Raw genomic sequence first — 230686 nt, 5'->3', positions numbered from 1 at the left:
ACATCGCCGTCGACCCGCACGGCCCGATCTGTACGTGCGGTCAGCGCGGCTGCGTCGAGGCGCTGTCGGGAGGGGCGGCCATCGCGCGCCGCTGGGGCAGGCCCGCCCCGCTGCCGGTGCTCGACATGCTGGATGCCGCAGATCGCGCCGACCCGCACGCTCAGGCGCTGCGCGCCGACCTCATGATCGGCGTGTCTGCTGCGGTGCGCATTCTCGTGCTGACCGCCGATGTCGACGTCGTCGTGATCGGCGGCGGGCTCAGCGGCCTCGGCGACAGACTGATGGACGGCGTGCGGGCCGAGCTGGAAGCCAGCGCCGCGGCATCCGAATTCATGCGCTCACTGCACCTGCCCGGACGTGTGCAGCTGCTGCCGGCCGGTTCGCCGGCGGCGGCGCTGGGTGCGGCGCTGGTCGGGGCGGCACGCGAGCGCGATACAAGGGAGACTGTGTTCCATGGCTGAAGTCGTCATTGTTCCGGATGCCGCGACCGCGGGTGCGCTCGTGGCGGACGAGATCGCCGCGCTCATCGCGGCCGATCCCGAGGTCGTGCTGGGGCTTGCGACCGGCTCCACCCCGCTGCCGGTGTATCAGGCGCTGCCGGCTCGGCTGGCGGGGCTGGATGTCTCGCGCGTGCGTGGATTCGCGCTCGACGAGTACGTGGGCATCGACCCCGCTCACCCGGAGAGCTACCGCAACGTCATTCGCCGCGAGGTGGTCGAGCCGCTCGGGTTGGATCCCGAGCGCATCCAGGTGCCCAACGGCGCGTTGGAGACCATCGAGCACGCCGGCGACGACTACGAGGCGGCGATAGCGGCGGCAGGCGGCGTGGAACTGCAGATTCTGGGGATCGGCACTGACGGGCACATCGGCTTCAACGAGCCCGGGTCGTCGTTCGCGTCGTCGACGCGCGTGAAGACCCTGACCGCGCAGACCCGGCAGGACAACGCGCGCTTCTTCGATTCGATCGACGAGGTTCCCATGCACTGCATCACGCAGGGGCTCGGCACCATCCTGCGCGCCCGTCACCTCGTGCTGCTCGCCTTCGGCGAGGGCAAAGCCGAGGCGGTCGCCGGGGCCGTCGAGGGCGCGGTCACCGCATCGCTGCCCGGATCGGCGATTCAGCTGCACCCGCGCGTGAGCGTGGTCGTCGATGAGGCCGCGGCATCCCGTCTGCGCTTCGCCGACTACTACCGCTACACCTGGGACAACAAGCCGGCCTGGCAGGAGCTGTAGAGGGCGGATCTCAAGGCTCCTTCCCCTCCGCCCTCGCCTCGGGCGAGGGGATCTGCCCAGGCGAGGACGCGATGTCGCCGTCCGGTCCTCGCCTCGGCCATTCTCCTCGCCCTGGGCGAGGAGCGGGGGATGCCGCGCGTCAGAGCGCCGGCACGACCACCGGACCCCGGCTTGCGCGCCGCGCGCGCCAGATGAGGGGGAGCAGGATGTCGCGGCTGAGCGGCGCTATCTGCAGGGTGCCGAGCTGGTCGGCCGTGACCCATCGCGCCTCGTCGATCTCGGCGGCGGGGCGCACCGCCGCCGGGGCGAGGTGCAGGGCGAAGGCGTCGGCGACCACGTCGTGCCCTGCCTCGTTCGCGGCGGCCGCCGTGAACCGGCCGAGGGCGCGCAGCGAGCCGGTGCGCACGCGCACGCCGAGCTCTTCTTTCAATTCGCGGACAAGTGTCTGCACGGGGGATTCACCCGGCTCGGGCTTGCCCCCCGGCTGCATGAACATGCCGGTGCCCCGTTTGCGGACCAGAAGCGCGCGGCCTCCGGCATCCGTCACAACGGCGGCACTGACGCGGATGGTGGCAGTCATTCGGAGAACACCTTTCCGGGATTGAGAATGCCCAGCGGGTCGAACACGGTCTTGATGCTGCGCTGCAGCTGCCACTGGTCGTCGCCGAGCTCGGCGGCCAGCCACCGGCTTTTGAGCACGCCGATGCCGTGCTCGCCGGTGAGGGTTCCGCCCAGGCGCAGGGCGGCGTGAAACAGGTCGTCGGCGGCATCCCAGATCTTCTGCGGCACCTCGGTGCCCTCGAAAATGAAGTTGGGGTGCAGGTTGCCGTCGCCGGCGTGTGCGACGGTGGGGATGACGACGCCGTGCTCGCGCTCGACCCGCGCTATCTCGTCGAACATCTCCGCCAGGCGGCTGCGGGGCACTGCGACGTCTTCGATGAGCGTGGTGCCCAACGTCTCCATCGCCGGATGCATGGCGCGGCGTATCTCGAGCAGGCGTTCGCCCTCGGCCTGGTCACGTGCGGTCTCGACCTGGCCGCCCGCGGCACGCAGCACGTCGGCGATGGCGGCGGCTTCGTCGGCGGATGCCGCACCGTCAGTCTGCACCGTCAGCTGCGCGCCGCCCGCGGGCGGCGCGAGATGCAGCAGACGATGCGCGGCGGCCAGGCACGTGGCATCCATCAGTTCCATCACCGACGGCTGCAGACCGACGGCGGTGACGGCGGCGGATGCGGCCGCGGCCGTGCGCACATCGGGGAAGAGAGCGGCCAGCGTGTGCACCTGGCCGGGCGCGAGGCGGCGCAGCTTGAGCGTTGCGCCCACCACCACGCCCAGCACGCCTTCTGAGCCGATGAACAGGCTCGTCAGGTCGAGTCCGGTGACGCCCTTCACGCTGCGGTGCCCCGTATGGATGAGGCGGCCGTCGGCCAGCACGACGTCGAGGGCGAGCACCGCGTCGCGCACCACGCCGTACTTCGCGCAGAGCAGCCCGCCGGCGCCGGTGGCGATGTTGCCACCCACCGTCGAGATCGAGCGGCTGGCCGGATCGGGCGCCCACCACACGCCGTGCGACTCGAGTTTCGCGTTGAGATCGGCGTTGAGGATGCCCGGCTCGACTACCGCCAGCAGGTCGTCGGGGCGCACGTCGAGAATGCGGTCCATGCTGCGTAGCGACAGCGATATCTCACCGGTGCCGGTGTTCGCCCCGCCGGCCAGGCCGGTCCCGGCGCCGCGGGGGACCACCGGCGTGCGGGTCTCGGCGGCGATGCGCATGGTCGCCTGCACATCGGCGATGGATGCCGCATGCACGACCGCGAGCGGAGTGCCCGCCGATGCGTGACCCGATTTGTCGGCGCGCGCCGCGGTCAGCGCATCGGGCGACGTGTCGACACGGTCGTGGAGAGCATTGCGCAGGCGGGCGACGACCTCGGTGCTGTGTGCACCGGTCGTCCCGCCCGCATCCGTCATGCGAACCGGCGGCGCCCGGCGATGACTCCGGCGGTGACGGCCACGACGGCGAAGATCAGGCCGATCCAGGCTTGGCCCATATCCCACCACGCGATCGTGGCACTCGCATACACGAGCAGCTCGACCACGGCACGGACGAACGGATGCACCTGCATCACGGCCCGCGGCGAGACGAAAAGCGCCCAGAGCAAGATCGCGACGATCGGCAGGCCGAGGCCGAGCACGATGTTCCACGGGAACGCCCAGCCCGCAAAGCCCCAGAATGCCAGCGTGAAGAAGGCGAACAGCTCACAGACGACAGCGAGGATGTCAACCGCCGTCAGCGGGGTGCGCACGCCGGGTGCGACCTCGGCGTGTTCGGGGGAGGGCATGCCCCTAGTCTACGCGGCGGTGTCTGGAGGTTTCGTCGGGGTGGCGCGCTGGGCGCGCGCGGCTGTGCTTGGTTGTGCATGGGCCAGGGTTTCCTCGCGCTGTCCTCTTCTGCGTGCGCGCATGTCGTTCGCATGCGCGTGTGCGGATTCGGGTAGCGCGGGCGATTTGGTGTCGTTCGCGGGGTACGTCGCGCTGTCGCGTTCTGCGTGCGCTGTCCCGTTCTGCGTGCGCTGTCCCGTTTGACGGGGCGTTGTTGTTCGCGCTGTCCTTTTCCGCGTTCGCGCATGTCATTCGCATGCGCGTGTGCGGATTCGGGTAGCGCGGGCGATTCGGCGTCGTTCGCGGGGTACGTCGCGCTGTCGCGTTCTGCGTGCGCTATCCCGTTCTGCGTTCGCTACCCCGTTCTGCGTTCGCAATCCCGTTTGGCGTGGTGGTGTTCTTCGCGCTGTCCTATTCTGCGTTCGCGCATGTCATTCGCGTGCGCGTATGCGGATTCGGGTAGCGCGGGCGATTTGGCGTCGTTCGCGGGGTACGTCGCGCTGTCTCTTTCTGCGTTCGCTATCCCGTTCTGCGTGCGCTATCCCGTTTGGCGTGGTGGTGTTGTTCGCGCTGTCCTTTTCTGCGTTCGCGCATGTCATTCGCGTGCGCGTATGCGGATTCGGGTAGCGCGGGCGATTTGGCGTCGTTCGCGGGGTACGTCGCGCTATCCCGTTCTGCGTGCGCTATCCCGTTCTGCTTCGCACTATCACGCGCCGCGCGGCGCGGTGTTCGCGATCCTCTGACGCGAGTCGTGCGCTGCGGCATCCCTCACGGCCGCGGCCGTGAGCATGGCATTCCGTCTCCGGTGAGGATGTCCCAGATTCGCCGTGGGTTGTCGGCTTCGAGAGCCTCCCACCGGGAGAACCCACGCACTTCGCGGCGGATTTCGTTCTCGCGGTTCTTCTCATCGATGACGATTTCAGCGGAACTGCGGTCTGCTCCGAACTCCGGGCTGAGGTACTTGCCCCGGCCATCGATCTCGCACCAGTGGTCTTCGCGCTCGAAGAAGAGGTCAGCGATCGCGAGGCGTCCACTGCGCAGAGTGCGCCGAACCTGTATCAGCGGCATCGGAAACCCCAGCTGCACCACGACGACGCGGCTCTGCGATTCGCGCACGTTCGCAGCGAGCGGGTTCGCGAAGTCGAGCACGCGACGCGCCCGCGCGTCGCCACGGCTCGGGGCACTGCTCTCGAGCAGCTTGCGGATGTCGGCGAGCGTCGTCAACGGCCCGCCGGGACGCTCCGACCATATCGCCTGATCGACGGCGCTCACCGCCCTGACGAAGGGCAGCACTCTCGCGAGGTCGAGTGCTGTCTGGGCCGGTGTCGTGATCTCGTGATCACCCCAGGGCACGCGCTCCACGCCCTCGAGCCCGAGCGCGTGACGCTGCACGGTGCCGCCCGATCGCCCGCCCGAGCGACGCGGAGTCGTGACATCCACCCGATTCGGCCACGATCCGAGCACGTCGATATCCCATTCGGAACCCGCCGCGAAGTGGGACACGACGGCGGGATGCTGGAGCCGGCGCACCGTCTCGTCGACCAGCGTGCGATGTCGCTCGATCGGCTTGAGCGCCGCCCAATCCTTGGACGGGGCGAATACGCCGGGGACGACGCGTGTCCACTCTCCGGAATCGATCGATCGACGAAGCCGCCGGTCGTCGATCAACTCGAGCGCACGGTCAGACCGCCGAATGAGCTGGAGCGAGGACTCGACGGGGACCAGGGCGGATGTGACGGACGTTGCCATGCACACGATGCTGCCCGCGCCGAGGGTGGCCGTGGCGGCCGCACGTGCGATCTGTGGACAACTGCCGTGATAATGGGCGATTTGGTTGCCTGGGGAGGAGAGGATGCCGCGGTGCTCTACGCCGCGTTCGTGTGCACAGCACTCGGGCCAGGCCATCCGGAGCTCGGTGTGGGGTGGGGCACGCTCGGTGGTTGGCGAGACGACGTCGCGGATGCCTCGCGCTGCCTCGTTCTGCGTCCGCGAGGGCGTTCTGCGTGCCCGGGGGCCTTCTGTGTGCGCTAGTCGGTTCTGCGTTCGCGGGGGAGTTCTGCGGGGACAGCGCGTCGCGCTGCCCGTTTCTGCGTTCGTGCTTGTGATTTGCGTGCGCGGATGCGGATTCGGGTAGCGCGTGCACGATGCGGCGCGGTGCGGCGCTCAGCGGGGTGTCTCGCGCTATACGTATCTGCGGGCGCTAGTCGGTTCTGCGTTCGCGGGGGAGTTCTGCGGCGACTGCGCGTCGCGCTGCCCGTTTCTGCGTTCGTGCTTGTGATTTGCGTGCGCGGATGCGGATTCGGGTAGCGCGTGCACGATGCGGCGCGGCACGGCGGCCAGCGGGGTGTCTCGCGCTGCTCAAATCTGCGTGCGCTACCCCGTTCTGAGTACGCTGTCGAAGTCGTGCACGCGTTACCCGCGGCCGACGCGGACGCGACGGACGGCGGAAGGTTCGAGTCGGAGGCCTTCACTGCGGGGGCGCTGAAGCAGCGTCGTTTGCGGTGACGGGCGCTGCATCGTCAGCGGTGACAGGTGCGGCGGCGGTGGTGGTGTCGGCGTCTGTGGCCGGAGCGGTGTTGTTGTCGGTGGCGGCCGCCGTGTCGTCTGTGGCCGGTGTGGTGTTCTCCGTCGCGGCTGCCGCGGGCGCCACGCCGGCGGTCTTCCCGTCGGGCGACGCATCGTCGGAGGAGTCGGTGTTCGACGTATCGGAAGCGGACGTCGACACGGGGGAATCGGCAGCCGATGACGCGGTGTCGGGAGACGATGACGCGGTGTCGGGAGACGATGACGCGGTGTCGGGAGACGATGACGCGGTGTCGGGAACCGGTGACGCGGTGTCGGGAGACGATGACGCGGTGTCGGGAGACGATGACGCGGTGTCGGGAGACGACGAAGTGGCATCCGGGGACGACAACGTGGGGTCGTTGGCTTGTTCGATGGCCGCAGGCGTCGCCTCCGCGTGCGCCACCTCGGCGCGCATCGATAGTGCGGATGCCGCGGGCACATCGGCGAGCGATTCGACTGGCGTCGGTTCCGCGGGCTGGATGCGGCCGGGATCGGGCAACGTGGCCGAGACGTCGTCTGTGTCGCCGTCGGGCGCGTCCGGCAGGGGGAGGACCGCGCCGTCACTGAGCTCGAGAACTGACGTCGTGATCGTGGGCACATCGTCTTCGGCGTACTGGAATGTGATGGGGGCGTCCGCCAGAATTTCAGCAAGGGTAGGACGAAGTTCGATCGACTGTTGTCCGGTCTCGCCGAGCGTGACGGTGTGCGGGTCGCGATTGCCGAGGGCGATGGTGACATCCTCGCCGGCGGCACCGGTGAGGGGAACTGTGATCACCCATCTGAATCTGGTGTCAAAAGCCGCAGACACCGGCCCGATGCTCAGGGGAGTACGCGCGGGTTGCGGACTGGTTTCGCCGGGGTTGGTGGTGTCGCCGGGGTCGCCGTCGCCGGGGTCGGTGGTTTCGCCCGGGTCGGTGACATCGCCGGGCTGGTCTGTGTCGCCCGGGTCGGTGGTTTCGCCGGGGCCAGTGCCGTCGCCGGGGTCGGTGGTTTGGCCGGGGTCGGTGGTCTCGCCGGGCTGGTCGGTGTCGCCGGGGTCGGTGGTGTCGTCCGGGTCGGTGACATCGCCGGGCTGGTCGATGTCGCCGGGGTCGGTGTCACCGGGGTCGGTAGTCCCGCCCGGGTCAGTGACATCGCCGGGCTCGTCCGTGTCACCTGGCTGAGCCGGCTCCTGCGGCGTGACCTCGGCCGGCGGATCGACGGCGACCGGCTCGGGGGCGGGTTCGACCGGCTCTGCGACCACCGGCTCGGTGGTGACCGTGTCAGCGGCGGGAGGCGCCTCAGGCGCATCCGGCTCATCCGGCTCGTCCGGAGCGGGAACATTCGGCTGTTTCGGCACAGGAGGGGATGCCGGTGGCTCTTCGGGCGGCGCAGTCGGAAGATTGTGCGGGTCGGGCTCTTCACCGACGACGTCGGCACTCGGTGTGGGTGCGTGGGGGACAGTGCCGTTCGCCGATGACTGGGCATCGGCCGACGACGGCGCTGTCAACGTGCGCGGGATCACCAGAGCGCCCACGGCGATGGTCGCGGCGACCAGCACACCGGCGGCGGCCAGGCCGGCGACTGCACCCGCGCCGGCGAAAACTCCACCCGACGCCCCGCCGACGCCCGAACCGACGCCCGAACCGCCACCCGCTCCGGCGCCACCCGCTCCGCCGCCGGAACCGCCGCCCGAACCGACGCCAGCCCCGGCGCCCAAACCAGCACCAGCCCCGGCATCCGAACCGACGCCCGCACCTTCGACACCTCCGGCGATCACGGCGCCCTGCACGACGCCCGACGGCATCCCGGCCACCGCGGTGACCGGAGCGCCCAGCTGCAGCCAGGCGGCATAACCGGCCGCGCCGGCGCCGAGAGTCAGCGGAAGAAGCACCAGGGCGAGGCGGTCGGAGACGTCTTTCGCCTCGGCGGCGACGATTGCGCACCGCGCGCAGGCGTGCAGATGCCGTTCGACTTTGCCCTTGTCGCGCTTACCGAGGCCTCCGCGCGCATAGGCTCCGAGTCGCTCGATGGTCCACTGGCAGTCCGAGCCGTCAGCGACCGAGCGCAGATGGGCCTGCACCCACGCCGCGCGCAGACCCTCGCGGGCGCGCACGGCCAGCTGCGCGACGGCGTTCGCCTTCATGCCGAGCAGCGGCGCCACCTCGGCAGGCTTCATCTGCTCGATCTCGGTGTACCAGAGCACTTCCTGCCAGCGCGTGGGCAGGCTGCGGAATGCCTGATGCGTCAGCCCGCGGTCGAGGGCGTCCTCAGCCGCTTGCTCTTCGGTGCCCGGATCGGCGATGGCGTCGAGCTCGTCGATCGCCGTCTCGCGGCGTGCGCGCCCCCAGGCCGCAGCGGTATTGCGGATGCTGGTGAAAAGGTAGGCACGAAACGACCCGGTGGGCCCGCCCCCGCGTTGCAGCGAGCGGTAGATGCGGGTGTAGGCCTCTTGTACGAGGTCGTCGGGCTCCAACGACGACGTGATCGATCGCGCGACGGTGATGCCGGCGGGATAGTGTCGACGCCACAACTCACCGAACGCGTCGGTGTCGCCCGAGCGCGAGAGCTCGACGAGATCGGCGTCGGCCGTCTCTTCGAGCGCAGGGCGATGTTCGCCGCCGCGACGACTTCTCATCGTCTCTCCTGGGCGTGTGGGTGGGCCGGGCTCGGGTGCCCGGCACCGTCCATTCTTGCCGACCCGCCGGTGAGACGCCATCCCCGCCGCCGTGAAATCGCGTCTCTCCCGGTGTCTTCGGAGGCTGTGGAACTTTTTTCGCGAAGTCGCGTCATGAATCTCGGGGAGAGGCGTCTCTCTTCACGACAGGCCTGTGCTCCTCCGGGGGGCGGAGCCCAGGTGTGGCTGTCGCCCGAAGGCAGTCGGTGAGAGGCGGAAGCGTTCAGGGGGAACGCCTCCGCCGCTCGCGGCCTGCGCTTCTTCGGGGGGAGAAGTGCGGGGGCCGGTCGGGACCCGCGATCGGCAGCAACGGGGTCGGCGGTCTGCAGAGGCCGCCGACCCCGTCGTGACGCCCAGAAGAATGGATGCCGCAGCCCGCCCTCGCGCGGGCCCGCAACGCGGCGGGCGAACACGGCGGTTCGCGAGACTATGGTGCTCGTTTGACCGCGATCTGAGACGCGACGCCGGGCGAGGGGTCGACGCGCGGTGCGGGATAAGGGAGCGGGTGGGCGCGTTTCGACTCGCTCGCTGCGCTCGCTCGCTCAACGCCCGGTAGGCATTACCAACGCCCGGTCAGATCGGCGCCCCGTCCACCCACACGCGCTGCACGGTCAACCGCTCGTCCAGCAGCACGGCGTCGGCGGCGTGCCCGGGCGTGAGCGAGCCGAAGCGGTCGGCGACGCCGATGGCCGCGGCGGGAACCGCGGTGGCGGCCGCGACAGCGTCGGGCAGCGGCATCCCGACCTCATGCACCATGAGTCTGACGGCGGCGTCTTGCGTGAGCGTCGATCCGGCGATGGTGCCATCGCTGACCAGACGCGCGACGCCGTCGACGACCGAGACCTCGAGGCCGCCGAGCGTGTACGCGCCGTCGGGCGCGCCGGCGGCCGCCATGGCGTCGGTGATCAGCGCGACCCGGCCCGGGGCGCCGCCGGCCAGCAACCGGATCACATCAGGGTGCACGTGCGTGCCGTCGGCGACGACCTCGAGCGTGACACGGTCGTCACTCAGTGCCGCCACCACCGGCCCGGGAGCACGATGATGGATGCCGCGCATCGCGTTGAACGCGTGTGTGAGGATCGTGGCACCCGCGTCGAAAGCGGCGTGGGTCATCGCCTGGTCGGCGTCGGTGTGTCCGACCGCGACCGCGACCCCGGCCGTGGCGAAGCGGCGGACTGCGTCGAGGCCGCCGGGAAGCTCGGGAGCGAGAGTGATCTGCCGGATACTGCCGGCGCCCGCCTCGAGCAGGTGGTCGATGGATGCCGCATCGGGCGCGCGCAGCAGCGCCGGCGTGTGCGCGCCTTTGTGCCCGACATCCAAGAACGGCCCCTCAAGGTGCGAACCGAGAATCGTCGCATCGGCAGCGGAGAGCTCGCCGACCATGGCCGCGCGGGCGGCGAGGTCGTCTATCGAGGCGGTCACCAGCGAGAGCACCGCGCGCGTCGTGCCGTGCGTGCGGTGCAGGGCACGGGCCTCGGCGATGGCATCGGGCCCGTCGTCATAGGCTGCGCCACCGCCGCCATGCCCGTGGATGTCGATGAAACCCGGCGTCAGCCACGCCTCGCCCGCGTCGTCGGCCTCGCGTGGTGAGAGTTCGCGCCAGTCGTCACCGGTGCCCAGGCCCGCGACGAGCCCGTCGTGGAACGCCACCCAGGCGTGCTCGGTGACCCGGCCCTCATCGACGAGACGAGCGGAATGGATGACGCGGTCGACGGCCATCTCAGACCCAGTCGATCTCCGGTGCGGCCGTGAATACTATGCCCTGGCTGCGCCAGAGCGCGCCCAGCGCGCCCACGCGAGTGCGGAACGAGCCCCAGGTGCGTTCGGGCGCGTCGGCCGGCGACCAGGCGATCTCGGCCGCCGCCGCGATGCGGGGAAAGGCCTGCGCATCGAGATCTGCTGCGGTGCGCAGCGTCTCGGCCCACAGCGGCGCCTCCACACCGAGGATGTCGTCGTCGCCGACACCGTCGATGATGTCAGCCGGATCCCACCCATAGGAATCCTGCACGCTCGTGGGGCCGTTGGCCCAGGTCAGTCCGAGGGTGCTGTCGGCGTCGAGCTTCATGTCGAGGTAGGCGGCGTCGGCGGGGGAGAGGATCAGCCGCGCGCCGTTGCGTACGAACGTGCGCGCCTTCTCATCCATTCCGTCGGTGGGCGTGACGAACCCCCAGTACTGGCCGATGGTGCCGGGAGCGAGCTCGGCTGAGGCGCCCGCCTCGTGCCACGCGATCGGCGTCTTGCCCAGATCGGCGACCATGCGCGTGACACGCGTGACGTAGTGCGCGTAGTCAGACGGATCGGTGCCCAACGCCTCGTCGCCGCCGACGTGCAGATACGGTCCGGGCGTCATGGCGGCCAGCTCGCGGTACACATCGCCGAGCAGCCCGTAGGTCGCCTCGTCGCGGATCTTCACCGACGAGAAGCCGACCGCCAAACCCGTGTAGGGCGCGCCGGGCTGCGGCATCCCACCCCCGAAGGCTTCGACGACCTCGGCGACTTCTGGGGTGATCACCGGCGCCTCGACGAGTTCGGGATGAGCCAGGCCGAGGGCGTGTGTGTGCCCGGGGCCGTCGATCTCGGGCACCACGATCATGTGCCGGCTCGCCGCGTGCGCGACGATGCGGGCGTAGTCGTCTTTCGTGAAGAATCCGCCGGCGTCGCCGCCGATGGCACTGTCGCTCGCCTTCTCGACGAGCTCGGGGTGACTGTCAAGGGCGATGCGCCAGCCCTGGTCGTCGCTCAGGTGCAGGTGCAGGGCGTTGAATTTCAGCGCGGCGGCGCGGTCGATGTAGCCGGTGACCGCGGCGACGTCGAAAAAGTGCCGCGCGACGTCGAGCATCACTCCGCGATAGGCGAAGCGGGGGGCGTCGGCGATCGTCTGGGCTGCGATGGTGCGGGATGCCGCCAGCAGCTGCACGAGCGTCTGCACGCCGTAGAACAGCCCGGCCGCGTCGCCGCCCACGATGCGCAGCGTCGTCGCGTCGGCGCTGAGCGTGTACGACTCGGCGGGGCCTTCGGCGATCTCGAGCACGATGTCGCCGTCGGCGGGGTCTTCGACGATCGCGATCGTGCGGCCGATGGCGTCGGCGAGAGCGCGGGCGGCGAACTCTGCCGTGGCGGCAGTTTCGGGTGCGGTGACGATGCGGGATGTCGCGGTGAACGTGAACGGGGCCGCTGCGGCATCGATCGTCTGCGATCGGGGGACCGGAACTGTCATGTAAGGAACACTAACAAAAGGCGCGAGTGTGACGCCAGAGGCATCATGTTTCACTCTGTTCTCACTGGGTCTTGTGGGCGCGGCCAGAGAACGGAATACTCAGGAACGGCTCAGGGAGCGTTTTCGCGTTCTCTTCGGGGGGCCGCATCGCAGATGTTCGGGAGGCACGCTTTGGGACGTCGACGCACAGAATCGCCGCTCGCTTCACCGTGGAGGCGGTTCACTCGCAGAATTCGTCCGGCCGTCGCGATGCTCGCCTCGGCCGTGGTGCTGTCCTCGGGGCTGGTTTGGGTGGGTGCAAGTGCCGCGCAGGCGGCTGATCCTGTGCCCCCGACCCCCGGCGGTGTGACGCCGGACGCACAGACCACCGACTATGCGTCCTGGCACCGGTACCCCGGTGCCCTTGCTGACGAAAACGACTACACGCACCTGTCGCAGAACCCGGGCCGCATCTGGACCGATAAATCCGTCTTCGAGGACGACGCTGAGGCTACGACTGACGGTGTTGACCACGACCTGAACATCGCCTCGGACGAGATGGCTGTCACGCTGTCGGCCCTGGGCACAACGCGCCAGGTCACCTCGACCCGCAAGCCCGTCATCGACCTGGTCCTGGTGCTTGACAACTCGTACTCGATGACGTATTGCGTCGGCACCAATACGACTTGTGTCACGAACGCGAACTACACCAATTCTCGCGCGTCCGCCATGGTCGATGGGGTCAATGCCGCCATCAAGCACATCGTGGCGGCGGACCCCGACGCGAAGGTCAGCATGGTCGCCTTCGGCACAGGTGCGAGAGAGCTCACGCCGCTGGCCAAGCCGGTGCAGTATCAGTCGACCGGCAATTATCTGGCGCTGACGCATTCGGGCAGCACGATGACGCTGCGCTTCGCCGGCGGGACCCTCCAAGTTGGCACGAGTCCCACTCAGTCGACGAACATACAACGCGGCATCGACCAGGCCAGGTCAGTCCTGGCCGATCAGAACACGAAGGATGTTGCCGGTGACGTGCAGCACATCCCGAGCGTCATCGTGTTTTCCGACGGTGAGCCGACCTTTTCGGCGAACGAGACGAACTGGTGGAACCTCACCGGAACGGCCAATCTCGGGACCGGATCTCCGGGAGCCACTCAGTTCTTCGGCAACGGTTTTCTCGCCGCGCTTTCGGCCGCCTATCTGAAGAATCAGGTGGACGACATCTACAACAACGAGGCGTACAACACGGCGCACGGCTTCGCTCCCGTCGAGACAAACATCTACACCGTCGGTCTGGGAATGGGAGCACTGAGCACGCAGGGGCAGCAGCTGGCGTATGCGACGTTGAATCCGCTGGGGACCCTCCCTGACGAGGGGACGACCGGTGCCAATCCGATGGCCAATAGCTTCGCCACCGCTATGAGTGCGTACCGGAAGTCCGGCACGGCGACGTTGCTCGTCTCGGACACTGATCACCCACCGGTGGAATTCACGATCACGCGCCCCGGCGGAAACACCATCTGGAACGGCCAAACCAACGTCAACGCGCTCAACTACGACCCGACGTACACCGAGTTGAAGTACAACACGACCTTCGATGCGCCGAATACGGCAAGTGAATTGATCACGGTATTCGAGCGCATTGCCAGCCAGGTGCTCGAGGACGAGCCGACGCTGCCGATCGAGACCACTTCGCCCGACCCGAACACCGACGGTTACGTGACGTTCACAGACCCACTGGGCGATTACATGCACGTCACGAAGATGGACAGCATCGTCTTCTGCTCGCTGCTGGCGGACACCGGGCCGGGCGAAGAGTGCACGCCCGAGAGCTTCACGACGCAGAAGAAGGGGGAGACCGTCAATAACGTCACGACCTACACCGCCAGCGGCTCGTACAAGGCGAACGACATCTTCCCCGCAACAGACCTGTCGAACATCATCATCACGGTCGAGACCAATACATCGCTCGCCGTCGGTGACATCGTCACGGTTAAGATTCCTGTCGCATTGCTGCCGATGGTCAACACGAAGATCGTCGAAGACGCCGACGGTAACCCGCTGAGTATGAATTGGTTCAACTCGCACCCCGTGCATGTCTACTACAAGGTCGCGCCGAAGGAGGGGGTTGCTGCGGCGGTGACCGACCCTACCTCCCTGTCCACCGCTGACCAACAGGCGCTCGCAACCTACATCGCCACCAACACGACACCTGATGGGGCCGTGCGTTTCTATGCAAACGCGTTCACCCAATCCGGTGCGACGCGAACGTCGCAGGCATACGCGACCTTCCGGCCGTCGACGCGGAACGACTTCTACCGGTTTGCGCAGGATTCGTATCTCTACTCGGCCGAGAATACGGGTTCGCGGATCACCCAGGAAGACTGGGACGGACTCGACGATGACGCCATTGTGTACCGGACAATCACGGCGTACAGCACGAAGGGCGCCGAGGGATCGAAGCCCGACAAGACGACGATCTTTGCAGCGACCACGAAGGGCGATCTGCTCGCGGGTCAGACCGGCACGATCACGATTCGTGCGCTCGACGATGGGTACATGATCGCGCCGGCGGGGCTGTACAACCTCTCAGATCGCACCACGAACCTCGATATGCCCAAGTGCGCTGACGATGACGTCGTGTGGGAGAACGACGTGCTGAGCTGCTCGGTCGTTCCGACGCAGGCGAACCGCACCGGCACCGACGATTACGCGCGGCAAACGAGGCTCGCTCCGACCGCAGCGCAGCAGGTACAGGTGCGGCTCGGCAACAACGGCTGGCTCGAGTACAACGTGCCCGGTGCGTTCGAGATCGCGAAGACCGTCACGAAGACCAACGCGTCGCTGTCCCCTGACGTCGACCAGAAGTTCACCTTCGAAGTCACGATGACCAGCGACGGCACCGCAGCACTTCCTGGCGAGTTCCCGTATCACGTGTTCACGACGGCAGGCGAGTCAGTGGAATCCGGGACAGTCGCGAGTGGCGGTACGGTCGCCATCACCGCCAACCAGTTCGTGCGCGTCATGGGGCTTCCCGACGGAGCGCGGTTCTCGGTCGATGAGCAAGGGCCACCGACCGGGTACACCTCGCAACCGCCGACCCCGACAGGCGGTACGATCGCGGCGCCGCTGCCCGAAAACGAGACGATCCCTCGCATCCCCTGGGGGAACACCTACTCCGCCTCGTCCGTGACAACAGCCACCGTCACGGCCGCCAAGAACATGGACCCGAACTGGGTCGACGGTACCTACACGATGCAGCTGTGCCGAATCGACAACGCGCCCCTGCCCGGTGGTGTTGAGGGCAGCTGCGTCAACGCGAACGCGCCGGGGCAGGATCAAGCATTCGGATTCGGCAACGTGACCTTCGAGGTGCCCGGAACGTTCACCTACAGCCTTGCGGAGTTGAAGGCGAACGTCGCGGGCGTGCAGGACTCCCTGGCCGAATATCGATGGACGGTGACCGTCAAAGACAATGGTCACGGCGCTCTCGTGGTTGACAGCACCTCGCTGAGGCAAGTCGCCGACGATGCGGGCCATGCGGTCGATGTTGCCGTCGCCGCCCCAGCGACGTTCACCAACACGTTCACCCCAGGCGACCGCACCGGGGCGCTCGAGATCGTCAAACGGGTGAGGGACTCATCTCTGACGTCACCTGATGAGCCGCGTCCGCCCCGGATTCCCTACCGCTTCACGTTCTCCGCCGTACAACAGGCTGGCGGTTCCGCCCCCGACCTCTTGTTCGAAGACGGGACCGACGAAGCACAGGTGGCAGCCACCGCCGACAGCGTGACAGTGCCATCGCCGCTCTTGACGTACACGCACGAACACGTCGGTAACGCGTACTACTACAAGGCGCAAGAGGACGACTTCGATTCGCCGATTTCGGGTCTGCAGCTGTCTGATGCCGTGTGGTTCTTCCGAATCAACGTCGTGCTTCAGAACAATGCGATCCTCCCCGCAATCACGGTGTGTCATACGACGGTGTCCGAAGTCACGACCACGAATCCGTGGGGCGAATGCGATCCGTCCGCGGGGGCTGCCTATACGTCGATCGACACCACAGAGCCGCTCTTCACGAACGTCTACACCCCCGCGCCCGCGCAGGCGGTCTTGACGGCCACCAAGACGATCGACGGTCGAGACTGGAGCGGCGACAGTTTCACCTTCGCGCTTTCTGCCGCCGACGATGACACAGGCACGGCCATCACAGAAGGCGACGTTGTGATGCCGACGACACTAACGACCACCGCCACTGCTGGCGACACCGACAACGTGAAATTCGATGCGATCTCGTTCTCCAAACAGGGAACGTACTCGTTCGCTGTCAAGGAGACCACGCCCTCAACGGCTCATCTGACAACTGATCCGAATCCTGTCGTCTACACCGTCGTCGTGACCAGCGATGTCGATGAGAACGGCCTTCTGACGGGATCGCTCACGGCGACGGTGTCCATCACCGACGAAGGCAGCGCGTCGTTCGTGAATACCTACCGCAACTCGGTCTCGTATGCCAACGTGGTCATCAACAAGACGCTGACTGGTCGTGACCTCGATTACCGCGAATTCAGTTTCGTCGTGCAGGCGAACGACAACGCGCGGGACATTCTGGGCTGGACCGACGCGCGTCAGGTGTACACGAATCCCACAGCTGCTTCAGACGGCGTGACCGCGCTGGTCGCTCAGTTGCCGGAGATCAACTTCGATCAGGACGACATCGGCAAGACATACACCTTCGAGATCCAAGAGCAGCAGGGCGACCTCGGCGGCATCACATACGACGACACGACGTATACGGTGACCATACAGCCGCGTTACGACGCCGAGAACGATGAGATGTGGGTCCACACGAGCGTCAGCGACGGTGCTGGCACGGCACAGACATACGACTCTCGCACCGACGGGGCGGCCGTCATCGACTTCGCCAACACATACGAAGCCGGGCCCGGCACCGCGCACATCTCCTTCGACAAGCGGATTGTGGGTCGTGACTGGCGAGCCGGCGACACATTCAGCTTCCAGCTGTCGCCTGTCGATGGTGCGCCCATGCCTGCAACCGACACTGTTGATGCCACCACCTCATCCACGACAGCGTCCCCCGGCATCCGGGTCGGTGAATTTGGGCCGATCACGTACACCGAGGCCGGCGACTACGAATACGAGATCCGCGAGACGACGCCGGGTGATGACAGCATGATCACCGACGACAGCGTCCTCACAGTGACGGTCCACGTGACCGACGACGGGTCGGGCACGCTGCAGACCGAGGTCTCGCAGCCGAACACCATCTTTGAGAACACTTACCTCGCGACCTACCACTACGACATCCTGAAGCGGCTCGTCGGACGCGACATGACAGACGGTGAGTTCCAGGTGCGGGTCGTGCCCGAGGATGCGGCATCAGGGGCTATCACCGGTGGGCAGGTGCCGTATCCCGATGGCGCGGTTTTCTCGATGCCTGGCGCAGCCGACGGCGTGTTCGCCCAGGTTCAGCGCGAGGCAGCGCTCGTGTTGACGAGCGAGGCGCTCGGAAACACATACTGTTACATCTACTCGGAGGTGGTCCCGGGCACGCCGGAACCTGGCATCATCTACGACACCACCCGGTTTGAGATCTGTACGACGCCTTCGATGAACGAAGACGGCACGTACCGGGCGACATCCGTGATCAAGAATGCGGACACAGACGACACGTTGTCGACGGTTGTCACGAACGAAGACGACGCACCCATGCAGTTCCCGCAGATCGCGTTCGAGAACACCTTCAACTCGTGGACGCTGACCAAGTCGTCCGATCCGGTGACTGGGTCGACTGTCAAGCCGGGCCAGACGGTCACCTACACGCTGACCGCGACCAATACGGCTACGTCGATGCTGTCGGGTGCGCAGGCGGTTGATGATCTGTCTGACGTGCTCTCGCATGCGTCGCTGGGCGATCTGCCCGATGGGCTGGTGCTGGATGGCACGAACCTGACGTGGACGATTCCTGACCTGGCGCAGGGTGATAGTGCGACGGTGTCGTACACGGTGACGGTGGATGCTGATGCGGTGGGGGTGACGTTGCGCAACAGTGTGACGGGTGCCGGTGACGTGCCTGATCCGGAGGCCTGCCCGACGGATGATCCCGATTGTCGTACGTCGGAGTTGTTCACGCCGCGGTGGACGCTGACGAAGAGTTCGGATCCCGACAGTGGTTCGACGGTTGTTCCCGGCGACACGATCACGTACACGTTGACCGCCGGAAACGCCTCGGATGACGCGGACCTGACGGGTGCTGTCGCCGAAGATGATCTGTCCGACGTGTTGCCGTATGCGACGCTCGGGGATCTGCCCGACGGTGTGACCCGTGACGGGACGACGCTGCGCTGGGCGATCCCTGATCTTTCGCCGGGGGAGAATGTCACGGTGTCGTACACGGTGACGGTCACTGCCGCTGCGGCGGGGCAGACGCTGCGCAATGTGGTGACCGGGGCGGGTGATGTGCCTGATCCGGACTCGTGTCCTACCGCTGATCCGCAGTGTCGTGAGACGGAGCATCTGGTGCCGTCGTGGACGTTGGCGAAGACCGCCGATCCTGCCAGTGGCAGTGCGGTACGTCCGGGTGATGACATCACGTACACGCTCACGGCCACCAACACCGGTCCGGCACCGCTTTCCGGTGCGACGGCGACCGATGACCTGAGCGGTGTGCTCAACGCCGCCACACTCGGCGACCTGCCCGACGGCCTCGCGCTGGCCGCTGACGGCACCTCTCTCGTGTGGACCATTCCTGACCTTGCTGTCGGCGAGGATGCATCCGTCTCATACACGGCGACTGTCAATGACGGGGCGACGGGAACGACCTTGCGCAACGCGGTCTCCGGAACCGGCCCGATCGACCCCACGGAGTGCACCACGGATGACCCGTGCACCACTGAGCATCCTGTGCCAGCGTGGACGCTGACGAAGTCGTCTGATCCGGTGAGTGGGTCGACGGTGCAGCCGGGTGACGAGGTGACGTACACGTTGACGGCGACGAATACGGCGTCTACTACCCTGTCGGGTGCGCAGGCGGTTGATGATCTGTCTGACGTGCTCTCGCATGCGTCGCTGGGTGATCTGCCTGATGGGCTGGTGCTGGATGGCACGAACCTGACGTGGACGATTCCTGACCTGGCGCAGGGTGATAGTGCGACGGTGTCGTACACGGTGACGGTGGATGCTGATGCGGTGGGGGTGACGTTGCGCAACAGTGTGACGGGTGCCGGTGACGTGCCTGATCCGGAGGTCTGCCCGACGGATGATCCCGATTGTCGTACGTCGGAGTTGTTCACGCCGCGGTGGACGCTGACGAAGAGTTCGGATCCCGACAGTGGTTCGACGGTTGTTCCGGGCGACACGATCACGTACACGTTGACCGCCGGAAACGCCTCGGATGACGCGGACCTGACGGGTGCTGTCGCCGAAGATGATCTGTCCGACGTGTTGCCGTATGCGACGCTCGGGGATCTGCCCGATGGTGTGACCCGTGACGGGACGACGTTGCGCTGGGCGATCCCTGATCTTTCGCCGGGGGAGGATGTCACGGTGTCGTACACGGTGACGGTCACTGCCGCTGCGGCGGGGCAGACGCTGCGCAATGTGGTGACCGGGGCGGGTGATGTGCCTGATCCGGACTCGTGTCCTACCGCTGATCCGCAGTGTCGTGAGACGGAGCATCTGGTGCCGTCGTGGACGTTGGCGAAGACCGCCGACCCTGCCAGTGGCAGTGCGGTACGCCCGGGTGACGACATCACGTACACGCTCACGGCCACCAACACCGGTCCGGCACCGCTTTCCGGTGCGACGGCGACCGATGACCTGAGCGGTGTGCTCAACGCCGCCACACTCGGCGACCTGCCCGCGGGGCTGACGCGCGACGGCACGACGCTGACATGGGACATCCCGACGATCGCCGTCGGTGAGGCGGCATCCGTCTCATACACAGTCACCGTGAACGAGGGAGTGTGGGGCACGACGCTTCGCAACGCCGTTGCGGGTACCGGGCCGGTCGATCCGTCGACGTGTGCTGACGACTGCACGACAGAACACCCGGTGCCGCTGTGGACGCTGCGCAAGACGAGTGACCCCGCCTCGGGTTCGCAGGTCGACCCCGGGTCGACGATCGCGTACACGCTCACCGTGCTCAACGACGGCCCGGCACCGGTCGCCGAGGCGACCGTGACCGACGATCTGTCACAGGTGCTCAACAACGCCGACCTCGTCGAGCCGCTGCCGGCCGGGCTGACGCTGTCGGGCACGACGCTGACCTGGCACGTTCCGGCGCTGGCCGTGGGCGAACAGGTGTCGGTGACCTACCGGGTGACGGTGCACAGCGGCGCGTATGACGTGACGCTGCGCAACACGGCGACAGCCGGCCCCGGCGGCGGATGCGATGGCACCTGCACGACCGATCACTCGACACCCCCGCAGGGTGAGCTGCCCATCACCGGTGGCACGATCGCGTGGAGTCTGGGTGCTCTCGGGGCGACGCTGGTCATCGCCGGGGGAGTGCTGCTGTACATCCGGCGTCGGCGAGACGAACTCGTCTGATCGACACAGGGATGCCGCATCCCGGCCCGAATGACGGCTGGGGTGCGGCATCCGCTATCATCGTCATGTCGCGACTGGCGTTGAGGTGGGCCACCACCGGGGAGCGACCGACCGGCATCCGACCGCACGCCTGGGCCGATGTGGAATCCGATCCGTTGTGTGACCGCCGAGTCGAGGAGACGCCATGACCGACCGCTTTTTCAACGCCCCGCTGTCTGAGGTAGACCCAGAGATCGCGCAGGTGCTCGAGCGCGAACTCGACCGCCAGCGCTCGTACCTGGAGATGATCGCGTCGGAGAACTTCGTTCCCGTCTCGGTGCTGCAGTCGCAGGGATCGGTGTTGACGAACAAGTACGCCGAGGGCTACCCGGGGCGCCGCTACTATGGCGGCTGCGAAGAAGTCGATGTCGCCGAAGAGCTGGCGATCGCGCGGGCCAAAGAGTTGTTCGGCGCCGAGTACGCGAACGTGCAGCCGCACTCGGGTGCGACCGCCAACGCGGCCGTGCTGCACGCCATCGCGCGCCCCGGCGACACGCTGCTGGGCCTGTCGCTCGACCAGGGCGGCCACCTGACCCACGGCATGAAGATCAACTTCTCGGGCCGGCTCTACAACATCGTCGCCTACGGTGTCGACCCCGAAACCTCGCTCATCGACATGGACGAGGTGCATCGGCTGGCCGTCGAGCACAATCCCAAGGTCATCATCGCGGGTTGGTCGGCGTACCCCCGCCACCTCGACTTCGCGCGCTTCCGCGAGATCGCCGACGAGGTCGGCGCCTACCTGTGGGTCGACATGGCCCACTTCGCCGGACTCGTCGCCGGCGGGGTGCACCCGTCGCCGGTGCCGCACGCGCACGTGGTGTCCTCGACGGTGCACAAGACCATCGGCGGCCCGCGCTCAGGCTTCATCCTCACCAACGACGCCGACCTGGCCAAGAAGATCAACACTGCGGTGTTCCCCGGCCAGCAGGGCGGCCCGCTCATGCACGTGATCGCCGCGAAGGCGACGGCGTTCAAGATCGCCGGCACCCCCGAGTTCGCCGAGCGCCAGCAGCGCGTGCTCTCGGGCGCGCACATCATCGCCGAGCGGCTCTCGCAGCAGGATGTGGCCGATGCCGGGGTCAAGGTGCGCTCGGGCGGCACCGACGTGCACCTCGTGCTCGTCGACCTGCGTGACGCGGCGATCGACGGCAAGCAGGCCGAAGACCTGCTACACGAGATCCACATCACGGTGAACCGCAACGCCGTGCCCAACGACCCCCGCCCGCCGATGGTGACCTCGGGCCTGCGCATCGGCACGCCGGCGCTGGCCACTCGCGGGTTCGGCGACGCCGAGTTCACCGAGGTGGCCGACGTCATCGCTCTCGCGTTGCAGCCGAACCCTGACATCGCCGCGCTGCGCACGCGCGTCGCGGCCCTGACGGCGGCGTTCCCGCTGTACCCCGAACTGCAGCAGTAGCAGGATGCCGCAGCCCGGCGGCATGCGCCGGGCGCGGCATCCCACCCCCGGCGGTGCCGCCGGGGGTGGCATCCCACCCCACCATCGGCGACGAGGAGACGAACGATGACAGCGGTGAAGCTGGATGGAAAGGCCGCCTCGGCGGCGATCAAGGCCGAACTCGCCGAGCGGGTCGCGGCGCTGAAAAAGCGCGGCATCACGCCCGGCATCGCGACGGTTCTCGTCGGGGCTGACCCGGCATCGCAGCTGTACGTCGGCATGAAGCACAAGCAGTCCGAGGCGATCGGGATGAACTCCATCCAGGTCGAGCTGCCCGCCGATGCGACCCAGGCCGACGTCGAGGCGGCGATCGATCGGCTCAACGCCGATCCGGCCTGCCACGGCTACATCGTGCAGCTGCCGCTGCCCAAACATCTCGACACCGACGCCGTGCTCGAGCGCATCGATCCGGCCAAGGATGCCGACGGCCTGCACCCCACGAACCTCGGACGGCTCGTGCTGAATGTGAACGGCCCGATCACGACGCCGCTGCCGTGCACGCCGCGGGGCGTCATCGAGCTGCTGCTGCGTAACGACTACGACCTGAAGGGCAAGCACGTGGTCGTCGTCGGCCGCGGCGTGACCATCGGCCGGTCGATCGGGCTGTTGCTGACCCGGCGCGAGATAAATGCGACGGTCACTCTCACGCACACCGGCACGGTCGACCTGCCGTCGTACCTGCGGCAGGCCGATGTCATCGTGGCCGCCGCCGGCGTCAAGCACATCGTGCGGCCCGAAGACGTCAAGCCCGGTGCGGCCGTGCTCGACGTGGGCGTGACCCGCGAGGCCGACCTCGAGACCGGCAAGAGCAAGGTGTTCGGCGATGTCGACCCGGCGGTGGCCGAGGTCGCAGGATTCCTCTCGCCGAACCCGGGCGGCGTGGGCCCGATGACGGTCGCGCTGCTGATGACCAACGTGGTCGAAGCCGCCGAGCGCGCAGCCGGCATCTGACCGGCACGGCGGCGGACCGCGACCTGTCAGGCGTGGGCTAGACGTGCTCGGCGCGCGGCTGGATCTGGTGGGCGTGCAACGAACCTGCTAAAGCGCCCCGCCAGTCCCGGCGTACGCACATCAAACCGTCGGGAGCACATCACACCGGCGCCGGTGTGATGTGCTCTCGACGCATTCATATGAACCGACGCGAGGGAGAGCGCGCCGTGCCCTCGACCAGACGTGCGTCGACGGTGCCCGCCCGGCGAATGTGACAATCCTCGGCCTGCCCGCAGATCAGCTGTTATGGTGTACATAAACAGTAGGAGGGCTAGTGGCCGTAGTCGTCTCGGGAACGAGCGCCGTACCGATGTACGAGCAGATCCGCGCGCAGCTGAGCGACGCGATCATCGGTGGTGATATCGCCGAAGGCGAGATGCTGCCGTCGTTGCGACAGCTCGCGGCCCAGCTGAGAGTCAGCATCATCACCGTCACGCGCGCATACAACGAACTCGTGGCGATGGGGCTGGCCAGCAACGAACACGGGCGCGGGTTCGTCGTCTGCGCCGTCGCAGCAGATCATGCCGCGGCGGTGATGGCGGATCGGGTCACGAACGCGATCAGCGAGGTCGTCTCCGCCGGTCGCACAGCACGGCTGGATATGACGACGGTGTTGGGAAAGGTGGAAGCGGAGTGGATGAGACGAGGGTAGCCGGCACGCCAGTGGCCGCGGAGGTGCATGGGTTGCGAAAGCGTCTGGGGTCGTTCGAACTGCGAGACGTGAATCTCACGTTGCCGGCCGGTTATGTGACCGGACTCGTAGGTCCGAACGGGTCGGGCAAGACGACGCTGATCCGCAGCATGCTGGGCCTGGTGCGACCCGATGCTGGTCAGATACGCGTGCTCGGTTCCGTGGACGGGGCGACGGCCGACCGCGTCGGGGTCGTACTCGACCAGGTGACCGCCGCCCCGGCGTGGCGCGCCGGGCGAGTCAGCAAACACGTGCGGCCGCTGTTCCCGCGCTGGGACGAGATTCGCTTCAGCTCGTTGCTGGAACGATTCGACGTGCCCACGCAGAGCCGGGTAGGTGAGTTGTCGCGGGGACAGTCGGTCAAGCTGGCCATGGCGATGGCCTTGGCGCACGATCCGCTGGTGCTGATTCTCGATGAGCCCTCCAGCGGCCTGGATCCGGTTGCGCGGCGGGAACTGACCGACGTGATTCGAGAGTTCATGCTCGACGGCGCGCATACCGCGCTGTTCTCGACGCACATCACCACCGATCTCGACAACCTCGCTGACCACCTGATCGTGATGTCCCGAGGCACCATCGCGTATCAAGGAACGCTCGAGCAGGCCCGCGAGCAGTTTGCGGTGGTGTCGGGGGACGGGCCCGTGTCACCCGCAGCCCTGGCGGCGATACGCGGGCTGCGCCGTAGCGCGTCCGGATGGTTCCAAGGTCTGATCGACGTCGCTGACTCAGCCCTGTTCGGCGCCGGCGTCGAACTGCAGCCAGCGACCACCGACGACCTGGTCGTCGGGTTCGCCGGCCCGAGTGCGAGCCATGCCGGGCTGTGGGAAGAACGAGGTGCCGCATGATCAGGTTCACGCTGTTCGATCTCCACAACATTGTCTCGACGGCGCCGTTGCGTCCACTGTTGATGCTCGGTCTGGTCGCGGTCATCGGAGCGACCGCTCCGGTGCAGGGCGCGGCCATCATGGTGGGTGGCTACATGGGGGCAATGCTGCTCTCATCGGTGTTCCTCACCGACGAACGGGGAAGGCTCGACGCCTTGTACGGGCTGTCGCGGGTGAGCCGCACCGCAGTCGTGTTCGGTCGATACGCGACGGCTCTCGTTGTCGGCGCTGGCACGAGCGCGTTCGGATTCGTCGTCGCCCTCGTCATCGTCGCGATCCATCGGTCGCGCGTGGAATGGACGCTGATGGGACTAATGGCCCTGGGTGCCTTCGTCGTGGCCGTCATCTCGATCAGCGCGCTCCTGCCGTGGTACTTCGCGATGGGGTACGCGCGGGGCCGCCAGGCGATGCTGGTACTGATCATCGCCCTCGTGGGGCTGGGATGGCTCGGCTCGCGCACGTCGATATTCGACGGCGCCACCATAGCGGCGCTGATGGACGATGGGGCGGGCATCACCGCCATCATCCTGGTGGCGGGGCTCGCCGTCCTGACGGCGTCGGCCGCGTTGGCGTCGCGACTGTACCGCAACCGCAACCTCTGACCGGGCATCGGGCGCTGTCGTGCGGCGTGATGCGGATGCCGCCGCCAGCGCTGCCCGGGCGCCGGTGGTCGGCGCCACGGTGACGAGCCCGCGATAGAGCTTCACCAGCGCCTCACGATCGAGCGCGCCGGTGCGTGCGCGGTCGCAGTGCACCGACTGGATCGCGGCTTCGAGCTGAAAGCGCCCGAGTGGTCTGCCCAGCGCCGCGGCGCGGCGCAGCAATGCCTCGCCCTCAGCGATCAGTTCCCGGTCCCAGAGGGCGGTGTTCTGCTCGGCCAGCGGCGGCCACGGATCGCCGACCCGTGCCGGTGCCCGTGACTGGGCGAGAGTGAGCAAGGCGGCAAGACCCCACGCCTCGGCATCCGTTCTCAGCAGCGTCGCTGTGAGCACTGCCAGCCAGCGCGCCTCGTCGGCCGTCGAGGTGCGCACCTGGTCGCCCTGATCGAGCCAGCTGATCGCATATGCACCGTAAATGGCCTCCAACACCGCCGTCGTGCGGGCAGGCATCTGGTCGCGCTGCGGCAGGGTGAACGGGATGCCGGCGGCCCTGATCTTGCGCTTGGCGCGCACGAGCCGCTGCGCCATCGTGACCGTCGGAACGTCGAACGCGCGCCCGATCTGGGCTGCATCGAAACCGAGCACGGCCTGCAGCATCAGCGGGGTGCGGATGCCGGGGTCTATCGCGGGGTGCGCGCACGCGTACAGCAGCTCGAGCCGCCGATCGGGGATCGCCTCGCCGCGCTCAAGCAGCGCGGCGACATCGTCCGCCGCTGCGGCTGTCTCGTCGAGCGGAGCCGCCGTGCGCCGCGCGGCAGAGCCCAGCAGGTCACGGAGTCGGTTGCGGCCCACGGTCAGCAGCCATCCTTCCGGATTGTGCGGGATGCCGGCATCCGGCCACGTGCGCAGGGCGCGTTCGAGAGCGTCAGCGAGACAGTCTTCGGCCAGGCTCAGGTCCCCGATGCTCGCGGCGAGAAGAGCGACGAGGCGTCCGTAAGAGTCGCGCACCGCGCGTTCGGCGGCGCTGCGCGCACGGTCGGCTGCGCTCATGTCGGCGGCTATGAAACGGGCGCAGTGCCTTGCCAGGCGCCGTCGACGAAGCGGGTCGCGGTCGGCCTGATCTCGACAGCGCCCCAGCCGACCGAGGGTGCGGTTCGGGCCCAGTCGATCGCCTGATCGAGATCGTCGACCTCGATGACGAAGGTGCCGCCCAGCTGCTCCTTGGTGTCGGCGTACGGGCCGTCTTGCACGAGCAGTTCGCCGTCGCGCAGGCGCACGGTCGTGCTCGCGCCGCTCTGCTGCAACACCTCGGCGCTGCGCAGCACGCCGGCAGCCTCCAGCGCCGCGGCGTAATCGTGAAAGGCGCGCATTCCCTCGGCGAGCGTCTCGGGCCCGAGTTCGTCGGCGGTCATCTCGGGGTAGTGCAACAACAGTGTGTATCGCATCATCGTTCCTTCCGTGTGGATGCTGACACGAAGATGACGATCGAGCCGTGGGCGAATCGACAGCTCAGCCGAGGTCGTCGAGCATTTTGCGCTGCTCGTCGGTCAGCCCGTCGTCGAGTTCGCGGCGACCCCGCTTCTCTGCTTCGGATGGTGGGGCTGCGGCATCCGGCTTCTGCCCGGACAAGCCCGCGGTCGCCCGGTCATACAGGGCGCCCGCGCGAGCTTCGACCTTGTCGTCGATGACGTCGTAGATCGCCCAGCCGACAAGGAGGATGACCGGAGGCAGGATCCATCCCCAGAACCAGCCGCTCACGTGCACGCCCGAGAAGAGCACCGTGCCGATCCAGACGACGAAGGCGACGGCGATCGCCAACAGCGCCTGCACGAGCTTCTCGCCGATCTTGGTGCGCTGACTGGCCGACTTCGCGGCCATCGAACGGAACCATCTCGCAACAAGCGGTTTCACCCAGATCACGAGCACCGTCATGATGATGCCGGCCCACAGTGCCGCCCACCCGACATGCGCCGGCGTGAGCCATCCGATGATCAGCAGCACGACGATGTTGAAGATCAGCAGTGTGAGAAACCGCACGATCCATTTCTTCATGTGATCAGGATGTCACGCCCCCGACGTGATGTCTCGGCCCGGGCGGCGCCGCGTCACCAGCAACAGGCCTCCGATGACGATGGCCAGCGCGCCGAGGAACAGCATGCCTAGGGGCAGCTGAGCGCCGGTGACGGCGAGCTGTCCGGCGGCAACCACCTGTACCGGAATCTCGATCGGGTCCGCACCGTCGGTGGAGACGATGAGGGTGTGCGCGCCGAGCGCGAAGTCGGTGGGGATGGCGAGGGTGAACGCCGTGCTTCCCGATGCGTCGGCAGCCGGGATGCCGGTGGCCGGGAGGGGCTCGCTGTGCAGAACCGCGGCGATCCGCTGACCCGAAGTCAGCCCCGACACCTGCACGGTCAGCTCGCCGCCCTGCTCGACGACACCCGAGCCGACGTCGATCGTGGCCCACGCGTGGGCGTTGGCGCCGGTCTCAGACCCGTTGCCGGTGTCGCCGGAACCCGTGCCCTCGTCGGACCCGGCACCCGTGTCGGTGCCGGTGCCGGTGTCGCCCGAACCGGTGCCGGTGTCGCCCGAGCCGGTACCCTCGTCGCCGGAACCAGTGCCGGTGTCGCCGGAGCCGCCCTGATCGCCGGGCTCGCCCGGCTCGAGGGCCGCGACCAGCTGTGCCACGCCCCAGCGAGCCGTGGTCTGGTATCCGCTGCCGGTCGGCTCGGCCCACGTGTGCACCGCATAACGGGCACCGTCACGGCCGTCGTTGACCTGGAAGTCGATGCCGTGGAAGGTGTTCTCGCCACCCAGCGGCACGTCGTTCTGTCCACCCGACTGGCCGGTCATGGCGATGGCGAGTTCGACGATGTAGCCGGTCGCGGTGCGGGCGGTGGCGCTGGAGAGCACGCGGGCCTGCTGGGCTGCGGCATCCCCGGTTCCGAACGACAGCTTGTTGTCGGCGGTCACCCGGATCTGCGTGGCGTTGGGCCCGTACGGGCCCGCCTTCTCGTTGCCGAGGTCGAGGAAGAGCTCCACGGAGTCCTGGTTCCACGGATCGCTGTTGCTGTTGTCGGCGACCGGGTCGGTGACGTCGTACAGCACGTACAGCGTGTCGTCGTGCCAGAGGGTGCGCACGTCGGCGGTGGCTCCGTCAGACGAGCCCTCCACCGTCGTCGAGGTGTGCACGACCGGGGCGTTCTGCCAGGTCTCGTCGATGGCGCCGTCGATGGCCGGTGCGGCGTGCGCGGCGGGCACCTGCACGAACGACAGCGGCTCGAGCAGGCTGAGCATGCCGGTCGCACCGGTGGTGTTCCAGGCGCCGGCCAAGGCCCCGCCCGCGTACACCCGCACGTCGAACGTCGCCGACGAGCCCTGGGTCACCCCGCTGTGCGGCAGGTGCACGACGGTGTACGAGGTGCCCTCCACCGTCACGGTACGGCCGGCCAGTGCGCCGCCGGGCTGATAGGTGAACTCCTTGTCGCCGTAGCTGAACTCGATGCGCTCGGGCACGGTCATGGTGCGTACGAGGGCCGTCAGATGGTCGGCGTTCCAGCGCAGCTGGAATCCGCCGGCGTCGTCGGTCAGCGCGTGTTCGGGCAGGTTGGTCCAGGCCGGATCGTTTTCGAACCCATCGGCGATCAGCACGTCGCCGCCGAAGACATCGGCGGTGTTGACCAGGGCCGGCAGGCCGGCATCATCGCCGATCGCGCCGTAGTAGGCAGGCTTGGCCTGCAGGTCGCCGTCGAACAGCAGTGGCTTCTGCTCGGAGCGCCAGGAACGAGCGTCGTCCAAGCCCCACAGGGTCACCGAGAAGAGCTTCTCATCGGCCGGTGCCGCCGCCTGGTACGCGCGCAGCACGTCGAACAGGTCGCGGTAGTAGTAGCCCTGCCGAATCAGGTTCGGCTGATCGGCGGAGGTGATCGTCACGTCGAGCTCGGTGATCTCTTGCTGCAGCCCGAGGCCGGAAAAGCGCTGCAGGGCCGCGCGCAGCGACGAGATCGGGGTGGTGGCGGACACGTGGAACTGGTGGCCGACGCCGTCGACGGGCACGCCCGCCGCCAGCAGCCGCTTCACGAGCGCCTCGTACTGTGCGCCCTTGCGATCCTGTTCGGTGTTGTAGTCGTTGATGAACAGCTTGACGGGGCGATCGGTGCCCGGCGCCGCGTAGGTCTTGTTGAACGCCTCATCGGCGTACTCGAAAGCGAGGGGGATGTACTCCTCGCCCAGCACGTCGTGCCAACGGCTCGTGCGCAGCCCGTCGTCGGTGGCCTGGTCTGCCACCACTTCGTTGACGACGTCCCAGGCGACCATCGGGTTGGTCGCCGAGCCATACAGGCCGTAGTCGTCGGCGATCGATTTCGCGACGTCGAAGATGTGCGTCTTCAGGCGGTCGCGCAGAATCTGCTTGTCGGCGGTCGACGAGGTCAGTTCGCGACCGGAGTCGTCTTGGAAGAACCATTCCGGCGTCTGCGAGTGCCACACGAGCACATGCCCGTACAGCCGCAGCCCGTTGGCCTGGGCGAAATCGAGCAGGGCGGTGGCCTGGCTGCTGCGCACGAAGTGGTGATCGGCGTCGTACCAGGCCTCGACCTTCATGTGGTTCTCGGGAGTGATCTGGTCGAAGTGGTGCAGCAGCAGCTGGGCCGCCGCCCCCGTGGTCTCGCGCTCGTCGACGGCGACGCCGACCGGAAAGTCGACGCTGTCTTTCAGCGGAGTCAGGCTCGTGTCGACGACAGCCGCCTCGGGAACGGTGATGCGCACCTGATCGACGAGGAAGCTCGCCGTGTTGCCGCTGTTGTATCGCGCTTCGACGTAGATCTCGGCCGCGGTGTCGTACCCGGGCACGGTGAAGTCACCGGTCACGTGCGTCCAATCCGTCGCGGAGGCGTTCTCGACCTGGATCAGGTTCGAGAAGGCTGTCGATCCACCGTTCACCGTGCGCATCGACACCGTGAGTCCGCGACCCGGATCGGCGCCGGGAGCGAAGCGCACATAGCCGTCGAAGTGATAGGTGGCGCCTGCGAGCAGAATACCGGCGGTGTCGAGCTGGATGCCGTCGCCTTCCGAGGCGCGATCGGAGACCTGTGCCGCATGGGCGGTGCCGTCGGCGCCGCCGTCGACCACGGCCACCGTCGGGCTCGAATCGCCCGCGCCGGCGCGGGCCGCCCAATCGCCCAAGCCTGACTCGAAGTCGGCATCGACGAGCACGGTGCCGGGAGCCTGGGTGGCGGGCGGTGTCGAGGCGCCCTCGGCGGTGATGACGATGTCGTCGAGGTAGTAGTCAGCCGTCTCATCGGCCACCTCGACGTAGGTGCTGCTGTCGTTGTCGTCAGCGGTGTAGGTTCCGGTCACGGTGGTCCACACTCCCGCCGGCACCGGAGTGTCGCCGACCCAGGCATAGTCGGCTTTGACGATGAAGTGCGCCGTGGTGGCGACATCCGGGACCAGCACTCGGGCCGAGAATGTGTACTGGGTGCCCTCGGTGAAAAGGCCCTCGGGGCTCTGCACGCCGTCCCAGCTGTTCGTGCGATTCGTGATCGAGAGCACCTGACCCGATCCGCCGAGCGGGTCGGGCACGACGGCCAGCGTCGGGTTGCCGCTCTGCGTCCAGGTGCCGGTCGTGCCGTCTTCGAAGTCGACGGATGACACCGGGGTGGATGCTGCGGCTGCAGGTGTCGCGGGGGCCAGGAACGGTGCGGCCACCAGGGCGGCGGCGGCGAGTACGGACAGGGCGGTCCGCAGGCGTCTGATCACGAGATCGCTCCCTTGCGATTGTTTGTGGTTGCGAGAAACATATCGGGACGACCGACGATCGAGTGTCAGCCGTAATCGAAACGTTATCTAAGACCGAGCGAAAAGTTTCGCAGTCTGCCAGAGCGCCGACTCTTCCCGGCCCGCGCGGGCCGGTGGAACGTCGGGAACAAGCCCGGCGGCCGCGGCTGTGCGCCACCGCTGGATCACCGCCCGCGCGCCGCGGGCATCCCACCCCTGCGCGGTCTCGGCCGCGATCACCGGCAGGATGCGGATGCGCAGCTTCGTGGCGGTGTCGACGGCGATCTGAGCCAGACGGTGTTCGATGCGGGGGTTCTCAAACCGCTCGAGCAGCGCGGCGCGGTAGTGCTCGGTGTCGGCCCCCGGGCCGACGGTGCGCGCGGCTTCGTCCCAGAACGACTCGAGGCCGGCACGGCACGCAGGGTCGCGCACCGCCTCGGCGATGGTCACGTGGCCGCGCAGCAGGCCATGGAAGGCGAGCTGCAGGTGGCCACCGTTGAGCAGCAGAAGCTTGCGCCGCTCGAACGGCACGATGTCGTCGACGAAGAGAGCACCGGCACGCTCCCACGCGGGCCGGCCGGCAGGGAACTCGCCGCAGAGCGTCCAGTCCGAGAACGGCTCGGTCACCACGGCTGCCTCGTCGTGCCAGCCGGTCGCGGCGGCCACGGCTGCCGCATCCGTCTCGTGCGGCGTGATGCGATCGACCGAGGTCGCCACGAACGATGCCTCGACCGGCGGCAGCCCGGCGGCCGAGGCGAGTTCGGCGACGGCGTCGCGCAGCCGGGCAGCGAGCTCGGGCAGGTTGTCGCAGGCCACGACCGCCAGTGGGCCGGCGCCGGCTCGAGCTCGCGCATGCAGACCAGCCACCAGGCGCCCCACCGGCGTCGCCGGCGGTGCGCCGGCGCGGAGTGCGGCGATGTCGGCCGCGACGGCCGGGTCGGAGGTGTCCAGCGCACCGTCGGCGCCCAGGTGGTAGCCCGCTTCGGTGATGGTCAACGTGATCACGGCCGTCTCGGGCGCGGCGCACAGCTGCAGCATCCGTTCGACCTCATCGGCGCGGTGCGCCCGGGCGATGCTGCCCACGATCTCGACGCGGTCGGCGTCGGGGCCGCGTTCGACCACGGTGAAAAGCCCGTCTTGCGGGCCGAGGCGGTGGGCGAGCTCGGCGCGCCGCCCGGTGAAGGCGGCGATGCCCCAGTCGTCGCCGGCGTGGTGGGTGTACCAGGCCTGGTGTGCGCGGTGGAAGGCGCCCACGCCCAGGTGGACGATGCGCACGGGAGGGGCGGGCAAGGGCGTGCCGGCGGCGGCGAGGGCGGCGCGGGACAGGCGCGGGGCGGTCACGCGGTGACCGCCTGCAGCCACGCCACCTGGCGCAGCCAGTGGGCGCCCTCGCCGGTCTCGTGCCCGTTCCAGGGATAGTCGACCATGTCGTGCGGGCCGCCCCAGGCGTTGTGCGCGGCGTACACGCCCGAGGGTGGCGCGATGGTGTCGAGGTGACCGCAGCCGAACAGGGCGGGGGCGCTTGCCCGCCGGGCGAAGGCGACGCCGTCGAAGTACGACAGGGTGCGAAACACGTCATCGACGCGATCACGATGCACCGACAGGTACCGCGCGATCTCGGCGTGCGGCTCGGCATCGGTCAGCCCGATCACGCGTGCCACCTCGCACAGGATCGGCGCCGTGGGCAGGGCGGCCACCAGTCCCGAGGCGAGTCCGGCCGCGGCGATGGCGATGAGCCCGCCCTGGCTGTTGCCGGTCACCGCGACGCGACTCGCGTCGACCTCGGGGAACTGGCGCATGGCGTCGACAGCACGCACGGCGTCGGTGAACACCCGCCGGTAGTAGTACTCGTGCGCGTCTTCGATGCCGCGTGTGAGGAAGCCGGCCGTGCTGGGGCCTGCGCCGTGCGGATCGGGCGTCGAACCGCCCGTGCCCCACGTGCTGCCCTGGCCACGGGTGTCGACGATGAGCTGGGCGAAGCCGGCCGCCGGCCAGTGCAGTCGCTCGTGCGGCAGACCGCGACCGCGGCCGTAGCCGACGAACTCGACGATGCCCGGCAGGGGAGACGAACGGTGCGCGGGCAGCACGAGCCAGGCGCGGATGCGCTCGCCCGCGAAACCGGGAAAGGTGACGTCGAACACCTCGAACGCGGGCATCGGCGAGGCCACCGTCGACCGCTCGAGGCCGTCGCCGTGGCGGCGCGCCTCGGCAAGGGTGCCGGACCAGAACGCGTCGAAGTCGTCGGGTTCGGCGACCTGCGGGTGGTGATCGCGCAGCTGGGTCGCGGAGAGGTCGAAGCGTGCCATGCGTTCCTGCCGTTCTGCCGAGGGCGGATGCCGGTCGGGCCGGCGGAGAAGGTCACAGTGATGCAACGACCTCGAATGAAAACGTTGACATTCGCATCACCTCGGGTTAGCGTACCTGACGTATCGCCCAGATGCACGAAACTTTCGGACCGGCGACGACTCACCAACGAGCGTCGACGGCAAGCGCGAGGAAGCGAATGTCGATCACGAATCTGGGCGCCGGTGAAGTGGGCGAGGCGCCCGCCGCGCCGCCGCCCCCCGAGCCACCGGCTCGTCTGCCCAAGCCCGCCCGCGTCGCCCCCCGCGGCACGAAGCTGACCTGGCGCCGGGCGATAGCCCGTGACTGGCGGCTGTACTCGCTGCTGGTGCTGCCGCTGGTGTTCCTCGCGATCTTCCGCTACCTGCCGATGGCGGGCAACATCATCGCGTTCCGCCGCTACCGCCCGGGGGGAAACCTCTTCGGTGACGAGTGGGTCGGGTTGCACTACTTTCAGATGTTCATCTCCGACCCGGTGTTCTGGCGGGTGTTCTTCAACACCCTGATCCTCGGTGGCCTGTGCCTGGTGGTGATCTTTCCGCTGCCGATCATCCTGGCCCTCATGCTCAACGAGCTGCGCTCGACCAAGCTCAAGCGCATCGCGCAGTCGATCAGCTACCTGCCGCACTTCATGTCGATCGTCATCGTGGCCGGGATGGTGCTGCAGCTGGTGTCGTCGCACGGCGCCATCAACCAGGCGATCCAGCAGTTCGGCGGCGATCCGATTGAGTTCATGCAGAAGCCCGAGTGGTTCCGTCCGATCTTCGTCGGCTCCGAGATCTGGCAGACCGTCGGCTGGGGCACGATCCTGTACCTCGCGGCACTGACCACCATCGATCCGCAACTGTACGAGGCGGCCCGCATCGACGGCGCCAACCGCTGGCAGCAGACCTGGCATGTGACGCTGCCGGGGCTGGCGCCGACCATCGTCGTGCTGCTGGTGCTGAACATCGGCAGCTTCCTGGCCGTCAGCTTCGAGAAGGTGCTGCTGCTGTACAACCCGCTGATCTACTCCACGGCCGACGTCATCTCCACCTATCTGTATCGCGTCGGCATCGGATCGGGCAGCTTCTCGTATGCGACCGCCATCGGACTTTTCGAGGCGATCATCGGCCTGGTCATGGTGCTGTCGGCCAACGCGATCTCGCGCCGAGTGACAGGAGCAAGCCTGTGGTGACCACGACCGCCGCACCTGCGGCATCCCCCCGCCTTGGGCGTCGACCCCGCACCGGACTGCGCGACTCCCGCGGTTACACCGTGTTCCGCGTGCTTAACGCGATCGCGCTCGTGGTCATCTGCGCGATCACGCTGTATCCGTTCGTCAACGTGCTCGCGGTGGCCTTCAGCGGGCAGGGATACATCAACGCCGGCCAGGTCAGCATCATCCCGCGGGGATTCAACGTCACCACGTTCGTTCTCGTGATGAGCGACCCGATGTTCTGGCGCAACTACGGCAACACCGTGGTGTACACCGCGGTGGCCACGGCGATCTCGATGGTGTTGACCACGACCTTCGCCTACGCGCTGTCGAAGAAGCGGTTGAAGGGTCGCACGGTGTTCATCGGCATCGCAGTGTTCACGATGTTCTTCAGCGGCGGGCTGATCCCGAACTATGTGCTCGTGAACACGCTCGGGTGGCGCAACACCATCTGGGCGATCGTGATCCCCAACGCGATCAGCATCTTCAACCTGCTGGTGATGAAGTCGTTCTTCGAGAACTTTCCCGAAGAGCTCGAAGAGGCCGCCGAGATCGACGGACTGAACACCTACGGCATCCTCTGGCGCATCGTGCTGCCGCTGAGCAAGGCCGTGATCGCCACCATGGTGCTCTTCTACGCCGTCGCGTTCTGGAACTCGTGGTTCTCGGCCGCCCTGTATATGAGCAAGCCCGAGTTGTACCCGGTGACGGTGTACCTGCGCAATCTGCTGCTGTCATCGTCGCAGCCGGCCGGCACCGACGAGGGGCTGCAGATCGCCGCCAACGTCAAGGCGGTGACGATGCTGCTCACCGTGCTGCCGATCGTCTGTCTGTACCCGTTCCTGCAGAAGCACTTCGTGTCGGGCGTCATGCTCGGCTCGGTCAAGGCCTGAATCCCCTCCGCAAACGAGAAAGAGAGAACCACAAATGACACAGCTGTCTGCCTCTCCCGCAAAGCGGGTGATCACCGTACTGGCCACCCTGGCCGCCGCAGGCCTCGTGCTCAGCGGTTGCACCTCGTCCGGTGACACCGACGACGCCGGCGCCAGCTTCGATTTCACCGGCAAGGACAAGGGGGCGATGTCGGACTTCGCCGTCGGCACCACCTTCACCGCCACCGAGCCGGTCGAGTTCTCGATGCTCTACCGCGACCACGAGGCCTACCCGCTGCAGAAGGACTGGCCGTTCTTCACCGAGATCGAGAAGAACCAGAAGGTCACCTTCGACATCGACAGCTCACCGCGCGTCGGCTACGAAGACGCCCGCTCGGCGATGATCGCCAGCGGCGACGCCCCCGAGATCATCACGGTGGTCTACCCGGGCCAGGAGACCCCGTTCGTCTCGGGTGGCGCGATTCTGCCGGTGAGCGATTTCACGCAGTACATGCCCAACTTCACCGACAAGGTGAAGAAGTGGGGACTGGAGAAAGACCTCGACAACCTGCGTCAGGCCGACGGCAAGTTCTACGTGCTGCCGGGGCTTTCCGAGATCGCCGTCCCGCAGTACAGCTACGTCGTGCGCAAGGACATCTGGGACAAGCTGGGGCTGAGCCTGTCGCCGGCGACCTTCGACGACTTCCAGGACGAACTGCAGAAGGTGCACGAGGCCTACCCCGACAAGGAGATCATCTCCGACGAGTTCAACAGCCCCGACCCGCTCGGCGGTGCGCTGAACTTCGCGGCGCCCAACTTCGGCACGGCCGCCGGCTGGGGCCTGTCGGCCTCGTCGACCGGTGGCGGCTGGTGGGACGGCTCGAAGTACGTTTACGCGGCGGCCACCGACGAGTACAAGCAGCTCATCACCTATTACCACGGCCTGGTGGCCGATGGGCTCATGACGAAGTCGAGCGTGACCCAGTCGGACGACGACGCGAAGGCGAGCTTCTTCAACGGCGACTCGCTCGTGATCTCGGGCAACGACCAGTTCCTGACCCAGGCGCGGCAGTCGTTCTCTGAGGTCGGCAACAAAGACGCCGAGGTGGCGCTGCTGCGCGTGCCGGCCGGTCCGGCCGGTGACAACCTCGCCGCAGGCGGGCGCGTCGACGGTATTCCGGGCATCATGATCTCGTCGAAGGCCGCCGACAGCGACCACTTCAAGGCGCTGCTGCAGTTCGTGGACTGGCTGTACTACTCCGACGAGGGCCTCGAGTTCGCCAAGTGGGGCGTGAAGGGCACCACTTACACGGTCGAGAACGGCACGCGCAAGCTCACCGCCGACTGGGACCGCGCGAAGGACATGCTCAACCCCGGTGCCACGAAGATGCTCAACGTCGACGGCGGCTTCGCCAACGGTGCATTCATGTCGGCCGAGGGCAGCACCGAAGAGCTGCGCACGTCGATGATGCTGCCTGAGACCAAGGACTTCGTCTCATCGATGCTCACAAAGACCCAGCTGGCGACCGCGCCATCGGCGCCGCTCACCGAGGTGGAGAACGAGCAGGCGAGCCTGTGGGCCTCGGCACTGCTGGATGTCGTACGCCAGAACACGGCCGCGTTCATCACCGGTGACCGTCCGCTCTCGGAGTGGGACGCCTATGTGCAGGAGCTGAAGAATGCGCACATGGACGAGTACATCGACATGATCAACACGGCGCAGCAGCGTCAGGCGAAGGCCCTGGCCGGCGACAGCCAGGACTGAGATACTCGGGTCCGGTCGTGCCTCCCCCCGGCGCGACCGGACCCGGACATCCCGGAGAAGACGATGAGCCAGAGCAGAAGCATCCTGACCGAATCGAACGCGTTCACCCGCGTGACCGGAGGCGTCTATCGCTATCTGGTGGTCGAAGTCGCCTTCGTGCTCGCCGGGCTCCCCGGCATCGCCGGGATCGTGCTGCTCGAGCCGACCGCCGGCAACGTGCCCCTGTACGTGCTGTGCCTGATTCCGGTGCTCCCTGCATTTTCGGCGGCCGTCTCTGCATCGCGCCCGACCGCCGAGCTGACTCCGTGGCGCCGCTACTGGCAGTGCTGGCGAGCCAATGTGCGCGACGTGCTGCTGGTGACCTCTCCGGCGCTGGTGGCCTTGGCGGTGCTCGTCTTCAATGTCGCCTTCGGCGCCATCGCCGGCACCTTCTTTGTCGTGGCCGCTCTGGTGCTGGCCGTCGCTGTCGTGCTGTGGTGCGTGAACGCGGTGCTGATAGCGTCGCTGTTCCGTTTTCGCACCCGTGACACGGCGCGGCTGGCGGCGTATTACCTCATCGCCAAGCCCCTGGCGACCATCGGCACTATCTGCCTTCTGGTCATCGCTGCCGCAGTGGTCGCGACGATGACCGCGTGGGCGCTGCTGGCGGCCGCATCGGTGCTTGCCGGTCTGGTGCGCGCCGGCGCGCGGCCGATCATCGCCGATGTCGAGGCGCGGTTCATCGCGACGTCCTGACCCTCAGCGGTAGGTGCGCCCCTGATCGTCGGGCACGCCCGACATGCGTGCGAAGTACGTCGTGATCTGGTCACGCCACTCGATGGCCGACTGCAACTGTGCGGCGAAGCGCTCGCGACCGCGCTCGAACACGGCGGGATCGATCCGCCCCGCCAGACCCTCCCACGTCTGCATCGCCTGGCGCACCCGCTCGACCCCATCGAAGTGGCTGTCGTAGATGTGCTGGATGACGGTCTTTCCGCTGTGCAGACGGTGCGTGTACGGCACGTGGTGAAAGAACAGCAACAGCTCGTCGGGGACCGTCTCGAGAGTCTCGTACGTGCTGCGCCACGGCTCGGGATATTGTGCGGCGAAGCCGGTGCCGGTCGCCGCGGTGCGGTCCACGCCCACACCGTCGCGGTCGGCGAAGTGGTAGGTACCCCACGGCGAGTACTCATAGCCGTCGACACTGGGGCCGTCGTGCGTGCCGGGGGTGACCATGAATCCCACGCCCAGGGGCGCGGTGTAGGCCTCATAGGCAGCCCACGACCCGTCGAGGATGGCGTGGATGCCGCTGCGCACGATCGGATCGTCGCCGAAGGTCAGCGGCACCCACTCGTCGAGGATCGCCGCCGGATCCAGCCGCGGATTCCAGGCGAGCCGGCCGTAAGCGTACAGATTCGCCTGGGCGAGGGGATGCCCCGTCCAGAACGGGTCGTCGCCCACGTTCGCGACCGCCGCCATGCCGCCGCCCAGTCCTTCGGCCAGGGCGGAGCCGGTCTGGCCGTGCGGGCGGAAGGAAAGGATCTCGGCCCATTGCGGGCCCAGATACACCGCATGACGCTGCTGCCCGGTGTACTCCTGCGTGATCTGCAGTTCGAGCCCCAGCCGCGTGTGCGGCATCCCGAACAGCACCGGCGAGACCGGTTCGCGTGCCTGAAAATCCATCGGACCGTATTTGATCTGCACGATCACGTTGTCGTCGAAGCGACCGTCGAGGGGGGTGAAGTGGTCGAAGGCGGCACGGGCGCGGTCGGTGGTGCGGTCGCGCCAGTCCTGCCGATGGTTGTAGACGAAGGCGCGCCAGTGCACCAGCCCGTCGTGCGATGCGAGCGCGCGCGCGAGCATATTCGCGCCATCGGCGTGGTCGCGACCGTACGCGAAGGGGCCGGGCTGGCCCTCAGAGTCGGCCTTGACGAGGTAGCCGCCGAAGTCGGGAATCTGCTCGTACACGCGCGTGGTGGTCGCCCGCCACCACTCCTGCACGCGGTCATCGAGGGGGTCGGCGGTGTCGAGATCGCCGAGCATGAGTGGCGTGGCGAACGACACCGACAGGTGCAGGCGAATGCCCCAGCGCCGGAACACGGCGGCGATCCGGGCGATACCGGGCAGATCGTCGGTGAGCAGGTGCACTTCGCGCTCGTGCACGTTGACGTTGTTGACCGCGATGCGGTTGATCCCGATCGAGGCGAGGGCGCGGGCATAACGGTCGACGCGGGAGAGGTCTTCGCGCAGCAGCCCGTCGTCGAAGAACAGTGAGACACCCGCGTAGCCGCGTTCGACCTGCCCCATCACCGGATGCACGGCGACGTTGTCCCAGTGATCGATCATGCGCAGCGCGTGCGCCGGTGCGCAGGTTCGCCGCCCGGCGCCGGCGAACACGGCAGCGCCCTGGCGCACGATCTCGAACCAGGCGTACAGGGCGCCCGCGGCATCCGCGTATTCGGCGGTGACGTTGCCGTCGCCGACCGCGAGCACGAAGGAGTCGGGGGTGGATGCCGCACCCGGCCGGATGACGACGTCGCCATCCTCTGCCGGGTGCATGCCGGCCGCCGTGGCCTCGGCGCGGACGGTCTGCAGCAGGGGATGCTCGCCCTCGACGCGGATGCTGCGGCCGCGCAGGTGTGCGGTGGCGGCGGCGGGCAACCAGAGCGGATGCGGGGTCATGACCTCACCATTCGTGTGCGGTTCCGTCGGCCAGACGGGCGGCGGGCAGATACGCGGGCGCGTAGGGAAAGCCGGCGGCGGCTTCGTCGTCGTAGTCGACGCCCAAGCCCGGGGCGTCGCCGGGATGCAGCATCCCGTCGTCGAAGGTGTACGAGGTGCGGAACACCTCGCCGACCCGGGGGTCGTGCTGCATGTACTCCTGCATGCCGAAGTTGTGGATCGCCAGATCGAGATGCAGCGCGGCGGCCATGCCCACCGGCGAGATGTCGGTGGGGCCGTGGCTGCCCGACTTCACCTGGTACATCGCGGCGAACTCGAAGATGCGCTTGAGGTGGGTGATGCCGCCGGCGTGCGTCACCGACGCGCGCACGTAGTCGATGAGCTGCTCCTGCACGAGCGTGCGGAAATCCCACACCGTGTTGAGCACTTCGCCGATCGCCAGCGGTGTGGTGGTGTGCTCGCGCACCAGGCGCAGCGCCTCGGGATTGTCGACGGGCGTGACGTCTTCGAGCCAGAACAGATCGTAGGGCTCGAGCGAGGCGCCCAATCGTGCGGCCTGGATCGGCGTGAGCCGGTGGTGCGCGTCGTGCAGGAACATCGGCCCGGCGCCGAACTCGCCCCGCATCTGTTCGAAAACGTGCGGCAGATAAGAGAGGTACGCGCGGGCGTCCCACCCCTGCTCGACCGACAGCCCCGCGCGGGTGGCGGGCTCGTACGCGTAGCGCTCGCCGCGGCGGGCACCCTTCTGCACGCCGTAGCCGGCCGCCATGCCCGGCACCGCCACCTGCAGCCGGATCGCCCGGAAGCCCTCCTGCTGGCGTTGGCGCACGGCCTCGGCCAGTGCGTCGAGGTCGTTGCCGGCCGCGTGCGCGTAGCAGAGCACACCGTCGCGCGACGCGCCGCCGAGCAGCTGGTACACGGGCATGCCGGCGATGCGCCCGGTGATGTCCCACAGGGCCATGTCGACGGCGGCGATGGCGCTCATGGTCACCGGTCCTCGCCGCCAGTATGCCGAGCGGTACAGGAACTGCCAGGTGTCCTCGATGCGCAGGGCGTCGCGGCCGATCATCAGTGCGGCGACGTGCTCGCGCAGATACGCCACCACGGCCAGCTCGCGCCCGTTCAGGGTGGCATCTCCCAGGCCGACCACACCGTCGTCGGTGGTGATGCGCACGGTGACGAAGTTGCGGCTGGGTGCGCTCACGAGCACCTCGAACGACCGGATACGGGTGCTCATGCTGTCACCTGCGTGCCGGCCGGCGCCGGGTAGGCGTCGCGGGCGAGGGTGTAGGCGAGGGCGACGGCGGTGTCAGTGGCCTCGTCGAGGTCGAGACGGTGCTCGGCGACGAGGCGTGCGAGGAACGAGGCATCGGCCCGGCGGGCGAGGTCGTGCCGTGCGGGGATCGAGCAGAACGCCCGGGTGTCGTCGACGAATCCGCTCGTGTTGCCGAAGCCGGCCGTCTCGGTGACCGCAGCACGGAACCGCGCCATCGCCTCGGGGGCATCGAGGAACCACCAGGGCGCGCCCAGCCGCAGTGCCGGATACGCGCCGGCCAGCGGGGCGAGTTCGCGCGAGTACGCCGTCTCGTCGACGGTGAACACCACGAGGTGAAAATCCGGATGGTGTCCGAATTCTTCGAGCACCGGCCGCAACGCGCGGGTGAACGAGGTCTGCACGGGGATGTCGAAGCCGATGTCGTGGCCGTGGCGCGCCGCCGAGGGACGGTCATGATCGCGCAGCACGCCGGTGTGCAGCTGCATGACCAGGCCGTCGTCGGCCGACATGAGCGCCATCTGGAACAGCATGTGCGCGGTGAAGGCGCGGGCATCGGCGTCGGGCAGCGGTGCCTGCCGGGCACGGGCGAACAGCGCCCGCGCGTCGAGCTCGGCCAAGGGGGTGGTGTCGGGGGAGAGATGCCCGTGATCGGTGGCGCGGGCGCCGGCGGCGATGAAGGCGCGCCGTCGCGCGCGCAGCGCGTCGAGGTATCCGTCGTAGCTGCCCGTGTCGAGACCGGTCAGCGCGCCCAGCCGGTCGAGTTCGTCGCGCCAGCCGCTGCGCCCGGCCTCCAGCAGCGCATCGGGGCGGAATGTCGGCACGACGCTGTCGCCCCATCCGTCCGCGCGCAGGCGCGCATGGGCCTCGAGAGTGTCGGTGGCGGCATCGGTGGTCGCCAGAAGTTCGATGCCGAAGCGCTCGAAGAGGGCGCGCGGCCGATATTCGGGCTGGGCGAGGCGGTCGCTCAGGTGGTCGAACAGCAGATCGGCCGTGGCGGGCGAGGGGGCCACCGGAGCGCCGAAGACCTCGACCAGCACGTGTTCGAGCCACAGCCGGCTGGGGGTTCCGCGCAGGGCGGGCCAGCCCGCGCAGAACCGGCGCCAGATGGTGCGCGGGTCGGTCTCGACCGGGCCGGTGCCCATGCCCAGATCGGCGGCCGAGCGCACCCCGGCGTCGCGGATCGGTCCGGGCGCGGTGGCCTGTGACACCAGCATCCGCACGATGTAATGGTCGGGGGCGACCAGCAGGGTGGCGGGATCGGTGAAGGCGGCGTCGTCGGCCAGCACAGCGGCATCCACGTGTCCGTGCATCGAGACGATCGGCAGCGAGGCGGTCGCATCGAGAATGCGGCGCGCCAGCGCACGCATCCCCGGCTCAGCGGGAAGGACGCGGTCGGGGTGCAATCGCCACGCTGCGGCATCCATCGGTCTTCTCCTTCGAATGTAAACGTTGTTATCCTAGTATCCACGGGGATGCGCGCCGATGCGAAGTGCGGCGGGCAGACCGCTTCGCACCGATCTGAGGCAGGCACCGCTGATGACCACAGTTCACGACGTCGCCGCACTCAGCGGCGTGTCCATCGCGACGGTCTCGCGCACGCTGCGCGCCCCGCACCGGGTGTCAGAGGGCACGCGCGAGCGGGTGCTGGCCGCCGTGCGCGAACTCGACTACCGGCCCAACCGTGCCGCCATCAATCTGCGCGGCGGGCGCACCGGTGCCATCGCGCTGGTGGTCCCCGATATCGCGAACCCGTACTTCGCGGCCCTGACCAAGGGCGCGCAAGCGGCCGCCCGTGCCCGCGGCTTCGGGCTGGTGGTCGTTGACACCACCGAAGATGCCGGCGTCGAGCGCGATGAGGTCGCCTCGCTGCGATCAGAGATCGACGGGATGATCCTGGTTTCGTCGCGCCTCGACGACGGCGAACTCGAGCAGATAGCCTCGTGGGCCCGCTGCGTGCTCATCAACCGCAGTCTTCCCGGGGTGCCCAGCGTGACACTCGACGAGGTCGCCGCCGCGCGCGCGGCAATCGACCACCTCGCCGGTCTCGGCCATCGCCGCATCGCATATGTCGGTGGGCCGACGAGGTCGTGGAGCGAGGCGCGCCGTTGGCGCGCGCTGCGGGATGCCGCGGACGATGCCCACGTGTCGGTGCAGCGGATCGGCGGCCACACCCCCGACGCGCGCGGTGGCCGCGACGCGGCGGGCGCGGCGCTCGCGCAGCAGGCGAGCGCGGTCATCGCCTACAACGACCTCGTCGCGCTGGGACTGCTGGCCGGATGGGCCGAAGCGGGCGTGCGGGTGCCGCGTGATATGAGTCTTCTCGGCTTCGACGACACGTTCGTCGCCGAGCTGTCGTCGCCGCCCCTGACCAGCGTCGGCGCCGACCTCGGTGCGGTCGGTGAGGCTGCCGTGGCGCTGTTGCTCGCCCGCATCGACGGCGAGACGACACAGCCGGTGTCATCGCCGATGACGCTCTCGGTGCGCTCATCGACGGCTCCGGTGGACTGACGGATGCGCCGAGTGCGAGCTGAACCGAAGGAGCCCGTGCGTGACTGACGCCGCGCCGAACGGCGCCACGACCGGGGGAGCGCTGTTCGTGAGTGATGCCGCGCCGAACGCCGCCACGACCGGCCGCTATCGCAATCCGGTGCTGCCCGGCTGCCATCCCGACCCCAGTATCTGCCGGGCCGGTGACACCTTCTACCTTGTCACCTCGTCGTTCGAGTACCTGCCCGGGCTGCCGGTGCACCGCTCGACCAACCTCGTCGACTGGGAGCCGATCGGGCACGTCATCCATCGGCCCGGGCAGCTCGGGCTGCGCGGCATCCCCTCCTCCAAGGGGCTGTACGCGCCCACGATCCGGTATCACGACGGTCTGTTCTACGTGACGTGCACGGTGGTCGCCCCGCCCGACGGATCGTGGACTGGGCGCACCGGACATTTCCTGGCGACCGCACGCGACCCGGCGGGCCCGTGGTCGCAGCCGCTGTGGTTCGACCAGCTGCCGGGGATCGATCCGTCGCTGACCTTCGACGGCGATCGGGTGTGGCTGTGCGGCAACCGGGTGGCCCAGCCGGGGCTGTGGCCAGGCCAGGCCGATATCTGGCTGGTCGAACTCGACCCTGCCTCGTTCGCGCCGATCGGCGACCTGCACTGGATCTGGCGTGGCGCCCTCGACGGCGCCGGATACGCGGAAGGGCCGCACATCATCGCGCATCCCGACGGCGGGTGGATGCTGCTCGCGGCCGAGGGCGGCACGAACCGCGACCACAGCGTGTGCGTGGCCTATGCCGAGGCGATCACAGGCCCATACCGCGGCGACCCGGGCAACCCGCGGCTGACCCATCGCGACCTGGGTGATCGGTCCCCGATCGCCGACGTCGGGCATGCCGACCTCGTCGAGGATGCCACGGGGCGATGGTGGGCGACGGTGCTGGGCGTGCAGACGATCGGCGACGGCAACGGGCTGCTGGGGCGCCAGACGCACCTGGTGCCGGTGGAATGGGAGCGGGCTCGTCCGCTGTTCGCTCCGGGAACCGGGCGGGTGCAGCCGGTGGTCGACGCCGCGGGAGTGCCCGATCAGGCGGCGTGGCCCGACGAGATCCGCGACGACTTCGATGCACCCGCGCTCGATCGCGCGTGGAACGGGGTGGGGCGCTTTCCGGCCGAGTTCGCCGACACGACGGCGCGCCCGGGATTCGTGCGGCTTGCGGCATCCCGCACCGAACCCACCGACGTGGGGACTCTCGCGTTCCTCGGGCGGCGCCTGCCCGCGCACCGCACGCGGGTGTCGGCCCGCATCGATCTCGACGGCGAGGTGCGCGGCGGGCTGCTGCTGCGCACCTCTGAGGCGGCGGTGCTCGAGGCATCGGTCGATGCCGGCGGCGCCGCGCGGGTCGTCGTGGGTGGTCGCGTCGTCGCCGGCGCGGAGGGGCTGCCGACGCGGGGATGCGAGGTCGTGATCGACGTCGACGGTCTGAGCGCTGCCGTGCGCGTCGGCGAGGTGGAGCTGGGCCGCGTGGACGTGTCGGCGCTGGCCACCGGCGGCACGAGCATGTTCGTGGGCACGTGGACGGGCCCCTTCGCGGTGGGCACCGGCCATGTCGACGTCGCCGAAGTCACCCTGCGCACGCGCCCCTGACTCCCGCCCTGGGAAATTCCATATGGAATTTCCCAGACCACATCAATCTGCCGGAAATTTCATGTGGAGGGGGAAATTCCATATGGAATTTCCCCGGCGGGGGAGGGTCAGTAGGAGGCGCGCTCGGCGCGACCGGAGGTGGGGATGAAGCGGGCAGCGAGGGCCTCCGAGGCCCGGGCGAGCAGGGCCACATCCGCGCCGACGGCGATGAAGTCTGCACCCTGCGCGACGTAAGCATCGGCAGCGGCCGGGTCGAAAGCGTTCACGCCGACCTTCTTGCCCGCCGCGTGCACCGCCGCGAAGGTGCGGTGCACGGCATCCACCACTTCGGGGTGCGTCTGCTGCCCGAGGTACCCGAGCGACGCGGCCAGGTCCGACGGACCCACGAAGACCTGATCGACGCCGTCGACGGCGGCGATCTCGGCCGCGGCATCCACCCCCGCGCCATTTTCGATCTGCACCGTCAGCGACACGTGCGATGACCCGTCACCGAGGTACCCGTCGACGCGGTTCCAGCGCGCACTGCGCGCCAGCGCACTGCCCACGCCGCGCACGCCCTCGGGCGGGTAGCGGGTCGCGGCCACCGCAGCCCGTGCCTCGTCGCCCGAGCCCACCATCGGCACGATGATGTTCTGCGCGCCCAGATCGAGCACCTGCTTGATGGCCACGGTGTCGTTCGAGGCCACGCGCACGAGCGGCGTGATCGGGTATGCGGCCACCACCTGCAGCTGCACGAGCACCGATTCGAGCGAGTTCGGGCCGTGCTCCATGTCGATCAGCAACCAGTCCAGGCCCGAGCCGGCATCGACCTCGGCCATCAGCGGACTTCCCGAACACGCCCACATGCCCACGAGAGGGCGGGATGCCGCAGCCAGTGCGTCGCGGAAGGTCGATGTCAGGCGAAGCGACATGTGAGGGTCCCCATCTTTCCGTAGTCGCACAGCACGCTGTCGCCGCGCTGCACCCACATCGGCCGGGTGAACGATCCGGCCAGGATGATCTCGCCGGCCTCCAGCCGGGCCCCGTGCTGGTGGAACTTGTTCGCCAGCCACGCGACACCGGTCGCCGGGTGGTTCAAGACGCCCGCGGCCACGCCGGTCTCTTCGATCTGCTCGTTGCGGTAGAGCATCGCCGCCACCCAGCGCAGGTCGATCTGATCGGGTCGCATCGGGATGCCGCCTATCACCATCGCGCCATAGGCGGCGTTGTCGCTGATCGTGTCGACGATCGTGCGGCCCTCCAACTCGATGTGCGAGTTGAGCACCTCGAGCGCCGGGGTGACGTACTCGGTAGCGCGCAGCACGTCGAACAGTGTGCAGTGCGGCCCCTCGAGAGGTCGGTTGAGCACGAACGCGAGCTCGACCTCGATGCGCACATTCGAGAACCGGTCGTACTCGATCACGGCACCGGTGTCGTAGACGGTGTCATCGAACATCACGCCGTAGTCGGGTTCGCTGATGCCGGTGGCCTGTTGCATGGCCTTCGACGTCAGCCCGATCTTGCGGCCGACCAGGCGTCGGCCCGAGGCGAGCATGGTGTCGCGCCAGACACCCTGAATCGCATAGGAGTCCTCGATCGTGGCGTCGGGAAACCGCGCGGTGATGCGCGGGATGACGCTCTTGGTGCGGTCGGCCTCGGCCAGTTCGTCGGCGAGCTGCGCGATGACTTCGGGATCCAGCATCCTGTTTCCTCTCGTGCTTCTACAGCTGGTGGCCGAGCTTGTACTCGCCCTGCTTCCACTCCGGCATGCTGCCTTCGTCGGCCGCGCGGGTGTACGAGAAGCCGTCGGCGCCGATCGTAGCCTCCAACTCGCTGGCCTGCTCGCGGGCGATCACCGGCTGCGGGTTGCCGTCCAGATCCAGCACGAGCGACGCGTCGGTGTACCACGACGGCACGACCGGGTTACCCCACCAGTCGCGGCGCTGGTTGTCGTGCACGTCCCAGGTGACCACGGGGTTGTCGGGGTCGCCGGTGTAGTAGTCCTGCGTGTAGATCTCCACGCGGTGCCCGTCGGGGTCGCGCAGGTACAGGTAGAACGCGTTGGAGACGCCGTGGCGTCCGGGACCGCGTTCGATGCAGTCCGACAGTCGCAGTGCGCCGAGCTTGTCGCAGATGGCGAGGATGTTGTGCTTCTCGTGCGTCGAGAACGCTATGTGGTGCATGCGTGGGCCGTCGCCGCCGGTCATCGCGGTGTCGTGCACGGTGGGCTTGCGGCGCATCCACGCCGCGTACACGGTGCCGGACTCGTCTTGGATGTCTTCCGTGACGCGGAAGCCGAGGTCTTGCATGTACTTGGTCGCGCGCGGCACGTCGGGGGTGACCTGGTTGAAGTGGTCGAGGCGCACCAGGGCGCCCGGGGTGTACAGGTCGTACCGCCACGCGAGTCGCTCGACGTGGTCGACGTCGTGGAAGAACTCGTACGGGAACCCGAGCGGGTCGGTCACGCGCACGGAGTCGCCGATGCCCTTGACCCAGCCCTCGGCGCGGCGCTCGACGCGGCATCCCAGCTCTTCGAAGAAGGCGACGGCCCGATCGAGGTCTTCGGGCGTGCGCACGCGGTAGCTGAAGGCGGCCACGGCGGCGACGGGGCCCTGGCGCAGCACGAGGTTGTGGTGGATGAACTCCTCGAGCGAGCGCAAGTAGACGGCGTTCTCGTCTTCTTCGGTCACCGTCAGGCCCAGCACGTCGACGTAGAAGTCGCGCGAGCGCTTCAGGTCGGTGACAACCAGCTCCATGTATGCGCAGCGCAGGATGTCGGGGGCCGGTGCCTGCGGGGTGGGAGTGGGGTTCTCGCACGCGATCGGAGCCTCTTGCGAGACGTAGAAGCCCGATGAGGTGAGGGTCATGTCTTTGCGGTCGGTCATGTCAGCGTCCTTGCTTTATGTTGGTCGTTGAGCGAGCGAAGCGAGTCGAAACGCCCGTCAGTGCCGTTTCGACTCGGGCGTTCGGCCCTCGCTCAACGACCGGGGTGGGTGGGGTGGTTCAGCGCGGGTCGGGGTCGTCGAGGTCGACCTCGGTGTGGTGTTCCTGGGTGCCGAACGTGGGGTTGTGCACCTTGCCGAGCGTGATGTGCACGGCCTGCTGCTCGGTGTAGAAGTCGATCGAGCGGTACCCGCCCTCGTGACCGAGGCCCGACGCCTTCACGCCGCCGAACGGCGTGCGCAGGTCGCGCACGTTGTTCGAGTTCAGCCAGACCATGCCGGCATCGATCGCCTGTGCGAAGTTGTGTGCGCGCTTGAGATCGTTCGTCCACACATAGGCGGCCAGGCCGTATTTCACGCCGTTGGCCAGTTCGAGTGCTTCTTCGTCGGTGTCGAACGGGGTGATCGCCACGACCGGGCCGAAGATCTCCTCCTGGAAGATGCGGGCGTCGGGTGCGACATCGGCGAAGACGGTGGGGGCGACGAAGTTGCCCTCGGGGAAGCCCTTCGGGCGGCCGCCGCCGGCCACCAGGCGGGCCTCCTGCTTTCCGATCGCGATGTAACTCATCACCTTGTCGTAGTGTTCGGGGTGCACGAGGGCGCCCACCTCGGTGTCAGGATCATGCGGGTAGCCGACCTTCACGCGCTTCGTCTGCGCAGCGTAGCGCTCGACGAACTCGTTGTAGATGGAGCGGTGGACCAGGATGCGGCTGCCCGCCGTGCAGCGCTCGCCGTTGAGTGAGAACACCCCGAAGATCGTCGCGTCGATCGCGGCGTCGAGGTCGGCGTCGGCGAACACGACTGCCGGCGACTTGCCGCCCAGCTCCATCGACAGGCCCTTGAGGAAGGGTGCGGCGTTGCCGAAGATGATCTGGCCGGTGCGGCTCTCACCGGTGAACGAGATCAGCGGCACGTCGGGGTGCTTGACCAGCGAGTCGCCGGCGAAGCCCTCTTCGCCGAACCCGTTGACGAGGTTGAACACTCCCTTGGGCAGGCCGGCCTCTTCGAAGATGCCCGGCCACAGCGACGCCGACAGCGGGGTGAACTCGGCGGGCTTGAGCACGACCGTGTTGCCGGTGGCAAGCGCCGGCCCCAGCTTCCACGACTCGAGCATGAACGGGGTGTTCCACGGCGTGATCAGGCCCGCGACGCCGATCGGCTTGCGGTTGACATAGTTGATCTGGCGACCGGGCACCTTGAACGTGTCATCGGACTGGGCGACGATCAGATCGGCGAAGAAGCGGAAGTTCTCGGCCGCGCGCCGGGCCTGGCCCAGCGCCTGGGTGATCGGCAGGCCCGAGTCGAACGACTCGAGCTCGGCCAGGCGGGCGTCGCGCGACTCGACGATGTCGGCGATGCGGTGCAGCACGCGCGAGCGCTCGCGCGGCAGCATCCGCGGCCAGGGGCCCTCATCGAACGCCTTCTTGGCGGCGGCGACGGCCCGATCGATGTCGGCCTTCTTACCGGAGGCCGCCTGCATGTAGGTCTGGTTCGAGACCGGGTCGAGCACGTCGAAGGTGTCGCCGTCGAGCGAGTCGACAGCTTCGCCGTCGATGTAGTGCTGGATGCGGGTGGGCAGGTCGGCGGGAACGTGCCGGGTGCTCAGAGCAGTGTCGGTCATGGAGTCCTCCATCAGTGGTGGGAGTCGGGATGGCGCGCCGCGAGGAACTCATCGAGGGTGCGCAGACGGTGGTTACGTGCGGCCAGTTCGATCTCGAGAGGATCCGCACCGGATTCGATGAGAGCGACGATGCCTTCGTGCTCTTGGACGGAGTGCGCGGCACGGTCGGGGATGAACGTGAAGGTCGAGTCGCGCACGCTCGGCAGGCGCCGCCAGCCGCGGTGCACGAGGTCGAGAAGGTGGGGGTTCGGGCACCGCTCGAACAGGATCGTGTGGAACTGCTGATTCAGCCGGGTGAACTCGTGCGGGTCGAAGTGCGCGACCAGTTCGCGCATCCGCTCGTTGACGCGTCGCGCCTGGGCCAGGTCGCCGGCTTCGAGAAGGGGAGCGGCCATCGAGATCGCCGAGCCCTCGACGAGGCTGAGCACCTGCATCGTGTACACGTACTCGGTCTCGTCGGCCACCGCGACCCGGGCACCGACGTTGCGCTCGAACGTCACGTAGCCCTCTGCCTCGAGGCGCCGGATCGCCTCGCGCACCGGCACGACGCTCATGTCGAGCTCGTCGGCGATGGTTCCCAGAACCAGTCGGTAGCCGGGGGAGTACTGGTGCCCGATGATGCGTTCGTGGATGAACGCGTACGCGCGCTCGGACTTGCTCTCGGTGAGGGTCTCGCTCATCGGCCGTTCTCCTGTGCGTAGCGGGCGGCCCACTGTGCGTTCATGGGGAAGAGCCCCTCGATGCGGTTCCCTTCGGCAACCCTCTCGGCGATCCAAGCGTCCTTGTCCTCTTGGGCGAGGGTCGCGTCGACGACCTCCTCGACCAGGGGCGGCGGAATGACGATCACGCCGTCTCTGTCGCCGACGATCACATCGCCGGGCTGCACGGCCGCGCCACCGCATCCGATCGTGATGTCGTGGTCCCACGCGACGTGTCGGCGGCCCAGGACGGCCGGGTGCGCACCCTTGGAGAAGACCGGGATGCCGACGGCCGAGACCGCGTCGAAGTCGCGCACAGCACCGTCGGTGACGATGCCGGCCGCCCCCGCGGCGTGCGCGCGGATGGCCAAGATGTCGCCGAGTGTGCCGGCGGTGGCATCACCTCGGGCTTCGATGACGATGACCTCGCCGTTGCGCACGGCGTCGAACGCCTGCTTCTGCGGGTTGTAACCGCCGCCGTGGCTGGTGAAGAGGTCTTCGCGGCCGGGCACGAAGCGCAGCGTTTTGGCGGTGCCGATGAGCTTGGCGTCGGGATGCATCGGCTGCACGCCGTCGATGAGCACATTGTTCAGCCCACGCTTGCGCAGCTGGGCGGAAAGGCCCGCGACGGGCGCCTTCTCGAGCTTGGCGCGCAGCTCGGGAGTCAGGGCGAAGGCGGGTTCAAGGCCGGCGGCCTCGCGCGTGCCCCAGGCATCTTCGCGCTGCTTGTCATCGACGGCAGGAAGCGAGCCGAGCGCGGCGTCGAAGCCGTGCTCGCCCTGGACGACGGTGGTTCGCAGGCGCCCCGAGCTCGGCGCGCCGGGCGCGGTCGGGGCATCCACTTCGATCTCGACGACGTCGCCGGCGACGACCACCGACGATCCGGCCGGCGTTCCGGTGAGGATCACATCGCCGGGCTCGAGAGTGAAGTGCTGCGACAGATCGGCGACGAACTGCGCGAGCGGAAAGATGAGGCCGGCGCTGGTGTCGTCTTGCACCAGGGCGCCGTTCACCCAGGTGCGCAGGCGCAGGGTCGCCGGGTCGACCGAGGTTGCGTCGATGAGCTGGGCGCCGATCGGGGTGTAACCGTCGCGGCCCTTGGAGCGGACGTTGGAGCCCTTGTCGGCGGCACGCAGGTCGTACACGCCGAAGTCGTTGGCGGCGGTGACCCAGCCGACATGACTCCACGCGGTCTCGAGGCTCACGCGGCGAGCGGGCGTGCCGATGACCAGGGCTATCTCACCCTCGAAGGCGAGCAGCTCGGTGTCGGCGGGCCGCTCGATCGTGCTGCCGGTGGCGGCGACCGAGCTCGACGGCTTGAAGAAGTACGAGGGGGATGCCGGGCGGCGGCCGCGCTGGTCGGCACGCGATGCGTAGCTGAGGTGGACCGCGATGATCTTGCCGGGGCGACCCGGCAGGCCCGCGAAGCGCGGGTCAGCGGATTTGGTGGCCGCGGCATCCGTCGTCGTGCTGTCAGTGCTCATGAGCTCCCTCGCCCTAGTGTTGTATCTGAAATCGTATATGATCGCGGCGGCGGTCGCAAGGGTCCGAATAATTCCACCGTCCCGAATTGTCGCTTCGCGGGCCGTCGGCGACGATTCGGGACGGAGAATCGCTCGGCATCCCAGACGTGCTGTCTCGAATCGTCGCATCACGACCGAGAAGCGACGATTCGGGCCCGCATCGCCTCCGACTCCCGAACACCGCGGCTGGCGGCCCGGCCGCATGGTCGCGGCACCGAGACGGGGAGGCCACATCGTTCCATGCACGCGAAACATTCCGTGCACGCGAAACATTCCCATGCATGCGAAACGGCGCGCCCTTGCGTTGTATCTGAAATCGTATATTATCTAGAGACCGTGGGCTGCTCACTCAGACGCCCATAGGACAAAGCAGTCCAACGAGACACAGGAGTCATCTATGAGCACGTCCGAACCAGGCGGCGCTGCGGGCCTGACGCCGACCGGAACCATCGCCTCGCCGAAGGATCGTCGTCGCGTCGTCTTCGCGACCGTGGTGGGCACTACGGTCGAGTGGTACGACTTCTTCATCTACGCCTTCGCGGCGGCCACCGTGTTCGCGGCGCTCTTCTTCGAGCCCATGGGCAAGGACTTCGCCCAGATCGTGTCGTTCTTCAGCGTGGGTGTGAGCTTCCTGTTCCGCCCGCTCGGCGCGTTCCTGGCAGGGCACTTCGGAGACAAGATCGGTCGCCGGCCGATGCTGGTGATCACCCTGCTGCTGATGGGCGCGGCGACGACCCTCGTCGGCGTGCTGCCCACGCACGCGGCCATCGGGGTGTGGGCGCCGATCCTGCTGATCTTCCTGCGTGTCGTGCAGGGCATCTCGGCCGGTGGCGAGTGGGGCGGGGCGGTGCTGATGGCCGTCGAACACGCACCGAAGAAGAAGCGCGGACTGTTCGGGGCATCGCCGCAGATCGGTGTGCCGATCGGTCTGCTGCTGGCATCGATGGTGCTGGCCGTGGTCGAGGCCATCTTCCCCGGCGTTCCCGCCGGCTCCGACATCCCGCTTCAGGACACGGCCTTCGGCCAGTGGGGCTGGCGCATCCCGTTCCTGCTGTCGATCGTGCTGATCGGCGTCGGGTACTGGGTGCGGCGTCGGGTCGAAGAGAGCCCGGTGTTCGAAGAGATCGCCGAGCGCAAGGCCGAGACGCGCATGCCGATCGTGCAGCTGCTGCGTCACCACCTGTTACTGGTGATCGTGGCGGCACTGGTGTTCGCCGGCAACAACGCGGTCGGCTACATGACCACCGGCGGCTACGTGCAGCACTACGCGACGGCCGCCGACGGACCCATCGCCCTCGACCCGGGCCCCGTGTTCTGGGTGGTCGCGATCTCGGGTGTCAGCTGGCTGTTCTTCACGTGGTTCGCAGGCTGGCTCTCTGACAAGCTCGGTCGACGCAACACCTACATCCTGGGGTGGATCGTGCAGTTGGTCGGTGTGTTCCTGCTGTTCCCACTGACCAACATCGGCACGCTCGTCTCGCTCGCCGCGGCGCTCGTGATTCTGACAATTGGCCTCGGGTTCACGTATGGCCCGCAAGCGGCGCTGTACTCGGAGCTGTTCCCCGCGTCGATTCGGTTCTCCGGTGTGTCGATCTCGTATGCGATCGGTGCCATTCTGGGCGGCGCGTTCTCGCCGATGATCGCGCAGGCGATCTTCCAGGCCACCGGATCCACCGATGGCATCACCTGGTATCTGGCGGGCATGACGCTGGTCGGACTTGTCGCGACGCTGCTGCTGCGCGACCGCAGCGGTATCCCGCTCGGGCCTGAGAACGAGGTCGAGCAGGCCAAGAGCCCGATTTACGGTTTGACAAAAGTCTGACGCGGCATCCATCCTGCACCTGACCGTGAGAGTGCAGCCGACGAGCGACAGCGCGGGAAGTCCCGCCCCTTCCTCCGTCGGCTGCGCTCTCGTGGTTCACCCCGTCGGCGGGGCGCTCACCCGCCGAGCGCGGTGCGAATGGCCTCGGCGGCCCGCTGCAGGTGCGCGGCCAGCTCCGCGGCCGGGCGCTGATCGGCAAGTGACACCACGGCGATCGCGGCCGGCGGCCGCCCGCGCAGCGGCAGCGGCACGGCCACGGCGTGCAGGTGGGGGATCACCTCGTCGTGGCTGACCATGAAGCCGTGGGCTGCGGCATCCCGCATCTGCCGCTCGATCTGCGGCGTGATGGCGTCGGGCCACTGCGCGCGGGGGAGCAGGCTGAGCACAGCCCGCCCTGGTGCGCCGATGCCGAGCGGATGCCGCGACCCTGGCCGCTGCGCCACCGACGCGCCGGCGTGCCGCGGCTCGATGCTGACCAGCGTCACGCACTCGTCGCGTTCGAGCACGACCAGAAAGCACGTGAGTCCGACCTCGTTGGCCACCGTCGTCAGCTCGGGCAGGGCCTCGGTCTGCAGGTCACGGGCGACTCCGGCCGCCAGTGCCGCCAGGCGTGCCCCCAGCGCGATGCGCCCGGAGTCGTTGCGCGAGACCAGGCCATGCTGCTCGAGCGTGCGCACGAGCCGATACGCCACCGACCTGTGCACCTCGAGGCGCCGGGCCACCTCGTCGATCGCAAGGGGCTCGGCGGCATCGCTGAGGATCTCCAAGACGCGGATGCCGCGGCTCAGAGTCTGCGACGCGGGGGCGTCGTTCGTCGTCTCGGGCACGTGCCCTCCTCTTGCTCAGCACCGTCGGTTCGTATACGATCGTGTTCAATAGTAGAGTGTCGCGTTCTAATATAGAACACTGAAGTCTTGCGCGACACCCTCGACGCCGAGGAGAATCCATGCAGTTCCACCACAACGGTTACGTGTCCGGCGAGCCCCGCGTACTGCCCGCCGCAGGGACCGGAATCGATCGTCCCGCCGATCTGCCCGACGAGGTCGACGTGCTCATCGTGGGATCGGGCCCGGCGGGGATGCTGCTGGCCGCGCAGATGTCGCAGTTCCCGACCATCACGACCCGCATGATCGAGCGTCGCGATGGACGGCTCGCGCTCGGTCAGGCAGACGGCATCCAGCCGCGCAGCGTCGAGACGTTCCAAGCGTTCGGGTTCGCGCCGCACATCATCAGCGAGGCCTACAACATCGGCTGGATGAACTACTGGACGCCCGACCCGCGGCATCCTGACAACATCATCCGAACGACGCGGCAGGCCGACTATGCGAACGACATCGGCGAGTTTCCGCACCTGATCGTCAACCAGGCGCGGGTGCTGGACTACTTCGCCGAGGCCGCGCTGCGCGGACCGGCCCGGATCACCCCCGACTACGGCATCGAGTTCCTCGATCTGACCGTGCACGAGACCGGTGAGTACCCCGTCGAGGTGCGCGTGCGGTACGTCGCGGGGCCTCGCGCGGGGGAAGAGCGTACGATCCGCGCGAAGTACGTCGGCGGCGCAGACGGCGCGCGCAGCCGGGTGCGCGAATCGATCGGCCGCAAGCACATCGGCAATTTCTCCGCGCACGCGTGGGGCGTGATGGATGTCACGGTGGAGACGGACTTTCCCGACTGGCGCACGAAGTGCGCGATAAATTCCGAGGCGGGCAACATTCTGCACATCCCCCGGGAGGGTGGGTACCTCTGCCGGGTGTACGTCGATCTCGGCGAGGTTCCCGAGGGCGACCACCACAAGGTGCGCGAAACGCCGCTGGAGAAGACAGTCGAGAAGGCCAATGAGATCCTGCATCCCTACACCCTCAAGGTGAAGCAGGCCGCCTGGTACAGCGTGTACGAGGTCGGGCATCGGGTCACCGACAAGTTCGACGATGTCGACGTCGACGCCGATCACGCCCCGCACGTCTTCCTCATGGGCGACGCGTGCCACACCCACTCGGCCAAGGCCGGGCAGGGCATGAACGTGTCGATGCAGGACGGTTTCAACCTGGGCTGGAAGCTCGGCTCGGTGCTGACCGGGCGCAGCCCCGAGGCGCTGCTCTCGACGTACTCGGCCGAGCGGCAGCCGGTCGCCCAGCAGCTGATCGACTTCGACCGGGAGTGGTCGTCGCTCATGGCGCGCAAGCCCGAGGAGATCTCCGACCCGCATGAGCTCGCGAACTTCTACATGGCCACCAGTGAGTTCCCGTCTGGATTCATGACGCAGTACACGCCGTCGATGATCACCGGCGAGGCCACGCACCAGGAGCTGGCCACCGGCTACCCGATCGGCAAGCGCTTCAAATCTGCCGAGGTCGTGCGCGTGTGCGACGGCAACGTCGAGCACCTCGGCCACCACCACCTCGCCGACGGACGCTGGCGCATCTACGCCTTCGCCGACGCGGCCGGCCAGAACGAGGCATCCGCCCTCGCAGACTGGGCGCAGTGGGTGCAGTCCTCGCCGGAGTCGCCGGTCGTGCGCTACACGCCGGCGGGCGCGGACGAAGATGCGGTGTTCGATGTAAAGGTCGTCTACCAGCAGGACTTCGCCGATATCGACGTGCTCGCCGCTCCCGAGGTGTTCCGGCCGCGGTGCGGCCAGCTGCAGCTGATGAACTGGGAGAAGGTCTTCGCAGGCGGCTCGGGCACCGACATCTTCGCCGAGCGTGGTCTGTCGCGGGACGGCGCCGTGGTGGTGGTCCGGCCCGATCAGTACGTCGCGGCTGTGCTCCCGCTGGAAGCCACGGGCGAGCTGTCCGCCTTCTTCGCGCAGAACATGGTGGCTGCCGCGCGCTGACCGGTCGATCGTCGGCCGGCGCTCTCGCTCGCGCTCGCTGGCGGCCGTGGCCTTGGCGCGCGACCCGGCGAGACATACGCGAGCGCGCGAGACTTACCGCAACGCGCGATGTCTCGCGCGGCAGGGTGTGTTTCGGCATCCTGGCGCACGCTGGTGGCTGCGCGGCGAGACTCGCCCCGGGCGAGACTCACCCTCGCGCGCGCTGGTGGCTGCGGCCTTGCGCGCGACTCGGCGAGACGCACCTGAACGCGCGAGACTTACCGCGATGCGCGGTGTCTCGCGCGCCAGGGTGTGTTTCGGCATCCTGGCGCGCGCTGGTGGCTGCGCGGCGAGACTCGCCCCGGCGAGACTCACCTTGGCGCGCGCTGGTGGCTGCGGCCTTGGCGCGCGACTCGGCGAGACTCACCTGAGCGCGCGAGACTTACCGCAATGCGCGGTGTCTCGCGCGCCAGGGTGTGTTTCGAGTGCCGGGCGGTGTCTCGCGCGGCAGGGTGTGTTTCGAGTGCCGGTACGGACGGAATTCGGGGTGCGCAGCGTCTGAGGTATCCCCTAGCATGACGAGGTGAGGATGCTGGGGACGACGGCGCCGTCGATCCGCACAGCACCATCGACGGTGACCCTCTCGCACGACGCGGTCGCGGCGAACACGGCCCGCATGGTTTCGCTGGCCGGTGTGCCGGTGATGGGGGTCGTCAAGGCCGACGGGTTCGGGCTCGGGGCGGCGTCGATGGCGCGTGCTGTGCTGGCCGGTGGCGCGAGTGAGCTGGGCGTCGCGACGTGCGATGAGGCGCTGGCCCTGCGCGCACAGGGGATCAACGTGCCGCTGATGGCGTGGCTGCTGCACGAGGGCGCACCGGTGGCAGAGGCTCTGGCTGCCGACGTCGCGGTCTCGTGCGCGACGGCGCCGCAGGTGCGCCAGGTCGCCGCAGCGGCACGTGAGGCCGGATGCCGCGGCATAGTCGAGCTCGAGGTCGACACCGGTATGCACCGGTCGGGAGCCGCCCCGGCGGAGTGGCCCGAGCTGTTCCACGCGGCGCGCGACGCCGAGCGCGCCGGCGCACTCGTAGTGCGCGGCGTCTGGACGCACCTGGGCTCAACCACCCCCGATCCCGGAACCTTCGACGACCCGATCGCTCGTCTTGAGCGCGCGGTCGCGCTGGCGGTGGGGTGCGGACTGCGCCCCATGCGGCGGCACGCCGCCTCGTCGCTGGCGGCGGTCGTGGCGCCGCGCGCGCGGCTCGACCTCGTGCGTCTGGGCGCGTCGCTGCTGGGGATCGAACCGGTGTCCGCAGCCCCCGTCGGGCTGGCTCCCGCGGTGCGGTGGACGACGCGCATCGTGCAGACGCATGCGATCGCCGCCGGCGAGAGAGTCGGATACGGCGGCGACTATCGGGCCGAGCACGACGGCGCAGTCGCGCTGCTTCCGGTGGGGTATGCCGATGGGGTGCCCCGGTCGGTCTCGCCCGGGGCGACCGTGGTCATCGGCGGACGTCGGGCCCCGCTGATCGGCGCCGTGTCGATGGACCAGTGCGTCGTCGACATCGGCCATCTCAACGGTGTCGCCGCGGGGGACCCCGTCGTGCTCATCGGCACGCGGGCGGGTGAGCCGTCGCTCGCCGAGTGGGCGCGGCTCAGCGGCACCATCGCGCAGGAGGTGCTCACGCGGCTCGGTCCACGAGTGGCGCGTGGGGGACAGGAGGAAGCGTGAACGTTCTTGTGGTGTACGGCGGCGAGTCCGACGAGCACGACGTGTCGGTCGCCTCGGGCGAGGACGTCTTGGCGTCGCTGCGCTCATCGGGTGACATTGACGTGACCGCAGCGCTCATCGATCGCGACGGGCGCTGGCACCGCACCGGCGAGGGGACGTCTGCAGGCGCGGCCGCGCGCGACGTGCTCGACGACCTCGAGCCCGGCACCGTCATCTTCCCCGTGCTGCACGGAGGATGGGGCGAGGGAGGCGGCCTGCAGCGTGAGGTCGAGCATCGCGATCTCGGCCTGGTCGGATGCGGGTCGGATGCCGCGGCCACGGCGCTGTCGAAGCTGCAGACGCAGCGGGTATGGGCGCAGGCAGGCCTCGACGTGATCCCCACTCTCCCGGTCGCGCGCACCGAGTTCGCCGCCGACGCTGCAGCCGTCGTGCGCAGGGTGCGCCAGGCGCTGCCCGGCGACATCGTGGTCAAGCCCGACTCGGGCGGATCGAGCATCGGCGTGCATATGGTCTCGGCGGGCGATGAGCCGCTGCCGGCACTTGCCGACGTGCTGGCGCGCGATGAGACAGCACTCGTGCAGCCGCGGGTGATCGGCCGTGAGGTCAGCATTGGAGTGTGGCAGGACGCCACCGGCACGCCCCGGGCAACCGCCGCCTCGCTGCTGCAGTTGCCGGCCGATGCCGAGGCCGGTGGCTTCACCTACGCGCACAAGTACGAGGGAGCCGGGGGCGTTCTGCTCATCCCCGCCGGGCTGCCGCAGCTCGCGGCGCTGCAGCGCGCTGCGCTGCAGGCGTTCGACGCGCTGGGATGCCGCGACCTGGCTCGCGTCGACTTCTTTGTGACATCCGACGGGGCCTTCGTTCTCAACGAGATCAACACGATGCCGGGCCTGCGGCGCGCATCGCACTTTCCGCGACTCGTCGCGGCGGCCGGCATCGACTACGACACCCTCTTGCGCTCGCTGGTGGCTGCGGCCTTGGTGCGCGACTCGGCGAGACTTACCTGAGCGCGCGAGACTTGCCGCAATGCGCGGTGTCTCGCGCGGCAGGGTGTGTTTCGGCGCCCTGGCGCGCCCGGCTGCGGCGTTCAGGCAGGAACGGGCGTTCGGATCATCGCGAGCGGGCCGCGCCGCGGTCAGGCTCGGCGTGCCGCGAGGGCGGCCACTCCGTCGAGGATCCGCTCGATGCCGAACTCGAGCGCCCGTCCGCTGCCGGAAGCCGAGGACGCGAACGCCGTCGCGGTGTGGGGGTAATCAGCGCGATGCTCGTCCATGATGCGAGCGATGCCTCGGGCGAGCGCGGCTTCGGGGTCGGGCACGGCCTCTTGACGCTGGATCGACAGCACATGTGAGACGAGCAGGAAGAGCGTGTCGAGCTTCTCGGCGCCCGACAGCGGCAGGGGCGCCATCGCCGAAAGTCCCGCCTCGTACCAGCCGAGTTCGAGCGGGCCGGGCACATGCGGGCGCTGGGTGAGTTCGACGGACCATGGATGCCGCGCCGTGCGCGCGTGCACCGCTCGCGCCCAGGCTTCCAGGCCGGGACGCCACTGGTCGGGCTCGGGAAGCGAGACCGGGCCGAGACCGCGATCGAGCATGACGGCATCGAGTTCGGCGCGACCGGGGACGTACCGGTAGAGCGCCATCTTGGTGGTGCCCAGTCGTTCGGCGACGCGTTGCATCGTCACGGCGTCCAACCCGTCGACATCGGCGAGCTCGATGGCGGCGCGAGCGATCACATCCAGGCTGAAGCGAGGCTTCGGGCCCCGCTTCGTGCCGGTCGGACCCGACCAGAGCGTGGCCAAGACGGCGTCGGACGGCTCCGCTGCTGTGCTCATTTCTTCCCCGCATCCCTTATTGCGTCCATCGTACGCTATATGTATTGTGTCTCAGGGACGCAGATAGCGTGCAGGAAAGGAACGGACATGAAGGTCCTCATCTCGGGCGCCGGCATCGGCGGAGCAGCCCTCGCCCGCCTCCTCGGCCGCAACGGCTTCGACGTGACCGTGGTCGAGCGTGCGCCGGCGGTCAGACCCGGAGGTCAGGCGGTGGACTTCAAGGGACGCACGCATCACGAACTGCTCGTGCGGCTCGGCATCCTCGATGACGTCCTCGCGCAGCAGACGACCAAGACGGACTGGCGGCTCGTCGACGCGGCAGATCGGGTGAGAGCGGTGGTGCCGGGCGAGTTCATCGGCGGCGATCTCGAGATCCTGCGGGGCGATCTCGCCGGCATCCTCTACGCGCACAGCACCGACGATGCCGACTATGTGTTCGGTGACGAGATCGTGTCGCTGAGCGAGTCGGCGGGCGGGGTCGACGTCGACTTCGCGGTGCGCCCGACCGAGCGGTTCGACCTCGTGGTGGGAGCAGACGGCGTGCACTCGGCCGTGCGGCGCCTGGCGTTCGGCCCCGAGGAGATGTTCGTCCGGCCGCTGGGGTACGTCTACGCGGTGGCCGGCGGGGCCATCGACCTCGGTGATCTGCCGACGCACCGGCCGGACGGGCGTGCGGTCGCCTACGGGTACAACGTTCCCGGCAGGCTCGCGCTGGCCGGTGGGCAGAAGGCACCGAACCTCTTCGTGTTCCGTGCCGAGCCCGGCGACTACGATCGTCGCGATGTCGCATCGCAGCGGCGGCTGCTCTCAGAGGCGTTCGCCGGCGTGGGTTGGCGTGTCCCCGAAATGATCGAGGCGGCCGATGCTGCCGACGACTTCTATCTGGATGCCCTGGCCCGCACGACGATGACCGGCTTCACGCGCGGCCAGGTGGCGCTGGTCGGCGATGCCGGGTACGCGAACACGCTGGGCGGATTCGGCACCGGCCTTGCTCTGCTGGGCGCCTACACGCTGGCGGGGGAACTGACGGCGGCACACGGCGATGTCCCGGCGGCGCTGGCCGCCTACGATCGGCGCATGCGCCGGCCCACGGCCATTGCCCGCCGGGGCAGCGCGGGACCGTTCCTGGCACCGCCCTCGGCCGCCCGCATCGGCCTGCGCAACTGGACGTTCACGAATCGAACGATGCTGCGCACCACGATGTGGATGACCAACGTCTTCGCGACCGACGACGCACTGGCCGACTACCGGCTGCGGTGAGGATGTTGGGGTGCGGCTGCGTCTCGCATGAGGAGCGGGATGCCGCGGCCCCATCGGTGCCGGCCGATGAGCCGACTCAGGAGTTCACGCGGATGATCTCCTGCTGGTACGGCGCTATGACGCTCGACGAGATGCGGCAGTCCAGCAGCAGGAACGGGCGCTCGGATACCGCGACCTGTGCCCACTCCGCGAGCCGGTCGAGGTCGGCAAGCGCCCGGACCACGACACCCTCGGCGCCGACCGCCGCCGCCAACCCCGCGAAATCGACATCGGGAATCAGCATGGGGCCGGTCGCAAGGCCTTTCAGCCCGTAGAGGTTGACCTCGGCGCCGTAGGCGCCGTCGTTCCAGACCACTGCCAGCCCCCGGCCGCCGGCCGTGCGCACGGCGGTCTCGAGGTCGGCGATGGCCATCAGGCCCCCGCCGTCGCCGGTGGTCAGCACGATGGTCGAGTCAGGGCGCGCCATCGCCGCACCGGCCACCGAGGGGAAGCCGAGCCCGATCGACTGGAACGCGGTGCCGACCATCATCATCCGGTCCGGTTCGGCCACCGGCCAGTACATGTTCGCCCAGCCGATGAAGTGGCCGCCGTCAGAGACGACCACACGATCTTCGGGCAGCAGCTCGCCGATGCGGCGGGCGACCGAGCGCGGGTCGAGCCGGCCGTCGGCCGCGAATTCATCGCCCGGCTCGCGTGCCGTGAGTGCTGCGACGTCGATCTTCTCGCGCCATCCGCTCGGCATGGCGTCGAGCGCATCGAGCTCGACGACGACGGTGGATGCCACCACTGCGGCATCCCCACGGATGAAGGCGCCGATGTGCGGATGCGTGGCTGTCGGCGCGGTGTCGATCTGCACGACGTGGGTCCCCGGGGCGAACAGCTCGCCGAAGCGCATGGTGAATTGATTGAGGGATGCCCCGAACACGACGGCCACGTCGGCCTCGCGCACCAGCGCCATGGCGCCGTCGGCGCCGAAGCCTCCGCTGACGCCGAGATCGTAGCGGGTGCCGGGGAAGATGCCGCGCCCGAGGGCGGTGGATGCTGTCACCGCGCCGGTGCGCTCAGCCAGCATCCCCAGCGCCTCACCGACGCCGGCCAGCCACGCTCCGCGGCCGGCCAGCAGGAACGGGCGCTGAGCGCTGGCGAGCGTGCGCGCGAGCGCGGCGATCTCGGCGGCGCCGAATGCTGTCGGCTGCAGCGGGGCGGGCAGTACGGGCTCGGGAGCGCCGGGCACGGGTCCGGCCTCGAGCGCCGCGACGTCGTAGGGGATCGCGAGCACGGTGGGCACCCGGTAGGCGAGGGCGTGCTCGATCGCGATGATCGTGGTGGCTGCGGCATCCGCCCGCCCGACGGTATAGGTGCGCGCGCCCACCGCCGACGCCATGGCGATCTGGTCGACGTCCCACGGGCGTGGGCCGGAAGTGGGCTCGTCGCCGACGACGAGCACGAGCGGTACGTGCGCCTGCACGGCCTCGGCCAGCGCCGTGAGCGTGTTCGTGAATCCGGCGCCGTAGGTCGCCGTGGCTGCGGCGATCCGGCCCGAAGCGCGAAAGTGCGCATCCGCCGCGACGACAGCGCCCGCCTCGTGGCGCACGGGTGTGTAGACCGCGTCGGTGTCGCGCTCGAGCGCATCGAGGAAGTACGCGTTGCCGTTGCCCATCACCCCGAACACATGATCGATGTGGAGTGCGAGCGTCGTGGCGACGTGGGCGGAGACGGTGGGCATGGTGGAGCCTTTCGAGACACGGAGATTCTGGGATCCGTATGTGTCTCGCCCGCCGCATCGCGCGCTTCGTGCCCCTTTTTCGAGCACCGGCCGGGTCATCGTGCCCGTGCACGCGCCGACCGGACGTTGCGAGTATATCGGCGGTTCTGGGCGTGTTCTGCCCGAACCGGCCCGGCACTGAGCGCCCCGAGTGGCGCCGCGAGCTCCGCACGCGCGGCTTCGCTGGCGCGCTGCCGCGCTTACGCGACGGTGACCTCGATGCCGCCGTCGACGGGACGGATGGTGACCTGGGTCAGATCGGCCACCAGCGCCTGCGCGCCCGCTCCGCCGGCGCGCTCGCCGACGCCGATCACGGTCATTCCCGCGGCCAGGCCGGCGGCGATCCCCGCGTGCGAGTCCTCGAAGACGATGCAGTCCTGGGGGTCGACGGCCAACAGCTCGGCGCCGAGAAGGAAGCCCTCGGGGTCGGGCTTGCTGCGCGAGACGTGCTCGGCGGTCACGCGTACCTCGGGCACGCGCAGGCCAGCGGCGGCCATCCGCGCGGCCGCGAGCGCCTCGTCGGCAGAGGTCACGAGCGCATGGGGGAGCCCGACGATGCCCGCGAGCAGTTCGGCAGCCCCGGGCACGGCGACGACGCCGTCGGTGTCGACGCCCTCGGCCGAAAGCATCCTCGCGTTCTCGGCGCGGTTGATCGCCGGGTCGCGCTCGGGAAGCAGGATGGCCATGCTCTCGTGACCCTGCCGCCCGTGGATGACGCTGAGCACGCGGTCGTCGTCGAGACCGTGCGCATCCGCCCATTCCAGCCAGAGCCGTTCGACCACGGCGGTCGAGTCGACGAGGGTCCCGTCCATGTCGAGGAGCACGGCGCGGGCGGTGGAGGTCTGCGGCATGCCTCCCATCCTCTCGTGTGCGGCTGGGCACCCGGTCAGGCCGCGCTCAGCCGCCGCGCGACACGATAGGCCGACGGTGTCACGCCGGTTTCGCGGCGGAAGAAGCGGGAGAAGTACGACGGGTCGTCGAACGCCAGGGCCGCCGCGACCTGCGCGCAGCTCAGGTCGGTGCGAGTGAGCAGCCGCTGCACCTCGAGTAGGACGGCAGCGCGGATGATCGCACCCGGCGGGCGCCCGGTGTCGGCGGTGACGATGTCGGTGAGGTGATTCGGCGTGACATTCAGTGCGCGGGCGCTCTCGGCGACGGTCAACGTGGCGCGCAGATGGGTACGCACGTGCCGTTCGAACGCCACCGCCAGCATGTGCCGCGGCTGTGCCGGCGACACCATCGCCCGCGAGCACACGCTCAGCAGTGCCGACAGCTGGAAGCGCACCACGGTATCGCGATCGTGCGCCGCACCCGCCAGCTCGATCTCCAGTTCGCGTAGCATCCGATCGATCCGCTCGCCGGTCGCAGCGTCGGGGACGGCCATCCCGCCGTCCCACGCTCGCGCAGGAAGTCCACCGGGACCGGTGAGGAACTCCTCTTGGAACAGCACGAGGGTGCCGTCGGGGGCGGTCGCCTCCGGCGTCCAGAAGTGCACCTGACCGGGGGCGATGACGTGCAGGGTGCGGGGCCGTGCGGGAAACTGCGAGGTGTCGATCGTGTGCGTTCCCGATCCCGCCGACAGCCAGACGAGCTCGACGAAGTCGTGCCGATGAGGCACGGTCGTGTGCGGCCCGGGCCCGTCTTTCACGAACGAGCCCACCAGAGCTGAACCGCGCAGCGTCGTCCAGCGGTGTTCGATGTTGTACTCGGCGAATGCCGTGCGCCGTCCCATGACCGACCCCTGTCCGGCGATGTCACCGGCGACACCGCGCTGTCGGCATCCACTCTTCCTGCGAACGAGAAGGAGCGGACGGGATGTCGCGCGCTGAGGCGAGCGCTGTGCGCTGGCGTGCAAGCCGGGCATGAGTCCTATTCCCGCGTACATAGGTGCCAATCCCGTGCAGAAGTGCCATGTCATCCGACGTGAGTGCATGGTCGCGGCATCCCGACCCTTCCTAGCGTGGGTTCTCACAACAACGGATTCTGAAGGAGACACAGGATGACCGGCACCTACGAGCACCTCATCGTGCGGCACATGGGCGACACGAGCGCCGACCTCGTCAACGAGGGCGCCGTCGCCACCGGCGAACCCCGCCCCTCGCACATCGGTGACGCGTTCGCCCTGATGCGGTCCGAGGACGTGCCCGAGGCGAAGCTGCATATGACCTACTCGTGGATCCTGCCGACCGAGGAAGGCAGCCACTGGGTCAACGAGCACGAGCACGACTACGACGAGGTGCTGGTGTTCCTCGGCAGCGATCCCGAGAACCCGCACGACCTGGGCGGTGAGGCCTACCTGTGGATCGAGGGCGAGAAGTACACGATCAACACCTCGGGCGCCGTGTATATCCCGGCCGGCACCCGGCACTGCCCGCTGGACTGGGGCACGATCACCAAGCCGATCCGCTTCAACGCCATTTCGCTGTCGGGCGACGGCAACTACAACTCCGACGAGAACGTGCCGCAGCCGGCCTGATGAGGACGCGACCATGTAACGCGGCGGTGGGTCTGCGGCAGCCTCACCCGTTCGCGGGCGGACGAGGCCTCTGCGCTGGCAGTCAACCCCGGCGCCGGTGCCGCGACGGACAATGAGGGGAGCACGCGTGGATTCCGCGCCGCGCGACGTCGTCACGAAGGAGACACCGATGTCCGATTCCCCGTTCACGCCAGACGAGACCGCACTGCTGGACCGTGTCCAGGCGCCGGCAGGAGAAGGGCGCGAGATTCTGGATGCCGCGACCCGCGAGGTGATCGGCCGGGCTCCCGTGCAGACGGTCGCCGACCTCGACGACGCTATCGCGCGCGCCAAGGCTGCGCAGCCGACGTGGGAGGCGCGGGGACACGACGAGCGACGCGCGCTGATGCTCCGGGCCGCCGACGCGATCGACGCGAACGCCGAGACCCTCGCCCGCATCCTGTCCCGCGAGCAGGGCAAGCCGCTGAACGGGCCGAACGCTCGCTTCGAGCTGGGAGCGTGCTCGGGCTGGCTGCGCTCCGCGGCGACGACCCCGCTCGAACCGGAGGTGCTCGTCGACGACGGGCAGACCCACGCCGAGCTGCACTACCGCGCCGTCGGCGTGGTGGGCGCGATCGGGCCGTGGAACTGGCCGCTGATGATCGCGATCTGGCAGATCGGCCCGTCGCTGCGCATGGGCAACACGGTGGTCGTCAAGCCGAGCGAGTACACGCCGTTGAGCGTGCTGGCGATGATCGAGGTCATGAACGAGGTGCTGCCCGCCGATGTGCTCATCGGCATCTCGGGCGACCGCGAGGTCGGCGCGCGCCTGGCCGCGCACCCCGACATCGACAAGATCATGTTCACCGGATCGACGGCGACCGGTCGCAAGATCATCGAGAGCTCCGCGGGCAACATCGCGCGGTTGACCCTCGAGCTCGGTGGCAACGACGCCGGCATCGTGCTGCCCGGTGCACACCCGGCATCCATCGCCCAAGACCTGTTCTGGGGCGCATTCATCAACACCGGCCAGACCTGTGCGGCTCTCAAGCGCCTGTATGTGCACGACTCGATCTACGACGAGGTCGTCGACCAGCTCGCGAAGATCGCTCAGGAAACGCCCATGGGCAACGGCCTCAGCGAGGACAACGTGCTCGGCCCGCTGCAGAACAAGCAGCAGTTCGACATCGTCAACCGCCTCGTCGAGGACGCCAAGGCGCACGGGGGGCGGATCGTCACCGGTGGGGCGCCGGCGACCGAGCTGGGGGAGCTCTTCTACCCGATCACGCTGGTGGCCGATGTCACCGACGGCGTGGCCGTCGTCGACGAAGAGCAGTTCGGGCCGGTGCTGCCGATCATCAAGTACTCCGACGTCGAGGACGCCATCTCCCGCGCGAATCGCCTCGACGTGGGCCTGGGCGGTTCAGTGTGGGGCGATCGCGACGAGGCCCGCAAGGTCGCTGCCCGCGTGCAGGCAGGCACCGTGTGGATCAACTCGCACGGCGGCCTGCACCCCGACGTGCCGTTCGGAGGCGTGAAGAACTCGGGCTACGGCCAGGAATTCGGCGTCGCGGGACTGAAGTCCGTCTCGGTTCCGCAGGTCATCAACGGCTGAGGCATGGCAAGGACGACCGTGGTGGATGCATCGGTGATCGTCGTCGGCGGCGGATCGGCGGGCTGTGTCATGGCCCGCCGACTCGCCGACGCCGGCGCATGCGTGACCCTGTTCGAGGCAGGTGGTGAGGACACCAACCCCGCGATCGACGACCCGAGCCGCGCCGGCGAACTGTGGCACTCGCCCGACGACTGGGACTACCGGACCGTGCCGCAGGAGCACGCGGCCGGGCGCCGGCTACACCTGCCCCGCGGCAAGGTGCTGGGCGGCTCGCACGCTCTGAACGCGATGATCTGGGTGCGCGGCGCGCACAGCGACTACGACGGGTGGGCCGAGGAAGCCGGCCCCGAATGGTCGTGGGATGCCGTGCTGCCGGTCTTCAAGGACATCGAGGCGTTCGGGCGGGGGGCCTCCGCACTGCACGGTGCTGACGGCATCCTGCCCGTCACCGATGACTACCCGCTCGTGCCGATCCAGCAGTCGATTCTCGATGCCGCGGTGCAGGAGGGACTGGAGTACAACCCTGACTACAACGGTGAGACGCAGGACGGCGTCTCGCAGGAGCAGGTGACCCTCGTCGACGGGCACCGTGTCAACACGTGGACCGCCTACCTGAAGCCCGTGCGCTCCCGCATCGACCTGCGGACGGGATGCCACGTCCACTCCGTCATCATCGAAGACGGGCGCGCCACCGGCGTGCGATACCGGGCCGACGGCGAGATGCGCGAGCTGCGGGCCGACCAGGTCGTGCTCAGTGCGGGCACCGTGGACTCGCCGGCGATCCTGCTGCGCTCGGGCATCGGTCCGTCGGCGGAGCTGTCGGCACTCGGCATCGACATCGTGCGCGATGTGCCCGCGGTCGGCGAGAACCTGCATGACCACCTGCTCTCGCCGGTGATCTTCCGCACGACGGTGAAGCCGGTGGGAGCCCCGGTGGCGGGCGTGTCGGTCACCCAGACGCATGCATTCTGGCGGTCGCGTCCCGAACTCGACGAGCCCGACACCCAGCCGATCCACTTCTCGGTGCCCATGTACGGGGAGGACCTTGAGCCGGTCTCGGACGACGGGTTCTCGCTCATGGCGGGCATCGTGCGGCCGGCCTCACGCGGGAGGCTCGCGCTGACCGGACCGGGGCTCGACGACCCGGTGTCGATCGACCTCGCCGCGCTCGAAGACGCGGCGGATGTGGCATCCCTCGTCGCTTCCGTGCAGCAGTGCCGGCGGATCGGCGCGCAGCCCGCGCTGGCCGACGAGTGGGGCGCGGTCGAGGTGTACCCGGGACCTTCGGTGGGCGACGACGAGGTCGAGGACTACGTGCGTCGCACCGTCGTCACCTACCACCACCAGGTCGGCACGTGCAGGATGGGTGCCGACGACGGTGCCGTCGTCGACGCGCGCCTGCGTGTGCGCGGGATCGAGGGGCTGCGGGTGGTCGACGCGTCGGTCATGCCGCGCATCACCACGGGCAACACGAATGCGCCCGCGATCCTTATCGGCGAGCAGGGGGCGCGATTCCTCCTGGAGGACCTGGCCGGCACCTGACGCGTCGCGCTGAAACGCCCCGGTGGCCGGTTTCCGGCACCGGGGCGTTTCGCGTGCTCGGACGTTCCGTGCCCCGGTCGCCTCGCGAGTCGAAGGCGAGTCGAAACGACGCGCTTCGAGCCGACGTCGTTTCGACTCGCTCGCTCAACGACCGGGTGAGGTGGGCGTGGTCGTTTTGACTCGCTCCGCTCGCTCAACGACCGGGGCTCAGGCCCGGTAGACGCGCCGCCCGGCGAACCAGGTCTCGCGCACCACGGTGTTGATGATCTCCTCGGCCGGGCCGGTCACGAAGTCGTGGTCGAGGACCACGAAGTCGGCGGACTTGCCGGGCTCCAGCGATCCCGTCTCGGCGTCCAGACCCATCGCGCGCGCGGCGTTGAGGGTGAACACCTGCAGCGCCTCCTCGGCGGTCAGCGCCTGCTCGGGCGCCAGCACGCCCGGCGCGCGGTGCAGCGGGTCGGCGCGGGTGATCAGGCCCTGGATGCCCTCCAGCGGGTTCGGCGACTCGGAGACCGGCCAGTCCGAGCCGCCGGCGACCAGCGCACCGGCCTCCAGCAGCGAACGGTTGGGCTGCAGGTGCTCGACGCGCTCGGTGCCCAGCACCTCGCCCAGTGCCGTGGTGATCACGCCCGGGAACCAGATGAACGGAGAGATGTCGGCGACCACGCCGAGCTGCGCGAGGCGCGGGATGTCGGCCTCGGACAGGAACTGCCCGTGCGCGATCTGGAAGATCGCGTCGGTGAAGCCTTCACCGCGCAGCCGCTCCACGACGTCCAGGACGAGGTGGGCCGAGCCGTCCCCCGTGCAGTGGATCTTCGCGCCGCGACCCTGCTCGGCGACGCGCCGCAGCCAGCCGTAGAGCTGGTCGAAGTCCATCGTCGTCGTGCCGTGGAAGTGCGCGCCGTGCGCGTCATCCGGAACATACGGGTCCAGGAACGACGCTGTGCGCATCGGCGGCACTCCGTCGAGGAAGATCTTCACGAAGTCGGGGCGGTGGTGCGCCGTGCGGTACTCCTCGCCGCGGGCGAGCAGCGCGTCGCCCAGCGGTGAGAAGCCGAAGATCTCATCGTTGATCAGCAGCGAGGTGACCGCCCACGCGTTCAGCGCGTCGGCCTGATCGAGCGAGGCGAGCGCTTGGAGGATGTCGACCGAGACGGCCGCGTCCTGGAACGCGGTGATCCCGTAGCTGTTGGCCAGCTCGACGCCTCGGGCCGATGCCGCCGCGTGCTGGGCCGGGCTCAGCCCGCCGCTGCGCTCGAAGGCCGCCTGCACCGGAATCCCGGCCGCCTCGATGAGCACGCCGGTGGGCGTCCCGTCCTCGGGGTCGAGGACGGTGATCCCGCCCTCCGGCAGGGTCTCGGCGGTGATCCCGGCCAGCTCCAGCGCCCGGGTGGATGCCCAGCGGTTGTGCCGGGAGTCCTCGGCGATCATCACGGGACGCCCGCCGGCGGCCTCGTCGAGCCGTCGCCGCCAGGCGGTCGTGCCGAGCGAGGGAAGAACGGTGGATGCCACGACCCCGCCGGTGATCCACGCGTCGGCCGGCAGCTGCGCGGCGGTCTCGCGCACCCGCTTGAGGATCTGCTCGGCAGTCAACGAAACCGGCAGCGTCAGCTCGAACAGGTCGGTGCGCCCGGCGACGGCGTGGTGGTTGTGCACGTCGACGAAGCCGGGATAGACCGCGGCGCCGTTCAGGTCGCGCACCTCGGTGTCGGGTCCACGGTGGGCGAGCACTTCGTCGGCGGTGCCGATGGCGAGAATGCGGCCGCCTTCGATGGCGATCGCCTCGGCGACCGGCTGGGCGGCCGAGACGGTGCGGATCACGCAGCCTGTGAGGATGAGGTCGGCGGTCATCTCAGTTCGTCCCCTCGGACGCGCCCGCATCCGCGGCATCCCGCAGCGCCGGGTCGTACTCGGCGGGGTGCACCGTGTTCGAGAGCAGCCGTCCGAACGCGCCGAAGGTGAAATGGGTCTGCGAGGTGCCGGCCTCGTCGAGGCCGAACAGCACGCCGTGCGAGCGGAGCGAGCGCTGGTCGCGGTGGTCGGCGACGGTCACCGAGGCGCAGGGAATGACCTTCTCGCGCCACGCGAACACGTAGATACCCGGCCGCAGGCGCCAGGTGGTCTGCTCGTCGGTGTCGGCCAGGCCCTGCTCGGGGCCGGCCAGGCACTGCCAGGTGTACCAGTGCGGCGTGAGGTAGATGTGCTCGTAGGTGTGCTCGCTGGAGTAGACCCACATGGCGCGGCGACCGATGAGCTCGATCGTGGGAGCCGGGGCGGCACCGGTCTGGGCGAGCTCCTCGATCCGGCTCGGGGCGAAGAGCTGCTGCACGGCGGTGTGGCCGGGCGCGGCCTCGCCGATGATGCTGACCACCGCGAGCGCGTACCCGCTGCGCAGGTCGAGGAAGAGTGAGACCGCCTCGTTCGGCAGGTAGTCGTGGTGGAACTGGGCGTAGTACAGATCCTCGTCGACCTCGAACACCTCGCACGCGTCGGTCTGGGCGGCGGGCTCGGTCGGGTCGGACTCGCCCGGCTTGTACACCCACGAGACCGAGCCTGAGCCGAAGGTGTGCGCGATGCGGGTGCCGCGGTCGTCGACCACGGTGAGGGTGCGGCCGACCAGCGCGTCAGAGAGGGGTGCCTTGTTGGCGTCGAAGCCGGGGGCCAGCCCGTCCAGCGGCAACCAGGTGCTGGTGTCGGAGAGGTTGGTGGATTCGGTCACGGATGCTCCTTTGCTCGCGGTCGCGACAGAAGCGGCCGCGCTCGGATCTGCGGTCGCCTCTGTCATCTTCGCCGGTGGATTCCTCCATATGTTGACGTTCCGCGCCCGGGGCTGTTGCCTCAGCGCACACCGCGCACACGTCGCCGCCGGAACCGGGGAGGATGGCTCTGCGCCCCCAAGGAAGAAGGCCGACGATGGACCTGCGCATCCGCTCGCGTGCGGCGCTGATCACCGGCGCCGCGGGAGGGATCGGCCGTGCCGTGGCGCGCGCCCTGGCAGCCGAGGGCGTGCGCCTCGCCCTCGTCGACCGCGATGAAGCTGCGGTGCGGGATGCCGTGAGTGCGGTGCTCGCAGACGCGGCGGCCCCAGCACCCACCGTCGTGCGCCCCCTCGTCGCTGACGTGACCGACGAGGCGGCGCTGGACGCCGCCGTGCAGCGCGCGGGCGAACTCCTAGACGGACTCGATCTGCTCGTGGTGTGCGCCGGGATCTCCGGACCGGTCGGCACGCCGCTGGCGCAGACCCCGGCGTCGGCGTGGGATGCGGTCATGAACGTGAACGCGCGCGGCGCGTTCCTCGCCCTGCGCGCGGCCGTGCCGCTGCTGCGTCGCTCGGACGCGGCATCCGTCGTGATGATCTCCAGCGACTCGGCGTTCGTCGCCGCTCCCGGGATGGCCCCGTACTGCGCCTCGAAGGCTGCCGTGCTACAGCTGGCGCGTGCGGCCGCGGTCGAGCTGCGGGGGGACGGGATCCGGGTGAACGCGATCTGCCCGTCGGTCGTGGACACCCCGATGAGCCGCGGTGACCTGGGCCTTCGCGATGGCTTCGGCGGGCAGGATTATCCGGTGCAGAGCGCCGACGAGATCGCGGCGCAGGTCGCGTTCCTGTGCTCGCCGGCCTCGCGGCCGATCGACGGCGCGGGGCTGGTCAGCGACTTCGGCTACAGTGCAGGCTCGGGATTCCCGGCCTGAACAGGACTGTCAGGACAACGAGGAGAAAGATGACGTTCACAGGCAACGGTTGCGCAGGGCGCGTGGTCGTGATCACCGGCGGCGGCACGGGCATCGGCGCCGCGGTCGCCGAGCGGTATGCGGCGGAGGGGGCGCACGTGGTGGTCGTCGGCCGTCGGCGCGAGCCGCTCGAGCACGTGGCATCCAGCGTCGGAGGCAGGGTGATCGTCGCCGACGCCGCCGACACGGCCGCCGCCCGCGACGCAGTCGCCCAGGTGTTGGCGCGATTCGGGCGTCTCGATGTGCTGGTCGCCAATGCGGGCGGGCACGGCTTCGCCCCGGTCGGCGAGACCGACGACGCTGCATGGGATCAGGCGCTGCGCGCCAACCTCACCACCGCGTTCGTCATGGCCCGTGAGTGCCTGCCGGCGCTGGTCGAGTCGAAGGGGCAGATAGTGATCGTCTCGTCGCTCGCGGGTCTTTTCGCCGGCCCGTCGGTGGCGGGATACACCGTGGGCAAGCACGCCCTTATCGGCCTGACCCGCACTCTGGCCCGCGACTACGGGAAGGCCGGAGTCCGCGTGAACGCCGTGTGCCCCGGATGGGTGCAGACCCCGATGGCAGACGAGGAGATGGATGAGTTCGCCGAGCAGGCAGGTCTCGCCTCCCGCGAGGACGGCTACGCCGCCGTCACCGCGGATGTGCCACTGGGCCGGCCCGCTGCTCCCGCCGAGATCGCCTCGATCGTGCGATTCCTCGGCTCGGGGGAGTCGTCGTACGTGACCGGAGCCGTGCTCGTCGCCGACGGCGGCGCGCACATCGTCGACGTCCCCACGCTGGCCTTCGACCACGCCGGGATGTAAGGTCGGCGCCCCGCCGCTTGTCGCCCGTGGGGTCGTTTCGACTCGCCCGCTGCGCTCCTCGCGGGGAGACCGCCCAAACGCCGAAACAAGGGATTCCGCTCGAAACCCAGGGCTATGCGCCTGGTTTCGAACGGAATCCCTTGTCTCGCGGAGAGGGGGAGGGGCCGCGCGGTATCCCGCCCCGACGCCGGCCCCGCCCCGTCGCCTACGCCGCCCGGCCCAGGTAGGCCTCGTGGAGGATGGCCGGGTCTTCGCGCAGCCGCTGCGCGGAGCCCTGGTAGGTGACTCGCCCGCCGGCGACCACGAGCGCATCGCCGGCCAGGCCGAGCGCCAGGTTCGTGAACTGCTCGACCAGCAGCACCCCGACCCCCGACTCGGCCAGCGTCGACACGATCGGCAACAGGCGCGTGAACACCACCGGCGCCAGACCCAGACTCATCTCATCGATGAGCAGGAACCGCGGCCGGGCGGCGAAGGCCCGCGCCAGCACCACCATCTGCTGCTCGCCGCCTGAAAGCAGCGCGGTCGGGGCATCCCACCGCTTCTCCAACTCGGGGAAGTGCTCGAGCGCCGCACGCGCCTCCGCATCGCTGCGTGCCGTCAGCGAGAGGTTCTCGCGCACGGTCAGCGACGGAAAGACGGCCCGGCCCTGCTCGATGTGCACGATTCCCCGCCGGGCACGCGCCACACGTGACAACTTTCCGATCGGCTCGTCGCCGATGCGGATCTGCCCGCCGGAGTGGGCGATGACGCCCGAGATCGACTCGATGAGGCTCGTCTTGCCGGCCCCGTTCGGGCCGACCAGGGCGGTGATCTCTCCCGGCCGCACCGAGAGGCTCACGTCGGAGATCACAGGCCCGGCACCACGGCTGACGGTGACATCGTCGAGAGTCAGGTGTTCGCTCATCACAGCATCTCCGTCTCGCCCATGTAGGCCTTCATCACGGCGGGGTCGTCGAGCACCTCGTCTTGCAGCCCCGACGCGAGCACCTTGCCGAAGTCGAGCACGGTCAGCCGTGGGCAGACCGAGCGCACCAGATCAAGATCGTGCTCGATGATGATCAGCGCGGTGCCGAACCGTGACGGAACATCGCGCAGCCGTGCGGCCAGCGCCAGATGTTCCTCGTGCGAGAGGCCCGCCGCGGGCTCGTCCAGCAGCAGCAGTCGCGGCCGTGCCAGCATGTTGGCCGCCACCTCGACGAGCCGGCGCGTGCCGACGTCCACCCCCGACAGTCGCGTGTGCGCGGGTGGGCAGCCGAAGAACGCCAGGGCGTCGTCGATGTCCTGCCTGTCGAGCCGCCTACGTGCGACGAAGCGCACGTAGGCGTCGATGGTCAGCGCCGGCGGTACGCGGTCCTGCTGGAAGGTGCGGCGCAGCCCCAGCCGTGCGCGCCGGGTGGGCGAGAGCCCACTCAGGTCTCGCCCGTCGAGCGTGACCCGGCCGCCGTGACCCTGTAGGAAGCCGCTGATCGCATCGACGAAGGTGGACTTGCCGGCGCCGTTGGGCCCGATCAGTCCCATGATCGTGCCCGCAGGAACCTCGAGCGACACGTCATCGAGAGCCCGCAGCGCGCCGAACGTGACGGTCAGTCCCTCCACGACCAGCACGGGCGCGCCGGTCGCCTCCGCCGGATCGAGCGTGGCCACCGTTGTGGTGGTGACCGGATCGACAGGCGGGGATGCCGCAGCCGCGGCATCCGTCGACTCTGATCTCTTCGCCGCCGCAGCGCGGTCCGTGCGCTTCCACCACACATTGCGGATGCCCTGGCCGAGATTCGTCCCGCTGGTCAGAGCCTGCACGCCGAGCACGCCGAAGATGACGAATCCCCAGTCCTGCGGCACGCCCCACCTCTTGAGCAGCTCGGGCACGAGCACCCACAGCACGCCGCCGAAGATCGCCATGTCGATCAGATGCGCGCCGCTCATGATCGCGAGGATGTACAGCGCCAGCGACTGCAGCGGGGTGAAGCTCGACGCGAACGGCAGGCCCACCTGCCCGGCGAGCAGTCCGCCCGAGACTCCGCCCAGCGCCGCCGAGACGGCGAAGGCGGTGAGCTTGGCGGTCTGCACGCTCTGCCCCGCGGCGGCCGTGCCGCGCTCGGAGAACGCCACCGCCTTCCAGCTCGACCCCCACCGCCCGCGCTGCAGGAAGAAGACGGCGACGCCGCAGACGGCGAGCACCAGGATGCTGAAGAAGAAGTACTCCCGGTCGCTGGAGAACGCATCGGGACGCAGGACGGCGACGCCGTCGGCCGACCCCGGAAACTGGATCTGCACGAGCGTGACATCAGCGGCGGCCGCGAACCCGAGGGTGACCACGGCGAGGTTGACTCCGCGAAGTCGCAGCGCGGGCAGGCCGACGAGCACGCCCGCGCCACCGGCGGCAGCCGCGCCGATCACCAGCCACACGATGAAACCGCCCGGTGCCTCGGCGACGTTGAGCGCCGCGACCACCCACGCGCCGATCGCGGCGAACGTGAGCTGGCACAGTGCGATCATGCCGGCCGAACCGGTGACGATCCCGAGCCCCATGATCGCGATGGCCGCGGTCACGGCGCTGACGGCCAGGTAGACGAAGTAGCCGCTCAGGCCCACGCTCAGCGCGTACCCGACGGCGATGGCGACCAGTCCGACCGCGATCGGCCAGCCGATGCGGACGGCAGGACGTTCAGCGAGCCGCATCCCACACCTCCTTGCGCTGCGACCAGAGCAGCAGCACCACGATGAACAGGAACGGCAGGAAGTTGCGCACGAGCGACACCTGGTCGATCTGGGCGACCAGGCCTCCGAGCATGCCCAGCACGAGGCCCCCGACGACGGTCAGGTCCAGGCGCCGGAAGCCGCCCAGCAGTGCGGCCGCCGCCGCGGGGACGATCAGCATCGCCAGGCTCGTCGCGTCGTTGGACTGTGACGGGGCGATGATGATGATCACGAGGGCGCTGATGATCCCGGTGGTGAACCACACGGCTATCGACAGCGGCCGCGACCTGATGCCGAGCAGTTCGGCGGTGGTCGGCCGCTCCGACAGGGCGCGCAGCTGGGTGCCCATTGAGGTGCGCGTCAGCAGCACGTGCACGGCGACGGCGATGACCACGGCCATTCCGACCGTGGCGACGGTGACCTGGCTGACCACGACGCCGCCGATGTGGAACGCGGGCCCGGCGATGATGGGGGCGAACGGCTGCGGCTTGTTCCCGAACAGGATGAACGAGAGCGAGATGAGCAGCAGCAGTGGGCCGACCGTCATCGCCGACCGGGTCGTGACGTCGGCCTCGCTCAGCCAGGTCGCGGCGATCCAGCCGATCGCCGCGGCCAGCGCACCACCGATCACGACGCCGATCAGTGTCGCCGCCCACACCGGGAAGCCGGCGTGGGTGACCAGCCATACTGCGCAGAAAGCGCCGAACATGCCGGTGGCGGCCTGGGCGAAGTTCACCACGCGGACCAGCCGTGACATGAGGGTCAGGCACACGCCGAGGACGGCATACAGCCCGCCGGCTGCCAGGCCCGCCAGAGCACCTTGGATCATCTGCGATCCTCCGTCTCACAAGAAGGGGTGGATGCGGTGGCCCGGCGCGTGCGCACCGGGCCACCGGGGATCAGTTCTCCGGGATGCGGAACCAGTCGTCGGCGACCTTCTCCCACGCGTGGGTGCCGCTCCCCAGCACGATCGGCCATCCCGCAGTGTTGTCGACGCCGAAGTGGTAGGGCGTGCCGATCATCGGGTTCTCGATGGGCTCCATCTCCTGCAACGCCTTGCTCACGGTCTCGCGCGTGATATCGCCCTTCATCGTCTTGAGCACGGTGATGAAGTGCTTCGCGGCCAGGAAGCCGCCCTGACTGAACGCCGTCAGCGGAATGTCGTTCTTCGTCATGAGGTCGCGCCATTCCCGGTTGATGTCGTTGTCCTCGGTGAACGGATAGAACTCGGCCGGCACGTAGATGCCGGCACCGGCATTGCTGATCGCCTTCGCGAAGTTCTCGCTGTAGACGCTGGTCAGATACAGCCATGTCACGTCATCCCAGCCCTGAGCGTTGGCGGCCTTGACCTGACCGATCGCATCGGGCTCGACCGGGTTGATCGCGAGAGCCTTGCAGCCCTTGTCCCGCGCCTTCACGATGTACGGGGTGTAATCGCTGGCCCCGTACGGAACGGTGTCGTCGATGTACAGCGGGTTCTTGCCGGTGATGGCGGTCCACCGATCGATCGCGGCCTGGTACGTCGGTCGCGTCGACCCCGCGATCTCCAGCAGCACGCAGATGTCGGTGAGTCCGAGCTCCTCCGACCCGTACAGCAGGGTGAGGGTCATGTCGTTGAACGGGCCGACGTTGGCGGGCGAGATGTTGTCGCTGTCGAAGCAGCCGGTGTCCACCCCGATCCCTGGGATGGAGAGGATGCCCTCCTGCGCGTAGTACTTCGCGTTCAGCTCGCACTCGATGAGGCTGGCGCTGCCCACGAGCGCGACGGCTTCGTCGCTGCCCACCAGTTCGCGCGCCGCGGCGGTCGCCGTCGCCGGGTCCCCCTTGTCATCGAGCGCCTTGTAGTCGATCTTGCGACCGTCGAGCCCGCCGGCGGCGTTGAACGCGTCGAAGACGGCCGCGGCGGCCTGTGAGGCCTCCGGGAACGTCGCAGCCCCGCTCTTGGTGTTGACCGATCCGACGACGATGTCGCCGCCGGCGTCGGAGCCGGCTCCGGCGCAGCCGCCCAGCGCCAGCGCGCCGGCGACGGCCAGCGCCGCCGCAGCCATCAGCTTCTTCTTCATCGCTTCCCTGCCTCTCTCATCGCCTGCACCGCCGTGGTGCAGGGCGCCGGATCAGTCGCGCAGCGCGCGCCCGACCAGCTCGGTGTCACAGAACTGCTCGAATTCCTGCACGCGGCCGTCTTCCAGACGCCACACGTGCGCGACGCGGGCGGCGAAGAACCGCCCGGTTTTCTTGTACGTGCCCGAGTAGGTGCCGATCCCGACCACGACATCGCCGCCGTCGACGATCTCATCGATGGCGACGGTGTAGTCGTCCCAGTCCTCCTGGATGCGCCCGAACACGTTTTCGGCCACCGCCTGCGGGCCGACGTAGGTGCCGGCGTAGGGGAATCCGGCGGCTTCGGTCCACCGGACCTCGGCGGCGAAGGGCGCCAGCATCCCCTCGAGGTCGCCACGATCGGATGCCGCGTAGTGGGCGCGGATGATGTCGGCGTTGCTCATTCCTTTTCCTTTCAGATCGGCTGGGCGTCGGGGTACGACACCGAGCCGAGGGGGTAGATGTGTCCGCCGCCGCGGGAGTGCTCGGCGCGGCCCTCGCCGTTCAGCCCCAGGAAGACGCCGGTGGTCATCAGCTGGTAGCCGAGGTCGTGCAGCCAGACGCTGGCCACCGCGATGCGGAACTCGCGGAAGCAGAACAGATACAGCCCGTCGGCGAAGCGCCACACCGTCGACAGGTCCATGTCGCCGTGCCCGCGCTGTACGCCCTCGAGGCACTGCCAGGCATAGCGCTGGCTGGAGATGTACACGTGCTCGTACAGGTGGTGCGGGCTGTACCGATAGACGTTGCGCTTGCCGATGAGGTCGCGGCTGGGGCCGGGCGCCTCGCCGGTCGGCTCGCCTCGGTCGGTGACACCGGCGAAGAATCGTTGCGAGACGCGGGGGGTGCCCTCGACCTCTTCATCGTCGATGTGCGACACGACGGCCAGTGCACGGTGCGTCGCCGTCGAGTACACGAGCGTGAGCGCCTCGCGCTCGCGGCTTTCCAACGGAAGGTTCACGAACACGACGTCCTCGCGCACGGCTACGGCATCGTACGGATCGCGGGTGCCCTCGGGCACCTCGATCGCTCCCGTCGCCGACCAGGCCACGGCATCCTCATCGAAGGCGAGCCGGATGCGCGACCCGTCGTCGAGCGTGATGGTCAGGGCGGTGCCGGCCAGCGAGGTGTTCGGCAGGCGATAAGTGTCGATCCCGGCCGAGAAGTCGTCGTAGGTGCGCCATTCGTCGAGCGCGGGGTCGGTCGTGGTGTCGGTCATCGGTTCTCCTTCTTCCAGGGATCGAGCACGGCCTTGAGCACGCCGTCGCGGCGTTCGCGGACGGTGTCGAACGCGGCGGTGGTCTCGGCCAGGCCGAAGCGGTGTGTGACGAGGTCTTCGAAGGGAAACTCGCCGCGCGCGAGCAGAGCGATCGCGGGCTCGAAGCCGCCTGCCGACAGGAAACTGGGCAGGATGTCGGGCTCGCGGGTGAGCAGCTCTTCGTCGGCGCGGAACGTCACCGGTGCATCCGCCCCGCAGGCCCCGGCGAGAACGACGCGGCCGCCGCGGCGCACCAGGCGCACCGCGTCCTGCTGTGCCGCGGCGACACCGGCGATCTCGATCACGACATCGGGGCGCTCTCCGCCGAGGGCATCGATGACCGATGCCGTCACGTCGGCGGTCTCGCGGGCATTCACGACGGCGTCGGCGCCGAAGCGTCGAGCCAGGTCCAGCCGCTCGGTGCGTGTGCCCACGACGACGACGCGGCCGGCCCCGGCGGCGCGGGCTGCGGCGGCGGTGAGGATGCCGACCGGGCCCGGTCCGATCACGACCACGCCGTCGCCCGGCCCGACCCCGCCGCGCGCGATCGCGCGGTGGGCGACGGCGAGCGGCTCGACCAGCACCGCTCGCTCGAAGGGCAGCTCAGGGGGTAGTCGATGAATGACCGCCTCAGCCGGTGCGTGCAGGTACTCGGCGTATCCGCCCCACAGGCCGGGCGCCACCGTCTGCGGGATGTTCACGCCGTACTGGCGCCCGCGCGACAAGCCCGTGGCCATGTCGTCGCTCTCGCACAGGTTGTAGCGGCCCTCCCGGCAGCGGGCGCAGGAGCGGCACGGCAACAGCATCTCGACGGCGACGTGGTCGCCGGTGCGCAGCCGACGGGTCTCGGCCGCGCGCTCGCCGATCGCGGCGACCTCACCGACGAACTCATGCCCGGGAACAAGCGGGAACGGATCGCCGATGTGCCCGGCCAGCAGGTGCAGATCGGTGGCGCAGATGCCGACCAGGGCGACGCGTACCAATACGTCGTCGGGACCGGGACGTGGCACCGGCACCGTCTGCACGGCGATGTTCTCGCGCGTGGGGAAGACGACCTGGCGAGTGGTTTCGGGCACAACGGTCACGACGGCGGGACTCCTCTGCTGCCGGATGCCGCTTCGGCGCGGCATCCCGACTGCCCATGTTTCGCGTGGCCCGCAGGAGTATCAACGGATCGCGGCCTATCGCGCGCCGACAGTCAACCGCCGTGCCGCGCAGGGCAAGAGCGGCGCAGGCGGGGCACCGCCGGGCGGGTGTGACCTCGGTGGAACAGGTGCGACCTCGGCGGAATGCGTGCGGTGAGCGCTCAGCGCGAGTTGCGGTACTCGCTCGGTGAGACGTCGAAGGCCGCTTTGAACGCGCGGCTGAAGTGCGCGGCGTCTACGAACCCCCACCGTGCGGCGATCGCGGCGACCGGGCGGTCCGCATAGACCGGGTCGATCAGGTCGCGGCGGCACTGCTCGAGCCGGCGCGTGCGGATCCACGTCGAAACGGTCATGCCCTGCTCTTGGAAGAGGCCGTGCAGGTGGCGGGTGGAGATGAAGTGCGCCGACGCGATCGAGCCGGGACTGAGCTCGGTCGAGGCGAGGTTGCGGTCGATGTGCGCGCGGATGCGCTGCATGAGCGCGCGGTGCGGGTCGGCTCCGACGTCGTCGAGTCCGAGTTCCCGGGTGAACACGGTCGTCACCAGGTCGAGCGCGCTGTGCGCGAGGCGGGCGCCGGTGGTTCCGGCGAGTTGGTCGAGATTGACGGCCAGCTGGCTGAGATACGGAACGACGACGGCGCCCAGGCCCTCGCTGCCGCTGATGCGCACCGCCGTCAGCTCGCCGACCAGGTGTGCAGGCAGGCTGATCAGGTGGCGCGGGAACATCGCGATCATGCTGCGGAAGTCCTCGTCGAACACCAGCGAATATGGTCTGCTCGTGTCGTACACCGCGAGCGAGCCGGGCTCGAGCACGGCCTCTCGCCCGTCCTGGATGAGCAGCCCGGTACCGGTGAGCATCAGGCTGACCTTGAAATAGTCGCGGTCGTCGCGCGAGATCAACTCGGGCGTGCGCTCCACGACGTGCGGCGTGGCGCGCAGGTCAGTGACGTGCACCTCGTCGACAGCGGCGGCGCGCATCATGCCCCGGAACGTGTCCATGTGCGAGGGCGTCACCTGAAGCGGCACGAACGAGTCGTTCACGGCGGCACGGAACTGGCTGATGTCGCGCGCGAGAGTGGTCGCAACGGATTCGGGGCGCGCAGTCGCCGACACGGGCATCATCACCTCGCAGGTTCGGGATGCTGTCATCATATACGATCCGCCGGAAAGGTCCAGTGCTCACTTCTGCCCGGCCAGGCAAGCTCCGTGCCCGGGCGGTCATGTGCCCGTGCGACGGGCGGGGGAGGATGTTGGGGTTCTGTCGGATGACGGGACCGCATCGAAGGAGCTGCCACATGTCTGCACCCACTACGTCGACGACGAGAACCGACGCGCACCGCCGGCTGGGCGTCTTCGCCGTCGCCTTCATGATCGTCGCGGCATCGGCGCCGCTGACGGTCGTCGCCGGCGGCGTCACGAGTTCGCTATCGGTGACCAATGTCACCGGCATCCCCTTCGGCTACATCGTCCTGGCCGTCGCGCTCGGCATCTTCGCGATCGGCTATGCCGCAATGAGCCGGTTCATCACGAACGCCGGCGCGTTCTACTCCTACGTCGCTCAGGGCGCCGGGCGTCCGGCCGGCATCGGATCGTCGGTGCTCGCGCTCATCGCGTACAACGCCATGCAGATCGGCATCTGGGGGATGCTCGGGTTCCAGGTCTCCTCGTTCATCCAAGAGAAGACGGGGTGGGCGAGTCCGTGGTGGCTGTGGGTGTTCATCGGCATCATCGTCGTCGGGGTGATGGGGGTCAATCGCGTCGACCTGTCGGCGAAGGTGCTGGGCGTGCTCGTGGCCCTCGAGTTCCTCGTCGTGATCGTGTTCGACATCGTGTCGTTCGCGAACCCCGCTGAGGGGTTCACCGCAGCGCCGCTGACGCCCGGCGCCCTGTTCGTGCCGGGGGTGGGCGCGGCTCTTGCGTTCGGCATCGCGGCGTTCATGGGGTTCGAGTCGGCTGCGATCTACGGCGAGGAGTCGAAAGACCCCAAGCGCACGATCCCGCGCGCCACGTTCCTCGCAGTCAGCGTCATCGGCGTGTTCTACGCGCTCTCTTCGTGGGCGCTCACGCTGGCCGTCGGGCCCGGAAAGATCGAGAACCCGAGCGGGATCTCTCCGGAAGAGGCCGGTCCTCCACTGTTCTTCAACTTCGTCGCCGAGCACCTCGGTGTCATCTGGGTCGACATCATGTCGCTGCTGTTCACCACGAGCCTGTTCGCAGCGCTGGTCAGCTTCCACAACGCCGTGGCCCGCTATTCGTTCTCGCTCGGACGCGAAGGGCTGCTGCCGGCGGTGCTGGGCACGGTTCGCGTGCGCAGCGGTGCGCCGTGGGCCGGGTCGCTGGCGCAGAGCGTCATCGCCGTGATCGTCGTGATCGGTTTCGCGGTCGGCGAGCTGGGTTGGAACCCCGACAACGGCCCGTACGCCGTGCTGACCCTGTTCACCTGGCTGACGAACCTCGGCGCCTTCGGACTCGTGCTGCTCATGGTGCTCGTCTCGGTCGCTGTGATGGGCTACTTCGCGCGCGACCGCCGCGATGTGGGGGTGGGTTCGCGGTGGGTGGCGCCGATCATCGCGGTGCTGGCACTCGGGACGGTGTGGGTGCTCATTCTGTCGAACTGGAACGTCATGCTGGGCCAGACCGAGAACACCCCGACCACGTTCATCCTGCCGGCGGTACTGCTGGTCCCGTCGATCGTTGCGGTTTTCTGGGGTCTGTGACTGCGTCGTGCGCGGCCCGAGGTGTACCGCCGCATCGGGCACGGTGCCGACCCCGACACAGCGACGCACTTGGACTGAGCGGCGGCGGCGGCGTTGAACGCTACCTCGACGGGCTGAGGGCCACGGCGCGCGCCGAGGCCCTCACGCCGCACGGATCTTGAGCCATTCCTCGCGGCGCTCGGCCTGCGCGTCGGGGTCGGCGACCGGCGAGGCCATCAGCAACCGCTGACTGTATGGCTGCGCGGGCGCCGTGGTCACTTGCTCGCCCGGCCCTTGCTCGAGGATCTCGCCCTTGTACATGACGGCTACCCGGTGACAGATACGGCGCACCACTCCCAGGTCGTGCGAGACGAACAGGTAGGCGACGCCTGTCTCGCGCTGCAGCTCGATGAACAGGTCGATGATCGTCGCCTGCGTGGTCAGATCGAGCGCCGAGACCGGTTCGTCGCAGATGATCAGGCGCGGCCGCCGCACGAGTGCACGGGCGATCGCGATGCGCTGCCGCTGGCCGCCCGAGAACTCGTTCGGGTAGCGTTCGATGCTCTCTGCGGGGAGGCGTACCCGACCGAGCATCTCGATAATCGTCGCCTTGGCCTCAGCCCACGAGACTCCGGCCACACGCAGCGGCTCTGCGAGGATCTGGCCGATGGTCATGGCCGGGTCCAGCGACCCGTACGGGTCCTGGAAGACGACCTGGATACTCTGCGCCAAATTGCGGCGCGCACGTCCGCGCAGGCGGGTGATGTCCTGCCCGTCGAACCTGATCGTGCCCGATGACGCGTCCGCGAGTCCGAGGATCGCCTTGCCAAGCGTCGACTTTCCTGATCCGGACTCACCGACCAGTCCCATGCACTCGCCAGGAGAGATCTCGAGGCTGATGTTCTTCAACGCCTGGAACTTGCCGTAGTGGACGTCGACATTCTCGACGGTCAGCAAAGGGGCGGATGCTGCACTCATGCCGGTGCTCCTTCCAGCGTGCGGCGCTCTGCGTGCTCGTCGAGTTCGCGGCGTGATTCGGAATCGTCGAGGCAGGCCGCGATAAGTTCCCGCGTGTACGGGTCGGCGGGGGCGCGGAAGATGTCGCGGACGGGCCCAGCCTCGATCACACGCCCGTCCTTCATGACGGTGACATCGTCGCAGATGTCGGCGACGACCCCGAAGTTATGCGTGACGATGATCAGCGCCATCCCTTCCTCTGCCTGCAGCTCCCGCAGCAGCTCGAGCACTTCTGCCTGCACGGTGACATCGAGCGCCGTCGTCGGCTCGTCGGCCACGAGCAGCTTGGGGCGACCGGCCAGTGCTCCCGCGATCAGCACCCGCTGCGCCATCCCGCCCGAGACCTCGTGCGGGTACAGCTTCATGACGCGCTCCGGGTCGGTGATGCCCACGCGGCGAAGCAAGGAGATGGCGTACTCACGAGACCCGCGCTTGCCCATCTTCAGCACCGCGCGCATGGGCTCGATGAGCTGATGTCCGATTGTGAACATCGGGTCGAGGTTGCTGATCGGTTCCTGGGGGATATAGGCGATGTCACGGCCCAGCAGAGCCCGTCGGCGCGCGTGGGACAGTGGCTGGACGTTCGCTCCGTCGATCCAGATCCCCTCGGCCTGGGCGATGGCGTTGCCTGGCAGCAGGTCGAGCAGGGCGAATACCGACTGAGACTTGCCCGATCCGGACTCGCCGACGATCCCGAGTACCTTGCTCGTGCGCACTTCGAAGTCGACGCCGTGCAGCACCTCCGACTCGCGATCGGCCAGTGCGTAGGAAACCTTCAAGCCTCGCACGCGGACGGCGACGTCTTGTTCGGGCGCCGGCAGGCCGGCGCTGACCGTGGCGCGCGCACGGATGCCTCTGCGATCGGCCTTCGTGAGACGGCGTACTTTCTCGCTGCGGGTCCCGGTGATCTGACCCAGGGTGGAGCCCATGATGGCGAACGAGGCGATCACCAGCCCCAGGACGATGGCGGGCGGCACCATGAGCCAGGGGTTCGTGAGAATGCTCTTCATCCCGTCGCTCATCATGCCGCCCCAGCTGGGCTTGAGAGTGTCACCGATGCCAATGAACTGCAGACCGGCTTGCATGCCGAGCGCAACGCCAGCAGTGAGCGAGGTCTGGATGATGATCGGTGCGGCGATGACCCGCAGAATGTGCGACCCGACGATGCGAGAGTGACTGACGCCTGAGACTTTCGCGGCGTCGACATAGGGCTCATTGCGCACTGCCATGGTGGCTGCACGTGTGAGCCGGTAATAGCCCGGTGCCATGAAAACACCCATCACGGCCATCAGGATCAGCATGTTTCCGTTGGTGCCACCAGCGACGATGAGCAGCACGATCATGCCCGGCACTGACATCAGCGCATCGCTGATCCAGCTCAGACCGCTGTCGGGAAGGCCGCCGAAGTAGCCGCCCAGAAGACCGGCCGGAACGCCGATGCCGATCCCCACCACCATGACGATGAGCGCGCCGAGAAAGGCCTCCTGGCCGCCCCACACCAGACGGGACCACAGGTCGCGACCGACGGCGTCACCGCCGAGGATGTGCTGCCAGCTGGGCATCGCGTTGACGAGGTCGTAATCGATGTGGGCGGGATCGTGCATCTGAATCAGCGGCGCGGAATACGTCGCAACGAGGACGACCAGAATGATGATCCCGGGGATGAGACCGCCCGGGTGGGTGAAGAAGCGGCGCGCGACGCTGCGCGATGAGCGCCGCTTCTTTGGCCGGCCGGCGTTCGCACGGCTGTAGATGACGCCGGTGGTCATCGGATCCTCGCCTTCGGGTTGATCCAGCCCAACACGAGGTCGAGCAGGAAATTGACGATGACCACGAACACAACAGTGGTCACCGTGATCGCCAGGAGCATCGGGATGTCGCCGACCTGAGACGCCTGCTGTGTGGCGATGCCCAGGCCGGGGAGATTGAAGACCGTCTCGAGCACGATGACGCCGCCCAGCAGACTCACGAACATCAGGGCAAGGACGGTGACGGCGGCCGGGGCAGCGTTGCGCAGCAGATGCAGCGATATGCGGGCGGTGCTCAGACCGCGGCTGCGCAAAGTACGGATGAAGTCGCTGGAGCCGGCTGTGACGATGGCGTTGCGTAGCTGCTCGGCGATCATCACGACGCCGCCCAGTGCGAGCGCGATGGCGGGGAGGGTGATCGATTGCAGCCAGCGGCCAACGGAGACATCCGGACGGATGTATCCGAGTGCCGGGAACCAGCGCAGATGCACAGCGAAGACGATGATGAGGAAGACGGCGACCCAATATCCCGGTACGGCGAACAGGACGACGGATGCGCCCTTGGTGATCCGGTCGACGGTGCTGCCAGGGCGGAGCCCTGCAGCGATTCCGAGGATCGTTCCGAAGATCGCGCACAGCAGCAGACCGAACACGACCACCGACATCGTCACCGGGATGCGGATGCCCAGGTCGGTGAGGATCGGGGTGTTGGTACGCCAGGAGAGACCGAAATCGCCGTGGAGCAGCCCGGTGAACCAGTTCCAGAACTGGGTCAGCAATGGCTGGTCCAATCCGATCCGTTCACGCAAAGCAGCGATCTGCTCGGGGGTGGCGGTCTTTCCGATCAGGGTGGCCGTCGGGTCGGGAATGGCCAGATGGGCCATGAAGAAGGCGCCGACGGCCATCGCGAGCACGAGTACAACTGCACTCAGGACTCGTCGGGCGACGAAAACGATCATTACTGTCCGATCTGGTTGTGCGGGGAGGAGCAGATCGCGCCCCTCCCCGCGGAGGTCGTGCCTGCGTCAGCTGCCTGCGGGCAGGAACTGCTCCAGGTTGGGGACGTACAGACCCTGGACCGGACGGATGGTGACCCCGGGAACCGTGACGTAGTACGACGCACCATGGTTCCACACCACGAACCACGCGTTCTCGGTCGCGTAGGTGTTGTATTCGCCAGCGATCTTGTCGACGTCGGCACCGGCGGTGTGCAGCTGAGCGTTCAGCTTCTCCAACTGTGCGTTTCCCTTGGCCGAGTCGAACGGGTTCGACATGCCGGGGGTGAAGAAGTCGGTGATCGTCTTCGTCGGGTTTCCGTACAACTGCAGGAATGCCATGTACACCGGGAAGTTTCCGGCGAACACCTGCTGGTTGTAGGTGGCAGGATCGAGGTTCTCAACCTTGACCGTGATGCCGATCTCTTCGAGCGACTGCTTGACCGTGGCCGCGGTCGCCGCGAACAGTGACATCGTCGGCAGGCTCAGCGTAAAGCCGTTCGGGTAGCCCGCCTCGGCAAGCAGCTGCTTCGCCTTTGCGACATCGTATGGGTACAGCTTGTCGAGTTCGGGGTCGATCGTCGTGAACACCTGGTTGGTGGGTACGCCGTTCGGGTCGTTGGCCGCCTTCGTGATCGCGGCGCGGTCGAAGGCCATGTTCAGAGCCTGACGTACCTTGAGGTTGCCGAGGGGCTCGAACTTCGAGCCATCACGATCGGCGAGCATGAGCCCGGTCCATCCGCTCATGACATCTGTGATGGTCCAGCCGTTCTCGTCGGCGTCTGCCTTGAGCTGGTCGCTCCACGAGGCGAATTCCACGTTGATGACGCCCGTGGACATTGCGTTCGACATTGCTGTCGCGTCGGGGATCACGTGCACCTCGACGGTCTTCCACGGGAACTTGTCGGCCTGCCACGCGTCGGGGTTCTTCGTGAAGAAGTAATCCTGGCCCGCGGTCGACTTCGACGCGTCGAACGTGTATGCGCCCGAACCGCCATCGGGGGAGGTCTCCTGCGTGTACTTCGGATCGGAGAGCACCTTGGGCGAGACCATGTAGCTGTTGCCCAGACCGAGGTTGAAGAGGAAGCCCGGGTCGGGCTGCGACAGCGTGACTTCGACGGTCGCGTCATCAACCTTGGTCGTCTTGACGACGTTCACGTATGCGGGAGCAGTGAACGGCGCCTTGCGCAGGTAGTCGAAGTTTGCGATCGCCGCGTCGGCATTGAACGGCTCGCCGTCGCTGAAGGTCACACCGTCAGCCAGGTGGAAGGTGTAGGTCAGCTCGTCCTTCGACATGTCGAAGCTCTTGGCCAGCTGACCGTACGGCTCGCTCTTCTCGTCGATGAGGACGAGCGAGTCGTACACCGCCGAGAAGAACGGCGCGTTGAAGCCGGCGCCGCTCTGCCCGATCTCCCAACCGGTCTTGTCGAAGACGGTGCCGATGCTCAGCGTGTCGGGAGCAGAACCGTCGCCGCCGTCGTTGGTGGCTGTGCCGGTGCCGCCCGAACAGGCGGTCAGCGAGAGGGCTGTGGCAGCGATCATCGCAGCGATGCCCCAGATGGTCTTCTTCTTCATCTCACTTCTTTCCGTGAAGTTCAGTGATGGAGGGGTGACCGTGACGTGTCGGCCATGACCCGTGGTTCTGTGATTCTACAGTTGTTGACAAACTGTGCAACCCTATTTTCTCCGACTGTTGTCGTCTTGTGACATCAGGCCGCGGTTGCGACCAGAACGCGCGGGCTGCCGGGCACATCGACGTACTCGTTGAAGCGCCAGCCGGCGTCTTCGAGCCATGATGCGACGGTCTCCTCGGGCCAGACGATGGTGCCGTCGAAGTTGAAGTATTCGGCGGCATGGCGCGCGTCGAGCTCGCGTTGGGTGGGCAGCGAGTCGAGGAAGAAGTCGAACAGCGCGAGCTTGGCGTCTGCCTTCGCTGATGCGCGCAGGTTCTTCAGGATCCGCCGGTTCTGCTCGTCGGTGAAGCGATGGATGACGTGCACGGCCAGGATCAGGTCGTGCGCGCCACCGGGCACGGCGGTTGCGGTCTCGCCGGCTTCGACCGCGATGCGGTCGGATAGGCCCGCAGCTTCGATCTCGGGGGTGAGCATCGGTCCGGACTCAGCCGGGTACACCATGCGTGAGGTCAGCTCGGGGTTGCGCTTGGCCAGCTCGATCGACCAGCCCGCCGTGAACCCACCGAAGTCCAGCACGCTGATCGGGCCCGACGTGGGGAACTTCTCGCCGAACCAGTGCGCATGCAGGCCGTTGTACTGCATGACGCCGGCCATGAACATGCCCCACCCCGCCTCGTCGAAGTCGAGGGTGCCGCCCTCGTCGGCGTCGACGGTGTGACGATAGTGCCCGAACGCCTCGAAGCTGCCCTTTTCGAGGAAGTTCAGGAAGGCGCTCAGGTCCCGCTCGCCGCCGGTGAGGTACTCGGCGGCGTCGTCCGCCAAGACGTAGTGTCCGTCGGCGCGGTTGAGAAGGCCCGCAGCGGCGGCGCCATCGAGCAAGATGCGCACCTGGCGTTCCGGATGTTCGGTGGCGGCGGCCACCTCGGCGGGTGAGTGTGCGCCCTCGGCGATGGCGCGGAACAGTCCTATGCGTGCTGCGTTGAACAGCTGCTTGGACGCCATGTAACCAGTGGCGATGTCGAGGATGCGGGTGGGGTCGGCAGTCATTGCGATTCTCCTGTGGTGGATGTCACGTCGTTGTTCTCCACATCGAGTCGGGTGACAGGCTCCGCCTCGAGGCTGGATGCACAACTCTACAAGTGTGGAAAATAAAATCAAACCTCGGCATGATGGACCTATGACCAACACGCTTCTCACTGTCAGGAACCTCCCGGGCGCCGATGCGGTGCTTCTCATCCATGGGCTCGCCTCCGACGGCCGCTCCGACTGGGAGACGACCGGTGTCGTCCAGGCGCTCGCCGACGCCGGTCGCGGGGCGATCGTCGTCGATCTGCCCGGTCACGGAGACGGCCCCTCGCTGCACCGAGGCCAAGCGACCACGAGCGACATCGCCGCGGCTCTCGCCGATGCCATCGCCGATGCGGGGCTTGAAGTCGCCGACGTCATCGCATACTCGCTGGGCGCTCGGCTCGCCTGGACCCTGGCCGGCAGCGGCCTCGTGCGGCGGCTGGTGCTGGGGGGGCTCAGCCCAATGGACCCGTTCGGTGAAATCGACGTCGACGCACTCGAGGCCGCCGCCGGGGGAGCGGTCCCTGCCGACCCGATGATCGGGATGCTCGCGCAGATTCTGCGGGCCCCGGGCGTCGACGCGGCCAGCGTGGTCGGTCTGATCGACGCCCTGCACGCCGAGCCGTTCGATGCGGGAGTGGATGCCCCGACCTGCCCGACGCTGTTCATCTCGGGTTCCGACGACCAGATGTCGCAGGGCGTTGAGGCGCTCGTCACGGCCGTGCCCGGTTCGACGCTCGAACGGGTTCCCGGTGACCACCTCGGCGCGCTCGCGTCCCCCGAGTTCCGCGCGGCCGCCGTGAGGTTCGTCACGACCGATCGTTGAGCGAGCTCAGCTGACCGGTGCCGGCGCCACGCCGCCGGCGATGCCGCCGGGAGGAAACCAGGTGCCGTCGGGGTTGACGTCGCGGTCCAGCCAGAGGCCGGCAGCGGCATCCCGAATGGGGTCCGCCCCGAGCCGCTCGAGCAGCGTCAGCGCGCCGATGGCGTCGTCGAACTGCGCGATCGAACGGCAGCCGAACAAGACGTTCGCGGTCGCGGGGTTGGCAAGGCAGTAAGCGATGGCAAGCTGGGCGGGGGTGACAGCCAGCCCTTCAGCTATCTTCTGTACGCCGGGCCATGCCGCGATGATGGCGTCTCGGATGCCGCCCACGTCCGCACCGATCTTGCGCCCGGGGGAGGTCTTGCCCACCAGGATGCCGCCCTCGAACACGTCCGAGGCCTGAAGCGTGAGGCGACCGTCGGCGAACAGCTCGCCGTAGAACGGTCCCTCAGCCATCGATCGGCGCACGAGCGAGTACTTCAGCTGCGCGAAGCTTGGTGGGGTGAGGCCTTCGGCCTGTGCGAACTCGATCGCGAGGACCGCCTCATCGTACGGCCAGTTGTTGATGCCCCAGGAGCTGACACGGCCCGCGTCGATCTCGCCCTGGATGTCGCGGACGACCTGTCGGATGTCGACGGGTGCCATGTGATCGCCCACCACGACTGTGTCGACGGAATCGATGCCGATGCGGTCGAGCGAGGTGTGCATCCAGTCGTCGAAGCCGGTGTTCGGATAGTCCCAGAGCCAGAGCTTGCCGCACACCAGATAGTCGGAGCGGTCCAGGCCAGCCTCGCGCACGATCTCGCCGAACAGGATGTCAGTGCGCGCACCCTCGGCGTGCGGCCCCATGTTGTAGTTGCCGACGTCGAAGAACCCCGCGCCGGCGGCGGTCGCGCGCTGCACGAGGGCGACGGCGTCATCGCGCTCCATGCGGTCCCAGATGTTCCATGAACCAAGTGCGAAGACCGGAATCTCGGGCCCGCCGGGGCCGAGTGCGCGGGTGGGGACGATGTTGTCGGCCACGATGCCTCCCAGAGTATGCGATTGTTTTTCTACAACCGTATAATATCCAGGCGGGTCATTTCCTCCCCACCGAGCCGAAGGAGTCACAGGTGAGCACACGCACGGTCCTGATCACGGGCGGGGCAGGCGGCATCGGCCGCTTCCTCGCCGAGGCTTTCCAGTCCGCAGGGGACCGCGTGGTCCTCGTCGATCTGCCTGGAGAGAAGCTCGACGCTGCCGGCGCCGAGCTGAACGCCCCGACGGCGGGCATCGACATCACCGATCCGCAGGCGGTCGCCGCGGCGGTCGCCGACATCGCCCACGAGCATGGCCCCATCGGCGTGCTGGTCAACAATGCCGGCATTCTGCACCTGCACGGCGACGTACTCACCCTGCCGGTTGCCGACTACGAGTCGACGATCCGCGTGAACATCCTTGGGACCTTCGCGGTGACGCAGGCTGTCGCTGCGCACATGGTCGGGGTGGGCACCCGCGGCGCGATCGTGAACATCTCGTCCATCGGCGGACGCCAGCCCACCCCGGGCATGGGTGCCTACGAGACGAGCAAAGCCGCCGTCGACGCGCAGACCCGGTGGGCCGCCATCGAACTAGCCGCACATGGCATCCGCGTCAACGCGGTCGCGCCAGGGCCCGTCGATACACCGATGATGAAGATGGGCATGCCGGACGGCTCGCCGATGCGTGAGGCCTGGCTTGCTCGCATCCCGCTCAGGCAGATGGCCGACCCGGCGCAGGTCGCGGCAGCGGCGGTGTTCCTCGCCTCGGACGGCGCAGCCGACATCACGGGTGTCAGCCTGCCGGTTGACGGCGGCCAGCTCCTGGCCTGAGCGCCGGCGTAAAGGGGTGGATGCCGCGGCTTGCGGCATCCACCCCTTCATCGTTGCCGCCACGACCACGGATGCCGCGGGCTACGCCTCACCGGTCGCGATCGGCGCGGAAGCGGCGTCGTAGACGACCTCGCCGCCGAGGTACGTGCGCTCGATGCGGAGTGTGGGCAGGCCCTGGGCGCCGACAGCGTCGGGGTCGTCCGAGAGCACGGCGAGGTCGGCGACCTTGCCCGGCTCGAGAGTGCCCTTCCAGCTCTCGGCGTGGTCCTGCCAGGCCGGCACCGCCGTGTAGCGGCGCAGCAGCTCGTGCAGGCGCGCCCGGGCATCGGCCGCGGGGCCGAGCAGCCGGTCGGCGGCGGCGATCTCGGTGCGCCAGTCCGGGGGCAGCACCGGGGCGTCCGAGCTGAGCGTGAACGGGACACCCGCATCGAACAGAGCGCGCGCCGGCCAGTCGGGCGTCGGCACGGGTCCGCCGGTGGCCGCCGCTGCCCACTCCGAGGTCACCGCCGCGATCCCGGCCTGGATCGTCGCGCCCATGCCGGCCTCGGCCAGCAGCGGCGCGGTGTCCCGCGGCAGCAGGTCGGCGTGCACGACATAATGTCGCAGGTCGGCGGGATGCTGCGCGACGGCCCGACGGACGGCATCCACCACCACGTCGATGGTGCGGTCGCCGGTGGCGTGCACGGCCACCTGCAGGCCCGCTTCGTGAGCAGCCACGATCGCGGTGCGCAGGTGCGCTTCGCGCTCGTCGTCGTCGCCGCCGTCGAGCAGCAGCGCACCGTGCGTGCCGTCGTCGTACCGCCCGTGGATGTAAGCATTCCGCATGGGCGGGATGCCGTCGCCGAAGATCTTCACGCCCGCGATGCGGAACCGCGCGGGATCGCGGACGGTCGTGTCGGCGTCGCGGATGCCGTCGAGGATGGCCTGCGTGCGCGCCGGCCCGTCGATGAGGCCGAATACCAGCAGCAGGTTCACTCGCGCTCGCAGCAGTCCTTCGGCGTCGAGCGTGCGATACAGGTCGAGTACGGGCTGGCCGAAGCTGCCGGTGGGTCCGTCGTCTTCGCCGGGGCCGATGCCCGGCTCGGTATAGCTCGTGATGCCGAGCGAAGCGATCACCTCACCGGCGCGCAGTATGGCTTCACGTCGTTGCGCATCGTCGTGGACGAGTGCTCCCTCGCGCGGCCCACCGGCACCGAACACGGTGTCGGGCCACATGCCGCCGAGCCACGACGCGTGCAGATGGGAGTCGTTGATGCCGGGGAGCACCGCCCGCCCTTCCAGCTCCACGACATCGGTGCCGGCGTCGATGTACGGCTCAATGTCGGTGTCTGCCCCGACCGCGAGGATGCGACCGTCGCCGATGGCGATCGCTTGGGCGCGCGTGTCCTGTGCATCCAGCACGTGGACCCGGCCGCCTCGCAACACCAGATCCGCGCGGACGTCGTCATTGATCACGCGTTCCTCTTCTCACTTGTGGCACGTTGTGTCAACGTATGTAGACTAAACCACACGCCGCGAAGGAGTGACAACTTCTTCGAACCGGAAGAACCGGAAGAAATGGAATTGCGATGACGCTTCCCACATCCACCCGAGCCGCCGTCCTCGTCGAGCATGGTGCCCCGCTCGAGCTGCAGGACCTGCCGCTGCCCGAGACCATCGAACCCGGCGCCGCCCTGGTGCGGCTGGTCTGCTCCACGCTGTGCGGCACCGACATCGAGATCTGGGAAGGCAAGATGAGCTTCCCCGGAATGCTGCCGATGGTTCTTGGCCACGAAATGGTCGGCGAGGTAATCGCGGTGGGTGAGGGCGCACACGACGCCACCGGACGCCCGCTCGAGATCGGCCAGCGCATCGGCTGGTCCGAGTCGGTGTGCGGGCAGTGCTTCGGATGCACCGTGCTGCGCGAGCCGGTGTTCTGCCAGCGCCGTGGCTATGGCTTCATGCAGCGGAGCGATGTGCCACCGTTCGCGACCGCGGGCCTGTCGGAGTACGCATACGTCACCCCGGGTGCGCAGAAGCTCATCCTGCCCGATGAGGTCAAGGACGCGTGGGCGGCGATGGCCGGGTGTGCTGCCAAGACCGTGCTGCGCGGTTTCGACCGCGCCGGCGGCGTCCGCGTGGGCGACACCGTCGTCGTGCAGGGTGCGGGCGCGCTCGGCGTGTTCGCGACGGCGGTCGCCAAGGTCTCGGGCGCGTCCAAGGTCATCACCGTCGGCGGCCCCGACGAGCGGCTCGAGATCGCGAAGCGGTTCGGCGCCGATCACACCGTCAACATCTCGGCGGGCAGCGAGGGGATCGTCACGCAGGTGATGGAGTTGACCGGCGGCGCCGGCGCGAACTTCATCATCGACGTCGCGGGTGCACCCAGTGTCGGCCCCGAGGCTATCGGCATGGCCGCCGCCCGCGGTACGTTCGTGGTCATCGGCAGCACCGGCCCGGTCGGCGAACCGTTCCCGCTGTCCGGGATCATGGGCAAGGAACTCACGGTCGTGGGCTCCATCAACGGTGACGTGTCGGACTACTTCCACGCGATCGAGTTCTTTCGCGCCTTCGCCGACCGCTACGACTGGGACGCCCTGTTCAGCGCGCCCGTCGGGCTCACCGAGGCATCCGAGTGCATCGTGCACATGCACGAGCAGACCGAGCTGAAGGCTGTCGTCGACCCGCGACTGGGCTGACGATGCGTAGAGGAGGAGAGATCATGACAGCGACCGTTCCCCGCCGCACTCTGGGCGACGCGGGCTTCGAGGTGCCGGCCCTCGCCCTGGGTTCGTGGCACACCTACGACCGGATGGACTTCGAGGACGCCGTCACGCTGCTGAGCACCGCGATCGAACACGGCGTCAACCTGTTCGACGTCGGTGTCTACGGGTTCCCGGGCATGCAGCCGCCGGCCATCACCGACGTGCTGTTCTCGGCGATCATCCGCGCCGTCGGCGCGCCCCGCGAGGACTGGCTGCTGTCCGAGAAGGTGTGGACCGACGCCTACGATGGCGGCTTCGTGCCGCAACTCGAGCGGGCGTTGTTGCGCGTGGGCACCGACCACGCCGACCTCGTCGTGCTGGGCGACATCCATCGCGACGACCTGAACATGACGCAGATCGCGAGCGCGATGCAGGAGCTTGTCGACCATGGCCTGACCCGTGCCTGGGGCGTGAACAACTGGTCGGCTGGCAACATCGCCGAGTTGCGCCGGGTCGCCGCTGCCGAGGGTCTGGTGGGCCCCGCGTTCGCTCAGCTGAAGTACTCGGTGGCGCGCCGGTCGATCCCCGACGGCGAGCCCTTCGCGAGGCTGTTCGACGACGGGTTCGTGTTCGAGGCGTCGGACTGCCTTGAGGGCGGGTATCTCGCCGGACGCACCGACCTCACGCGCGAGGTCGGTCGCGACCCGGGCGATGTTCGCGCGAAGCTGCTGAGGTACCTGCCGGACTACGTCGCGACGGCCGAAAAGCTCGGTACCACGCCCGCACGCCTGGCGATCGCCTTCACGCTCACGCATCCGGCCAACGTGACGACGTTGTTCGGGGCCACCAAGCTCAGCCAGCTCGAAGACAACATCGCCGCCTTCGAACTCGTCGAGCAGATCGGCAGCGCAGAGGTGCGGGCGGCCGTCGACCCGTTCTGGGCCGACAAGGACATCGTCGACCCCGAAGGGCCGTGACGTGGGATGCCGGTGCCCACCGTTACGGCCGGGAACCGGCATCCCACATCCTCCGGGCCACGGGCCCGATCATCGCGCGATGACGCGCACCCTCGCGGGAATCGCCCGCGCTCTCAGAGTGGAGAAGGAATGTCGGACTACGAGCGGGTGCCGCCGGTGCCCTACGACCCCGAGCTACTGGTCGGAATGGAGATGATGCGGCAGGTCTTCGAGCCGATGCCACTGCGCGCCGACACGATTGTGGCCAGTCGCGAGCACGTCGACCGGATCATCGGCACCGACCTCGCACCCATGGCCGGTGATGCGCCGGTACGCATCGAAGAGGTTTCGATCCCCGGACCGTCACACGATGACCCCGAGATCGTGCTGACGATCGTGCGCCCGAAGGATCCGGTTCACGGCGCCTCGGGGCTGTATGCAATCCACGGCGGTGGCATGGTGTTGGGCAACCGGTTCATGGCCGCGGGGGCCCTCATTCCGCTCGTGCTGGAGTTCGGCGCCGTGGGCGTCTCAGTCGAGTACCGATTGGCGCCCGAGAATCCTTGGCCCTCCGGTGTTGAGGACTGTTACGCGGGCCTGGTCTGGTTCTCGGCGCACGCGGCCGACCTGGGCGTCGATGCCGAGCGCATCCTCGTCATGGGCTCGTCTGCCGGCGGCGGCCTGTCGGCTGCCGTGTCGTTGCTGGCGCGCGAACGCGGGGGCCCGAAGCTGGTCGGCCAGCTGCTGGACGCACCGATGATCGATGACCGAAACACCTCGGTCTCCACCCGCCAGTACGATCTCATCGGCGTGTGGGATCGGAACAACAACGACACCGGCTGGAAGGCGCTGCTGGGGGAAGATGCCGGGACCGACCGGGTGCACTGGTCGGCGGCGCCGAATCGCATGGAGGATCTCTCCGACCTGCCGCCCGCGTTCATCGAGGTGGGTGCAGCCGAGGTCTTCCGCGTCGAGGCTGTCGAGTATGCGTCACGCATCTGGGCAGCCGGAGGCCAGGCCGAGTTGCATGTCTGGTCGGGTGCGCACCACGGCTTCAGCGGGTTTTCGCCCGAGGCCATCGTCAGCCGGGCGGCGAACGACGCGCGGATGAGCTGGCTGCGAAGGATCCTCGCCTGAAGACCGGCCGGGCTCAGGTCTTATTCGGATCCGGGCCCGGTCTCACGTGGCACTCCCAACCGTTCGAAGAAGCCGTCGATCATCGCTTCCAGGTTGGCTCGGTCGGAGAAGTCGGGGGTGATGGCGCTGAGCACGGTGGCACCCACATTCATGTAGATCATCTCCCGGACGATCTCCTCGTCGCTCGCGTCGGTGTCGATCAGCCCCTGCGCCCGGCATTGGGCGATGAGCTCCAGCGAGTCTGAGCGCCAGCCGGCGAGGTGCCCCTGGTATGCATCGCGGATCGTGTCGGACGAGAGTCCCCGTTCCCAGAAGGCCAACAGTACGCGGGCGGAATCGCGGGATTCGGCATCCAATGGCATTGTCGCGCGGACGATCGCACGGAAGGCATCGATGCCGGTCAGGCCCTTCGTAGACTCGGTCAGACGCTCCACGATGCGGTCCATCGAGAGCTGATAGGCGCCCTGGATGATGTCGTCCTTGCCCGGAAAGTAGTGCTTGAGTGCGCCATTGGCGAAGCCTGCCTCGGATGCGATCTCGCGCATCGTGGCAGCCTCGAGCCCTCCCTTCACGATCAGTTTCCAGGTGACGTCGATGATGTCGCGGCGTCGCTGGTCGTGGTCGATGGCTTTGGGCATGGCTGTGGAGGACTCCATTCGTGCACGTGCGCGGTGGTTTCCCAGTGTATGACTGCGGTGCCGTGCCGGAGCGGTCGGCGCCGCCCGCGCGACGCGGGGGACGGACCCATTCTATTTCCTACGATTGGAGAGGGGGCGACGGTGTCGAACACCGCGAGCCGAGACTCACCCGGCGCTGGGAATCCGCACGCTCAGTGATCGCAATGGCAGGGCCCTCCGCCGCAGCAGCATGATCCACCGTCCCGCGCGTGTGCCTGGCTGGATTCGGGCACGTCCATTGCGGGATTGCGGTCAAGGAACCCGTACGGCTTGAACCAGAATCCGGCGTAGTCGACGGGCATGATCGGCCAGTCCTCGGTGCGCGGAATGTGCGTGAGACCGAACGTGTGCCAGAGCACGAAATCTTCGCCGTCGATCGACCGGTTGCCGGCCGAGTATGCCGGCAGCCCGGCGCCGCCCTGGTGTGCGTTCGGGTAGCGGCCCGCCGGCCAGATCTGGCCCGGCTCGTACGCGGTTGCCCAGATGTGCTTGGTCGCGAATGCGGCGCGCGCTGCCACCGATGAGCCGGGATCTGCCATCAACAGCGCTGTCGGCTCGGGGATCAGATGGTAGGCAGTGGGCGCGCCGGTGTAGTTGGTCTTCGAAGCCGACTGCACCTCCCAGACGCGTGCGACCGAGGTGTCCGCCTCGCGCTGCGCCTGCTGCTCGGTGGCCAGCGTCGTCGAGGTCCAGGTGAAGGCGTTGCCAAACGGGTTCTGCTCGCCCATGGGAATGCGCGCCGCGTCGATTTCGACGAGACGATTGTCTTCACCGTCGACCGCGACATCGAGCCGTGCGCAGAACAGGTGCTGGTGCACAGGCGCGAACACGCCCGGTGCTATCTCGTTCGCGTGTGGGTTCGTGCTTCCCGGCTCGCCCGCGCCGACGAACACGATGCCCGTGGCTTTCGCCTCGAGGTGGATCGAGCCGTCCAAGTAGAAGTACCAGTAGAAGCCGTAGTCGTAGTTGCCGATCGTCGAGAAGTACGAGACGACGAGCCGCCGCGAGCGCCGAACCTGAGCGCCGACCGGGCCCTGCTCGGTGTGCTTCCAGAGGATGCCGTAATCCTCCTCGTGCATGCACACGACGTTGGGGATCTGCACCGCGTGGCCGTGGTCGTCGGCGACGTATCCGTCGAAATAGCGGATGACGCCCAGGCAGTCGCAGCCGAGCTCGAGGTGGTTCGCGTTCTTGCCGAGCAGGTACTCTCCTGCGTCGAAGTAGCTTATCCAGAACCGGGTGTTGCTGGTGTCGCCGTAGGGAACCACCATCTCCGGTACGCTCGCGCGCGCCAACACCGGCCGGTCGGCGAAGCGCACGTCATGCAGTACCAGGCCTTCGCGGGCGTTGAAGCCGACACGCAACGACCAGTTCTCCCACTGCACATGCGAGCCGTCGACGTGGAAGCTGGGCCCTTCGGGCTGGGTGATCTCGATGGGCTTGAGCGAAGTGCGCACCGGTCCCACAGCCTCGCCCGTGTACTGGCCGCTGCCGGCCGGAACCGGGGTATCTCCCTCGTCTTCGATGCCGATGACCTCGTTCTTCACGAGGTCGATGTGAACGATGAGGCCCTCCACGGGGTGCGCCCATGGAATGTCGTCTTCGCTGTCGCGCAGGAACGTGAGCGATCGGATGACGCGCCGCCCCACCTCGTTCGCCCGGCCGACGAAACCCGGCGCGAGTGGCGAGCAGAACGCGAGGTCGATCCGGTCTTCAAGGCCACGCCGGCGCATTGCCGCCTGCCACTCGGGAGAGGCCTTGACGATCTCCTGAGCACGGCCGTACTCCTCGAAGAGGTACTGCGGCTGGCCATAGGGTGGCTCGGATGCAGCGTGCTCGTGAGCCCTGATGACCTCGCCCCGGGTGATCGAGACAATGGCCTCGATGACGCGGCCGGTCGCGGCATCCATCAGCGTGACGTCGACCCGCCGGTCGATCTCGTCGCCGGGATTCCACGCCGCGAGCTCGTCTTTGGTGGGCTCATCGGGCAGCAGCATCGGTACACGCCATGTGTCGCCGAGAAGACCTGCGGCCACGAGGATCTCGCGGGCGCGGTCGATCTCGACGCCGGTGAGGGGATCGAGGGGGTGCTGTGGTGCAGGGGCGTGCTCGGGGTGCGACATTGCGAATCCTCTCCAAGCCGTGCGCGGGCGCACACGTAAGTTTGAGCGGTTGCTCAATAATACTCCGAGAATGCCGCGCGTCGACCCCATCGGAGTCGGACGAGCGGGCATGATCGAAGAGTGCCCAGACGCGTGGACCCCGACCAGCGCCGCGCCCAGATCGTCGACGCGTATCTGCGCATCGTCGCGCGCTCGGGCGTCGCGGCGGCAACGAGCCGTGTGCTCGCTGACGAGGCTGGCATCGCCGCCGGCGCGCTGTGGCACTATTTCGGTGGGTTCGACGAGGTGGTGCGCGCGGCGTTCGAGCGCGTCTACCGTGAGAGCGATGCGCGTATCCAGGCGGCGCTCGAGGGCCGACGGGGGCTCGATGCCGTGCGGGCGATGATCCGAGAGATCGTGCCGCACGATGCGCAGACCCGCAATGAGGCGACGGTTGTGGTGAGCTTCTGGGGGCTGCTGCCCGCGCATGAGGAGTTCCGCGAGCTCACGCGTGGCGTCGAGCGCGCATGGGGCGAGGGGATGGCCCGCCACCTCGACGAGGCCGTCGCCGACGGCGACCTGGATGCCGCGACCCCCGTGCGCGGGCTGGCCGACGCCGTGTTAGCGGTGTGCGAAGCACTGCAATTGCGCCAGGTGCAGGCCTCGCCGCTGGCGCGGGCACCGCGCCGCGAGGAAATGCTTGCGCAGCTTCTGGCAGGCTGGCGCCGCGCTCCCTGACCTCGCTGCGTGGGGATCGTCCTTCCTGTTCCGGGATGACTCCCGTCAAGCCTCGGCGGGGGAAGCGGGCGTGGCATCCGCCGCGACACCACGGGCGGCTGGTCGCACCGCGAACCATGCGACGGTTGCGCCGACGATGGATGCCGCGGCCATCGTGGCCGCCATGACCACGGCCGTGGTCCCCCACGAGGAGATCAGCGGTGCCACGATCGGGCCGACGACGAACGACGACATCCCCATCACGGCCGCTGCGGTGCCCGCCCGCGATCCGTGGTGTGTGAGGGCCAGCGTCGTGCCGTTCGGCCCCGATAAGCCGACGCAGAACATGAAGAGGACCAGCGCGACGACGATGGCGCCCAGGCCTGCTCCGACCAGCGCCCATACGAAGAGCGCGACGGTCGCCGTCGCGGTGGCGAGGGCCCCGAGCAGGTAGACACGCTGCGGAGTCATCCGTGCGACGATCAGCCGGCTCAGCTGCCCGCCGACGATGTTGGCGACCGCGTTTGCGGCGAACACGAAGCTGAACTGTTGCGGGGTGAGACCGAACTCCTGCTCAAGCACGAAGCTCGACATCGAGAGGTAGGCGAAGAACCCGATGCCGCTGGTCGCACCCACCACGAGCACGGCGACGAACAGCCGGTCGCGCAGCACGGCTGCCATGTGTCGACGCAGCTCGACGAATCCTCCGCTGTGCCGCACGCCGGCCGCGAGCGTCTCGGGCAGGCCGAAGAGCACGAGCGCGACGAGTGCTACGCCCACACCCGTGAGCACCCAGAACACCCCGCGCCAGTCCATGAACAGCGCGAGCTGACCGCCGATCAGGGGGGCGACCACCGGTGCCGACCCCGACACGAGCGCGAGCATCGACAGCATGCGCGACAGCTCGACGCCGCTGAACATGTCGCGGGCCACCGCCATCGAGATGACCAAACCCGCGGACCCCGCCACGCCCTGCAGGAACCGCGCGACAAGGAGGATCTGAATCGACGGAGCGACGGCGCACGCCCCCGACAGCACCGCGAACGCGGCCACGCCGATGACGAGGGGACGCCGCCGGCCGAAACGGTCGCTGAGAGGCCCGGCGATGAGCTGACCCAGCCCCAGCCCGATCATGCACGCCGACATCGTTGCCTGCGCGAGCGAGTCAGGCACGTCGAAGCCGCGTGCCAGATGCGGCAGTTGCGGCATGTAGACGTCCATCGAGAGCGGCCCGAACGCCTCCAGCACGCCGAGTACGAGCATCGCGCGCAGCACCGACATGCGCACAGGCATCGCCCTCGCCGCAGTCACGAAACGCCGAGGATCCGGCGCAGCCAGCTCTCGCGGGCGGCGTTCGCCGCCCGCGAGACCTCGGCGTCGGGGGCGAACCCACTGAACCCGTGGAAGCCGCCGGCCGACACGTGCAACTCAGCCTGCCCGCCGGCCGCCCAGATGCGGGTGGCGTAGTCGACGGCCTCGTCGCGGAACACCTCCGCGGCCCCGACTTCAATGAAGGCTGGGGGCAGGTTCGCCAGATCAGTGGCGCGGGATGCCGCGGTGTAGGGCGACACGCGGTCGGTGAACCGATCCGCGCCGCAGATGGCGTTCCAGGCGGTGTGGTTGTTGTTGCGGTCCCACGCGCCGATACCGTCGTACTGGTGCGACGACACGGTCTCGTTGCGGTCGTCGAGCATGGGGCAGTTCAGCAGCTGACCGGCAAGCGTCGGTCCCTGTCGATCGCGCGCCATGAGCGCGACGATCGCAGAGAGTCCGCCGCCGGCGCTGGCGCCGGTCGCGATGATCCGTTCGGGGTCGACGCCCAGTTCCTCGGCGTGTTCGGCGAACCAGACGAGCGCCGCATAGCAGTCTTCGCCCTGCGCGGGACCGGGCGACTCGGGTGCCAGCCGGTATTCCACCGAGATCCCGACCATGCCGTACCGCTCGGCGTAGTCGATGATCTCACCGGTGCCGAACGCGCGCGTGCCGAGGATCATCCCTCCGCCATGGATGGACAGCGCACCCGCAACAGGGTACGGCCGCGGCTCGGCGGGGCGGATGATCGTGATCTCGAGCGGGCCAGCCGGGCCCAGGATGCTTCGTTCTTCGGCCGTGACCTCGCGCCCGGCGATCTGCTGCCCGACGGGCGGGGTCAGCTGTGTGAAGTGCATGCGATTGTGCGCGATAGTGTCACCCACCAAGGGCGTGGCCTCGACGTTCGCGAGGAAGGCGTTCAGCCCCGGGACGAGTTCGGGGTCGTAGGGGACGGGGATGAGCGCCATGTTCACACCGCCAGCACTCGGCGCAGCCACGACGAGCGCGCGGCGAGTGCCGCCCGCGCCAGGGCGCTGCCCGGCATGTACATGTCGAAACCGTGTGAGCCGCCCGACCACACGTGCAGCTCCGCCTGTCCACCGGTCGCCCAGATGCGCGAGGCGTACTCGACATCCTCGTCTCGGAACATTTCCGCCGAGCCGACCTCGATGAACGCTGGGGGCAGATCCGACAGCTCGGTCGCTCGCGAGGGTGCCGCGTAGGCGGGGGCGGTTGTGGAGAAGGCCTCGTCGTCGCCAAGCACGCACGACCAGGCGAGCAGGTTCGCGTCACGCTGCCACGTACCGATCCCGTCGTACTGCAGGCTCGAGACGGTGCTGTTCGTGTTGTCGATCATGGGGCACAGCAGAAGCTGGCCCGCCATCTGCGGACCCTTACGGTCGCGCGCCATCAGGGCCACGGCAGCGCTGAACCCGCCCCCGGCGGAACCGCCCATCACGACGATGCGCCCGGGGTCGACACCGAGCTCGGCCGCGTTTTCGGCGAGCCAGACGAAGCCCGCGTAGCAGTCCTCAGCCCCGGCGGGGAAGGGGTTTTCTGGCGCCAGCCGGTACTCGACGTTCACGCCGACGACGCCGAGTTCGGCGACGATGTCGATGACCCGGCCGGCCTCCCATGAGCGATGGCCGACGATCATGCCGCCGCCGTGGATGTTGTACACGGCCGGCAGTGCGCGCCCCTCGGTGGCGCGCGGGCGATAGATCGTCACCTCGATGTCGGGCGCACCGGCGGGGCCGGGGATGACCCGGTCCTCCCAGTCGATGGCCCGGTCACCGATGATCTCGTCGTTGCTCGGGAACGGCATCGCCGGGCCGCCGCGCAGCGTCTCGCGGGTCATTGGTGGCATCTGCGGCATCGCATCGAGTGCAGCCTGGATCTCGGGATCGAAGGGGACAGGAGCGTGCTGCGGAGTGCCGAGGGCGACGGGAGTGGTCATGAAGGTCCTTCCTTGGACGCAAACGCGGTACGTATTTTCCACCAGTGTAGACGAACCGACTCGGGCGAGTGCGTCAGCTCCCGGCGATTGTCCGAACCCGCCGTCATGATGGGGGAATGGATCTCACCGCATTGCGCTCCGAACGTCTGCGCTCGCATCGGCTTGACGCACCCGCGGCGACCGTGCAGCGTGCCGCCGGCCACATGCTCGCCGTGCAGGCACAAGACTTTTGGGGCGGGCGCTGGGCTCTGGCATCCCGCACCCGCGGCGAGCCCCGGCTGTCGCAGGTCGATGCGGTGTTCGACGACGGTTCGCTCGTGCGGTCGTGGACGATGCGGGGAACGCTCCACCTGATCCCAGCCGCCGACCTGCCCTGGGTGCTGAGCGTGACCGGAGAGCGTCAGTGGCGGCAGGCCGCGTCGTTACGGCGAACTCTCGGGCTCGACGACGCGACGGTCGCGCGCGCCGAGACCCTGCTGCGCGCGGGGCTTCGCGGCGGCGGGCGGCTCACCCGCACCGAGGCGCTCGACATGCTCACCGCCGGCGGCATCGATCCTGGCGCCGGACGGGGTCTGCAGCTGCTGTTCGCGCTGTCGGTACGCGGCGTTCTGGTGCAGGGGCCGGTGGTGACGCGCACAGAGGGGCTCACACGCGACCAGTACCTCGTGCTGGCGGAGGAGTGGGTGAGGGATGCCGCGACGCCCGCCGACCCCGTCGGCGAGATGTTCGTCCGTTACATCATCGGGCACGGACCGGCCTCCGCCGGCGACTTCGCCTGGTGGGCCGGGCTGCCACTGACGGCCGCACGCGCGGCCGCCGCGCGTGCGGTCGAGCGCGTCCGCGAGGTCGAAGACGGTGTGTTCGCGGCATCCGCGCCGCCGCGGCGTGAGCCCCACGTCCCGACCGTGCGGGTGCTGCCCTCTTATGAGGAATACGTGATCGCCTACGCGGATCGCTCGGTGGCCGCCGATGACGCGGCGTTGGCCGTCGTCACGACCGGCGGCAACGGGATGGTGCGACCGGTCATTCTGGCGGAGGGAGAGGTGGCGGGAATCTGGAACCACTCACGCGCAGTGGGGCGGCACAACGAGATGCCGGTGCCGGAACTGTTCGACGGGTATGAGGTCGACGAAGACGCGCTCGCCGCGGCGCTCGACCGCTACTCCCGGTTCATCGCGGGGTGAGATGACGTGGCAGTCGGCGCCACCATCGGGCATTCTCATTGCGCTGCAGCTTTCTGCGAACGCGCCCGCGAATCGCATGCGCGTTCGCGGAAAACGGTAGCGCGGGCGGTGGCAGGACGCCGGGGACTGTGGCGTTCGCGGAAGGCGGCGGCGGAAGACAGAGCGCGGCGGCGCCGCGGGCGCCGGGGACTGTGGCCTCCGCGCGCTCCGCCCCTGCGGCATCCCTATTCCGCTGCGTGCTTGTCGAGGAACGCGTAGACCTCGCTGTCGTCCACGCCGGGGAAGGCCCCGCGCGGCAGCGGCGAGAACATCTGCATGTGTACGCGCGCGCTCGGCCACGCCTTGCCCGCCCACCGCGCGGTCAGATCGGGGTCAGGGCGATGGCAGCATGACTCGTCGGGGCAGGTCGAGGTGGCACGCTGCGGCGTCTCGCGCCCGCGGAACCACTTCGCATCGTCGAAGGGCACCCCCACCGTGATGGAGAACTCGCCATCCGACGTCGCGCCGGTCTGCGTCGCGCACCAGAATGTGCCGGCGGGCGTGTCGGTGTACTGGTAGTGCTCGGTGGTGCGGTTCTGCTCGGCGAACGCCGACCGGGCCGAGAAGTGGCGGCACACGACCTGTCCCTCCACGGCCCCGGTGACATCGGCCGGCAGTGGAAGACCGTCGTTCTCGTACACCCGCGAGATGGCTCCCGAACCGTCGACCCGCAGAAAGTGCAGCGCGATGCCCAGGTGCTGCGTGACGAGGTTCGTCATGCGCATGCCCGCCGCTTCATGCGTGACACCGAACGCATCGCGGAAGTCTTCCACGGCCAGGTTGCGATCTTTCTTGGCCTGCTGCAGAAACGCGACCGCCGCCGTCTCGGGCATCAGACAGCACGCGGCGTAGTAGTTGATCTCCAGGCGCTGGCGCAGAAAGTCGGCGTAGTCGGTGGGCGGCTGATGTCCGAGCAGCCGGTGCGCCATGGCCTGCAGCGCCATTGACCGCAGACCGTGGCCGCCGGGAATGGATGCCGGAGGCAGATAGATTCGCCCGTTCTCGAGGTCGGTGACCGACCGGGCCGAGTGCGGCAGGTCGTTCACGTAGATGAGCTCGAAGCCGAGCTGCTCGGCCATGATGCTCACGGTGCGGTGTGTGAGCGCGCCGGAGCCATGCCCGGCCGCCTTCAGCTGCTTCTCGGCGAGCTTCTCGATCTCGGGCAGGTAGTTGTTCTTCGTGCGCATCTGCAGCCGCAGCTCGGTATTGGCCCGTCGCGCCTCTTCGGGCGTCGCGATGGCCTCGCGCTCACGGCGCTGCAGTTCGCGGTGCAGACCGAGCACCGATTCGAGCGTCTCGTCACTGATGCCCTTGGTGACCTTCACCGGGGGAATGCCCAGGCGCTGAAAGATCGTGCTCGCCTGTGCGCGGTCGAGTTCGATCTCGAGGGCGGCGCGGCGGTTCGGCGGCTCGGCCGAGAGCAGGTCGGTGACATCGGTGCCGGTGGCCTTGGCGATCTGCTGCAGTAACGACAGCTTGGGCTCGCGCTTGCCGTTCTCGATGAGGCTCAGGTGGCTGCCGGCAACCCCCACCTGGGCCCCGAGCTCGTCGAGGGTGAGTCCGATGCGCAGCCGGTGGTGGCGGATGCGGTGTCCCAGAGTCGCGAGTTCGACGGTCGAAGGCATTCCTTGAGCATACCGAAAGAACGTGGATTCTTTGCACCCGAATGGGCGGAAAGAGTCGCCAGAGTCTTGTGAGAGTGGAGTGCAGGGACGATCTGATCGTCACCGCGACGAGCCTGAATGGGAGCAGCCATGGCACTTGCCGAGTCCTTCACCCGCACCACGCCGACCAACGTGCGGCCCGTGCGCGACGTTCGCGATTTCGGCCGCCGGCCCGACTTCGACGGTCCTGGAATGCAGGCTCTCGTCGACTGGGTCGACGAGATCGCGGCGCTGACCACACCCGATCGCATTCACTGGGTCGACGGCTCGCGCGCCGAGAACGACGCGCTGTTGCGTGAGATGGTCGATGAGGGCAAGCTCATCAAGCTGAATCCTGAGTGGCGGCCGGGTTCGTACCTGGCCCGTTCCGACCCCAAGGATGTCGCGCGCACCGAAGCGCGCACGTTCATCTGCTCGGCAGAAGAGATCGACGCCGGCCCCACCAACAACTGGGCCGATCCCGCCCAGATGCGCGAGACCCTCAACGGTGTGTTCGCCGGTTCGATGCGCGGGCGCACCATGTACGTCATCCCGTTCTCGATGGGAGCGGTGGGTGGTCCCCTTTCGCACATCGGCGTTCAGGTGACCGACAGCGCCTACGCCGTGGCATCCATCGGCATCATGACCCGCGTCGGAGAGAGCGTGACCGAACTGATCGCCGACGGCGCGCCGTGGGTGAAGACCGTGCATTCGGTGGGCGCGCCGCTGGAGAGTGGGCAGGCGGATGTCACGTGGCCGTGCAACGACGAAAAGTACATCGTGCACTTTCCCGACACGCTCGAGGTCTACTCGTACGGCTCGGGTTACGGCGGCAACGCGATCCTCGCGAAGAAGTGCTTCGCACTGCGCATCGCGTCGGTGATCGGGCGCAACGAGGGATGGCTGGCCGAGCACATGCTGCTCATTCGGGTGATCTCACCCGAGGGCAAGAAGTACCACGTGGCGGCGGCTTTCCCGTCGGCATGCGGTAAGACGAACCTTGCGATGCTGCGTCCGACCATCCCGGGCTGGCGGGTCGAGACGCTCGGCGACGACATCGCGTGGATTCGTCCGGGTGAGGACGGGCGCCTGTGGGCGATCAACCCCGAGGCGGGCTTCTTCGGCGTGGCTCCCGGCACCGGCGAATCGACGAACGTCACTGCGGTCGAGACGCTGTGGGGCAACACGATCTTCACGAACGTCGCGCTGCGCCCCGACGGAGACGTCTGGTGGGAGGGCCTGACCGATCACATTCCCGAGGGCCTGACCGACTGGCAGGGCAACCCGTGGACGCCTGAGTCGGGTCGCCCGGCCGCTCACCCGAACTCGCGATTCACGGTCAGCGCGGCGCAGTGCCCGCAGATCGCCGCAGACTGGGAAGAGGCCGTGCCGCTGGACGCGATCCTGTTCGGTGGGCGACGCGCGACCAACGTGCCGCTGGTGGTGGAAGCGACCGACTGGACGCACGGCGTTTTTCTCGGGTCGAACATCTCCAGCGAGCGCACCGCCGCCGCTGAGGGCACGGTCGGCGAACTGCGACGTGACCCGTTCGCGATGCTGCCGTTCTGCGGCTACAACATGGCCGACTACTTCGGGCACTGGCTCACGGTCGGGCAGAAGCTGCGCTTCGACAAGGCACCGCGCATCTTCCAGGTCAACTGGTTCCGCAAGGGGTCGGACGGCCGCTTCCTGTGGCCCGGGTTCGGCGACAACTCGCGCGTGATCGAGTGGATCATCCGTCGCGTCGACGGCGCGGTCCCGGCCGTGGACAGCCCCATCGGGCGGCTGCCGCGCACGCAGGACCTCGATCTCGACGGGCTGGATGTCACAGACGACGACCTCGCCGAGCTGTTCGCCGTCGATCCCTCGACGTGGGCGCAAGAGGCCGACCTCACCGAGGAGTTCTACGCCACCTTCGGCGGACGCGTTCCCGCGCCGCTGCAGGCCGAGCTGGCCGCGCTGCGCTACCGCTTGAAGCAAGCCACCCAGTCCTGAGCGTCGCGTCGGGGCCGGCGAGTCGCGAACCTCTTCCGTGGCTCGCCGGTTCGTCCGCGTCGCGCGCTCGCGTCGCGCGGCGCGCGTCGCGCGCTCGCGTCGCGCCTCGCGCTCAAATCGCCGAGACAAGGGATTCTCGCCCAAACCGGGGGCGTCGCCCCTGGTTTCGCGGGGAATCCCTTATCTCGGCGAGAGTGCGCACCGCGCGGGCGCGGGCGGGCGGTGCGGGTGGGCCAGCGCGGGCCAGTGTGGGCCGGGCGGGTGCGGGCGGGCGCACACCGCGCGGGCGCGGGCGGGCGCGCACGGCGCGGGCGGGCCGGTGTGGCCCGTGCGCGGGCGCACACCGCGCAGGCCGGTGCGGGCCGGGCGCGCGCGGAGCGGGCTCAGATCGACTGGCGGTAGCCGAAGAACTCGTGGTCTTCGTTGTAGCCGCCGTAGCCACCGCCGAGCTCGGCGAAGTCGGCGACGAACTCGATGCCGCGGATCCATTTGACGAGCTTGAACCCGAGCTGCACCTCGTTGCGCAGCCGCAACGGAGCACCGTGCCCGTACGAGAGCGGCTCGTCGTTCATGTCGTAGGCGAGCATCGTCAGCGGGTAGCTCATCTGCTCGATCGGATGCGCGTCATAGTACGTACCGCCGTCGGGTCCGTCACCCAGCGAATAGAACACGACCCACTTGGCCTCGGGTCGGGGCTTTACCAGCTCGAGGATCGTCGTCATCGAGACGCCGCCCCACTTGGCCACTCCCGACCATCCCTGAATGCAGAAGTGCTGGGTGATCTGCTCGTGGTACGGCAGAGCCCGCACCTCGGCCATGCTCAGCTGCACCGGGTTGTCGACCAGCCCGCTGATCTGCAGTCGATAGTCGGCGAAGTTGTTCTCGAACAGGGCTCGGTACTCATCGGTCTCGGGGTACTTGCCGTTGTGCCAGAGGTACGGCGAGATGTCCTTCTCGGTGTACTGGCCGGGCTTGGCATCGACGTGCTCGAAAAGGCGCTGGGCCGGTCCGATCAGTGCGTAGCCCACGCGCTGGATCAGGCGCGGCTTGCGCAGGGTGAGGGGGGATGCCCCGACCCAGCCGACGATCACGACCACCATCGATGCCGCGAAGATCCAGAACCCCACCCACGTCTGGTCGTTGCGGCCGGCGTACATGTGGTTGAGGTTGCGCAGTGCTCCGGTCGTGAACACCAGGGTGACGTGCACCACGATGAACAGCAGAAACCAGCACAGCACCAAGAAGTGCAGGGAGCGTGCGGCCTGAATGCTGAACCGCGAGCTGATCCACCGCAGTCGGGTCGACAGTGCCGGCGACATCCCGAGTCCGGTGATCAGTGCGAGGGGCGCGGCGATGAAGATCGTGATGAAGTAGGCCAGCAGCTGCAGGCTGTTGTACGCCCACCATCCATTCTCGAGCGGCCAGTCCAGCGAGGCGTACTGGATAGCGACCGAGATGGCATTCGGAAAGACGTCCCAGCTCGTGGGCACGACGCGCACCCAGTGCCCGGTCACGAACAGGAGCACCACGAACACGACGCCGTTCAGCAGCCACAGCGTGTCGACGCCCAGGTGCCACCAGCGGGCGAGGCCGATCGAGTGGCGCAGCCCCGGAAGTCCGACCCAGCTGGGCACGTTCACCGAGTCTTGCTTGGCGGTCCACAGCGGGTCTTCGGGCACGGGCTTCTGAAAGCGGAACCACTCCTTGCCCGGCGTGGAATGCCGCGTCCAGTACAGCCGCGGGTGGTCGGTGAGAATCTGCACGCCCGAGCGGATGATGAAGATCATCAGGAACAAGTTCAAGAAGTGCTGCCAGCTCACCCACGCCGGGAACCCGGCTGTCTGCTCGGCATCGGGACGCAGGATCGTGCCGGGGTAGTGCTGCATGAACTGCTGCACCGCGGGGATCTCACGCAGCCCCTGGGCGATGGCGATCGCGGCGACCAGCAGTACGAACCCCAGCGGTATCAGCCACAGCAGATTGAACCATTTGTCGCGGCCGACGCGCACGTGCGGGGCGGTGCCGCGCGCGTCGGGCACCGAACCCGCCCAGGTGCGCGGGTCGATGGTGTCCTCCGGCTGTTTGAGCTGTCGGCGGAAGTCGTGCAGCGTGTCGGGGGTGAGTGCTTTATCTGCGGGAGCGGGGAGTGCCCGCTCGCCGGCCGGTTCGGGTTCCGGCCGCGGGTGTGTGCGGTCCACGCTCCCAGCTTAGGAACGCTCCCAAGTTTTTACAAGGTTTTTCCAGTTAAGGCGGGGCGGTGCTGCGCTGCGGTGCTCGAACTCGAATCATGCGCTTGAGGAGCCGGCGAGCTGGGAGAAGATGAGTTCCCCAAACGCGGCGTCGCTGCACACGCCGATACCGCTGAGGCCGCGAAACCGAGGCAGATGAGTGCGTAGGCGCAACGCCACCGACGAAGGATCAACGGACCTTACCCCTGGAGAGAAACTTCTCGGGCGCAGCGATACACACCGCTACACCAGCAGCTGGTGCTTCGCCAGGTCGCGGTACAGCGGTGTCGTCTCGACCAGCTCGGAGTGCGTCCCCTGGCCGACGACACGACCGTGGTCCATCACCACGATGTGGTCGGAATCGACCACGGTCGACAGGCGATGGGCGATGACGATCAGCGTGCGGCCGGTCGCGACAGCGTCAATGGCCTCGCGCATGCGCTGCTCGTTCAGGCCATCGAGCGACGAGGTCGATTCGTCCAGCAGCAGAATCGGGGGAGCGGCCAGCAGCGCCCGCGCGATCGCCAGCCGCTGGCGCTCGCCGCCCGAGAGCATGACGCCGGCCTCGCCCACCTGGGCGTCGATGCCCGCCGCGCTGCGCTCCAGCACTTCGCCGAGGTTGACGGCGTGCAGCACGCGCTCGCAGTCGGCATCGGATGCCGCAGGCGAGGCCAGCCGCAGATTGTCGGCGATGGTGCCCGCCAGGGTCGGGGCATCCTGCTCCACGTACCCGAGCTGCGCGCGCAGGGTGTCGCGGTCGAGACTGCGCACGTCCTGCCCGCCCAGCAGGATCGCGCCGCCGGTCGGGTCGTAGAACCGCTCGATGAGGGCGAGCGTCGTCGATTTGCCGGCACCCGACGGCCCGACCAGTGCCACGCGCGCGCCGTGCGGAACGGAGAACGAGACTCCGTGGAGCACCTCGCCACCGGCATCCACCACCTGCTCGGCATCGTCGAGACCCGAGGTGTCCACCCGGGCGGACTCGAGCAGCGCGAGCGCTTCGGACTCGGTCTTGCGCCGTGCCTCGACCACCGCGGCGGGGTAGGCGAAGCGCACGTCACGGAACTCGATGGCGGGGGCGGATGCCGCGGCGCGGGGCCCGCCCTCGGCTGAGGCGAGGAGATCTGCCGAAGCGAGGAGTAGATCGGGCCCCTCGCTCCTCGGCTGGGCCATTGCCCTCGGCTCGGCCGAGGAGTCGGCCGAGGGCTCGGCCGAGGAGGAGGCAGAGGCCACGCGCCCGGCGATCTCGGCGTCATGCTCGGTCTCGACCGGAAGGTCGAGCACCTCTTGGATGCGTCCGAGCGCGCCGAGTGCCTGGCCTACCGACATGATCGCGCCGAAGAAGGTGCCCAGGGGCTGGATGAGCATGAACAGGAACATCACGAACGTCACCAGTGAGGCGATCGAGATCGCGCCGGCAGCCACGCGATAGCCGCCCACACCCAGCACGACCAGCAGCGAGACCTGCAGGGCGATGCCGGCGATCGGCACCACGAGCGCCGAGGCCTTGGCGATGCGCACACCGACGTCGTAGGTCTCGCGGGCCACGGTCGTGATCGCCTCTTGCTCGCGGTCGGCCGCGCCCGACGCGCGGATCGTGCGGATCGAGGCCACGGCGCGTTCGACACCCGAGGCCAGCTCGCCCACTTTCTCCTGCTGCACGCGGGTGTGCTTGCGGATGCGCCCCGACAGGGTGCCGACCACTCCGACCGAGGCCCCGATCACCACGAGAATCAGCACGAGCAGCAGCGGGTCGATGATGGTCATGGCGATCATCGCGCCGATGAAGATGAGCGCGTTGCCCACGGCGTCGGCAAGTCCCTGGGTGAGCACGGCATACAAGAGCGTCGTGTCGGTCCCGACGCGTGAGACGAGGTCGCCGGTGCGCCGGGCGTCGAACTCGCTGATCGGCAGGTGCAGGATGCGGGCGATCAGGCGCCGGCGGCTGGAGTAGACCACTGCGGTGCCGGTGCGCTGCAGCAGGTAGTGCTGGTAGCCAGAGAGGATGGATGCCGCGACCACGAGTGCGACCAGCGCCCAGACCAGCGAGCCCAGAGGAATCGTGGACTGCACGCGCGTGATCAGCTGGCCGACGACCAACGGCTGGGCCAGGCTCGCGATGGCGCCGAGAATGCTCAGGATGACGACGATCGTGATGACGCCGCGGTGCTCGAAGATGTAGGGGAGCAACTGGCGGATGCTGGCGCGCGGGCCGTCCTGCGTGCCGCGGCGGAACAGCGAGCGGCGTGGTTCAGTGGCAGTGGATGACGACATGCGGGGTGTCTCCTCGGGGGTGAGGGCGAGACGGGTGCGGGCGAGTGCCGGTTATCATCTTCGTCCGTATTTCTTATGGACGGCCTGACGGGTCACCCCGAGGGCGTCGGCGATGGCGACCCACGAGTATCCCTGGGCGCGGGCGCGGCGCACCTGCTCGGCCTCGGTGCGCGCGATCTCGGCGCGCGCACCCTGCAGCCTGCGCAGTGCGGCGAGGGGTTCGCCGGCGTCGCCGGCGCCCACCGCGGTCGGTGTCTGGTCGCTCACGCTGTCAACCGTAGTTGACAGCCCTCCGCATGTCAACCTGGGTTGACGAATGGATGCCTCGGCTCAGTGTGCCATGGCTGCGAGGGCGTCGGGGTCGAGGAAGGCGATGGAGCGGGTGTCTTGGAAGTCGCGGATGCCTTCGATGCCTTGTTCGCGGCCGAAGCCGGAGCCTTTCATGCCGCCGAAGGGGGCGCGCAGGTCGAGGCGGGTGGCGCCGTGGTCGTTGATCCAGACGTAGCCGCATTCCAGTTGCGAGCCCACGCGTTGTGCGGCATCCGTCGATGCTGTCCAGACCGATCCGCACAGGCCGGCCCAGGTGTCGTTGGCCAGGTGGACGGCCTCGTCTTCGTCGTCGAAGGGGATGAGGGGGATGACAGGGCCGAATTGTTCTTGGGTGACCACGCGGAGTGACAGGTCGGGATCGATGATGATCGCGGGCCGGACGAAGTTGCCGCCTTCGAGGTCGCCGCCGGGAAGCTCGCCGAACTCGCGCACGTCGGCTCCGGCGTCCTTGGCTTCTTGGATGATCTCGTCGACGAACGCTTTCTGCGCGGCAGAGTTCAGCGGTCCCATGGTGGTGGCCTCGTCGAGCCCGTAGCCGAGGACGGCCTTCTCCAGGCGGGTGGTCAGCCCGGCGACGAGCTCGTTCAGGCGGGACCGGTGCACGATGATCCGCTTCGCGTTCATGCAGATCTGCCCGGTCGTGTCGAAGACGGCCGCGTAGAGCCGGTCAAGGTGTTCGTCGTCGATGATCGCGTCTTCCAGGAAGACGGCCGGGTCGTTGCCGCCCAGTTCGAGGGTGACGCGGGTCAGGGTGGTCGCGCCCATCTGCATCATCCGCTTGCCGCCGTTGACACTGCCGGTGAACGACAGTTTGGCGACGTCCGGGTTCTGGATCAGGCCGGACATGTTCTCGTCACGACCGCTGACCACGTTCAGCACCCCGGCGGGCAGCTTCTCGGCCACCCGCTGCACGACCCGGGTGATGGCCAGCGGCGTGGTCGGCGGGGCCTTGACGACCACGGTGTTCCCGGCCAGCAGTGCGTAGGGGAGGGAGGCGCCCAGGATCGCTATCGGCCAGTTGAAGGGGACGATGATCGAGACCACACCCAGCGGCTGGTAGGCGACGGTGGTGTTCACCGGGATCGCGCCGGGGATCGCGGGCAGTGTCGTGGTGGTCTCGACCTGGTCGGCCACCTGCAGGGCCAGGTTCCAGCGCAGCTCGAACACCAGGGCGTCCACCCACGCTTCGAGCCGGATCTTGCCGTTCTCTTGCGAGAGGATCGCGGCATCCTCGTCTCTGTCATCGGCCACTCCGGCTATCGCCTCGGCCATCGCCGCCCCGCGCCCGGCAGCGCCCAGACCCGCCCAGGCCGGGTAGGCGGCCTTGGCCGCCGCCACCGCATCGGCCACGTCGGCCGGCGAGGCGGAAGCCGCCTCACCCACCACAACGCCCGGCTTACCCGGATCGGCCACCGCCAGCACCTCGTCGGTGAACCGCTCCACACCACCGATGAACAAACCCGTCCGCACCGTGGCAGACGTAGCAGCTGTCTGAGACATTCTTCGCCCCTTTCTTCTCGCCCGCCGCTCGGGTGCGCGGGCGCGCATCGGCGCGCCCTTGCGCCGATGGGTTCAGCGTGCACCACGACGGCGCTGGATGCAAGACTCGCGACAAAATCATCGCGAATCTCGTCGCCAAGTCGCGGATCGCGCGATATCCTCGGAGCGCGGCCTGCGGCCGACGACGACGGATGCCGCGGCCCGGTCTGCACACGGGAGGCGCAGTGTCCACGACGATCGAGGCGGAGCAGACGGCCGGACCCGACCTCACGCAGCAGCTGCGCGAGGCCATTCAGAACGCCGAGTTCGCACCGCACCAGCGTCTGATCGAAGCCGATCTGAGCGAGCGCTACGGCGCGTCGCGGGCATCGGTGCGCACGGCGCTGCTGAACCTCACCGGCGAGGGGCTCGTCGAACGGCTGCCCAACCGCGGGGCGCGCGTGCGTGCCATCACCGTCGACGAGGCGGTTGAGATCGTCGAGGTGCGCATGGAACTCGAATCGCTCGTGGCCCGCAAGGCGGCTGAAAACCTCGCCGCCGCCGATCGATCGGCGCTGCGCGAACTGCGCGCGCACATCGAGTCGGCGGCCGAGGCCGGCGACCTGGTCGCGTATTCGCGGGCGAACCAAGAGCTCGACCGGCGCATCCGCGACATCAGCGGACACGCCACGGCCACGCAACTGCTCGAGCGGTTGCGGGCCCAGTCGGCCCGGCACCAGTTCCGTCTGTCGTTCGTGCCCGGTCGCGCCGCGACATCCGCCCCCGAGCATGTGGCGATCATCGACGCGATCCTCGCGCATGATGCGGATGCCGCTGAGAAGGCGACCCGCGCCCACCTGGCCGGGATCGTCGACCTGCTCCGCTCGATGGACTGATCCCGCCCGCCCTTCGCCCGGGAAATTCCATATGGAATTTCCCACGCCACATCATCCTGCCGGCAGTTTCATGTGGGCTGGGAAATTCCATATGGAATTTCCCCCGTGGGGCGCCGCCGCGCGGGGGAGGGCCCGGCCGGACGCGTGCCGGCCGGGCCCCAAGCGCCGATCAGCCGAACGAATCGACCGTGTCGTAGCCCTTGCCGTTGTACTTCTGCACGACCACGGTCGACACGGCCGGCTGGCCGTCTTGCGTGGTGTTCACCGACGTGCCCTCGAGCATGAACGGGGCGACGTAGTCGGAGATCCCACGCAGCGCGGTCATGAAGTTGTCGCGCGTCGGCTCAGTCGTCTTCTGGAACGCCTGATCCAGAATGGCGCCCACCTGGTAGCTCCAGATGCAGTGCGGGAACGCCGGGGTGTCCTTGTAGTTCGCATACTCCTTCAGGTCGGCGAGGAACTGCGTGCCCTCGTCGGTCTGCGCGAACGCGGGAGACGAGGCAGACTGCGAGAACGCCACCGAGTACACACCCGGGAACGCGCTGGCCTTGCCCGGCTCGAGGATCGCCGACGGGCTCGACGTGTTCGAGGGCAGGAACCAGCTGGGCTTCCAGTTCAGCTGCTGCGCCTTCTGCAGCGCCGCTATGGCCAACGGCGTGATCGACATGGCGTTGAAGATCACATCGGCCTTCGTCGATGCCAGCTCGGTGATCTGCGCGTCCACCGAGGTGTCGGTGGCCTCGTAGGTCAGCTCCTTGACGACGGTGATGTTCGAGGCGTCCTTGATGCCGTCCTTGAAGCCAGAGACGTAGCCCTCGCCGTAGTCGTCGTTCTGCGACAGGATGACGACCTTGTGGTTTTCACCGGATGCCGCGAGCAGCTTGCCGAACGCCTCGCCCTCGTTCATGTAAGTGGGCACGAACCCGAGCTGCCACGGGCTCTGCTTCTGATCGCTGAAGATCGGGTCGCCGGTCATGACCAGTACCTGCGGCACCTTGTCGGCGATGGCAGCCTCGCGCCAGGCGCGGTTGGTGGGCGTGCCCAGCCCTGCGGTCATCGCGAACACGCTGTCTTTCAGCTGGTCGTAGTTCGACTTGGCCTTCTGCGGGTCGTATCCGTCGTCGAGGGCCTTGATCTCGACCTTGCGCGTCTTGCCGTCGCCGAACTTCACGCCGCCGTCGGCGGCGTTCTTCGCACCGAAGTACGCCGTGATCCCGGCGACCGTGCAGGTTCCGGGGCCGGCTGTCGTGCCGCTCAGCGGTGTCGTGATGCCCAGCGTGACAGTGGTGTCGGTGATGCCGGGACTGGCCGCCGCGGTGCCGCCGTCGCCCCCGTCACCGCCGCCACCGCGCGCGCAACCCGCGAGGGCGAGCGCGAGAACGGAGGCCATGGCGACGATGCCGGCGGCCTTTCGGGTAGTTCTGCGCATGTTCATGCGTGACCTTGCCTCTCTGTTGGGATTCCCTCCGTCGCGGCGGCCGGGTCCGGTTCCGCGATCGGAGTGGTCTGTGGTGTGCGCCCGCCGCCCGTGCCGCGGCCCCGGCGCACGAGTCGTGCGATCACGCGGGGGAGCGAGACGAGACCGCCGGGCAGGACGAACAGCACGATCAGCAGGATGGCACCTTGCAGCAGCGCCGTGGCGTTCGGATCGATGATGTTCGTCAGCTGCGGGATCAGCACGTAGTACGCGCCACCCAGCAGCGACCCGATGATGCTGGCCGCCCCGCCGATGACCATCGAGGCCAGCAGCGTGATCGAGTGGGCGAAGCTCATGGTCTCGGGCGAGGTGAACTGGATCACGACCATGTAGAGGAACCCGGCGACACCTCCGATGAGGGATGCCACGGTGAAGGCGATGACCTTGTACCAGTAGGGCGAGATCCCCATCGATGAGGCCACGGCCTCGTTGCCTTTCACGATCGCGAAAGCGCGCCCGTAGCGCCCGCGCACCAGGTTGCGGGTGAGCAGGAACACTATCGCGGTGATGACGATGACGATGTACAGCTGCCACTGGTCGTCGTACAGGCCGCTCCATTGCGGCGCATCCGTGAACCGCGCCGACAGTCCCTGCGAGCCGCCGGTGATGTCGCCGAGCCGTTTGGCCAGCGGCACGCCGACGATCGGCAACGCGATGGTGACCATGGCGATGGCCAGGCCGCCCAGTCGCGCCGCGGCCAGAGCGATGAGCAGTCCGACCACGGCCGGGCCGATGCAGGCCAGCAGGAACACGAGGATGATGTTCCAGTCGTGCAGCACGCCGTAGACGGTGATGTACGCGCCCAGGCCGACGAAGAAGATCTGGCCCAGCGAGACCTGGCCGGTGTAGCCCATCACGACGTTCAGCCCGAGCACGGCCACCGCGAACACACCGATGCGGGCGATCGTCTGGTTCGCGAACACGGGCAGCACCAGCGGGAACACCACCAGGGCGACGATGACGATGGCTATCGCGGCCCAGCGCACCCAGGCTTTTTCGAAGAAGGCGGTCACCGACATCAGACGCGCACCACCGTTCTGCGGCCGAACAGGCCTTGGGGTCGCACGATCAGCACGACGAAGATGAGGATGAACGGCACCGCGACCTTCAGGTCGTAGCCGATGAACGGAACGTACACCGCGGCGAGGTTCTCGAGCACGCCGATCAGCCAGGCCGCCACGACCACACCGATCGGACTCGTCATGCCGCCCAGGATCACCGCGGCCAGGGCGTAGACCAGGGCGGTGTCCATCATTCCGGGAGTCAGACTCAGCTGAGGAGCCACCAAGGCTCCGGCGACGGCGCCCAGCACGGCGGCCAGGCCCCACCCGACCATCAGCAACCGGCCGACCGGCAGCCCCGAGAAGGCGGCCGATTGCGGGTTGACGGCAACCGCACGCAGCGCCAGCCCGAGCTTGGTGCCGATGAACAGCGCCTGCAGCAGGATCATCATCACCACCATCACGACGATCGTGCCCAGAGAGCGCACGCTGATGCTCGCCCCGCCGAACTGGATGGTGTTCAGTGAGAACAGCGACGCGAACTGCTGGTTGTTGTAGGTCCAGAGCCACCCGCACAGCCCCGTGATCAGGGTGAGCAGGCCGATCGTGACCACGACAGCGGTGTCAGGGTCACCCCGTTCGAAGCGGCGCATGAGATACCGCTCGATGATCGCTCCCAGGAAGAACGAGACCGCCACCGACAGCAGGATGCCCAGGATCAGGGGCACGCCCAGCCCGGTCAGCCACCAGGCGATGTAGGCCGAGAGCACGGCCATGCCGCCCTGAGCGAAGTTGATGAGTCCGGTGGCCTGGTTGACCAGCACTATCGCCAGGGCGAGTGCGGCGTAGATCGACCCCGTCGACAGCCCGTCGACGACGAGTTGGATGAACGTCCCCACTTCTCACCCTCCCAGGTATGCGCGTCGGATCTCGTCCATGCCCTTGAGCTCGGCGCTGGTGCCGGTCAGGGCGTTGCGCCCCGTCTCGAGCACCGTCGCCGAGTCGACGAGAGTGAAGGCGAGGTTGGCGTTCTGTTCGACCACGACCATGGCGATGCCCGACTCGCGTCGCAGCCTCCCGATCGCCTCGTACACGTCTTTCGCCGTGCTGGGGGCGAGACCGAGGGATGCCTCATCCAGCAGCATCAGCCGCGGTTTGGCCATGATCGCCCGGCCGACGGCGAGCATCTGCTGCTCGCCGCCCGACAGGGCCGAGGCGTTCGAGCGGATGCGGTCCTGCAGCTGGGGGAACAGGTCGAGGCAGTAGTCGATGTCGTGCGTGACGCCCTTGCGATCTTTGCGCAGGTAGGCGCCCACGCGCAGGTTCTCGCGCACGGTGAGATCGCCGAGTGTGCCGCGGCCCTCGGGCACATGCGCGATGCCCATTGCCGCGACCTTGTCGGGTCGCAGCCCGCGGATGCTCTTGCCGTCGAAGGTGATCTTGCCCCGGGCGCGCACGGTACCGCTGATCGAGCGCAGGGTCGTGGTCTTTCCGGCGCCGTTGGCTCCCAGAATGCCGACCGCCCCGCCCTCGGGCACGGTCAGTGACACCCCGTCCAGCACCTGGATCGGACCGTAGAACGCCGTGACACCCTCGAGCTCAAGCAGCGGCATCCGCGGCATCCTTTCCGATGTACGCCTCGATGACGCGGGGATCCGACTGTGCTTGGGCCGCGGTGCCCTCCATGAGCTTGCGCCCGTGGTCGAGCACGACGACCCGATCGGTCAGGGCGGCGATCAGGCCCATGTGGTGCTCGACGATGACGACAGTGATGTCGTCTTGGTCGCGGATGCGGCGCACGGTGGCTATCAGCTGCTCGACCTCGCCGTGGGGCAGCCCCGCCGCCGGTTCGTCGAGCAGCAGCAGTTTGGGGCGCATCAGCAGCGCCCGGCACAGTTCGATGCCCTTGTGCAGCCCGTGCGACAGTTCGTCGGCGCGCACGTCGGCTGCCCAGCCCAGACCGTTGCGCTCGAGCAGTGCGCGCGCTTCGTCGCGCAGCGTGCGTTCGGCGCGGGCGGTGTGCGGCAGGTGCAGGGCCCACTCCAGCGGACCGCCGGGCAGGCGAGTGTGTGCGCCGAGCATGACGTTCTGCAGCACTGTCTGGTTCAGCTGCAACGCGGGATGCTGGAACGTGCGGGCCAGCCCGTGGCGCGCGAGGGTGGCGGGGCGTGAGCCGCTCACCTCTTCGCCGTCGATGGTGATCGATCCGCCGCTGGGGCGGTAGTGCCCGCTGATGCAGTTGAAAAGTGAGGTCTTGCCCGCGCCGTTGGGGCCGACCAGACCGAAGATCTGACCGGGTTCGACATCGAAACCGACCTTGTCGAGTACCGAGACCCCGCCGAAGTGAAGGCTGACATCCCCCAGAGTCAGTCGAGCAGCCATCGCCCGCCTTTCCGATTCGTCGCTGGACCGTTGACGCGCACCTGCGTCCCTCGAGAGGGACGCTACGGATTCGCGCTCAAATTGTCAACGATTTTGGATGCATGTTGCGCGTGTCTTTACCCAACCGTTGTGTATGAGTCGATTCCACTGCATACATCCTCCCATCGGGCACGACCTCGCGTGCGTCGCTCGATTGCCGGATCCACGGGCGGCGACAGACCCGCGGCATCCCGCCCTGCCTCACATCTCGCGCACGACCTCGTCGCGCAGCTCCGCCATGTCGACCTTGCCGGTCGGTGTGCGGTCAAGCGATGCTCGAAAGAGGATGTGCCGCGGCCGCTTGTAGCCGGCCAGCCGTTCGTCGACGAACGCGAGCAGCTCATCGACGGTGACTTCGCGCCGTCGTGCCACAACCGCTGTCACGACCTCGCCGAACCGCGCATCAGGGGCGCCCAGCACCACAGCGTCGGCGACGGCGGGGTGCTCCAGCAGTACCTCTTCGACCTCGAGGGGATATACCTTCTCGCCACCGGTGTTGATGACGCCGCTGCCGCGGCCGAGGAACTCGATGTGTCGATCGTCTTCGACGCGCACCCAGTCGCCGGGCATGACATGCCGTACCCCGGCGATGACCGGGAATGTCGCCGCTGTCTTGTCCGGATCGCCGTGGTAACCGAGGGGAAGCGCCCCGCGCTGGGCGAGAATCCCCAGCGCTCCAGGGCGGTCCTGCACTTCGTGCAGATCTTGGTCGAGCACCACCGCCGACGGGAACAGCTGCGGCCGGCCGGGAAGATCGTCGGCGCCTGTGGTCGTGGTCGACGCATAAACGCCGCCTTCGGTCGAGGCGAGCATGTCCATGATCGTCATGTCTCCGAGCGCGTGCAGCCGACGCTTCGTTTCGGGGCTGAACCGCATCCCCGAGCTGATGACGGTCTGCACCGCCGGCAGCCTGATGCCCAGCCGTTCGGCGGCTTCGACCAGCGGCACCGTCACGCCGTCGCCGGCAACGATGAGGCGAGTGGCGGATGCCGCCGCTGCGAACCGCACGGCCGCGTCGGCGTCGAGGCGGGGCGACGAAGTGACCAGCACCGTGCCGCCCAGAGTGAGTGTGTTCATCGACGTGGTCAGTGCCGTGCCGTGCAGAAACGGTGACAGTGGCAGGGTGACCACGTGCGGCGTGCGCGGGTCGGCGGCTATCCGTACCGCCTCGTCGATCGTGCGCGGCCACTCGAGGCCGATCACCGAGTAGGTCGGCGCCATTTGTGCCTCGAACATCTCCTGCTCGTCCCAGCGCACCGCCTTCGGACGACCGGTGGTGCCGCCGGTGTACAGCCACAGCTCGGCGTCATCGGGTGGCGACGGCAGCGGTGCCGGGCTCGCTGTCGCCTGGGCCCACCCCGGCGAAGCGTCGCCGTCGTCGGGAATCCACAGCAGCTCGGGCGCAGAGATCGCCCCGGCCGCGGCATCCATCGTCGTCTTCTGCAACGAGGTGGGCGCCACGAGCGCAGCCGCTTCGGCGTCATCCAGAAGTGCCGCCAGCTCGTGGGCGCGCAGCCGATAGTTCAGCGGCACCGGAATGAGACCCGCCGCCAGGCACGCGAACACCGTCACGAGGAACTCGGGTCGGTTGTACAGCAGCAGCGCCACCCGGTCGCCCGCGCGCAGGCCGCGGGCGGCGAAGGTGGCCGCCAGCGCTCCGGCGTCGCGCGCGAACTGCGCGTAGGTCCACGTCGCTCCGTCGACGGAGCGGATGGCTTCGCGCTCGGGCACCGCAGCGGCCAGCGCATTCCAGAGATCGGCGTAGTGCGCGCGCATGGAGTCCTCCTCGACCCGGGTCGGCTCTGTTCACAGCTGGCCGCTCGTGCGCCATCCTCCGTGGTACTCCGCCCGTGCGGTCACGGCGTACGGCACCGGACTGACCACGGCGCGCACGGCGATCTGCTCGTGCGGCTCGACGGTGGTCTTGCGCGATCCGCCATCGGGTTCGCCCCAGACCACGCGCACCTCGGCGCCGATCGGCACGTCGCGGTGGACCGTGGCCAGCGACAGCCCCCGCTTCTCGTTGGCGGTGATGCCGGTGAACAGCGAGAGGCCCACCGTGTCGCCGCCGGCGTCGATCACGGCGTCGTAGTTGCTCGAGCCGTAGTTGGCGTTGGGCAGATCGAAGAACTGGTAGCCGGGCCCGGTGCGATCCAGCACCGAGGCGAGGATCTTGGCGAGGTCGTCGTCGTTCCACGCGAGGGTGACCTTCTTGCGCTGCTGCTCGGGGTCGAGCTTCTCGAGGGCATCGCGACCGATGAAGTCGTGATCGAACTTGACGAAGGAGCCGTACCCCAGATCCCACGGATTCAGGTAGTAGTCCTCGATGTCGGACGAGACGAACGAGCCGGCGATCGCGTTGATGGCCTCGTAGCTGTTCGCCGGCAGCCATTCGCGAAAGCGGCGCTCGATGTCGCCGCCCGTGTAGATGGCCGGCAGCGGCGAGGGGATCCAGCCCGACTCGAGAGTGTTCGACGAGTACGCCCGCGCGCCGCACGGCTCGATGCCGAACTCGCGGCCGGCCTCGAGGATGGCGTCGCGGATGGTGCCGTGCTCGGCGTACGGGCCCCACAGCTCGAGCCCGGGCGCGCCGGCCATTCCGTGCCGCAGCGTGCGCACCGATGAACCGGCGATTCTCATGTGTCCCATGCGGAAGAACTTCACCTGCTCGACGGGGCCACCGGCGAGCTTCTCGATGATCTGCCAGGCGGCCGGGCCCTGGATCTGGAAGCGGTAGTAGTCGCGGTGCACGGCCTGCCCGTACGGGCGGGAGGGCGAGCGGTCGTCGTAGCGGAACTCGACGTCGTAGCCGCCGGTTTCTGCGTGGAACTGCAGCCAGTTCGCGCCGGGCGCGCGCCCGACGTAGACGTATTCGTCTGCTGCCTCATGGAAGAGGATGCCGTCGCCGATGACGCCGCCGGTCGACGAGGTGGGCACGAACTGTTTGGCGGTGTCGACGGGGAAGTTCGCGAACGAGTTGATGCCGGTGTCGCTCAGGAGCTTGAGGGCATCGGGGCCGGAGAGGAAGAAGTTGACCATGTGGTGCGTCTGGTCGTAGAGCACGGCGGTCTCGCGCCACGCCTTCTGCTCGCGCCGCCAGTTGGTGAACTCGGCGGGGACCACCGGATAGATGTAGGTGCCCAACTGCGAGTCGCGAAGCATCTGCACGACGTCACCCTTCTCTTCGAGCAGCTGCTGCAGGTTCTCGGCCATGGTGTCTCCTTCGACGTCTGGACAGTGTTCGGGTTGGGACTCGTCGCCGATCCTACGGAGTCGTTATGCCTATGTCCATAGGTAAGTTCCGCGCACACAGTTCTTGCACACCAAGATTGTCGCCAATTTCTTGACCAATGTTGCCGAATGTGGTTGTCTGGGGAGAAAGGTCGCCATCGGCACCGTGCCGCGTCGTGAGGGAGTCTTATGGCTGAGAGTTCGCCGTCGTTGGTTGTTGTGAGTGCGCATGCGGGTGATTTCGTGTGGCGTGCGGGTGGTGCGATCGCGGCGGCCGCGCTGCGTGGTGAGCGGGCCACCGTGGTGTGCCTGTCTTACGGGGAGCGTGGCGAGTCGGCCAGTCAGTGGCTGGCGGGCAAGTCGTTGGAGGAGATAAAGGCGCTGCGCCGCGAGGAGGCGTCGGCTGCGGCATCCGCCCTGGGTGCGGATATCGAGTTCCTCGATCTGGGCGATTACCCGTTGCGAGAAAGCGATGAGGCGGTGGCCCAGCTGGTGGATGTGTATCGGCGCACGCAGCCGACGGTGGTGCTCACGCACACGCTGGTCGACCCGTACAACGGCGACCATCCGGCGGCGGCGCGGATGGCGTTGCAGGCGCGGGTGCTCGCGCAGGCGATCGGTGTGGCCAATTCGGACGGCTCGTATCCGTCACGTGAGCAGATCATCGGCGCCCCGCCGGTGTTCTTCTTCGAACCGCACCAGCCCGAGCAGTGCGATTTCCGGCCCAATGTGCTGCTGGACATCACCGACGCCTTCCCGCGCAAGCGTGCCGCGATGGAGTGTCTGCCGGCGCAGAAGCACATGTGGTCGTACTACACCGATCTCGCGGTGCGTCGCGGCGTGCAGGTCAAGCGCAACGCGGGCCCGAACCTGGGGCTTGCGCACGAGACCATGGGTGAGGCGTATGTGCGGTATTACCCGCAGGTGACCGGAGAGCTCGCATGAGCCCGGTGATCGTCACCGACATCGCCCGGGCGGACGCAGCCACCGTCGACGCGCTGGCCGTGCACGGGGTCGCCACCGTTCACGAGGCGATGGGCCGCACCGGCCTTGTCGGCACCGGGTTTTCGGGGATCGGGCTGCGTCCGATCCAGCAGGACGTGCGGGTCGCGGGAACGGCCGTGACAGTGCTCAGCCATCCCGGTGACAACCTGATGATCCACGCGGCCGTCGAGCAGTGCCGGTCCGGTGACCTGCTGGTGGTGGCCACGACCTCTCCCTCGACCGACGGCGCGTTCGGTGAGCTTTTCGCCACGGCGCTGCACGCCCGGGGCGTGCGCGGTCTGGTCACCACGACCGGTGTGCGTGACACGGCCGAGTTGCGTGCTCTCGGTTTTCCGGTGTGGGCCTCGGCGGTGTGCGCGCAGGGCACCGTGAAGAACACCCCCGGATCGATCAACGTGCCCGTCATCGTCGGTGGGGTGCTCATCCGGCCCGGCGACGTGGTCGTCGCCGACGATGACGGGGTGCTGTGCGTGCCCCGCACCGACGCGGCCCAAGCTCTGGCGGCATCCGATGCCCGGTTCGAGAAGGAAGAGGCAGACCGGGCCGCGTACGCGGGCGGGCAGTTGAGCCTGGACCGCAAAGGACTGCGCCCGACCCTCACCGACCTCGGCATCGTCTACATGACCCAACAGGAATACGATGCCGGCTGACCCGGCACGTGATGGGCTGCCGTGCATGCTGATGCGCGGCGGCACGTCGAAGGGCGCGTATTTCCTCGCCGACGACGTGCCCACCGACGCTGTCGAGCGCGACCTCCTCATGCTGCGGGTGATGGGCAGCCCTGACCCGACCCAGATCGATGGCATCGGCGGCGCGCACCCGCTCACCAGCAAGGTCGCTATCGTCTCGCCCTCTCGCGAGCCCGACGTCGATATCGACTATCTGTTCCTGCAGGTCGTGGTCGACGAGCCCGTCGTCAGCGACCGGCAGACCTGCGGCAACCTGCTGGCCGGTGTCGGCCCGTTCGCGCTCGAGCGCGGAATCATCCCGGCGACCGAGCCGACCACCAGCGTGCGGATCCGGCTGGTGAACACCGGCGATGTGGCTACGGCATCGTTCACCGTCACCGACGGGCGCCCGGACTATGACGGCGACGCGCGCATCGACGGGGTGCCCGGCACCGCGTGCCCCATCGAGCTGACCCTGGCCGGCTCCGGGCCGCTGCTGCCCACCGGGCATCCCTCCGACACCCTCGCCGGACACGGCGTGACCCTCGTCGACAACGGCATGCCCGTCGTGCTGATGGATGCCGCCGAGTTCGGCGTCACCGGCGACGAGAGCCCTGCCGAGCTCGAGGCCGACACGAGCCTGCACGCCCAGATCGAGAGCGTGCGTCGGGCTGCGGGCGAGCTGTTCGGACTCGGGGATGTCACAGATCAGACCGTGCCCAAGATGTTCCTGCTCGCCCCACCACGACACGGGGGAGCCATCGGCACCCGCGCGTTCATCCCGCACCGCGTGCACACCGCGATCGGCGTGCTGATGGCAGCATCCGTGGCCGCCGGCATCCGCATCCCCGGCGCCGTCGGCGCCGACCTTGCCCACCTCACCGACGACCACGACACCGTGCTCGAGCACCCCAGCGGCGCCTTCACCGCACGCGTCGAGGTGGGGCAGGATGTGGATGGGGTCTGGCGGGCGACATCATCGTCGTTGCGCACGGCCCGCAAGCTCTTCGACGGACGCGTCTTCGCGCGCCCCCGATTGTGATCGACTCAGTCAAGGAGGACCCATGGCACACCAGGAGAACTTCGATCTCGCGCACCTCGGCGCGATCGAGCTTTTCACACCCAAGTTCGAAGAGAGCCTGCATTTCTTCCGCGACATCTGCGCAATGCGCGAGGTCGCACGGGTGGGTGATTCGGCGTATCTGCGCTGCTGGGATGAGTACCAGCTGTACACGCTGAAGCTCACCGGCTCCGACACGAACGGCGTCGGTCGCACCCTCGTGCGCGCGACCAGCAACGACGCCCTGAACCGTCGTGTCGCCGCGATCGAGAAGGCAGGCCTCGGCCACGGCTGGCGTGACCCCGAGGTGGGCGTGGGCCGCTCGTACGAATTCGAAGACCCCGATGGGCACACCCTGGCGATCTACTACGACACCGAGCACTACGTGCCCGACGACGAGGATCGCCCCGCGCTGAAGAACCAGGCCTCGGCATTCCCCGGTCGCGGCATCAACGCGCGCCGCATGGACCACATCAACTATCTCGCCGCCGACGCGCACGCTGCCGGCGAATTCTGGCAGGACGTCATGATGGCGCGAGAGTCAGAGCGGGTGCGGATGGATGACGGGCACTTCTCGGCGCGGTGGTTCCGGTTCCACCAGAAGTCATACGATGTCGTCTACTCCGAGGACTGGACGGGTGAGCGTGGGCGCTTCCACCACTTCGCCTTCGCACCCGACAACCGCGAGGACATCCTCAAGGCCGCCGACATCTGCCTCGAGAACGGTATCTACATCGAGTACGGCCCGTACAAGCACGCCATCAACCAGACCTTCTTCCTGTACGTGTGGGAGCCCGGCGGCAACCGTATCGAGTTCGCCAATGCGCAGGCACGGCTGCTGGTCGACCCCGACTGGCCGGTCGTGGAGTGGAGTCAGGCCGAGCGCGCGAAGGGACAGGCGTGGGGCATGAAGACCGTCGCGACCTTCCACACGCACGGCACCCCGTTCGTCGAGAACCAGGAGGAGATCGACCGCCAGGCCCTCGCGGGGCACTGAGCCCGCTGCCCCGGGTCGTTGAGCGAGCGCAGCGAGTCGAAACGTTCCCGGTCGTTGAGCGAGCCGTAGGCGAGTCGAAACGGCGCACTGTTCCTGGTCGTTGAGCGAGCGCAGCGAGTCGAAACGGCGCACTGTTCCTGGTCGTTGAGCGAGCCGTAGGCGAGTCGAAACGGCGCCGTACGCTCTCGGGCTCAGGCCACCGGCGTCGCGAACCCGAGCGACGCATAAAGGGCATGAGCGGCAGGAGTCGTTCCCTCACCCACGCGCAGCGAGAGCGTCTCGTCGCCAGTGGCGGTGCAGGCGTCGATCGCCGCCTGCACGAGCGCGCGGCCATGCCCGTGGCCCTGCGCTGTGGGATCCACGAACAGATCGATCACGAAGGGGCCGGGCACGCCCTCATCCCAGATCGAGCGGGTGGTGACGAGAATCGCGCCGGTGACCTCTCCGTGGCGGTCGAGCGAGACGCCGCTCGCATCGAAACGTAGCGTCCCGTATGCGCCCGCGAATGTGGCATCCATCTCGGTCCGTGCGTCGGCGAGGTCGGCCGCGCCGATCTGCGCAGGATAGGCCGCAAGGTAGATGTCGGCGAGCCTGTCACGGTCTGTGGTCGCGACCGGACGGGTGGTGATGGATGCCGCAGCCGACGCGAGGCCGTGGGGCAGCGCGAGAACGCGCAGATCGTTCGTGCTCATGGGTTCCGTTCATTGAGATGAGGGCATGACGGTGCGCACCGCGGATACGATCGGTGCGTTGACTCAATGACGGAACATGCCTGCCAGCATGCCACATCTGGTCGTTTCGACTCGCCCGCGCTTCGCGTGGCCTCGCTCAACGACCGGCCCAGTTTGCCTCGGCCGCTGAGCGAGCGCAGCCAGTCAAAACGACCCCCCGGTCGTTGAACGAGCCGTAGACGACTCGAAACGGCGCCCTACGCGCTCGCCGGACGCTGGGCGGCTCGCGTCCTTGTTCTCCACCCGATGACTGCGTCGAAGCCTCCGTCGATCAGCGCTTGCCGCTTCGCGTGGCTCCATCCCTGGATGCGCTTCTCCCAGCCGAAGGCCTCGTCGATGCGATCGAACTGATTGCTCCACGCCAACTCGACCGGGAGCCGACGCCGAGTGTATGCGCTTCCGAGCCCTTGCTGATGCTGTTCGAGGCGTCTGGAGAGGTCGACGGTGCTACCGACATAGAACGTGCCGTCGGCGCAGCGCAGGATGTAGGTGAAGCCCGTCATTCACGGCACGGTAGTCGCGGGTTCGGACACTCGGAGCGTTTCGACTCGCCCGCGCTTCGCGCGGCCTCGCTCAACGAGCGGGACTGTCGGGCCCGCGGGCCCGACGCTCAGCCTCGCCGCTAGGGCGCGACGAACCGCCCCGCGTCGGAGTCGGCGGGCGCCTGCTCCTTGAGCTTGAAGTGCTGCTTCTTGCCGGTGGCGGTATACGGCAGCTCGGTGACGAACGCGTACCGGCGCGGGCGTTTGAAGTCGGCAAGGTGCACGCTCGAGCGCAAGAAGGCGTCGAGCTCGGATGCCGCGGCCGCGGCATCCGTCAGTTCCCCCTGCCGCGGCTGCACGTAAGCGACGACCAGCTCGCCCCATTCCGGGTCGGGCAGTCCGACCACTATCGAGTCGGCGACGCCGGCATGACCGGCCAGCACCTCTTCGACCTGCACCGGGTGCACATTCTCGCCACCCGAGATGATCATGTCGTCTTTGCGTCCGACGATCGTGACGATCTCGTCGTCGTCCCAGGTGGCCAGATCGCCCGGGTACACCCACCCGTCGCGGAACTTCTGCGCCTGCTCCTCGGGATTGCCCAGATACGCGTACCCCGACTTGGTCGAGCGCATGATGACCTCGCCGACCTCGGTGCCGTCCTTGGCCGCATATTCGTCGGGCGCCGACAGGCGATCGGGCTGCACTCGCACGACGGCGACGTCGTCGTCGAGGCACGCGCGCCCGGCCGCCCCCGCCGCGGCCGGCAGGTCGTCGGGGCGAAGATAGGTGTTCCAGAACGCCTCGGTCGTGCCGTATCCGTTGGCGATGCGCGCGGTGAGCACGCGCTGATAGCGCAGGGCAGCGTCGTGGCTGAGCGGTGCGCCCATGGTCACGATGCCGCGCAGGCTGGAAAGGTCGCGCGGTCGGGCCTCTTGTGCGTCGGCGAGCCGCTCGAGGTTCGTGGGGGCGCCGATCACGTAGGTCAGTGCGTACTGCTCGACTGAGTCCAGCACGAGGTCGGGGTCGAACTGGGGGAGTGTGACGACTTCGGCCCCCACGAAGAAGGCCGTGTTCGGTCCGGCGCAGTAGTTGCCGCCGCGATGGAACCACGGCGACATGTTCATCGTCTTGTCGGTGGGGCTCAGCGGAAAGTGCATCGTCACGTCATGCGCCGTGAGCATCTCGTTCAGGCTCGTCAGCGGCACCGCCTTCGGCATGCCGGTGGTGCCGCTCGTGTACAGCCGACTGGTCTCGTCCCACGTGCTGGCGCCTTCGGGAGCGTGGAAGGATGCCGCATCCGCGGCCAGCAGCTCGTCGAACGGGATGGCCCCGTCGATGAGCTCGCCGCCGACGGCGGCGATGACGCGCGGCCGGTGCGATGCGATCTTCAGCGCCTCGGCCGCATTGGCGGCATCCGTCCCGTCGTAGACGAACACCACGGGCTTGGCACCGTCGATGATATGGGCGGTCTCGGCCGGTGCCAGCCGAAAGTTCATCGGCGAGCTCACGGCCCGCAGCCCCTGCGCGGCGATGTACAGAAAAGCGAATTCGGGAGTGTTCTTCAGCTGGTAGCAGACGATGTCGCCGACGCCCACGCCATGCGCGCGCAGGCCGTCGACGAGGCGGCCGGTGGCCATTCCGAGTTCGGCATATGTCCACGAACGCCCACTGGGCGGATCGCTGAGCGCGGGCCGACGCGCGTAGCGGTGGGTATTGCGCGCGAAGGCGGCAGCCCAGGTGAAACTGCTCTCGAAGACCCGCTGCAGTTCGCTCGGGTCGTACTCGGTGTTTCCGGTCATCACTTCTCCTCCCGCGTTGGCGCCTCGTCGTCACCGTGTGTGGAGCGTGCGGGTGGTGTGCACGCGGCGGGTATCTGAGCGGATGAAGCGAGCTCAGGCGCGCATGCTCCCGACGACGGTGTGAGGCAGTGGTCAGCCTAGTGGTGCGCGAGGGGATGCCGCACCCATGGCTGCCGCGACACGATCACGCGGCTCACCGCCCGCCCGGACGAGGGCAGATCAGCCCCAGACATCCTCCGCGATCCGGACGACCGAGCGCACCTTGGCCCACTGCTCGTCTTCGGTGAGCGTGTTGCCTTCCTCGGTCGAGGCGAACCCGCACTGCGGGCTGAGCGCAAGCTGCTCGAGGGGGGCGAAGGCCGCGGCCTCATCGATGCGCCGCTTGATGTCGTCGGGGTTCTCCAACTGCCCCGACTTCGACGTCACCAGGCCCAGCACGACCCTCTTGTCGCCCTTGGGCAAGAAGCGCAGAGGCTCGAACCCGCCCGCGCGGTCGCTGTCGTACTCGAGGAAGTAGCCGTCATACTGCACGACATCCAGCAGCTGCTCGGCAACCGGCTCGTAGCCGCCCGACGAGATCCACGTCGAGCGGAAGTTGCCGCGGCACACGTGCGTTGTCACGGTGAGGTCGTCGGGCTTGCCGGCCAGCACGCGGTTGAGGATGTCGGCGTAGCGCTCGGCGATGCCGTCGACCTCGATGCCACGGGCGGCGGCCTTGTCGAGCTCGACCTGGCTGCACAAGTACGCCCAGGCGGTGTCATCGAGCTGCAGGTAGCGCGCGCCGGCGTCGTAGAACGCGGCGATGGCGTCGCGGTAGGCCTGCACCAGGTCGTCGACGATGGCATCGCGGCCGTCGTAGGCCCCGCCGATGTGTCCCGGTTCGAGGCGGAAGTCGAGCACGGTCGGCGAGGGGATGGTGAACTTCGGCGTCGCGCCGGTGCGCGCGGCCAGTTCTGCGACCGACCGGAAGTGATCGACGAAGGGATGCCGCGGGTCGAACCGGATCGGGCCCGAGATCCCGACGCCCCGCGACTTGGTCTGCACCCCCTGGAACTGAATGCCGTGGTCGAGCTCGACGATGTCGACGCCGCCCAGATATCCGAAGAAGTCGAAGTGCCACCACGAGCGGCGGAACTCGCCGTCGGTGGCGACCGCGAGGCCGGCATCGGCCTCCTTCTGCACGAGATCGGCGATCGCCGCGTCTTCGACCTTCCGCAGGCCCTCGTCGTCGAGGACTCCTTCGAGGTGGCGGGCGCGGGCGTCCTTGAGAGCGGCAGGACGGAGGAAACTGCCGACGATGTCGGCGCGATACGGGGGAGTGGTCACCGAGCGATGCTATCCCGGACGGCCGGGCCGCAGCATCCCTTCTGTCATAGGGAGTCATCGCGAACGTCGGATGCCGCGGTTAGAGTGGTGCGGTGCCCGCTGAAGTGATCCGTGCAGCGAACCTCGTCAAGACCTACAAGGTCAAGGGAAAGCCCGATTTCCGGGCCGTCGACGACCTCAGCTTCGAGGTCGCGCCCGGCGAGTCGTTCGGTCTGCTCGGTCCCAACGGCGCCGGCAAGTCGACGACGATGAAGATGATCGGGGCGGTGTCCACACGTACTTCGGGCGACCTCGAGATCTTGGGGCTCGACCCGAATCGGTACGGGCCCGAGATCCGGTCGCGGCTTGGTGTCGTGCCGCAAGACGACAACCTCGACGGTGAGCTCAACGCGCGCGAGAACCTGTATGTGTACGGCCGCTATTTCGGCATGCCCGGCAAGGAATGCGCGCGCAAGGCCGATGAGCTGCTGGCGTTCGCCCAGCTCGAAGACAAGGCCAAGAACAAGGTCGACCAGCTCTCAGGCGGCATGAAGCGGCGGCTGACGATTGCGCGCGGGCTGATCAACGACCCCCGCATCCTCTTGCTCGACGAGCCCACCACGGGCCTCGACCCGCAGGCGCGGCACATCCTGTGGGATCGCCTGTTCCGGCTCAAGGAACGCGGCACCACCCTGGTGCTGACCACGCACTACATGGACGAAGCCGAGCAATTGTGCGACCGGCTCATCGTGGTCGACCAGGGGCGCATCATGGCGCAGGGCACTCCGGCCTCGCTCATCCGCGAGCATTCCAGCCGCGAGGTGCTCGAGGTGCGCTTCGGCTCGAGCCGCAACGAAGAGGTCGCCCCACGACTTGCGGGCATCGGCGATCGCGTCGAGGTGCTGCCCGACCGCATTCTCATCTACGCGTCCGACGGCGAAGCGGCGCTCGACCGTGTCACGGCGGCCGGCCTCGAACCGCTGACAAGCCTGGTGAGGCGCTCGAGCCTCGAAGACGTCTTCTTGCGGCTGACCGGAAGGTCGCTGATCGAATGACCCCTCGACCGGCTCAGGGAGGACCGGATGCCGGGGCCACGACGCATCCCACTCTCGATGAATTGCGCGCCGAAGCGCTCGCGGGCGGGCGGCTGCCCCGCCGCTACGGCAGTTGGTACGCGACCGAGCACATGCTGCGCGCGATGCGCGCCTACGGCTGGACGATCGTCGTGGGCGCCCTCGGACAACCGCTCGTCTACCTTTTCGGCCTCGCGATCGGGCTGGCCGCGCTCATCCAGCAGCAGATTCCGGTCTCCGGCGGCGGCACCGTGTCGTATCTCGTCTTCGTCGCACCGGCACTGTTGATGACCGCGACGATCGCCGTGGCCTCCGAGGAGTTCACGTATCCCGTGATGGCCGGCTTCAAGTGGCGGCGCTACTTCTATGGGTTCAACGCCTCACCCTTGTCGTCGCCGCAGATCGCCAACGGGGTGATCGTGGCGGCGTCGGCACGCATGCTCTTCGCAGCGGGCGCCTACTACCTCTTCATCTGGGGCTTCGGAGCCGTGCTGCCGATCGTGACGGTTCCCGCACCGGCGACCGCGTGGATCTCGGTGGTCATCGGCATGCTGGCCGGCTGGTCGTTCGGAATGCCGCTGCTGGCATACGCCGCGTCGCTCGAAGAAGACACCGGCCAGTTCGCACTGGTGCAGCGGTTCGTCTTCATGCCGATGTTCCTGTTCTCGGGCACGTTCTTTCCGCTGGCGAATCTGCCGATCTGGTTGCAGTGGATCGGTTGGATCTCGCCGCTGTGGCACGCGACCGAATTGGGGCGCATGGCCAGCTTCGGGCAGCCGGTCGATGCTGTTCTGCTCGTGGTGCATGTCGTGTATCTGCTCGTTCTCTCGATCGGCGGATACCTGCTGGCCCGCCGCATCTTCACGCGAAGGCTCGCGAAATGACAGCCGTCGTTGATGAGATCGAAGCCGACCAGCGCCGTGGCGGGGTGCGGGCGCTGTGGTCGGGCAACCCATGGGCGGTTGTACAGCGTGGGCTGATCGCGGCGCGCTCGTCGAGCTGGGTCGTGATCTTGTCGGGGTTCTTCGAGCCGGTCTTCTACCTGGCCTCGATGGGGCTCGGGCTGCAGAGCCTGGTCGGCGACGTGCAGACCTCGGCCGGTCTGAGCGTGCCCTACGCCGCCTTCATCGCCCCGGCGCTGCTGGCGGTGTCGGCGATGAACGGTGCCATCTACGACTCGACGTGGAACGTGTTCTTCAAGCTGAACTACGGCAAGCTCTACGAGGGCATGCTGGCCACGTCGCTGGGCCCGCTCGATGTCGCCTTCGGCGAGATCCTGTACGCGCTGCTGCGCGGGCTGCTCTACGCCTGCGGGTTCATGATCATCATGCAGGTGTTCGGGCTGAACCTGGCCCCCACAGCGATCCTGGCGCTGCCGGCCGTACTGCTGGTGGCCTTCGGCTTCGCGAGTCTGGGCATGGCCGTCACCAGCTATATGAAGACGTTCCAGCACATGGACTGGATAAACATCGTGCTGCTGCCGATGTTCCTGTTCTCGGCGACGCTGTACCCGATCTCGGTCTACCCCGACTGGATTCAGTCGATCATCATGGCCTTTCCGCTCTGGCACGGGGTCGAGCTGATCAGGGCCCTGACCACCGGGTCGATCGGCGGCGCGATGGTCTGGCACATCCTGTACTACGTAGTGATGATCGCCGTCGGCCTGGTGTTCACCACCAAGCGCCTGCGCGCCCTGTTCCTGGACTGACGGCGCACCGCGGCGCGCTGCCGCTGCCCCGCTCGCCTGCGTGATCCCGCGCCCCGCCGCGCTCGCCTGCCCCGCCGCGCTCGCCTGCCCCGCCGCGCTCGCCTGCCCCGCCCGCCGCTGAATCCCGCGCCGTTCGCGTGCCCCGCGTGATCCCGCGCCCCGCCGCTGGTTCCCGCGCCGTTCGCGTGCCCCGACCGCCGCTGAATCCCGCGCCGTTCGCGTGCCCCGCGTGATCCCGCGCCCCGCCCCGCCGCGGAGTCCCGCGCCGCGCGCTCTCCCGCTGCCGTGTGCAACAACTCAGTCTGCGAGCTGCTGGGATGCTCGTTGTCCCCTGTAATCGCGCGGCTCGTCGCACCCGGCCGGCGCTGTCAGACGGAGTTGTTGCACGCCGGGGCTCGGCCGTGCAAGGGCTTGGCCATGCTCGTGCTTGAGCACGTGTGGGCTCAGGCGCGCCCGTCGCCGCTGGTTCCCGCCTCCGTGTCCGTCGCCGCGGAATCCCTCGCCGCGCGCTCTCCCGCTGCGGTGTGCAACAACTCAGTCTGCGAGTTGCGGGGGATGGTCGTTGTTCCCTGTAATCGCGCGGGTCGTCGCCCCCGGCCGGTGCTGTCAGACTGAGTTGTTGCACGCCGGGATTCGGCCGTACAAGGGCTCGGCCATGACCGTGCTTGAGCACGTGCGGGCTCAGGCGCGCCCGCCGCCGCTGGTTCCCGCCGCCGTGTCCGTCGCCGCGGAGTCCCGCGCCGCGCGCCGCGCGCTCTCCCGCTGCCGTGTGCAACAACTCAGTCTGCGAGCTGCGGGGGCGGTCGTTGTTCCCTGTATCCGCGCGGGTCGTCGCCCCCAGCCGGCGCTGTCAGGCTGAGTTGTTGCACGCTGGTGTCGTCCACGCAGGGGCCCGGCTATGCAGGAGCTCGGCCACGCAAGGGTCCGGCCATGCTCGTGCTTGCGCACGTGCGAGCTCGGGCTCTCCCGCCGCCGTTGAATCCCGCCGCCGTGTCTGTCGCCGCTGAATCCCGCGCCGCGCCGCGCGCTCTCCCGCTGCGGTGTGCAACAACTCAGTCTGCGAGTTGCGGGGGTGCCCCTATGTCTTTCGTCAAGTCATTCGGCTGCTCGCTTGTAGGGTTGCCAGGTGAGTGTGATTGTTCGAATTGTCGAGCCCGGTGACCAGAGCGCATGGGCAGAGCTCTATGCGGGGTATCGCGCGTTCTATCGACTTCCCGACGACCCAGTGGCCGTATCGACGACCTGGCAGTGGGTGCGCGACGGCGAACACGGGCTCGTCGGGCTCGTCACGGTAGACGATGACAACGTCCCAATCGCTTTGGCGAACGTTCGTTGGTTCGCTCGCCCCTCATCGGCGACGATGGGGCTCTATCTCGACGATCTCTTCACCGCCCCCGAGGCGCGCGGTAGCGGTGCGGCCAGCGCGTTGCTCAAGCACGCGGCTGAGCTTGCGGGGGAAGGCGGCGGCAGTGTTGTGCGGTGGATCACCGCCGCTGACAACGCGACGGCCCGATCCGTGTATGACACGCATGCCGCGGCGACGCCCTGGGTGACATACGACATGAAGCCCACCGCCTGACCGGGCAAGAGTTCAGGCGGCGATCACTCTGTCGGCGGGCGCCTGGTAAAGCGTTCCGTCGCGGAGCATGGCGTAGAGGACATCGGAGCGGCGTCTGGCGAGGGCGATGAGGGCCTGGTTGTGGCGTTTGCCTTGGGCGATCTTGCGGTCGTAGTAGGCGCGCGACTCCGGGTCTCTGAGTGCGGCGAACGCGGAGAGGAACATGGCCCGCTTCAGGATCTTGTTCCCGCGCCGGGACCGATGCTCGCCGCGGATCGAGGTGCCCGAGCGGCGGGTGACGGGTGCGAGGCCGGCGTAGGCGGCGAGGTGCCCGGCGGTCGGGAAGGTCTTCGTGGTGACTTCGGTGAGGAGTCGGGCCGCGGTCCTGACGCCGACTCCGGGCATGCTCGTCAGGACCGGCTGAAGAGGGTGCTGCTCGACGATCTTCTCGACCTCGACGGCGATCTCGTCCCGCTGCCGGCGCAGTGCGGCGAGCTGCTCCGCCAGCCGCGGCAGCACAAGAGTTGTGGCATCGGTGCCCGCGACCACGACAGTCTGCTCACCGAGGGCGCGCGTTCTTCAGCAGCCGGTTCCCGATCCGCTTCTCACCCGCTGATCTCATCGCTGCAGGCGACGGGTAGTGCTGCAACAGGTCGAGCATCGCGGGATGGTCCAGGCGCGGTCCGATGACGCGCTCGAGGGCGGGTGGATCTGGGTGAGCAAGCCCCGGATGCGGTTGGAGACTTGGGTGATCTGCCCGGCGAGGTCGTCATCGAAGCCGCAGAGCATGCTCAGCTCCGCAACCTGCTCGTCCGCGACCTGGATGGACCGGAGCGTGTGCGGCATCGTCCGTGCGGTCTCGGCGATGATCGCGGCATCCCTCGCGTCGGTCTTCGCCTCTCCCGGGTGCAGATCGGCGATGCGGCGCATCGCCAGCCCGGGAAGGTAGCCGACCAGCGCCCCGCAAGCCTGCGCGACGGCGACCGGCAGCGCGCCGATCGTCGCGGGCTGATCCACGACCAGCAGTACCGTGCCGTGCGTCGCGAGCTGGTCGAGCACCGCCCGCAGTCGGCGTTCGTCGTTCGGCAATGGTCTGTCGAACAGCCGCTTGCCGGTCCGGTCGAGGGCGACGGCGTGGTGTTCGCCCTTGCCGACGTCGAGCCCGACGTACACGTCGACCTCGTCGTATCTGTCGATGCTGGTGACCACGTTGCCTCCGTTCGCTCGCGACGGCGTCCGCGACGGTGCGTCTCGGCATCCACGTTACGAACGGCCTCGAGCGCGCTCGGGTCCAGCCCCTATCAGCGATCACACACCGCCAACCAGGCCCGGTGACAACACCCCCCGGATCATCAAGGACAGGGGGCAGCAATCATGCCGGGCCCGGCAGGCCGTCACCACCCAGCATGGTCGCCGAGCGGGTCACGAAGAAAGTAACGGGGTGGTCGTTGTTCCCTGTAATCGCGCGGGTCGTCGCCCCCGGCCGGTGCTGTCAAACTGAGTTGTTGCACGCCGGGATTCGGCCGTACAAGGGCTCGGCCATGACCGTGCTTGAGCACGTGCGGGCTCAGGCGCGCCCGCCGCCGCTGGTTCCCGCCGCCGCTGGTTCCCGCCGCCGTGTCCGTCGCCGCGGAGTCCCGCGCCGCGCGCCGCGCGCTCTCCCGCTGCCGTGTGCAACAACCCAGTCTGCGAGCTGCGGGAGCAGTCGTTGTTCCCTGCAATCGCGCGGCTCGCCGCCCCCGGCCTGCGCTGTCAGACTGAGTTGTTGCACGCCGGGGTCCGGCCGTGCAAGGGCTCGGCCGTGCTCGTGCTTGAGCACGTGTGGGCTCAGGCGCGCCCGTCGCCGCTGGTTCCCGCCTCCGTGTCCGTCGCCGCGGAATCCCTCGCCGCGCGCTCTCCCGCTGCCGCGTGCAACAACTCAGTCTGCGAGCTGCGGGGCGGTCTTTGCTCCCTGTATTAGCGCGGGTCGTCGCACCCGGCCGGCGCTGTCAGACTGAGTTGTTGCACGCAGGGGTCGTCCACGCGGGGGCTCGGCCATGCAAGGGCCCGGCCATGCAAGGGCCCGGCCATGCTCGTGCGTGAGCACGCGTGGGCTGACGCGCTCCCGTCGCCGCAAAATCCCGCTGCCGCGTGCAACAACTCAGTCTGCGGGCTGCGGGAGCATTCGTTGTTCCGTGTAATCGCGTGGCTCGCCGCCCCCGGCCGGTGCTGTCAGACGGAGTTGTTTCACGCAGGGGCTCGGGCCCGGGCTCAGCCACGCACGGGCTCCGGCACGCGTCGGCACGGCTCGCCGCGAGACCCGGAACCTTCAGGATGACGTAAGCTCGAGGGTATGGACACCCTGATGAGCATCCTGCACGTCGCCACCGCCGTCTTCATCGTCGGCCCGATGGCGATCATTCCGATGACAGGTCTGCGGGCTCTGCGCTCGGGCAGCGCCACGCAGGTGAACTCCCTGGCGACGTCGACGTCGGTCTTCTCGTGGCTGTCGCTGCTGACCTTCGTCTTCGGTTTTGGAGCGATGGGGATGGCCCCGGCGCAGTACAATCTGAGCTTTGCGACCCCGTGGATCCTCTGGTCGATCATTGCGTACGCGATAGCGTTCCTGCTGACCGTCTTCGTGGTGGTACCGCAGATGCGCAAGGCGGCGGTGCAGTTCGCGGCAAGTGGCACTGAAGCCGCCGGCAAGCCTGCCGGCAAGCCTGCCGGTTACGGCGCCATCGCCGGCAGCAGCGGTATTGCCACGCTGTTGCTGGTCGTGGTCGTCGTGCTGATGATCTGGAAGCCCTGACCCGGGGTACGACAGGTCGGGCGGCTCAGGAAGCGAATTCGCGCAGCACCGTCACCATGCGCAGCGCCGCCTGGGCTGCCTCGCCGCCCTTGTCCTCCTGAGAGCCTTCGAGCCCGGCCCGGTCGAGGCCCTGCTGTTCGTCGTCGAGCGTCAACACGCCGAAACCGACCGGCTTGCCGGCATCGAGTGCCACGCGGTTGAGCCCGTCGGTGGTCGCCTGCGAGACGTACTCGAAGTGCGGGGTGCCCCCGCGGATGATGACGCCCAGTGCGACCACGGCGTCGGCGCCGCCTGCGAACGCCGCCTGCGCAGCCAGGGCGAGCTCGAACGAACCTGGCACGCGTACCACGCGGTGCTGCGCGCCGGCCGCATCGAGCGCACGCTGCGCTCCGGCGATGAGCCCATCGGTGATCGCCTGGTGCCAGGTGCCCGCGACGATCACGACGTGGGCGTCGCGTCCATCGATGTCGTAGGGCGCCCGGGGCGCTCCGGTTCCGCTCACGCTTTTGCTCCTTCGTGTTCTCCGTCGCCGTCGGCGGCCTGCATCTCGTGCAGTGCCTCTTCGAGGTCGTCGGCGTCGATGATGTGCCCCATCTTGTCGCGCTTGGTCTGCAGATACTGGTGGTTGTTCGGGCCTACACCCACCAACAGCGGCACCTGCTCGACGATGTCGAGGCCAAGGTCACGCAGCTGCGTCACCTTGTCGGTGTTGTTCGTCAGCAGTCGCACCTTCTGCACGCCGAGATCGGCGAGGATGCCGGCGGCGGCCGCGTAGTCGCGTGCGTCGGCGGGCAGCCCCAGGGCGAGGTTGGCGTCGACGGTGTCGAGACCGCCCTCCTGCAGGCTGTAGGCGCGCAGCTTGTTGATCAGGCCGATGCCGCGGCCCTCGTGCCCGCGCATGTAGATCACGACACCGCCGGCGACGTCGATGGCGTCGAGTGCAGCCTGCAGCTGCGGTCCGCACTCGCATTTGAGCGAGCCGAAGGCCTCGCCGGTCAGGCACTCCGAGTGCACGCGCACCAGAGGTGCCTCGATGGCGCTGAGATCGCCCGAGACCACCGCCAGATGATCGGTGCCCGTGGTGCGGTCCTTATAAGCGAGAAAGCGGAAGCCCCCGTGCGAGGTCGGCACGTTCGCCTCGGCACGCAGGCTGACCAGGCGGCGGTGCACGACCGGTTCAGGACGCGGATCGTGCTCTTCGAGATACGCGATCAGCTGCTCGATGGTGATCACCGGAACGCCCTCGCGCTCACCCATCTCGATCAGGCCCGGCAGTCGCATCATGCTGCCGTCTTCGGCCACGACTTCGCCGATCGCCCCGACCGGCGCGAGGCCGGCCAACCGCATCAGGTCGACGGCGGCCTCGGTGTGCCCGCTGCGTTCGCGCACGCCGCCGTCCACCGCCCGAAGCGGCAGCACGTGGCCGGGGCGGATGACCGACGTCGGCGTTGAATCGGGATCGGCCAGCACGTTCAGCGTGTGCGCGCGGTCGGCGGCGCTGATCCCCGTCGAGATGCGGTCGGCGGCATCCACACTCACCGTGTACGCGGTGCCCCGGGAGTCTTCATTGTGCGCGACCATCGGTGGCAGATCGAGCCGTTCGGCCCACTCCACCGGCATCGGCGCGCACAGGTATCCGCTCGAGTAGCGGATCGTCCACGCCAGCCATTCGGGCGTGGCCAGCTGCGCCGACAGGATGACGTCGCCCTCGTTCTCGCGGTTCTCGTCGTCGGCGACCAGAACCGGGCGACCGGCGCGCAGACTCTCCAGCGCCTCCGGGATGGTGGACAGGCTCATGCGAGCCTCCCTTCTTCAGAAGTGGATGCCGCGTCGCGGCCGTCACCGGCCGTGAAAGCGAGCAGACGCCGCACGTGGCGGGCCAGGATGTCGGTCTCGAGGTTGACGCGATCGCCGGGCGCACGCTCACCGAGCGTGGTGGCGGTCAGCGTCTCGGGAATGAGCGACACTTCGAACCACGCGGCAGCGGCGTCGGCGGGAGACGCCGCGCTGACGGTAAGCGAGACGCCGTCGACGGCGATCGAGCCCTTGTCGACCACGAGGTCGGCCAGATCGCCGGGAAGGCCGATGCGCAGCACCCGCCACTGGTCGCCGGGGCGCACCTCGAGCACCTGGCCGGTGCCGTCGATGTGGCCCTGCACGATGTGCCCGCCCAGCCGCGCGTGCGCGGCGAGGGCCCGCTCGACGTTGACGCGCCGCCCGGCGGCGACATCGTCGAGCGTGGACATGTCGAGGGTCTGCTTCATGACGTCGGCGGTGAACCAATCGTCGCCGCGGTCGACGACGGTCAGGCACACGCCCGAGATCGCGATGGAGTCGCCGTGCCCGGCGTCAGAGACCGCGGTCGGGGCCTGCACGGTCAGGCGCACGCCCTCGCCCGCGGGCGTGACGGCGGTGATGCTGCCTACCTCTTCGATGATTCCGGTGAACATCAGGTCTCCTTCTCGGTCGTAGAGTCAGGCGCCGCGGGTTCGGTCTCGGTCGTTGAGTCAGGCGCCGCGTCGAAACGCCCCGCCGCCGTCACCGGCTGCGCGATCACCAGCAGGTCGTCGCCGAGCTTCTCGACGGTGACCACCCTCAGTCGCGGGGCGTCTGCGAGCGTGGGCACCCCGATGTCGGTGAGCGCGAGGCGATCTCCACCCAGCAGCACGGGGGCGATGTAGGCGAGCACTTCGTCCGCGAGGCCCGCGCGCACGACGGCGCTGGCGACCGTAGGCCCGCCTTCGATGAACAGCCGCTGGATGCCGCGGTCGCGCAACTCGCGCACGGCGGTGTCGAGCCGGTCGAAGAAGATCGGCTCGTGCGGGTGGCGCCGGATGGCGGCATCCCGCGGCACCTCCCGGGTGCCCAGCACCACCGGAAGCGGCTGGTGCTCGTACAGGGTGCCGTCGCCCCGTCGCGCGGTCAGCGCTGGGTCATCGGCGAGCACGGTGCCGGTGCCGACGAGGATAGCGTCGGTGGCCGCGCGCCGCTCGTGCACATCGGCGCGGGCAGCGGGCCCGGTGATCCACTGGCTGGAGCCGTCGGATGCCGCCGCGCGGCCATCGAGGCTCTGCGCCCACTTGACGGTGATGAACGGGCGGCCCAGCCGCACCGAGACCAGCCAGTCGTCGATGAGCGCGACGCCCTCTTCGGCGAGAAGACCGGCCGCGACATCCACGCCCGCAGCCCGGAGGCGGGCGGCACCGCCACCGGAGTGCACTCCCGGGTCTTCTGCGCTGAACACGACGCGTGCGACGCCGGCTTCGATCAGCGCGAGCGCGCAGGGTCCGGTGCGTCCGGTGTGATTGCACGGTTCCAGAGTGACGACGATGGTCGCCCCGCGTGCGGCGTCGGCCGGCAGGTGCGAGAGAGCGTCGACCTCGGCGTGTGCGGTGCCGGCGCCGCGATGCCAGCCTTCGGCGATGACGGAGCCGGCGGGCGAAAGGACGACCGCTCCCACCTGCGGATTCACTCCTCGCGGGCCGCGCCGAGCGAGCTCGAAGGCGCGCCGCATGGCGTCGCGCTCGGCTCGACTGACCGACATCCGCTCTCCTCGCTGTCTGGCTCCGGAGGCGTGCGGCCGGCGGCACACGGCGCGTGCGCTGGCTCGTGCTGCCTCCCATCCGGACTAGCGATGGCCACCCATCGCATCACCGTCGGTTCCGGATTTCCACCGGATCAGCCGCCGTCATCCTCTCGGATGCCGCAGCTCGCGGACTATCACCGCCGGTTCGGATTCTCACCGACCCCGGAGCACGTTTACGGCTCCGAGTCTACCCAACGCACAGCACGCCTGCGCATTCCCGAGGAATCGGCGCGGGCGGCCGAAGGCGCCGCGTGCGTCGCCTAGCCTGGGATCGGGGAAGGGGAGCAGATGCAGGTCACGCTCGACGGCGACGGCTTTGCCGCGCTCGCCGCCCGCCCGTACGCCGACGTGCTCATCATCGGCGGCGGTATCAACGGGATCGCCGCCTTCCGCGACCTGGCGATGCAGGGCCTGGACGTCGCGCTGGTCGAACGTGCCGACTACGCGAGTGGCGCGAGCGCGGCATCCAGCCACATGATCCACGGCGGCATCCGCTACCTCGAAAACGGCGAGTTCCGGCTCGTGCACGAGGCCGTCACAGAACGCAACATGCTGCTGCGCACCGCCCCGCACTACGTCAAACCGTTGCAGACCACGATTCCTATCTTCTCGACGTTCTCGGGCGTGCTTTCGGCGCCGCTGCGGTTTCTGCGGCACGGCGCCGGACGCCCGCGCGAGCGCGGCGCGGCGCTGATAAAGATCGGGCTCGAGATCTACGACTCGTTCTCCCGCGGCGGCGGGCAGGTGCCGCGCCACACCTTCCACGGCCGGCGTGCCTCGCTGCGCGCGCTGCCGCAGCTCAACCCCGACGTGAAGTACACCGCTACATACTGGGACGCCTCACTGCGCGACCCCGAGCGTCTCGCCCTGGATGTGCTGCGCGACGGCGTGGCCGAGGGGAGGGATGCCGCAGCCCGCGGTCGCGCGGGGGTGGATGCCGCTGTCCCATCGATCGCGCAGGCGAGCGCGGCCGCGCGCGCTCGCGCGGCGAACTACACCGCCGCGGTCGGCGTCGACGACGGCCGTGTCGTGCTGCGCGATGTCGACTCCGCGCAGGAGGTGCGCTTCGCGGCATCCGTCGTCGTGAACGCGACCGGGCCGTGGACCGATCTGACCAACGCCGCCCTGCACGAGCCGACCCGGTATATGGGCGGCACGAAGGGCTCGCATATCGTGCTGGATAATCCTGAGCTGTTGGCGGCCACCGGCGGACGCGAGCTGTTCTTCGAGCACAGCGATGGGCGCATCGTGCTGATCTATCCCCTGCGGGGGCGTGTGTTGGTGGGCACCACCGATCTCGAACACGACATGACCACCCCCGTCGTGTGCACCGACGAAGAGGTCGACTACTTCCTCGGGCTCGTCGCGCATGTGCTGCCCGGTGTGCCCGTGGACCGCGAGCAGATCGTGTACCGATACGCGGGTGTGCGGCCGCTGCCCGGGCATGGCGATCTCGCACCGGGATTCGTCTCGCGCGATTACCGCATCGAGTCGGCCCGGCTGCCCGGCGATGTCGTGATCCTGAGCCTGGTCGGGGGCAAGTGGACGACGTTCCGCGCCTCGGCCGAGCACCTCGCCGATCACGCGCTGACCGCACTGGCCTGGCCGCGCCGCCGCTCCACGCGCGGGGTCGCCATCGGCGGCGGGCGAGGATACCCGACCACCGAGCGCGCCCGCCGGCAGTGGGTGGCCGAACACGACGTGGGGCTCGGTGCGGCGCGGGTCGGTGTGCTGCTGGCCCGGTACGGCACCGTGGCGGCGCAGGTCGTGGCCGCCATTGGCGCCGACCCCGACGACGCGCCGCTGTCGTCGGCCCCCGATTTCAGCACCGGCGAGCTGCGCCACCTTGCGCAGACCGAGGCCGTACACCACCTCGAAGATCTGCTGCTGCGTCGTACGGTGCTGGCCTTCACCGGCCGTGCCGGCGAAGACGTCGCGCGCGAGGTGGCCGCGGTGGTCGCGCCCGTGCGCGGCTGGGATGCGGCCACCATCGACGCCGAGGTCGCTCGGGCGCTGGCCGCGGTGCGTGCGGCGGTGCCCGCAGGAGTCGCCGCCTGAGGCTCGCCCTCTTGCAGGTGCCTCGCCCGCCTGCGCTCACGCGGTAGCGTGGCACGACGGCATCCCGAACCCACGGCGAGGAGGCAGCGTGGCCGAGAATGTTCTGGCGATCGACCAGGGGACCACCTCGACCCGGGCGATAGTGTTCGATGCGGCGGGGCAGATCGTGGCATCCGCACAGCGGGAGCACGAGCAGATCTTCCCGCACGCCGGCTGGGTCGAGCACGACCCGGTCGAGATCTGGACGAACACGCAGTGGGTCGTCTCGGCGGCGCTGTCGCGCGCTCGATTGTCGGCGCGGGATGTCGCCGGTATCGGCATCACGAATCAGCGCGAGACGGCGATCCTGTGGGATCGGCGCACCGGCCGTCCGATCGGCAACGCCATCGTGTGGCAGGACACCCGCACGCAGGAGAGCATCGATGCGCTGGCCGCGCAGCACCCCGACGGCACGCAGCGCTTCGCCGAGCTGACCGGGCTGCCGCTGGCGACGTACTTCTCGGCGTCGAAGGTGGCGTGGATGCTGCGCCACATCCCCGGCGCGCGCGAAGCGGCCGAGGCGGGCGATGTGCTGTTCGGCACGCCCGACACGTGGGTGATCTGGAACCTCACGGGCGGCAGCAGCGGCGGCATCCACGTCACCGACGTCACGAACGCGTCGCGCACCCTTCTGATGGATCTGCGCACGCTGGACTGGTCGGACGAGATGCTGCGGGTGTGGGACATCCCGCGGGCGATGTTGCCAGAGATCCGCTCGTCGTCGCAGATCGTCGGCGACGCCGTGCTGCCGACGGTGGCCCGCGGCATCCCGATCGCAGGAATCCTCGGTGATCAGCAGGCCGCGACCTTCGGGCAGGCTGCGTTCGATGCCGGCGAGTCGAAGAACACCTATGGCACAGGGAACTTCCTCATCGTGAACACGGGGGAGCGGATCGTACGCAGCGAGCACGGTCTGATCACCACGGTCGCTTACCGGTGCGGTGACGACCCCGCGCGATATGCGGTCGAGGGCTCGATAGCGGTCACCGGGTCGCTCGTGCAGTGGCTGCGCGACAACCTGGGCATCATCGCGCGGTCGCAGGATGTCGAGACGCTGGCGGCCAGTGTCGATGACAACGGCGGCGCGTACTTCGTGCCCGCTTTCTCGGGACTGTTCGCTCCCTACTGGCGTCCCGACGCGCGAGGTGCGCTGGTCGGACTGACCCGTTACGTGACAAAGGCACACATCGCCCGGGCCGCCCTGGAGTCGACAGCTTTCCAGACCCGCGATGTGATCGACGCGGTCGTCGCCGACACCGGGCGCGCGCTGCCCGATCTGCGCGTGGACGGCGGGATGACCCGCGACGACCTGCTCATGCAGTTCCAGGCCGACATTCTCGGGATCCCCGTCGTGCGGCCGAAGGTCGTCGAGACCACAGCGCTGGGCGCGGCATACGCGGCCGGTCTGGCCACGGGGGTGTGGACCGGGTTCGACCAGCTGCGCGCGCTGTGGCGAGAAGATCGTCGCTTCGAACCCGCGATGGGTCACGACGAGCGCGAGCGCCGCTTTCGGATGTGGCGCAAGGCCGTGTCGAAGTCGCTGGACTGGGTCGATGACGACGCACGCACCCTGATGGGCACGCACGACGCGTGATCGCGGTCATCCGGCGCGTGATCGCGGGTACCCGGTGCGTGACCGCGGCCACGCGGTCCGTGATCGCGGCTACGCGGTGCGTGATCGCGGCGGCCGGGCGCGTGACTCCGGTTCCTCGGTGCGTGATCGCGGCTACTTGAGCAGTCGCGACAGCCGTCGGTCGGCGAGAAGCTTTCCGCCGGTCTGGCACGTCGGACAGTACTCCAGGCTGTTGTCGGCGAAAAATACGCTGCGCACGGTGTCGCCGCACACCGGGCAGGCTTCGCCGCGCCTTCCGTGCACGCGCATGCCGCGCCGCTTGGCGTCTTTGAGATCGGCCGGAGGCTTGCCGGATGCCTGGGCCACGGCATCCCGCAGCGTCTCGATCATCGCCGCGTACAGCCGGTTGACGTCATCGTCGGTCAGGTTCGCCGCCAGCGTGTAGGGCGACATCTTCGCCGCGTGGAGAATCTCGTCGGAGTACGCATTGCCGATCCCGGCGATCACCGCCTGGTCGCGCAGCAGTCCTTTGATCTGCGTGCGCTTGCCGGTCAGCAACGTGCCGAACGTCGCACGGGTGAAGCCCGGCTCGAGCGGGTCGGGGCCCAGCCGGGCGATGCCCGGAACATCTGCCGGGTCGCGCACCACATACACCGCGAGGGACTTCTTGGTGCCGGCCTCGGTGAGATCGAATCCCGAGCCGTCCGACAGCGCGATGCGCAGTGCTATCGGAGTGCGGCCGGGTTTGATGATCGTCGAGGGAAGTGCGTCGTACCAGCGCAGCCAGCCGGCCTTCGCGAGGTGGAACACCAGATGTGCGGTGCCTGTCGCGACGTCGACGAACTTGCCGTGTCTGCTGACACCGGAGATCGAGGCCCCGCGCAGGGCGTCGACCGGCGGGTCGTACGTCTTCAGAGCGGCGATCGCGGCGACCGAGACGCGGGTGATCTCAAGCCCCGTGATGCGCCCGTCGAGGAACTCGACCAGTCCCTGCACCTCCGGCATCTCGGGCATGGGCCCATCCTGCCATGAGGTGCCGACGTCGTGGTGGGTCCCCGGTCTTCAGAGCACCGGCCACTCGGTGACCGTGCGGTCGTCGTCGCGCAGCAGACCGGCGATCCAGCCGTCGTGCCGGCCGCGCGAGTCGGAGAGCGCTTGTCGCAGCATCCCCTCGTATCGGAATCCCAACCGGCGCGCCGCCCGCGCCGACGGGATGTTGCCCACGACCGCCCGCCATTCGATGCGGGCGAGCGTCAACTCCTCGAAACCGTAGTCGACGACGGCGCGCGCGGCTTCGGTCAGCAGTCCCTGCCCACGTGCGGATGCGGCCATCCAGTATCCGATCTCGGCGGCGCCGCCGCTCTGCAGGTGGGCCAGCCCGATCATGCCGACCCAGGCGCCGTCGTGGCGGATCGCCCAGTTCAGCTGCGAGCCCTCCGCAGTCCAGCGCGCCGCGCGCGCGATGAAGTCGACGGCGTCATCGAGCGAGTACGGCGAGGGGAGGGTGGTCCAGCGTGGCACCTCGGGGTCGGCCGCCGCAGCCGTGATCGCCTCGGCATCGCCAGGCCTCGGCAGCGACAGCTCAAGGCGTGCGGTGCGCAGCGTGACCGGTTCCATCAGGAAAGGGTACCGCTCGCGCGCTCCGCCCCCGGCTCGGCCCACTTCACCCCGGCCTGCTTCACCCCGGCCTGCTTCACCCCGCCCTGCTTCACCCCGGCCGCCTCGTCCTGCTTCACCCCGCCCTGCCTCGTCCTGCCTCGCCTCGTCCTGCCTCGTCCTGCTTCACCCCGCCCTGCCTCGTCCTGCCTCGTCCTGCTTCACCCCGCCCTGCCTCGTCCTGCCACGCCTCGGCCGGGCCCTGTGTGCAGCAACTCAGTCTGGCTCTCCGCGTTCAAGACCGCCAGCCGCGGAATATCGCGGGACCCGCACCTGGCCTGGCGCTCCCAGACTGAGTTGGTGTACACGTGGCGCGCTTTCGGAGGCGTCGCGTTGCGGCCACGGCGCTGCTCCGGTCTTCCCTGCCTGCCTCGCCTCGGCCGCCTCGGCCGGGCCCTGTGTGCAGCAACTCAGTCTGGCTCTCCGCGTTCAAGACCGCCAGCCGCGGAATCTCGCGGGACCCGCGCCTGGCCTGGCGCTCCCAGACTGAGTTGGTGTACGCGTGGCGTGCTTTCGGGGGCGTCGCGTTGCGGCCACCGCGTTGCTCCGGTCTTCCCTGCCTGCCTCGCCTCGGCCGCCTCGCCCGGGCCCTGCGTGCAGCAACTCAGTCTCACGCTCAGAGTCCAAGACCGCCAGCCGCGGAATATCGCGGGACCCGCGCCTGGCCTGGCGCTCCCAGACTGAGTTGGTGTACGCGTGGCGCGCTTTCGGAGGCGTCGCGTTGCGGCCACCGCGCTGCTCCGGTCTTCCCTGCCCGCTTCGCCTCTGCAGCCTGGCCCGCCCTGGCCCGCCCCGGCCCGCACCACCCCTGTGTGCAATAACTCAGTCTGGCGCTCAGACTCCGAGACCGCCAGCCGCGGAATGTCGTGGGACCCGCGCCTGGCCTGGCGCTCCCAGACTGAGTTGGTGTACGCGTGGCGTGCGCTCCCCGCCGGCGCGTGGCAGCGCCTCGCGGCGCACCTCCGTGACGAGAGTTGTGCCCCGCTCGGCGTTTCCTCCCCAGCCGGGGCTGTAGCCCGACTTATCCACAGATTGCAGATGGGGGCCCTGCGCACCCACCGTCATCTCGCACGATCGAGGCATGGATGAGGAAAGCTTCAAAGTGAAATGGGACGCGGCGACCCGTGCTGAGATCCTTGCCGAGGGAATGTCTCGGCGTGGCCTGGAAGCCGCGGTGCGCAGTGGCGAGCTGGTCAGGGCGCGGCGCGATCATTATGTCGCAGCCGCAACGCCGCGCGCCGTGCTCCAAGCCGTGCGGATCGGCGGCCGCCTGACCTGCCTCTCCCTCCTCCAGCTCCTGGGCGTCTTCGTCTTCGCATGCGACACGCTTCACGTGCACATTCCGCGTGGCGCGAGCCGGCTGCGGTCGCCGAGAAACCGCGCGAAGCCGCTGCGCAGAGGCAGCAAGCGCGGCGCTCGCTTGCATTGGAGTCCGCTCGCTCGTGACGAAGGTGGCACATCTGCCTGTGTTGGCGTCATCGATGCTCTCATCCACTCGGTGCTCTGTCAGCAGGCGAGGCACGCGGTTGCCACCCTGGACAGCGCGCTCAACAAAGGCATGATCACCGCGCTCGACCTCGCAGAGATCTTTCACGCACTGCCCGCGAAATTCGCGGTGCTGCAGACACTCGTGGATGCGCGTGCGCAATCAGGGCCGGAGACCCTCGTGCGCCTGATGCTTCGCGGGCTGGGATGCCACGTGGACCTTCAAGTGGCCTTCGAACAGGTGGGCTTCGTCGACATGGTCGTCGATCGATGGCTCGTGATCGAGTGCGATAGCAAGGCGTTCCACTCGACGTGGGAGGCGCAGCTGGAGGACTACCGCCGCGACGGGATCCTGGCGTCGTACGGATATTGCGTTTTTCGGATCGCCGCCGAAGACATCCTCTACCGCCCGGAGCAGGTCCTCGCCTCACTTCGGGGACTTGTCGCGACCCGGCGCACCCTGCGCTGAGTGATCCATCCGCGCTGGTCTTCAGACTGCCCCGTGCAACAACTCAGTCTGCGGGCGTTCCCGGAACTCCCGATCCCGGGCGATCACAGCACGCGCGCGGGGTCGTCGAGCGCGCCAGACTGAGTTGTTGCACATGGCCGGTCGCGCAGTGGCGTGCGTATGCAGCCGTTCGGGTCAGAGCGCGACGCGGCGCAGCAGGCCGACCTTGTCGTAGACATCACCCAGCGTGCGCTCGGCGACCTCCGCCGCGCGGCGCGCATTGGCCGCGAGCACACGATCGAGCTCGGCGGGGTCGTCGAGCAGATCGAGCGCGCGTTCGCGCACGGGACCGAACTCGTTCACCACGACGTCGGCCAGGCCCTTTTTGAAGTCGCCGTAGCCGCGGCCCGCGTACTCGTCCTCGATGGCCGGTATCTGCCGCCCGGTCAGCGCTGCGTAGATCACCAGGAGGTTCGAGACGCCGGGCTTGTTCTCCCGGTCGTATCGCACCGAGCCTTCGGAGTCGGTGACCGCGCGCATGATCTTCTTGGCGGTTGCCTTCGGGTCGTCGAGAAGCCAGAGCACACCCGCATCGGTGGCTGCCGACTTGGACATCTTCGCGGTCGGGTTCTGCAAGTCGTAGATGCGGGCGGTGTCCTTCTGAATCACCGGTACCGGAACCTCGAATGCCTTGCCATAGCGCGCATTGAACCGCTCAGCCAGGTCGCGAGTCAGCTCCACGTGCTGCTTCTGGTCTTCGCCGACCGGCACGATGTCGGTCTGGTACAGCAGGATGTCGGCCGCCATCAGCACCGGATAAGTGAACAGACCCACCGTGGTGCCGTCTTGTCCGTACCGTTGCGACTTGTCTTTGAACTGCGTCATTCGGCTCGCTTCGCCGAATCCGGTGAGCGTCGAGAGGATCCACGCGAGTTCGGCGTGAGCCGGCACGTGCGACTGCACGTAGAGAGTGGACTTCGACGGTTCGATCCCTGCGGCGATGTACTGCGCCGCCGTGCGCCGGGTCTTCTCGCGCAGCTCGGCAGGGTTGTTCGGCTGGGTCATCGCGTGCAGATCGACGACCGAGAAGAACGCGTCGTACGTCTCCTGCAGGTCCCGCCACTGCAGGAGCGCCCCGATGTAGTTGCCGGCCTGAAGCGAGTCGGCGGAGGGCTGCATTCCTGAATAGAGACGGGGTTTGTTCACCCGACAAGTCTATGGGTGGGATGCCGCGGCCCCATGCCCGCCCCGTCACTGGCCGCCCGGCAGCACGGCGTCGCGAATCTGCACCACCAGGTCGGTCAGGGTGTCGAGCCGTGCGTCGATGGTGTCGAATCGTTTGTCGTGGGTGTCGAGCCGTGCGTCGATGGTGTCGAATCGTTTGTCGTGGGTGTCGAGCCGTGCGTCGATGGTGTCGAATCGTTTGTCGTGGGTATCGAGCCGCGCGTCGATGGTGTCGAACCGCGCGTCGATGGTGTCGAACCGCGCGTCGATGGTGTCGAACCGCGCGTCGATGGCGTTGAGCCGGGTGTCGATGTTCTCGAGGCGTTCCTCGACCCGCTCGAGGCGTTCATCGATCCGCTCGAGGCGCTCTTCAACCCGCTCGAGGCGTTCCTCGACCCGCTCGAGGCGCTCATCGACCCGCTCGAGGCGCTCTTCGACCCGCTCGAGGCGCTCATCGACCCGCTCGAGGCGCTCTTCGACCCGGTCGAGTCGTTTGGCGTTCGCGGTCGCCATCGTGGTGAGAAGACCGACGTGCTCCTCGACGGTGGCGATGTCACGACGAGCAGCGGCGATATCGCCGGACACCAGCATGTGCTGCGGCCTGAGCGTATCGCGCAGGCCGTCGAACTGCTTCTCGAACGCGGCGAAATACAGGCCGGTGGCGTCGATGTGGGTGTCGAGTCGGGAGCGGAGGGCATCAAGCTGCTCGGCGTTCTGATCGAGGCCTCGCGCGATCGCCGGCAGCGTCGGTGCAACGGGTTCGGTCATGAGGGTCACGTTGCTCCTTTCGCGACCGTTCGACGCGGCCGGGGATCAGATGACGGCGGGATTCGCCGACGGCATCGACGCTAGCGTTTCACAGGCCTGTGGAGGGTGCCGCGCAGCAGATCTGTGGAGAACTCGGCACGACGCGGCAGTTGTGGAGGAACCGATGCGGCACCCTCACACCGCGTAGTCGACGACGACGGGAGCGTGGTCGCTCCACCGGGTGTCCCACGACGGGGCGCGCCCGATCCAGTAGTTGCGCACGCGCTCGGCCAGCGCCGGTGTGGCGAGGTGGTAGTCGATGCGCCACCCGGTGTCGTTGTCGAAAGCCTTGCCGCGGCTCGACCACCAGGTGTACGGCCCGTCGACCTCGCCGTGGAAGCGGCGCCCGACATCCACCCAGCCCAGACCGGTGCCGCTGGTGCCGTCGACGCATTCCACCGTGGCTCCCTGCTCGCCGGTGAAACGGTCGAAATAGGCGCGCTCGCGCGGCAGGAAGCCGGCGCGCTTCACGTTGCCCCGCCAATTGCGGATGTCGAGCTCGCGATGGCCGACGTTCAGGTCGCCCATGATCAGCGCGCGTGCTCCACCGGCGGCCAACTGCGGCATGCGCCGTTCCATGGCGTCGAGGAAAGCCCACTTCGCGTCTTGCTTGGGCGTGCCGACTTCGCCACTGTGCACATAGGCGCTGACCAGTGTGAGGCGGGTCCCACCCAGTTCGGTCTCGACCTCGAGCCACCGCCCCGCCGAATCGACACCGTCACCGTCGAGTCCGCGTCGCACTTCGGTGACGGGCGCACGCGAGGCTATCGCGACACCGGCACGCCCCTTGGCGAGTGCCTCGTCGTTGACCAGCTGCCACCCGGGCAGCGCCTCGCGCAGCTGGTCGGCGGTTGCGCGCACCTCTTGCAGCGCCATGATGTCGACATCGGCCTCGTCGAGCCAGGCGAGCATTCCATTGCGCACGGCGGCGCGAATGCCGTTCACGTTTATCGAGGCGATGCGGGCGGTTCCGGTAGGACGTTCGGGTGCGGGCACGCCCTCCACCTTAATGGCGACGTGCGACACCGTTCGAAGATGTGCTGGGCGGTGCGGATGCCTCGACCCGCGCGAGTTCGACCTGCGCGTCGTTCACCATGCGGTCGAGGCGTCGACGCCGGTACCAGGGGGCAACAGCACGAGCGGCGCGGGCGTCGCGCAGATGCAGATGCGCGGCCAGCAGCAGTGCCTCATGCTCGGCCAGCGCGCGTTCGGTGGCGCTGGGCGTGGCAAGGGGCAGCTCCCGATCGGTCGCCGAGACGGCTATCCACGAGGCCGCGACGAGGATGACCACACCGACCAGCCGGAACCACAGGAGGAACGCGACCACGACCGAGAACGTGGCCAGCAGCGGATTCGACGGTGTGTATGAGAGCAGCAGGCCCACCGCGACCTGCAGCACGGCCATGGCCGCACCGCCCAGGAGCGACCCGGGCCAGATCCGTCGCCACGGGAGCGATGTGCCGGCCAGAAACCGGAACAGGCCGACCAGGGCGACGGCGTTGACGATGAACGCCACCAGCGCCGACAGTGCTTTCACGCCCACCTGCGACAGCATCGAGCGGTCGGCCATCCCGAAGGCCACCAGCAGAGCATCCAGTGCCCCACTGGTGATCCAGCTCACGATCGCGCCGGCGATCAAGCCCAGACCGAACAGCACGGCGGCACCCAGATCGCGGGCCTTCAGCAGAATGTAGTTGCGCGTGTCGAAGGGCAGCCCGAAGATGTCGCGCACCGCTCGGCGCGTGAAGGTGACGAACCCGATCGCCGTCCAGATGGCGACGACCAAGGCGACGGCACCGGTGATGGCGAGCACTCCGCTGGCATTGCGTGCCACCTCGGCCACCGCGTCGGGCGAGATCAGGGCGCCCTCGTGATCGCTGATGAGGTTGGGGATGTACAGGTTGATGATGCGGATCATCGCGTCGATCGATCGACTGCCGGCGGGAGTGCTCGCTCCCAGCCAGATCCCGATCACGGCGAACGCCATGTAGACCACCGCGAAGATCGCGAACAACGCCTGATAGCTGATGCTGGCCGCCAGCAAGAAGCCGTTGCTCCGCAGAAAATGCCGCCACACCCGGATCGGAAACCACCCGAGTGTGCGCTGGGTGATCTCCGAAGCGCGGGTCAGCGGTTCATCGAAGCGTTCGCGCAGCGCCGTGGCGGCGGCATCCCACCGCTCGCGCAGCGACTCTTCCTCGGCGTGGGCGAACTCCTGCGGCGTGCGCCGACGCGCGTCGTCTGCCCATGCACGCGTCTGGTCCACGCTCACAGACTAGCGAGCGCCCGCCCCGGAGGATGGACGCTCGCTGCAGAAGAGGGACGGATGCCGCTCAGCGGCCACCGCGCAGGATAGCCTGCTTGACCTCGGCGATGGCACGGGTGACCTGGATGCCGCGGGGGCACGCCTCGGTGCAGTTGAAGGTCGTGCGGCACCGCCACACGCCCTCCTTGTCATTGAGGATGTCCAGGCGCACATCGGCGGCGTCGTCGCGCGAGTCGAAGATGAACCGGTGGGCGTTCACGATCGCCGCCGGGCCGAAGTACTGTCCATCGGTCCAGAACACCGGGCACGACGAGGTGCATGCCGCGCACAGAATGCACTTGGTGGTGTCGTCGAACCGCTCGCGGTCTTCGGCCGACTGCAGCCGCTCCTTGCCCTTCTCGGGGTGCGAGTGGGAGATGAGGAAGGGCTGCACGGCCTTGTACGCGTCAAGGAACGGGTCCATGTCGACGACGAGGTCCTTCTCCAGCGGCAGGCCCTTGATCGCCTCGACGTAGATCGGCTTGGAGATGTCCAGGTCCTTGATCAGAGTCTTGCACGCCAGCCGGTTGCGACCGTTGATGCGCATCGCATCAGACCCGCACACGCCGTGCGCACACGAGCGGCGGAACGTGAGCGAGCCGTCCTGGTCCCACTTGATCTTGTGCAGGGCGTCGAGCACGCGCTCGGTGGGGTACATCTCGACGTCGTAGTCGACCCAGCGGGGCTCGGCATCGACCTCGGGATCGTAGCGACGGATGATGAAGGTGACCAGGAACGACTGGATCGGCGCCTCACCCGCCGGTGCAGACTGATCAGAATCGATGACAGCAGCCATCAGTACTTCCTCTCCAACGGCGGGTACCTCAGCTCGCCTTGCTCGTTCTTGGTGAACACAACAGGCTTCCAATCAAGCTTGATGTGGTCGGTGGCATCCGAGGAGTGCGGATCGCCGGTGAGGTAGGCCATCGTGTGCTTCATGTAGTTCTCGTCGTCGCGCGTCGGGTAGTCGTCGCGCATGTGGCCGCCGCGGCTCTCCTTGCGGTTGCGTGCGGCGTAGACGACGACCTCGGCGATGTCGAGCAGGAACCCGAGTTCGACAGCCTCGAGCAGATCGGTGTTGTACCGGCGGCCCTTGTCGTCGACGTGCACGTTCTTGTAGCGCTCGCGCAGCTCTTCGATCGTTCCGAGCACTTCGCCCAGCGACTCTTCGGTGCGGAAGACCTGGGCCTTGAGGTCCATGTCGTTCTGCAGCGTCTTGCGCAGGCTCGCTATGCGCTCGGTGCCCGTGTTGTTGCGCAGCCCTTCGATGAGTTCGCGCACCTCTTTGGCGGGGTCGTCGGGCAGCGGCACGAACTCGACCGACTTGACGTATTCGACCGCATTGCGCCCGGCGCGCTTACCGAACACGTTGATGTCCAGCAGCGAGTTGGTGCCCAGGCGGTTCGAGCCGTGCACCGAGACGCACGCGCATTCGCCGGCCGCGTACAGACCCGGCACGACATCGGTATTGGTGCGCAGCACCTGGGCGTCGTTGTTGGTCGGGATGCCGCCCATGGCGTAGTGCGCCGTGGGCATCACCGGCACCGGCTCGACGACCGGGTCGACACCCAGGTAGGTACGGGCGAACTCGGTGATGTCGGGCAGCTTTGTTTCCAGGACCTCGGCACCCAGGTGCGTGCAGTCCAGGTAGACGTAGTCCTTGTGAGGTCCGGCGCCGCGACCGTCGAGCACTTCCTGCACCATCGACCGCGCCACGATGTCGCGCGGTGCGAGGTCTTTGATCGTGGGCGCATAGCGCTCCATGAACCGTTCGCCCGAGGCGTTGCGAAGAATCGCTCCCTCGCCGCGGGCACCCTCGGTCAGCAGGATGCCCAGACCGTACAGTCCGGTCGGATGGAACTGGAAGAACTCCATGTCTTCGAGCGGCAGCTTCTTGCGCCAGATGATGCCGACGCCGTCACCGGTGAGAGTGTGGGCGTTGGACGTCGTCTTGAAGATCTTGCCGAACCCGCCGGTGGCGAAGATGATCGCCTTGGCCTGGAAAACGTGCAGTTCGCCGGTGGCCAACTCGAACGCGACCACACCCGCGATCTGGTCCGTGCCCTCGTCGTCGGGCGCCATGATCAGGTCGAGCACGTAGAACTCGTTGAAGAAGTTGATGCCCAGCTTGACGCAGTTCTGGTAGAGCGTCTGCAGGATCATGTGACCGGTGCGGTCGGCGGCGTAGCAGGCGCGGCGCACCGCAGCCTTGCCGTGGTCGCGGGTGTGGCCGCCGAACCGGCGCTGGTCGATTTTGCCTTCGGGGGTGCGGTTGAAGGGCAGACCCATGTTCTCCAGGTCGATGACCGCGTCGATGGCTTCTTTGGCGAGGATCTCGGCCGCGTCCTGGTCGACGAGGTAGTCACCACCCTTGACGGTGTCGTAGGTGTGCCACTCCCAGTTGTCCTCCTCGACGTTCGATAGCGCTGCGGCCATGCCACCCTGTGCCGCACCGGTGTGTGAACGGGTCGGGTAGAGCTTCGAGATGACCGCGGTGTTGGCACCGGGTCCGGCCTCGATGGCCGCGCGCATGCCCGCGCCGCCGGCGCCGACGATCACGATGTCGAACTGGTGGTAGTGCACGCCGTCTTTGACGACGTCACCGGATGTCTGGGTGCTCACGTGTCGGATGCCTCCGTGTCTGGATGTCTGGCGAGCGTGCGGGCTAACCCTGGCACATCTGCCAGAGCGAGCTGTCGGGCGTGACCCCGAGGCAGGGGTCGAAGGTGAACACCACGAGGGTGCCCAGAAGAATGAGCAGAGCGGCGACGATCCACAGCGCCCAGATCAGCACGCGGCGCGTGCCGTTGTGGGTGACGTAGTCGTTGACGATGGTGCGCATGCCGTTGGTGCCGTGGATCAGCGCGAGCCACAGCATGATGACGTCCCACCACTGCCAGAACGGCGTGGCGTATTTTCCGACCACGAAGGCGAAGTCGATCTGGCGCACGCCCTCGCCCAGGACGAGGTTGACGATCAGATGCCCGAAGATGAGCACGACCAGGAGAACGCCGGAGCCGCGCATGAACAGCCAGCCCCATTTCTCGAGGTTGAGGCCCTTGCGACGCGGAGCGAGCGGGGTGCGCGGGTCGGCGATGGTGTCGGCGGTCATGATCAGTGCCCCCCGGTGATCTCGGCCATGATGACCATGAACTGACGCGGGACGAAGCCCAGCATGACGACGACCCACAGGCCGATGACCCCCCACCACAGCTGACGCTGGTACTTCGCCCCCCACTTCGAGAAGTCGACGACGATCACGCGCAGGCCGTTGAAGGCGTGGTACGCGATGGCGGCGACGAGAATGATCTCGCCGATGCCCATGATGGGGTTCTTGTACGTGCCGATCACGGCGTCGTAGGCCTCAGGCGCGACGCGGATCAGCGCCGTGTCGAGAATGTGTACCAGCAGGAAGAAGAAGATCCCGATGCCGGTGATACGGTGCAGCACCCAAGACCACATACCCTCATGACCGCGGTACAGAGTGCCGCGAGGGGTACGGGATGTGGTCTCGGAAACCGACGGTGTCACGCGTGCAGATGCAGACACGGTCGTCCTCCCAGAGTAGAACTCGAGTGGGGGCAGGCGATGCCCCCCGAGGCCGATGGACCCCGGCGTCACACACGGGCGCGGGTCCATCCTATTCCCCTCCTGTGGCCGAGACGGGTTAGGGAGGCCTTACCTGGACATGGACGCGCTCTCACACAGTGAGAGGAAGCCATTGTCGTCTGTCCTGGCCCGTGCGGGGTGGGATGCCGCAGCCGCGGCAGATACCCTTGACGCATGTCGACGCCCGTCTCGGACTTCCATGCCATCATCCCTGCCGGCGGGATCGGCAGCCGGCTGTGGCCGCTCTCCCGTGCGGATGCGCCGAAGTTCTTGCATGACCTGACCGGCTCGGGGCACACCCTGCTGCAGGACACCTGGAATCGGCTCGAGCCGCTGGCCGGTCCCGATCGGATCGCCGTCGTCACCGGGCGGGCGCACCGCGCCGCGGTGGAGAAGGAGCTTCCCGGCATCCCCGACAAGAATGTGATCCTCGAGTCGGAGCCGCGCGATTCGACCGCGGCCATCGGCCTGGCCGCCGCGATCCTGGCCCGTCGCGAGCCCGATGTGATCATCGGGTCGTTCGCCGCCGACCATGTGATCCGCGTGCCGCACCTGTTCGACTGGGCGGTCAAGCAGGCGATAGCGGTCGCGCGCGAGGGATACATCTGCACGATCGGCATCCCGCCCACCGAACCCTCCATCGGCTTCGGGTACATAAAGAAGGCCGCCGAGCTCATCGTCGACGGCGCGCCCGAGGCTGCCACGGTCGAGCGATTCGTCGAGAAGCCCGATCTCGACACGGCGAAGGAGTACTTCGCCGACCGTTCCTATCTCTGGAACGCGGGCATGTTCATCTCGCGCGCCGACGTGCTCCTGGGTGAGATCGCCGAGAGCCGCCCCCAGCTGTACGCGGGTCTGATGGACCTCGCCGAGGCATGGGACGACCGGGATGCCCGGGGCCCGGTCGTCGACCGGGTGTGGCCGACCCTCGAGAAGATCGCCATCGACTACGCGGTCGCCGAGCCGGCGGCCGCCCGTGGGCGGCTCGCCGTGATCCCGGGCCACTTCGACTGGGACGACGTGGGAGATTTCGCGAGCCTGGCCAAGCTCAACTCGCATGGCCGGCCCAACGATCTGGCGATCCTCGGCGAGAACGCGCGCATTCTCTCCGACGCGGCCAGCGGCATCGTGGTGAGCCAGACGAACCGGGTCATCTCACTGATCGGCGTCAAGGACATCGTGGTCGTCGACACGCCCGATGCGCTGTTGGTGACCACGAGCGAGAACGCGCAACGCGTGAAGGGTGTCGTGGACGCGCTCAAGCTCTCGGGGCGGGGCGAGGTGCTCTGAGCGATCGGCGCCGGATGCGGCATCCCTTCGTTTCGGCTTGGTAACCATTCGCCCGCACAGGGCCTGCCGGTATGCAAATTCCTCGTCATACTGGGTAACTTCGTAGATGCCGCGAAGTCCGCGGTCCATCTCTGTGGAGGCCGAGTTGACCATCTCATCTACTCGCAAGCTCGCCGGCATCACCGTTGCCGCGGGTCTCATCGTCGCACTGGCCGGCTGCGGGGCCGCGCCCGAAGCCACAACGCCCACGAACGGCGGCAAGACCGCTGTCGAAGGCTTCAAGCCCTGCATCGTCTCGGACGACGGCGGCTGGAACGACAAGTCGTTCAACGAATCGGCCAAGAACGGCATCGACAAGGCCGCGTCCGAGCTCGGCGTCGACAGCCTTGAGCTGGAGTCCAGTTCAGAAAGCGACTACGCGCCGAACCTCGCCAGCGCCGTCAGCCAGAACTGCACCCTGATCATCTCGGTGGGCTTCAAGCTCTCGGCCGACACGGTCAAGACCGCGCTCGCGCACCCCGACCTCAGTTTCGCCATCATCGACGACGCCGCCGACAACACGGGCGCGAAAGACGCCGACGGCAACGACATCGGCGACGGCAAGACCGATGCGCCCAACATCAAGCCCATCCTCTTCAACACGGTCGAGGCCGCATACCTCGGCGGCTACGCCGCCGCCGCGTGGTCGCACCAGGACGGCGTCGACAAGGTCGGTACCTTCGGCGGCCTGCAGATCCCGTCGGTGGCCATCTTCATGGACGGCTTCATCGACGGTGTGAAGAAGTTCAACGACGACAACAGCGCCAATGTCGCCACCTACGGCTGGGACGTCGATGCGCAGAAGGGCTCGTTCACCGGTGGCTTCACCGCGAACGACACCGCCAAGCAGACCGCGCAGGGCATTCTCGACCAGGGCGTCGACGTGATCCTTCCGGTCGGCGGCCCGATCTACAAGAGCGCTGCGGCCGCCATCAAGGACTCGGGCAAAGACACGGTGATGCTCGGGGTCGACTCCGACCTGGCAGTGGCCGACCCCTCGGTCGCCGACGTCACCCTCGTCTCGATCATGAAGCGCATCGACCAGGCCGTGTACGACACCGTGATGTCGGCGGCCACCGGTGACTTCGACGTCACGCCGTACATCGGCACGCTCGAGAACGAAGGCGTGGGCCTGAGCTCGTTCCACGACTTCGAGAGCAAGCTGCCCGAGGGCCTGACCGACAAGATCGCCGACCTGCAGAAGCAGATCATCTCGGGCGATCTGAAGGTCACCTCGGCCAACTCGCCCACGAAGTAGGCAGTCCATCCGGTCGTCGGGCGGGGGCATACAGCCCTCGCCCGACGGCCGTTCGCTCGATAGGGTGCACACTATGAAGCTGGAGCTGCGGGGCGTCACCAAACGCTTCGGAAGCCTTGTCGCCAACGATCACATCGATCTTGAGTTGCGCAGCGGTGAGATCCATGCGCTGCTCGGCGAGAACGGGGCCGGTAAATCCACCCTGATGAACGTTCTCTACGGCCTCTATCAGGCCGACGAGGGCGAGATCCTGCTCGACGGCGTCACACAGCACTTCAGCGGGCCCGGTGACGCCATCGCTGCCGGCATCGGCATGGTGCATCAGCACTTCATGCTCATCCCGGTGTTCACCGTCGCCGAGAACCTCATGCTCGGCCACGAGCAGACCAGGGCGCTCGGCGCTCTCGACATCGGCGCCGCGCGTCGCCGTGTCAGCGAACTGGCCGATCGGTTCGGATTCCACCTCGACCCCGACGCCCGGGTGGGCGACCTGCCGGTGGGTGTGCAGCAGCGGGTCGAGATCGTCAAGGCGCTCGCCCACGACGCGAAGATCCTGATCTTCGACGAGCCCACCGCGGTGCTGACCCCGCAAGAGACCGACGAGTTCATGGCGATCATGCGCCAGCTGCGTGACGAGGGCACGGCCATCGTGTTCATCACGCACAAACTCCGTGAGGTGCGCGAGGTCGCCGACCGCATCACCGTCGTGCGCCTGGGCAAGGTCGTCGGCGAGGCCAGCCCGACCGCCACCAACACCGAGCTGGCCTCGATGATGGTGGGCCGTGCGGTCGAGCTGACCGTGCAGAAGGGGCCCTCGCAGCCGCAGGCAGGCGGGCTGCAGGTGCGCGATCTGCGCGTGCTCGCCGCCGACGGCACCGTCGTGGTCGACGGGATCGATTTCGACGTGCACCCGGGTGAGGTCCTGGCCGTGGCCGGGGTGCAGGGCAACGGCCAGACCGAGCTGGCCGAAGCCATCGTCGGCCTGCAAGAGCGGGTCACCGGCTCGGTCACGCTCGGCGGCGAAGAGCTCGTCGGCCGCAGCGTGCGAGATGTGCTCGACGCCGGAGTCGGCTTCGTGCCCGAAGACCGGCAGGAAGACGGACTGGTGGGCAGCTTCACGGTGGCCGAGAACCTCATCCTCGACCGCAGCGGCGATGCGCAGTTCCGCACCGCGGGAACGATCCGACGGGCTGCGCTTGACGCTTTCGCCCGCGAGAAGATCACCGAGTTCGACATCCGCACCCAGGGCCCGGCCAGCCCCGCCGGGTCACTGTCGGGCGGCAATCAGCAGAAGGTCGTCATCGCCCGCGAGCTCAGCCGCGAGCTGAAGCTTCTGCTGGCTTCGCAGCCGACCCGAGGCGTCGATGTCGGCTCGATCGAGTTCATCCACAAACGCATCATCGCGACCCGGGATGCCTCAGTCCCGGTTCTGGTCGTCTCCACCGAGCTCGACGAAGTCGTCGCGCTCGCCGACCGCATCGCGGTGATGTACCGCGGCGGTATCGTCGGGATCGTCCCCGCCGACACCCCGCGCGACGTGCTCGGCCTCATGATGGCCGGAGAGAACCCGACGGAGGATGCCGCATGAGCGACCGCGTTCCCGGAGCAGCATCCGAGCCGTCAGGGCTTCCGCCTGAGCAGTTGCCCGCGGCATCCGGCCCCCTCACCGGTCAGGCCTCCGCAGAGATCCCCCCGGCGCCGCGCTCGAATCAGCTGATGCGTGAGATCCTGCGCGGATCGGTCGTGACCACGATCCTGGCCATCGTCGCCTCGATGATCGTGGGCGGCATTCTCATCGCCGTCACCGATGAAGACGTGCAGAAGACCGCGGGGTACTTCTTCGCGCGGCCGCAGGACATGCTTGTCGCCATCTGGCAGGCGGTCTCCGGTGGCTACTACGCGCTGTTCCAGGGCGCGGTGGTCAACCCCGGGGCCCACACTTTCACGGCGTTCATCCTGCCGCTGACCAACACCCTCGGGTTCGCGGCTCCGTTGATCGCCGCCGGCCTCGGCGTCGCGCTCGCCTTCCGCTCCGGCCTTTTCAACATCGGTGCCCGCGGCCAGATCCTGGTCGCCTGCGCGACCGCGGCGCTGGCCACGTTCGGCCTCGACCTGCCGATGTGGATCCACCTGCCGCTGACGATCGTCGCCGGCATCGTCGGCGGTGCGGTGTGGGGAGCGATCGCCGGCCTGCTCAAGGCGCGCACCGGCGCGCACGAGGTGATCCTCACGATCATGCTCAACTATGTGGCGCTGTACCTGGTGCGCTGGATGATCCGCACCCCGGGGCTGCTGCAGAAGCCCGGCTCGAATCAGCCGATCTCGATGGCCACGCCAGAATCGGCGCAGTTCCCCTCGTTGTTCGGTGCGCAGTTCCCGCTGCTGAACTGGGGGTTCCCGGCTGTTGTGATCGCGACGGTGATCGTGTGGTGGCTCATCGAGCACTCCAGCCTGGGCTTTCGTCTGCGTGCGGTCGGCGAGAACCCGCATGCTGCCCGGGCTGCCGGCATCAGCGTGCAGCGCATGTATGTCTACGCGATGCTCATCGCCGGAGGTCTGGCCGGCCTTGCCGGCATGAACCAGATCCTCGGCTCGGTCACCAGCGGTTTCGGCGACGGGATCGATGCGGGCATCGGCTTCGACGCCATCACGGTGGCCCTGCTCGGTCGCTCCCGCGCCTGGGGCACGTTCTGGGCCGGTCTGCTGTTCGGGGCGCTGAAGGCCGGATCGTTCAACATGCAGGCAGCCCAGAGCATCCCCGTCGACATCGTGCTCGTCGTCGAATCGCTCATCGTGCTGTTCATCGCCGCGCCGCCGCTGGTGCGCACGATCTTCTTCCTGCCCAAAGACGAGGCCGAGCGTTCGGCTCGCAAACGCGCCCGACTGGCCAAGGCCCGAGCGCGCGACGACGAGAAGAAGGCGGTGGCCTCATGACCGCGCTGACCGCCACGAACGCCGCCGACTTCACCGTCGTGCGCACCCGGCACTTCAAGCTGCCGATCACCCTGACGATCGTCACGGTGCTGCTGGGCGTGCTGTTCCTGCTCTCGCCGGTCACCGGCGAGAGCATCTTCCAGATCAGCGATCGCGTCTCGTTCGACCTCGCCGACATCCACGTGCCGTCGGCGCCGACCGTCTGGATCGCGTGGGTGATCCTGGCCGTGCTCACCGCGTGGACGTGGTGGGATGCCGCGGCCTACCGCCGCACCGGGCTCTGGCTGTCGATCGTCTTCGCCGTGATGGCGATGTTCGCCTTCCTCACCTGGGCCGCGCAAGACGGCGGCGTCGTGCCGGTGGCCGGCACGCTCGCCGGCGCGCTCTCGCTGTCGGTGCCGCTGGTCTACGGCGCTCTGGCCGGTGTGATCGGCGAGCGCGGCGGCGTGGTCAACATCGCCATCGAGGCGCAGCTGTTGCTGGGCGCCTTTGCGGCGGTGATTCTCTCGAGCATCACGCACAACCCGTTCGTGGGCCTGATCGGCGCGATGATCGGCGGCGTGTTCGTCGCCTTCATCCTGGCCGCGTTCGCCATCAAGTACCTGGTCGACCAGATCATCGTCGGCGTCGTGCTCAACGTGTTCGCGTCGGGGCTGACCGGCTTTCTCTACGGTGCCCTGCTGGCGCCCAACGAGGCCGCGTTGAACACGGCCGTCGGCTTTCCGCGGTGGAAGATCCCGCTGCTGGGCGACATCCCGGTGATCGGCCCGGTCTTTTTCAACCAGACGTTCATCGTGTACCTGATGTACGTGGTGATCGCCGTGGTCGCCTGGGGGATGTACCGCACCCGCTGGGGACTGCGACTGCGTGCGGTCGGCGAGCACCCGCAGGCCGCCGACACCGTGGGCATCAAGGTCAACCCGACGCGGTTCTGGAATGTGCTGCTGGCCGGGGCGATCGCCGGCATCGGGGGTGCCTATTTCACGCTGGTGTCGGTGCCGCAATTCACGAAGGACATGACCGCGGGCCTCGGCTTCATCGCGTTGGCCGCCGTCATCTTCGGCGGGTGGGATCCGATCAAGGCGACCCTGGCCGCGCTGCTGTTCGGCTTCGCGACGAACCTGCAGAACCTGCTCACGGTGTTGAAGACCCCGATCCCCAGCGAGTTCATGCTCATGCTGCCGTACGTGGTGACGATCCTCGCGGTGGCGGGCTTCGCCGGCAAGATCACGGCCCCGGCCGCCGACGGAAAACCCTACATCAAGGGATGACCGCGGCTGCGGCATCCAGAACAGCGGAGGAGATCGTGACCGACATCGACTGGGACGCACTGCATGCGGCGGCGCGCGAGGCCGCCGGGCGCGCCTACGCGCCGTACTCGAGGTATCGCGTGGGCGCGGCCGCACTGGTCACCGACGGACGGATCGTGGCCGGCTGCAACGTCGAGAATGCGTCGTACGGGGTCACGCTGTGCGCGGAGTGCGGGCTGGTCTCTCACCTGCACATGTCGGGTGGCGGGCACCTCGTGGCGTTCGTGTGCGTCAACGGCGAGGGCGACACGATCATGCCGTGCGGCCGGTGCCGTCAGCTGCTGTTCGAGCACGCCATCACCGGGATGCTGCTGGACACGGTCTCGGGCATCCGCACGATCGACGAAGTGCTGCCCGACGCCTTCGGCCCTCGTGATCTGGAAGCGGCCGCGCGTTGAGCGCACGTGAGCGAGGATGCCGCTCGTTGAGCGAGCGTCGGCGGGCCGACACGATGGAGAAGAGACAATCATGACCGAGCCGTTCGACGCCGTCGACGTCATTCGCGCCCAGCGTGACAAGACCGGGCTTTCCGAAGACGCACTGCGTTGGATGATCGACGCGTACACCCGCGAATACGTCACCGATGCGCAGATGTCGGCGTTCGCGATGGCGGTGCTGCTCAACGGCATGAGCCGTGACGAGATCCGTGTGATGACCGACGCGATGATCGCCTCGGGCGAGCGCATGAGCTTCGCCGGACTGGGCAAGCACACCGTCGACAAACACTCCACCGGCGGAGTGGGCGACAAGATCACCCTGCCGTTGGCGCCGCTCGTGGCCTCGTTCGGCGTCGCGGTTCCGCAGCTGTCGGGCCGCGGGCTCGGCCACACCGGCGGCACGCTCGACAAACTGGAGTCGATCCCGGGGTGGCGGGCCGCGCTTTCGAACGACGAAATGCGCGACCAGCTGCGCGATCTCGGGGCCGTCATCTGCGCTGCCGGCTCGGGCCTGGCCCCGGCCGACAAGCGGCTGTATGCGCTGCGCGATGTGACCGGCACGGTCGAAGCGGTGCCGCTGATCGCCTCGAGCATCATGTCGAAGAAGATCGCCGAGGGCACCGACGCGCTCGTGCTCGATGTCAAGGTGGGCTCGGGCGCGTTCATGCACGACCTTGAACGCGCGCGCGAACTGGCCCGCACGATGGTGGCGCTGGGCACCGATTCGGGAGTGTCGACGACGGCCCTGATCACCGACATGAACACGCCGCTCGGGCGGGCCGTGGGCAACGCCAACGAGGTGCGCGAGTCGATCGAGGTGCTCGCCGGCGGGGGACCGGCCGACGTGGTCGAACTGACCGTCGCGCTGGCCCGCGAGATGCTTGCTCTGGCCGGGCAGCCCGACGCCGACGTCGAAGCCGCTCTGCACAACGGTCGTGCCATGGACGTGTGGCGCGCGATGATCCGTGCGCAGGGCGGCGATCCCGACGCCGAGCTGCCCACGCCCCGCGAGACGCACACGGTCACGGCCGCGGCATCCGGCGTGCTCACCCGCCTCGACGCGTGGGCCGTGGGCATCGCCGCCTGGCGGCTGGGTGCGGGCCGCGCGCGGCCGCAAGATCGCGTGGTGCACGCCGCCGGCATCGAACTGCACGTCAAGCCGGGTGATAGCGTGGTCGCCGGTCAGCCGCTGCTCACGCTCGGCGCCGACGACGCCTCGCGTCTGCCGCGCGCCCTCGAAGCCCTCGAGAATGCGTACAGCATCGGCGAGAGCACCGAACCTCGCTCGATCATTGTCGAGCGCATCACCGCGTGACGCGGCATCCCACCACGTGCAAGGAGCATCATGCCCATCGACCAGAACGGCGACGCCCGCATCGGCGGCGTCTCACTGCGCAGCCTTCCGAAGATTTCGCTGCACGACCACCTCGACGGCGGCGTTCGTCCGGCGACCATCATCGAGCTCGCGGATGCCGCGGGCATCGAGGTTCCCGAGCATGACGCGGCAGCGCTGGGCGACTGGTTCGCCCGACAGAGCGACTCCGGCTCGCTGGTCGAGTACCTGAAGACCTTCGACCTGACGATCGCTGTCATGCAGACCCGCGAGGGGCTGACCCGTGTGGCACGCGAGTTCGTCGACGACCTCGTGGCCGACGGCGTCATCTACGCCGAGGTGCGCTGGGCGCCCGAGCAGCACCTGAACGGTGGGCTGAGCCTGGACGAGGCCGTCGCCGCCGTGCAGGAGGGCATCGAGCAGGGGCAGGATGCCGCGCACGCGGCCGGGCGCGACATCCGCGTGGGGCAGCTGATCAGTGCCATGCGCCACACCGACCGCGCTCTCGAGATCGCGAAGCTCGCCGTGTCGTGGCGCGACCGGGGAGCGGTCGGATTCGACATCGCCGGACCCGAAGACGGCTTTCCTCCGTCGCGGCTGCGTGAGGCGTTCGACTATCTCGCCGCGGAATTCTTCCCGGCCACCGTGCACGCGGGCGAGGCAGCCGGCGTCGACTCGATCCGCTCGGCGCTGATCGACGGGCGCGCGCTGCGGCTGGGCCACGGCGTGCGCGTGGCCGAAGACATCGAGACGATCTCGGAAGACGGCGACGATGTGCAGGTGCGGCTGGGGTCGCTGGCCCAGTGGGTGCGCGATCGGGAGATTCCGCTCGAGCTCTCGCCCAGCTCGAACCTGCAGACCGGTGCCATCGCGGCGTGGGGCAACGTGCTGGCCGACCACCCGTTCGACCTGCTCTACCAGGTGGGTTTCGCCGTGACGGTGAACGTCGACAACCGCACGATGAGCCGCACTTCGCTCACCCGTGAACTGGCGCTGCTGGCCGAGACGTTCGACTACGACCTGGCTGACCTCGAGACGTTCCAGCTGAACGCCGCCGCCGCGGCGTTCCTGCCGATCGAGGAGCGCGAAGAGCTCATCGAGCTGATCGCCGAGGGCTTCGGCGACTGACGGCTGCGGCGGGGTTCCCGGCGGTGCGGCTGCCGGCGAGTTGTCGGCGGTGCCGGCGGTGTTGCCCACGTCGCGCGTTCAGAACTCAGCTATGCGCGGCGGGGTGGGCCGTGGTGGATGGGAAATGTGGTGAGGTGGTCGCCTCTTGTGGTGCGGTCGCGAGGCGCGGATGCTGTTGGTAGCTGGTGGCTGATGCCGATTCAACTGTGGTGCGGAAAGTCCGTGACTCAGCTTGGTACGGGAAGCCGCCACGGGACCCGTGGATTGTCGCCTTAGAGCACGCGCGTCAGACTCCTGACCTTTCTGGCTCCCCGCCACCAGTAGTGAACAGGTGAGAGGAGATTGGGATGGATCTGTTGCATCCTCGAGCGGCGGGGATCGATATCTCAAAGAGGGATGCCAAGGTAGCCATTCGGGTGCAGTCCGAGGGTGGGAAGGTGTCCACGCAGGTCACGACGTGGGGCTCGATGACGGGTCAGGTCCTCGAACTCGCCGATTTCCTGCGCTCGCAGGGGGTGACCACGGTGGTGATGGAAGCGACCAGTGATTACTGGAAGCCGTTCTACTATCCGATGGAAGCGACCGGGCTGCCAGTGATGCTCGTCAACGCCCGGCAGGCCAGGAACATCCCGGGCCGGAAGTCGGACGTGTCTGATGCGGCATGGCTGGCGGATCTGGGTGCGCACGGGCTGTTGCGGGCCTCGTTCGTGCCCGCGCCGGATATCCGCCGGTTGCGGGACCTGACCCGGGCCCGTCAGATGCTCGTCCATGACCGCACCCGGGTCAAGCAGCGGTTGGAGAAGTCGCTGGAATCGTCCGGCACGAAACTGTCCGTCGTGGTGGCCGATTTGAATGGTGTCTCCGCGCGCCGGATGCTGGACGCGCTCGTGGCCGGGGAACGGGACCCCCGCTCGCTTGCCGCGCTCGCGCACCCGCGCATGAGAGCGACCCAGGACGAGTTGGCCGCCGCGCTTACCGGCAGGTTCACGGAACATGACGCGTTCATGGTCGGCCAGCACCTGACGCACTACGACTTGCTCACCGGTCAGATCGATGCGCTCACGGCGCGTATCGAGGAGGAGATCGCGCCCTTTCGTCTCGCCCGGGAGCTGTTGACCACGATCCCGGGAATCGCGGAACCGACCGCTGATGTGATCATCGCCGAGACCGGCGGGGACATGTCGATCTTCCCGACCGCGGCCCACCTCGCGTCCTGGGCGGGTGTATCGCCCGGGATGCACGAGTCCGCCGGGAAACGGAAATCGAGCACCACCCGGCCCGGGAACCGTTACCTCAAAGAAGCGCTCGGCAACGCAGCCAGCAGCAACGCGAAGAAGGGCTCCAACACGTACCTCGCCCGCCGTCAACGCCGCATCTCCGCACGCCGCGGGAAAATGCGAGCCCTCGTAGCCACCGAACACGCGATCCTTACCGCGGTATGGAACATGCTCTCCCGCGGCGAAGCATTCACCGATCTGACACCCCCGCCAGCGAATACCGAACGCCAGAAGAAATCGCACCTCCGAGCACTCGAACACCTCGGCTACAAAGTCACCCTCGCACCCGCCGCCTGACCCAACCAGGAGCAGCCCGCACGTTCCCCATTTACACGTCAGGAGCGCGAAGAGCTCATCGAGCTGATCGCCGAGGGCTTCGGCGACTGACGGCTGCGGCGGGGTTCCCGGCGGTGCGGCTGCCGGCGAGTTGTCGGCGGTGCCGGCGGTGTTGCCCACGTCGCGCGTTCAGAACTCAGCTATGCGCGGCGGGGTGGGCCGTGGTGGATGGGAAATGTGGTGAGGTGGTCGCCTCTTGTGGTGCGGTCGCGAGGCGCGGATGCTGTTGGTAGCTGGTGGCTGATGCCGATTCAACTGTGGTGCGGAAAGTCCGTGACTCAGCTTGGTACGGGAAGCCGCCACGGGACCCGTGGATTGTCGCCTTAGAGCACGCGCGTCAGACTCCTGACCTTTCTGGCTCCCCGCCACCAGTAGTGAACAGGTGAGAGGAGATTGGGATGGATCTGTTGCATCCTCGAGCGGCGGGGATCGATATCTCAAAGAGGGATGCCAAGGTAGCCATTCGGGTGCAGTCCGAGGGTGGGAAGGTGTCCACGCAGGTCACGACGTGGGGCTCGATGACGGGTCAGGTCCTCGAACTCGCCGATTTCCTGCGCTCGCAGGGGGTGACCACGGTGGTGATGGAAGCGACCAGTGATTACTGGAAGCCGTTCTACTATCCGATGGAAGCGACCGGGCTGCCAGTGATGCTCGTCAACGCCCGGCAGGCCAGGAACATCCCGGGCCGGAAGTCGGACGTGTCTGATGCGGCATGGCTGGCGGATCTGGGTGCGCACGGGCTGTTGCGGGCCTCGTTCGTGCCCGCGCCGGATATCCGCCGGTTGCGGGACCTGACCCGGGCCCGTCAGATGCTCGTCCATGACCGCACCCGGGTCAAGCAGCGGTTGGAGAAGTCGCTGGAATCGTCCGGCACGAAACTGTCCGTCGTGGTGGCCGATTTGAATGGTGTCTCCGCGCGCCGGATGCTGGACGCGCTCGTGGCCGGGGAACGGGACCCCCGCTCGCTTGCCGCGCTCGCGCACCCGCGCATGAGAGCGACCCAGGACGAGTTGGCCGCCGCGCTTACCGGCAGGTTCACGGAACATGACGCGTTCATGGTCGGCCAGCACCTGACGCACTACGACTTGCTCACCGGTCAGATCGATGCGCTCACGGCGCGTATCGAGGAGGAGATCGCGCCCTTTCGTCTCGCCCGGGAGCTGTTGACCACGATCCCGGGAATCGCGGAACCGACCGCTGATGTGATCATCGCCGAGACCGGCGGGGACATGTCGATCTTCCCGACCGCGGCCCACCTCGCGTCCTGGGCGGGTGTATCGCCCGGGATGCACGAGTCCGCCGGGAAACGGAAATCGAGCACCACCCGGCCCGGGAACCGTTACCTCAAAGAAGCGCTCGGCAACGCAGCCAGCAGCAACGCGAAGAAGGGCTCCAACACGTACCTCGCCCGCCGTCAACGCCGCATCTCCGCACGCCGCGGGAAAATGCGAGCCCTCGTAGCCACCGAACACGCGATCCTTACCGCGGTATGGAACATGCTCTCCCGCGGCGAAGCATTCACCGATCTGACACCCCCGCCAGCGAATACCGAACGCCAGAAGAAATCGCACCTCCGAGCACTCGAACACCTCGGCTACAAAGTCACCCTCGCACCCGCCGCCTGACCCAACCAGGAGCAGCCCGCACGTTCCCCATTTACACGTCAGCTCATTTCGGCCGCGACCGGCAGTTAGGGCGTGTTTTGGGTGGGCTGGCGGTGGTTTGGGCTGAGTTCTGATCGCGGATCAAGCGGCTCGGTGCCTCTCGGTCATTCTCGGTGCATCCCCAGCCCTGCCGGTGTGGCCGCGGGCGGCGGGGCTGCCGGTGTGGCTGCCTGTGGGGCTGTCGGCGGTGTTGCCCACGTCGCGCGTTCAGAACTCAGCTATGCGCGGCGGGGTGGGCCGTGGCGGATGGGAAATGTGGTGAGGTGGTCGCCTCTTGTGGTGCGGTCGCGAGGCGCGGATGCTGTTGGTAGCTGGTGGCTGATGCCGATTCAACTGTGGTGCGGAAAGTCCGTGACTCAGCTTGGTACGGGAAGCCGCCACGGGACCCGTGGATTGTCGCCTTAGAGCACGCGCGTCAGACTCCTGACCTTTCTGACTCCCCGCCACCAGTAATGAACAGGTGAGAGGAGATTGGGATGGATCTGTTGCATCCTCGAGCGGCGGGGATCGATATCTCAAAGAGGGATGCCAAGGTAGCCATTCGGGTGCAGTCCGAGGGTGGGAAGGTGTCCACGCAGGTCACGACGTGGGGCTCGATGACGGGTCAGGTCCTCGAACTCGCCGATTTCCTGCGCTCGCAGGGGGTGACCACGGTGGTGATGGAAGCGACCAGTGATTACTGGAAGCCGTTCTACTATCCGATGGAAGCGACCGGGCTGCCAGTGATGCTCGTCAACGCCCGGCAGGCCAGGAACATCCCGGGCCGGAAGTCGGACGTGTCTGATGCGGCATGGCTGGCGGATCTGGGTGCGCACGGGCTGTTGCGGGCCTCGTTCGTGCCCGCGCCGGATATCCGCCGGTTGCGGGACCTGACCCGGGCCCGTCAGATGCTCGTCCATGACCGCACCCGGGTCAAGCAGCGGTTGGAGAAGTCGCTGGAATCGTCCGGCACGAAACTGTCCGTCGTGGTGGCCGATTTGAATGGTGTCTCCGCGCGCCGGATGCTGGACGCGCTCGTGGCCGGGGAACGGGACCCCCGCTCGCTTGCCGCGCTCGCGCACCCGCGCATGAGAGCGACCCAGGACGAGTTGGCCGCCGCGCTTACCGGCAGGTTCACGGAACATGACGCGTTCATGGTCGGCCAGCACCTGACGCACTACGACTTGCTCACCGGTCAGATCGATGCGCTCACGGCGCGTATCGAGGAGGAGATCGCGCCCTTTCGTCTCGCCCGGGAGCTGTTGACCACGATCCCGGGAATCGCGGAACCGACCGCTGATGTGATCATCGCCGAGACCGGCGGGGACATGTCGATCTTCCCGACCGCGGCCCACCTCGCGTCCTGGGCGGGTGTATCGCCCGGGATGCACGAGTCCGCCGGGAAACGGAAATCGAGCACCACCCGGCCCGGGAACCGTTACCTCAAAGAAGCGCTCGGCAACGCAGCCAGCAGCAACGCGAAGAAGGGCTCCAACACGTACCTCGCTCGCCGTCAACGCCGCATCTCCGCGCGCCGCGGGAAAATGCGAGCCCTCGTAGCCACCGAACACGCGATCCTTACCGCGGTATGGAACATGCTCTCCCGCGGCGAAGCATTCACCGATCTGACACCCCCGCCAGCGAATACCGAACGCCAGAAGAAATCGCACCTCCGAGCACTCGAACACCTCGGCTACAAAGTCACCCTCGCACCCGCCGCCTGACCCAACCAGGAGCAGCCCGCACGTTCCCCATTTACACGTCAGCCGAATTCGATGCAGACCGGGCCGATCGGCCCGTTTCCGGCGTGGGAGAGCGCGGATGAGCTGAGTTCTACGCGGTCGGGTGCCCCCATAGGCTGTTCAGGTGACCGAATCCGCCGCACCCCGCACCCTGTCCGACGGCGCGATGCTGCGCGAGGCCCGACCGGGCGACGAGCCCGGCATTCTCGCGTGCATCCAGGCGCTGGCCGAATACGAACGCGAGCCCGACGCCGTCGAGAACACTGCCGACATGCTGCACACGACGCTGTTCGGCACCGATCCGCATGCTTTCGCGCACGTCGTCGAGCGTGACGGGCGCATCGTCGGCATCGCGCTGTGGTTCCTCACGTATTCGACCTGGACCGGCCGACACGGCATCTGGCTCGAAGACCTCTTCGTGTACGAGTCCGAGCGCGGACGCGGCTATGGCACGGCGCTGATCGCCACCCTCGCCGACCTCTGCATCGCCCGCGGTTACACCCGCCTGGAGTGGACAGTGCTCGACTGGAATGCGCCCTCGATAGCTTTCTACCGGAGCTTGGGTGCCCAGCCCCTGGACGAGTGGACGACGCAGAGACTGGATGCGGCGACCCTTGACGCCGTGGCGGCGCGCGCGCCGCGGCATCCGTCTCTTCCGAACGTCGGAGGCCCGCACTAGCCTCAGGCGCGTGGTGCATGAGCTGACACGGGACCAGGCGCGGCGCATCATCGTGCGCGCCCAGCTGCTCGATGCGGATCGCCCGGGCGATGTCGTAGAGGTGGCCGAACAGCTCGGCTACCTCAAGATCGATCCGACCGCGGTGATAGCGCCGTGCGAGCACACCACGCTGTGGAGCCGGATCGGCTGGTCGTACGAGACCGGGCAGCTCAAGAAGGCCGTCGAAGACGACCGGCTGCTCTTCGAGCTCGACGGCGCGTATCGACCCACGAGCCTGCTGCCGCTCATGCGCGCGGGCATGCGACGTTGGCCGCAGCACGCGGGGTGGCGGCAGTGGATGCAGGCCAACGAGGCGTTCGCGAAGGAGGTTGTGGCACGGCTGCGCGCCGAGGGGCCGTTGCGGGCCGAGCAGATCCCCGATACGGCGGCGGTGATGCTCGACACGTCCGACGGCTGGTACGGGCCCAACCAGGTTCCGCGCATGCTCGAGGCCCTCAGTCGGCAGGGTGTGGTCGCGGTGACGGCGCGCGAGGGGCGGGTGCGCGTGTGGGATGTCGCCGAGCGCGTCTTTCCGCAGGATCTGCCGGCATATCCCGATGATGAAGCCGACCGGATGCTGCGCGAACGGAGGTTGCAGGCGGCAGGTCTCGCGAAGCAGAACTCCCCGTGGACGCGCGTGGGCGATGCCGGTGAAGCTGCGCGCGTCGAGGGATCGACGTGGAAGTGGCGGGTCGATCCGCAGGCACTCGAACGCGTTGACGACGAGGTCGACGGGCGGGTGGCCCTCCTCAACCCGTATGACGGGATGCTGGCCGATCGGCCACGGCTCAAAGAGGTGTTCGAGTTCGAATTCGTGCTCGAGCAGTTCAAGCCCAAGGCGCAACGCGTGTACGGCTATTTCGCGCATCCGATCCTGATGGGCGACCGGTTCGTGGGCCTGCTCGACGCGGCGGTGGACAAGAAGGAGGGGATGCTGCGCGTCGACGCCATCCATGAGCTCATACCGCTCGAGCCCGAGGAGATGGAGATGATCCGCGCCGAGATCGCCGAGCTCGCGCAGTGGCTGGGGGTTCCGGTGGCCGAACAGCGATGAGACCGCGCGGCCGGTTCTAGACTGCCGACGTGCCCATACGGCGCGCGCGAGGGAGGAAGAACTATGCAACTGGGAATGATCGGACTCGGACGGATGGGCGCCAACATCGTGCGTCGACTGATGCGCGACGGGCACGAATGCGTGGTGTTCGACACAAATCCCGACGCCGTCGCCGCTCTCGTGGCCGAGGGCGCGACCGGCGCCGACAGCCTCGACGACCTCGCCGGCAAGCTCAGCGCGCCGCGCGCCGCATGGGTCATGGTTCCGGCATCCATCACAGGAAAGGTCGTCGACCAGCTTGCTGCTGCCTTCGAGAGCGGCGACGCGATCATCGACGGCGGCAACTCGAACTACCGCGACGACGTGCGGCGGGCGGCAGCGCTGGAGAAGAGCGGCATCGATTACATCGATGCGGGCACCTCGGGTGGCGTGTTCGGCCTCGAGCGCGGCTACTGCCTAATGATCGGGGGGCCGGATGCCGCGGTGGCGCGTCTGGAGCCCATCTTCAAGACCATCGCCCCCGGCGCCGGCGAGATCGAGCGCACCCCGGGCCGCGGAGGCGACTACGCACCCGAGGAGCAGGGGTACCTGCACTGCGGCCCCAGCGGTGCCGGGCACTTCGTCAAGATGGTGCACAACGGCATCGAGTACGGGATCATGGCCGCGCTCGCCGAAGGACTGAACATTCTGCACAACGCCGATGCCGGCACCCGTGAGGCCGAGCACTCCGCCGAGATCGCGCCGCTGGAAGAACCGGAGTTCTACAAGTTCGACATCGAGACCCCCAAAGTCGCCGAGCTGTGGCGGCGCGGATCGGTGATCTCGTCGTGGCTGCTCGATCTCACCGCCGCCGCTTTGGAGGAGAATCACGATCTCGACGGTCTTGCCGGGCGGGTGTCGGACTCGGGCGAGGGGCGCTGGACCGTCAAGGCCGCCGTTGATGTCGGTGTGCCGGCGCCCGTGCTGGCGGCATCCCTCTTCGAACGTTTCGCCTCGCGCGACGAAGACCACTACGCGAACCAGCTGTTGTCGGCGATGCGGCTGCAGTTCGGCGGGCACACCGAGCTGCCCACCGGCGACGTGCTCGAAGCCGGCGGCCGAAAGACCGACGCGCAGGGGTAGGGGCGGATCGGTAGTCTGACGAGGTGGATCTCGAAGACGCACGCCTGCTCGCGGTCGAACTCGCACGTGAGGCCGGGGATTTCGCGGTGGCCGAGCGCAACCGCGCGGAGGTCGAGCTGAAGGGCGAGTGCGGTGACGTCGTCACCTACGTCGACCGCGAATGCGAGCGCAGGATCGTCGAGCGCATCCTCGAGAGGTATCCGGGCCATGCCATCCTCGGCGAGGAGACCGGCACGCACGGCCCGGCCGATGCAGAGTACCGGTGGCTCATCGATCCGCTCGACGGCACCAACAACTATGTGCTCGGCATCGACTATTTCGGGTCGTGCGTGACCCTGTGCCGCGGTGACGAGGCCATCGTGGCGGTGATGCACAACTCGACCTCGCGGCACACGTACTCCGCGGTCGCCGGCCGTGGCACCCTCGTCGACGAGCATCCCCTCACGATGCCCGCGCCCGCGGCTTTGAAACGGGCGACGGTGGCGTGGACGCAGGGCTACAACACCTCGCCCTATGACGAGCCGCGCAACGCGGCTTTCGCATCGCTCGAGTATCGCGCGCGGCGCGTGCTGCGCACGTGGTGCCCCGCCGTGGACTGGGGGCTGATCATCAGCGGGACAGTGGCCGGCATGGTCGCGTACCGGTCGGAGGAGTGGGATCGCATCGGGGGAGTGCTGCTGGCCCGCGAGGCCGGTGCCGCCGTGCGCACCTTCGAGGGATGGACGGTGGCGGCCCACCCTTCGCTGATCGACGAGCTCGTGGCGACACTGGGGATCGGAAATCATCCGGGCTGAGCGTCGTCGCGCAGAACATCGTGCTGCTGATCAGATCCCGCGCGCGAAGAACTCTCGCAGCACCGCGGCCACCTGATCGGGCTGGTCGACCGCAGCCTGATGGCGCAGCCGGGGAAACGTGATGCGCTGTGCGCGCGGGAGCACCAGCTCGAGCTCGTCGAGCGCACGCGTGAGGAATGCGGGGCTCTTTCCGCCGCCCAGAAGCAGCACGTCGGCGGTGACGCCTGCGTAGTCGCGCGCCCGATCGGCCAGCTCATCGATGATCGCGACGTCGTAGTGCCAGGTGGGTACGAGATCCCTGATCGAGACCTCGCCCTCGGCGAGGCTTTCGTGACGCAGCACGAATTCGAGCATCGGGGCGGCGAGGTGCGGAATGCGTGACATCACCGGATCGATCCGCAGACCACGCATGCCGGTGATGAGGGCCGCTGCGATCCTGCCGGCCGAGACCTCGGCCTCGTACCGGTCGACCCAGGCGCGAGGTACGGAGCCGTTGATCGACAGTGGCGGCTCGTAGAGGGCGAGGCGGGTGATGCTGTCGGTGGTGCGCACAGCCTCCAGGCTGACCAGAGCGCCGGAACTGAGCGCGAAGAGGTCGTGGGCGCCGGCGTCATCGATCACGGCTCGGATGTCGGCTGCTTCACGGTCGACGATGCGCGAGGCGCCGTCGCCGTACGGGCCGCTCATGCCGCGGCCGCGTCGATCGGGCACGATGACCTCGAACTCGTCGGCGAGCTCTGCCGCCAGCGCGACGAGGTGCTGGGAGGCCAGGAGCCCACCGTGCACCAGTACGAGCGGCGGTCCTGATCCCGTACGACGGAAGCCGATCGGCGTGCCGTCGGATGAGCGGACGGAATGGGTCGTGAACGTGCTCATGGATCGATGGTGCCCGTGCCCGCATTCACGGCACTGTCGTGGCACTGTCGTGACCCGCGAGTAGGGTGCCGTGCATGACCAGGTACGCCATCGATGCCGGTACGGCACTGCGTATCATCCTCGATGATCGTCAGGTCGCCGCGGGCCATTCGCTTGTGGGCGCGGCCGTCCTGCGTTCGCACACCTCCGCGCAGCTGTATCGGCGGGTCAGAACCGGCGAGCTCGAGCCGAAAACGGGCCGCGATCTGCTGGAGCGCGTCGCCGAGCTGAAGATCCGTCTGCTCGGCGACCGCGGCTCGCGCGCCGCGGCGTGGAAGATCGCGAACGAGCTGGGGTGGGACGAGCTCGGCCCCGCGGAGTATCTGGCGGTCGCTGTTCTGCAGGCGGACGCTCTCATCACCGCCGACCCCACCCTCGAATCCGCCGCCGAAGCCCGGGTGCGCGTCGCCGATTATGACGAGCTGTTCACGTGAGGGTGATCGCGGCTAGGCCGCCGACCGCTCTGGTACAGGCCGCCGCCGAAGTGTCGCCGAGGTGATCGGCGGGGTGTTGTACTCCAGATCCATGCGGCCGACGCCGGTGCCCGGCGCGACGATGGCATCGATTCGGTCGAGCAGCTCGTCGGAGAGTGCCGTGTCGTGCCGAGGACCTCATCCATGCGCTCAGCCGGCTGGCCGACGCTCCCACAGCCGGTGTCGACGCAGAGGGTGGTGCGTGCGCAGAGGGTCGTGTATCGCGCATGACCGAGGTGTTGCTGGACGGGCTGCTCACGCGCTGACCGTAGGCCCATCGAACGGCGCGCCGCTGCTCGAATCGCGCCCTGCCCATAATGAATGAGCGCCACCCCTTACGGGGCAGCGCTCATTCGTTCGGCGGAGGATAGGGGATTCGAACCCCTGAGAGCTCTCACTCAACACGCTTTCCAAGCGTGCGCCATAGGCCACTAGGCGAATCCTCCAGCAGCCCCTGGAGGGCCGCAGACCATCCTACCGGGTCGGCGTGGATGCTCCATCCCGAGCCCCGTCCCGAGCGAAAACGCTGCCCGGCCGCACCAACAGCGAGCGGGGGAAAAGCAACGCCCGCGTCCGTGCACCGCCGCTCACCGACAGATACAGCCCGGTGCGCACCGCGGCTGCGGCATCCACCACCGCACGCCCGTCGCGTGTGCCGCCCGCATCCGCGTAAGCGGCCTGCTCCACCGCGTGCACGAGGCGCAGCGTCTCGGCCTCAGGCGCCCCGTGATCACGGACGAGGCGCGCGCCGAAGACCCGCGCCGACTCCGAGACCGGCACCGGAATGCCCAGGTCGATCGCCGCATCGCGCACGGAGTTCCAGGCGGCCAGAGTGTCGCCGTGGTGAGCCGCGGCATCCCGACGCCGCCGACGCAGCGTGCCGCACAGCAGCGGTACGAGCAGCAGCAGCACGACGCCGGCCGCGCCCAGCGCCCACGGCAGCAGATTCACGCCCGCGTGCGCGCTGTCGCCGGTGTTCGCGTCGTCGGCGCGCAGACCGTCGGGGTCGGCCCGGTCGGAGGGACTGGGCGCGGTGGTCGGTGTCGCCGACGGCGCGTCGGTGGGACTGACATCGTCGCCGCCGCCCGCAGAGGCGGGCAGGAAACCGGTCGGGGCGCCCAGACTCTTCGTCGGCTCGAACGCCACCCAGCCGATTCCCGAGAAGTAGACCTCGGGCCACGCGTGCAATTGTGTGCTCGAGACGGTGTAGACGACGGAGTCGCCGTTGACGATGCCCGAGGTGTCGGGCGTGCCCGGCAGATATCCGACGACGATGCGCGACGACATCCCCAGCACCCGCGCCATCATCGCGAACGCCGACGCGAAGTGGACGCAGTAACCGCTCTTCGCTTCGAGGAACGAGGCGATCGCCGACACGCCCGAACCGTCGAAGCCCTCTTGCACGGGTGCGGACAGCGAGTACTGGAAATCGGGGCCGCGGAACCAGTTCTGCAGCGCGAGCAGGGCGTCGTAGTCGGTGGTCGTCCCCGCCGTGACCCGGCGGGCGTCCTCGGTGATGATCGTCGGAATGACCGCCTGCAGTCCGAGAGTGTCGGCATCGCCGCTGTGTGCTGTGCTCGCCTCGATCTGCTCGAGGGTCGGCTCCGGCACCTCGGTGGTCACCGTGTAGTCGGCTCCCGAGGTCGATGTCGTGCCGTTGCTGACGATGGTGCGGTTCGATGTCATCGCCAGCCAGCCGTCGCCGACGCCGGTCACGTCGGTCGCCGGGTACGGAACGGGCAGATAGCGGGCGCTGAGGTGCTCGATGTGGATCTTCGTGGTCGTCTTCTTGACGGCGATGTCCGCGCCGGCGTCGGAGATGCCCAGGCCATCGCCGTCGCCCAGCGGCGCGGTCGCGGTGAAATCCGGCTTCCAGATGTCGTCGTTGAACGACGACAGGCTGGCCGCGCGCAGATAGGGCGCCCCGACGCCGGTCGTGGTCAGGGTGAGCACGGTGACCGGGTCGGGCCGGCGCAGATCGCGCCCGAGATCGAGCGAGGCGTTGATGGTCGATCCGCCCGGACCCCACGAGGCACGCGAGGGCGGCGTCGGCAGCAACGGGGTGGCGGCCACGGCGACCAGCACCGCCACCAGCCCGATCGACGCGGCGATCGCCGACGTGCTGCCGGGCGCGGTCGGCGCTGCCCGCGGCGGCTGATATCGGGTGCCGGTCTCGGCCCGCAGCAGGAAAAGGATCGCGGCGGCCAGCACCACGAACCCGATGACGTCGAACGGCCCGGGAACGGCCAGCGACGGGATCAACGACACCGCAATCAGTGCGATGGCGGCTGCCAGCGGCATCCGCGCGGTGATCACGACGTGGTCGACGACGATCATGATCAGCCCCGCGGCCGTCACGATGCAGAACGCGAGCGCGGTGGTCTCGGGCAGCGGCGCGACGCCGGTCTGGATCTGCTGCATGGCGTCGGCGATGAGCTCGGGAACCAGCCGGAATGCGTGCAGCGTCGGCACGACGAAGACGATGGCCGCCTCGCGCAGGAAGATACCGGTGACAAGCCCCACCCACACCGCTGCCTCGATGAGGCTGACCACCAGGGCCGGCAGAGTCGCCCGGCGTGCGATGAAGCCGGCCGCGAGCACGGCGAGCGAGACCACGAGCACTCCGGCGATCCACGCGCCCGGTGCTATGACGCTCGCCAGCGGCACCAGGGCCGCCAGCAGCGCCACCCACGATGCGATCGCCAGGGACACGTGTGCCCCGCTGCGTCGCGGTCGCCTGGGCGCGCTCATGATGCCGCCTCGGCGGCGGTCACGTCGGCGTGTGAGACGCGCAGCCATGCGTCGCGCAGTGAGGTGCCGGGGGCGATGGATGCCGCATACCAACCGGTCGCGGCGGCGCGCTCGATCACCTCGTCGGCGGGCTCGGTGCTCAGCAGCACGGGATGTGCGCTGTGCGCGGGGACCGGCGCGAGAACGTCGACGTCGGCGGCGGTCAGCGCGCCGGTGATGAGCACGAGCGGCCCTGTGGTCGATCCCGACCACAGTCGGGTCAGGGCGGCAAGGCTCAGCGAGCCGGCCGCCGTGACAGTTGCGAACCGGGCCACGAGAACCGCCACGGCCGATTGCTCACCGCCGGGCACGACTTCTGACAACGGCGAACCGTCAACATCGACCACCTGCACGGCATAGCCGTCGCGCACGAGCGCATTCACGGCCGACACGCAGGCGTCCACGGCCGCCTCGAACGACGCGTCGGCACCCGGCCGCGCCGCGGCATCCTCGCCCCATCGGCTCTTCGCGCGGTCCAGGACCACCGTGGCCTCGGGCGTCGACTCCTGCTCTTCTTGCCGCACCATGAGCATGTCGCGATGTGCTGTGGCCCGCCAGTGGATGCGTCGCATCGAATCGCCCGGTTGATACGGGCGTGCTATCAGGTTGTCGGTGCCCTGGCCCAAACGCGTCGTCGTGGCCTGCAGCATCCCACCCGTCGCCCCGGCGAAAGCGGTCAGCGGTGGCAGGTCGATGCACTGCGGTGTGACGATGAGGCGCGTGGTCTCGCCCACTTCGGCCACGCGGCGGGCGATGCCGAACGGATCGCGGATGGTCAGATCGAGGGGTCCGAGCCAATGGATGCCGCGCTGGGTCGCATGCAGTTCATAGACCAGGTCGACAGCGCGGTCACCGCCGCGCAGCCCCGACCCGAGTGCGGGAAAGCGGCCGTCGGAGCGCCCGTCGAGGCCCTCGGGCACGCGGTCTTCCCAGGTTCCGGGCGTCGTCGGCAGCGCGGTGCGCACGCCCACGTGCACGGTGACCCGCGTGTCGTCGCCGACGGCGACGGTGGCCGGAGACGAGGTGCGGCTCAGCGACACGTCACGCCGCGTGATGTGCAGGGCTATCAGGCTGACCACCACCAGCGCCACCAGGAACACCCCGAAGGCCAGCAGCTGCACCGAACCGAGTTGGGCTGCCGCGATGAAGCACGCCAGGGCCAGCACGCCTGCGGCGGTGCCCCGGACGGTGAGCGGCCAGGCGCGTCTCATCTCATGCTCCGGGTGTGAGCGGCACCGCCACCGTGGAGATCAGGCGCTGCAGGATAGCGGTGACGGCATCGGGGCCACTGCGCCCGCGCACGCTGGTCGCGCGTGCGGGGATGAGCCGGTGCGCGAACACCGGAATCAGCAGCGCGGTGATGTCGTCGGGAATGACGAAGGCCCGGCCGTCCAGTGCCGCCCAGACCTTCGCGGCCCGCACGAGCTGCAGCGTCGCTCGGGGGCTGGCACCCAGGCGCAGGTCGGGGTGCACCCGGGTGGCCTGCGCCAGCGCGACCGCATACTGCTCGACCGGAGACGAGACGTGCACACGTCGCGCCCACGAGATGAGGGCCCGCACCGAGGCGGCGTCGGTGACCGGGGTGATGGCCGTCAGCGGGTTGGCGACGTCGCGCTCACGCAGCATCTGCGCCTCGGCGGCGGCGTCGGGGTAGCCCATTGAGATGCGCATCATGAATCGATCGCGCTGGGCCTCGGGCAGGGCATACGTGCCCTCCATCTCGAGCGGGTTCTGCGTGGCGACGACCAGGAACGGATCGGGGAGGGGATGCGTGCGTCCGTCGACGGTGACCTGCCCCTCTTCCATGGCCTCCAGCAGCGCCGACTGGGTCTTCGGCGAAGAACGGTTGATCTCATCGGCGATCACGATGTTGGCGAACACCGCGCCGGGCTTGAACTCGAACTCGCGCTCGCCCGGATTGAACACCGAGATCCCGGTGACGTCGCTGGGCAGAAGGTCGGGGGTGAATTGGATGCGGCGTACTGTCGCATCGACGGTCGCCGCCAATGCCCGTGCGAGCATGGTCTTGCCCACGCCCGGCACGTCTTCGATCAGCAGATGACCCTCGGCCAGCAGCGTGACCAGGGCACTGCGTACGGCGTCGGGCTTGCCGTCGATGACCCGCGACACCTCCGCGACGATGCGTGCCGTGGTCTCTGCGAAATCGGTCGGGCTCATCTGCGGGGCGTCGGAGGGCGCGGGGGAGGATGTCGTCGTCTGCTGCATCGGCAGTCCTTCGCGAATCGGGTGCGGGCGCCGTCGCCCGTGTTCTCCGATCGTAACCCGCAGACGGCGCCCGAGTCACCGAGAACCGGCTGTGCGAATGCGGCACCGGCGTTCGGTTAGACTGGTGACAGCTCTCCGCGAGGCGGCATCCAGGCCAACTCCCCCAGGACGGAAACGTAGCAAGGGTAACCAGGCTCTGCCGGGTTCGCGGAGAGTCTTTCTTTTCCCATGCCGGGGTCAGTCCTGTCCGCGATTGCGTCGGCGGGCCGACCGTGGAGCACGGCCGCCGAGGTACGAGCGCGCCGGATCGACGATGAAGCCCTGGCGCAGGGCCTCGCGCCCGATCAGCATGCGAAAGCCCATCTCATCGCGGTTCGAGAGGGTCACCTCGGCGCTGATCCGCCGGCCCAGCAGCACGAGATCCATCAGAACGACGTAGCGCTCCTCGGTGTGCCCCGATGAACTGCGCACGATGCGCCGGTCGTGCACCGCGCACTCGTGGTCGACCGCGTCGTCGTCGGACTCCTGCCAGGGCAGCACGCGGAACCGCACCCGATCAGGGCTTCCCTCGACAGGCTGGATGTCGAAGGCGTGCAGCGACGATGAGCGGGCGCCGGTGTCGAGTTTGGCCTTCATCCAGCCGATGCCGAGTTCGGGCAGGCCGACCCATTCGCGCCACCCCGCGATGGTGCTTGGATGGATAACCTCGGTCATCCGTCCATCTTGGCAGGGCATCCCTCATGAAAATCGCGATCCTCTCCCGCGCGCCGCAGTCGTATTCGACGCAGCGGCTGCGTACCGCCGCCGCGCAGCGCGGACACCAGGTCAAGGTGCTCAACACGTTGCGGTTCGCGATCGACCTCGCCAGCTCAGAACCCGACCTGTGGTTCCGCGGTCGTCCGCTCAGCGACTACGACGCGGTGCTGCCGCGCATCGGCAACTCGATCACCTACTTCGGCACCGCGGTGGTGCGCCAGTTCGAGCAGATGGACGTGTACACGCCCAACACCGCGAACGGCATCGCCAACGCGCGCGACAAGCTGCGGGCGAACCAGATCCTCTCGCGGCACAACATCGCCTTGCCGCCGACGGCCTTCGTGCGAAACCGCGCCGACGTGCGGCCCGCCATCGAGCGGGTCGGTGGAGCGCCGGTCGTGATCAAGCTGCTCGAGGGCACGCAGGGGATCGGGGTGATCCTCGCCCCGCAGGTCAAGGTCGCCGAGGCGATCATCGAGACGTTGCATTCGACGAAGCAGAACGTGCTCATCCAGAAGTTCATCGCCGAGAGCCGGGGCCGTGACATCCGCGCTCTGGTCGTCGGCGACCGCGTCGTGGCTGCGATGCGGCGGGTGGCAGGCGGCGACGAGTTCCGCTCGAATGTGCACCGTGGCGGCACCGTCGAGCCCGTGACGCTCGACCCGGCCTTCGAAGAGGCCGCCGTGCGCAGCGCGCAGATCATGGGGTTGCGGGTGGCCGGCGTCGACATGCTCGAAAGTGAAGACGGCCCGCTGGTCATGGAAGTCAACTCGTCACCGGGGCTGCAAGGCATCGAGACGGCGACGAAACTGGATGTCGCGGGCGCGATCATCGACTTCATGGCCAATCAGGTCGGATTTCCCGAGATCGATGTGCGCCAGCGGCTCACGGTCTCGACCGGGTACGGCGTCGCGGAGTTGCTCGTGCACGCCGATGCCGGACTGGTCGGACAGAACCTCGGCGAGTCGGGCCTGTGGGAGCGCGACATCACCGTGCTCACGCTGCATCGCGGGGCCACCGTGATCCCGAACCCGCGCAAGGGCGTCGTGCTCGAAGTGGGCGACCGGCTGCTGTGCTTCGGCAAGCTCGAAGAGATGCGCTCGATGATCCCCGAGCGCAGACGGCGGCGTCAACGCGTGCGCCGGCTGCCACGCGAGCCGATCCCCGAGTCCTGAGCAGCATCCCTTCTGCGCCCCTTTTTCACCGGCGCATCCCACCCACGCGGCCCTGCCCGCCCCTAGGCTGGACCCGTGGCGCAGAGCATCTTCATCACGTCGGCAGAAGGCCATTCCGGCAAGTCCACGATCGCTCTCGGGGTGCTCGACGCGCTCAGTCACGCGACCGGGCGTGTGGGCGTTTTTCGATCGATTGCGCGGTCGACCGCCGAACGCGACTACGTGCTCGAGATGCTGCTCGAACACGACGGGGTCGAGCTCGACTATGACGAATGCATCGGGGTGACCTACGACGATGTGCGCGCCGACCCCGAGGCGGCGCTGGGAGTGATCGTCGAGCGGTACAAGTCGGTCGAGACGCAATGCGATGCCGTGGTCATTCTCGGCAGCGATTTCACCGATGTGGGCAGCCCGGCCGAACTGGGCTACAACGCCCGCATCGCTGCGAATCTCGGCGCGCCGGTGCTATTGGTCCTGGGTGGCCGCTCGCAGGAGGGGCTGGGCGAGCAGCTCGGCAAGACGCAGGCGCGCACGCCCGCACAGATGGGACAGATCGCCGCTCTCGCCCTCGCCGAACTGGCGCACGGGCGGGCAGAACTGTTCGCGGTGGTCGCCAACCGCACCGACCCCGACGCACTGGTCGAGACGATCGCCGAGGTGAAGGCGGTGGTGGATGCCTCGGCTCTGCGCGACGGCATCCCGGTGTGGGCTCTTCCCGAGGATCGCTTCTTGGTCGCCCCGTCGATGCGCGGCGTGATGCGCTCGCTGGATGCGACCCTGCTCAAGGGCGATCCCGAACTGCTCACCCGCGAGGTGCTCGATGTCGTGGTCGCCGGGATGTCGATGGACAACGTGCTGCCACGGTTGGAAGACAGCGCCGTCGTCGTGGTCGCCGCCGATCGCACCGATGTGTTGCTGGCGACACTGCTGGCCAACGCGTCGGGCACGTTCCCGTCGCTGGCGGGCATCGCGCTGAACGGGCCCTTTCCGCTGCCCGAGGCCATCGACCGGCTGATCGACGGGCTCGGCTCGTCGCTGCCGATCATCAGCACCGAATACGGCACGTATGAGACGGCGCTGCGCATCATGCGCACCCGCGGCCGCCTGGCCGCCGACTCGCAGCGCCGTTATGACACGGCGCTGGCGATGTTCGAGCAGCACGTCGACGTCGACGAGCTCACGCGCGCGCTGGGCCTGGCCCGTTCCACGGCGGTCACCCCGCTGATGTTCGGCTATGAGCTCGTCGAGCGCGCCCGTGCCGACCGCAAGCGCATCGTGCTGCCCGAAGGTGACGATGACCGCGTGCTGCGGGCCGCGGCAACCGTCTTGGCACGCGGCATCGCCGATGTCACGATCCTGGGCGACCCCGACGCCGTCCGCGGCCGCGCGACCGAACTGGGAATCGACATCGGGTCCGCCGACATTCTGAGCCCGTTCGACGCCGCGCACGTCGACCGGTTCGCACGGGAGTACGAGCGGCTGCGCGCCCACAAGGGCATGACGTACGCACGCGCCGCCGACACGGTGACCGACGTCTCGTACTTCGGCACGCTCATGGTGCATCTGGGGCTGGCCGACGGGATGGTCTCGGGCGCTGCCCACACGACCGCGCACACGATCCGGCCCGCGTTCGAGATCATCAAGACCAAGCCGGGTGTCTCGGTCGTCTCCAGCGTCTTTCTCATGGCGCTCGCCGACCGAGTGCTGGTGTACGGCGACTGCGCGGTGATCCCCGACCCGTCCAGCGAGCAGCTGGCCGACATCGCCATCTCGTCTGCGGCCACGGCCGCGCAGTTCGGCATCGACCCGAGAGTGGCGATGCTGTCGTACTCCACGGGAGAGTCGGGTGCCGGCGAAGACGTCGAGAAGGTGCGAGCCGCCACCGCCCTCGTGCGCGAACGTGCCCCGCAGCTGCTGGTCGAGGGGCCGATCCAGTACGACGCGGCCGCCGATGCCGCCGTCGCCGCCGCCAAGATGCCGGGCTCGCAGGTCGCGGGCCGTGCAACGGTGTTCATCTTTCCCGACCTGAACACCGGCAACAACACCTACAAGGCCGTGCAGCGCTCGGCCGGCGCTGTGGCCATCGGCCCGGTGCTGCAGGGTCTGAACAAACCGATCAACGACCTGTCGCGCGGCGCGCTGGTCGACGACATCGTCAACACCATCGCCATCACCGCCATCCAGGCTCAGGGCGAGGCATCCACCACCACGGGGGAATCCGCATGAGCATCGTCCTCGTCGTCAACAGCGGTTCGAGTTCGTTCAAGTATCAGCTGCTGGACATGGCGCGTGAGGGCGTGCTCGCCTCGGGGCTGGTCGAGCGCATCGGGCAGCAGAGCGGCCGCTGCCGGCACACCGTGCATGCCGTACCGGGCGAGCCCGGCCAGGGCGTGCCCACGATGCTCGATGCCACCTACGAGCGCGAGCTGCCGATTCCCGATCACTTCGCCGGCTTCGCGGCGATGCTCGAAGACTTCGCCGCGCACGGACCGAGTCTCGACGAGAATCCGCCCGACGCGGTGGGGCACCGGGTCGTGCACGGAGGTGCGCGGTTCTTCGAGCCGACTCTGATCACGCCGCTCGTCGAGATCAACATCGAAGAGCTCTCGGTGCTCGCGCCGCTGCACAACCCGGCGAATCTGGCGGGGATCGTCGCCGCCAAGCGCGCATTCCCGGACGTGCCGCATGTGGCGGTGTTCGACACCGCGTTCCATCAGACCCTCGCGCCCGACGCCTACACCTACGCGATCGACGCCGAACTGGCCGCCCACCACCGCATCCGCCGTTACGGGTTCCACGGAACCTCGCACAAGTTCGTGAGCGAGGCGGCCGCGGCGTTCGTGAACCGGCCGTACGCACAGCTGAAGCAGATCGTCTTCCATCTCGGCAACGGCGCATCCGTCACCGCCGTGGATGGCGGGCGGTCGGTCGAAACGTCGATGGGGTTCACGCCGCTGGAAGGGCTGGTGATGGGAACACGCTCGGGTGATGTCGACCCGGCGGCGCTGTTCCAGCTCGCCCGCCGTGCCGGTCTGGGCATCGATGAGCTCGACGACCTGCTCAACAAGCGCAGTGGACTGAAGGGACTGTCGGGCTTCTCGGACATGCGCGATGTGCAAGCCGGTCGTGCCCGCGGCGATGCCGCAGCCACGCTCGCATTCGACGTCTACGTGCATCGCCTGCGCGCGTACGCCGGTTCGTACCTCGCACAGCTCGATGGTGCCGACATCATCTCGTTCACCGCCGGAGTGGGCGAGAACTCGCCCGAGGTGCGCGCGGCGGCGCTGTCGACGCTCGGCTTCGCGGGTGTGCAGATCGATGCCGAGCGTAACGAGGCGGCAGACCGCGGCATCCGGGTCATCTCCACGGACGACTCAGCCGTCACAGTTCTCGTCGTGCCCACCAACGAGGAACTCGAGATCGCCCGGCAGACGCTGGTGGCCGCGAGGGCCTGAGGCATCTCCTGCCGCGGTGGGGCCTCAGCCCGGCGCCGGCGTCGTTACGCTGGGGAGAGCGGGTCCGCCCGCCGACGAAGGGACATGGGGTGGCCGAGCAGATCGATCTGACCGCGTACGACGCCGTGCTGTTCGACCTCGACGGCGTGCTGACCCCCACCGCCGAGGTGCACATGCACGCCTGGCAGAGTCTTTTCGACGAGCTGTTCGCCGCGTGGAAGATCACCCCCGCCTACACCGACCGCGATTACTACGAGCACGTCGACGGCAAGAAACGCTACGACGGAGTGGCCGCGGTGCTGCGCAGCCGCTCGGTCGAGGTGCGCTGGGGCGATCCGGCCGACCCGCCCACCGCCGACACCGTCTGCGGAATCGGCAATCGCAAGAACGGGTATTTCGAAGCGGCGCTGCGCGCCGACGGCATCGCGCCCTACCCCGGGTCGCTGCGAGTCCTCGACCTGCTGCGCGAGGCGGGCACGCCGGTGGCGGTCGTCTCCAGTTCGAAGAACGCCGACGAGGTGCTGGGCGTGGCCGGTATCCGCGATCGGTTCGTGGTCGTCGTCGACGGCGTCACCGCCGAGCGCGCCGCGCTGGCCTCCAAGCCCGCGCCCGACATGTTCCTTGCCGCGGCACGGATGCTGCAGGTCGAGCCGTCACGCGCGGCCGCGGTCGAAGACGCCCTCAGCGGCGTGCGATCGGCCGCCGCCGGCGGGTTCGGTCTCGTCATCGGCGTCGACCGCGGAGTGGGCGCAGAGGCGCTGTGGCAGGCCGGCGCCGATCTCGTGGTCGACGATCTGGCCGAACTGGTCGAAACACGTCCGCACGGTTCCTAGACTCGTGAGGTCGTACCTTTTTCAGACAGGACCCGAATGATCAATCGCGACCGCTTTCCCGTCGACCCGTGGCGGCTGATCGAGACCGAATTCGACCTCGACGACGCCGGTGTCACCGAGTCGCTGTTCGCCGTGGGCAACGGCTACCTCGGCATGCGCGGCAATCACCCCGAGGGGCGTCATGCGCACGAGCAGGGCACCTTCATCAACGGTTTCCACGAGACGTTCCCCATCCGCCATGCCGAGCAGGCCTACGGCTTCGCCGAAGTCGGCCAGGCGATCATCAACGCCCCCGACGCCAAGGTCATGCGCGTCTACGTCGATGACGAGCCGCTCACCTTCGGATTGGCCGATGTGCGCGAGTACGAGCGCGTGCTCGACATGCGTGACGGCGTGCTGCGCCGCAGCATCCTCTGGGTCACTCCCAGCGGCAAGCGGGTGCGTGTCGATTTCGAGCGGATGGTCTCGTTCGAAGAGCGGCATCTGGCGATCATGACCGTCGACGTGACCGTCGAGAACGCCGATGCCCCGGTCACGATCAGCTGCCAGATAGTGAACCGTCAAGACGGCGAAGACGTCTATGGCGGCACGCCGATCGCCCCGCGCCGCGCCGGCTTCGACCCGCGCCGAACCGAACGATTCGCCGAGCGGGTGCTGCTGCCCGAGCAGTACTGGCAGGACAAGCTGCGCTCGGTGCTCAGCTACACGGTCGCCCACTCGCGGATGACGCTCGCGGTCGCGGCCGACCACATCATCGAGACCGAGAACCCGTACACGCTGCGCACGTTGGTCGAACCCGACATCGCCAAGAACGTGTTCCGCGTGCAGGCCAAGGCAGGTGTGCCGATCCGGGTCGTCAAGCTGGCGAGCTATCACACCTCCGCCAGCGGAGTTCCCGCTCGTGAGCTCGTCGATCGCTGCCGCCGCACGCTCGATCGGGCGGTGAGCGTGGATCTGGCCACGCAGTTCGCGCGCCAGCGTTCATGGATGGATTCCTTCTGGGAGCGCTCCGACGTGCGCATCGGCGGGCGCGACGATCTGCAGCAGGCCGTGCGCTGGAACCTTTTCCAACTCGCGCAGGCGGCATCGCGCTCCGATGAGCTGGGGATCCCCGCCAAGGGTGTGACCGGATCGGGATACAGCGGTCATTACTTCTGGGACACCGAGATATACATCCTGCCGTTCCTGGCCTACACCACCCCGCAGTGGGCGCTGAACGCGTTGCGGATGCGCTCGCTCATGCTGCCGGCCGCCCGGCGCCGCGCGCACCAGATGACCGAGGCCGGAGCCCTCTACCCGTGGCGCACGATCAGCGGAGAAGAGGCATCCGCCTACTACGCCGCCGGAACGGCGCAGTACCACATCAACGCCGACATCGCCTACGCGCTGGCCAAGTACGTGCGGGCGACCGGCGACCTCGACTTCCTCTGGCGCGAAGGTGTCGACGTCGCGGTCGAGACGGCGCGGCTCTGGGCGACCCTGGGGTTCTGGCGTGCGCACGACGGGGCTGAGGAGTTCCACATCCACGGCGTGACCGGGCCCGACGAGTACACGACGGTGGTCAACGACAACCTTTTCACCAACGTGATGGCGCGATTCAACCTGCGTTTCGCGGCGCGCACAGTGCGGGCGATGGCCGAGCGCGACGGCGAGGTCTATCGCCGCATGGTGGCGCGGCTGAGTCTCGATCCTGCCGAGCCGGATGCCTGGGAGCGGGCGGCCGATGCGATGCACATTCCGTACAGCTCACAGTTGGGCATCCATCCACAAGATGAGGTGTTCCTCGAGAAGGAGGTCTGGGATCTCGAGAACACGCCGCCCGAGAAGCGTCCGCTCCTGCTGCACTTCCACCCCCTGGTGATCTATCGCTATCAGGTGCTCAAGCAGGCCGATGTGGTGCTGGCGCTGTTCCTGCAGGGCAATCACTTCACCCCCGAAGAGAAACTCGCCGACTTCGAGTACTACGACCCGCTGACCACCGGCGACTCCACGTTGTCGGCGGTGGTGCAGTCGGTCCTGGCCGCTGAGGTGGGCTATCAGTCGCTGGCGCACGATTACTTCGAGCACGCCTTGTTCGTCGACCTCGAAGACCTGCATCGCAACGCCGCCGACGGTGTGCACGTGGCCTCGGCCGGCGGCGTGTGGACGGCGCTGGTGTCGGGCTTCGGTGGCATGCGCGACTACCTCGGCGAGCTCATCTTCGATCCGCGGCTGCCCAAGGAATGGGACGACCTCGAGTACGTCATCCACTGGCGGGGCACCCCGTTGCGCATCCGACTCGAGCGTGAGCGCATGACGGTGCGCGCAGGCGCCGGCGCGCCGGTGTCGTTCGAGGTGCGCGGAACGGGATACACCGTCGAGCCCGGTGGCGAGGTCGTGGTGGCGTTGGCCGATCAGGGACCGGATGTCGCGGGCCGGCCGACGCTGCGGGAACTGATCGGCGAGCGTCGCGAAGACGGCACGCTGCTCTCGGCCTCGGTGCCCACCACATTCACCACGACCATCCCGGTGATCACCGACAGCGTTCCCACGATCGATACGGCGCACTGAGCGCCGTCGTGGGCCGGCGGCGGATGCCGCAGCGCGGCGGCACTGTCCGGGTGTCGGACGCACGCCGTAGGCTGGAGCGGTGACCACAGCTCTGTACCGCCGCTACCGGCCCGAGACGTTCGCGGAGATGATCGGGCAATCCCAGGTCACCGATCCGCTGATGACCGCTCTGCGCGCCGACCGGGTCGGTCACGCCTATCTGTTCTCGGGTCCGCGCGGCTGTGGCAAGACCACCTCGGCGCGCATTCTCGCCCGCTGCCTGAACTGTGCCGCGGGGCCCACCGACACGCCGTGCGGAACCTGTGACAGCTGCATCGAGCTGGGCCGCGGGGGCGGGGGCTCGCTCGATGTCGTCGAGATCGACGCGGCCAGCCACAACGGCGTCGATGACGCACGCGATCTGCGCGAGCGGGCCGTGTTCGCCCCGGCGCGCGACAGGTTCAAGATCTTCATCCTCGACGAAGCGCACATGGTCACCCCGCAAGGGTTCAACGCGCTGCTCAAGCTCGTCGAAGAGCCGCCCGACCACGTCAAGTTCATCTTCGCGACCACCGAGCCCGAGAAGGTCATCGGCACTATCCGCTCGCGCACCCATCACTACCCGTTCCGGCTGGTGGCGCCCGCGGCCATGCTCGAGTACGTCGAGCAGCTGTGCGGGCAAGAGGGCGTGCAGGTCGAAGCCGGTGTGCTGCCGCTGGTCGTCCGGGCCGGCGGCGGCTCTCCGCGTGACACCCTGTCGGTGCTCGACCAGCTCATCGCCGGGTCAGAAGAGGCGACGGTCACCTACGCCCGCGCCGTGGCGCTGCTCGGCTACACCCCCGCAGAGCTGTTGGACGAGGTCGTCGGGGCGTTTGCGAGCCAGGATGCCGCAGCCGCCTTCTCTGCGGTCGACCGCGTGGTGCAAACCGGTCAAGATCCGCGTCGCTTCGTCGACGATCTGCTCGAGCGCTTGCGCGACCTTATCGTCGTGGCCGCCACCGGCGAGGGCGCGACAGCGGTGCTGCGCGGCGTGCCCTCTGATGAGCTCGCGCGCATGTCGCAGCAGGCGACTGCCTTCGGCGCCGAGCGACTCTCGCGCATCGCCGACATCGTGGTCTCGGCGCTCGACGAGATGAGCGGCGCCACCTCACCGCGGCTGCAACTCGAGCTGATGATCGCGCGAGTGCTCGCGCACGGTGGGGGAGCGGTCACCGCATCTGCGCCCGCTCCGGTCGCCGCGGCAGCAGAGCGCGTCGACACGGCCCCTCCTCCGCCCCACGGCCCCGCCCCGGTCGCCCCCGCAGCGGAACGAGCCCCGGTCGCCCCCGCAGCAGAGCGCGTCGACACGGCCCCCGATCCCACCCCGACGCCCGCCCCGGTCGCCGCCCCAGCAGCAGAGCGCGTCGGCACGACCCCGCCGGCACAGCGCGTCGACACGACCCCGCCGGCACAGCGCGTCGACACGACCCCGGCGGCACCCGAACCCGACGCGCCCGTGACACTTGATCGCGTGCAGGCGGCCTGGCCCGACATCCTGGCCCGTCTCGAGTCGGTGAGTCGCTCTTCATGGCTGGTGGCCACCACCGCGACGGTCGCGGGCTTCGCCGACGACGTGCTCACGCTGAACTTCGCCAGCGCCGCTGACGTGGGCAAGTTCAAGAAGCTCCAGGCAGGAGCCGGGCCGAGCGAAGACCTGCGCCAGGCGATCCAGGCCGTGCTCGGCATCCGCGTCAAGTACATCGCCCGTCACGGCGGCGGCGCCCCGTCTCCGCGACAGGCCGACCCCGGTGACATCCCCCCGCCCGACGACGACCCCGATCCGGCCGGCCCGCCGCCGGCCGCGCCCGCATCCTCCGTCGCGCCCGCACCGGCCACGACCCGCCCAGCTGCCACGCCGGTCACAGACTGGGCGGTTGCGGCGATCCCGTCCGACCCCGACCAGCCACCGGGCGCCGACCAGCTCGCCGTCGACGACGACCCCGAAGACGCCACGTCGCTGCGTGTGACGACACTGGCGCCGCCGCGCGAGGGTGATGTGCTCCCGGCATCCGTCGTCGCTCCTGCCCCCGAACCCGATGACGACGGCGACGACGCCGACGAGTTCGACGCGCCCGAGGCGGCTGTGCCCGTCGTCGCGGCGCCGATCGCGCCGACGGCATCCATTCGCGATGACGGAATCGAGCGCGTCGGCGAAGCCGTCGTCCGCCAGGTGCTGGGTGCCCGCTTCGTCCGTGAAGAGCCCTACGAGTCAGCCACGAGGTTCCACTAGCCCATGTACGACGGCATCGTCCAGGACCTGATCGACGAATTCGGCCGCCTTCCCGGCATCGGCCCGAAGTCGGCGCAGCGCATTGCGTTCCACATTCTGCAGACCCCCGGCTTCGACGTCTCCAAGCTCTCGCAGCTGCTGGGCGAAGTGCGCGAGAAAGTGCGCTTCTGCGAGATCTGCGGCAACGTGACCGAGCACGACCGCTGCGCGATCTGCCGCGATCCGCGGCGCAACCAGACGCTCATCTGCGTCGTCGAAGACGCCAAAGACGTCGCCGCGATCGAGCGCACGCGCGAGTTCCGTGGCCTCTACCACGTGCTCGGCGGCGCCATCAGCCCGATCGCAGGAATCGGCCCCGACGACCTGCGCATCGCCCAGCTGATGCAGCGTCTGGCCGACGGCACGGTGCAAGAGGTCATCCTCGCGACCAACCCGAACCTCGAAGGCGAAGCCACCGCGACGTATCTGTCGCGCCTGCTGCACTCGCTGCAGATCTCTGTGACGAGGCTGGCATCGGGGCTGCCGGTGGGCGGCGACCTCGAATACGCCGACGAAGTGACCCTCGGTCGCGCCTTCGAAGGTCGGCGGTCCGTGTGACAATGCACGAGTGAGTGCAAAGGGCTGGTGGCTGTTCGCCGCCATGGCCGTCCTGTGGGGTGTGCCATACCTGTTCATCAGCGAGGCGGTCGCGTCGTTCTCGCCCGCCGCGGTCGTCAGCGGGCGCACCCTGGGCGGCGCCGTGATCCTGTTGCCCATCGCACTGCACCGCAGAGCCCTCGGTCCCGCGCTGCGCCGCTGGCCCTGGGTTCTGGCGTTCGGAGCGATCGAGATGGGCGGCCCGTTCTTTCTTCTCAGCGACGCCGAGCGCACCATCCCGTCGGGACTGACCGGGCTGCTCGTGTCGACCGTGCCGCTCTGGGCGGTGGTGATCGGCTTCTCCATCGGCACGCATCGCAGCGTGAGCCCGTGGCGGATCATCGGCCTGCTCGTCGGCTTCGGCGGCGTGGCGGTGGTCGTCGGTGGGCAGGGAATGGCGGTCACCGATGCGGCATCCACCTTCGTCGCGGTGGGTGAGGTGCTGCTGACCGCCCTGTTGTACGCCATCGCGCCGTTCATCGTCTCGGCCAAGCTCAGCGATGTGCCCTCGCTCGGCCCGATCTCACTGGCACTGGTGGCCGTCGGTCTCGTCTACCTGCCTTTCGCGCTCCTCACTCAGCACGAGGTGCCGGCACCGCGCAGCATCGTGGCGCTCGCGGCGTTGGCGGTGCTGTGCACCGCCGTCGCGTTCGTCGCCTTCTTCGCACTCATCGGCGAGGTGGGGCCGGTGACCGCGCCGCTGTTCACCTATGTGAACCCGATCGTCGCGATAGCGCTGGGCATCATCATCCTGGGTGAACCGCTGTCACCGTGGCTGCTGCTCGGTTTCCCGCTGGTTCTGGCGGGATGCTGGCTGGCCGCCACTGGCGGAAGGTGGCGCCCCGCGGCAGCTCCGCAACCGGTGAGTGCGGCCGGCGCCGGCGCCCTTGACGACGTCACACGGTCGGCTCGCGAGTCGGCCGATCCGTAAGATGGGATGTCGGGCGCGGCATCCGTGCCCGTGAAACGCAGTACGGGAGTGGGTTCGTGGCGCTGATCGTCCAGAAGTACGGCGGATCGTCGGTCGCCGATGCCGAGAGCATCAAGCGGGTGGCCAAACGCATCGTCGACACGCGCCGTGCCGGACACGATGTGGTCGTCGCTGTCAGCGCGATGGGCGACACCACCGACGAGCTGCTCGAACTGGCCTCAGAGGTAGCGCCGATCCCTGCGCCGCGTGAACTGGACATGCTGCTCTCCAGTGGGGAGCGCATCTCGATGGCGCTGCTGGCCATGGCGATCCACTCGATGGGATTCGAGGCGCGGTCGTTCACCGGAAGCCAGGCCGGCATGATCACCGACGCCCACCACGGTGCCGCGCGCATCGTCGATGTCACGCCCATTCGCCTGCGTGAGGCGCTCGACGAGGGGGCGATCGTCATCGTCGCCGGATTCCAGGGCTTCAACCGCGACACCCGCGACATCACCACGCTGGGTCGCGGCGGTTCTGACACCACCGCCGTGGCGTTGGCGGCGGCTCTCGATGCCGACGTCTGCGAGATCTACAGCGACGTCGACGGCATCTTCACGGCCGATCCGCGCGTGGTTCCCAAGGCCCGCAAACTCGAGGTGATCTCCAGCGAAGAGATGCTCGAGCTCGCCGCGAACGGCGCCAAAGTCCTCTATATTCGCGCAGTGGAATATGCCCGCCGGCACGGCGTGCTCATCCATGCGCGCTCGACGTTCAGCTCGACCGAGGGAACCCTGGTCGTCGACGAGGCGCGCCGCGAAGAGCTGTCCACCTTGTTCCCGCAGCTTCAGGGAGATCACATGGAAGAGCCCGTCGTCGCCGGCGTCGCGACCGACCTCAGCCAAGCCAAGATCACGATTCTGGGCGTACCCGACATTCCGGGCAAAGCCGCCGAGATCTTCAAGATCGTCGCCAAGTCGGGTGCCAATGTCGACATGATCGTGCAGAACATCTCGGCAGCCACGACCGGTCGCACCGACATCTCGTTCACCCTTCCCAAGTCCGATGCCGCCCTCGCGTTGCGCGCCCTCGCCGCCGAGCAGGACGACGTCGGCTTCGAGAGCCTCGTGCACGACGACCAGATCGGCAAGCTCTCGGTGGTCGGAGCCGGCATGCGCTCGAACTCGGGGGTCTCGGCGACCCTCTTCGACGCACTCAGCGCCGCCGGGATCAACATCGAGATGATCTCGACCTCAGAGATCCGCATTTCGGTGGTCCTGCGCGGTGACGATCTCGCCGAGGCGGCGCGCGCTGTGCACACCGCCTTCGGTCTCGACGGCGAGGTGGACGCCACCGTCTACGCCGGCACCGGGCGCTGACCCCACCGCGAGCGCAGCGCCGCAATATGCGCGCTCGCCCCACCCGGTCCCGGTAGAATCGGCGAAACCCCGCGACGTCGCATTCCGCCCAGCGCCTGTGCGCTGTGCGGGTGCGCTGCGCCTGTTCTTCGAGGATCGACATGACCCGTATCTCTGACTCAGGACTCTCCGTCGCCGTCGTCGGCGCCACCGGCCAGGTGGGCGCCGTGATGCGTGAGATCCTCGCCGAGCGCTCGTTCCCGATTCGCGAACTCCGACTGTTCGCAACGGCGCGCTCGGCCGGCCGCGCGGTCGAGTTCGGCGGTCAGAGCGTCATCGTCGAAGATGTCGCCACCGCCGATCCGGTAGGCATCGACATCGCGCTCTTCTCGGCCGGGGCCACCGGCAGCCGCACCCACGCACCCCGCTTCGCCGAGGCGGGCGCCGTGGTCATCGACAACTCCAGCGCCTGGCGGATGGACCCCGAGGTGCCGCTGGTCGTCAGCGAAGTGAACCCGCACGCCATCGCCCAGGCACACAAAGGCATCATCGCCAATCCCAACTGCACGACGATGGCCGCCATGCCTGTTCTGAAGCCCCTGGATGCCGCAGCCGGCCTGCAGCGGCTGATCGTCAGCACCTACCAGGCCGTCTCAGGCTCGGGTCTGGCGGGGGCCGAAGAGCTTCTGGGGCAGGCGCAGGCCGCCGTCGCGCAGAACACCATCGGCCTCGTGCACGACGGGGGAGCAGTCGACTTTCCGCAGCCGGAGAAGTACGTCGCCCCGATCGCATTCGATGTCATCCCGTTTGCGGGCAACCTCGTCGACGACGGCGACAACGAGACCGACGAAGAGAAGAAGCTGCGCAACGAGAGCCGCAAGATCCTCGAGCTGCCCGACCTGCTCGTGGCCGGCACCTGCGTGCGCGTGCCCGTTTTCACCGGGCACTCGCTGTCGATCCACGCCGAATTCACGCGCGACATCACCCCCGACCAGGCCCGTGAGATCCTCGCCGACGCGCCCGGAGTCGTGCTCGACGAGGTGCCCACTCCACTGCAGGCCGCCGGCAAAGACCCCAGCTTCGTCGGCCGCATCCGAGCCGACCAATCGGCACCCGAGGGCAAGGGCCTCGTGCTGTTCCTCAGCAACGACAACCTGCGCAAGGGAGCCGCGCTGAACGCCGTGCAGATCGCGGAACTCGTCGCCGCGCGCATCACCGCCGCGGTCTGACGCGACCGTCTGACGCGACCGGCGTGGACGAGGCATCCCACCACGCCACGTAGACTGGAGAATCGTGACTGAAACCGTCGATGTCGTACTGATCGGTGGGGGCATCATGAGTGCCACCCTGGGTGCTTTCCTCCACGAGCTGCAGCCGGACTGGAAGATCACCGCCATCGAGCGGCTCAGCGATGTCGCCGAAGAGAGCTCGAACGCTTTCAACAACGCCGGCACCGGGCACTCTGCACTGTGCGAGCTGAACTACACGCCGCAGGCAGCCGACGGCAGCATCGACATCAGCAAGGCGATCTCGATCAACGAGCAGTTCCAGCTGAGCCGGCAGTTCTGGTCGAGTCTGGTCGAGCGCGGGGTGCTCAGCGACCCCGACACGTTCATCAACACCACCCCGCACATGACGTTCGTGCGTGGTGAGAAGAACGTCGACTTCCTCAAGCGGCGGTACGAGCTTCTCAAGCAGCAGACGCTGTTCGCCGACATGGAGTACAGCGAGGACTCCCGTGTCATCAACACGTGGGCGCCGCTGCTCATGCAGGAGCGCCTGAAGGCCGACGAGCCGTTCGCCGCCACCCGCGTCAGCGGCGGCACTGACGTCGACTTCGGTTCGCTGACCCGCCAGCTGTTCGCGCAGCTGAGCGCAGACGGCGTGGAAGTGCGCACCGACACCGAGGTGCGCAATCTGAAGCGTCAGAAAGACGGCACGTGGCAGGTGAAGTACCGCCGCACGATCGGGCGGGCTCCGGGGCGCATCAACGCCCGATTCGTGTTCGTCGGTGCCGGGGGCTGGGCGCTGAAGCTGCTGCAGAAATCGGGCATCCCCGAGATCAAGGGGTACGGCTGCTTCCCGATCGGCGGGCAGTGGCTGCAGACCACCGACCCCAAGGTCGTCGCCGCCCACCACGCCAAGGTGTATTCGAAGGCCACCGTGGGTGCGCCCCCGATGTCGGTGCCGCATCTTGACACGCGCGTCGTCGACGGCGAGGCATCCGTGCTTTTCGGACCGTTCGCCACCTTCAGCCCGAAGTTCCTGAAGAACGGGTCGATGTGGGATCTCGTGACCCAAGTGCGCTTCTCGAACATCTTCAGCATGCTCAAGGTCGCCTTCACCAACTTCGATCTCATCCGCTACCTGTTCAGCGAGCTGGCCAAGAACCATCACCGCAAGGTCGACGATCTGCGGGAGCTCATGCCGTCGGCTCGGGATGAGGACTGGAAGCTGCTGCAGGCAGGCCAGCGCGCGCAGGTGATGCACCAGGGGCAGCTGAAGTTCGGCACCGAGGTGGTGGCCCATTCCGACGGCTCGATCGCGGGGCTGCTGGGCGCGTCTCCGGGGGCATCGACGGCCGTGCCGATCATGCTCACGTTGCTCAAGACGTGCTTCCCCGATCAGTTCGCGTCGTGGGAGCCGAAGATCCGCGAGCTCATCCCCACGTATGGGCAGAGCCTCAACGACCAGCCTGCGCTGGCTCTGCAGACGCTGACCGGCACAGCGCAAGACCTCAAGATCGCGCTCTGACCGCCGTCGCCTCGCCGGCGCGGCGCCGGCCGTAGACTCGTCCGGTGGCCAAACTGTACTTCCGCTACGGGGCGATGAATTCCGGCAAGTCGACCGCCCTGCTGCAGGCCGCGTACAACTACGAAGAGCGCGGCCAGCACGTGCTGCTGGCAAAGCCGGTGATCGACACGAAAGACGCCGATCGCATCTCGAGCCGCCTCGGGGTGAGCCGCCCCGTGGACTTCCTGATCCGTCCCGACGACGACCTGCGAGCGCTGTTCGCCGAGCACCGGGCGAGTGTGCGCGGCGATGCCGAAGCCCTCATTCCCGAGGCATCCACCGACGTGGCGTGTCTGCTCATCGACGAGGCCCAGTTTCTCACTCCCGAGCAGGTCGACGATCTGCTGCGCATCGTCGTGCTCGACGGCGTGCCGTCGCTGGCCTACGGCATCCGTACCGATTTTCAGACGCAGACGTTCCCGGGCTCGCGGCGTCTGCTCGAGCTCGCGCACAGCCTCGAAGAGCTCAAGACGATCTGCCGGTGCGGGCGTAAGGCGTTGTTCAACGCCCGGCTCGTGGGCGGCCGCTTCGTGTTCGACGGCGACCAGGTCGCCATCGACGAGTTGACTGCCGAGCGCGTCACCTACGAGTCGATGTGCGCGGAGTGCTACCTGCGCGAATCGGGTGGGCGCCTCGGCTGATCAGGCCGGCTGCGCCGAGGCCCGGCGCCGCGGAAACCACGGCACGATCATCGACGTCGTGCGGCGGTACCCGGCGTAGGCGGGGTACTTCGCCGACGAGAGCGATTCGGTGAAAACGGTCGATCCGACGAACAGTGCGGTCAGCAGCACCGCGCCGATGACCGTCACGTTCACGACGCCGCCCCAGAACCCGAGTCCCGCCGTGACAGCGGCGGTCGCACCCAGCGCGTAGAACATCCACCACTGCGCCTGCTCGGCGAAGAAGTTGGGATGCCGGCTGTATCGGAACAGCCCGGTATTCACAAAGCCCGGCTCGAGGTGTCCGCCCGCGCGCTTCTTGGCCTGCTGAAACCGCCACTGCTGCTGGTCGGCGGTGAATTCCAGCACCAGCGCCCCCAAGAACAGCACGGTGAACAGCGCGTCCCAGCCGGTCAGAGGAGCGGGATGCCGCAGCGCAAGCCACGCCGGCAGGGTGATCAAGACGAGCAGAGCGTTCTGGTACAGCACGATGAACACCAGATTGAACACCTGGAACGCCCAGGGCTTCATTCGGCCGCGCAGGACCGCCCAGCGGTAGTCCTCCATCCCGGTGTATCCGCCCTTGCGGGCGAAGTTGAAAGTGAGCCGGGCACCCCACAGTGTGGCGAGCACGGCCATCACCACGACGCGGGCGCTGTGGCCGCCGCCGATGAGCGCGGCCAGAGCGAAGATCCACGCGTAGACCACCGGCGCTATCGACCACAGCCGGTCGACCCACGAAGTGTCCTTGGTGATCAGAGAGGCCACCCAGCAGAACGCACACACGACAGCGGCGACGATGATGACAACACCCAGGGAGTTCACGGGCCCAGGCTATCCGGTCGAGTCGCCCGCTTGCATGGTCTGACCACAGGAGGTATGGTGGTCAGACCACAAAAGGAGTCCGCGTGGCCGACGAAGCAGTTCCCGCGCGCGCCTGGCGCGTCGTCCTGGAGAAGATCGAGACCGATCTGCTCGAGGGCACCCTCAAACCCGGCGACCACCTGGCGCCCGAGCGCGAGCTCGCCGCGACGCTGGGGGTTGGCCGCTCCAGCGTGCGTGAAGCGCTGCGGGTGCTCGATGTCATGGGGCTGATCCGCACGGCGACCGGCTCAGGCCCGTCGGCGGGGGCCATCGTCATCGCGACGCCGGTGGGCGGAATGTCGGCGCTGCTGCGCCTGCAGGTGGCCGCCCAAGGGTTCCCGATCGCCGATGTCGTCAGCACCCGCCTCATCCTCGAGACAGCCATGGCCGCCGACCTCGCCTCACGCATCGGCGCTGCGCGCCGCCAGCGGCAGACGCGGGATGCCGCAGCCGACGCGCTCGCGGGCCCGCTGCGGCTTCTCACGGCGATGGACGCCGAGGGCCTGAGCCCCGCCGAGTTCCTTGCGCTCGATGCGCAATTCCACCTGGCGCTGGCCGGCGCCGCCGGCAACGTCGTCGTCGCGGCGATGATGGCGGGCCTGCGCGAGGCCATCGAGGGCTACGTGCTTGCGGGAGCCGACCGGGTCGCCGACTGGAACGACACCGCGAACCGCCTGCGCGCCCAGCACCGCGACATCATCGATGCGCTCGAGCGCGGGGATGCGGTCATGGCGCGGCGGCTGGTCCACGATCACATCACCGGCTACTACGCACACGCCGGGCTTACTCACGAGTGAAAGGACCACGATGGTCACCAGGCAGATGCCCAACCTGCACGACATCTTCGAACTCATGCAGTTCAAGAAGCCCGAACTGAACGCCCGCAAGCGGCGGTTGGATGCCGCGCTGACGATTTACGATCTGCGCACGATCGCGAAGCGGCGCACGCCCGCTGCCGCCTTCGACTACACCGACGGCGCCGCCGAGGGCGAGCTGTCAATCGCGCGGGCGCGCCAGGCATTCGAAGACGTGGAGTTCCACCCCGGCATCCTCAAGCCCGCCCCCTCGGTGGACATGTCCACCGAGATCCTCGGCGGCCCGTCGGCGCTGCCGTTCGGCATCGCCCCCACGGGCTTCACACGGCTCATGCAGACCGAGGGTGAGATCGCCGGTGCCGGCGCGGCAGGGGCTGCCGGCATCCCGTTCACCCTCTCCACGCTGGGCACCACCTCGATCGAAGACGTGAAGAAGACGAACCCGCAGGGGCGCAACTGGTTCCAGCTCTACGTCATGCGCGAGCGCGAGATCTCGTACGCTCTGACGCGCCGCGCCGCCGCCGCGGGCTTTGACACGCTGTTCTTCACGGTCGACACACCGGTGGCCGGGGCCCGCCTGCGCGACAAGCGCAACGGGTTCTCGATTCCGCCGCAGCTGACCCTGGGCACGATCATCAACGCGATTCCGCGGCCGTGGTGGTGGATCGACTTCCTCACCACGCCCAAGCTCGAGTTCGCGTCACTGTCGACGACCGGAGGAACGGTCGGCGAGTTGCTGGATGCCGCGATGGACCCGACCATCAGCTATGACGACCTGGAAATCATCCGCGGGATGTGGCCCGGCAAGATCGTCATCAAGGGCGTGCAGAACGTCGAAGACTCCAAGAAGCTCATCGATCTGGGTGTCGACGGCATCGTGCTCTCCAACCACGGCGGACGCCAGCTCGACCGCGCGCCGATTCCGTTCCGGCTGCTACCCGAGGTTGTGCGCGAAGTCGGCAAAGACGCGACCGTGATGGTCGACACCGGCATCATGAACGGCGCTGACATCGTGGCATCCCTCGCCCTCGGCGCGAAGTTCACGCTCATCGGTCGCGCCTACCTGTACGGGCTGATGGCCGGCGGACGGCAGGGCGTCGATCGCACCATCGAGATTCTGCGCAGCGAGATCGAGCGCACCATGAAGCTGCTGGGCGTCTCGTCGCTCGGTGAGCTCGAGCCGAAGCATGTCACGCAACTGACCCGCCTGACCCCGGTCGGCGCGCCGGCGCCGGCGCGTGCGCCGCGCGCGAGGGCAGCCTCCAGTCGTTGAGCGAGCCGTAGCGCGCGGGGGTGGCCTGTGCCGGTCGTTGAGCGAGCCGCAGCGTACGGGGCTCGCGTGTGCCGGTCGTTGAGCGAGCCGTAGGCGAGTCGAAACGCGCGGGATGCCGCCCCGGGCGCCTCAGCGCGACGGCAGCGCCGGGATCAACCCGTCGAGGAACGCCGCGGTGTCCTCCCACCCGGTGACGGCGTGGCAGGGCACGCCCAGCGCGAGCACCGGGTAGTCGTTGCCGTCGGGGTCGAGGCGGTCGCCCACGAACAACATGTCGTCGAGCGGGATGCCGGTCTGTTCGGCCAGCTGCCGCATCCCGTAGGCCTTGTCGATGCCGCGGTGCGTGATGTCGACGCTCGTCGAACCGCCGCTGCGCACCTCGAGGTCGGGGAGCACCGCGGCCACGGCGCCGCGTAGGGCGTTCTTCTTCTCGCCGGTGGGGTCCCACACGCTCTTCGCCTCGAGAGGTGCGCGCTGCCCCAGTGCTGAGAAAGTGATCTGCGATCCGCGGTCCTCGAGAATCGGCCCCCATGTCTCCGACTCCCAGTAGCCCAGCCGCCGGGCCTCGTGCTCGATGGCGGCCAACGCGCGCGCCTTCTCGTCATCGGTGAGGGCGTGCGCATACACGGTGCGCACCCCGTCGGCCTCCAGACGGTAGTACTGGGTGCCGCAGGTGGGAAGCAGATGGATGCGAGAGAGCACGGAGGGCGCGGCATCCGGCAGTCGATCCACGACCTGAGTGGTGAACTGCGCGAGTTGCCCGCCCGAGATGACGGCGACCTCGACACGCTCAGCCAGGGCGATCAGCAACGCGGCGATGCGCGGGTCGATAGCGCTCTTTGACGGCGCGAGCGTGTCATCGAGGTCGAACGCGACGAGGCGGGGTGCGGGCATTGCAGGGCTCCTCGGGTGTCAGAGAAGAGGCTCCGCCGTGGCGGAGCCTCACCGTGTCGAGTCTACCCGTCGGGGGAGGGCGGGTCGGGGTGCGGGGCCCCGCCTTGGCCGGGGTGCGCCCACTCGCCACTCCACCCGCCGCTGCGCGGCGCGTGGAGCCTCCGGCGAGCGGGGCCCGCCGTGGCCGGGGTGCGTCCACTCGCCACTCCACCCGCCGCTGCGCGGCGCGTGGAGCCTCCGGCGAGCGGGGCCCGCCTTGGCCACCGCGAGCAATGCGAAAGGAGCCGGTCCTTGCGGACCGACTCCTTTCGCATTACGTCGGGGTGACAGGATTTGAACCTGCGGCCTCTTCGTCCCGAACGAAGCGCGCTACCAAGCTGCGCCACACCCCGTGGCAACCGTTCGAGTCTACCCCGAACGGGGCCGTGGCTGAAATCGAACGGCCCGTGACAGGCGGCTGCAAAACCAGACGCCGCGGCGCCTTGAGCGCAACTCAGTCGTGACCGTGCGACCCGCCAGAGTCGTCCGACGACCCCGAGTCCTTGCCCTTGTCGTCGCTGCCTTTGTCTTTGCCCTTGTCGCTGTCCTTGTCCTTGCTGGGCTTGTGTACGGGCGGCACGTAGTACGGATTCGAGTAGACGAGCAGCTTCGCATCAGGCTTGTCGAGCGCCGCGCCCGGGTAGTATTCGTCGGCTGTGCTCTGGATCTTGCGGGACATCGCATACCGGATGTCGGCGAGATCATTGCCGCGATACCAGTTGTGGAAAAGATCGATGTCTTCCATCTTCCTCGAGCCTGAGTCGACGGCGCCCGACCACACGAGCGATGTCATCGCGGTGCTCGAGGTGATCAGCCACGTCTGATTTCCCTCGTTCGTGCCGGTCTTGCCGAACACCGGGGTGCCGTCGTTCGGGTTCGCGATGGCCGCCGTGCCGATGCCCCGCATGACGCCTTGCAGCGCGTACTCGGCAGTGGCGGCGATCTTCGGGTCGATCACCTGCTTGCAGCTGTGGTCAGGGACCGGCAAGTCCTTGCCGTCGGAGTCGGTGACCTTGGAGATGACGAACGGCTTGCAGAAGGTGCCGTGGTTCGCGATCGCCGCATATGCGCCGGCCATCGCTATCGGTGAGACGCCGTACTTCGTGTTCCCGATGACTGAGGTCTGTGTCGTCATCTCGACGGGGTCGCCGTTCGGGTAGGTGACACCCAGAGCCGTGGCATCCTTGGCCACTTTGCACAGGTCGAGTTCTGTTGCCATCCCGAAAAAGCCGGAGTTCAGCGACTCCGCGGTGAACTTCATCGGCGTGCTGTAGACGCCCGGCTCGTTCCGATAATTGCCGACCACAGTGTTCGAGAAGTTCGTCCAGTCACCCTGGCACGAGTTCTTCAAGTGTGGGATGACCCGTACGGTGCCGTTCACGACCTCGTTGAGCGAGTGTCCGGCCTGCAGCCACGCCAACAGAGTGAACAGCTTGAACGATGATCCGGGGGCGAAACCGTATTTGTTGCCCTGGTCATACCCCCCGGCATACACGATCGAGGTCTTGCCCGGCGCCGCGTTCACGTCGTAGTGCGTGTTCTGCGCTATGGACATGATCGCGCCCGTCGACGGCTGCACGTTCACGATCGTCGATCCGTACGTGAAACCGGACTGCTTCGCCGGTGCGTACTTCGACACCGTCGACTGCGCGACCCTCTGCAGTCGCCAGTCCAGGGTCGTGTACACATTCAGTCCGCCCTGGCGCAGAGCCTGCTCGCGGTCTGCCGCTGTCTTGCCGAACGCCGGATCGTTCCGGATGATCGAGGTGACGTATTCGCAGAAGTAGGGGGCATCGGTCAAAGCGCATCCGGACTTCGGATACGTGATGTGCGGCGTGATCGGAGCCTTCACTGCCTTCTCGTACTGATCTTGGGTGATCTTGCCTTCTTCGAGCATCTGGTGCAGTACGTACTGCTGACGCTTCTTGGTCAGCGCGTAGTGATTCGCCTCGCCGTTGGCCTCGTTCGCCTTCAAGTCGATGCGATAGGTGTTGGGGTTCTGCACCATGCCGGCCAGGGTGGCCGCCTGCGACAGGCTCAGATCCTTGGCGTGCACGCCGAAGTAGTACTCCGCTGCCGCTTCGATGCCGTAGGTCACGCCGCCGAAGTTGGCGATGTTGAGGTAGCCGACGAGAATGTCGTTCTTCGAGTACCGCTGCGAGAGGGCGATGGCATAGCGCATCTCCTGCAGCTTGCGGGCGTACCCGTCGGGCCCCTCGTCGTTCGTCGCCTGCACATAGCAATCGCGCAGCTCGGCCTCTCGCTTGTCTTGAGTGAGGCCTTTCTGGTCTTCGACTGTGGCATAGCAGTCCTGCACCAGCACGTTCTTCACGTACTGCTGGCTGATGGTCGAACCGCCCTGCAGGTCACTGTCACCACGCACGTTCGACAGGATCGCCCGGGCTGTGCCGTTCAGGTCGATGCCGCCCTCGTTGTAGAAGCGTGGGTCTTCGCTGGAAAGGATGGCGTCGTACATGACCGGGGCGACCTGCGTGAATGTGACCGGAACCCGGTTCTGATCGTAGAAGCTCGTGAGAACCTTCTGCTTTCCCGTTGACGGATCCTTCGCGTAGATCGTCGTGGGTAATTGCAACTTGTTGATCTGCAGTTTGCTGGGCAGATTGTCGAACGTGGTGATGGCGCTGGTGGCGCCGGCGCTGGTCAACGCGATCGCCGGTGTCAGCGCGGCGGTGATCAGCATGGCGGCGATCACACCGAGCGCGACAAGGCCCACCAGACCGCCGATGACCCCGGCGGTGGTGCGGCGAAAGCTCGGCCACTTGCTGGATGACACCTCTGTGACGTTATTCCCGCATGCTGAGTGTCGGGTGGATGCCGCGCCGTGTCACCGCGCACGAAGTGTGATCAGTGACACCTCGGGGCGGCACCCGAACCGCACCGGAGCATAGATCGAGTGACCGATACCCGCGCTGACGTTCAAGGGCACCGTGCGTGCGTCATGGGTCCAGGCGGACAGTCCGCGTGCTTGGTCGAGCGGGATGTCGCAGTTGGCCACGAGCGCCTTCGGCGAGAACGGAATGCGAACCTGGCCGCCGTGCGTGTGCCCGCCGAACAGGATGTCGGCGCCGAGGTCGGTGAAGGTGTCGAGCACCCGCCGGTAGGGAGCGTGCGTGACGCCCCACGACAGGTCGGCACCGGCGCCGAGGCTGTCGATGGCCGGCGGAAGGTCTTCGAGCCGGTCCCAGTCGCGGTGCGCGTCGCTGACGCCGAACGCGTCGATGCGCAGCCCCTTCACGACGAGGGAGCCGGCGGCGTTGTTGACGTCGGTCCAGCCGAGGTCATCGGTGAGGAAAGCGTCGAGGGCAGCGGCATCCATGTTCTGCGCTCGTGGAATGTGCTCACTGGGGCCGAGAAAGTACTTGAACGGATTGCGTGGTGCCGGTGCGACATGGTCGTTCGACCCGTGCACGAACAGGCCCGGGATGCCGCGGAACGGCGCGAACGCGGCGCGAATGCCGTCAAGCCCGTCGACATGGCCGATGTTGTCACCGGTGTTGACGATGACGTCGGGGTGCAAGGCCGCAAGCGAGGCGATCCAGCGCTGCTTGCGGTGCTGCCAGGGGGCCATGTGCGCGTCGGAGAGGTGCAGCACCCGAATCGGCGCGGCGCCCTGGGGGAGTACCCGCAGCTCATGGTGACGCACGGTGTAGAGGTGGCGTTCGATGCCGATGCCCCACACTGCAGCGCCGACACCGACCGCCCCCACCGTGCCGAGCACGGTGAGGGCGGTGCGGGCGTTCGAGGTGCCGGCCATCAGTGGCCGCGGCCGCCGTCGTCGTTGCCGCCGCCGCCGGGGGCCCCGCCGGGCCCGCCGCCGCACGTGTCGGAGGCGTATTTCACCGTAACGGCGGTGGTGGGTCCGGCCATGGTGCCGGCGGCCGGATCGGTGCCGTTGACGGTGCCGTCGGCATCGTCCTTCTGTTCGCAGGTCGCGGTGACGGTGCTGAACCCGATGCTGCGCAGGTAGGCGACAGCCTGTTCTGGCTGCTGGCCGGAGACATCCGGCACCTTGATGCCCTGACCGTTGCTCGGGCTGAGCGTCACGGTGGTGCCGCCCGCGGTCTTGCCTGCCTTCGGGCTCTGCTCACCCACCAGGCCCTTTGCCTGATCGGAGTCGACATCGGAGCCGACCTTCACCTGGAAACCGGCGTTCTCGAGTTTCTTCGTCGCGTCATCGACCGACATGCCCACCACGTCGGGCAGATTCACCAGCACCTGACGGGTCAGGGTCGAATCGGGCTGGGGGAACGAGCCACCCTTGTAGATCTTGTCGATGGCAGCCTGGATGCTCTTCGCGATCGGATAGCGCAGGCTCGACAGCTGGTACCCCTTGTAGTAGCGGTGGAAGATGTCGGGTTTCGTCTTGAAACCACCGTCGACGTTGCCGACCCAGTTGGCTGTGGTCACCTTCGTGTTGGAGGTGATCAGCCAGGTCTGCGTATATTCGTTCGTACCGGTCTTGCCGATGAGTTCGGTGCCATCCCACGGGTTGCCGAGAGCACCCGAACCACCCTGTGACAGCGGGCCCTTCAAGGCGTATGCCGCGGTGGCGGCGACCTTCGGGTCGAGTACCTGCTCACACGTGGTCTTCGGGATCTCCACGTCGTTTCCGTCGGAGTCGGTGATCTTGTCGATGACCTTCGGCTGGCAGTACACGCCCTTGTTCGCGACAGTGGCGTAGGCAGCAGCCATCGCCAGCGGGGACACATTGTCTGAACCGATGACCTCGTTGGGGGCAGGCTTTTCTGCCGGGTCCGTGCTCGTGCCATCCAACGTCAGAGGAATCGGCTTGCCATTCGCGAGGGTAACGCCCAGTCGCTCGGCGACGTTACCGATATCGCAGAGATCGAGCTGGTACGCCATCCCCATGAAGCCCGAGTTCAGCGACTGTTTCGTGAAAGACATCGGAGTGCCGAACCGTCCGGCCTCGTTGTTGTAGTTTCCGGTATCGGCCGCGGCCTTCCATGTGCCACCGGCGACGCAGCGGTCGGTCCAGTCAGTTCGAGTGATCGTTCGGCCGTCAACAACTTGGTTGAGCGATTTCCCTTGTTCGAGCCAGTCCAGAAGGGTGAAGAGTTTGAATGTCGACCCGGCGGCGAAGCCGCCTGAGCCGCCGAGCTTGGATGAGCCGGCATAGACGATCGACGACTCGCCATTCTTGGCCTTGCCGCCGGCGACGTAGTCGGTGTTCTGCGCCATCGCCAGTACGCGACCGGTGCCGACTTCGACGCTGACCGAGGTCGCCCCGAACTGCATGTTGTCCTGGTACGACGGCGCCCAGTCGTCCTGCGCTTTCTGTGCAGCCTTCTGCACGGCGGGGTCCAGCGTCGTGTAGATGTTCAGACCGCCCTTTTGAAGCAGATCCGCGCCGATCGACTTGTCGTTCTTGACCACGGCGGTGACGTAGGCGCAGAAGTAGGCTGCCGACCCGGCCGCGCATCCGTTCTTGGCCGACTTGATCTTCGGGACGATCTTCGCCTTGACCGCCTCGTCGTGCTCCTTCTGCGTGATCTTGCCGTCCTTGAGCATGCGATCCAGCACATAGACCTGCCGTGCCTTGGTGAGCTTGTAGCCGTCGGCCTCAGAGTTCACACCGTTGCCGTCGGCGTCGGTGACCGATCCGTCCTTCATGTCGATGCGATAGGTGTTCGGGTTCTGCACCATTCCGGCCAGGGTCGCCGCCTGCGCGAGGTTCAAATCCTTCGCGTGCACCCCGAAGTAGCGCCATGCGGCGGCTTCGATGCCGTAGGTCGTTCCGCCGAAGTTGGCGATGTTGAGGTAGCCCAGCAGAATGTCGTTCTTCGAATAGCGCTGCTCGAGCGAGATCGCGTACCGCATCTCCTGCAGCTTGCGCTGGTATCCGTCGGCGCCGTCGCTGTCACTGGCTTTGAGCCAGCAGGCATTGAGCGCGTCGTCGTCTTCGGCTTCCCAGTAGCACTTGTTCAACTGCACGTTCTTGACGTACTGCTGGCTGATCGAGGAGCCACCCTGGGTCTGCGAGCCGCCCTTGATGTTCGACAGCAGTGCTCGCGCCGTTCCCATCAGGTCGATGCCGCCATGCTCGTAGAAACGCGGATCTTCGCTGGAGAGCAGCGCGTCGTACATGACGGTGTTGACCTCGTCGAACTCCACCGGAGTTCTGTTCTGGTCGTAGTACGTCGCCATCAGGGTGTTCTTGCCCTTGTCGTCGGTGTAGTAGATCTTCGACGGCAGGATCAGCTTGTCGATGTTCAGCACGCTCGGCAGGTTGTTGAACATGTCGATCGCGCCGCTGGCAGCGGCACTGGTGACGGCGACGGCGGGGGTGACCGTCGCAGTGATCAGGACTCCGGCGACAGCACTCAGACCGATGAGGCCGAGAACGCCGCCGAGCACGCCAGAAGCCGTCCGTTTCGAGTGGGGCATAGGCTTGATCGTAAAGGAGATTGCTGGGCGAAGCCTCCAGGCATCCCCGTCGCAAGTCCTGTGAAATCACCACGACGAAGGAGCCACCGCCGCGATGACCGCCTGGGAATATCTGACCACGCCGCTCGTGATCCACAACACCGCGGCCATCCTCAACAACTGGGGCAAGCAGGGCTGGGAGCTCGTGCAGGTCGTCCCGGGACCCGAGGGCGGCCTCGTCGCCTACTTCAAACGCCCGGCCGGCGGCGGATCGGCGAATGCCGGACTGGGTGCCGCGGCCGACGCCGCGCGGCAGTTCGAGGAGAACTGACATGACCGTGACCCAGACGCTTGCCGAATTGGGCATCGAGTTGCCCGAGGTGGTCCCGCCGGTGGCCGCCTATATCCCCGCCGTGGTGCACGGCGACCTCGTTTACACCTCGGGTCAACTGCCCATGGTCGGCGGCAAGCTGCCGGCGACCGGAAAAGTCGGTGCAGAGGTCTCGGCCGACGACGCACGAGGCTATGCCCGTCAGTCGGCGTTGAACGCCGTCGCCGCGGCGGCCGCTGCCGTCGGGGGCGTGGACCGCCTGACCGGTGTGGTGAAGGTCGTCGGGTTCGTGGCATCCACTCCCGACTTCACCGGGCAGCCTGGTGTCATCAATGGCGCGAGTGACCTGCTCGGCGACGTGTTCGGCGAGGCTGGACGTCACGCGCGCTCTGCCGTTGCCGCCCCGGTGCTGCCGCTGGATTCCCCCGTCGAGGTCGAGGTCGTCTTCAGCTTCGACCGCTGACGGTGCGCCGCCGCAGGTCTTGCGCGCCCGCCCCGTGCACTAACTCAGTCTGAACGCGAGGCAGCCGCGACGTGCGCGGCAGGATTTCGCGGTTCGGCAGCCACCCCGGCCTCGCCCAGACTGAGTTGGTGCACGTCCCGGGCTGTCACCTGACCGTGGTCGCTGCGCAAAGCGGCGGCGGGGCCGTGACTCCAGACCCCGCCGCCGCTCAGCCGTCGTGCGCCGTTACTTCACCTGCGCCGAGATCACGCTCATCACGGCGGTGTCGGCCAACGTCGTCGTGTCGCCCACATCGTGTCCGTCGGCCACGTCGCGCAGCAGCCGCCGCATGATCTTGCCCGACCGGGTCTTGGGCAGCTCGCTGACGATGTAGATGTCGCGCGGGCGGGCGATGGCGCCGATCTGCTCGCTGACCCAGCCACGCAGATTGCCGGCGAGGCCCTCGGGGAGTGCGCCGCGAGGTAGCTCTCCTTGATGATGACGAAGGCGACCACCGCGCTGCCGGTCGTCTCGTCGGTCGCCCCGACCACAGCGGCTTCGGCGACCGATTCGTGCGCGACCAGCGCCGACTCGATCTCGGTGGTCGACAGGCGGTGGCCCGACACGTTCATCACGTCGTCGACGCGACCGAGCAGCCAGATGTCGCCGTCTTCGTCTTTACGGGCTCCGTCGCCGGCGAAGTAGTAGCCCTGCTTCGCGAACTTGGCCCAGTAGGTCTCGGTGAAGCGCTCGGGATCGCCCCACACGCCCCGCAGCATCGACGGCCAGGGAGCGGTGGCCACCAGCAGCCCGCCGTTGCCGTTCTCGACGGGTTCGCCGTTCTCGTCGACGACATCGACGAGAACGCCCGGCAAGGGCACCTGTGCCGCACCCGGCTTGGCGCTGGTCACACCCGGGAGCGCGGCGATCATCGTCGCACCGGTCTCGGTCTGCCACCAGGTGTCGACGATCGGGGTCTCGCCGTGCCCGATGACGTTGCGGTACCAGATCCAGGCCTCGGGGTTGATCGGCTCGCCGACCGAGCCGAGCAGGCGCAGGCTCGACAGATCGCGCTCCTGCGGAATCTGCCGGCCCTGCTTCGCGAAAGAGCGGATGGCGGTGGGGGCGGTGTACAGGATGGTCACGCCGTACTTCGCGACGATGTCCCACCAACGGCCGGGTCGGGGAAACTCGGGCGTGCCCTCGTAGATGACCTGCGTCGCCCCGAGCGCGAGCGGCCCGTAGACCACATAGGTGTGGCCGGTGACCCAGCCGATGTCGGCGGTGCACCAGAACACGTCGGACTCGGGATGGATGTCCAGCGAGTACTTGTTCGTGAACGCGGCCTGGGTGAGGTAGCCACCCGAGGTGTGCAGCACGCCCTTCGGCTTGCCGGTGGTGCCCGATGTGTACAGGATGTAGAGCGGGTTCTCGGCCGGGAACGCGAGGGCTTCATGCTGATCGGATGCCGCATCCACCACGTCGTGCCACCACAGATCGCGCTGGTCGGTCCACTCCACGTCGTTGCCACCGCGGCGCACGACGATGACGTGCTCGACGGTCTCTTGCGCGCCGCTGCCGCGATCGGCCAGCGCCTGGTCGACGGCGGGCTTGAGCGGCGACACCTTGCCCTTGCGGTAACCGCCGTCGGCGGTGATCACCAGGCGGGCGGCCGCGTCATCCACCCGCGATCGCAGACTGTCGGCGGAGAACCCGCCGAAGACGACCGAGTGGATGGCGCCGATGCGCGCACATGCGAGCATCGCGATGACCGCCTCGGGGATCAGCGGCATGTAGATGGCGACGCGGTCGCCGTGGCCGATGCCCAGACCCTCGAGGGCGTTGGCGGCCTTCTTCACCTCGGTGGTCAGCTCGGCGTAGGTGATGCGGCGCTGGTCGCCGGGCTCGCCCTCGAACAGCAGGGCGACGCGGTCGCCATTGCCGGCTTCGACGTGACGGTCGAGACAGTTGTAGGCGACCGAGAGCTCGCCGTCGTCGAACCACTTCGCGAACGGCGGGTTCGACCAATCCAGCACCTGCGTGAACGGCTTGTGCCAGTGCAGCAGTTCACGCGCCTGATCGGCCCAGAACCCCTCGCGGTCGGCGGCGGCGCGCTCGTACAGTTCGGCCGAGCCGTTGGCGCTCGCCGCGAACTCGGGTGAGGGGGGAAAGCGGCGCTCTTCGTCGAGGAGATGGTCGATCGTGCTGCTCATTGTGCGCTCCTTTGCGAATGGACGGGCATGTGGCGACGTCAGGTGTCGCCCGGGCCGGGGTCAATCTACTCCGGGTCTCTGGGTGCGACTACCTCCGATAGTGGGTGGCCGCTGTCGCTGTCCACCCCTCGGAGATGAGGAAATCGGAACCCGATATATCGCACCCCGGTCGGCGGATATGTTTGGCGGGTAGGCAGAAAGTGCGTAAGCTCATCCTCGGCCGAACATTCGATTCTGGCATTGCGGCACCCGACCACCCCCCGATTGTGGTGCTGCGCGTGGCGGCATCCCATTCCCCCCATGGGATGCCGCCCTCCTTTTCCGCCCGCTCTTGCGCAGCGTTTCCCCGCAGCGTTTCCCCGCCGCGCAGGGTTTCCTCCCCAGACGCGGCCCGTGCGCGAGTTGTCCACGGATGTCCCGATCCGCCCCTGCGCGCACCCTGCGACTGCCTAGATTCGGGAACATGCCCGAGCCGTTCGTCGTCCGCCCCCGCGAGGGGTTCGTGCGCGGCGCGCAGCCGGTGGCTCCTGTTGCGGCAGAGGCCGCGCCGCGGCATCCCGTACTGGAACCGTTGGCCGAATACCTTGACGATCCCGACGTCACCGACCTGTTCGTGAACGGGGCCGATGGGCTGTTCGTCGATCGCGGGCGCGGGGCCGAGCGCGCCGGGCGCTGGCGGGCGACCGAGCGCGATGTGCGCGAGCTCGCCGTCGCGCTCATCGGGCTCGGAGGCCGCCACATCGACGACGCCCATCCTGCCGTGGATGTGCGACTGGAGCACGGCATGCGCGTGCACGCGGTGCTTCCGCCCGTGTCACGGGGCGGCACAGTGATCTCGGTACGTGTGCCGCGACGCACGCGGCTCGACCTGCCGGGCCTGCAAGCAGCGGGCGTGGTCGATGCGGGCGGGCGAGTGCGCCTTGAGCAGCTCATCGCGGCTCGCGAGAATCTGCTGATCACCGGTGCGGCGGGCACCGGCAAGACCACGCTGCTGTCGGCCCTGCTGTCACGGGTGCCGTCCACGGAGCGCATCGTGACGATCGAAGACGTCGCCGAGCTGGCGCCCGACCACCCGCACCACGTGGCGCTGGAGGCGCGGCAGGCCAACCTCGAGGGCGCGGGCGGCATCGGGCTGGCCCGGCTGGTGCGTGAGGCGCTGCGCATGCGTCCCGATCGACTGGTGGTCGGCGAGTGCCGTGGCGAAGAAGTCCGCGAGCTGCTCAGCGCCCTGAACACCGGCCACGATGGCGGCGCCGGCACACTGCATGCGAACGGCCTCGACGATGTGCCCGCGCGGCTTGAGGCGCTCGGTGCCCTCGCCGGAATGAGCGATACGGCGCTCGCCCGGCAAGTGGCCAGCGCGATCGGGTGCGTCATCCATCTGCACCGCGGGCGCGACGGGGTGCGTCGCGTTGCCGGGGCCGGCAGACCGGTCGTGCGCGAGGGCCGCCTGGCCATGGAGGGGCTGCCATGGGCCTGAGAAAGCGGGGCACCGCCGCTGATCATACCCCCGATGCCGGCACCGTGCTGCGGCTGGCGGTGCTGCTGCAGGCCGGTGTCGTGCCGGCTGCGGCATGGCGGTACCTGGCAGAGGCGGGGGATGCCGCGGCCGACCTGGTCGCCGCGCGTATCGACGACGGCGCCGACGTGCCGACGGCCATCGCGGCCACGCCGGGGTGGCGCGATGTCGGCGCGGCCTGGCGCATCGCCGAGACCGTGGGGGCGCCGCTGGCCGACAGCCTGCGGGGAATCGCCGCGGCGCTGCAGGACGCAGCCCGCACCCGCGACGAGGTGCAGGTGGCGCTGGCCGAACCAGCCGGCACGGCCCGGCTCATGTCGTGGCTGCCGCTGGTGGCCGTGGCGCTGGGCGCGCTTCTGGGATTCGACACGCTGCGCACCCTCGTGACGAACCCGATCGGCATCGTGTGTGCCCTCGCCGGCATCGGCCTGATCCTGGCCGCCCGGCGCTGGAACGCCCGACTCGTGCGCCGAGCCGATCCCGATGACGCCGTGGCGGGTCTGGGCGCAGATCTCATGGCCATCGCGCTGTCGGGCGGCGTGTCTCTGCAGCGGGCGGAGCAGATCGTCGCTGCTGCCGGCGCCGGAACGCCCGATGCCGAGACCCGCGGCATCCTCGCCCTTTCGCACAGCGCCGGAGTGCCGGCCGCCGAACTGCTGCGCGCGGCGGCCGCACTCGCCCGCCACCGGGCTCGCACCGAGGGGCGGCTGCGCGCGGCGCGACTGTCATCGAAGCTGCTGGTGCCCCTGGGCGTGTGCACGCTGCCGGCTTTTCTGCTGCTGGGTGTGGCACCGATGCTGCTCAGTGTGCTGTCGACCACCCCACTTTCGCTGTGAGAAATCGTGCCCATCCGTCCCTCTTTATTAAGGAGAACACCATGAATCTGCCCACTCTCACCCGCCGTCGCGCCGCACGGCTCTTCTTGAGCGGCTCCGACGACATCGGAGCCGCGACCGCCGAATACGCCATCGCCACGATGGCGGCGGTCGCCTTCGCCGGCCTGCTCGTGGTCATCATGCGGTCCGATGAAGTGCGCGGCATCCTCACCGACCTGATCCGGCGCGCGCTGACGGTGTCATGACCATCCGGCAGGGCGACCGCGGATCGGTCACCGCCGAGTTCGCGGTCGTCCTTCCGGCCGTCGTGCTCGTGCTCGCCCTGGGCGCGGGGGTGCTTGGTGCGTGCGGCCGGCAGGTGCGCATGCAGGATGCCGCGGCCGATGCCGCCCGGCTGGTCGCTCGGGGCGAGCCCGAAGCGCATGCCCTGGCACTTGTCACGGCAGCCGTCGCCCGGGCCCAGGCCGGAGTCACACGGCGCGGCGACCTCGTCTGCGTCGAGGTGTCTGCCGACGCCGGTGTGCCCCTGCCCGTGCCGATGCTGCAGGCGAGTTCTTGCGCCCTGGCGGGTGGGCTGTGACCGCGCGCGTCGCGATTGAGCGCACCCGAGACGTGTCGCGGGGCAGCGCCTGATGGCCGGCGCTGTGCTCGCTGTCGGCGCGATCGGCGCCGCTGCCGCGCTCACCGTGGCACTGGCCGCGGTCGGGTCGGCGGCGGTGCAGTCGCAGCGCGCGGCCGATGCCGCTGATGCCGCCGCGCTGGCGGCGGCCGATGCAGCCTCGGGGGCGGTCACCGGCATCCCGTGCGATCGGGCCGCAGAGGTCGCGCGCGCCGGCGGGGCGGCTGTCACGGCGTGTGCGGTCGATGGACTTATCGCCACTGTCACGGTGTCGGTGCCGTTCGGTGCGCTGTCTGCGACGGCGGTGGCACGTGCCGGTCCGGCTCCCTGACGGTCGGTCCGACGCCGTGACGGTCGGTCCGGCGCCGTGACGGTCGGTCCGGCGTCGTGACGGTCGGTCCGGCGTCGTGACGGTCGGTCCGGCGCCGTGACGGTCGCGGGACACGCGCGAGTGCCGACGGCGGCATCCGGTGCGCGCGAGTGCCGACGGGGCGGCATCCGGTGCCCGCGAGTGCTATCCCGCGCGTCGCGCGCCGCGCCTTTGCCTCGGACTCCTGAGACGGATGCGGCGCCGCACTCAGGATTCTGTGTGTATGGTGTGCTTCGAAGAAAGGACCACCCCTTTGGCACACGGCAAGAAGCTCGTCATCGTCGAGTCCCCGACGAAGATGAAGTCGATTCAGGGATACCTGGGCGACGGCTATGAGGTGCTCAGCTCCGTCGGTCACATTCGCGATCTGGCCGATCGCAAGGCGATTCCTGCGGAGCTGAAGAAGACCTCGGTGGGACGCTACTCGATCGACATCGAGAACGACTTCTCGCCGTACTACGTCGAATCCGAACGCGGCAAGAAGACCGTCGCCGAGCTGAAGCGGGCGCTGAAGACCAGCGACGAACTGCTGCTGGCCACCGATGAAGACCGCGAAGGCGAAGCCATCGCGTGGCATCTGCTCGAGGCTCTCAAGCCCAAGGTGCCGGTCAAGCGGATGGTCTTCCACGAGATCACGAAAGACGCCATCCGCGCGGCCGTCGACCAGACCCGCGAACTCGATCTGAACCTCGTCGACGCGCAGGAGACCCGGCGCATTCTCGACCGGCTTTATGGGTGGGATGTCTCGCCCGTGCTGTGGCTGAAGGTGCAGCAGGGGCTCTCGGCAGGGCGCGTGCAGTCGGCCGCGACTCGGCTCGTCGTCGACCGCGAGCGTGAGCGCATCGCGTTCGTGTCGGCCTCGTACTGGGATGTCGCCGCCGTCGCCGCGAAAGACACCGACGCCTTCGGCGTGCAGCTGGTGCGGCTCGACGGCGCACCGATCGCCCGCGGCTCTGACTTCGACGACGCCGGAAAGCTGAAGAAGGCTGTGGTGGTGCTCGATGAGGCCAAGGCGCGCGCGCTTGCCGCCCGCGTCGCCGCCGTGGGCGAGGCATCCGTCACCAAACTCGAGTCCAAGCCCGGTACCCGCCGCCCCTATGCGCCGTTCACCACCTCGACGATGCAGCAGGAGGCCGGCCGCAAGCTCTCGATGAGCGCGAAGCACGCCATGAGCGTCGCCCAGCGGCTGTACGAGAAGGGGTACATCACGTATATGCGCACCGACTCCACGGCGCTGTCGACGCAGGCCGTGCAGGCTGCGCGCGAGCAGGCGGTGGAGCTCTATGGCGCCAAGGCGGTGCCGCTGAACCCGCGGGTGTACAAGAGCAAGAGCAAGAACGCGCAGGAGGCCCACGAGGCTATCCGTCCGTCGGGTGAGCACTTCCGCACCCCGGCGTCGGTCGCGGGATCCCTCGACCGCGACGAGCAGCGCCTGTACGACCTGATCTGGAAGCGCACGGTCGCCAGCCAGATGTCCGACGCGACGTACGAGACCACCACGGTCACCCTCGCGATCGCCCTCGCCGACCAGAACGTCGAGTTCACGGCATCCGGCACCGTCTACACCTTCAAGGGATTCCTCGAGGCGTACGAAGAAGGCCGCGACGAGAAGCGTTCCGATGCCGACAAGCACGACGACCAGTCGCTGCCGCAGCTGGCCGTCGGCGATGTGCTGGCCGTGCGCGACGTCGAGCCGAAGGGTCACGCCACCAGCCCGAAGCCGCGCTACACCGAGGCATCCCTCGTCAAGGCACTCGAGGAGAAGGGCATCGGCCGCCCATCGACGTTCGCGAGCATCATCGACACGATCCTCGCGCGCGGCTACGTCACAAAGCGCGGCCAGGCCCTCGTGCCCAGCTGGGTCGCGTTCAGCGTCGTGCGCCTGCTCGAGCAGCACTTCACCGAACTCGTCGACTACGACTTCACGGCTGCGCTCGAAGACGATCTGGACGCCATCGCGCGCGGCGAGCAGAAGCGGGTCGACTGGCTCAAGGAGTTCTACTTCGGCTCGGCCGACCACGCCGGCCTGCGCACGATCGTCGACAACCTCGGCGAGATCGACGCCCGCGAATTGAACTCGACGCGCGTCACCGACAACGCCGTGCTGCGCATCGGGCGGTACGGCCCGTATCTCGAGGTCACCGACCCCGAGCATCCCGATGCCGACCCGCGGCGGGTCAACATTCCCGAAGAGCTCGCCCCCGACGAGTTGACGGCCGCCAAGGCCCAGGAACTCATCGACGCGCCGGTGGCCGGCGACCGGGTGCTCGGCGAGAACCCTGCCAACGGCAAGCTCATCGTCGTCAAAGACGGTCGTTACGGCCCGTACGTGCAAGAAGTCGAGCCGAACGCCGATGAAGAAGTGGATGCCGCGACCGGCGAGGTCGCCGCGCCCGCCGCGCCCGCCAAGGCCGCCGCGCCTGCCAAGAAGGGCACGAAGAAGGCCGCCGCTGCGCCCAAGCCGCGCACCGCGTCGCTGTTCAAGAGCATGTCGGTCGACACGATCGATCTCGACGCGGCGCTGCAGCTGCTCTCGTTGCCGCGCGTGGTGGGAACCGATCCCGAGTCGGGTGAAGAGATCACCGCGCAGAACGGCCGTTACGGCCCCTATCTGAAGAAGGGCACCGATTCGCGCACGCTCGATTCCGAGCAGCAGCTGTTCGACATCACCCTCGACGAAGCGCTGGAGCGTTACAAGCAGCCCAAGTATGGAGCGCGCCGTGCGTCGAGCGCGCTCAAGGAGTTCGAGGCCGACCCGGTCAGCGGCAAGCCGATCAGGCTGCGCGACGGACGGTTCGGACCCTATGTGACCGACGGCGAGACCAACGCGACAGTTCCGCGCGGTGAAGATGCGATGGAGGTCGACTTCGCCCGTGCCGTGCAGCTGCTTGCCGACAAGCGAGCCAAGGGGCCGGCGAAGAAAAAGCCCGCGGCGAAGAAGACGACGACGCGCAAGAGCCCGGCGAAGAAGAAGTGACCGGCCTCTTCGTCACGTTTGAGGGCGGCGACGGCGTCGGCAAGAGCACGCAGGCAGCGCTGCTGGAGCAGTGGCTGCGTTCGCGTGGTGAAGAGGTCGTGCGTACCCGCGAGCCGGGCGGTACCGAGGTGGGCCAGCGCATCCGCGAGATCGTGCTGCACCATCGCGGGCACATCGACCCGCGCGCCGAAGCGCTGCTGTATGCGGCCGATCGTGCGCACCACGTGGCCTCGGTCGTGCGGCCGGCGCTCGCGCGGGGTGCGATGGTGATTCAGGACCGCTACCTCGATTCGTCGGTGGCCTATCAGGGTGCCGGACGGGTGCTCGATGCCGACCAGATCCGCGATCTGTCGTTGTGGGCCGCCGACGGCCTGCTGCCCGATGTCACAGTGCTGCTCGATCTCGATGAGGTATCCGCCCGTCGTCGGCGCGATGCCGACGACAAGCCGTTCGATCGGCTCGAAGCCGAGACGGACGACTTCCACGCGCGCGTGCGCGCGGCCTTCCTCGCGCTGGCCGAGGCTGAGCCCGAGCGCTTTCTCGTCGTGGATGCCGCCCAGCCCGTCGAGCAGATCGCGGCGCTCGTGCAAGCCCGGGTGGCCGAGCGGTTGGGCTGACGGGTTTGGGCTGACTGCTTGGGTTGAGCGGTTGGGCTGACTGCTTGGGTTGAGCGGTTGGGCTGACTCGCGCGATATCCGTGCTGTGGGTGTGAGACGGGTGGGTCGTCGGCGCCTGTTGTTGTGCCCCCGCCCGCATGTCACAGTATTGGCGGCTTGGCGCGCGGCATCCCGCATCTTGTGTGACACGGCCGTGGGGCGTGTCACGGTAGCGGTGACCTCGCTCGGGATATCCCGCATGTTCTGTGACACGCGGGTCCGTGGGGCGCCGGTGGTGGCACCACCGCACGCAGGGCGGCGGCGGAGCCGCGGGCAGGGTGGCTGCGCCGCCGCACGCGCGGCGGCGACACTATCGCACGCAGGGTGGCTGCGCCGCCGCGGGCAGGGTGGCGGCGTCGCCTCGGGTGGGGCGGCAGGGGATGTCACAGTATCGGCGGCTTGGCGCGCGGCATCCCGCATCTTGTGTGACACGGCCGTGGGGCGTGTCACGGTAGGGGTGACCTCACCCGGGATATCGCGCATGTTCTGTGACACGCGGGTCGGGTAGGGCGCCGGTGGCGGCACCATCGCGGGCAGGGTGGCTGCGCCGCCGCGGGCAGGGCGGCGGCGTCGCCTCGGGTGGGGCGGCAGGGGATGTCACAGTATTGGCGGCTTGGTGCGCGGTATCCCGCATCTTGTGTGACACCGCCGTGGGGCGTGTCCCGGTAGCGGTGACCTCACCCGGGATATCCCGCATGTTCCGTGACACGCGGGTCCGTGGGGCGCCGGTGGCACCACCGCACGCGCGGTGGCGGCGGAGCCGCGGGTGGGTAAGACAGCGTGGCGCGGCCGGCAAGGGAACAGGAGTGCCGGCACCGCCGCGGGTGAGGCAAGGGAGTATGGCGCGGCCGGCACGGCGGCGCGTGTCGGATCCGGCGGTTAGGCTGGTCGGCATGGATGCCGCCACTCCCACTGTGCCCCGGATCCCTGACGGCGCCACCCCGGCCGCCACCCCTGCCGCCACCACCACCCCCACCACTACCCCCGACGGCGCAGCCTCCGAGCGCACGGTGCCCTGGGGTGAGGTGTGGGGGCAGGATGCCGCGGTGAGCGCCCTGCGGGCCGCCGCCGCAGACCCGGCCGAGCTGACCCACGCGTGGCTCATCACCGGGCCTCCCGGCTCGGGGCGGTCGACGCTCGCTCGAGCGTTCGCCGCCGCTCTCATCGCCGAGCCCGGCGACGAGATCGTCATGCGCCAGGTGCTGGCCGGCACCCACCCCGACTACACGGCGCTGCGCACCGAGGGCGTCATCATCTCGATCAAAGACGCCCGCGCGCTCGTCGAGCGCTCGTACTTCGCGCCGTCGCTCGGCCGCTATCGCGTGATCGTGATGGAAGACGCCGACCGCATGAGCGAGCGCACCTCGAACGTGCTGCTGAAGGCGCTCGAAGAGCCGCCCGAGCGCACCATCTGGGTGCTGTGTGCTCCCAGCGACGCTGATCTGCTGCCCACGATCCGTTCCCGCGTGCGCGTGTTGCGGTTACGCGACCCCGAGATCGCCGATGTCGCCGCGCTGATCGCCGAACGCACCGGGGTTGACGCGCAGACCGCCGAGCAGTCGGCGCGCCACGCGCAGCGGCATATCGGCATGGCGCAGCGGCTGGCGACGGATGCCGCGGCCCGCGCACGGCGCGACGAGATGATGCGCGCCGTTCTCGGCGTGCGCGGAGTGTCGACGGCGGTCGAGGCGGCTGCGCAGATCGTCGCCGGCGCCACCGACGACGCCAAGGCGCTGACGGCCGAGCGCGATGAGGCTGAGCGGGCTCAGCTGCTGGCGACGATGGGGGTCGCTGAAGGGGCGGCGGTACCCCCGGCTGTGCGCTCGCAGGTGAAGGCGCTCGAAGACGACCAGAAGCGCCGCGCGACGCGCAGTCTGCGCGATGGCATCGACCGGGTGCTCACCGATCTGCAGTCGCTGTATCGAGACGTGCTCATGGTGCAGTTCGGCCGCACCGTCGATCTCATCAACCTCGAGTTCGAGACCGAGCTGCGCGCGGTCGCCGAGGCGTGGCGACCGGCCCGCACGCTGACCGTGCTCGACGCGATTGCGGCCACGCGCAAGAACCTCGAACAGAATGTGGCTCCGGCCCTCGCACTGGAGAGCATGCTGATCACCGTCGCCAGCGGAAGGACCCCGTGAACACCAAGACCCGTCTGCTGACCGTCGTCGCCGGCCTGGCCGCGGCATCCATCGCCCTCACCGGCTGCCTTTTCACGTTCATCCCCGACGGGGGAGAAGGAACGTCGCAGCCGACCTCGAGTGCGTCTCCCGACGCCGAGGGCGTGGCGCCCGAACTGCTGCCGTACTACACGCAGACCGTCGACTGGTCGCCGTGCACGGGCTCTGACGAGTGCGCGAAGGTCGAGGCGCCGCTGGATTGGAACGATCCGGGCGGGCGGGCGATCTCGCTGTCGATCATCCGGCATGCGGCGACCGGTTCGTCGCAGGGGTCGCTGTTGGTGAACCCGGGCGGTCCCGGAGCCAGCGGCGTGGAACTCATTCGCGACTCGCTCGACTACGCGGTGGGCGATGAGCTGTCGAAGCACTACGACGTGATCGGGTTCGATCCCCGGGGAGTCGGCGGTTCGACGGCCGTGAAGTGTTTCGACGCCAAGCAGATGGACGCCTTCCTGTTCGACATCCCGTCCGCACCGCGCGGCACGGCGGCGTGGCGCACAGAGGTGCTCGATTCGGCGAAGAGCTTCGCACAGGCCTGCGAGAAGAACAGCGACGGCATCCTGCCCTACATCACCACCGAATTCGCCGCGCGCGATATGGATCTTCTGCGTGCGGTGCTCGGCGACAAGAAACTGAACTACCTCGGCTACTCCTACGGCACCTTCCTCGGAGCGACATACGCGAACCTGTACCCCGAGAAGGTCGGCAAGTTCGTGCTCGACGGCGCCCTTGACCCGTCGACCTCGAGTATCGACGTCAGCGTGACGCAGGCGGTGGGATTCGAATCGGCGCTGCGCGCCTATATGGCGTCATGTCTGAAGACCCGGGGTTGTCCGTTCGCGGGATCCGTCGATGATGCGATGGCCGATCTGGGCGCGCTGCTGGCCAAGGTCGACAGGTCTCCGCTGCGCAACAACGACGGCCGGATGCTGGGGGCCGACGCCATGGTCACCTCGATCGTCGCAGCGCTGTATTCGCAGGACAGCTGGCAATACCTCACTCAGTCGTTGGCCGGTATCGCCAAGGGCGATCCGGGAATCGCCTTCCAACTCGCCGACTTCTACTTCAACCGTGTCGACGGGAAGTACCAGGACAACTCGCAGGAGGCCTTCACCGCCTACAACTGCATGGACTACCCCGATGACACCACCGACGCGCAGATCGCGGCAGCGCAGAAGACGTTGAAGGAGAAGGCCCCCACGATCGCCCCGTATTGGAGCGTCGACATCGACGGGTGCGAGAGCTGGCCGGCTGAGGCCACCGGGGTGCGTGAGCAGATCCACGCTGCCGGCGCCGGACCTATCCTCGTGATCGGCACGACCAACGACCCCGCGACGCCGTACGCGTGGGCCCAGTCGCTGGCCAAGCAGCTGGACTCGGGCATCCTCATCACACGCGTCGGCGAGGGCCACACCGGCTTCAACAAGGGCAACAGCTGCGTTGACGACGCGGTGAACGACTACTTCGTCGACGGCACGGTTCCCGACGGCGACATCCGCTGCGAGGGCTGAGCCCGGACAGCTGCGCCCGCAGCGAGTGCAGGGGATGCCGCATCCGGCAGCAGCGGGTGCGGGGGATGCCGCATCCGGCCCCCGCGTTCGCGAGGCGGGTGACGACCATGTAAGATCGATGATCGTGCACACCGCACGCCACCTTAGCTCAGACGGCAGAGCGGCTCACTCGTAATGAGCAGGTCAAGGGTTCGATTCCCTTAGGTGGCTCCGCAAAGAAGGCCCCCTCGCAAGAGGGGGCCTTCTGCCGTTGCGGGCGACGCTCAGGCGCGCCGGTACGACGAGACCATCGGGCACTCGAACGGGTCGCGTGCGGCCAATCCCACGCGGTTCAGATACGCGATGACGATGGCGTAGGAGCGCCACAGCGACGTCTCGACATACGGCACGTTCAAGGTGCGGCACTGCTCGATGACGATCTCGCGTGCGCGTGCCAGATGCGGCCGCGGCATGTTCGGGAACAGGTGGTGCTCGACCTGGTAATTGAGGCCGCCCATCAGCCAGGTCGCCCACCAGCCACCGCCCACGTTGCGTGAGGTGCGCACCTGCTTGCTGAAGAAGTCGAGCTTCGCATCGGGGGCGATCACCGGCATGCCCTTGTGGTTGGGAGCGAACGACGCGCCCATGTACACGCCGAACACGGCCAGCTGCACGCCGAGGAACGCGAAGGCCATGCCCAGCGGAAGCAACAGGAACACCGGCACCAGATACACCGTGAAACGGATCGCCAGCATGCCCAGCTCGGTCCATCGGCCCTTCACGGGCCCCCGGGCGAACAGGTGCTGCAGCGACAGTCGGTGCAGGTTGAGGCCCTCGAAAGTCAGCAGCGGAAAGAACAGCCAGCCCTGACGCCGAGTGATCATCCGGCGGATGCCGCGCGCCTGGGCGGCGTCTTCGTCAAGGAACGAGATCGTGTCGACCTGGATGTCGGGATCCTTGTCGACCTTGTTGGGGTTGGCGTGGTGCCTGCTGTGCTTGCTGTCCCACCACGAGTAGCTCATGCCGACGATGGCGTTGCCGAGAATGCGCGCCACCCGGTCGTTCATGCGCCCGGAGGCGAAGATCTGGCGGTGGGCGGCTTCGTGCGAGAGGAAGGCGACCTGGGTGAAGAGGATGCCGAGGGCACCCGCGATCAGCAGTTGGAACCAGCTCTCACCCAAGAGGATGAACCCGGTGATGCAGCCGCCGAAGCCGACGGCGATGGCTGCGCCCACGAGGGCGTAGAACCAGGGGGTGCGGCGCAAGAGGCCGCTCTCGCGCACGACGTGGGAGATGTCGGTGAATGCTCGCGCGATCGGCGGGAAATCCGCGGTGCCGGCGTACGTCTGACGAACGGGCCCCAGGCGGGACTCCAAAACGGTGGAGGAGATGAGATGCACCTGTGCTTTCGATCAGGACCCCGAGGCCGGAAAGCCAAGGGCGGACGCCGATCGCTTGTTGCCCACCATACGCGGCGTTGTGTGCGCCAAGGGGAATACGCAGGCCCTGCACAGATGATCATCGGTCGGGGGCCATCTCAGGCCCCCGACCGATGGGGAGGATCAGAGCGGGCGGATGTTGGCCGCCTGCATGCCCTTCGGGCCGCGCTCGGCGTCGAACTCCACCTTCTGCGCCTCGCGCAGCTCCTTGAAGCCGTTGCCGGTGATCGCGCTGTAGTGCGCGAACAGGTCGGCGGAGCCGTCGTCGGGAGCGATGAAGCCGTAGCCCTTCTCGGTGTTGAACCATTTCACGGTGCCAGTGGCCATCGTGTCTTTCCTTCTGTTGTTCGGGCCGCCTGAGCGACCGGGGGTGCCGCGCCGACGAGTGCGGAGCGGACGGCGGGTGCGACGGCGGATGGTGTCCTCCGTCGGAGTCGAGGGGGTGAGGTCGAGGGATGCCTCGACCGCGGCGACCGCGTCGTCGCGGGTGGCGTGCAGGCCGAGGGATTCACCGCGGCCACCGTGAGCGGCGAATCCGCGTGGGGTGACCTCGATGAAGCCGGCATAGCCGACACCGAAGTGTGCGACATGCACGTCGTCGTCGGCCTGGCGCCAGTGCACGGCCGGGACGGAGAGGGGAAAGTCGGAAGACATGGGAACCTTGGTGAAGAAGCGCGGGCTGATCACGCGCGGGAAGATTATCGGTGGATGCGGCATCATGGCCGGTTGGGAACGTCGTTCCGTCTGCTGCTCGACGGCGAGGAACAGGATCACGACGTGCGAAAGTCCGGAGTGGACAGTTCAGCTTAGCACGCTGCCTCCTCAGGCTGCCGCGGCGCGGTCCACAACCGGCTCGATAGGCTGGCGAGATGACATCGCGCGATTCACAGCCGCGCAGTTCCGAGCCGCTCACGCGACGTCAGCTGCGTCAGCAGAACAACGATCCGACGCGATGGGTGCGCATCGGCATCCCGGTGCTGCTCGTGCTGGTGTGGCTGGTGGGCGGTGCTGTCGGCGGACCGTACTTCGGCAAGGTCGGCGAGGTGTCCACCAATGACCACGCCGCATATCTGCCCGATTCGGCCGAGTCCACCGTCGTGCAGAACAGACTCACCGACTTCACCGGCAGCGACAGTATGCCTGCGGTGGTCGTGGTCACCGGTGACGGAAAGCTCACCGACGACCAGATCTCGGGTCTGCGCGATCTGGCCGACCGTCTGAGTGATGTCGACGGAGTGGTCGGCAGTGTGTCGCCGCCGATCGTCTCCGACGACGGCGAGGCCGCTCAGATGTTCGTGCCGCTGACCACCGAAGAGGTCTCCGATGCGGTCGGCGCCGTGCGGACAGCGCTCGATGCGGGGTTGCCGCAGGGCACCACGGCGTGGATCACGGGTGCGGCGGGGTTCACCGCCGACCTCGTGCAGGGCTTCCTCGGAATCGACGGGCTGCTGCTGGGCGTGGCTTTGCTGGCGGTGTTCGTCATCCTCGTGATCGTCTACCGATCGCCGCTGCTGCCGATCCTGGTGCTGGCCACGGCATCTTTCGCCCTGTGCGTGGCGCTGCTGACGGTGTGGTGGCTCGCGAAAGCGGGCGTGGTCGTACTCAATGGGCAGGTGCAGGGGATCCTTTTCATCCTCGTCATCGGCGCGGCAACCGACTATGCCCTGTTGTACGTCGCGCGATATCGCGAGGCGGTCGCCGACGGGGCACGCCGGTGGAGTGCCACACTGCGGGCGTGGCGGGGGGCGTTCGAGCCCATCCTGGCCTCGGGCGGCACGGTGATTGCGGGTCTGCTCTGCCTGCTGCTCAGCGATCTTGCCACCAACCGTGCACTGGGCCCCATCGCCTCGATCGGCATCGCGTTCGCGATGCTGTCGGCACTGACCTTCTTGCCCGCGTTGCTCGCGTTGGTGGGTCGCGCGGCCTTCTGGCCGTTCATCCCGCGCGCGCCGGCAGCGACCGTGCCCGACGACCTCACGGTGCCGGTGAAAGGGTTCTGGGCTCGCCAAGCCCGCCTGGTCGCGCGGCATGCTCGCCCGGTGTGGATGCTGTGCCTCGTGGTGCTGTTGGCGGCGGGCACCGGCATCCTGCAACTGAAGGCAGACGGCGTGCCCACCAGCGATCTGGTGATCGGTCACTCCGAGGCCCGCGACGGCCAGAACGTGCTCGGCGACCATTTCGACGCCGGCAGCGGCAGCCCGGTGTACGTACTGGTCGCGAAAGACGATCTCACCGCGGCGCTGCAGACGATGGATGCCGCGCCCGGCATCGAATCGCTCGCGGCAGCATCCGCCGACTCCGCCTCCGGGCAGGCGGCGGTCACGCTGAAAGACGGCGAGCCGGTGTTCACTGCAGCCGGCCCGCCCGGCACTCCCTCACCCGAGCCGACCGTCTCGGACTCTCAGGTGCTGCTCATCGGCACCCTGGCCGATCCCGCCGACTCGTCCGCCGCCGAGCACGTCGTGCGTGACCTGCGTGCCGGCCTCGCCGAAAGCGTCGGTGCCGACGCCGCCCAGGTGGGCGGGGTGACCGCGACCGACATCGACACGAACGACACCTCGATCCGCGATCGCACCCTGATCATCCCGATCGTGCTGGCGGTGATCCTGGTGATCCTCATGCTGCTGCTGCGGGCGGTGCTGGCACCGATTCTGCTCGTGGCCTCGGTCATCGTGTCGTTCGTGGCGGCGATGGGCGTCTCGGCGCTGGTGTTCACCCATCTCTTCCACTTTCCGGGGGCGGATCCGGCCGTGCCGCTGTACGGCTTCGTGTTCCTGGTGGCGCTGGGGGTGGATTACAACATCTTCCTGATGACGCGCGTGCGCGAAGAGTCGCGCCGGCACGGCACCCGGCCCGGCATTCTGCGGGGCCTGGTGGCCACCGGCGGGGTCATCACCTCGGCCGGGCTCGTGCTGGCGGCGACGTTCGCGGCTCTGGGCGTCATCCCGATCCTGTTCCTCGCGCAGATAGCTTTCATCGTGGCGTTCGGCGTGCTGCTGGACACTTTCCTCGTGCGCTCGCTTCTCGTGCCGGCTGTCTCGTACGACATCGGCCGGGCGATCTGGTGGCCCTCGAAACTCTGGCGCAGGGGAGTGGATGCCGCGACCGAACGTGATGGGTAGTCTCAAGGCATGGGCACCGCACTGTTCATCATCGACGTGCAGAACGACTTCACCGAGGGCGGGGCGCTGGGCGTGACCGGCGGAGATGCCGTGGCCACCGGCGTCTCACAGCTGCTGGCCGACCGGGCCGGTGCGTACGACATCGTCGTCGCCTCACGCGATTGGCATGACGCGGACAACGACAACGGCGGGCACTTCGCGACCGGCGAGCCCGATTTCGTCGACACCTGGCCGGTGCACTGCGTGGCCGGCACCGAGGGCGCCGCCTACGATCCCGGCCTGGTGACGGCATCCATCACCCATCACGTCAAGAAGGGGCAGGGCAAGCCTGCCTACTCGCTGTTCGAGGGCGTGACCGACGACGGGCGCACCGTCGAGCAGCTGCTCGACGAGCACGGCATCGTCGACGTCGACGTCACGGGCATCGCAACCGACTACTGCGTGCGGGCCTCGGCCCTCGACGCTCTCGCACGCGGCCGGCACGTGCGCATCTTCACCGACCTGATCGCCGGCGTCGCCGCGGAATCGAGCGAGGCGGCTATGGCCGAACTCGCCCATGCCGGGGCCGAACTGGCCACGGGCCTGGGTTGACGACGCTGCGCTGACGACGCTGCGGCCCGGTCACTCGGTGGTCAAGCAGGCACGTTGCTCGACGAGCGGGCAACTGAACACGTCGCGCTCACCCAGGCCCACACGGTTGATGTAGCGGATCACAATCACGTACGAGGTCAGAAGCCCGGTCTGCATGTACGGCACCTCGTGCTCACGGCAGTACGTGGAGATGATCGGCGCGGCGCGGCGCAGATGCGGACGCGGCATCGACGGGAACAGGTGATGCTCGATCTGATAGTTCAATCCGCCCATCGCGACATCCAGCAAGCGGGTGCCGCGGATGTTGCGGCTCATCATCACCTGACGGCGCAGGAAATCGAGCGTGACGTCAGCCGGCACTATCGGCATGCCCTTGTGGTTGGGAGCGAAGGAGACGCCCATGTAGAAGCCGAACAACCCGAGCTGCACGGCCAGGAACACGAACGCGATGCCCGGCGAGAGCACCAGGAACACCAAGGCTGTGAAGCCGATCAACCGCACGCTCATGAAGCCGATCTCGACCCAGCGCCGATCGAGGTGACGGCCGCTGGTGACCCGCCGCACCCCCGAGGCGTGCAGCGAAAGACCCTCCAGCAGCAGCAGCGGGAAGAAGAAGATGCCCTGGTGCGCGCGGAACCACGTGAACAGGGCCCCGTGCGGCACGGCGGCCTTGTCGGCGGTGAGTGCGATGACCGGAAGCTCGACGTCAGGATCGGATCCGAGCTTGTTCGGGTTGGCGTGGTGGCTGGTGTGCTTGTGCTGCCACCAGCCGTAGCTCATGCCGACCAACAGGTCGCCCAGGATGAGGCTGATCCAGTCGTTCCAGCGTCCGGAGACGAAGATCTGCCGGTGTGCGGCGTCGTGACCGAGGAATGCTATCTGCGTGAAGACGATCGCCAGCACAGCCGCGGTGAAAAGCTGCCACCAGGTGTCGCCGATCCAGACGAACGCCGTGATGCCGATTCCCAGGGTCAGTGGCAGGGCGATCAGCTTCGACCAGTAGTAGCCGTAGCGCCGTCGCAGAAGGCCCGTCGCTCGGATCGTCTTGGCCAGTTCGGTGTACTCACTGGCTCCGCGCGAGCCCTTCGCGCCGAGAGGCGAAGGATGAGTGGTGCGGATGTCGGACATTTGTCGCTCCCCTCGTCCGCGAGGTGGGGCCGACCGACGAACCGATGCTGGGACTCGTCACAGCTCCATAGTCTGACCATACGCGCGGTGGGGTGCCGGCGGGCCGATCGGGGTGGACTCTCAGGGT

The 230686-nt window shown here is 68.1% G+C and carries 181 protein-coding genes, 3 tRNA genes, 1 other RNA gene, 4 pseudogenes and 2 riboswitches (2 of these 191 running past the window's edge); of the genes and pseudogenes, 92 read left to right on the top strand and 97 right to left on the bottom strand.

Annotated features, from left to right (window positions below):
• Together ET475_RS02290 and ET475_RS02285 are read left to right on the top strand one after the other, a co-directional pair.
• Positions 1-461, top strand: the 3' end of a protein-coding gene (locus ET475_RS02290) for an ROK family protein (RefSeq protein ID WP_129385636.1). It extends 472 nt beyond the left edge of the window; 461 of the gene's 933 nt are visible here — the last part of the coding sequence; its start codon lies beyond the left edge, outside the window; it ends in the stop codon at positions 459-461.
• Positions 454-1233 carry a glucosamine-6-phosphate deaminase gene (locus tag ET475_RS02285; protein WP_129385634.1) on the top strand — a complete coding sequence of 260 codons (780 nt, stop codon included), beginning with the start codon at positions 454-456 and terminating at the stop codon, positions 1231-1233. Before ET475_RS02290 ends, ET475_RS02285 begins: the two co-directional genes overlap by 8 nt.
• A gap of 139 nt (positions 1234-1372) precedes the next feature.
• Here ET475_RS02285 and ET475_RS02280 read toward each other — a convergent pair whose 3' ends face one another.
• The 4 genes from ET475_RS02280 to ET475_RS18045 form a co-directional block, all read right to left on the bottom strand.
• A complete protein-coding gene (locus ET475_RS02280; RefSeq protein ID WP_129385632.1) occupies positions 1373-1813 on the bottom strand; it encodes an NUDIX hydrolase in 441 nt (146 codons plus the stop codon).
• Positions 1810-3201 carry an FAD-binding oxidoreductase gene (locus ET475_RS02275; protein ID WP_129385630.1) on the bottom strand — a complete coding sequence of 464 codons (1392 nt, stop codon included), beginning with the start codon at positions 3199-3201 and terminating at the stop codon, positions 1810-1812. Before ET475_RS02275 ends, ET475_RS02280 begins: the two co-directional genes overlap by 4 nt.
• Positions 3198-3572, bottom strand: coding sequence for a YrdB family protein (locus tag ET475_RS02270; protein ID WP_129385627.1), 375 nt, complete (start codon positions 3570-3572; stop codon positions 3198-3200). Before ET475_RS02270 ends, ET475_RS02275 begins: the two co-directional genes overlap by 4 nt.
• An 808-nt stretch (positions 3573-4380) precedes the next feature.
• Positions 4381-5361 carry a hypothetical protein gene (locus ET475_RS18045; protein WP_242497736.1) on the bottom strand — a complete coding sequence of 327 codons (981 nt, stop codon included), beginning with the start codon at positions 5359-5361 and terminating at the stop codon, positions 4381-4383.
• Positions 5362-6113: 752 nt separating this feature from the next.
• Between ET475_RS18045 and ET475_RS18365 the strand changes: the two genes are divergently transcribed.
• Positions 6114-7340 (top strand): hypothetical protein, encoded by a 1227-nt coding sequence (locus tag ET475_RS18365; RefSeq protein WP_422879937.1) that lies wholly within the window; start codon positions 6114-6116, stop codon positions 7338-7340.
• Positions 7341-8107: 767 nt separating this feature from the next.
• Here ET475_RS18365 and ET475_RS18360 read toward each other — a convergent pair.
• The 3 genes and pseudogenes from ET475_RS18360 to ET475_RS02245 all read right to left on the bottom strand — a co-directional run.
• Positions 8108-8794: pseudogene (locus tag ET475_RS18360) on the bottom strand (sigma-70 family RNA polymerase sigma factor); the annotation flags it as partial.
• A gap of 612 nt (positions 8795-9406) precedes the next feature.
• Positions 9407-10552: an N-acetylglucosamine-6-phosphate deacetylase gene (gene nagA, locus ET475_RS02250; protein WP_129385621.1), complete on the bottom strand. Its 1146-nt coding sequence runs from the start codon at positions 10550-10552 to the stop codon at positions 9407-9409.
• Between the two features lies 1 nt (position 10553).
• Positions 10554-12050 (bottom strand): family 20 glycosylhydrolase, encoded by a 1497-nt coding sequence (locus tag ET475_RS02245; protein WP_129385619.1) that lies wholly within the window; start codon positions 12048-12050, stop codon positions 10554-10556.
• Between the two features lie 264 nt (positions 12051-12314).
• On the opposite strand from ET475_RS02245, the gene ET475_RS02240 reads away from it, so the two are divergent.
• From ET475_RS02240 to ET475_RS18355, 6 genes are all read left to right on the top strand, one after another.
• Positions 12315-20600, top strand: a complete 8286-nt coding sequence (locus tag ET475_RS02240) for a DUF7927 domain-containing protein (protein ID WP_165310687.1) — start codon at positions 12315-12317, stop codon at positions 20598-20600.
• 60 nt (positions 20601-20660) lie between these two features.
• Positions 20661-20743: riboswitch (ZMP/ZTP riboswitch) on the top strand.
• A gap of 41 nt (positions 20744-20784) precedes the next feature.
• Entirely contained in the window at positions 20785-22059 is a 1275-nt protein-coding gene (gene glyA / locus ET475_RS02235) for a serine hydroxymethyltransferase (protein WP_129385615.1), read from the top strand.
• Between the two features lie 105 nt (positions 22060-22164).
• On the top strand, positions 22165-23049 hold the full coding sequence (locus ET475_RS02230; protein ID WP_129385613.1) for a bifunctional methylenetetrahydrofolate dehydrogenase/methenyltetrahydrofolate cyclohydrolase: 885 nt from the start codon (positions 22165-22167) through the stop codon (positions 23047-23049).
• A gap of 349 nt (positions 23050-23398) precedes the next feature.
• Positions 23399-23740, top strand: a complete 342-nt coding sequence (locus ET475_RS02225) for a GntR family transcriptional regulator (RefSeq protein WP_129393564.1) — start codon at positions 23399-23401, stop codon at positions 23738-23740.
• Entirely contained in the window at positions 23722-24624 is a 903-nt protein-coding gene (locus ET475_RS02220) for an ABC transporter ATP-binding protein (RefSeq protein WP_165310685.1), read from the top strand. Before ET475_RS02225 ends, ET475_RS02220 begins: the two co-directional genes overlap by 19 nt.
• Positions 24621-25265 (top strand): ABC-2 transporter permease, encoded by a 645-nt coding sequence (locus tag ET475_RS18355; RefSeq protein ID WP_129385609.1) that lies wholly within the window; start codon positions 24621-24623, stop codon positions 25263-25265. Before ET475_RS02220 ends, ET475_RS18355 begins: the two co-directional genes overlap by 4 nt.
• A 216-nt stretch (positions 25266-25481) precedes the next feature.
• Here ET475_RS18355 and ET475_RS18350 read toward each other — a convergent pair.
• The 6 genes and pseudogenes from ET475_RS18350 to ET475_RS02185 all read right to left on the bottom strand — a co-directional run.
• Positions 25482-26312: pseudogene (locus ET475_RS18350) on the bottom strand (RNA polymerase sigma factor); the annotation flags it as partial.
• Between the two features lie 8 nt (positions 26313-26320).
• Positions 26321-26710, bottom strand: coding sequence for a YciI family protein (locus ET475_RS02205; protein ID WP_340638596.1), 390 nt, complete (start codon positions 26708-26710; stop codon positions 26321-26323).
• A 61-nt stretch (positions 26711-26771) separates the two neighbouring features.
• Positions 26772-27314, bottom strand: a complete 543-nt coding sequence (locus ET475_RS02200) for a hypothetical protein (protein ID WP_129385607.1) — start codon at positions 27312-27314, stop codon at positions 26772-26774.
• 12 nt (positions 27315-27326) lie between these two features.
• Positions 27327-31019 (bottom strand): endo-1,4-beta-xylanase, encoded by a 3693-nt coding sequence (locus tag ET475_RS02195; protein WP_129385605.1) that lies wholly within the window; start codon positions 31017-31019, stop codon positions 27327-27329.
• A gap of 87 nt (positions 31020-31106) precedes the next feature.
• Positions 31107-32378 (bottom strand): mannitol dehydrogenase family protein, encoded by a 1272-nt coding sequence (locus ET475_RS02190; RefSeq protein ID WP_242497734.1) that lies wholly within the window; start codon positions 32376-32378, stop codon positions 31107-31109.
• Complete coding sequence (locus ET475_RS02185; protein WP_129385601.1) at positions 32375-33343, bottom strand: acetylxylan esterase; 969 nt, start codon at positions 33341-33343, stop codon at positions 32375-32377. The genes ET475_RS02190 and ET475_RS02185 overlap by 4 nt, the downstream gene beginning before the upstream one ends.
• 197 nt (positions 33344-33540) lie before the next feature.
• On the opposite strand from ET475_RS02185, the gene ET475_RS02180 reads away from it, so the two are divergent.
• The 4 genes from ET475_RS02180 (at position 33541) to ET475_RS02165 (ending at position 37950) form a co-directional block, all read left to right on the top strand.
• Entirely contained in the window at positions 33541-34557 is a 1017-nt protein-coding gene (locus ET475_RS02180; protein WP_129385599.1) for an ABC transporter permease, read from the top strand.
• Entirely contained in the window at positions 34551-35471 is a 921-nt protein-coding gene (locus ET475_RS02175; protein WP_129385597.1) for a carbohydrate ABC transporter permease, read from the top strand. The genes ET475_RS02180 and ET475_RS02175 overlap by 7 nt, the downstream gene beginning before the upstream one ends.
• 34 nt (positions 35472-35505) lie before the next feature.
• Positions 35506-37215 carry an ABC transporter substrate-binding protein gene (locus ET475_RS02170; protein WP_129385595.1) on the top strand — a complete coding sequence of 570 codons (1710 nt, stop codon included), beginning with the start codon at positions 35506-35508 and terminating at the stop codon, positions 37213-37215.
• A gap of 63 nt (positions 37216-37278) precedes the next feature.
• The gene (locus tag ET475_RS02165) at positions 37279-37950 is read left to right on the top strand and encodes a DUF624 domain-containing protein (RefSeq protein ID WP_129385593.1); all 672 of its coding nucleotides are present in this window, start codon (positions 37279-37281) and stop codon (positions 37948-37950) included.
• Between the two features lie 3 nt (positions 37951-37953).
• On the opposite strand, the gene ET475_RS02160 is transcribed toward ET475_RS02165, so the two are convergent.
• The 3 genes from ET475_RS02160 to uxaC are packed head-to-tail and all read right to left on the bottom strand — an operon-like array spanning position 37954 to position 42576.
• On the bottom strand, positions 37954-39876 hold the full coding sequence (locus ET475_RS02160; protein WP_129385591.1) for an alpha-glucuronidase: 1923 nt from the start codon (positions 39874-39876) through the stop codon (positions 37954-37956).
• Between the two features lie 4 nt (positions 39877-39880).
• Entirely contained in the window at positions 39881-41113 is a 1233-nt protein-coding gene (gene manD, locus ET475_RS02155) for a D-mannonate dehydratase ManD (RefSeq protein WP_129385589.1), read from the bottom strand.
• Complete coding sequence (gene uxaC / locus ET475_RS02150) at positions 41110-42576, bottom strand: glucuronate isomerase (RefSeq protein WP_129385587.1); 1467 nt, start codon at positions 42574-42576, stop codon at positions 41110-41112. Before uxaC ends, manD begins: the two co-directional genes overlap by 4 nt.
• Positions 42577-42688: 112 nt before the next feature.
• Between uxaC and ET475_RS02145 the strand changes: the two genes are divergently transcribed.
• Both ET475_RS02145 and ET475_RS02140 read left to right on the top strand, forming a co-directional pair.
• Entirely contained in the window at positions 42689-43660 is a 972-nt protein-coding gene (locus tag ET475_RS02145) for a LacI family DNA-binding transcriptional regulator (RefSeq protein WP_165310683.1), read from the top strand.
• Between the two features lie 40 nt (positions 43661-43700).
• On the top strand, positions 43701-45293 hold the full coding sequence (locus ET475_RS02140; RefSeq protein ID WP_129385583.1) for a glycoside hydrolase family 43 protein: 1593 nt from the start codon (positions 43701-43703) through the stop codon (positions 45291-45293).
• A 107-nt stretch (positions 45294-45400) separates the two neighbouring features.
• Here the strand turns inward: ET475_RS02140 and ET475_RS02135 are convergent, their stop codons facing one another.
• The 6 genes from ET475_RS02135 to ET475_RS02110 all read right to left on the bottom strand — a co-directional run bounded on the left by ET475_RS02135 (position 45401) and on the right by ET475_RS02110 (position 52017).
• Positions 45401-46204 (bottom strand): HpcH/HpaI aldolase family protein, encoded by an 804-nt coding sequence (locus ET475_RS02135; RefSeq protein WP_129385581.1) that lies wholly within the window; start codon positions 46202-46204, stop codon positions 45401-45403.
• On the bottom strand, positions 46189-46974 hold the full coding sequence (gene hpaH, locus ET475_RS02130) for a 2-oxo-hept-4-ene-1,7-dioate hydratase (RefSeq protein ID WP_129385579.1): 786 nt from the start codon (positions 46972-46974) through the stop codon (positions 46189-46191). The genes ET475_RS02135 and hpaH overlap by 16 nt, the downstream gene beginning before the upstream one ends.
• 19 nt (positions 46975-46993) lie before the next feature.
• A complete protein-coding gene (hpaD, locus tag ET475_RS02125) occupies positions 46994-48157 on the bottom strand; it encodes a 3,4-dihydroxyphenylacetate 2,3-dioxygenase (RefSeq protein ID WP_129385577.1) in 1164 nt (387 codons plus the stop codon).
• A gap of 118 nt (positions 48158-48275) precedes the next feature.
• Complete coding sequence (gene hpaE, locus ET475_RS02120) at positions 48276-49835, bottom strand: 5-carboxymethyl-2-hydroxymuconate semialdehyde dehydrogenase (protein WP_129385575.1); 1560 nt, start codon at positions 49833-49835, stop codon at positions 48276-48278.
• 11 nt (positions 49836-49846) lie between these two features.
• On the bottom strand, positions 49847-50515 hold the full coding sequence (locus tag ET475_RS02115; protein ID WP_129385573.1) for a GntR family transcriptional regulator: 669 nt from the start codon (positions 50513-50515) through the stop codon (positions 49847-49849).
• Positions 50512-52017, bottom strand: a complete 1506-nt coding sequence (locus ET475_RS02110; protein WP_129385571.1) for a fumarylacetoacetate hydrolase family protein — start codon at positions 52015-52017, stop codon at positions 50512-50514. The genes ET475_RS02115 and ET475_RS02110 overlap by 4 nt, the downstream gene beginning before the upstream one ends.
• Positions 52018-52453: 436 nt before the next feature.
• Between ET475_RS02110 and ET475_RS02105 the strand changes: the two genes are divergently transcribed.
• A complete protein-coding gene (locus ET475_RS02105; protein ID WP_129385569.1) occupies positions 52454-53878 on the top strand; it encodes an MFS transporter in 1425 nt (474 codons plus the stop codon).
• A gap of 116 nt (positions 53879-53994) precedes the next feature.
• Here the strand turns inward: ET475_RS02105 and ET475_RS02100 are convergent, their stop codons facing one another.
• Positions 53995-54705: an IclR family transcriptional regulator gene (locus ET475_RS02100; protein ID WP_129385567.1), complete on the bottom strand. Its 711-nt coding sequence runs from the start codon at positions 54703-54705 to the stop codon at positions 53995-53997.
• A gap of 119 nt (positions 54706-54824) precedes the next feature.
• Between ET475_RS02100 and ET475_RS02095 the strand changes: the two genes are divergently transcribed.
• The 3 genes from ET475_RS02095 to ET475_RS02085 all read left to right on the top strand — a co-directional run bounded on the left by ET475_RS02095 (position 54825) and on the right by ET475_RS02085 (position 59426).
• On the top strand, positions 54825-56711 hold the full coding sequence (locus ET475_RS02095; protein ID WP_129385564.1) for an FAD-dependent monooxygenase: 1887 nt from the start codon (positions 54825-54827) through the stop codon (positions 56709-56711).
• A gap of 568 nt (positions 56712-57279) precedes the next feature.
• Positions 57280-58419, top strand: a complete 1140-nt coding sequence (gene alr / locus ET475_RS02090) for an alanine racemase (RefSeq protein ID WP_242497825.1) — start codon at positions 57280-57282, stop codon at positions 58417-58419.
• Positions 58416-59426 carry a D-alanine--D-alanine ligase family protein gene (locus ET475_RS02085; RefSeq protein ID WP_165310681.1) on the top strand — a complete coding sequence of 337 codons (1011 nt, stop codon included), beginning with the start codon at positions 58416-58418 and terminating at the stop codon, positions 59424-59426. Before alr ends, ET475_RS02085 begins: the two co-directional genes overlap by 4 nt.
• Before the next feature lie 128 nt (positions 59427-59554).
• Here the strand turns inward: ET475_RS02085 and ET475_RS02080 are convergent, their stop codons facing one another.
• Positions 59555-60253, bottom strand: a complete 699-nt coding sequence (locus ET475_RS02080) for a TetR/AcrR family transcriptional regulator (protein ID WP_129385558.1) — start codon at positions 60251-60253, stop codon at positions 59555-59557.
• Positions 60254-60340: 87 nt separating this feature from the next.
• Between ET475_RS02080 and ET475_RS02075 the strand changes: the two genes are divergently transcribed.
• Entirely contained in the window at positions 60341-61513 is a 1173-nt protein-coding gene (locus ET475_RS02075) for an FAD-dependent monooxygenase (RefSeq protein ID WP_129385556.1), read from the top strand.
• Positions 61514-61589: 76 nt separating this feature from the next.
• Here the strand turns inward: ET475_RS02075 and ET475_RS02070 are convergent, their stop codons facing one another.
• The 3 genes from ET475_RS02070 to ET475_RS02060 form a co-directional block, all read right to left on the bottom strand.
• Entirely contained in the window at positions 61590-63239 is a 1650-nt protein-coding gene (locus tag ET475_RS02070) for a thiamine pyrophosphate-binding protein (RefSeq protein WP_129385554.1), read from the bottom strand.
• Positions 63240-63478: 239 nt separating this feature from the next.
• Positions 63479-64129, bottom strand: a complete 651-nt coding sequence (locus tag ET475_RS02065; RefSeq protein ID WP_129385552.1) for an HAD-IA family hydrolase — start codon at positions 64127-64129, stop codon at positions 63479-63481.
• Between the two features lie 35 nt (positions 64130-64164).
• A complete protein-coding gene (locus ET475_RS02060; RefSeq protein WP_165310679.1) occupies positions 64165-65010 on the bottom strand; it encodes a helix-turn-helix domain-containing protein in 846 nt (281 codons plus the stop codon).
• Between the two features lie 267 nt (positions 65011-65277).
• Here ET475_RS02060 and ET475_RS02055 point away from each other — a divergent pair, with 267 nt between their 5' ends.
• From ET475_RS02055 to ET475_RS02045, 3 genes are all read left to right on the top strand, one after another.
• Entirely contained in the window at positions 65278-65754 is a 477-nt protein-coding gene (locus tag ET475_RS02055; protein WP_129385548.1) for a cupin domain-containing protein, read from the top strand.
• 169 nt (positions 65755-65923) lie between these two features.
• Complete coding sequence (locus ET475_RS02050) at positions 65924-67348, top strand: aldehyde dehydrogenase family protein (RefSeq protein WP_129385546.1); 1425 nt, start codon at positions 65924-65926, stop codon at positions 67346-67348.
• A 3-nt stretch (positions 67349-67351) separates the two neighbouring features.
• Positions 67352-68890, top strand: a complete 1539-nt coding sequence (locus ET475_RS02045) for a GMC family oxidoreductase (RefSeq protein ID WP_129385544.1) — start codon at positions 67352-67354, stop codon at positions 68888-68890.
• A gap of 207 nt (positions 68891-69097) precedes the next feature.
• On the opposite strand, the gene ET475_RS02040 is transcribed toward ET475_RS02045, so the two are convergent.
• Positions 69098-70741, bottom strand: coding sequence for an amidohydrolase (locus tag ET475_RS02040; RefSeq protein ID WP_129385542.1), 1644 nt, complete (start codon positions 70739-70741; stop codon positions 69098-69100).
• A 1-nt stretch (position 70742) separates the two neighbouring features.
• The gene (locus tag ET475_RS02035) at positions 70743-71609 is read right to left on the bottom strand and encodes a molybdenum cofactor biosynthesis F family protein (RefSeq protein ID WP_242497732.1); all 867 of its coding nucleotides are present in this window, start codon (positions 71607-71609) and stop codon (positions 70743-70745) included.
• A 194-nt stretch (positions 71610-71803) separates the two neighbouring features.
• Here ET475_RS02035 and ET475_RS02030 point away from each other — a divergent pair, with 194 nt between their 5' ends.
• Positions 71804-72580: an SDR family NAD(P)-dependent oxidoreductase gene (locus ET475_RS02030; protein ID WP_129385538.1), complete on the top strand. Its 777-nt coding sequence runs from the start codon at positions 71804-71806 to the stop codon at positions 72578-72580.
• Positions 72581-72609: 29 nt separating this feature from the next.
• The gene (locus tag ET475_RS02025) at positions 72610-73422 is read left to right on the top strand and encodes an SDR family NAD(P)-dependent oxidoreductase (RefSeq protein ID WP_129385536.1); all 813 of its coding nucleotides are present in this window, start codon (positions 72610-72612) and stop codon (positions 73420-73422) included.
• 205 nt (positions 73423-73627) lie between these two features.
• On the opposite strand, the gene ET475_RS02020 is transcribed toward ET475_RS02025, so the two are convergent.
• From ET475_RS02020 to ET475_RS01985, 8 genes are all read right to left on the bottom strand, one after another.
• Positions 73628-74329: an ABC transporter ATP-binding protein gene (locus tag ET475_RS02020; RefSeq protein WP_129385534.1), complete on the bottom strand. Its 702-nt coding sequence runs from the start codon at positions 74327-74329 to the stop codon at positions 73628-73630.
• Positions 74329-76104, bottom strand: coding sequence for a branched-chain amino acid ABC transporter ATP-binding protein/permease (locus tag ET475_RS02015; protein ID WP_129385532.1), 1776 nt, complete (start codon positions 76102-76104; stop codon positions 74329-74331). The genes ET475_RS02020 and ET475_RS02015 overlap by 1 nt, the downstream gene beginning before the upstream one ends.
• A complete protein-coding gene (locus ET475_RS02010) occupies positions 76091-76951 on the bottom strand; it encodes an ABC transporter permease subunit (protein WP_129385530.1) in 861 nt (286 codons plus the stop codon). The genes ET475_RS02015 and ET475_RS02010 overlap by 14 nt, the downstream gene beginning before the upstream one ends.
• A gap of 70 nt (positions 76952-77021) precedes the next feature.
• Positions 77022-78185: an ABC transporter substrate-binding protein gene (locus tag ET475_RS02005; RefSeq protein ID WP_129385528.1), complete on the bottom strand. Its 1164-nt coding sequence runs from the start codon at positions 78183-78185 to the stop codon at positions 77022-77024.
• 51 nt (positions 78186-78236) lie between these two features.
• Positions 78237-78626 carry a nuclear transport factor 2 family protein gene (locus tag ET475_RS02000; RefSeq protein ID WP_129385527.1) on the bottom strand — a complete coding sequence of 130 codons (390 nt, stop codon included), beginning with the start codon at positions 78624-78626 and terminating at the stop codon, positions 78237-78239.
• 11 nt (positions 78627-78637) lie between these two features.
• The gene (locus tag ET475_RS01995; RefSeq protein ID WP_129385526.1) at positions 78638-79441 is read right to left on the bottom strand and encodes a MoaF C-terminal domain-containing protein; all 804 of its coding nucleotides are present in this window, start codon (positions 79439-79441) and stop codon (positions 78638-78640) included.
• On the bottom strand, positions 79438-80610 hold the full coding sequence (locus tag ET475_RS01990; RefSeq protein ID WP_129385525.1) for a zinc-dependent alcohol dehydrogenase: 1173 nt from the start codon (positions 80608-80610) through the stop codon (positions 79438-79440). The genes ET475_RS01995 and ET475_RS01990 overlap by 4 nt, the downstream gene beginning before the upstream one ends.
• 176 nt (positions 80611-80786) lie before the next feature.
• Positions 80787-81743, bottom strand: a complete 957-nt coding sequence (locus tag ET475_RS01985) for an AraC-like ligand-binding domain-containing protein (RefSeq protein ID WP_129393558.1) — start codon at positions 81741-81743, stop codon at positions 80787-80789.
• Between the two features lie 176 nt (positions 81744-81919).
• On the opposite strand from ET475_RS01985, the gene ET475_RS01980 reads away from it, so the two are divergent.
• On the top strand, positions 81920-83341 hold the full coding sequence (locus ET475_RS01980) for an APC family permease (RefSeq protein ID WP_129385524.1): 1422 nt from the start codon (positions 81920-81922) through the stop codon (positions 83339-83341).
• Between the two features lie 141 nt (positions 83342-83482).
• Here ET475_RS01980 and ET475_RS01975 read toward each other — a convergent pair whose 3' ends face one another.
• The 5 genes from ET475_RS01975 to ET475_RS01955 form a co-directional block, all read right to left on the bottom strand.
• Complete coding sequence (locus ET475_RS01975) at positions 83483-84298, bottom strand: ABC transporter ATP-binding protein (protein WP_129385523.1); 816 nt, start codon at positions 84296-84298, stop codon at positions 83483-83485.
• A complete protein-coding gene (locus tag ET475_RS01970; protein WP_129385522.1) occupies positions 84295-86106 on the bottom strand; it encodes a dipeptide/oligopeptide/nickel ABC transporter permease/ATP-binding protein in 1812 nt (603 codons plus the stop codon). Before ET475_RS01970 ends, ET475_RS01975 begins: the two co-directional genes overlap by 4 nt.
• Positions 86103-87044, bottom strand: coding sequence for an ABC transporter permease (locus ET475_RS01965; RefSeq protein ID WP_129385520.1), 942 nt, complete (start codon positions 87042-87044; stop codon positions 86103-86105). Before ET475_RS01965 ends, ET475_RS01970 begins: the two co-directional genes overlap by 4 nt.
• A gap of 66 nt (positions 87045-87110) precedes the next feature.
• The gene (locus ET475_RS01960) at positions 87111-88655 is read right to left on the bottom strand and encodes an ABC transporter substrate-binding protein (RefSeq protein WP_129385518.1); all 1545 of its coding nucleotides are present in this window, start codon (positions 88653-88655) and stop codon (positions 87111-87113) included.
• A gap of 134 nt (positions 88656-88789) precedes the next feature.
• Positions 88790-89761 carry a methyltransferase family protein gene (locus tag ET475_RS01955; protein WP_129385516.1) on the bottom strand — a complete coding sequence of 324 codons (972 nt, stop codon included), beginning with the start codon at positions 89759-89761 and terminating at the stop codon, positions 88790-88792.
• A gap of 130 nt (positions 89762-89891) precedes the next feature.
• On the opposite strand from ET475_RS01955, the gene ET475_RS01950 reads away from it, so the two are divergent.
• Positions 89892-90608 (top strand): alpha/beta fold hydrolase, encoded by a 717-nt coding sequence (locus ET475_RS01950; RefSeq protein ID WP_129385514.1) that lies wholly within the window; start codon positions 89892-89894, stop codon positions 90606-90608.
• A 6-nt stretch (positions 90609-90614) separates the two neighbouring features.
• Here the strand turns inward: ET475_RS01950 and ET475_RS01945 are convergent, their stop codons facing one another.
• Positions 90615-91628, bottom strand: a complete 1014-nt coding sequence (locus ET475_RS01945; RefSeq protein ID WP_242497730.1) for an aldo/keto reductase — start codon at positions 91626-91628, stop codon at positions 90615-90617.
• 89 nt (positions 91629-91717) lie between these two features.
• Between ET475_RS01945 and ET475_RS01940 the strand changes: the two genes are divergently transcribed.
• Complete coding sequence (locus tag ET475_RS01940; RefSeq protein ID WP_242497729.1) at positions 91718-92455, top strand: SDR family NAD(P)-dependent oxidoreductase; 738 nt, start codon at positions 91718-91720, stop codon at positions 92453-92455.
• A gap of 81 nt (positions 92456-92536) precedes the next feature.
• Here the strand turns inward: ET475_RS01940 and ET475_RS01935 are convergent, their stop codons facing one another.
• A complete protein-coding gene (locus ET475_RS01935) occupies positions 92537-93910 on the bottom strand; it encodes an amidohydrolase (protein WP_207205388.1) in 1374 nt (457 codons plus the stop codon).
• A 113-nt stretch (positions 93911-94023) separates the two neighbouring features.
• Here ET475_RS01935 and ET475_RS01930 point away from each other — a divergent pair, with 113 nt between their 5' ends.
• The 3 genes from ET475_RS01930 (at position 94024) to ET475_RS01920 (ending at position 97232) form a co-directional block, all read left to right on the top strand.
• Positions 94024-95133, top strand: coding sequence for a zinc-binding dehydrogenase (locus ET475_RS01930; protein ID WP_129385512.1), 1110 nt, complete (start codon positions 94024-94026; stop codon positions 95131-95133).
• 23 nt (positions 95134-95156) lie between these two features.
• Positions 95157-96116: an aldo/keto reductase gene (locus ET475_RS01925; protein ID WP_129385510.1), complete on the top strand. Its 960-nt coding sequence runs from the start codon at positions 95157-95159 to the stop codon at positions 96114-96116.
• Between the two features lie 129 nt (positions 96117-96245).
• Positions 96246-97232: an alpha/beta hydrolase gene (locus tag ET475_RS01920; RefSeq protein ID WP_129385508.1), complete on the top strand. Its 987-nt coding sequence runs from the start codon at positions 96246-96248 to the stop codon at positions 97230-97232.
• Positions 97233-97252: 20 nt separating this feature from the next.
• On the opposite strand, the gene ET475_RS01915 is transcribed toward ET475_RS01920, so the two are convergent.
• Together ET475_RS01915 and ET475_RS01910 are read right to left on the bottom strand one after the other, a co-directional pair.
• On the bottom strand, positions 97253-97888 hold the full coding sequence (locus tag ET475_RS01915; RefSeq protein WP_242497728.1) for a TetR/AcrR family transcriptional regulator: 636 nt from the start codon (positions 97886-97888) through the stop codon (positions 97253-97255).
• Between the two features lie 173 nt (positions 97889-98061).
• The gene (locus ET475_RS01910; protein WP_129385506.1) at positions 98062-100032 is read right to left on the bottom strand and encodes a primary-amine oxidase; all 1971 of its coding nucleotides are present in this window, start codon (positions 100030-100032) and stop codon (positions 98062-98064) included.
• A gap of 120 nt (positions 100033-100152) precedes the next feature.
• Between ET475_RS01910 and ET475_RS01905 the strand changes: the two genes are divergently transcribed.
• Positions 100153-100749, top strand: coding sequence for a TetR/AcrR family transcriptional regulator (locus ET475_RS01905; RefSeq protein WP_129385504.1), 597 nt, complete (start codon positions 100153-100155; stop codon positions 100747-100749).
• Between the two features lie 45 nt (positions 100750-100794).
• Here the strand turns inward: ET475_RS01905 and ET475_RS01900 are convergent, their stop codons facing one another.
• From ET475_RS01900 to ET475_RS01890, 3 genes are read right to left on the bottom strand one after another with little or no spacing between them, the layout of a single operon-like run.
• A complete protein-coding gene (locus ET475_RS01900; RefSeq protein ID WP_242497727.1) occupies positions 100795-102021 on the bottom strand; it encodes a multidrug effflux MFS transporter in 1227 nt (408 codons plus the stop codon).
• Between the two features lie 14 nt (positions 102022-102035).
• Positions 102036-103007, bottom strand: coding sequence for an alpha/beta hydrolase (locus tag ET475_RS01895; RefSeq protein ID WP_129385502.1), 972 nt, complete (start codon positions 103005-103007; stop codon positions 102036-102038).
• Between the two features lie 2 nt (positions 103008-103009).
• Entirely contained in the window at positions 103010-103996 is a 987-nt protein-coding gene (locus ET475_RS01890; protein ID WP_129385500.1) for an alpha/beta hydrolase, read from the bottom strand.
• 116 nt (positions 103997-104112) lie between these two features.
• Between ET475_RS01890 and ET475_RS01885 the strand changes: the two genes are divergently transcribed.
• Positions 104113-105180, top strand: coding sequence for a winged helix DNA-binding domain-containing protein (locus ET475_RS01885; RefSeq protein WP_129385497.1), 1068 nt, complete (start codon positions 104113-104115; stop codon positions 105178-105180).
• 224 nt (positions 105181-105404) lie between these two features.
• Here ET475_RS01885 and ET475_RS01880 read toward each other — a convergent pair whose 3' ends face one another.
• Entirely contained in the window at positions 105405-106844 is a 1440-nt protein-coding gene (locus ET475_RS01880) for an XRE family transcriptional regulator (RefSeq protein WP_129385495.1), read from the bottom strand.
• Positions 106845-106973: 129 nt separating this feature from the next.
• Here ET475_RS01880 and ET475_RS01875 point away from each other — a divergent pair, with 129 nt between their 5' ends.
• Entirely contained in the window at positions 106974-108857 is a 1884-nt protein-coding gene (locus ET475_RS01875) for a phosphoenolpyruvate carboxykinase (GTP) (protein WP_129385493.1), read from the top strand.
• Positions 108858-109240: 383 nt separating this feature from the next.
• Here the strand turns inward: ET475_RS01875 and ET475_RS01870 are convergent, their stop codons facing one another.
• The 4 genes from ET475_RS01870 to ET475_RS01855 form a co-directional block, all read right to left on the bottom strand.
• Positions 109241-111055, bottom strand: a complete 1815-nt coding sequence (locus tag ET475_RS01870) for a molybdopterin-dependent oxidoreductase (RefSeq protein WP_207205387.1) — start codon at positions 111053-111055, stop codon at positions 109241-109243.
• A gap of 273 nt (positions 111056-111328) precedes the next feature.
• Positions 111329-113359: an ABC transporter ATP-binding protein gene (locus tag ET475_RS01865; RefSeq protein ID WP_129385491.1), complete on the bottom strand. Its 2031-nt coding sequence runs from the start codon at positions 113357-113359 to the stop codon at positions 111329-111331.
• 54 nt (positions 113360-113413) lie between these two features.
• Positions 113414-113626, bottom strand: coding sequence for an AsnC family protein (locus tag ET475_RS01860; RefSeq protein ID WP_129385489.1), 213 nt, complete (start codon positions 113624-113626; stop codon positions 113414-113416).
• A gap of 63 nt (positions 113627-113689) precedes the next feature.
• Entirely contained in the window at positions 113690-115189 is a 1500-nt protein-coding gene (locus ET475_RS01855) for an aldehyde dehydrogenase family protein (RefSeq protein ID WP_129385487.1), read from the bottom strand.
• 224 nt (positions 115190-115413) lie between these two features.
• On the opposite strand from ET475_RS01855, the gene ET475_RS01850 reads away from it, so the two are divergent.
• A complete protein-coding gene (locus ET475_RS01850; RefSeq protein ID WP_242497726.1) occupies positions 115414-116064 on the top strand; it encodes a GntR family transcriptional regulator in 651 nt (216 codons plus the stop codon).
• A 169-nt stretch (positions 116065-116233) separates the two neighbouring features.
• On the opposite strand, the gene ET475_RS01845 is transcribed toward ET475_RS01850, so the two are convergent.
• From ET475_RS01845 to ligM, 7 genes are all read right to left on the bottom strand, one after another.
• On the bottom strand, positions 116234-117493 hold the full coding sequence (locus ET475_RS01845; protein ID WP_129385483.1) for an ABC transporter substrate-binding protein: 1260 nt from the start codon (positions 117491-117493) through the stop codon (positions 116234-116236).
• 2 nt (positions 117494-117495) lie between these two features.
• Positions 117496-118560, bottom strand: coding sequence for a branched-chain amino acid ABC transporter permease (locus ET475_RS01840; RefSeq protein WP_129385481.1), 1065 nt, complete (start codon positions 118558-118560; stop codon positions 117496-117498).
• The gene (locus ET475_RS01835; RefSeq protein WP_129385479.1) at positions 118560-119441 is read right to left on the bottom strand and encodes a branched-chain amino acid ABC transporter permease; all 882 of its coding nucleotides are present in this window, start codon (positions 119439-119441) and stop codon (positions 118560-118562) included. The genes ET475_RS01840 and ET475_RS01835 overlap by 1 nt, the downstream gene beginning before the upstream one ends.
• Positions 119442-119444: 3 nt before the next feature.
• On the bottom strand, positions 119445-120155 hold the full coding sequence (locus ET475_RS01830) for an ABC transporter ATP-binding protein (protein WP_129385476.1): 711 nt from the start codon (positions 120153-120155) through the stop codon (positions 119445-119447).
• Entirely contained in the window at positions 120142-120924 is a 783-nt protein-coding gene (locus ET475_RS01825; protein WP_129385474.1) for an ABC transporter ATP-binding protein, read from the bottom strand. Before ET475_RS01825 ends, ET475_RS01830 begins: the two co-directional genes overlap by 14 nt.
• Positions 120925-121164: 240 nt before the next feature.
• On the bottom strand, positions 121165-122739 hold the full coding sequence (locus tag ET475_RS01820) for an AMP-binding protein (RefSeq protein WP_129385472.1): 1575 nt from the start codon (positions 122737-122739) through the stop codon (positions 121165-121167).
• A gap of 30 nt (positions 122740-122769) precedes the next feature.
• On the bottom strand, positions 122770-124176 hold the full coding sequence (ligM, locus tag ET475_RS01815) for a vanillate/3-O-methylgallate O-demethylase (RefSeq protein WP_129385470.1): 1407 nt from the start codon (positions 124174-124176) through the stop codon (positions 122770-122772).
• A 207-nt stretch (positions 124177-124383) separates the two neighbouring features.
• Here ligM and ET475_RS01810 point away from each other — a divergent pair, with 207 nt between their 5' ends.
• The 4 genes from ET475_RS01810 to ET475_RS01795 are packed head-to-tail and all read left to right on the top strand — an operon-like array spanning position 124384 to position 127924.
• Positions 124384-125139 carry a PIG-L deacetylase family protein gene (locus tag ET475_RS01810; RefSeq protein ID WP_129385468.1) on the top strand — a complete coding sequence of 252 codons (756 nt, stop codon included), beginning with the start codon at positions 124384-124386 and terminating at the stop codon, positions 125137-125139.
• On the top strand, positions 125136-125849 hold the full coding sequence (locus tag ET475_RS01805) for a 4-carboxy-4-hydroxy-2-oxoadipate aldolase/oxaloacetate decarboxylase (protein WP_129385466.1): 714 nt from the start codon (positions 125136-125138) through the stop codon (positions 125847-125849). Before ET475_RS01810 ends, ET475_RS01805 begins: the two co-directional genes overlap by 4 nt.
• A gap of 25 nt (positions 125850-125874) precedes the next feature.
• Complete coding sequence (locus tag ET475_RS01800; protein WP_242497725.1) at positions 125875-126909, top strand: 4-oxalomesaconate tautomerase; 1035 nt, start codon at positions 125875-125877, stop codon at positions 126907-126909.
• A gap of 22 nt (positions 126910-126931) precedes the next feature.
• A complete protein-coding gene (locus tag ET475_RS01795; RefSeq protein ID WP_129385462.1) occupies positions 126932-127924 on the top strand; it encodes a VOC family protein in 993 nt (330 codons plus the stop codon).
• A gap of 191 nt (positions 127925-128115) precedes the next feature.
• Here ET475_RS01795 and ET475_RS01790 read toward each other — a convergent pair whose 3' ends face one another.
• The 4 genes from ET475_RS01790 to ET475_RS01775 all read right to left on the bottom strand — a co-directional run bounded on the left by ET475_RS01790 (position 128116) and on the right by ET475_RS01775 (position 132265).
• Positions 128116-128616: a GNAT family N-acetyltransferase gene (locus tag ET475_RS01790; protein WP_129385460.1), complete on the bottom strand. Its 501-nt coding sequence runs from the start codon at positions 128614-128616 to the stop codon at positions 128116-128118.
• 236 nt (positions 128617-128852) lie between these two features.
• Positions 128853-129158 carry a GIY-YIG nuclease family protein gene (locus ET475_RS01785; RefSeq protein ID WP_129385458.1) on the bottom strand — a complete coding sequence of 102 codons (306 nt, stop codon included), beginning with the start codon at positions 129156-129158 and terminating at the stop codon, positions 128853-128855.
• A 119-nt stretch (positions 129159-129277) separates the two neighbouring features.
• Positions 129278-130939, bottom strand: coding sequence for a class I adenylate-forming enzyme family protein (locus ET475_RS01780; protein WP_129385456.1), 1662 nt, complete (start codon positions 130937-130939; stop codon positions 129278-129280).
• Between the two features lie 219 nt (positions 130940-131158).
• Complete coding sequence (locus ET475_RS01775) at positions 131159-132265, bottom strand: 5-methyltetrahydropteroyltriglutamate--homocysteine S-methyltransferase (RefSeq protein ID WP_129385454.1); 1107 nt, start codon at positions 132263-132265, stop codon at positions 131159-131161.
• 92 nt (positions 132266-132357) lie between these two features.
• Between ET475_RS01775 and ET475_RS01770 the strand changes: the two genes are divergently transcribed.
• The 4 genes from ET475_RS01770 (at position 132358) to ET475_RS01755 (ending at position 136604) form a co-directional block, all read left to right on the top strand.
• A complete protein-coding gene (locus tag ET475_RS01770) occupies positions 132358-133299 on the top strand; it encodes an ABC transporter ATP-binding protein (RefSeq protein ID WP_129385452.1) in 942 nt (313 codons plus the stop codon).
• A complete protein-coding gene (locus ET475_RS01765; RefSeq protein WP_129385450.1) occupies positions 133296-134201 on the top strand; it encodes an ABC transporter permease in 906 nt (301 codons plus the stop codon). Before ET475_RS01770 ends, ET475_RS01765 begins: the two co-directional genes overlap by 4 nt.
• Positions 134198-135025 (top strand): ABC transporter permease, encoded by an 828-nt coding sequence (locus ET475_RS01760; RefSeq protein WP_129385448.1) that lies wholly within the window; start codon positions 134198-134200, stop codon positions 135023-135025. Before ET475_RS01765 ends, ET475_RS01760 begins: the two co-directional genes overlap by 4 nt.
• A 1126-nt stretch (positions 135026-136151) precedes the next feature.
• Positions 136152-136604, top strand: coding sequence for a GNAT family N-acetyltransferase (locus ET475_RS01755; protein ID WP_207205386.1), 453 nt, complete (start codon positions 136152-136154; stop codon positions 136602-136604).
• A gap of 12 nt (positions 136605-136616) precedes the next feature.
• Here ET475_RS01755 and ET475_RS01750 read toward each other — a convergent pair.
• A pseudogene (locus tag ET475_RS01750) lies at positions 136617-137792 on the bottom strand (IS110 family RNA-guided transposase).
• 1123 nt (positions 137793-138915) lie between these two features.
• On the opposite strand from ET475_RS01750, the gene ET475_RS01745 reads away from it, so the two are divergent.
• Entirely contained in the window at positions 138916-139374 is a 459-nt protein-coding gene (locus tag ET475_RS01745; protein WP_129385446.1) for a DUF2269 family protein, read from the top strand.
• 25 nt (positions 139375-139399) lie between these two features.
• Here the strand turns inward: ET475_RS01745 and ribH are convergent, their stop codons facing one another.
• Genes ribH through ribD form a run of 4 tightly spaced genes read right to left on the bottom strand, consistent with a single transcriptional unit; the run spans position 139400 to position 142918 of the window.
• Positions 139400-139876, bottom strand: a complete 477-nt coding sequence (gene ribH / locus ET475_RS01740) for a 6,7-dimethyl-8-ribityllumazine synthase (protein ID WP_129385444.1) — start codon at positions 139874-139876, stop codon at positions 139400-139402.
• The gene (gene ribA, locus ET475_RS01735; RefSeq protein WP_129385442.1) at positions 139873-141171 is read right to left on the bottom strand and encodes a GTP cyclohydrolase II; all 1299 of its coding nucleotides are present in this window, start codon (positions 141169-141171) and stop codon (positions 139873-139875) included. Before ribA ends, ribH begins: the two co-directional genes overlap by 4 nt.
• Entirely contained in the window at positions 141168-141824 is a 657-nt protein-coding gene (locus ET475_RS01730) for a riboflavin synthase (RefSeq protein ID WP_129385440.1), read from the bottom strand. Before ET475_RS01730 ends, ribA begins: the two co-directional genes overlap by 4 nt.
• On the bottom strand, positions 141824-142918 hold the full coding sequence (gene ribD / locus ET475_RS01725; RefSeq protein WP_129385438.1) for a bifunctional diaminohydroxyphosphoribosylaminopyrimidine deaminase/5-amino-6-(5-phosphoribosylamino)uracil reductase RibD: 1095 nt from the start codon (positions 142916-142918) through the stop codon (positions 141824-141826). Before ribD ends, ET475_RS01730 begins: the two co-directional genes overlap by 1 nt.
• Positions 142919-142980: 62 nt before the next feature.
• Positions 142981-143134, bottom strand: a riboswitch (FMN riboswitch).
• A 114-nt stretch (positions 143135-143248) separates the two neighbouring features.
• On the opposite strand from ribD, the gene ET475_RS01720 reads away from it, so the two are divergent.
• Both ET475_RS01720 and glpK read left to right on the top strand, forming a co-directional pair.
• Positions 143249-145018, top strand: coding sequence for a glycerol-3-phosphate dehydrogenase/oxidase (locus ET475_RS01720; protein ID WP_129385436.1), 1770 nt, complete (start codon positions 143249-143251; stop codon positions 145016-145018).
• Positions 145019-145106: 88 nt separating this feature from the next.
• Complete coding sequence (gene glpK / locus ET475_RS01715) at positions 145107-146651, top strand: glycerol kinase GlpK (RefSeq protein ID WP_207205385.1); 1545 nt, start codon at positions 145107-145109, stop codon at positions 146649-146651.
• A 132-nt stretch (positions 146652-146783) separates the two neighbouring features.
• Here glpK and ET475_RS01710 read toward each other — a convergent pair whose 3' ends face one another.
• The gene (locus ET475_RS01710) at positions 146784-147644 is read right to left on the bottom strand and encodes an Fpg/Nei family DNA glycosylase (RefSeq protein ID WP_129385432.1); all 861 of its coding nucleotides are present in this window, start codon (positions 147642-147644) and stop codon (positions 146784-146786) included.
• Between the two features lie 48 nt (positions 147645-147692).
• Positions 147693-148247 (bottom strand): GNAT family N-acetyltransferase, encoded by a 555-nt coding sequence (locus ET475_RS01705; RefSeq protein ID WP_129385430.1) that lies wholly within the window; start codon positions 148245-148247, stop codon positions 147693-147695.
• 1120 nt (positions 148248-149367) lie between these two features.
• Between ET475_RS01705 and ET475_RS01700 the strand changes: the two genes are divergently transcribed.
• Entirely contained in the window at positions 149368-150240 is an 873-nt protein-coding gene (locus ET475_RS01700; protein WP_129385428.1) for an endonuclease domain-containing protein, read from the top strand.
• A gap of 174 nt (positions 150241-150414) precedes the next feature.
• Here the strand turns inward: ET475_RS01700 and trpS are convergent, their stop codons facing one another.
• The 8 genes from trpS to sdhC all read right to left on the bottom strand — a co-directional run bounded on the left by trpS (position 150415) and on the right by sdhC (position 158104).
• Complete coding sequence (trpS, locus tag ET475_RS01695; RefSeq protein WP_129385426.1) at positions 150415-151425, bottom strand: tryptophan--tRNA ligase; 1011 nt, start codon at positions 151423-151425, stop codon at positions 150415-150417.
• Positions 151426-151470: 45 nt separating this feature from the next.
• Positions 151471-152211 (bottom strand): LA_3659 family protein, encoded by a 741-nt coding sequence (locus tag ET475_RS01690; protein WP_129385424.1) that lies wholly within the window; start codon positions 152209-152211, stop codon positions 151471-151473.
• 174 nt (positions 152212-152385) lie between these two features.
• Positions 152386-153246 (bottom strand): exodeoxyribonuclease III, encoded by an 861-nt coding sequence (locus ET475_RS01685; RefSeq protein WP_207205384.1) that lies wholly within the window; start codon positions 153244-153246, stop codon positions 152386-152388.
• Positions 153247-153256: 10 nt separating this feature from the next.
• A complete protein-coding gene (locus ET475_RS01680) occupies positions 153257-154516 on the bottom strand; it encodes a YihY/virulence factor BrkB family protein (protein WP_242497724.1) in 1260 nt (419 codons plus the stop codon).
• 67 nt (positions 154517-154583) lie between these two features.
• Positions 154584-155351: a succinate dehydrogenase iron-sulfur subunit gene (locus ET475_RS01675; RefSeq protein ID WP_129385422.1), complete on the bottom strand. Its 768-nt coding sequence runs from the start codon at positions 155349-155351 to the stop codon at positions 154584-154586.
• The gene (sdhA, locus tag ET475_RS01670; RefSeq protein ID WP_129385420.1) at positions 155351-157177 is read right to left on the bottom strand and encodes a succinate dehydrogenase flavoprotein subunit; all 1827 of its coding nucleotides are present in this window, start codon (positions 157175-157177) and stop codon (positions 155351-155353) included. The genes ET475_RS01675 and sdhA overlap by 1 nt, the downstream gene beginning before the upstream one ends.
• 43 nt (positions 157178-157220) lie before the next feature.
• On the bottom strand, positions 157221-157667 hold the full coding sequence (locus ET475_RS01665) for a succinate dehydrogenase hydrophobic membrane anchor subunit (RefSeq protein WP_129385418.1): 447 nt from the start codon (positions 157665-157667) through the stop codon (positions 157221-157223).
• Between the two features lie 2 nt (positions 157668-157669).
• Complete coding sequence (sdhC, locus tag ET475_RS01660; RefSeq protein ID WP_242497723.1) at positions 157670-158104, bottom strand: succinate dehydrogenase, cytochrome b556 subunit; 435 nt, start codon at positions 158102-158104, stop codon at positions 157670-157672.
• Positions 158105-158338: 234 nt separating this feature from the next.
• Between sdhC and ET475_RS01655 the strand changes: the two genes are divergently transcribed.
• The 15 genes from ET475_RS01655 (at position 158339) to ET475_RS01585 (ending at position 176579) form a co-directional block, all read left to right on the top strand.
• The gene (locus ET475_RS01655; protein ID WP_129385414.1) at positions 158339-159454 is read left to right on the top strand and encodes a mannose-1-phosphate guanylyltransferase; all 1116 of its coding nucleotides are present in this window, start codon (positions 158339-158341) and stop codon (positions 159452-159454) included.
• 145 nt (positions 159455-159599) lie between these two features.
• On the top strand, positions 159600-160751 hold the full coding sequence (locus tag ET475_RS01650; RefSeq protein WP_129385412.1) for a BMP family lipoprotein: 1152 nt from the start codon (positions 159600-159602) through the stop codon (positions 160749-160751).
• A gap of 73 nt (positions 160752-160824) precedes the next feature.
• Complete coding sequence (locus ET475_RS01645; RefSeq protein ID WP_129385410.1) at positions 160825-162339, top strand: ABC transporter ATP-binding protein; 1515 nt, start codon at positions 160825-160827, stop codon at positions 162337-162339.
• Positions 162336-163685 (top strand): ABC transporter permease, encoded by a 1350-nt coding sequence (locus ET475_RS01640; protein ID WP_129385408.1) that lies wholly within the window; start codon positions 162336-162338, stop codon positions 163683-163685. The genes ET475_RS01645 and ET475_RS01640 overlap by 4 nt, the downstream gene beginning before the upstream one ends.
• Positions 163682-164956: an ABC transporter permease gene (locus ET475_RS01635; RefSeq protein ID WP_129385406.1), complete on the top strand. Its 1275-nt coding sequence runs from the start codon at positions 163682-163684 to the stop codon at positions 164954-164956. Before ET475_RS01640 ends, ET475_RS01635 begins: the two co-directional genes overlap by 4 nt.
• On the top strand, positions 164953-165393 hold the full coding sequence (locus tag ET475_RS01630) for a cytidine deaminase (protein WP_165310677.1): 441 nt from the start codon (positions 164953-164955) through the stop codon (positions 165391-165393). Before ET475_RS01635 ends, ET475_RS01630 begins: the two co-directional genes overlap by 4 nt.
• 70 nt (positions 165394-165463) lie before the next feature.
• The gene (locus ET475_RS01625; protein WP_129385402.1) at positions 165464-166747 is read left to right on the top strand and encodes a thymidine phosphorylase; all 1284 of its coding nucleotides are present in this window, start codon (positions 165464-165466) and stop codon (positions 166745-166747) included.
• 30 nt (positions 166748-166777) lie between these two features.
• Positions 166778-167893, top strand: coding sequence for an adenosine deaminase (locus tag ET475_RS01620; RefSeq protein WP_129385400.1), 1116 nt, complete (start codon positions 166778-166780; stop codon positions 167891-167893).
• A 347-nt stretch (positions 167894-168240) separates the two neighbouring features.
• Complete coding sequence (locus tag ET475_RS01615; RefSeq protein WP_129385398.1) at positions 168241-169467, top strand: IS110 family RNA-guided transposase; 1227 nt, start codon at positions 168241-168243, stop codon at positions 169465-169467.
• Between the two features lie 437 nt (positions 169468-169904).
• Positions 169905-171131 carry an IS110 family RNA-guided transposase gene (locus tag ET475_RS01610; RefSeq protein WP_129385398.1) on the top strand — a complete coding sequence of 409 codons (1227 nt, stop codon included), beginning with the start codon at positions 169905-169907 and terminating at the stop codon, positions 171129-171131.
• Positions 171132-171646: 515 nt separating this feature from the next.
• Positions 171647-172873: an IS110 family RNA-guided transposase gene (locus tag ET475_RS01605; RefSeq protein ID WP_129385398.1), complete on the top strand. Its 1227-nt coding sequence runs from the start codon at positions 171647-171649 to the stop codon at positions 172871-172873.
• Between the two features lie 184 nt (positions 172874-173057).
• Positions 173058-173570: a GNAT family N-acetyltransferase gene (locus tag ET475_RS01600; protein WP_129393527.1), complete on the top strand. Its 513-nt coding sequence runs from the start codon at positions 173058-173060 to the stop codon at positions 173568-173570.
• A 10-nt stretch (positions 173571-173580) separates the two neighbouring features.
• Positions 173581-174663, top strand: a complete 1083-nt coding sequence (locus tag ET475_RS01595; RefSeq protein ID WP_242497722.1) for a DNA glycosylase AlkZ-like family protein — start codon at positions 173581-173583, stop codon at positions 174661-174663.
• A 63-nt stretch (positions 174664-174726) separates the two neighbouring features.
• Complete coding sequence (gene gnd, locus ET475_RS01590) at positions 174727-175785, top strand: phosphogluconate dehydrogenase (NAD(+)-dependent, decarboxylating) (RefSeq protein ID WP_129385395.1); 1059 nt, start codon at positions 174727-174729, stop codon at positions 175783-175785.
• Between the two features lie 23 nt (positions 175786-175808).
• Positions 175809-176579: an inositol monophosphatase family protein gene (locus ET475_RS01585; protein WP_129385393.1), complete on the top strand. Its 771-nt coding sequence runs from the start codon at positions 175809-175811 to the stop codon at positions 176577-176579.
• Positions 176580-176609: 30 nt separating this feature from the next.
• Here the strand turns inward: ET475_RS01585 and ET475_RS01580 are convergent, their stop codons facing one another.
• Positions 176610-177455 carry an alpha/beta fold hydrolase gene (locus ET475_RS01580; RefSeq protein ID WP_129385391.1) on the bottom strand — a complete coding sequence of 282 codons (846 nt, stop codon included), beginning with the start codon at positions 177453-177455 and terminating at the stop codon, positions 176610-176612.
• A 74-nt stretch (positions 177456-177529) separates the two neighbouring features.
• Here ET475_RS01580 and ET475_RS01575 point away from each other — a divergent pair, with 74 nt between their 5' ends.
• Positions 177530-177928: a hypothetical protein gene (locus ET475_RS01575; protein WP_129385389.1), complete on the top strand. Its 399-nt coding sequence runs from the start codon at positions 177530-177532 to the stop codon at positions 177926-177928.
• 400 nt (positions 177929-178328) lie between these two features.
• On the opposite strand, the gene ET475_RS01565 is transcribed toward ET475_RS01575, so the two are convergent.
• The 4 genes from ET475_RS01565 to ET475_RS01550 form a co-directional block, all read right to left on the bottom strand.
• A tRNA-Ser gene (locus ET475_RS01565) sits at positions 178329-178413 on the bottom strand.
• 28 nt (positions 178414-178441) lie between these two features.
• Positions 178442-180679 (bottom strand): transglutaminase TgpA family protein, encoded by a 2238-nt coding sequence (locus ET475_RS01560; RefSeq protein ID WP_242497721.1) that lies wholly within the window; start codon positions 180677-180679, stop codon positions 178442-178444.
• Between the two features lie 35 nt (positions 180680-180714).
• Positions 180715-181968: a DUF58 domain-containing protein gene (locus ET475_RS01555; protein ID WP_129385385.1), complete on the bottom strand. Its 1254-nt coding sequence runs from the start codon at positions 181966-181968 to the stop codon at positions 180715-180717.
• Between the two features lies 1 nt (position 181969).
• On the bottom strand, positions 181970-182983 hold the full coding sequence (locus ET475_RS01550; protein WP_422879932.1) for an AAA family ATPase: 1014 nt from the start codon (positions 182981-182983) through the stop codon (positions 181970-181972).
• A gap of 126 nt (positions 182984-183109) precedes the next feature.
• Here ET475_RS01550 and ffs point away from each other — a divergent pair.
• Positions 183110-183206: signal recognition particle sRNA small type (ffs, locus tag ET475_RS01545), an RNA gene on the top strand.
• A 14-nt stretch (positions 183207-183220) separates the two neighbouring features.
• On the opposite strand, the gene ET475_RS01540 is transcribed toward ffs, so the two are convergent.
• A complete protein-coding gene (locus ET475_RS01540; RefSeq protein WP_129385383.1) occupies positions 183221-183697 on the bottom strand; it encodes an ATP-dependent zinc protease family protein in 477 nt (158 codons plus the stop codon).
• Between the two features lie 26 nt (positions 183698-183723).
• Between ET475_RS01540 and ET475_RS01535 the strand changes: the two genes are divergently transcribed.
• From ET475_RS01535 to ET475_RS01480, 12 genes are all read left to right on the top strand, one after another.
• The gene (locus tag ET475_RS01535; RefSeq protein ID WP_129385381.1) at positions 183724-184914 is read left to right on the top strand and encodes a RimK family alpha-L-glutamate ligase; all 1191 of its coding nucleotides are present in this window, start codon (positions 183724-183726) and stop codon (positions 184912-184914) included.
• Between the two features lie 75 nt (positions 184915-184989).
• Complete coding sequence (gene pta, locus ET475_RS01530; protein ID WP_129385379.1) at positions 184990-187140, top strand: phosphate acetyltransferase; 2151 nt, start codon at positions 184990-184992, stop codon at positions 187138-187140.
• Complete coding sequence (locus ET475_RS01525; RefSeq protein WP_129385377.1) at positions 187137-188369, top strand: acetate/propionate family kinase; 1233 nt, start codon at positions 187137-187139, stop codon at positions 188367-188369. Before pta ends, ET475_RS01525 begins: the two co-directional genes overlap by 4 nt.
• Before the next feature lie 89 nt (positions 188370-188458).
• Positions 188459-189202 carry an HAD family hydrolase gene (locus ET475_RS01520; protein WP_129385374.1) on the top strand — a complete coding sequence of 248 codons (744 nt, stop codon included), beginning with the start codon at positions 188459-188461 and terminating at the stop codon, positions 189200-189202.
• A gap of 36 nt (positions 189203-189238) precedes the next feature.
• The gene (locus ET475_RS01515; RefSeq protein WP_129385372.1) at positions 189239-191752 is read left to right on the top strand and encodes a glycoside hydrolase family 65 protein; all 2514 of its coding nucleotides are present in this window, start codon (positions 189239-189241) and stop codon (positions 191750-191752) included.
• 79 nt (positions 191753-191831) lie between these two features.
• Positions 191832-194000, top strand: a complete 2169-nt coding sequence (locus tag ET475_RS01510; RefSeq protein ID WP_129385370.1) for a DNA polymerase III subunit gamma and tau — start codon at positions 191832-191834, stop codon at positions 193998-194000.
• Positions 194001-194003: 3 nt separating this feature from the next.
• On the top strand, positions 194004-194597 hold the full coding sequence (gene recR, locus ET475_RS01505) for a recombination mediator RecR (protein WP_129385368.1): 594 nt from the start codon (positions 194004-194006) through the stop codon (positions 194595-194597).
• A gap of 10 nt (positions 194598-194607) precedes the next feature.
• Positions 194608-195567, top strand: coding sequence for a DMT family transporter (locus ET475_RS01500; protein WP_242497720.1), 960 nt, complete (start codon positions 194608-194610; stop codon positions 195565-195567).
• Positions 195568-195623: 56 nt separating this feature from the next.
• Positions 195624-196925, top strand: a complete 1302-nt coding sequence (locus ET475_RS01495) for an aspartate kinase (protein ID WP_129385366.1) — start codon at positions 195624-195626, stop codon at positions 196923-196925.
• Positions 196926-197065: 140 nt separating this feature from the next.
• Positions 197066-198133 (top strand): aspartate-semialdehyde dehydrogenase, encoded by a 1068-nt coding sequence (locus ET475_RS01490; RefSeq protein WP_129385364.1) that lies wholly within the window; start codon positions 197066-197068, stop codon positions 198131-198133.
• 64 nt (positions 198134-198197) lie between these two features.
• Complete coding sequence (gene mqo / locus ET475_RS01485) at positions 198198-199658, top strand: malate dehydrogenase (quinone) (protein ID WP_129385362.1); 1461 nt, start codon at positions 198198-198200, stop codon at positions 199656-199658.
• A 44-nt stretch (positions 199659-199702) separates the two neighbouring features.
• On the top strand, positions 199703-200338 hold the full coding sequence (locus ET475_RS01480) for a thymidine kinase (RefSeq protein WP_129385360.1): 636 nt from the start codon (positions 199703-199705) through the stop codon (positions 200336-200338).
• Here ET475_RS01480 and ET475_RS01475 read toward each other — a convergent pair whose 3' ends face one another.
• The gene (locus ET475_RS01475; RefSeq protein ID WP_129385358.1) at positions 200339-201181 is read right to left on the bottom strand and encodes a DUF1295 domain-containing protein; all 843 of its coding nucleotides are present in this window, start codon (positions 201179-201181) and stop codon (positions 200339-200341) included.
• 83 nt (positions 201182-201264) lie between these two features.
• Here ET475_RS01475 and ET475_RS01470 point away from each other — a divergent pair, with 83 nt between their 5' ends.
• Together ET475_RS01470 and ET475_RS01465 are read left to right on the top strand one after the other, a co-directional pair.
• Positions 201265-202017 carry a FadR/GntR family transcriptional regulator gene (locus ET475_RS01470; RefSeq protein WP_129385356.1) on the top strand — a complete coding sequence of 251 codons (753 nt, stop codon included), beginning with the start codon at positions 201265-201267 and terminating at the stop codon, positions 202015-202017.
• A 10-nt stretch (positions 202018-202027) separates the two neighbouring features.
• Positions 202028-203308: an alpha-hydroxy acid oxidase gene (locus ET475_RS01465; protein WP_129385354.1), complete on the top strand. Its 1281-nt coding sequence runs from the start codon at positions 202028-202030 to the stop codon at positions 203306-203308.
• A gap of 129 nt (positions 203309-203437) precedes the next feature.
• Here the strand turns inward: ET475_RS01465 and ET475_RS01460 are convergent, their stop codons facing one another.
• The 5 genes from ET475_RS01460 to ET475_RS01440 form a co-directional block, all read right to left on the bottom strand.
• Positions 203438-204202, bottom strand: coding sequence for an HAD-IIB family hydrolase (locus ET475_RS01460; protein WP_129385352.1), 765 nt, complete (start codon positions 204200-204202; stop codon positions 203438-203440).
• A 318-nt stretch (positions 204203-204520) separates the two neighbouring features.
• Positions 204521-204594: transfer RNA gene (locus ET475_RS01455), tRNA-Pro, on the bottom strand.
• A gap of 101 nt (positions 204595-204695) precedes the next feature.
• Positions 204696-207035 carry a transglycosylase domain-containing protein gene (locus ET475_RS18230; RefSeq protein ID WP_129385350.1) on the bottom strand — a complete coding sequence of 780 codons (2340 nt, stop codon included), beginning with the start codon at positions 207033-207035 and terminating at the stop codon, positions 204696-204698.
• A 51-nt stretch (positions 207036-207086) separates the two neighbouring features.
• Positions 207087-208016 carry a metallophosphoesterase gene (locus ET475_RS01445; RefSeq protein WP_129385348.1) on the bottom strand — a complete coding sequence of 310 codons (930 nt, stop codon included), beginning with the start codon at positions 208014-208016 and terminating at the stop codon, positions 207087-207089.
• On the bottom strand, positions 208016-210667 hold the full coding sequence (locus tag ET475_RS01440) for a transglycosylase domain-containing protein (protein WP_129385346.1): 2652 nt from the start codon (positions 210665-210667) through the stop codon (positions 208016-208018). Before ET475_RS01440 ends, ET475_RS01445 begins: the two co-directional genes overlap by 1 nt.
• A gap of 94 nt (positions 210668-210761) precedes the next feature.
• On the opposite strand from ET475_RS01440, the gene sp36 reads away from it, so the two are divergent.
• Both sp36 and ET475_RS01430 read left to right on the top strand, forming a co-directional pair.
• The gene (sp36, locus tag ET475_RS01435) at positions 210762-210977 is read left to right on the top strand and encodes a Sp36 family protein (RefSeq protein ID WP_129385344.1); all 216 of its coding nucleotides are present in this window, start codon (positions 210762-210764) and stop codon (positions 210975-210977) included.
• Position 210978: 1 nt separating this feature from the next.
• Positions 210979-211440 carry a RidA family protein gene (locus tag ET475_RS01430; RefSeq protein WP_129385341.1) on the top strand — a complete coding sequence of 154 codons (462 nt, stop codon included), beginning with the start codon at positions 210979-210981 and terminating at the stop codon, positions 211438-211440.
• 225 nt (positions 211441-211665) lie between these two features.
• Here the strand turns inward: ET475_RS01430 and acs are convergent.
• Positions 211666-213632: pseudogene (gene acs / locus ET475_RS01425) on the bottom strand (acetate--CoA ligase).
• Between the two features lie 463 nt (positions 213633-214095).
• Between acs and ET475_RS01420 the strand changes: the two are divergent.
• The 10 genes from ET475_RS01420 (at position 214096) to ET475_RS01375 (ending at position 224510) form a co-directional block, all read left to right on the top strand.
• Positions 214096-215112: a TadA family conjugal transfer-associated ATPase gene (locus ET475_RS01420; RefSeq protein ID WP_129385339.1), complete on the top strand. Its 1017-nt coding sequence runs from the start codon at positions 214096-214098 to the stop codon at positions 215110-215112.
• A complete protein-coding gene (locus ET475_RS01415) occupies positions 215103-215987 on the top strand; it encodes a type II secretion system F family protein (RefSeq protein WP_129385337.1) in 885 nt (294 codons plus the stop codon). Before ET475_RS01420 ends, ET475_RS01415 begins: the two co-directional genes overlap by 10 nt.
• 41 nt (positions 215988-216028) lie before the next feature.
• Positions 216029-216232 (top strand): DUF4244 domain-containing protein, encoded by a 204-nt coding sequence (locus tag ET475_RS01410; RefSeq protein WP_129385335.1) that lies wholly within the window; start codon positions 216029-216031, stop codon positions 216230-216232.
• Positions 216229-216567, top strand: coding sequence for a TadE family type IV pilus minor pilin (locus ET475_RS01405; RefSeq protein ID WP_129385333.1), 339 nt, complete (start codon positions 216229-216231; stop codon positions 216565-216567). The genes ET475_RS01410 and ET475_RS01405 overlap by 4 nt, the downstream gene beginning before the upstream one ends.
• Positions 216568-216619: 52 nt before the next feature.
• Positions 216620-216937 carry an Rv3654c family TadE-like protein gene (locus ET475_RS01400; protein WP_129385331.1) on the top strand — a complete coding sequence of 106 codons (318 nt, stop codon included), beginning with the start codon at positions 216620-216622 and terminating at the stop codon, positions 216935-216937.
• Positions 216938-217229: 292 nt separating this feature from the next.
• Positions 217230-219953 (top strand): type I DNA topoisomerase, encoded by a 2724-nt coding sequence (topA, locus tag ET475_RS01395; protein WP_129385329.1) that lies wholly within the window; start codon positions 217230-217232, stop codon positions 219951-219953.
• On the top strand, positions 219950-220570 hold the full coding sequence (gene tmk, locus ET475_RS01390; protein ID WP_129385327.1) for a dTMP kinase: 621 nt from the start codon (positions 219950-219952) through the stop codon (positions 220568-220570). The genes topA and tmk overlap by 4 nt, the downstream gene beginning before the upstream one ends.
• Before the next feature lie 932 nt (positions 220571-221502).
• Complete coding sequence (locus ET475_RS01385) at positions 221503-222750, top strand: DNA polymerase III subunit delta' (protein WP_129385325.1); 1248 nt, start codon at positions 221503-221505, stop codon at positions 222748-222750.
• Positions 222747-224300: an alpha/beta hydrolase gene (locus ET475_RS01380; RefSeq protein ID WP_242497719.1), complete on the top strand. Its 1554-nt coding sequence runs from the start codon at positions 222747-222749 to the stop codon at positions 224298-224300. The genes ET475_RS01385 and ET475_RS01380 overlap by 4 nt, the downstream gene beginning before the upstream one ends.
• A 137-nt stretch (positions 224301-224437) precedes the next feature.
• Positions 224438-224510: transfer RNA gene (locus tag ET475_RS01375), tRNA-Thr, on the top strand.
• 53 nt (positions 224511-224563) lie between these two features.
• Here ET475_RS01375 and ET475_RS01370 read toward each other — a convergent pair.
• Positions 224564-225679, bottom strand: a complete 1116-nt coding sequence (locus ET475_RS01370) for a fatty acid desaturase family protein (protein ID WP_129385323.1) — start codon at positions 225677-225679, stop codon at positions 224564-224566.
• 162 nt (positions 225680-225841) lie between these two features.
• Complete coding sequence (locus ET475_RS01365; protein ID WP_129393511.1) at positions 225842-226045, bottom strand: cold-shock protein; 204 nt, start codon at positions 226043-226045, stop codon at positions 225842-225844.
• Between the two features lie 542 nt (positions 226046-226587).
• Here ET475_RS01365 and ET475_RS01360 point away from each other — a divergent pair.
• Both ET475_RS01360 and ET475_RS01355 read left to right on the top strand, forming a co-directional pair.
• Positions 226588-228840, top strand: a complete 2253-nt coding sequence (locus ET475_RS01360) for an MMPL family transporter (protein WP_129385321.1) — start codon at positions 226588-226590, stop codon at positions 228838-228840.
• 9 nt (positions 228841-228849) lie between these two features.
• Entirely contained in the window at positions 228850-229431 is a 582-nt protein-coding gene (locus tag ET475_RS01355; RefSeq protein WP_129385319.1) for an isochorismatase family protein, read from the top strand.
• Positions 229432-229461: 30 nt separating this feature from the next.
• Here the strand turns inward: ET475_RS01355 and ET475_RS01350 are convergent, their stop codons facing one another.
• The gene (locus ET475_RS01350; RefSeq protein WP_129385317.1) at positions 229462-230559 is read right to left on the bottom strand and encodes a fatty acid desaturase family protein; all 1098 of its coding nucleotides are present in this window, start codon (positions 230557-230559) and stop codon (positions 229462-229464) included.
• A gap of 120 nt (positions 230560-230679) precedes the next feature.
• Positions 230680-230686, bottom strand: partial view of a diacylglycerol/lipid kinase family protein gene (locus tag ET475_RS01345; protein WP_242497718.1) — the final stretch only. It continues 986 nt past the right edge of the window; only the last 7 of its 993 coding nucleotides appear in the window; the start codon falls outside the window, past its right edge — the gene reads right to left on this strand; its stop codon occupies positions 230680-230682.

It is taken from the genome of Microbacterium protaetiae, from assembly GCF_004135285.1.
Classification (GTDB): Bacteria; Actinomycetota; Actinomycetes; order Actinomycetales; family Microbacteriaceae; genus Microbacterium; species Microbacterium protaetiae.
This window is presented reverse-complemented; position numbering and strand designations above follow the sequence as displayed.

Excerpts from the sequence above, each read along its gene's own strand:
- ET475_RS01360 (WP_129385321.1), top strand. The coding sequence starts at position 226,588 with ATGACATCGCGCGATTCACAGCCGCGCAGTTCCGAGCCGCTCACGCGA.
- ET475_RS01930 (WP_129385512.1), top strand. The coding sequence starts at position 94,024 with ATGACGCTTCCCACATCCACCCGAGCCGCCGTCCTCGTCGAGCATGGT.
- ET475_RS01555 (WP_129385385.1), bottom strand. The coding sequence starts at position 181,968 with ATGAGACGCGCCTGGCCGCTCACCGTCCGGGGCACCGCCGCAGGCGTG.
- ribA (WP_129385442.1), bottom strand. The coding sequence starts at position 141,171 with ATGAGCCTGTCCACCATCCCGGAGGCGCTGGAGAGTCTGCGCGCCGGT.
- ET475_RS02170 (WP_129385595.1), top strand. The coding sequence starts at position 35,506 with ATGACACAGCTGTCTGCCTCTCCCGCAAAGCGGGTGATCACCGTACTG.
- ET475_RS02200 (WP_129385607.1), bottom strand. The coding sequence starts at position 27,314 with ATGAAGAAATGGATCGTGCGGTTTCTCACACTGCTGATCTTCAACATC.
- ET475_RS01465 (WP_129385354.1), top strand. The coding sequence starts at position 202,028 with ATGGTCACCAGGCAGATGCCCAACCTGCACGACATCTTCGAACTCATG.
- ET475_RS01355 (WP_129385319.1), top strand. The coding sequence starts at position 228,850 with ATGGGCACCGCACTGTTCATCATCGACGTGCAGAACGACTTCACCGAG.
- ET475_RS02045 (WP_129385544.1), top strand. The coding sequence starts at position 67,352 with ATGGCAAGGACGACCGTGGTGGATGCATCGGTGATCGTCGTCGGCGGC.
- ET475_RS02285 (WP_129385634.1), top strand. The coding sequence starts at position 454 with ATGGCTGAAGTCGTCATTGTTCCGGATGCCGCGACCGCGGGTGCGCTC.
- ET475_RS01655 (WP_129385414.1), top strand. The coding sequence starts at position 158,339 with ATGTCGACGCCCGTCTCGGACTTCCATGCCATCATCCCTGCCGGCGGG.
- ET475_RS01885 (WP_129385497.1), top strand. The coding sequence starts at position 104,113 with ATGGATCTCACCGCATTGCGCTCCGAACGTCTGCGCTCGCATCGGCTT.
- ET475_RS01950 (WP_129385514.1), top strand. The coding sequence starts at position 89,892 with ATGACCAACACGCTTCTCACTGTCAGGAACCTCCCGGGCGCCGATGCG.
- ET475_RS02105 (WP_129385569.1), top strand. The coding sequence starts at position 52,454 with ATGAGCACGTCCGAACCAGGCGGCGCTGCGGGCCTGACGCCGACCGGA.
- ET475_RS01790 (WP_129385460.1), bottom strand. The coding sequence starts at position 128,616 with ATGAGCACGAACGATCTGCGCGTTCTCGCGCTGCCCCACGGCCTCGCG.
- ET475_RS02160 (WP_129385591.1), bottom strand. The coding sequence starts at position 39,876 with ATGACCCCGCATCCGCTCTGGTTGCCCGCCGCCGCCACCGCACACCTG.
- ET475_RS01550 (WP_422879932.1), bottom strand. The coding sequence starts at position 182,983 with ATGCAGCAGACGACGACATCCTCCCCCGCGCCCTCCGACGCCCCGCAG.
- ET475_RS01645 (WP_129385410.1), top strand. The coding sequence starts at position 160,825 with ATGAAGCTGGAGCTGCGGGGCGTCACCAAACGCTTCGGAAGCCTTGTC.
- ET475_RS01610 (WP_129385398.1), top strand. The coding sequence starts at position 169,905 with ATGGATCTGTTGCATCCTCGAGCGGCGGGGATCGATATCTCAAAGAGG.
- ET475_RS02095 (WP_129385564.1), top strand. The coding sequence starts at position 54,825 with ATGCAGTTCCACCACAACGGTTACGTGTCCGGCGAGCCCCGCGTACTG.
- ET475_RS02010 (WP_129385530.1), bottom strand. The coding sequence starts at position 76,951 with ATGATCCAAGGTGCTCTGGCGGGCCTGGCAGCCGGCGGGCTGTATGCC.
- recR (WP_129385368.1), top strand. The coding sequence starts at position 194,004 with ATGTACGACGGCATCGTCCAGGACCTGATCGACGAATTCGGCCGCCTT.
- ET475_RS02115 (WP_129385573.1), bottom strand. The coding sequence starts at position 50,515 with ATGAGCGAGACCCTCACCGAGAGCAAGTCCGAGCGCGCGTACGCGTTC.
- ET475_RS01825 (WP_129385474.1), bottom strand. The coding sequence starts at position 120,924 with ATGGCTGCTCGACTGACTCTGGGGGATGTCAGCCTTCACTTCGGCGGG.
- ET475_RS02080 (WP_129385558.1), bottom strand. The coding sequence starts at position 60,253 with ATGAGCACAGCAGCGGAGCCGTCCGACGCCGTCTTGGCCACGCTCTGG.
- alr (WP_242497825.1), top strand. The coding sequence starts at position 57,280 with ATGCTGGGGACGACGGCGCCGTCGATCCGCACAGCACCATCGACGGTG.
- ligM (WP_129385470.1), bottom strand. The coding sequence starts at position 124,176 with ATGGCCGAGAACCTGCAGCAGCTGCTCGAAGAGAAGGGTGACGTCGTG.
- ET475_RS01965 (WP_129385520.1), bottom strand. The coding sequence starts at position 87,044 with ATGATCGTTTTCGTCGCCCGACGAGTCCTGAGTGCAGTTGTACTCGTG.
- ET475_RS01910 (WP_129385506.1), bottom strand. The coding sequence starts at position 100,032 with ATGTCGCACCCCGAGCACGCCCCTGCACCACAGCACCCCCTCGATCCC.
- ET475_RS01855 (WP_129385487.1), bottom strand. The coding sequence starts at position 115,189 with ATGTCTCAGACAGCTGCTACGTCTGCCACGGTGCGGACGGGTTTGTTC.
- ET475_RS01915 (WP_242497728.1), bottom strand. The coding sequence starts at position 97,888 with ATGGAGTCCTCCACAGCCATGCCCAAAGCCATCGACCACGACCAGCGA.
- ET475_RS02030 (WP_129385538.1), top strand. The coding sequence starts at position 71,804 with ATGGACCTGCGCATCCGCTCGCGTGCGGCGCTGATCACCGGCGCCGCG.
- ET475_RS02185 (WP_129385601.1), bottom strand. The coding sequence starts at position 33,343 with ATGGCACGCTTCGACCTCTCCGCGACCCAGCTGCGCGATCACCACCCG.
- glyA (WP_129385615.1), top strand. The coding sequence starts at position 20,785 with ATGACCGACCGCTTTTTCAACGCCCCGCTGTCTGAGGTAGACCCAGAG.
- ET475_RS01615 (WP_129385398.1), top strand. The coding sequence starts at position 168,241 with ATGGATCTGTTGCATCCTCGAGCGGCGGGGATCGATATCTCAAAGAGG.
- ET475_RS01765 (WP_129385450.1), top strand. The coding sequence starts at position 133,296 with ATGACCCCTCGACCGGCTCAGGGAGGACCGGATGCCGGGGCCACGACG.
- ET475_RS02070 (WP_129385554.1), bottom strand. The coding sequence starts at position 63,239 with ATGCCCACCGTCTCCGCCCACGTCGCCACGACGCTCGCACTCCACATC.
- ET475_RS01880 (WP_129385495.1), bottom strand. The coding sequence starts at position 106,844 with ATGCCTTCGACCGTCGAACTCGCGACTCTGGGACACCGCATCCGCCAC.
- ET475_RS01365 (WP_129393511.1), bottom strand. The coding sequence starts at position 226,045 with ATGGCCACTGGCACCGTGAAATGGTTCAACACCGAGAAGGGCTACGGC.
- ET475_RS18045 (WP_242497736.1), bottom strand. The coding sequence starts at position 5,361 with ATGGCAACGTCCGTCACATCCGCCCTGGTCCCCGTCGAGTCCTCGCTC.
- ET475_RS02165 (WP_129385593.1), top strand. The coding sequence starts at position 37,279 with ATGAGCCAGAGCAGAAGCATCCTGACCGAATCGAACGCGTTCACCCGC.
- manD (WP_129385589.1), bottom strand. The coding sequence starts at position 41,113 with ATGAGCACCCGTATCCGGTCGTTCGAGGTGCTCGTGAGCGCACCCAGC.
- ET475_RS01845 (WP_129385483.1), bottom strand. The coding sequence starts at position 117,493 with ATGCGCAGAACTACCCGAAAGGCCGCCGGCATCGTCGCCATGGCCTCC.
- ET475_RS01800 (WP_242497725.1), top strand. The coding sequence starts at position 125,875 with ATGCTGATGCGCGGCGGCACGTCGAAGGGCGCGTATTTCCTCGCCGAC.
- hpaD (WP_129385577.1), bottom strand. The coding sequence starts at position 48,157 with ATGACCGACCGCAAAGACATGACCCTCACCTCATCGGGCTTCTACGTC.
- ET475_RS01415 (WP_129385337.1), top strand. The coding sequence starts at position 215,103 with ATGGGCCTGAGAAAGCGGGGCACCGCCGCTGATCATACCCCCGATGCC.
- ET475_RS01990 (WP_129385525.1), bottom strand. The coding sequence starts at position 80,610 with ATGCCGCGCCGAAGCGGCATCCGGCAGCAGAGGAGTCCCGCCGTCGTG.
- ET475_RS01970 (WP_129385522.1), bottom strand. The coding sequence starts at position 86,106 with ATGACCACCGGCGTCATCTACAGCCGTGCGAACGCCGGCCGGCCAAAG.
- ET475_RS18355 (WP_129385609.1), top strand. The coding sequence starts at position 24,621 with ATGATCAGGTTCACGCTGTTCGATCTCCACAACATTGTCTCGACGGCG.
- ET475_RS01675 (WP_129385422.1), bottom strand. The coding sequence starts at position 155,351 with ATGGCTGCTGTCATCGATTCTGATCAGTCTGCACCGGCGGGTGAGGCG.
- ET475_RS02135 (WP_129385581.1), bottom strand. The coding sequence starts at position 46,204 with ATGTCGCTTCGCCTGACATCGACCTTCCGCGACGCACTGGCTGCGGCA.
- ET475_RS02275 (WP_129385630.1), bottom strand. The coding sequence starts at position 3,201 with ATGACGGATGCGGGCGGGACGACCGGTGCACACAGCACCGAGGTCGTC.
- hpaE (WP_129385575.1), bottom strand. The coding sequence starts at position 49,835 with ATGACCGACACTGCTCTGAGCACCCGGCACGTTCCCGCCGACCTGCCC.
- ET475_RS01630 (WP_165310677.1), top strand. The coding sequence starts at position 164,953 with ATGACCGCGGCTGCGGCATCCAGAACAGCGGAGGAGATCGTGACCGAC.
- ET475_RS01525 (WP_129385377.1), top strand. The coding sequence starts at position 187,137 with ATGAGCATCGTCCTCGTCGTCAACAGCGGTTCGAGTTCGTTCAAGTAT.
- ET475_RS02145 (WP_165310683.1), top strand. The coding sequence starts at position 42,689 with ATGACCACAGTTCACGACGTCGCCGCACTCAGCGGCGTGTCCATCGCG.
- ET475_RS01925 (WP_129385510.1), top strand. The coding sequence starts at position 95,157 with ATGACAGCGACCGTTCCCCGCCGCACTCTGGGCGACGCGGGCTTCGAG.
- nagA (WP_129385621.1), bottom strand. The coding sequence starts at position 10,552 with ATGGCCGTCGACCGCGTCATCCATTCCGCTCGTCTCGTCGATGAGGGC.
- ET475_RS01635 (WP_129385406.1), top strand. The coding sequence starts at position 163,682 with ATGACCGCGCTGACCGCCACGAACGCCGCCGACTTCACCGTCGTGCGC.
- ET475_RS01710 (WP_129385432.1), bottom strand. The coding sequence starts at position 147,644 with ATGCCCGAGATGCCGGAGGTGCAGGGACTGGTCGAGTTCCTCGACGGG.
- ET475_RS01640 (WP_129385408.1), top strand. The coding sequence starts at position 162,336 with ATGAGCGACCGCGTTCCCGGAGCAGCATCCGAGCCGTCAGGGCTTCCG.
- ET475_RS01875 (WP_129385493.1), top strand. The coding sequence starts at position 106,974 with ATGGCACTTGCCGAGTCCTTCACCCGCACCACGCCGACCAACGTGCGG.
- ET475_RS01820 (WP_129385472.1), bottom strand. The coding sequence starts at position 122,739 with ATGCGCGCGCACTACGCCGATCTCTGGAATGCGCTGGCCGCTGCGGTG.
- ET475_RS02025 (WP_129385536.1), top strand. The coding sequence starts at position 72,610 with ATGACGTTCACAGGCAACGGTTGCGCAGGGCGCGTGGTCGTGATCACC.
- ET475_RS01430 (WP_129385341.1), top strand. The coding sequence starts at position 210,979 with ATGACCGTGACCCAGACGCTTGCCGAATTGGGCATCGAGTTGCCCGAG.
- ET475_RS01995 (WP_129385526.1), bottom strand. The coding sequence starts at position 79,441 with ATGACCGACACCACGACCGACCCCGCGCTCGACGAATGGCGCACCTAC.
- ET475_RS01730 (WP_129385440.1), bottom strand. The coding sequence starts at position 141,824 with ATGTTCACCGGAATCATCGAAGAGGTAGGCAGCATCACCGCCGTCACG.
- ET475_RS01605 (WP_129385398.1), top strand. The coding sequence starts at position 171,647 with ATGGATCTGTTGCATCCTCGAGCGGCGGGGATCGATATCTCAAAGAGG.
- ET475_RS01955 (WP_129385516.1), bottom strand. The coding sequence starts at position 89,761 with ATGACTGCCGACCCCACCCGCATCCTCGACATCGCCACTGGTTACATG.
- ET475_RS02230 (WP_129385613.1), top strand. The coding sequence starts at position 22,165 with ATGACAGCGGTGAAGCTGGATGGAAAGGCCGCCTCGGCGGCGATCAAG.
- ET475_RS01600 (WP_129393527.1), top strand. The coding sequence starts at position 173,058 with ATGCTGCGCGAGGCCCGACCGGGCGACGAGCCCGGCATTCTCGCGTGC.
- ET475_RS01895 (WP_129385502.1), bottom strand. The coding sequence starts at position 103,007 with ATGGCGCTCATCCCCGTCCCCTACGACCCCGAACTCGTCCCGGGGCTG.
- ET475_RS01960 (WP_129385518.1), bottom strand. The coding sequence starts at position 88,655 with ATGAAGAAGAAGACCATCTGGGGCATCGCTGCGATGATCGCTGCCACA.
- ET475_RS02005 (WP_129385528.1), bottom strand. The coding sequence starts at position 78,185 with ATGAAGAAGAAGCTGATGGCTGCGGCGGCGCTGGCCGTCGCCGGCGCG.
- ET475_RS02270 (WP_129385627.1), bottom strand. The coding sequence starts at position 3,572 with ATGCCCTCCCCCGAACACGCCGAGGTCGCACCCGGCGTGCGCACCCCG.
- ET475_RS02055 (WP_129385548.1), top strand. The coding sequence starts at position 65,278 with ATGACCGGCACCTACGAGCACCTCATCGTGCGGCACATGGGCGACACG.
- ET475_RS01785 (WP_129385458.1), bottom strand. The coding sequence starts at position 129,158 with ATGACGGGCTTCACCTACATCCTGCGCTGCGCCGACGGCACGTTCTAT.
- ET475_RS01705 (WP_129385430.1), bottom strand. The coding sequence starts at position 148,247 with ATGGAACCGGTCACGCTGCGCACCGCACGCCTTGAGCTGTCGCTGCCG.
- gnd (WP_129385395.1), top strand. The coding sequence starts at position 174,727 with ATGCAACTGGGAATGATCGGACTCGGACGGATGGGCGCCAACATCGTG.
- uxaC (WP_129385587.1), bottom strand. The coding sequence starts at position 42,576 with ATGGATGCCGCAGCGTGGCGATTGCACCCCGACCGCGTCCTTCCCGCT.
- ET475_RS01665 (WP_129385418.1), bottom strand. The coding sequence starts at position 157,667 with ATGACCGCCGACACCATCGCCGACCCGCGCACCCCGCTCGCTCCGCGT.
- ET475_RS02060 (WP_165310679.1), bottom strand. The coding sequence starts at position 65,010 with ATGGGACGGCGCACGGCATTCGCCGAGTACAACATCGAACACCGCTGG.
- ET475_RS01445 (WP_129385348.1), bottom strand. The coding sequence starts at position 208,016 with ATGGCCGGCACCTCGAACGCCCGCACCGCCCTCACCGTGCTCGGCACG.
- ET475_RS01780 (WP_129385456.1), bottom strand. The coding sequence starts at position 130,939 with ATGACCGGAAACACCGAGTACGACCCGAGCGAACTGCAGCGGGTCTTC.
- ET475_RS01490 (WP_129385364.1), top strand. The coding sequence starts at position 197,066 with ATGACCCGTATCTCTGACTCAGGACTCTCCGTCGCCGTCGTCGGCGCC.
- ET475_RS01625 (WP_129385402.1), top strand. The coding sequence starts at position 165,464 with ATGACCGAGCCGTTCGACGCCGTCGACGTCATTCGCGCCCAGCGTGAC.
- ET475_RS01810 (WP_129385468.1), top strand. The coding sequence starts at position 124,384 with ATGGCTGAGAGTTCGCCGTCGTTGGTTGTTGTGAGTGCGCATGCGGGT.
- ET475_RS02020 (WP_129385534.1), bottom strand. The coding sequence starts at position 74,329 with ATGAGCGAACACCTGACTCTCGACGATGTCACCGTCAGCCGTGGTGCC.
- ET475_RS01515 (WP_129385372.1), top strand. The coding sequence starts at position 189,239 with ATGATCAATCGCGACCGCTTTCCCGTCGACCCGTGGCGGCTGATCGAG.
- ET475_RS02015 (WP_129385532.1), bottom strand. The coding sequence starts at position 76,104 with ATGCGGCTCGCTGAACGTCCTGCCGTCCGCATCGGCTGGCCGATCGCG.
- ET475_RS02180 (WP_129385599.1), top strand. The coding sequence starts at position 33,541 with ATGTCGATCACGAATCTGGGCGCCGGTGAAGTGGGCGAGGCGCCCGCC.
- ET475_RS01350 (WP_129385317.1), bottom strand. The coding sequence starts at position 230,559 with ATGTCCGACATCCGCACCACTCATCCTTCGCCTCTCGGCGCGAAGGGC.
- ET475_RS01420 (WP_129385339.1), top strand. The coding sequence starts at position 214,096 with ATGCCCGAGCCGTTCGTCGTCCGCCCCCGCGAGGGGTTCGTGCGCGGC.
- ET475_RS02075 (WP_129385556.1), top strand. The coding sequence starts at position 60,341 with ATGAAGGTCCTCATCTCGGGCGCCGGCATCGGCGGAGCAGCCCTCGCC.
- ET475_RS01540 (WP_129385383.1), bottom strand. The coding sequence starts at position 183,697 with ATGACCGAGGTTATCCATCCAAGCACCATCGCGGGGTGGCGCGAATGG.
- ET475_RS01535 (WP_129385381.1), top strand. The coding sequence starts at position 183,724 with ATGAAAATCGCGATCCTCTCCCGCGCGCCGCAGTCGTATTCGACGCAG.
- ET475_RS02205 (WP_340638596.1), bottom strand. The coding sequence starts at position 26,710 with ATGATGCGATACACACTGTTGTTGCACTACCCCGAGATGACCGCCGAC.
- ET475_RS01865 (WP_129385491.1), bottom strand. The coding sequence starts at position 113,359 with ATGTCGTCATCCACTGCCACTGAACCACGCCGCTCGCTGTTCCGCCGC.
- ET475_RS01405 (WP_129385333.1), top strand. The coding sequence starts at position 216,229 with ATGACCATCCGGCAGGGCGACCGCGGATCGGTCACCGCCGAGTTCGCG.
- ET475_RS02225 (WP_129393564.1), top strand. The coding sequence starts at position 23,399 with ATGTACGAGCAGATCCGCGCGCAGCTGAGCGACGCGATCATCGGTGGT.
- ET475_RS02040 (WP_129385542.1), bottom strand. The coding sequence starts at position 70,741 with ATGACCGCCGACCTCATCCTCACAGGCTGCGTGATCCGCACCGTCTCG.
- ET475_RS02050 (WP_129385546.1), top strand. The coding sequence starts at position 65,924 with ATGTCCGATTCCCCGTTCACGCCAGACGAGACCGCACTGCTGGACCGT.
- ET475_RS01745 (WP_129385446.1), top strand. The coding sequence starts at position 138,916 with ATGGACACCCTGATGAGCATCCTGCACGTCGCCACCGCCGTCTTCATC.
- ET475_RS01890 (WP_129385500.1), bottom strand. The coding sequence starts at position 103,996 with ATGACCACTCCCGTCGCCCTCGGCACTCCGCAGCACGCTCCTGTCCCC.
- ET475_RS01920 (WP_129385508.1), top strand. The coding sequence starts at position 96,246 with ATGTCGGACTACGAGCGGGTGCCGCCGGTGCCCTACGACCCCGAGCTA.
- ET475_RS01980 (WP_129385524.1), top strand. The coding sequence starts at position 81,920 with ATGTCTGCACCCACTACGTCGACGACGAGAACCGACGCGCACCGCCGG.
- ET475_RS01410 (WP_129385335.1), top strand. The coding sequence starts at position 216,029 with ATGAATCTGCCCACTCTCACCCGCCGTCGCGCCGCACGGCTCTTCTTG.
- ET475_RS01575 (WP_129385389.1), top strand. The coding sequence starts at position 177,530 with ATGACCAGGTACGCCATCGATGCCGGTACGGCACTGCGTATCATCCTC.
- ET475_RS01440 (WP_129385346.1), bottom strand. The coding sequence starts at position 210,667 with ATGCCCCACTCGAAACGGACGGCTTCTGGCGTGCTCGGCGGCGTTCTC.
- ET475_RS01400 (WP_129385331.1), top strand. The coding sequence starts at position 216,620 with ATGGCCGGCGCTGTGCTCGCTGTCGGCGCGATCGGCGCCGCTGCCGCG.
- ET475_RS02000 (WP_129385527.1), bottom strand. The coding sequence starts at position 78,626 with ATGAGCAACGCCGACATCATCCGCGCCCACTACGCGGCATCCGATCGT.
- ET475_RS01975 (WP_129385523.1), bottom strand. The coding sequence starts at position 84,298 with ATGAGTGCAGCATCCGCCCCTTTGCTGACCGTCGAGAATGTCGACGTC.
- ET475_RS01830 (WP_129385476.1), bottom strand. The coding sequence starts at position 120,155 with ATGCCGCTGCTTGAGCTCGAGGGTGTCACGGCGTTCTACGGTCCGATC.
- ET475_RS01580 (WP_129385391.1), bottom strand. The coding sequence starts at position 177,455 with ATGAGCACGTTCACGACCCATTCCGTCCGCTCATCCGACGGCACGCCG.
- ET475_RS01985 (WP_129393558.1), bottom strand. The coding sequence starts at position 81,743 with ATGCCCGTGTCGGCGACTGCGCGCCCCGAATCCGTTGCGACCACTCTC.
- ET475_RS01620 (WP_129385400.1), top strand. The coding sequence starts at position 166,778 with ATGCCCATCGACCAGAACGGCGACGCCCGCATCGGCGGCGTCTCACTG.
- ET475_RS02110 (WP_129385571.1), bottom strand. The coding sequence starts at position 52,017 with ATGAGCACTGACAGCACGACGACGGATGCCGCGGCCACCAAATCCGCT.
- ET475_RS01700 (WP_129385428.1), top strand. The coding sequence starts at position 149,368 with ATGGATGAGGAAAGCTTCAAAGTGAAATGGGACGCGGCGACCCGTGCT.
- ribD (WP_129385438.1), bottom strand. The coding sequence starts at position 142,918 with ATGTCGGTCAGTCGAGCCGAGCGCGACGCCATGCGGCGCGCCTTCGAG.
- ET475_RS01385 (WP_129385325.1), top strand. The coding sequence starts at position 221,503 with ATGGATGCCGCCACTCCCACTGTGCCCCGGATCCCTGACGGCGCCACC.
- ET475_RS01840 (WP_129385481.1), bottom strand. The coding sequence starts at position 118,560 with ATGTCGGTGACCGCCTTCTTCGAAAAAGCCTGGGTGCGCTGGGCCGCG.
- ET475_RS01900 (WP_242497727.1), bottom strand. The coding sequence starts at position 102,021 with ATGCCTGTGCGCATGTCGGTGCTGCGCGCGATGCTCGTACTCGGCGTG.
- sp36 (WP_129385344.1), top strand. The coding sequence starts at position 210,762 with ATGACCGCCTGGGAATATCTGACCACGCCGCTCGTGATCCACAACACC.
- ET475_RS01460 (WP_129385352.1), bottom strand. The coding sequence starts at position 204,202 with ATGCCCGCACCCCGCCTCGTCGCGTTCGACCTCGATGACACGCTCGCG.
- hpaH (WP_129385579.1), bottom strand. The coding sequence starts at position 46,974 with ATGCTGGATCCCGAAGTCATCGCGCAGCTCGCCGACGAACTGGCCGAG.
- ET475_RS01795 (WP_129385462.1), top strand. The coding sequence starts at position 126,932 with ATGGCACACCAGGAGAACTTCGATCTCGCGCACCTCGGCGCGATCGAG.
- ET475_RS01760 (WP_129385448.1), top strand. The coding sequence starts at position 134,198 with ATGACAGCCGTCGTTGATGAGATCGAAGCCGACCAGCGCCGTGGCGGG.
- ET475_RS02065 (WP_129385552.1), bottom strand. The coding sequence starts at position 64,129 with ATGCCGCAGACCTCCACCGCCCGCGCCGTGCTCCTCGACATGGACGGG.
- ET475_RS01805 (WP_129385466.1), top strand. The coding sequence starts at position 125,136 with ATGAGCCCGGTGATCGTCACCGACATCGCCCGGGCGGACGCAGCCACC.
- ET475_RS01690 (WP_129385424.1), bottom strand. The coding sequence starts at position 152,211 with ATGACCGAACCCGTTGCACCGACGCTGCCGGCGATCGCGCGAGGCCTC.
- ET475_RS02280 (WP_129385632.1), bottom strand. The coding sequence starts at position 1,813 with ATGACTGCCACCATCCGCGTCAGTGCCGCCGTTGTGACGGATGCCGGA.
- ET475_RS02245 (WP_129385619.1), bottom strand. The coding sequence starts at position 12,050 with ATGACAGTTCCGGTCCCCCGATCGCAGACGATCGATGCCGCAGCGGCC.
- ET475_RS01720 (WP_129385436.1), top strand. The coding sequence starts at position 143,249 with ATGCAGGTCACGCTCGACGGCGACGGCTTTGCCGCGCTCGCCGCCCGC.